Genomic DNA, 229074 nt, shown 5'->3' with positions numbered 1-229074 from the left:
GTCCTGGGACGCCTACCGCCTGACCACATTCCGGCAGGACCCGGAGGAAATCGCCGCCCGTGCGATCGGCCAACTCGAGCGCCGGCTGAGCGATCCGGAGGCGGCTCCCTCCACGGTGCAGCTGGAATCCGTATTCATCGCGCGCGACAGCGCTCACCTTGGAAGACCGGACGATGCAGAATGAAACGACCCCTGGGCGGCGGGCGCCCTTCGACGTCATGAAGCTTGTTATCGTCTCCGATCTTCATCTCGTCGCGCCCGGCGAGACGCTGTTCGGCCTCGATCCATTGGAACGTCTCGAAGCCTGTATCGGCGATATCAATGCTAATCATGCCGATGCCGATCTCGTGGTTTTTGCCGGCGACCTGACCGATGACGGCAGGGCCGACGCCTATGCGGCGCTTGCCGACCGTCTCGGCTTCCTGCTGCCGCCGCATCGCCTGATGCTGGGCAATCACGACGATCGTGCGGCCTTCCGGCAGGTCTTCGCCGATGCGCCCGAGATCGACGGTTTCCTCCAGTCCCGCGCCGATATCGGCGGGATGCGGCTCATCTTTCTTGATACGCTCTGGCCGGGCCACGTCGCGGGGCAGCTTTGCGACCGCCGTCTGGCATGGCTCGATGAACAGCTTGCGTCCGTGGCGGACGTGCTCATGTTCCTGCACCACCCGCCGATGCCGATCGGCATCCCCTCGCTCGACGCATGCCGGCTGAGCGATCCCGACGCCCTGCTGGTGCTTCTCAAGGCGCGCGGAAACGTGCGCCATCTTTTCGCGGGCCATGTACACCGGCTGAGCCACGGCAACTGGGATGGAATTCCGTTTACGACCGTTCGCGGCACCAGCCACCAGTCGGCTCTCCGGTTTGACGGCCCGCACGCCATAAGCTTCGAGGCCTCCGCTTACAGCATCGTGCTCGCCGGTCGAAAAGGCGTGGTGGTTCATACGCAGGAGTTCGATGCGAAGAGGCCGGGAGCGTCTATGCCGGCGTCGGCCGTCATGGCGTAGAGCCGACAACGGTTCGGGGTATCGCACGATTGTTGCGTCACGCCGGGATTGCAAGGATCGGCTGCCGCCCGCATCGATACCGGAGGGTCAGCTCTTGACGAGGCGGAGCCCCTTGTCGAAGATTTTCAGGACTTGCTGGAAGTCGTGGCCGCGCTTCAGGATCATGCCGTTCGTATTCACCACGCTGTACATGCCCTGTTTGGCGGCGAGTTTCGGGTTCTTCTCGATACGGTAAAGCGGCATTTCGCCAGAGCGTTTGAAAACCGAGAAGACGGCCCTGTCGCGCAGATGGTCGATAGCGTAATCGCGCCATTCACCGTCTCCGACCATGCGGCCGTAGATCCAGAGGATGGCGTCAAGCTCGCGGCGGTTGAAGGTTACCGGAAGCGGATCCCTGCTGTTGCGATAGTCCCGTAGATCCACCACGCTTTCGGGGGACTGTTCATCCGGCTGCTCGGTCATTCATTCTCCGCGCTTACCTGTGACGGTTGCGTGACAGTTTGCCTGAGCGGCGGCGAAATGCAAGGGCGGCGGCGAAAGGGGGTCTTGCGTTTTTTCAATTCGCCGCATTTCAGCCCAACGCCCGCCCCATTTTCAGGGGAAAGTCCGCCCGTCGCTGTCGCGTGCCGGGCCGTCCGACGTAAGTGTGGAAAGCCGGTTCTGCGCCGGGAGCGTACATCGAAGTTGCCATGTATTCCGTTGCCGGCAACTTCGTGCGGTCCGGTCCGGCCGTCCTCGAACCCTCAAGCCCCAGCCCCTCGAAGACGCCGGATCGGACCTTCCCTCCTCGCGGAGTTCTCAATAGCTCCCGCTTTCCGGCACCAGCACCGTCGCGCCGAGGATCGCCCCCGGTGTTTCGGCTGTGCGCATACGCTGCAACAGGACGGCGCAGCCGCCGCCATGCTTCTGCTTTTGCAGCACCGTGGCGGGAAGGACGAGGTTGGTTTCCTTCCCCTCCCACATGCCGATGGTTTCGATTCCGGTCACGGCATGCCAGTAATTGACCGTCTTACCGCTGTTTTCACCCTGTTCGATGCGGATCGCCCGTTCACGATCGAAATAGGCCACCACGATATTGCCCTTGCCTTCGCCTTCGCCGACGTGGATGCGCAATTCGTCGTTTTCCAGTTCCATCGCCATCGGCACGGCGAGCCCCTTGCCTTCGCCGCGAAGCGCGTCGATGCGCGCGCGGATGCCGTTGAGATCGGCCCCGTTCATATGCTCGCGGCCGTTGAGAACGGCCTGCGGCGTGTAGACCCCGCTGCGGCCGAACATGCGCGCGTAGGCATATTGCCGGTCGGTATTGCCCTTGGAGGCCAGCGTGTCTTCCCAGCCGAGATAGTTCCAGTAGTCGACGTGATAGGCGAGCGCCACGACGTCGCCTTCGCGCGCCAGCGTCTCCAGCGCCTTGTCGGCAGGAGGGCAGGAGGCGCAACCCTGGCTGGTGAAGAGTTCGACGATGCCTTTGACCGGGCGGGATTCCTCGGCCAGGGCCAGGCTCGCGCTGCCCCATAGCGCGAGGAGCGTCGCCAGATATTTGACAGCACGTCGCCGCAGCATGTGATCGCTTCCAAGAAGGTGTCGGTAAGTGCCGACGTCGTCTTGGTCATACGCGTTCACGGCATCAACCGGAAGTCACAATGGAGTGAGGGCGGTCCGCCCGGGACGGTGGGGAGGGCCATGAAAAAGCCGGGGCCTGACAGGAGGCCCCGGCTATCGGATGACCGCGGCTCAGGCGGCGAGGTCGCGCAGCACCGTTTGCAGGATGCCGCCGTTGTTGACGTAGGTTACCTCGTCGAGCGTGTCGATGCGGCAGAGGATCGGAACGTCCTTCACCGTGCCGTCGGAATAGATGATCCGGGCGATCTTCTTTTCACGCGGCTTGATCTCGCCTTCCAGCCCCTCGATCGTAACGATCTCGTCGCCCTTGAGGTCGAGCGAAGCCCAGGTCGTGCCTTCCTCGAAGACGAAGGGCACGACGCCCATGCCGACGAGGTTGGAGCGATGGATGCGCTCGAAGGACTGGGCGATCACGGCCTTGACGCCAAGAAGGTTCGTGCCCTTGGCGGCCCAGTCGCGCGACGAGCCGTTGCCGTATTCGACCCCGGCGAAGATGACGAGCGGAACGCCCTCTTCCTTGTACTTCATGGCGGCGTCGTAGATCGACATCTCCTCCTTGGAGGGATAGTGGATCGTATAGCCGCCTTCCTTGCCGTTCGGACCCAGCATGTGGTTGCGGATGCGGATATTGGCGAAGGTGCCGCGCATCATCACCTCGTGGTTGCCGCGCCGCGTGCCGTACTGGTTGAAGTCGGCGATGCCGACGCCATGGTCGAGAAGATAGGCGCCGGCCGGGGACTGCGCCTTGATCGAGCCGGCCGGAGAAATGTGGTCGGTCGTGATCTTGTCACCGAACAGGCCGAGGACGCGCGCGCCCTTGATGTCGGAAAGGCCGGTTCCGGTCTTGCCCATGCCGACGAAATAGGGCGGGTTCTGCACATAGGTCGACTGGTCGTCCCAGGTATAGGTCTGTCCCGCCGGCACCTGTACGGCCTGCCAGTTGTCGTCGCCCTTGAAGACGTCGGCGTATTTCGTGGCGTAAAGCTCACGGGTGACGTACTTCATGATGAACTCCTGGATCTCCCGGGAGGAGGGCCAGATGTCCTTGAGATAGACAGGGTTGCCGTTCTGGTCTTCGCCGATCGGCTCCTTGGTGAGGTCCTTCTGGACCGAGCCCGCCAGCGCATAGGCGACGACGAGCGGCGGCGAGGCGAGGTAGTTCGCCTGGACGTCGGGAGAAATGCGACCTTCGAAGTTGCGGTTGCCCGACAGAACGCCGGCGGCGATCAGGCCCTTGTCGTTGATGGTCTTCGAGATCGGACCCGGCAGCGGGCCGGAGTTGCCGATGCAGGTGGTGCAGCCGAAGCCGACGAGGTTGAAGCCGAGGCTGTCGAGATCGTCCTGAAGGCCGGACTTGGAGAGATATTCCGCGACCACCTGCGATCCCGGCGCAAGCGAGGTCTTGACCCACGGCTTCGTCTTCAGGCCCCTGGCGACCGCGTTGCGGGCGAGCAGGCCGGCGGCGATCAGCACCGACGGGTTGGAGGTGTTGGTGCAGGAGGTGATCGCCGCGATCGCCACATCGCCATGGCCGATGTCGTAATCGGCGCCCTCGACGGCGTAGCGGTTCTGCAACTGGCCGGGCTTGTTGTATTCGCTATCGAGCGAGGCGGCGAAGCCCGATGCGATGTTTTCAAGCGCGATCCGGCCTTCGGGACGCTTCGGACCGGCCATGGAAGGCACGACGTCGCCGAGATCGAGTTCCAGCGTATCGGTGAAGACGATGGCGGAGCCGTCGCTGTCGCGCCACATGCCCTGAGCCTTGGAATAGGCTTCGACCAGCGCGATCCGGTCTTCCTCGCGGCCGGACATGGTAAGATAGTTGACGGTTTCGGCGTCAACCGGGAAGAAGCCGCAGGTCGCGCCGTATTCCGGACCCATGTTGCCGATCGTCGCGCGGTCGGCGAGCGTCATATTGTCGAGACCGGGACCGAAGAATTCGACGAACTTGGAGACCACGCCCTTCTTGCGCAGCATCTGCACGACGGTGAGCACCAGGTCGGTGGCCGTGACGCCTTCCTTCAGCTTGCCGGTCAGCTTGAAGCCGACGACTTCCGGCAGCAGCATGGAGACCGGTTGGCCGAGCATGGCGGCCTCCGCCTCGATGCCGCCGACGCCCCAGCCGAGCACGCCGAGACCGTTGATCATGGTCGTATGGCTGTCCGTGCCGACGCAGGTGTCCGGGTAGGCGACAATCTCGCCGTCTTCTTCCTTGGTCCAGACGGTCTGGCCCAGATACTCCAGATTGACCTGATGACAGATGCCGGTGCCCGGCGGCACGACGCGGAAGTTCTTGAACGCCTGCTGGCCCCACTTCAGGAAGCGGTAGCGTTCGCCGTTGCGCTGGTATTCCAGTTCGACGTTACGGGCAAAGGCGGTCGGCGTGCCGAATTCGTCGACGATGACCGAATGGTCGATGACGAGATCGACGGGAACGAGCGGGTTGATCTTCTCCGGATCGCCGCCAAGCGAGACCATCGCATCGCGCATCGCCGCAAGATCGACGACGGCGGGAACGCCGGTGAAGTCCTGCATCAGCACGCGCGCCGGGCGATAGGCGATCTCGGTTTCGACCGCGCCCTTGTTCTTCAGCCAGTCGGCGACGGCCAGGATGTGCTCCTTGGTCACCGAACGGCCGTCCTCGAAGCGCAGCAGGTTTTCGAGCAGCACCTTCATCGAGTAGGGCAGCCTGGAGATGCCGGCCAGGCCGTTGGCCTCGGCTTTCGGCAGGCTGTAATAGACATAATCGGTGTCGCCCACCGTGAGGGTCGAACGACAATTGAAACTATCTAGGGATGTAGACACTTTTATACCCCGTTCCGTCTGGTCGCCAGAAAGCTGACGTACGAACGCCCTTGCGCTGTTGCAGCGCAACTGGGATGCGGGTGCGGTCATTTCCGCTGTCCGTACGCGGAAATCATTCCCGTGTTCGGCGCTAGGATGAAATTCACGCCGACCGCTGGCGTGTTGCTGGCCTTATAGATAACTTCTAAGGAAGGTTCCAGTATACGAAACCCCAAAACGGACAATTTTTGCATTGCGGCCAAGGTCGTAGAGGGAAATGGAGCATCATGCGCCTCGTTGCCGAGGGTCTCAGCGCAAAACGGGGCGAAGACCTGATTTTCCATGATATTTCCTTCGAGGTCGCCGCCGGCGAGGCGCTGGTGGTGAAGGGCGCGAACGGCGCCGGCAAGTCGACGCTGCTGCGCGTCCTGGCCGGTCTCCTGCCGCCGGAGGCCGGTTCGGTGCGGATCGATGCTGCGGCGCACACGGTCGAGCGCCCTTGCGAAGCGTGCCACTATCTCGGCCATCGCAACGCCATGAAGCGCGAGCTTAGCGTGGAGGAAAACCTCCGTTTCTGGAAGGCCTGCCTCGGCGATCTCCAGGGGGGGCAGGGTCTGGCGGTCGATGCCGCGGCGGCGATGGTCGGCCTTGGGGGAATCACGCATCTTCCTTTCGGCTATCTGTCGGCCGGCCAGCAGCGCCGCATCGCCATGGCGAAGCTTCTGGTCGCCTGGCGGCCCGTGTGGCTTCTCGACGAGCCGACCGCGGCGCTCGATGCGGCGGCCGAAGAGATGTTCTCCGGCCTTGTGACGCGCCATCTCTCAGCCGGCGGCATCGCCATCGCCGCGACGCATCAGCCGCTCGGGCTGGGCGGGGCGAAGGAATTGCGGATGACCGGTTTTGCGGGTCTTGCGGAGGATGCGTGGTGAAGGGGCCTGCCATGTCCATTTGCATTTCGGGCAATGAAGGGGAGGGGAGGGCTCCGCCCGGCCCCGACCGTGCAGGACCGGATCGGCCTCTCCCGCAATGGCCGCTGCGCGGGAAGGCGCCCGCATGATCGCGCTTCTTGTCCGAGACCTGAGGCTTTCGGTGCGTGCCGGCGGCGGCGCGCTGATCGGCGTTCTGTTCTTCATGACGGTGGTCGCCGTCATTCCCTTCGGGGTGGGGCCGGATCTCAACCTGCTTTCGCGAATCGGCCCGGCGATTCTCTGGATCGGCGCGCTTCTCGCCTCGCTTCTCGGCCTCGACCGGTTGTTTCAGGCCGAGCGTGAGGACGGCTCGCTGGACCTTCTCCTGATGCAGGAGACGCCGCTGGTGCTGATCGTCTTCGTCAAATGCCTCGCCCACTGGATCGCGACCGGCCTGCCGCTGGTGCTGGCCTCGCCGCTTCTCGGCCTGTTCATGAATATGGACGAGATGGCGATCGGTGCGACGACGTTGACGCTTCTGGCCGGAACGCCCGCCATCACCTTTATCGGCGCGGCCGGCGCGGCGATCGCTGTCGCCTTGCCGCGTGGCGGGTTGCTGGTCTCCATTCTGGTGCTGCCGCTGGCCATTCCGGTGCTGATCTTCGGGGTGAGCGCGGTGCATGCGGCGATCGAGGATCCCGCGCCCTTCCTGCCGCCTTTTCTCATTCTCGTGGCGCTCAATCTCTTTTTCGCCGTCGTGGGGCCGGTGGCGGCCGCCGGCGCGCTGCGGCTTTCGAGCGACTGAGGGGCGATTTGACGCGAATGTGATTGCGCAAGGTCAATTGAAGCCGGGGGCATTGCGCGGTAAAGAACGCTCATGAACGAACCGAGCCTTGTCATCCGCAAATTCAGCGACCTCGCCAATCCGACGCGCTTCCTGGCGCTGGTGGCGCGTGTCTGGCCGTGGATGGCCGGCATGACGATCTGTCTTTTCGCCCTTGGCCTCTATCTCGCATTCGCCACGGTCGGCGATTACCAGCAGGGCGACACGGTGCGCATCATGTATGTGCATGTGCCTGCCGCCTGGCTGTCGATGATGGGCTATTCGGTCATGGCCGTCTCGGCGCTGGGCACGCTGGTCTGGCGGCATCCGCTTGCCGATGTCTCGGCGCGGGCGGCAGCGCCCATCGGCGCCTGTTTCACCTTCGTCGCGCTGGTGACCGGCTCCTTGTGGGGCAAGCCGATGTGGGGTACCTGGTGGGTCTGGGACGCGCGGCTGACCTCCGTCTTCGTGCTGTTCCTGATGTACCTCGGGTTGATCGCGCTCAACCGCGCCATGGACGATCCGACACGCGCGGCCAAGGTCGGCGCGGTGCTGATCCTCGTCGGTTTCATCAATATCCCGATCATCAAGTTTTCCGTGGAATGGTGGAATACGTTGCACCAGCCGGCAAGCGTGATACGGCTTGACGGACCGACCATCGATGCGGAATTCCTGCGGCCGCTGCTGGTGATGGCGGCTGCCTTCACGCTGCTGTTCCTGACCCTGCACGCGCTGGCGATGCGCAACGAGATCCTGCGCCGCCGTATCGCGGTTCTGCGCCGCCACGCCGCACGCGCCGCCGGCCGGCCGGGAGGCGCGGCATGAGCCATGCCTTCTATGTCGCGGTGTCCTATGCCGCCACTTTCGCCACGGTCGCCGGCCTCGTGCTCTGGGTTTGGCTCGACCATCGCGCCCGGCGACGCGAGCTGGAGCAGCTGGAGGCCGCGGGCGTGCGCAGGCGTTCGGCCCGGCCCGCCGCCAAATCCGGCGGGCAACCATGAGCACGCCGGAGAAGGAAAAATCCGGCGGCGCCGGCACGCGTTTCGTGCTGGCGGTGTTGCCGCTGGCGATCTTCATCGCGCTTGCGCTGGTCTTCTGGACGCAGCTTCGCAGCGGCCGGGATATTTCCGAGATCCCCTCCGCGCTGATCGGTGAAAAGGCCCCGTGGCGCGATCTCGATCCGCTCTCGGGCGCGCAGACGCCGGCCCTGACCACGCAGACGGGGCAGGGGAAGCTGACGCTCGTCAATTTCTGGGCCTCCTGGTGCGTGCCCTGCCGGCAGGAGCATCCGGTCATCCTGGCGCTTTCGAAGGATGAGCGCCTGACCGTCGTCGGGGTCAACTACAAGGACGGCCGTGAAAACGCGCTGCGTTTTCTCGGGGAGCTTGGAAACCCCTATGCGGCGATCGGCCTTGACCCGGACGGCAAGATGGCGATCGACTGGGGCGTCTACGGGATTCCTGAATCTTATCTCGTCGGTCCCGACGGCACGATCCTCTACAAGAAGGTCGGCCCCTTCGACGAAAAGAGCGTCAGGGAGGGGCTTTATCCGGCGATCGACAAGGCCTTGACGCCTGAGGCCGCCGGATAACCCCTTGAGATGCGGGCGGGAAGCCGCTCAGTGGCCGCCCGCTTCGGCGATGCCTTTGGTGAGGCTGCCGGTCGCCGGATAAAGCGGCACGAGGCAGGCCTGAAGGGCATGATAGAGGTCGCACTTGCCTGAAAAGATCGTATAGCTCGGTGTGAGATCCTCGGACAGTTCCTCGTGCCAGCCGCCGTTTTCCTGATCGAGGAAGTGGCGGGCGATCCCGTCCCAGATTTTCCGATACCAGATTTCATGAAAATCGTCGGGGCAATGCTCGTTGAGGAAGGCGGCAGCGCCCGCGCCCTCGGCCATCGGCCACCACAGCTTGCTGCGCCGGGCCGGTTCGTCGTTCCAGTCGAGAGTATAGAAGAACCCGCCCTTCTCCTTATCCCAGCCGAGGTTCACCGCCTGGGCGAAGAGGGCTTTTGCAGCTTCCGGCATCCAGTCGTGCCTTCTGCCGCCGAGCGCGTAGAGTTGCAGCACGAGGCGGGTCCACTCCAGCCAGTGGCCGGGGGTGGTGCCGGCCGGCCGGAACATCTCGTTGCCGCGATAGTCCTTGTCCAGCACCCAGTTTTCGTCGAAATGCTCAGGCACCCGGAAATGGTTCTCACCGGCCCGCCGGCGAATGATCAGGTCCGCGATGCTCTCGGCCTTGTCGAGATAGCTTTTCTCCCCCGTCGCTTCATAGGCCGCCATCAGGGCTTCCGTCAGGTGCATGTTGGAGTTCTGGCCGCGATAACCCGTAATCGGCGTCCAGTCGGCCTCGAACTCCTCGGTGATCGCGCCATGCTCCTTCTCCCAGAAGCGGGTTTCGAGAATGTTGCTGATATCGGCGATCATGCGATCCGCATCGGGATGGCCGGCGACCTTGGCGCTGGAGGCGGCGAGCAGCACGAAGGCATGGCCGTAACCCTGCTTCGTCGAATCGAGCAGGCCGGAATTGTCAAGCGACCAGTGGTAGCCGCCGCGGTCGTGGTCGCGATGCTTCTCCCACAGATAGGTCATGCCGTGGTCGACGATGGCGTCGGAACCCGGACGGCCGAGCAGGCTGCCGATGGCGAAGCAATGGACCATGCGCGCGGTCGCATGGATGCCGCGCACGGGATTGCCCGCGTTGATCGGACGGCCTTCCACATCAAGGTCGTAAAAACCGCCGCCGGGATTAAAGGCGCGGTTCTGGAAAAAGTCGAACAGGCGGTTGGCTTCCCGCCACAGCCATTGCCGGTGATAATCGCGTTTTTGCCAGGCAGCGCCGAGGGATTGGGTTGCGCCCATGTTGCGTTCTCCTCTGCGGTTGTCTGTTCCGCATTTCGGTTGTCTTTCCGCCGTCGAGCCGGGGGCGCGACGCTTGCCTGTCATGGGCCGGGATCACGCACGGCCATTCGAATGCGGCGGGCCTGCGGCGGATGGGGAGGGATTTATGCCCCAGAACGTCTGGAGCCGCAAGCCGCGGCGTCCATCGCGCGGGCGGTGGAACAGGCGCGTCCTGAGACGGCTTTGGCGGTGACGCCGCCTCCATGCGAAAAGGGCAATTTACATTTGTGGCGGAAATAAGAAAAAATAGCCTACCAATCTTATGGAAAAGATATATGAATTACCTCGCTCGAAGGGCGGCTCCTGGCTGCCGGCTGCGGAAACGACCATATCACGGTCTTGTGAAAAGGGAAGAAATGCATGAGCGATGCGAATCTCGATGACCGGATCATCTGGAATTCTGCGGAACCCCGTCGTCGGGACCGGCGGACCGGACGCTGGGTCGTCGGCAATCTCGCAATCGGCTCCGCCTTCATTTTCGTCAGCGCCATCGTCTTCGGCTTCGTCTGACATCTTCCATCCCGTCGCGTTCCCGCTGGCGGTTTCCGGCCTCTCCCCTTCGTGTTTCCCCTGAAAGCGTCGAAGCTTTTCAGTTTCGGGAATACTCGGTTTGACACGCCCCGCCCAATTCGACCATCCTCCTGATCCGCTGGCTTGACGGACGCCCTCCGTCCGCTTTCCTGCCGACTTTTCCGTCCGCCACCCGGACGGCAGGGTATTGCGGGGACGTGTTGACATGTAAAAGCGTTCACAATAATTGTTGCTGTTATTGCATGAATGCAATTTTTGGATTGGCCGGCATGGCGTGCGGAAATGACCGACCGGCCGGCCGTTTCCAGGCGGAGGAGGACCTATGAGGAAGTTTGCCGACACGATCGATCTCGAGCAGTTCCGGCGACAGGTCGAGACCGAGACGACCATGGCCATGTGCCCGACGGCCACCACCATCGAAAAGAATATTCCGATCTATGACGGTGCGTCGGTAAGCGACGCCATCGCATCCGAATGGGCTTCGATCATCGGCGAGGGGGCGGGCGTCTTCGTGGTCAAGCGCGCCTTCGCCGATCCGGGGGCGATCGATGCGGCAAGCGAGGTCTTCCGGACGATCATCGCCGACGAAAGGGCGACCGGCGGCGGGGCGGGGGACCATTTCGCCAAGGCGGGGGCCAATGACCGCATATGGAACAGCCTGCAAAAGCTCTGCCTGCGCGCGCCGGACGTCTACGCCCGTTACATGGCCAATCCGGTTATCGACATCGCCTGCCGCGCCTGGCTCGGGCCGGGCTATCAGATTGCCACCCAGGTCAATCAGGTCCGCCCCGGCGGCAAGGCGCAGGCGCCGCATCGGGATTATCACCTCGGCTTCATGACGCCCGGGCAGATGGAGGAATATCCGACCCATATCCATGCGACCGGACCGACGCTGATCCTGCAAGGCGGGGTAGCGCACTGCGACATGCCGGTGGAAAGCGGCACGACGAAGCTGCTTCCGCATTCCCAGCGCTATCTGCAAGGCTATATCGCCGCCACGCGTCCGGAGTTCCGGGACTACTTCGAAGCGCACCATGTGCAGCTTCCGCTGGAGAAGGGCGATGCGATCTTCTTCAGCCCCGCGTTGTTCCATGCGGCGGGCGAAAACCGGACGGCGGATGTCGTGCGCATGGTGAACCTGATCCAGACGGCTTCGGCCTTCGCGCGGCATATGGAAACCATCGACCGCACGGCCATGTCGCGTGCGGTCTATCCGCATCTGGCGGCGCTTTCGCCGCAGGGAAGACGGGCGGTCATCGCGGCGACGGCGGACGGCTACCCGTTTCCCACCAATCTCGACACCGATCCGCCGATCGGCGGACTTGCTCCTGAAAGCCAGCAGGATATTCTGGCCAGGGCAGTGGAGGAAGGATGGGATCAGGCAAGGCTTGATGCCGCCCTGTCCGCACAGGCGGAAAAACGCATCGCCTGAGTTTCACCCGCAACGGCTTCGGGCGGGAACAAACAGGAAGCCAAGTTCGGGAGGAACGCACTGATGAGGAAATTTCTGAAATCCCTGGCGGTCGGCGTTGTGCTTGCCACGACGGCCTTTGCCGGCGCAGCGCACGCCGACGGCGAGAAATTCGTCTGGATCAGCCATGGACCGGATAGCGACAGCTGGTTCAACGTCATCAAGAACGCGATCAAGATCACCAACGAGCAGATGGGGGTCGAAACCGAATATCGCAATCCGGCGACCGGCGATCTTGCCGACATGGCGCGCATCGTGCAGCAGAGTTCGGCCGCCGGCGTCGACGGCATCATCGTCACCATCGCCGACTTCAATGTGCTGGAAGGACCGATCAAGGATGCGGTGGCCAAGGGTATTCCGGTCGTCACCGTCAATTCGGGCACGGTGGAGCAAAGCCAGCAGCTCGGCGCGCTGCTGCATGTCGGCCAGCCGGAATACGAGGCGGGCCTGGGGGCCGGAAAACGCGCGAAGGAAGCCGGCATCACAAGCTTCGTCTGCGTCAATCACTATATCACCAACCCCGCGTCCGTTGAACGCTGCCGCGGCTTCGCCGAAGGGATCGGCGTGGACCTCGGCAACCAGATGATCGATTCCGGCATCGATCCGTCCGAAGTGGAGAACAAGGTCAAGGCCTATCTCACCGCCAATGCCGACACCGGGGCAATCCTGACGCTCGGCCCGAATTCCGCCGGCCCGTCGATCCGGGCGGTCAAGGATATGGGACTCGACGGCGAGATCTACTTCGGCACGTTCGACCTTTCCCCGGAAATCTCGGAAGGGATCAAGGACGGCACGGTTAACTTCGCCATCGACCAGCAGCCCTTCCTGCAAGGCTCGATTCCGATCCAGGTGCTGACGAACTACGTCCGCTACGGCGTGGCGCCCGCCAATTCGATCTTCACCGGTCCGGGCTTCGTGACGAAGGACAATATCGAACTCGTCGAGTCGCTGGCGGGCCAGTACCGCTGATCTGACGTCAGGCTTCGGGGCGCGCGTGCCGGATCGAGCGCTCGCGCCCCTCCACGGGAGGAGACTGCATTCATGACGGACGCTAGTCCAGACGTACGGAGGGACGAGCGTATCAAGCCCGTTTCGCCATTCCGGCGCGCGCTGATCCGGCCCGAACTGGGCGGTATTTGCGGCACCATCCTCGTTTTCCTGCTATTTGCCGCCATCGCCGGCGACAGCGGCATGTTCGCGGCCGAAGGCGTGATGAACTGGACCGTGGTATCGGCCCAGTTCATGGTCATCGCCGTCGGGGCGTGTCTCCTGATGATCGCCGGCGAGTTCGACCTGTCCACCGGTTCGATGATCGGATTTGCCGGCGTGATGATGGCGATACTCGCCATTCATTTCTCGCTGCCGCTCTGGCTTGCGATCATCCTCACATTCGCTTTCTGCGTCCTCGTCGGGGCGGTGAACGGATGGCTGGTGATCCGCACCGGCCTGCCGTCCTTCATCGTGACGCTGGCCTTTCTCTATATCCTTCGGGGGCTGACGATCTGGGGTGCGGTCTATTTCACCCGGCAGACCATCATCGGCGGCCTGAATGAAAAGACGGCGGGCGACTGGCTTGCGCCGCTGTTCGGCGGCAAGGTCCTGACCGGGCTCTTCACATGGATGGGAGAGGCGGGCTGGATCGCCACCTTCACCCGTGGCAATCGCGCGGGCCAGCCGGTGATCGACGGGGTTCCGATGCTGATCGTATGGGCGATCGTGCTGGTGATCTTCGGCCACTGGCTGTTGACCCGTACGAAGTTCGGCAACTGGATTTTCGCCTCGGGCGGCGATGCGCAGGCCGCGCGCTACGTCGGCGTGCCGGTTAACCGCGTGAAGATCCTGATGTTCATGCTGTCGGCCTTCTGTGCCTGTGTCTTCGCCACCTGCCAGGTGATGGAGTTCGGCTCCGCCTCCGCCGACCGCGGTCTCCTGAAGGAGTTCGAGGCGATCATCTGCGTGGTCATCGGCGGCGCGCTGCTGACCGGTGGCTACGGTTCGGTCATCGGGGCGGCGTTGGGAGCGATCATCTTCGGCGTGGTGCAGCAGGGACTGTTCTTCGCCAATGCCGAAAGTTCGCTCTTCCGTGTGTTCCTCGGCGTGATCCTGCTGACCGCCGTGATCATGAATACCTATATTCGCCGTATCATCACGGGAGAACGCTGATGACCGCGCTCGTGGAGATGAGGAACATAAAGAAGCACTTCGGCCATGTCATCGCGCTGGCCGGGGTATCCTTCGACGTGCATGCGGGCGAATGCCATTGCCTGCTGGGCGACAACGGCGCCGGAAAGTCCACCTTCATCAAGATCATGTCGGGCGTCTATCAGCCGACCGAGGGGGAGGTGCTGGTGGATGGTTCGCCCGTCGTCTTCGATAGCCCGCGCGCCGCCATGGCGGCGGGCATCGCCACGGTCTATCAGGACCTCGCGATGATTCCCCTGATGAGCGTCAGCCGCAATTTCTGGATGGGACGCGAGCCGGAAAAGGGCGTCTGGCCGCTCAGGACATTCGATCTTGCGAAGGCCGACGAGATCACCGTCGCCGAGATGCGCAGGATGGGGATCAGCCTGCGCGGTCCCGATCAGGCGGTGGGCACGCTTTCGGGCGGCGAGCGCCAGACCGTCGCCATCGCACGGGCGGTCTATTTCGGCGCCAAGGTGCTGATCCTCGATGAGCCGACCTCGGCGCTCGGCGTCCGCCAGACGGCGAATGTGCTGAGCACCATCGACCGGGTGCGCAAGCAGGGGATCGGTGTCGTCTTCATTACCCACAACGTCCGCCATGCGCTTGCCGTGGGCGACCGGTTCACGGTGCTGAACCGGGGGCAGACGCTCGGAACGGCGGAACGCGGTTCCGTCGACGCCGCCGCGCTCCAGGACATGATGGCCGGCGGGCAGGAAATGGCGCTGCTGGAATCCTCTCTCGGCGGTACGATCTGAGGACGGGCCGGAATGAACGAGAAGGGGCGGGCCGGAAATCGCCGGCCTGCCCCTTTTTCCATGATCCTGCCGCCCGGTATGAGCCCTCGATCCGCTTCGGCCGGCCATCCCCAAGCGCATCGCGATCCGTCGCCGCCAGATCGGATTATCTTCGCCGCAGCAGGGCGATCACGACGAACAGGGCGCCGATGGAACTGGTCACCACGCCGACGGGAAGTTCCTGAGGCGGCAGCAGGGTACGGGCGATAAGGTCGCTGGCGAGCAGGAGGACCGCGCCGAAGAGGGCGCAGACAAGGGCGAGGCGGCCGTGGAGCGGCCCGGCGAGCGGGCGGGCGACATGCGGGATCATCAGGCCGATGAAGCCGATGACGCCGGCAATGGAGACGAGAAGCGCCGTCGAGAAGCTCGCCACGAGAAAGGTCATGGTGCGCAGGCGTGCGACCGGGACGCCCAGGCTTTCCGCCGTCTCCTCGCCTCCAAGCAGCGCATCGAGGTGGCGGTGGCGGACCAGCGCGTAGCAGAGCGCCAGCGCGGCTCCCGCAAGGCCGATGCCGATGTTGCGCCAGCTTGCCAGCCCCAGCCCGCCCATCGTCCAGAAGAGCACGGAATGGGCGGCGCGCTGGTCGCCGGAGAAGACAAGGTAATTGGTGAGCGCCGTGAAGAGGAAGGACACGGCCAGTCCCGCGAGGATCAGCCGTTCGGGTCCGTAGCCCTGCGTGCGGCGAATGAGGACGAGGACGACGGCGGTGGCGCACATGCCGCCGACGAAGGCGGCGAGCGGCAGCGTAAAGACGCCGATGCGGTCGCCGATCCGGGTGATGACCGCGACGGCTCCGGCGGCCGCCCCGGCCGACAGACCGAAGAGGAACGGGTCGGCGAGATCGTTGCGGGTGACGGTCTGGAGCAGCAGGCCGATGACGCCGAGTCCCGCGCCGACTGCGATCGCGAGGATCGCGCGCGGCAGGCGCAGGTCCACGATGATGCGGTCGATCGGCCCCGGATCGCCGGCGGTGAAGCCGAGTGCGCGGGAAAGCGCGGTCGTTACCTCCGCAAGCGGGATGACGGTCGATCCGTAGATGACGGAGGCGGCGGTCAGCGCGGCCATCGCGACAAGAGCAGTCGCGAGGCCGACGCCGAAACGATAGGGCACGATCAGAAGGCTTCCGGATGGAGCGCCCTGGCGATCTTGTCGATGGCGGCGATATTGTCGGGGCCGGGCGTCAGTTCCTCGTAGCGCAGCGGCACGAAGCGATCGTTCCTCACGGCCTCCGTCTCCTTCATGGCGGGGTGTGCCTTCAGGAAGCCGAGGAGCTTTTCATGGCCGCCGCCGTCCTGGTAGTCGAGCAGGACGAGGAATTGCGGATCGCGGGCCGCGACGGTCTCCCAGTCGGTGTTGCCCCAGCTCGTCTCCATGTCGTCCATGATGTTCCTGCCGCCGGCGGCCGCGATCATCGCGGTGGTAATGGCGTATTTGCCCGCCGTGAAGGGCTTGTCGTCGCCGGAATCGTAAAGGAAGACGCGGGTGCCGCTTCTGTCGCCGACCGTTTTTTCGATAGTGGCGAGCTGCACTTTCCAGTCCGCGACGAGCGCGTTCGCCTCCGTCTCCTTGCCGAAGATCGTGCCGAGCTTCTCGATGTCGGCATAGAGCAGGTCCATCGAGGCGGCCGGGCGATCCTTGTCGAGATGGATGCAGCTTTCGGTCAGGACCAGCGTCTTGATGCCGTGTTCGGCCAGCGTGTCGGGCGTGACGTCGCCGCCGGGTTTCATGCCGTAATACCAGCCGGCGAAGAAGAAGTCCGGATCGGCGGCGACGAGGTTCTCCATCGTCGGATATTTCGGGGCGAGTTCGGGGATTGCACCCTGTTCCTGCTTGAAGGTGTCGTCGGTCTTGTACCAGCCGGTAATGCCCGTCACGCCGACGATCGACGGCTGGAGGTCGAGCGCGAAGGCCATTTTCGCCATGTTGATGTCGTGGACCACCGCCCGTTTCGGCGCGGCGTCGAAGGTTACCGGCGTGCCGCAGCTGTCGACCGTGACGGGAAAGGCGAAAGCGGCGGAGGCCGAAAGAGTGAAGAGGGATGCGAGGATCAGGCGTTTCATAGGAATGCTCCGGTGCTGCGGATGAGGGGAATGTCGAAGATGGTGAGCTGGCGGTCTTCGTGCGGATGGGGCAGGCGCAGGACGTCGATGCCGAAGACGTCGCGCACGACCTGCCGGCTGAGCGTTTCCTCTACCGGCCCGCAGGCCGTGAGCGCACCCTGCCGCAGCACGGCGACCCGTGTGGCGAAGCCGGAAACGAGGTGAAGATCGTGCAGCACCGCGACGATGGTGAGGCCGAGGTCGGCCACCAGCGCGAGAAGCGCGCCGCGAGCGCGGGGATCGAGATGGTTCGTCGGCTCGTCGAGAAACAGGATACGGGGCTCTTGGGCCAGCGCACGGGCGATCTGCGCCCGCTGCCGTTCGCCGCCCGAAAGCGACCCCATCTCGCGCCGGGCAAGGGCGAGCAGTTCCGTTTGCTCCAGCGCGCTTTCGACAGCGACGACGTCCTGCGTGCCCGCGTGCCGGGCCGTATGCGGGATGCGGCCGAGCGCCACATAATCGCGGACGGAAATGCGGCGGTCCGGCTGGTCCGTCTGCCCCACCACGGCGATGCGGCGCGCGCGCTCGACCGGGCGCATCGCCGCCAGCGGCGTGCCGAAGAGATGGACCGCTCCCGCGGTCGGCTGCAATGTGCCGGCGAGCATGCGCAGGAGCGTCGTCTTGCCCGCGCCGTTCGGGCCGATGATGGCGAGGCGGTCCGAGGGAGCGACGTCAATCGACACGTCGTGCAGAAGCCGGTCGCCGGAAGCGGTCTCGTAGGTCAGCGCGTGCCCGGCGAGGACAGGATCGCTCATCCGGCAAGCCCTCCGACGTGGGGAATGCGCGCGAGCGTCTTGCCCCGGAGGCCGGCGGGGCGCTGGCCCTCGTTGCACCAGCCGTCGGCAAGGTCGCGATACTGGCGACCGAAGGTCAGCAGGGCGTCGGCATCCTTCGGGACGATATCCCCGAACAGGAACGTCGCCTTCGACGGCGCGGTGAAGGCGACGGCGAGCGGGCGTGCGCAGCCGGCAAGACAGGCAACGGTTTCGAGGCGGAAGCCGCCGGCCGGCAGATAGGGGGCAAGCTGCGCCTCAAGCGCCGCTGCGGCGGGTTGGCCGGTTGCGTCCTTGCAGCGGCTGCAAAGCACGAGGGCATAGGCGGGAGAGGCTGTCGTCATGTCATCCTTCGGCAGGCGGGGCTGGTGAAGGATGATCGGCCGTCGCAGATGGATGCGCACGGCGTCACAACGCTTTCCGGCACACCCCGTCCGGTTGCTGTTTCAGATGACGGCAGGTCTCCTGGCTCGCGGGTCGAAGGGCTCGTCGGCCTTCCCGGTCGATGGACCAGTGGCACGGATGAAAAGACCTCACCGCTTACAGTTGCGGGGGCAGCCACGGTTTCGGCCCCGTTCGGGTCGTCCTCACCGTGTTCCCTGTTAGTCCCTCCGGCTTTGCCTTGGGAACCGTCCGTCCCAGTTAGGGGGCAATCGGAGTGCCTGTCAAGCCGTGACCTCACGCGTACCGCCGGTCGCCGCGGGCGGGATGCGTTTCGGCTTTTGCGAAATCGAAACGGCCGGTTCCGAAGGCTTCCTTCCGGTCGGTCAGCAGGCGCTCATCATCCTTTCCGGCGGTTTCACCGCGGTCGGACAGGAAGTAGAAGGTGGCGGCGATCTTCGTGATCATGACCTGATCCTTTCGCTTGAGAATTCTTCTCGGCCGCCGATGCGCGCTACGGGATGATCGCCGGCAGAATTTGAAATGTTATTACGTTACATAATCAGGTGCTGTCAATGCCCCTCAATGCGATGACGGCCAATTGCCTGACGTTCGAAAACCTGATCCCGAAGGCCCGACCGGCGTCCATCACGCGCGCGGTTGCCGAGCGCGGCCCCTGACGAGGGTCGTCAGGGCCAACGGATCGGGAAAGCATCGGCGGGTCATTCCGGGGCTGAAAAAAATCGCGGTCGCGGTATCGATTGTATCTATGCTGACGCCCGGAGTTGTTCTGGCCGAAGTGTCCTGCCGATCAAGGGGGATCTGTCCGGACTATTCAGGCAGACTTGTGCCGATGCGGTTATCGTTCGATTGCGGCCGGCCTGTTTGGCGTTGTAAAGCAGTTTGTCGGCCTGATCGTAGAGTTCCGTGAACTCCGGATCCGTCCCTGATGACGCAAGAACCAGGCCCATGCTCGCCGTTACCGGGCTTCCAAGACCGGGCGCCGCATTGGCGACGATGGCGGAAATCGACTGGCGCCGACGTTCCGCCCGGGCCTGTGCATCTTCGCCGCGCACAAGCAGGACGAATTCCTCGCCGCCAAGGCGAAACGCCTGAACGTGGGCGTCCGCCTGGAGCGCTTGGGCCACCGCTTTCAGGACCGCGTCGCCGACCAGGTGGCCATGAAGATCATTGACGGACTTGAAGTGATCGAGATCGAGCACGGCAAGCGCATGATAACCTTCAGCGCGGAACCGCTCGAAATTCTGTTCCATAGCCCGCCGATTAAGCAATCCCGTCAGTGCGTCCCGTTCGGACAGGCGCTCGAGCATGTCAGCTTCGAAGCGTGCGTGGTCTCGCTGGCGCTTGATCGTCATGAAGCGGTCCGCCACGCCGAGCGTGGTGAACAGGACTTCAAAAACGCAACCGACATAGAACAGGATCATGACGTCGTTGCTATGCAGGGCGGGAACCACACCGGTGATCAAGCGTATCAGTCCCACCAATATTATCGGCATATAGCCGATCGCCTGGAACTTGGCGGCCCGGCTGCCGCGTCGCAGGGCGTCCGAAAGGGACAGTATGAAAATGACGATCACCGGAGCGAATGCCGCCGTGTAGGCAGTGGACTGAAACGAGCGTCCCACGAAGGGGAACGCCGCATGTGACGTGCTTAGAAACAGTGCCCAAACCGCGCAATACGCAAGCGACCGCCGCAGGAACGGATGCAGCCGGCCCGGTTCGATGAAGCTGTGGGTAAACATCGCTCCGGAAGCGACCGTAAGACCGAAGATCACCGTGGTCATCCAGCTCAACGTCATGGCCGGCGGATCGAAAAGAACGACCGCCAGTCCCGAGGAGACCAGGATCGTCAGCAGCAAAGAGATCGTGAGCAGGGAATGCCACAGCACGAATGGCTCACGCAGGATCCGGTAGAAAGCCGTATTGAAGATGAGCGGCATGGAAAGCATCCCGGCAAGGGTGGCCAGGAGAAGCATCGACCTGAGAAAATCGGGGCCTGACGACAGGTCGGACGGAGCCAGATAGGCTCTCTCCAGTGTCATCCTGTGGCTTGGGAAATCGAATGCGACGACCACCTGTTGCGTTTGGCGATCGACCGTTGGCAGAGGCGCCTTGAAATATCCGCCGGACAGAGCGCTGGAAAGCTCGCCTGCCGGCAACGAGGTCTGGCGGATGGCGCCGTCCCGGTCAACCGCCAGCAGATGCACCGTTGCAAGCGGGCTCCGCCTCGAGAAGAGATAGCGGGGGAGGGGATCGTCCGCACTGATGTCGAAGCGAAGCAATGCGCGCTCGCCTTCGAGCGAATAGATCGGGTCGCCGCAGGTCCATCGCCCGGAAGAACGGATTGCGGTCGCGATGTCATCCGACAGGCTGCCGGACATCCAGCAAGTGCTGCGAATCGTCGTGGTTTCAGTCGCACCAAGCGGTGCCGCATTCGAGGATGCAAGCATCCCGAAACCCAGCACAACAGCCATCAGCACTTTTCGAGCATAATTCCAGATCATGCGCCGACGCTATGCGCCAAACATTGAGACGCGGTTACGGAAGCCGGCCTCACGGTGGCGACGGAATATGAAATTTACGTCATGGCTCGATGAATATGGCAGATACAGTGACCCGGCTCGAGCGCGCCAGATCGCCGGATGCCCCGATCGCGTTCTAAAGCAGCGACCGCGACGTCCGCCCGCTTTAGCAGGATCCGCCTGATCGCATGCGTTCTTCGATACTATGTTTCGACAGGATTGCTTGAGCTTCGGAGCTGAGGAGACGGGGATGCGCGTATCCGGAAGCAACCATCCGCATTCACGAAGCCTGCTCTCGAAGTGCCGCGTCCATTTTCTCAAGGCCCGATCGCAGGGCATGTTTCTCCTCGTTGGAAAAACGCGCCAGCACGTCGGCTGCGAGTTGCTCGCGCATGCTGTTCAGGCGCGTGTGCGCCTGTCGACCTTCCGGGGTCAGCGCGACGCATTTCGTCCGCCAGTCGGCGATATCCGCGCTGCGCGTCACCAGTCCCTGCGCCTCCAGGTCCTTGATTGCGCGTGCGATCTGCGCCTTGTCGCGCTCCACCAACGCACCAAGCTCCAGCTGGGAAACGCCTTCGTTGCGCCCGATGACGTTGACAAGGCGCGCCTGAAACGCCGTCAGACCCGGGTCGGCCGCCACCACTTTCGCCTGCATCCGCGCCCGGAATCCGTTCGCCACGGTGCGTAACAAATCAATCAACTCATTATCCATGGCTTGAAGGTAGCAGCGATGGGTTGACTATATCAACTGTTTAATGTCAATTGATAGCATCAACCAACAAAGGAGCCGAGAGCCCATGGCCTATACCTACCGTATCACCGCCGAGAAACTGGACCTTCCGGAGGGAAGCGAGCCGGTCAGCTGCACCTTCGACGTCACCAATCATGACGACATCGTGCCGTTGATCGATCGCATCAGGGCATTGAACGTCCTGCCGGAGGAGGAGGTGGCGCAATTCACCATCGGCCTGAAGCTGTTCAGCGGTGTTCACATGGCCCATCGCCGCGAGCCGCTTTTTGAACCGCTGCATTCCCATTTCCTCGATTTCATGAAGCGTCTCAAATCCAATGCGCCGGCCCGGGCCGCATCCGAAGCATAGCGGTCGTTCGGCCGGCGTATTCCTCCGACGATCGGCGCGCGCGTCACGCCAGGCGATTGCGAAACAGCCATGCGGCGAGCGGAAGGGTGACCGCGGCAACGGCGAGGAGCGGCACGAAGTTGAAAGCCACGTCGCCAAACGTCGCGCCTTCGAGATAGACGCGGCGTACGAGATCTACGCCGAAGCGGAGTGGATTCACGAAGGTGGCGACCTGTAGTGCTTCCGGCATGTTTCGTACGGGCGTCAGCAGGCCCGACAGCAGCATTAGCGGCATGATCAGCATGAAGGTGTAGAGCATCGCCTGCTGCATGGTCAGCGATACCGCCGAGATCGACAGGCCGATGCCGACGGAGGCCAGCGTAAACATCGCGAGGCCGAGATAGAGCAGCCAGACGGACCCGTTCAGAGGGATCTGGAACCAGAACAGGATGATCAGGAAGATCAGGGTCGACTGGAAGATGCCGACCAGCATCGACGGCAGTGCCTTTCCGATCAGTATCTGAAGCGGGGTCAGGGGCGTCACCAGCAATTGGTCGAACGTGCCTTGTTCGCGCTCACGCGCGACGGAGAGTGCGGCCAGCAGAAGCGTCTGCATCATGCTGAGCGCGGCGATGAGGGCGGGCATCATGTTCCAGCGGGATTCGAGGTTCGGGTTGAACCAGGCGCGGCGTTCGATCGTCACCGGGGTGGAGACGCCGCGCGTCCCGTTGTAGGCGGCAACGACCGCGCCGACATAGGCCGAGGCCAGCCCGGCCGTGGAGGAGTTGCGTCCGTCGAGGATGAGCTGCAACGGCGCCTCGCGGCCTGCGGCGAGGCGCGCCTCGAAGTCCGCCGGAAGGGCGATCACCAGAAGCGCCTCGCCGCTGTCGATCATGGCGGCGATCTGACCGGACGACGTGAGCGTCGCAACCCGCTCGAATACGCCCGTTCCGTCGAGCCGTGCCAGAAGCTCGGTCGAGGCCGCTCCGCGACTCTGGTCGAGAACGGCATAGGGCGCATGGGTGAGATCGTAGGTTGCGCCGTAGCCGAACAAAAGCGCCTGCATGATCGCCGGCATGAAGAGCAGCGTCCGGTTCGCGGGGTCCTTGACGAGCGCAAGCATCTCCTTGCGGATGAGCGACAATACCTGCGCGATATAGGTGACGGGTCCCGCCATGGCGTCAATCCAGTCTCTTGGCGAGCGACCGGCGCGTCAGCGCGATCAGCACGATGGCGTAGAATGCGAGAATGGAACAGTTCCGCAGGATGTCCGGCCAGTAATCGCCCGCCATGAACAGGGTTTTGATCAGCCCCATGAAGTGGGTCGCCGGCAGGAGCTGGCTGATCACCTGGATGACCACGGGCGTATTGCGCAGGTCGAAGACGAAGCCGGACAGCATCATCGCAGGCAGGAAACTCGCAAGCAGCGCCATCTGGCTGGCGGCGAACTGGTTGCGCGTTATGGCCGAGATGAAGAGGCCCAGTCCCAGCGACACCAGCAGGTAGAGAAGCGACGAGACGACGATGATCCAGAGTGAGCCGCGCATCGGCACCAGGAACAGATATTTCGCGGCGAGCAGGCACAAGATGAGATCGATGCCGCCGATGACGATGTAAGGGGCGAGCTTCGACAGCACGAGTTCCAGCGGCCTGACCGGCGTGACGAAAAGGGATTCCAGCGTGCCGCGCTCCCATTCGCGGGCGACGAGCAGCGAGGTCAGGAACGCGCCGATCAGTGTCATGACCAGCACGATCAGTCCCGGCACCAGAAACCAGGTGCTTTCGCCGGTCTCGTTGAACCATATGCGCCGGATGATCGTGACGCTGGCCGCTCCGGCGGGCTTGTTGCCGGCCCGGTCGGCCTGCTGCTGCATCGGTACGGAAAGCGCGCCGTCGACATAGCCTTCGATGACGGAAGCCGTCGTGGAATCGACGCCGTTGAGAAGAAGCTGCAATCCGCCCTCGCCAGCAGCCAGTCGCGCCGAGAACTCGCCGGGCACGCGCAGGATCGCGTCGGTTTCGCCGGCGCGGATCATCCGCTCGGCCTCGGCCATCGAGGTTTCCCATGTGGGGGCGAGATAGGGCGAACCGTGCAGCCCCGCGACGATATTGCGGGCCGTGGGCGAACTGTCTTCCAGCACCACGGTCACGCGGGCGTCCTTCACATCGAAGGAAAGGCCGTAGCCGAACAGCAGGATGAGAACGACGGGCAGCAGAAGCCCGACGACGAGGTTGCTGCGGTCGCGCAGCATCTGGCGGGTTTCCTTGCGGGTCAGCGCGACGAGGCGGGTCGTGAAGCCGGAGGCACTCATGCGGCCGACGGCTTCCGGTTGCGGGCGGCGCGGCCCTGTTCGACGATGGCGATGAAGGCGTTGTTCATGTCCATGCCCTCATCGCCGGCCTCCTTTCTGACCGCTCTCGGCGTGCCGAGGGCAAGCATCTCGCCGGCATCCTGGATGGCGATGCGGTCGCAATATTCGGCCTCCTCCATGAAGTGCGTGGTGATGATGATGGTGACGCCATCCCCGGCGAGCGATGTGATGGTGTGCCAGAAGGCGCGGCGGGCGAGCGGATCGATGCCGCTGGTCGGCTCGTCGAGGAACAGGATGTCCGGCTCGTGCAAAAGGCCGGTCGCCATGGCAAGCCGCTGCTTGTAGCCGGCGGGAAGAAGGCCGCTTTGCATGGCGGGGTCGAGGTCGAACCGTTCCAGCGACGCCGCGATGCGCGTGCGCAAGGCCTTCCCCCGCAAGCCATAGGCTCCGCCGAAGAATTCCAGATTCTCGCGGACGGAGAGATTGCCGTAGAGCGCGAATTTCTGCGAAACATAGCCGATGCGGCCGCGGGCTTCGGCGCGGGCGTTGCGCAGGTTGAGCCCGGCCACTTCGAGATGGCCGCTGGTGGCGGGCAGAAGGCCGCACAGCATGCGGAAGGTGGTCGTCTTTCCCGCGCCGTTCGGCCCGAGCAGCCCGAAGATTTCTCCGGGAGCAACGTCGAAGGACGTGCTGGCGACGGCCGTGAAGTCGCCGAACTTGCGCACGAGATCGCGCACGACGATGACGGGCTTGTCCGGATTGTCCCGGCGTTTCGCCGCAACGGAGGCGGCGGCGGGTTCGGCCGGTGTCTTTCGGTCCTGCCGCTCTTGCCGGCGCAGCATCATCATGAAGGCGTCTTCAATCTCCTCGGGGCGCGCCTCGACCAGCGCATCGTGCAGCAGCTCGAAGAAACGGGCCTCGTCGGCCTCGGGCCGGCGGATGAAGCGGACGCTTCCCCCTCTCGGCACCGCATCGATGATGAGGTCTGGCGCGTCGATCAGCCGGGCTTGCAGTTCACGCGCCGGCATGCCCTCTGGCGGCGTAGCTGTGAAGGTCAGGCCGGCGGCCTGCTTCTTCAGGTCGCCCGGAGGGCCTTCCGCCAGCAGCCTGCCCCTGTTCATGACAAAGACCTGCGCGCAGCGCTCGGCTTCGTCCATATAGGCCGTGCTGACGATCACGCTGAGCTTTTCGTCATCGACGAGCTGCTGCACGATCTTCCAAAGATCGCGCCGCGACAGCGGATCCACGCCGACGCTGGGCTCGTCGAGCAGCAGAAGATCGGGCGACCGGACGAGTGTGCAGGCGAGCCCGAGCTTCTGCTTCATGCCTCCCGACAGCTTGCCGGCCGGGCGTTCGGTGAAACGCGCCATGTCGGTCATCTCCAGCATGCGGGCGAAACGTTCCTTGCGCTCCTTTTGCGGAACGCCGTGCAGATCGGCATAAAGGTCGAGATTTTCCTGAACCGACAGGTCCTCGTAGAGGCCGAAGCGCTGGGGCATGTAGCTGATGCGGTCCTGCACCGCTTGCGGGTCGGCCGCGACATCGATGCCGAGCACGCAAAGCGACCCCGCATCCGGTTTCAGCAGTCCGGCGATCATGCGTATCAGCGTCGTCTTGCCGGCTCCGTCAGGGCCGACCAGCGCAGTCAGCTTTCCCGGGTGGACGGTAAGCGAGATGTCGTCGATGGCGGCGATCGCATGGCCGTCCGGCCCTGCAAAAGTCTTGCGCAACCCGGTCGCGGTGATCGTGGCGCCGCCATCGCTCATGGCGTGGTGTCCGCCGGCAGACGAACCGTGACGGGTTGGCCGAGACGGAGGGAACCGGCTTCGTCGTCCACGATGACGCGGACTTCGTAGACGAGGCTGGTGCGCAGTTCCTCGGTCTGGACGGACTTCGGCGTGAATTCGGCCACCGCGGAAATATAACCCACCCTGCCGCCGATCGGCTGATCCGGATCGCTGTCGGTGAAGACCTGCGCGGCCATGCCGGGCCGGATCCGGCCGAGATCGGGTTCGCTCACGTAGACGCGCACCCATTTGGGTTTGGTGAGCGCGAGAGCGAAGACCGGCCTTTGCGACGTGGCCTGATCGCCCGGTTCCAGAAGCCGGGAGCGCACGAGCGCGTCGACGGGCGCGCGCAGGGTTCCCTGGTCGATCTGGTGATGCAGCAGCGCCAGATTGGCTTCGGCCGCTTTGAGATCCGCCGCGGCGCCGGCGATCTCCTCGGGCCGCGGCCCGGCCTCGATCAGATCGAGCCCGGCGCGCGCCTGTTCGACACTGGCGCGGGCGGATTCGGCTTCTGCCCGGGCCTGATCGACGGCCTGGGTGCTGGACGTGCCGCTGCTGCGAAGACGGCTGGTTCTGGCAAGGTCCTGCTCTGCGCGGGCGGCGGATGCCTCGGCGGAAGCCAGCAGCGCGCGGGCCTGCGCGACTTCTTCCGGCCGCGAGCCGTTTTGAAGACGCAGGACGGTCTGACGTTGGGCGGCCACCAGCGCTTCGGCGTGCCGCGCCTGAAGCTCCAGTATGCCGGTGTCGATCATGCCGATGATCTGGCCTGCCGTGACGCGGTCGCCTTCCTCCGCGCGAAGCTCGACGATGCGGCCGCTGCCGTCAAACGCAAGCGAGACCTGCCGGATATCCACATTGCCCTGTAGCACGATTTCACCGGTGTCGGCTGTTTCCAGCCCTGTCCACCACCACCAGCCGCCGACGGCGAGCGCGGCTATGAGGACGGCCATCAGGATCTTCTTCATGGAGCTTTCTCACGGAGATGGAGGGGCCGGCTTTTCATTCGGTAGATTAAATTTAATTTGAAGTTAGATTATGTCAATGATAAAGGAAAGACCAAAATCGCCGGGGTGCCAGCGCGGGGAATGATCTTCAGGGCCGAGGCCCAGCCGCTCTTCCGGCAGCTTGCAGAAAAGGCTCCTGATCGTGAAGACGACCCGCGCCAAACGCGCCGATGGCGACATGACCTACAACCGCATACTGGAGGCGGCAGGAGAACTGTTCGCGTCGGCAGGCTTCGCCGAAACGACGAACAAGATGATCGCCGCGCGCGCGGAGGTGGATCTCGCCTCGATCAATTATCATTTCGGCAGCCGCAACGGCGTCTATCAGGCCGTGCTGGTGGATGCGCACCGCCGCTTTGTCAGCGTCGGGACGTTGCAGCGGCTGGTGTCGACCGATCTGCCGGCGCGCGAAAAGCTGAAACGGCTGATCGAAGGGCTGGTGGAAAGTGCAATTCTGGATCGGGGCTGGCACGCGACGGTGCTCAGCCGCGAGCTTCTGTCTCCGACCTCCAACCTGCAAGTGCTCCAGAAGACCGAGATCCCGGCGAAACTGCCGTTCGTTCTTTCCATCCTGAGCGAGATCGCAATGATTCCGCCCGATGATCCCGCCCTGCTCCGATGCCTGATCAGTGTCATGGCGCCATGTGCGATGCTATTGGTTATCGGGCCCAAAGCGTTTCCCTTCGCGGATGAGATACAGCGTATGTCGCGCGCCGCCCTGATCGATCATCTCTATAGCTTCGCCATCGGCGGGCTCGAGGCGGTCGGGCGGGATCATGCGCGTCAGCGAAGCCTTAAGAGCACCTGACATGCTTTCATCGCCCCGGCATGGAGGGCGACGTTTGGAGGCGTGATCCGGGACCGGCGGGAAACGATGTCCGTGGAACTATTCCACGGGGCGCTCCCCGGCATAGACAAGCGAACCATGCAGGTTCTGCATTTCGGTGCTCAGGAACTCCGGCACGGGAGAAAGCGGCGCGGGTCTGGCTCCGGCATGAATGGCCCGGGATAGGATCGCCAGCGCATGGCCGGCGTTCTCCCGGCCATCGGGACCGAACAGGGTGCGCGCCATTTCGGGTGCTGCACCGGCCTGCGCATTCTCCAGCGACCAGCAGGTGGCGAGCACGCGGTAGGCGAGACGCTGCGCCGCGACGACGGCAGGCCATGCGCGCTCGGCGGCGTCGCGATGCCATGGCGTGGCGCCGACGGCGGCCTCATAGGCCTGAAGGAGAACGATCGTGCGGTGCTGGAGATCGCGGCGTGCCTGTCTGGCGGCGCCATGGGTGACGTCTCCCCCGGCGGTGAGGTCGAGGACGGTTCTCACCGCCGCCAGCGTGTTGACCAGTTCCTGCGGGATCCGCACGGCGGCGGTTCGCGGCGTCGTCATCACCAGCACGGCAAGGCCGATCACGCAACCGATGAAAGTGTCTGTGCCGCGCACCCAGAGCATGTGTCCCACATCGGGCACCGGATGCCCGCCGGCGGCGATCGTAAGGGCTGCCGTCGTGATGAAGACGACGGCCAGTGCGTAGTTGCGGATCACGGTCATCTCGATGGTGAACTGGATCAGCATGAGAGTGAGGACGAGCCAGAGCCCCTCCGGGTGGATCGCCAGAATGGCGCCGGCCAGGATCAGGCCGACCATGGTGCCGCTCATCCGCTCGACGCCGCGTTGCAGGCTGCGCACCCAGTCAAGTCCCTGATGCAGCATGAGGACGGCTGCCGCCATCGTCCAATAGGCGCGCTCCAGATCAAGCACGGCGCCGATCACCCCGGCGATGAACGTGGCTATGCCCACGCGGGCGGCGACGAGGAGCGGCGGTGACCACGGCCGCAGGTTTCCCTTCAGCGACTCCAGAAATCCGTAATGGCCGAGCGGGACGTGTCCGGGATCGGTGTGTTCCATATCAGCGCTGGCGTCCATCGCCTGTGCCGCAAGTGAACGCGCCCTTTCGGCGACGATGGAAAGCGAGGGACCGGCGGCGGCATTGATGATGCTGACGAAGATGAGGTTCAATTCCCGATTGATCGCGCGCAAGCGGCTGAGCGTTCCGTCGGGCCGGGGACGAGCCGGCTGGTGCGTCACCAACACTGTCCACGATTCATGCATGGCAAGCGCGGCGTTATGGCGGGCGCTGTCCGCGCCGGGGGTATCGGCGGTTTCGACAAAGCGCGCGACGGCGCGGGCCGCGGCCGCCACCGCCGCTCTTTCCGGCCCTCTGGGAGATACGAAGGCGCCCGCCATATGGGCCAGCCAGGCGAACACCCCTCCGCCGAACACCAGAAGGCCGATCTGGAGAAGCGTCAGGTGGCCGACGGGCATAGCCGTGCCGGCTGCGCAGGCCAGCGCGAACATATAGGCGCCGGGCGGTCCGACCCGCAGCGCGTTGCACAGGAATGTCGCCACCATGGAGATCAGGACGACGGTGGGCACGATCATCAACGGCAGTTCGGCCGCCCAGACGCCGAGCGTGACGGCGACGGCAAAGGAGATCGCGATGACCGCGAGATAGACGGCGCGGTTCAGATAGGGGCGCTCGCTGCCGTAGAGGGCGGTAAAGGCGCCGATGGTCGCCATAAGTCCGGCGGTGACGTCGCTTGCGGCCCAGCCGGCCAGCACCGGCACGCCCATGCAAAGGGCGGCGCGTGTGGCGAAGGGCCAGCGCCGGCCGGCCGGGCGCAATCTGAACATTGCCGCCAGCCGAAAGGAAGGCGGCGTCGGGGGAGAGGGCAGGGACGATGGTGTGGGGTTCATTCGAGCCGCGCTCAATTCTTCGAATTGCGAAGGCTCTTTTATAGGCAGTTGTTTATGACATTGCTAACGGTCGTTGAGCCTTGACGGGACCGAGGGCGACAGGGTCCTCGATGAGGAACGGCAAACTTTCGCCAGCGGGCCGAAATGCGGGGTGGGATGGATCTCCCTTGCGCGGTAGGATGGAACAAACTGTTTGATTTGGGAATGTCGATGCCGCTGGAAATCGAACGCAAGTTTCTGGTCAAGGACGATACATGGCGTCGACGTATCCTTCGCAGCGAGCCCTTGCGTGACGGGATACTGGCGGCAAGCGACGGCCGGAAGGTTCGGGTCCGGATTTACGGGGATCGTGCCACCCTGACCGTGAAGTCCAGGCAGGAGCACGGCCGGCGCACCGAATTCGAATACGAGATCCCGTGCGAGGATGCAGAGGAAATGCTGGCGTCGCATTGCGGCGCCAACATCCTTGAAAAAACGCGTTATCATGTGGCCTTCGGCGGTCTGGACTGGGAGATCGACGTCTATGAAGGCGAGCTTGCCGGCGTCGTGCTCGCAGAGGTCGAACTCGACCGCATCGATCGGGACGTGCAGCTTCCGCAATGGGCGGGCGAAGAGATCACCGGCCGGCCGGAATACAAGAAGAGCGCCATGCTGGAGGCGCGCCGGGCCGGGCGACCGTTCGATCGTCCGGCAGGCTGACCGTTCAGGTCCGGTTGCGGCTCAAGCCGCTTCGGACAGTTCCGGCATTTCCGGCCCGAGGGGCACGATACCGGTCGGGTTGAGCGCCTTGATGGAATAGTAACCCCGCTTGATGTGGTCGATGTTGACGGTCTCGCGCACGCCGGGAATGGCCAGCACCCGCGCGACATAGGCGTTCAGGCCCGGATAGTCGGCAATGCGTCTGAGATTGCACTTGAACAGGCCGTAATAGGCCGGGTCGAAACGGATCAGCGTCACGAACAGCCGGATATCCGCCTCGGTGAAGCGGTCCCCGCTGAGGAACCTGCGGCCGTCTGCAAGCCTCGCCTCCAGTTCGTCGAGCATGGCGAAGACCCCGGCGAAGGCTTCTTCGTAGGCTTCCTGCGTAGTCGCGAACCCGGCGCGATAGACGCCGTTGTTGAGGCTTGGGTAGATACGGGCGTTCAGCGCCTCGATTTCCTCGCGCAGGTCCTCCGGGTAGAGATCGACCGTCGTATCGGCCAGTTCGCCGAAACCGGAATTCATCATCCGCACGATTTCCGCCGATTCGTTGTTGACGATCGTGCCGCGTTTCCTGTCCCAGAGAACCGGAACCGTGGCGCGGCCGCTGATCGCCGGATCGGCGCGCGTGTAGAGTTCATGCAGATAGGTCGCGCCATTGACCTCGTCGCGATCCGAGCCGGGATAGTCGCCGAACCGCCAGCCCTGATCGCTGAGTGTCGGATCGACCACCGAAACCGATATCAGGCTGTCGAGCTTTTTCAGTTTGCGTGCGATCAGCGTGCGGGACGCCCAAGGGCAGATATAGGCGACATAGAGGTGGTAGCGGCCCGCTTCTGCCTTGAAGCCGTCTTCGCCGGTCGGCCCGGCGCTGCCGTCCGGCGTGATCCAGTTGCGAAAGCTCGATGTCTGGCGCACGAAGCCGCCCTTCTCGTCCTTGGCCTGAACCGGTTGCCAGTCGGCCATCCATTTTCCGTTTACGAGCATGATCGTCTCCTCAGTTTGTCAGCGTGATGGTAATGCCCCACGGGTCGCGCAGGGTTGCGCCGTCGTCGTGGAGGGTCGGCTGGAGGCCGGCACTTTCGGCACGCGCCAGGATATCCGCAAGTTCGGCGGCGTCGCGCAGGATGATTTCGACGTCGTCGAGACCGGCCATGCCTTCCGGCCGGCGTGCCGCGCCACGGCTGTTCCAGATGTTTCCGGCCAGCTGGTGGTGATAGCCGCCGCTGCCGTAGAAGCTGGCGCCGGGATAGTCGACGGTGACGTCGAAGCCGAGCACGTCGCGATAGAAGCGGTCCGCCGCCGCCGTATCCCCGACTTGCAGGTGGACGTGGCCGATGCAGCCCTTCTCCGGAAAGCCGGTCCAGACGGTTCCTTCGTCGGCGGCGAGCAGATTCTGCACGTCGAGCGGTTCGGTCGTCATCTGGATGCGACCGCCGGCATCCAGCCACCGCGAAACGGGGCGGTCGACATAGACCTCGATCCCGTTGCCTTCAGGGTCGGCGAGATAGATCGCTTCGCTGACGATGTGGTCGGAGGCGCCCTGGAGCCGTATATGCGCCTTGGCGACGTGACCGAGCCAGCGCGCAAGATCGGCGCGTGTCGGCATCAGGAACGCGGTGTGGAAGAGCCCGGCCTGCCGCCGGTCGCCGGGGGCGAGCGCGGGATCCGCCTCGAGAACGAGCAGGGGCGTAAGGCCGACGCCCAGCGTCACCTCGCGATCGTTCCTGGTGATTTCGGTCAGGCCGAGGACGCTCTGGTAGAAGCTCGAGACGGCATTGAGGGCGCGAACCTTCAGCCTCACCCTGCCGATCCGCATCGGGGCGGCGCTCATATCGAAGAAATCAGTCGTTTTGGTCATGTTGGTTCTCCCGGAAAGAGGCTGCCGTGTCGGGCAAGGCCCGCATGGCAAGGGTGATCGGATTGCCCATAAAGCCGGCAATACGCATGTTTGTTCGTCCGATTTTCTGTTCCGTGAAGAATATGGCATTGACGATCCGGGATGATAATCCGGGTCATCGGAAGATTATTGATTCCAATATGGAAGCAATCTACCAGCCTTGCTGCCAGTGTGGAACGCCGCGATAGCGCTCGACCAGAAAATCGACGAGGACGCGGAGTTTCGCGGCGAGATGGCGGCTGTGTGGATAAAGGGCGTGTACCGTATAGGGATCCGTTTCGAAGGGTTGCAGCACCTGCCGCATCCGTCGCGCTCGCAGGGCCTCGCCCGCGATAAATGCCGGTACGCAGGCAAGCCCCAGCCCCGCCTCGGCGGCGGTGAGGCAGGCCTCGGCATTGGAATAGCGGATCCGCCCGCCGACCTGGGCCTGCGCCACGCCGCCGCCGGGATGTCGGAACGGCCATCGGTTCGGCTCCCTGAAGTTGGTATCGAGAATACAGTCGAACCGCGACAGGTCGGCGGGCGTTTCCGGCTCGCCGTGGCGGTCCAGATAGGCCGGCGATCCGATGACCACGACACGCACGTCACAGAGCCTGCGTGCGATCATGCTGGAATCGTCCGCTCGTCCGACCCGGACGGCCATGTCGAATCCTTCGTCGACCAGATTGACGAGTCGGTCCGAGAAGCTGACATCCAGTTCGATCTCCGGAAAGTCCACTGCAAAAGCGTTCAATGCTGGCACGAGTTCCATGGTGCCGAACGTCAAAGGCGCGGTCAGGCGCAGCCGTCCGCGCGGCGCATGCGATGCATCGCGGACGGCGGCGTCGAGATTGTCGAATTCCTCAAGCAACGGACGCAGGCGATCGAAATAGGCCTGTCCCGCCTCGGTGGGCGAAACCGCGCGGGTGGTGCGGCTGAGCAGCCGGACTCCCAATGTGTTTTTCAGTCGGGAAACCAGCTTCGATGCCTGGCCCGAACTTGTGCCGAGCCGCTCGGCCGCAGCGGTGAAGCTGCCGGTTTCCATCACCGCCACGAACATCCTGTCTGATTCCAGCCTGTCCAACGCGTATCCCGATCCCAAGCGATTGTGCGTCCTGCTTCTCTATCATCGTCGGGGAAAGTCGAACAGACGGACCTCGCAGCGGTGGCAGGGCCGGAAGGGTGCGGGCCGGAGCAGCGGGGGCGGCCAAGGTTTGGAGATCGTTTGGATTGATTTCAGACCAATTAGTCTTATATGAGTTTCAGACTGTACGGTCTGATAAATTGCCATCCGAATTTACTGCGCAGATCGGTCAGATAACGAGAGGTGTTTCTATCATGAGTATATCCAGACGAAGCTTTCTCATCGGCGCCGGATCCGGCGTCGCGGGCGCGGTGATCGGCGCCGGCGCGGGCATCGGCTTCATGACCGGGCAGGGCTGGCGAGTCCACTCGTCCGTGCCCCGCGTCATGCCCGTCCAGACACTTGCCGAACTTCCTGCCGAGGCGGATGTCGTGGTGATCGGCGCCGGCATCGCCGGCCTTTCCACGGCGTTGTTCCTCAATGAAAAGGGGCTCAACACGGTCGTTCTGGAAAAGGGCGTCGTCGCCGGAGAGCAGTCGGGCCGCGCCTTCGGCTGGATCTATTCCAATGGCTGGGACATTGGAAAGCTGGAACTGACCAACCAGTCGAAATCCATCTGGCAAGGCTTCGCGGCGCGCTTCGGCGAAGACATCGGCTTTCGCCGGTCGGGCAATTTCACGCTGATCGGTTCCGATGACGAAGTCGACATGCATAACGAGTGGCTGAAGGCGGCGCTGGAGGTCCAGCCCGGAATGGACTCGAAGATCGTCACCGGAGCCGATCTCGACGCTCTCATTCCCGGTGCGGGCGGGAAGTTCAAGGCCGCCCTCTACCAGGCCAGCGACGGCACGGCGGAGCCCGTTTATTCTGTGTCTAAAATTGCCATGGGCGCCATGCGCGAAGGCGTGAGGATCATTGCGCCCTGCGCGGCCCGTTCGGTTGAGCGCGAGGGCGGCAAGGTTGCCGGCGTGCATACCGAGAAGGGTTACATCAAGGCCAGATATGTCGTCATCGCGGGCGGCGCCTGGAGTTCGCTTTTTGCGGGCAATATCGATGTGCGGGTGCCCCAGTTGACGCTTTCCTCTTCGATGCAGCGGCTGAGCCGCATCGACGGCGCGTTGCCCGGCGCCGGATACGGACCGGATTTCGCATGGCGGATGCAGACCGATGGAGAGACCTCGGTTGGCGTCGGCATGAGCGCTTCCCCCATCACCAGCGACAGCTTCCGTTACCTCCTGGATTTCTGGCCGACGCTGAAATACTCGGGCGATCTGGTCAAGGTGCGCCTGAGCCAGGACTTCTTCCGGTCGCTGCGCATGAAGTCGCGATGGGGAAATGACGAAATCACGCCGTTCGAAGAGGTCCGCATGCTTTCCGGCACGGTCGACCGCAAGGAAAACGATACGGCGCTCGCCAATCTGCGCCGGGCGTTTCCGCAATATGAAAAGGCCGTGGTGAAGGAGGAATGGGCCGGCATGATCGATGCGACGCCGGATTCGACCCAATTCGTGACCGACGTGCCCGATTTCCCCGGTCTTTTCCTGATCACCGGCTTTTCCGGAAACGGCCTGACCACCGGTCCGGCGTCCGGCCAGATGATCGCGGAGATGATTGCCGGCGAGGAGACCACCTGCGATCCGGCGATCTATCGGTTCAACCGCTTCACCGACGGATCGGAGTTCGTCTTCCGGTACTGACGTGCCGGTATCCGGGTTATCCTGCGGCGAACGCTACATTTATGCGTTCGCCGTGGCATAACCGTCTTCCGGAGAAAGCCTGCAAGGGGAGCGAGATCATATGGCCAGACCGAAAAGTATCGACAGGACTGCCATTCTCAATGCGGCCGAGGAACTGATCACGGAGACTGGCGGCACGCATTTCACGATGGACATGGTGGCGGCCAGGGCCGGCATAAGCAAGGGCGGCCTGACCTACACCTACCCGTCGAAAAGCGCTCTGATCACCGACATGTTGCATCGGGAACTGGCGCGTTTCACAGCCCGGCGCGACGCGCTCGATGAAGGCGGCGGCCCTGCGGACACGCTGGAAGCGCATGTCAGGGCTTCCGCCGAGCAGAAGCATATATTCCAGACCCGCGCCGCGCATCTGATGGTGGCATTGCTGAATGAGCCTGGCCATGTCGGCCATGTGAAATCCTTCTACCGGGAGATGTTCGATCTGGCTGATCCTGCAACGCGGGAAGGGCGGCGGATACGCCATGCTTTCCTCGCCATTGAAGGCCTCTTTCTCCTGCGGGGGCTTGGGCTCATGGACGTTGACGACAAGGAGTGGGACGACGTCTTCGCTTACGCGCTGGACGCGTTCTGACGGATGTCTTTCCGGCGGCGCGGACAGGTCCGGGAAGCATAAGCCGGGTGGCAGGAGCAAGGGCCGGTCCCGCCCCGCCCATTCAGCGGGGCGGGACCGGCTGTCCTGCATATTCCCTACATGTGGTCGCGCGGGATGCGCCGGCTTCGCTCACGCTTGAAGACGCTGCGATCGCCCTCGAAGGCCTCGGTCGCTTCGGTGATCACCCATTCGGTCTGCGTGCAGGATAGCGTCGAGACGCAATGGGCGCGGGTGCGCCAGCCGTCCCGTTCGAGGATGGTCGTCCATTTCGCCTCGGCGGTCATCGAAAGCGGATCGTCCGGCGCAAGGGTCCAGACCTCCTCGCGGACATCGCGGGCGCAAAGCCCGTTGCCGGGATGACGGTGGAGACCCGTATCCTCCAGCAGCCGGTAGCGGGTGATGCCCGCGGCCAGATCCCGTTCCACGGAACGTTCGGCGGCCCCTTCCTCCAGCGTGTCGTAATGGGGCAGGGGATCGGGATTGTCCGGCTCCGCCACCTCGATGCGCCGGTGCGATCCGAGAAGCGGCAAGGCGAGGGCCGTCGCGGCGAGATCGATGTCGAGCGTCGTATCGAAGGGCGGCGGCAGGATCATCGGCCAATAGGCGGTCGAAAGTGAAAGACGGATGCGATGGCCCGGTGCGAAACGGTAGCCGCAGGCGTCGAGGGTCATGACGATTTCAACGGGCTTTCCGGGTTCCAGCACCTGCGGCTCGGCGCTGCCGTGACGATGGGCAAGGTTGAGCACGCCGAAGGAGACGCGCGTCGCGGTTCCGTCGGGGTGGACGTCCACCACGCGGGCGGCGAGATTGCCGAGCGGGCTATCGCTGGAGAGAACGAGCTTGACGACCGGCTCGCCGAGAAGGACGCAGTCTTCGACGAGCGCTTCCGTTTCGAAAACCAGCGATCCGGCATCGTCGGGACGCTGGTCGCCGGCCATTTCTGAATCCGGCTTGAGCGTGAAGAATTCGCCGGCCATCGTCCCGGTGTCGAGCGGCGAGCGCAGAAGGGCGCGACCGTGCGCCGGCCGCTCGGGAGTGCGCAAAAGGCGTCCTGCGTCATCGATGGTGAGCGTCAGCATCTCCGGTTCGGACCATGTGTCCCTAGCGACCCAGTAGCCCGGATCGCTCTCGCGCCAGCGGGCGGGTTTCGGCCCGTCGAGGATATAGGCCCGAACCTGCGGCGTCTTTTCCGCGCCGTTGGGCTCGTCGCAGAGCCAGCGCCGCCACCAGGCGATGGCCTCGCCGTGAAAATCGGCCCGGGGTTTCGGATAGGCGAAATGCGGATATTTGTGCACCCAGGGGCCGATCAGCGCCCGGGCCTTCTCCGGCATGCCGCGCACGGCTTTCAGCGGCGTGTTGCGGTAGCCGTCGGCCCAGCCGGCGATCACCAGCGCGGGAACGGGAAAATCGTCGAAGGTCTCGCAGATCGAGCCATGACGCCAGAAATCGTCGCGCCTTTGATGGCCGAGCCATTCGGCCATGAAGAACGGCTCGCCTTCCAGCCGCTCCAGCCACATGTCGCGCCAGCGCTCGCCGACGAGCGCGGGATCGGGGGAGCGCGCCTGATAGGCGTTCATGGTCGCCGCCCAGCCGAATTGCGCGGCAAGATGGGTGCCGTTCTTGTAGTGGATATCGTCGTTGTAGCGGTCCACCGTCGAGGCGATGGAGATCACGGCCTTGAGTGCCGGCGGCTTTAGGGCGGCGACCTGAAGGCAGTTGAAGCCGCCCCAGGAAATGCCCATCATGCCGACATTGCCGTTGGACCAGCCTTGCGCGGCGATCCATTCGACGGCCTCGACCGCGTCGGAAAGCTCGCGCGGCGTATATTCGCCGTCGATGACGCCTTCCGATTCGCCCGAGCCGCGAATATCGACGCGCACGCCGGCGATGCCGGCGGCGGCGAAGACGGGATAGGTGGATTCATCGCGCGGCGCGGTCCCGTTGCGCTTGCGGTAAGGCAGGAACTCCAGCACGGTCGGCACGGGAGCGTCCGGGCTTGCGCCGTCCGGCATCCAGATGCGGGCGGCAAGGCGCGTTCCGTCCTTCAGGGTGATCCATTCGTTTTCGATGACGTGAAAGCTGTTGTCGGTCATGGTCCTCAACCGGGTAGGCGGTCAGACGGCGTCGCGGCCGCCTGACCGTTGAAAAAGGGTCGGTGGTGCCGGCGGCGGGCGCTTACGCCTCCAGCCAGACGCGGCTGGCGATGCGGCCGTTGGAAATATCGTTGCCGATATCGTGGACGAAACCTTTCAGCCGCTTGGTCGAGGCGTTCACATAGTCGTTGAACACCGGCAGGATCAGGCCGCCCTCGTCCCGCACCATGATGGCCATGTCGCGATAGAGCACGCGACGCTTGTCCTCATCCAGTTCGCCCCGCGCCCGCACGACCATCTCGTCGAACTCGGGATGTTTGAACCGTGTATCGTTCCATTCCGCGTTCGAGACGTAGGAGGTGGAATAACGCGCATCCTGCGTCGGCCGGCCGCCCCAGTAGGAGGCGCAGAAGGGCTTGGAATTCCAGACGTCGGTCCAGTAGCCGTCGCTCGGCGAGCGCTGCACGTCGATCTGGATACCGGCCTTTGCGGCGCTCTGCTGGAAGATTACCGCCGCGTCCACCGCGCCGGGGAAGGCGGCTTCCGAGGTCCGCAGCAGGATCGTGCCGTCGTGGCCGGACTTCTTGTAGTGGAATGCGGCCTTGTCGGGATCGTAGGTGCGTTGTTCGATGTCCGTCGGAGCAAGCGCATAGTTGGTGTTGACCGGATAGTCGTTGCCGATGGTGCCGAAACCGCCGAGCGCCTGCGCCAGAAGGGTTTCGCGGTCGATCGCGTATTTGAGGGCGAGGCGCAGATCGTTGTTGTCGAAGGGCGCGGTGTCGCAATGCATCAGGAACGAATAGAAGCCCTTGCCGGACGTGCGCAGGATTTCGACCGTCGGGGCGCGCGAAAGAAGCGGCACGACCTTCGGTTCGATGGCGTTAATGAAGTCGACCTGTCCGGCGCTCAGGGCGCTGATGCGCGCGGTGGAATCGTTGATGACGGTGATCTCGACGGTATCGACATAGCCCCGGTCGCTGCGCCAGTCGTCGGGGTTGCGTTCGAAGGTGGCGCGGATGCCGGCATCGAAAAACGTCAGCTTGTAGGGACCTGTGCCGATGGCGTCGGTCGGGTTGCCGCCCTCCGGCTGGATCTGGAGATGGTAGTCCGTCAGCACCAGCGGCAGGTCGGCGTTGCCCTCGGCCAGGGTGACGACGACGTCGCCGGCGCGCTCCTCGATCGCCGTGATGCCGGAGAGAAGGCCAAGTGCGCCCGATTGCGAGGCTTCATCGGCATGACGCCGCAGCGTGGCGACGACGTCGGCGGGCGTCAACGGGGTGCCGTTATGGAATTTCACGTCCTTGCGGATCTTGAACGTCCATTCTTTGGCGTCGGGGGAGGGCGTCCAGGATTCGGCGAGCGACGGCAGCGCTGCGCCGGTCTCGGGATGGGATTCGACCAGCGTATCGCCCCAGCAATGGGCGACGACGAAGAGCACGCTTGCCGAGGCGAGCGCCGGATCGAGCGTATCGGATGACGCGCCGCCGCCCAGCCCCAGCCGCAGATTGCCGCCGCGCACCGGCTCCTGTGCCCGGGCCGGTGCGGCAAGGGTCAGGCCCGTTGCTGCCGATGCGCCGATCAATGCGCCCGCCTGTAGGAGGCCGCGACGTGAAAGGTGAAAAGTCTTGCTGTCTCCGGTCATTGCGGCCCTCGTTTTTCGAATGAAATTTCCCATGATATTGAAGCGCTGGCGGAAGGATGCAATTTCGCTTCTTGACGCTGTTTTATGCTGGTTTACGCTAGACGCCATGCGTAAACCTTCTCCCTATTATAGCGACAATCTGCGCTTCGCCTGTAGCACGCGGCCGTCGATTTCTGAGCTATGCCGGTCGATCGGCATCAACCGGCAGCAATTCAACCGCTACATCAACGCCGGCGCGCATCCTTCGGCCCATAACCGGCTGAGGATCGCGTCGATTTTCGGTCTCGATCCGGCTGATTTCGACCTGCCGCCGCCCGCCTTCCGGCACAAGTTCGAAAACGGGGTCGAGCCCGAGCCGGAGCGCGGGAGGGGACCTCTTTCCACGGCCTTCCCCGGAGACCTCCAGGCGCTGCGCCCGTACCTCGGCTTCTACCAGACCTGGCATGTATCCCTGTCCTGGCCGGGCCGGATCGTCTGCTCCTGTTCTCACATGCGGGAGAAGAACGGCCAGATCCTGTCCGGGTCGCTGGAGCGGATCGAAGACAGGGGCAGCGGTATCCGGCAGCGATCACGCTATGTCGGGCTTGCGGCCTTCCGCCGCCAGCGCATTTTCATCACCGAATTGAGCCGGGGGGAGGAGCCGACATTCGGCCAGACGATCCTTGCGCCCTTCGCGCTGCACCAGCGTCACTACCTTCGTGGCGTGACGATGGGCCTTTCCTGGCGGAACGACAACCTGCCCTATGCCGCCCGCACCATCTGGCGCTATCGCGGGAAGGAGACCGACAAGCGCGCGCTTCTGGCCGGCTGCGGCATCGTGGAACCGACTTCGGCGACCCTCCCCTCGGTGGTCGCCTCCTTCCTGACCGAGGTGGAGCCTGTCACCTTGCGGCTTTAGGGTCCCGGCCGGTCTGCGATGTCCGCCGGGCGGGCGGGGCCGCCCGGCAGAGGGCCGTCAAAGGCCGTGGGTGCGATCGTAGCCGTTGAGCGCCGGCGGGGTCCAGCCTTCGGGCAGCCGCGCGGGCTTGTAGATCTCGACCACCATGGGATGGCAGGCGGCGGTATCGGAGGAATGCTCCGACGAGCAATCGCCGCCCGGGCATGCGGACATGCAGCCGAGCAGATCGATCTCGGCGAAGAACTCCAGATAGTCGCCCGGACGGACCGGGCTGGCCTTCATGAAATACTGTCCCGTATCGCGGGTGAAGCCGGTGCACATGAAGACGTTCAGCACATCGTGAATATAGGTTTCCGCCTCATGCAGGGGCTTTCCGGTCTTTTCGGCGAAGGCGCGCGTGAGGTTGGAATGGCAGCAGTGGTGGTATTGGCCGCCATGGCTCAAGAGGTTGTTCGTATAGGGATCGCAACGGGTGCCGATAACGTCGTGCACCGATCCTCCGAATTCGTCGAAGCCGTACCAGTCCAGCGTGTCGTGGGTGATGGTGGCGATGGGGCGGAGATAAGGGAAGCTCGAAAAGAGCTGGTCGCCGAGGCCGACATGGGTGCCGTTCAGCGCCCGGGTCTTGCCGCTGTAGAACTTTTCGTCGAGATCGTTGGCGTTGAACAGGTTGAGGTCGCCGACCTGCGGGCCTTCGCTGCAAAGGATGCGGCAGAAGTGGCCGGCCGGAACCGTCCAGGTCGCGGCTTCGCGCGGCGGAACGACGACGGTTTCGATCAGTTCGAGATCGTCGCGCAGTGCGCGATAGGCGGCAAGGTCGGGACGCGGCAGAGTTTCGACCGGGTAGCAGACGATCGGCGCGATCGCCTTGCGGGCGGCGGCGTCCTGCGGGGCGCGGGTGATGGGTTGTGGCTTCATGTCTCTTTCTCCATGTGTTCGGTGGTCGCCACGCGGGGCGTATCGTCTGCCGGGCGAGTGCGAAGGAGGGCGCTCATTCGATGATCGCAAGCTCCGCGCCGAGTGTGACGGCCTTTCCGGCCTCGGTCCTGATGCGGATGCGGCCCGCCTTCGGCGCGAGGATCCGGCTTTCCATTTTCATCGCCTCGATGAGGGCGACGGTGTCATCTTCCTTGACCGTCGCGCCGTCTTCCACCAGCCATTGCTGCAACGTGCCGGGAACGGGGGCGATCACCGCGCCCTCGCTTGCGGCGGCGGCCGGGGCGGACGGGGCGCCTTGCGGCGCGGCGAGGCCGGAGAAAAGGGCGGCGGGCAAGCCGAGCGCGTGGCGCTTGCCGTCGATCTCGATGAAGCTGCGCAACAATCCGCTTTCGGCCGGCTCGATCCGCGCGGAGGGCTCTACGCCCTGGAATTCCGTTTCGATCCAGTTGGTGGAAATACGAAAGCCGTCCTCGCCGGTGAACGCGGGCTCCGCCACCACGGCGCGGTGGAAAGGCAGGACCGAGGCAACCCCCTCGATCCGAAATTCGGCAAGTGCGCGGCGAGCCCGGATCAGTGCTTCTTCCCGCGTTGCCCCGGTGACGATCAGCTTCGCCATCATGGAATCGTAGAGGCCGGGAATTTCCGATCCGGTCTCGACACCGGCGTCGAGACGCACGCCGGGGCCGGACGGTGCGCGGAAGCGGGTGATCAGGCCGGGGGTGGGCAGGAAGCCGCGGCCGGGATCCTCCGCATTGATGCGGAATTCGAAGGCATGGCCGACGGGTTCGGGTGTTGCGGTGACGGAAAGCGGCAGGCCGTCCGCGATGCGCAATTGCTCGATGACGATATCGATGCCCGTCGTTTCTTCCGTGACCGGATGCTCGACCTGGAGACGGGTATTGACCTCGAGGAACGAGATGACGCCATCGCCGGACAGGAGGAATTCCACCGTGCCGGCGCCGGTGTAGCCGGCCTCCACGCAGATGGCGCGGGCGGCGTCATGAATGCGGTCGCGCTGTTCCGGCGAGAGGAAGGGTGCGGGAGCTTCCTCGACGAGTTTCTGGTTGCGGCGCTGGAGCGAGCAGTCGCGCGTCCCGAGGACGACCGTGTTGCCGTGATTGTCCGCGACGATCTGCGCCTCGATATGGCGCGGCTTGTCGAGGAACTGTTCGGCGTAGCATTCGCCGCGGCCGAAAGCCTCCTTGGCCTCCCGCACGGCGGAATCGAAAAGCTCGCCGACCTCCTCCAGTTTCCGCGCGATCTTCATGCCGCGGCCGCCGCCGCCGAAAGCCGCCTTGATGGCGAGCGGCAGGCCGGCGGATTTCGCGAAGGCGACGGCTTCCGCCGCCGAGGCGAGCGGGCCGTCCGATCCTGTCACCAGCGGCGCGCCGACCTTCTCGGCGATGCGCCGTGCCTCGACCTTGTCGCCGAGCGCCGTGATCACGTCCGGCCGGGGACCGACCCAGATGAGCCCGGCATCGATGACGGCCTGCGCGAATTCCGCGCGTTCCGACAGGAAGCCATAGCCCGGATGGACGGCGTCGGCGCCGGCGCGCCGGGCGATGCCAAGGATCTTCTGGATGTCGAGATAGGTATCGGCAGGCCGCCCCGGGCCGAGACCATAGGCCTCGTCGGCGAATTCGGCATGCAGCGAATGCGTGTCGGCGTCCGAGTAGATCGCCACCGAGGCGATACCGTAGTCGCGGGCGGCGCGGGCGATGCGCACGGCGATTTCACCCCGATTGGCAATGAGCAGCTTTTTCATCGTTCGGTGTTCCTGGAGGCGGTTTCGGTGACAAGGGGATCGAAGGGAGCGATGACCCGGAAGCGGATATGCGCACCGATCGGAATCTGGCCGGCAAGGTCGAGATGATGGCGGGCGACGACGCCGATGACCGGGTAGCCGCCGGTCAGCGGATGGTCGGCGAGGAAGAGCACCGGCTGGCCGCTATGCGGCACCTGGATGGCTCCAAGCGCCGTTCCTTCCGAAGGAAGTTCCGCCGTATCGTTTCGTTCGAGCGGTTCGGTGCCGGCAAGGCGCATGCCCACGCGGCTCGTCTCCGCTGTCACTTCCCAGTCCTGCGCCGTGAGGGTGGCGAGGCCTTTCTGCGTGAACCAGTCCGTGCGGGGGCCGAGCACGATGTCGAGCGTCACCGTTTCTCCGGCGCGCGGCAGGGATGCCGGGGCGGGGCGGAACGGATCGACGGCGACGACAGGCCCTTGCGCCGGAACGAGCCGGTCACCGGCCAGAATCGGCGCGGGGCCGACTTTGGCCAGCGTGTCGGTGGCGGCGGAGCCGAGCACCGGATCGACGGCAAAGCCGCCGCGCAGCGCCAGATAGCTGCGCATCCCCCGGGATGGGGGTTCGATCGTCAGCCTGTCGCCGGCATCTAGGGCGAACGGCCGGCAGAAGGGCGCGGTGAGGGCGCGGCCGTCCGCCGTGCGGATGACGAGCGGGCACGGCGCACCGGCTACGGCCAGTGTCACCGGGCGGTCCGTGACGAAGGAGAAACCGCCGAAGGCGATCTCGATGGCCGCCGTATCGCGAGGATTGCCGACGCACAGGTTGGCTTCGGCAAGGCTGGAACGATCGAGCGCGCCGGATTCGGAAACCCCCTGGTCGGCGCGACCGGGGCGGCCCGGATCCTGAAAGAGCGCGGGACGATCCGCACGGGTGACGCGAAGCCCCCCGGTCGGCGCCGCGATGCCGGCCGGGTCGGTCGACGGTCGTTTTGAGGTATCGATGACCACGCTGTCGCCCGTCTCCGTGGTCCGGAAGCGCACGCGATCTCCCGGAGCGAGGAGCGACGGGCGGGGACGGCCGGTATCCCACATTCTGAGCGGCGTGCGGCCGAGCAATTGCCAGCCGCCGGGACTGTCGGAAGGATAGATGCCGCAGAACGCGCCGCCGAGCGCCACGGAACCTGCGGGGATACGTACGCGCGGGCTCTTGCGGCGGGGAACGACAAGCCCCGGATCGTCGCAGGACATATAGGCGAAGCCCGGCGCGAAACCGGTGAATGCGACGGTGAAGGTTGCCGCGGTATGGCGGCGGATCACCTCTTCGACCGTGCAGCCGAGGATTTCGGCGACGTCGGCAAGGTCCTCGCCGTCATAGATGACCGGAATATCGAACGTCTCGCCCTGCCGTGAACTGCGGCGGGAAAGGTCGACGGCCCGGATATGCTCCGTCAGCCGCGCGCGGGTGGTGACGAGCGGATCGAACCGGACCATCACCGTGCGGGCGGCGGGCACCAGTTCGCGGATGCCTTCCGGCCGGGCCGCAAGGAGAACGTCGAGCAAGGTCAGCGTTGCCTCCAGACCCGCCAGTTCGACGAGGAAGGCATCGCTGCCAGCCGGCAGGAAGCGCAGGGGCTCAGCCATGGGCAGCCAGCGTATCTGCGAAGGATTGCAATCCGACGCCCTGTTGCGAAAGGGTCTCGTGCAGCGTGCGGGCGATGGCGACGGCTGTCGGTGTATCGCCATGGATGCAGATGGACTGGGCTTCGAGGGCGATATCCGTCCCGTCGACGGCGGTGATCCGACCCTCGGTGACAAGGCGCAACATGCGCGCCGCGATGGCCTGCGGGTCGTGGATGACGGAACCGTCAAGGCGGCGGCTGACGAGGCTGCCGTCCGCATTGTAGGCCCGGTCGGCGAAAGCCTCGCAGACAACGGTCAGGCCGGCCGCGCGCGCCTGCGCCACGATGGGCGCGCCGGCAAGCGCCATGAGGATCAGCGTGGGATCGACCGCCTTGATGCCCTCGATCACATCGGCTGCCTGGCGGGCGTCATGGGCTATGGTGTTATAGAGCGCGCCATGCGGTTTGACGTAGCGGACCCGGGTTCCTGCGGCTTTCGCCAGCCCTTGCAGGGCGCCGATCTGATAGATCGTATCGCCGACGAGTTCGGCGCTGGAAGGATCCATGTTGCGCCGGCCGAAGCCGACGAGGTCGCGGTAGCCGACATGCGCGCCGACAGAGACGTGTCGTCGCCCGGCCTCCTTCAGGACGGAAAGGATTCCAGCCGGATCGCCGGCGTGGAAGCCGCAGGCGATGTTGGCGCTGGTGACGATCGACAGCATCGACACGTCGTCCCCCATCGGCCAGGGGCCGAAGCTTTCGCCGAGATCGCTGTTGAGATCGATGCTGGCCATGAAAACCTCCCGTTACGCATTGAAAAAAGCCTTCGTATTGTTCAATATACCATTCATGATTGTTCAACAATATCGCTGAGCAGAAAGTTTTGAGATGACACCCGCAGGCGACGAGGCGCAGGTTGGCGGAATTGTCGGTGACTTCCCGCCGGCAAACGGGCAGCCGCTGGCCGACGTGATTTGCGACCGCGTCCGTGAAATGCTGATCGCCGGAGATTTCGGTCCCGGCGAAAAGCTCCTGGAACAGCAGGTCGCGGCGCAGTTCGGTATTTCGCGCAACACGCTGCGCGAGGTTTTCCGGCTTCTGACCAGTCAGGGTCTGCTGGTGCATTATCCCAATCGCGGCGTCTTCGTCGCCGCCCCCGGCGCGGCGGCGGTCGTCGATATCTACCGCATGCGCCGGGTGATCCAGCAGGGAGCGGTGCAGGCGGCGATTCCCGGGCATCCGGCGCTCGTACGGATGAAAGAGCTGGCGCAAAGGGCAAAGGAACAGGCGGCTGACGGTGATTGGCGTGCCGTCGGGACGCTCAATATGGAGTTTCACCGCGCGATGGTGGAACTCTGCGACAGTCCGCGTCTCAGTGCGGCTTTCGGCCTCCTGCTTGCCGAGTTGCGGCTCGTTTTTGGACGCATCCGGGAAACGGCAGTTCTGCATACGCCCTATATCGAGACGAACGGGGTTCTCGTCGACCTGCTGGAACAGGGCAGACTGGCGGCGGCGGCGGATGAACTGGACGGCTATCTTCTGAAGTCGGAACGGTCGATTCTGGCGGCCTTGCAGCGCCTCAAGAGCTGATCCCGGCGATTGCCGGGGCCGGGCTTTCGGGCGTGGCGTGGCGGCGCACCCTGTTCCTACCCTGCCGTTTGGCTTCGTAGAGCGCCACGTCGGCGTCTGCGAGCAATTGCGCGAAGGATGTGGCCGAAGGCCTGCCGCTTGCCACGCCGAGGCTTGCGGTGACATGGCCGCTGCCCTCCAGCCCGTGGTGGGGAATGGCGAGGATCTCGATTGCGGCGCGGATGGCCTGCGCCATCGCGACCGCCGCCTCGGCCTGCGTCCCCGGCAGAAGGATGAGGATTTCCTCGCCACCGTAGCGGAATGTGTGCCCCTTCGAGCCGACCGCGCGAGAGATGCAGCGGCTGACCGCGCGAATGCACTCGTCACCCTCGATATGCCCGTGGATGTCGTTGAAGCGCTTGAAATGATCGATGTCGAGCAGGATCACGGCGGCTTGCGTATCGCGCCCGCTTTCCCGCCAGATCCGGTCGTGAATGCGCGCCAGCGAACGGCGGTTGAGCAATCCGGTCAGTTCGTCCCGTTCCGACTGGCGTTGAAGTTCGGCCTGTAACAGGCAGCCGCGGAGCTGATGGATGAAGTTCAGCCGTTCCTTGTGCTCGGCGAAATAGGCGCTCATGCCGAGAAAGACCGTCAGCGTCAGATAGAACGTCACGATGCCGGCATAGGTAACGGGGTCGAACGCTCCGCTCAGCCCGGTCGTTGCGAACTGGATGGTGCAAAGCATGAAAAGGCCGACGAGAACGGCGGGAAAACGCGGGCGCAGCGCGACCACGAAAAACAGGAAGGTAGCGACGCTGCCTGTCTGATAGGCGAAGAAATAGGGGCTGGCGCTGCCTGCTCCGACGGCCATCGGCAGGAGGGCGCCAAGCGTTCCGATGGCGATGGCGAGCAAATCGTAATTGCGTGCCGAAGGCCATAGCCGGAGGGCGATCACCGTGAACAGGGCGAAGGGAGTGAAAACAGCAAACCGCGCCAGAAAAAGCCGTTGCGAGACATCGGCCATCATCGATATGTCGCCGAAGTGGGCCAGATCGTAGATCAGGGTTCCGACCAGCGCCCAGATGGGTGTCAGGCCGACCCGGTGTGCCGCATAGTCTCGGGTGAAAAGCGCTTCGATGGCTGGCGTGAAACGCAGGAGGCGGAAGCCGCCGGCGATCTGGCGCTCCACATCCGCCAACGTCACCGATTCCATGATTATGGTACTCCCGTGTCTGGAATACCCCGTTGGTGGCACAAAAGTCTGAACGTAACCTAAAGCTCTATCGTGATCGTGGCAGGACGGCATTGCGGCCGGGGGAGGGGGCGATGCCGGACGGCGGGCGCTTCGCGTGTCCGGGGATTTCCGCTCATCGTCATGACGATGCGTTTGCGCGCTGCTCCGCCGGCGCACGGCCGGCAAAGCGGCGCGCGGCAAAGACACAGACCACGACGCCGGCGCTGGTGGCGAGCATGGCGGCAGTCACGGTCTCCCCGAGCAGCCAGGCGGCCAGCAGCAGGCCGAAGAAGGGTTGCAACAGCTGGAGCTGTCCCACCGCTGCTATTCCGCCCTGCGCCAGTCCCCGATACCAGAAGAAGAAGCCGATCAGCATGCTGAACAGGGTGACATAGACGAGGCCGGCCCAGGCGGGGGGAGCGATTGCGCCGAAGCTTGCGGGCCAGGAAAGAAGCGCCAATGCCAGCATCAGCGGCAGGGATAGCGCCAGAGCCCAGCAGACGACCTGCCAGCCGCCCAGCCGCCGGGAAAGCCGTGCACCCTCCGCGTAGCCGAGGCCGCAGACGATAATGGCCCCAAGCATCAACAGATCGCCGGCCGGGGTGATGGAAACCCCTTGCGAAAAGGCGAAGCCGACGACCAGCGCGCTGCCCAGGCCGGAAAACAGCCAGAAGGCGGGCTGCGGACGCTCTCCGGCGCGCCATACGGCGAAAATCGCCGTCGAAAGCGGCAGCAGGCCGATGAAGACGAGGGAATGCGCCGACGAGACATATTGCAGCGCCAAGGCGGTCAGCAGGGGAAAACCGACGACCACGCCCAGCGCCACCACCACGAGCGGCCCGATTTCCGCGCGCTGCGGCTTCTTCTGGCGAAACAACGCCAGAAGCGCAAGGGCGCAAAGTCCCGCAAGCCCACCACGGGCGGCGGTCAGGAAGACGGGATCGAAACCGCCCACGGCCAGGCGTGTCGCAGGAAGGGAGCCTGCAAAAATCGTCATGCCGATAAAGCCGTTGATCCAGCCTCGCGTCTTTTCGTCCATCGGTCCGTCTCCTTGATACGGGTGCGGACTATGCCGGACATGGACTGGCGCTTCCATATACGATGAAGTACAGTTTGAAAGAACTGTTATGGTATTAAGGGCAGTACGGAATGCGAGACGGGACCGGGCAGAACCCGCAGACGCGGATTGAACAGGTGATGGAAAGCGTCCGCATGCGCATTGGCGGCCGTCACCTCGTCGCCGGAAGTCGTCTGCCGTCTGTGCGGGTGCAGGCGAAGGCGATGGGCGTTTCGGTCTCCACCGTGGTCGAGGCTTACGAAAGGCTGGTGGCGGAGGGGGCGATCCGCTCCCGCCCGGGCGCGGGCTTTTTCGTTTCCGGCACGCCGGCGCCGCTCGCGCTTGCCGAGGTGGCGCCGCGCCGGGAGCGCGCCATCGACCCGCTGTGGATTTCACGTCAGGCGCTTGAAGCCGACAGCGGAACGCTGATGCCCGGTTGCGGCTGGCTCCCGGCGGACTGGATGTTCGAATCCGGGATCCGCAAGGCGTTGCGGGCGGCGGCGCGGGCGGAGAGCGCCGATCTCGTCGACTATGCCTCGCCGCTCGGCCTTCGGTCGCTGCGTGAGATTCTGGCGCGGCGGCTTTCCGCCCACGGCGTCGAGGCGGCGCCGGGGCAGGTGCTGCTTGCGGAATCGGGAACGCATGCGATCGATCTCGTATGCCGCCTGCTGCTGGAGCCCGGCGACCGGGTGCTCGTCGACGATCCCTGCTACTTCAATTTCCACGCCCTTTTGAAGGCGCATCGGGCAAAGGCGGTGGGCGTGCCCTTCACGCCCGCGGGGCCGGATCTGGAAGCTTTCGGCGCTGCGCTGCGCGAACATGCCCCGAGACTGTATATCACGAATGCGGCGATCCATAATCCGACCGGAGCGATGCTGTCCCCGGTGGTTGCCCATCGGCTGCTGAAGCTTGCCGAAGAGGCGGGGCTGATCATCGTCGAAGACGATATTTTCGCCGATTTCGAGGAGACGCCCGCGCCGCGTCTGGCGGCCTTCGACGGGCTGTCCCGGGTGATCGCCATCGGCAGTTTTTCCAAGACGCTTTCGGCCTCGCTGCGCTGCGGCTATATCGCTGCCCGTCCCGACTGGATCGAAAACCTGACCGATCTCAAGATCGCCACCAGTTTCGGGAGCGGCCGGCTGTCGGCTGCGATCCTTGCGGCGGCGCTGACCGACGGCGCCTATCGCAAGCATATGGATATGGTGCGGCGCAGGCTTGCCGAGGCCCGCCAGAGCGTTGCCGCCGCGCTGGCGCCGCTCGGCATCGAGCCCTGGGTGCGGCCGGCGGCCGGCATGTTCCTGTGGTGCCGGCTTCCGGGCGAGGCCGATGCCGCCGAACTGGCGCAGGATTGCCTGCGGCGCGGCGTCGTTCTTGCTCCCGGCAATGCCTTCAGCCTTTCCCAGACGGCGAAGGGATTCCTGCGTTTCAATGTTGCCCAATGTGCGCAAAAGAGTGATCTGGAGGCCGTCGTCGCCGCGCTGAGGGAAAGCCTGCCCGCAGTTACCCCGTCAGCCATGCGCAATGGCCGTTGAGGATTTCCAGCCGAAGCGATCTCGCTTCGGCGCCGGATAATGCGGTAAAAACGATATACTAAAGAAATCCCGGATTTCACCGGATTTGCTTTAAACCTGCAATGCCGAATTTATCAGCGGCTTCAGGGCGGCCGGGTCGAGAACCTGCGTGACGAAGCGATCGACGATCGGTTCATAGGCTTTCCAGAGGCCGCGCAACCGTTGTGCGGGATGCAGCTCGAAATCGACGCGCAGGTCCACCAGCGGCCAGGCGTGGCGGTCGACGATCAGCAGGGCGGCGGCCATGGCGGGCTGGGTTTCCCCGCCCGCCTCGACGCCCGCGTCAAGCGCGTCGAGCAAGCGTCCGGCGAAGGTCCCGTCCGGCGATCCTTCGTAGCCCTTTACCATGGCTTCCGTGACGCGCGGATCGGCCAGGAAATTGCCGATGGAGACGCAGGCGTCGCCCTGATGGCCGGTGGCGATGGATTCGATCTTCGGGCCGTTGAAGAGAGCGGTGCGCCCTTCCCGGTCGACGGCGGAAAATTGCCGGAGATCGGGGTGCTCGCTGCTTTGCGCAAGAAGGCTCACGGTCTCCTGCGCCGAAAAGCCCTGCGCCAGCAAATCGAGCCCGAGGGGCCCGCAACGGATATCGGTCCGGTGTTGGGTGGCGATGACGCCGACGCCGGCGCGGGCCCAGGAGCACCGGTTGCCGACCGCAATGCTGGAACTGGCGAGTGCGATGCCGAATGCGCCGGTCTGGCGATCATAGGCCGAAAGGGAGAAGGTCATGGTGTCCGCTTCATGGTTTCGGGTGGGAACGGGATTTCGCGCGCATCCTTCCAGCGATACCACGGCAGGATCAGCCGCGCGCAACGGGCGACAAGCCCGTGGAGGGGAAGAGGGGAGGGGGGTGACGGGCGCAGCGCCAGCGCCTCGTCCGGCACCCCCTCGAGCGCATCGGCCATGACGTCGGCCATGGCGCAGGCCAGCGCCAGACCGCGGCCGTTGCAGCCCGCCCAGGCCACGAGACCATCGGCGCGGCGGTGCAGATGCGGCAGGCGGTCGGTCGTCATGGCGATACGGCCGCTCCAGACATGCCCCATCGGCCGGCGCGGCAGGCCGGGAAAGATCTTCGCGAGCCGGCCGGCGACCAGGGTGGAAACACGCCGATGCGCGGCCAATTGCAGCGCCAGCGCACCGCCGGAAACGAGCCGGCCTTCGCGGTCCTTGCGGAAGTAGCGCAGGTCCATGCGTGTGTCGGATGCCGCCTCGTCGCCGGGAAGGATCGTATCGGCAAATGCGCCGAGCGGCGGGGTCGCCGCCTGATAGGAGGTGACGGGAACGAGGGAGCGGCGGAAGTCCGGCCAGAGATCGCCGCTATGGGCGGCCGTCGCCAGCGCGACCTTGCCGGCAAGCACGCGGCCGGCCGGCGTTTCCACCTGCCAGAGATCGCCCTGGCGGGTCAGGCGAAGGGCGGGGCTCGTTTCGAAGATCCGCACGCCGTCGGCCGCAGCGCCGCGTGCGAGACCGAGGGTGAAGGCATAGGGATTGATATGGCCGCCGCCCCGGTGCTCCCAGCCGCCGCAATAGGCATCCGTACCGACCCGGGCGCTCATCGTGGCGGCGTCGACGGCGGCGGCAGGCGCGCCCGCCTCGGCCCATTGCGCGGCAAGCGCCGCCACGCGCCGGGCGCGGCCTTCGGTATGGGCCGGCTGGAGCCAGCCGTTGCGCCTCGCGTCGCAATCGATGGCATAGCGCTCGATCAACCCATAGAGCCGGTCTGCCGATCCGGCCACCAGCGCAATGAAGCGATCCCCCCTTTTGCCGGGCCAGAGGGCGCGCAACGCATCCGGTCCATGACGTGTCAGCGCGGAAATCACCTGTCCGTTGGCGCGTCCGGAAGCGCCGTGGCCGATGTGTGCCGCCTCCAGCACGACGACGTCGTGACCGCGGTCGCGCAGTTCGACGGCCGTGGCGAGGCCGGCGATGCCGCCGCCCACCACGACGATATCCGCCCGGATCTCCTGTCGGAGCGCCGGGGCCGAGAAGACTTCGCGCGACAGGAGCCGCCAGAGCGACGAAGGCGGGTCGACAGGCCAGCTCGTCATGGCGTGCGGACCTCGACGGTCACGCCGCAAAGCTGCGTCAGATCGTGGACGGCTGCCTGTCGTCCGGTGATCGTCAGCCGCGCGGGACCGGAAAGAATGGCAACTTTTCCGCTGCCGGCAAGGTGTCGGAGGCTGTCGGCCTGCGGCAGAGCGATCGCGTCAAGCGTCGTCGCGCCGTTGGGGTGGTCGAGCAAGTCCGGCAGCCAGACAAGATCGCGCGTGTGATGCTGGCAGAAGAGGCATTGCAGACCCGGCGTTTCCTCGGGCTCGATGCGGATGATGGAAAAGCGCAGGTTGCCATGATCGGTCGCGCGCTCGAAATGCCGCGTCGCCTGCGCACGGATGCCGGCGGCGGACAGACTGGCGGCGCTTGCGGCGATGTCGTCGCTGGCAAGAGCCAGGCCGGCCAGCCGGGGGCCGGCTGCCAGCAGCGCGCGCCAGGGCGCGTTGGCCGGGGTTTCCTCGACGATCGCGAGAAGCTCGATATAGCTGCCATGAAGCATGACGCAGCGGTTCGCCGTGCCCATGGCGGCGCTGTGGCGGGTTTCGGGCGTCACGACGAAGCCGGCGGCTGCGAAGGCCGCGCCGGCGGCTTCAAGATCCCTGACGGCGAGAATGGCGTGATCGAGAGGCAGGTGAAGGGTCATCCCGCCACCGTCATCTTGTCGATGCCGTAGATACGATCGACGACGAGAAGTGCGATGATCGCCATCAGCAATTGAAGCGTGCTGAGGGCGGCGATGGTCGGGTCGAACTGGTGTTCGAGATAACTCAGCATCACCACCGGCAGCGTATTGGTGCTGGCGCTGGCGAAGAAATAGCTGATCGGCAGGTTGTCGAAGGACGTCAGGAACGAAAACAGCGAGCCGGCGATGATGCCGGGCCGGATGAGCGGCAGCGTGACGTGCCAGAACACCCGGGCGGGGTTTGCCCCGAGGATGGCGGCCGACTCTTCATAGGACGTGGGAAGGCCGGCATAGACGCCCGCGACGGTGCGGATGACATAGGGCAGGCAGACGACCATATGGGTGACGATCAGCGCAGTGAAGGAAATGCCGATGCCGATCCGCGACAGGAAGAACAGCGAGGCGAAGCCGATGACGATCATCGGCATGGAAAGCGGCGAGAGCAGGAAGGTCATCACCGTATTGGCCCAGGCCGCGCGCGAGCGCGCCAGATAGAGGCAGGCCGGCACGCCGACGAGGCAGGACAGCACGGTCGCTCCGACCGCTACCTCGATGCTGACGATCATCGCATCGATGAACGGCCGGTAGGCGAAGATATTGGCGAACCATTTCAGCGACCAGCCGGGAATCGGAAAGGCGACATAGCCCGCCGAGGTGAAGGACACCACGATCACCACGAGGATCGGCGCGAGCATGAAGACGAAGAACAGGACGACGAAGGCGGCGAGGGCGGTGTTGATCCAGTCGCGGGAAAAGACGCTCATGTCACGCTCCCTGCCGGCGCACGAGGCGCAATTGAAGGAAAAGGCAGAAGACGGCGATCACCAGCAGGATCGTGCTCATGGCGCTCGCCATGCCGAAATCGCGCGTGGTGTTGAACTGCTGGTAGATCAGGAGTGGCAGCGTCTGGATGCCGCCGCCGAGCAGGACCAGCGTGACGAAGCTGCCGTTGGCGATCATGAAGACGAGGATGGCCCCCGTGCCGATACCGTCCATGGAAAGCGGCAGCGTCACCTCCCAGAAGGCGCGCCAGCGCCCCGCGCCGAGGATCTTGGCGGATTCCTCCAGTCTGCGGTCGACGGATTGCAGCACCGTGGCGATCGCCAGCACCATGAAGGGCACGAGAACGTGAACCAGCGCCGCCACGGCGATCTCCGGCGAGTTGGTGAGGCGCAGCGGTGAGGAAATCACCCCGAGCTGGTCGACGAGCAGGTTGTTGACCAGCCCACGGCGGGCAAACAGCACCTGCCAGCCGAAGGTGCGCATGATGATCGAGGTGAGCAGCGGGGCGATCAGCAGGAAGACGACGACGCCCGCCCAGCGCCCGGCCTTGCGCACCAGGAAATAGGCGACCGGATAGCCGATGATGACGCAGATCAGCGTGACGCCGGCGGACAGGAGGACGGTTTCGAACGTGACCCGGAGATAGAAACTGTCGGTCAACAGCGTGACATAGCGTGCGCCGGTCCATTCTCCCGCGTCGCCTGCGACGCTGCGCAGGCCGTTGTCGACGAGCGGCAGGACGAAGAAGACGATGAGAAACAGCAATGCCGGCACGATCAGCAGCCATGGTCTGCGTGCCTTTGCAGCGATCGGTGCCTGCATCTGCATGAGGGGTATCCTGTCCTGTCAATGGCGGCCGCCGAAAGGCGGCCGCAGCGCCTGTCAGCGGCCGATCTCGCGATTCCAGCGGTCGACCCATTCGTTGCGGACGGCGGCGATTTCCTCGTAAGGGGGGAAACGGGTTTCCTGCCACGGGGTAATGCGCGGCTTCAGCCGTTCGCTATAGACGACGTCGGTATTGGTGACGCCGTAGTTCATGATCTCGGCGAAGCGGGTCTGATTGTCCGCGTCGAGGACTTCGTTGATATAGTCCCAGGCAAGCGGGTTGGCGTTCTTCGGCTTCTGCACCGCGACGCCGTTGAGCGCGCCGCCTTCCTGCGGATTGAGGAAGTCGATCCAGGTCGCGCCGCTGTCGTAATGATTCCAGGTGCGTCCGTCGAAATAGATGCCGAGTTCCGCTTCGCCCGAGGAAAGGTGATTGAAGAAATCGTTCGGGCTGGACCAGAAGACGAGATTGTCCTTCATCCGGTCCATTGCCTTGAAGAAGGGATCGACGTCGTTGACGCTGCCGCCGAGCGCCTGGGCCATCGCCCAGATCAGCATGATCGGCGTCACCGCGTAGCTGATCGAGGGAACCGAGGCGATGAATTCGCCATCGGCGACGCGATCCACGAATTCGGCGAAGGATTTCGGCGGGTTCTTCACACGGTCCTTGTTGAAGCTGATGCCGCCGACGCCATAGTCGAAGAGCGTTCCCTTGGCGAGCACGCTGTCGGTCAGCTCCTGCGGGATCTTGGCGAGGTTCGGCAGTTTGTCCACGGTGAAGTCGTCGACGAGGCCGGCCTTGGCCGCCGTCAGCGCGAGGTCCGGCGTCATGATCAGCACGTCGACCGGCGGGTTGTCCGGTGCGGCTTCCACCTGTGCCAGCCATTGCGGCGGGCCGCCGAGCGAAACGCTCGCCTTGGCGCCCGTTCTGGCCTCGAACGGGGCGACGAAGCAGGTGCGCACCGCTTCTTCCCAGACACCGCCGAAAGCGGTGACGGTGATTTCGCGGGCCTGCGCCCGCGCTGCGTGCAGCGGCAGGCCGGCCATCAGCCCGGCGCCAAGGGCTGCGCCGCCGCTGAGGAAGGTACGTCTCTTGATTGTCGTCATCGGGGTCTCCATCAATCCGGGTTCGTTACGGCCGTACTGCAATCCGCTATGCTAGAGTTGAGCTATGGCTTCGCCGAGTTTGCGTCGCGCCAGCGTCACGGCCTCTTCGCTGGCTTCCACGCGTGGAAAGTGTTCCGGCAGCGGGGCCAGGACCATATCGAGGATCTCGCGCCGCCGGCGCTGGCGTATCGCGCCCGGCATGCCGACGAGCGCCCTGTTCAGCCGGTCCATCTCCGGTGCGGAGAAGACGCTGTCCCAGCGGGTGCGTTCCGGCCCCTGTGCGGTATCGGCGTTGCTTGCGACGATGGTCGCGCGCTGCCGGCGTGTGGCGTCCGGGTCGATCTCGCCATTGGCGATGACCACGCCGTAATCGTCGAGCGCGCCTCTGGGCGTGACGAAGCCGTTCTCGACGTCCCGGCGCACCGCTTCCGGATCGCGGGTGGCCGGATCGCCCCATCCGCCCGCGCCGGGTGTGAGAAAGGTGACCGTGTCGCCGGCATTGACCGTCAGCACGTCGATCTTGCCGAGACGGCGTTCGTCCGGCCGGCCGCGATTGACCGTCAGTTCGGCCGTCGCGCCGGGCTTGCCGCCGTTTGCGCCCCAGGGCCGGAAGACGAGGCGTTCCATTCCCCGTCCGAGGACGTTGGTATCGTCCGTCAGCACGCGGAAGGTCAGTTCCATGCCGCAGCCGCCGCGCCAGCGGCCGGCTCCGCCGGAATCCGGCCGCAGCGCATAGGTGAGGATTTCGACCCCGAGTTCGGCCTCCACGGTCTCGACCGGATTGTTGGCGAGATTGGAGATGCCGCTGTCGCGCCCGTCGACGCCGTCGTGGCCGAAACGTGCGCCGGTGCCGCCGATCATCGGCTCGACGACCTGTACGCGGCGGCCGCCTCTGCCGTCCGGTTCCGCCATGACGACGGGAATGACCGTGCCCGATGCGGCCGCCGGCATGACTTCGGGCAGGGCCTTGCCGAAGGCGCCGTTGAGCACGTCGTTGACGCGGATCGCGGCGGCGTGCCGCACGCCGGTCGCTGCCGGCTCCTGCGGGTTGACGAGGCTGCCTTCGGGCGCGGTGATCCGCACCGGGTCGAGCAGTCCGGCGTTGAGCGGCGTCGTGGGATCGAGCGTGTTGACGAGAGCGAGCACCCGCAGCGTCAGCCAGGCATGCGGCCGCCCGCGCGAGGGAATGTTCATCGCGGTCGCGACCTGCGGATCCGTGCCGGTGAAATCGAGATGCACCGTGCCGTCGCTGAACGTCGCGGCCAGCGCGATGCGCACCGGCAGATGGGTGGCCGCGTCGTCGTCGAGATAGTCGGAGAAGGAATAACGGCCCTCCGGCACCCGCCTCAGGACCGCGCGGGCCTTTTCGGCGGCATAGGTGACCAGATCGGTCGCCGCCGCGGCGACGGTTTCGGCACCATGCTGGGCGATGGTCTGCTCCAGCCGCCGGCGGCCGGCGGAAAGGGCGGCGAGCATGGCGCGGATATCGCCCATATTGGCGTCGGGCGTGCGGCTGTTGGCGTCGAGGAACAGGCGAACCTCGGGCACCATCTCGCCGCGCTTCATCAGCTTGACGGGAGGAATGCGCAATCCCTCCTGGAAGATTTCCGTATTGACCGGCGAGATGCTCGAGGGCACCCGCCCGCCGACATCCGAGCAATGCACGAAGCACCAGCCGTAGGCGACGATCCGGCCCTCGTGGAAGTAGGGTTCGATCATGTGAAGGTCCGGCAGATGGGTCGAAAGCCCTTCGGACCGGTAGGGATCGTTGGTGAGGATCACGTCGCCGGGCTCCAGCGGGCCGACGGCCTCGATCGCCGGCAGGCATTCCAGCCCCACGAAGCCGGAGACTCCGATCGAACGCGGATAGGCGAAGAAGCGGCCGTCGAGCCCGGCGAGCGCGCAGGCGAAATCGGCGGTTTCCTTGACATAGAGCGTTCGCCCCGTGCGCTGGAGCGTCAGGCACATCTCCTCGCTGACGGCAGCCAGCTTGTTGCCGAGAATGGCGAGGGTGACGGAGTCGAGCTTCATGTTGCGGTTCTTTCCAGATGCAGGTTGCCGGCGATATCGACCCGCGCGCACCAGCCGGGCAGCAGGATGGTGGTCGTATCGTCCTGCTCGATGATGGCGGGGCCGGAGATCACGTCCCCTGCACCCAGCGCCTCGCGGCCGAAGACGGCGGCTTCCAGCCATCCGCCCTTGCGAAACAGCGCCCGAACGCCCCGGGGGACGGGGCTGCCGGAGCCCCCGGCAATCCTTTGCCGGGCGAGTTTCGTCGTTTCTCCCACCATGGCGAGACGGGCCGTGCCGAGTTCGACGGCGGTCTGCGTGTCGCGGAAGCCATAGATCCGTTCATGTTCGCGATGGAAGGCTTCGGCTATCGCTTCCACGCTCACAGTATGCTCGGGCAGGGCGACGCGCAATTCGTAGGCCTGACCGGCATAGCGCATATCGACGCCGCGTTCGATGCGCCGACCTGTGGTATTGCCGCCTTCCCGGTCGAGCCAGGTGCTGCCTTCGGCGGCAAGCTCGGTGAAAATCTCCTGCAGGAGAGCGGCGCTTTTTTCGTCGAGCGGCCGGCGAAGGCTGCGCACGAAATCGCGCCGGAGATCGGCGGCCGCCCCGCCAAGGGCGCAGAAGGTACCGGCGGCGGGCGGGATGACCACCCGGCCGATCCCGACTTCTTCCGCCAGAAGGTTGGCGTGGGTCGGGCCGGCCCCGCCGAAGGGCACGAGGGCGAAGGTCGCCGGATCGAGGCCGCGCGCGGCCAGCGTCTTGTAGAGTTCGGTGGCCATGCCGGCCGTGGTGACGGCGAGCGCGCCTTCGGCCGTGCGGGCTGCCGCATCCGCCCCGCCAAGGCCGATGCGTGCGCCGATATCGGCAAGCGCCGTCTCGGCGGCGTCCCTGTCGAGCTGCATCCGTCCGCCCAGGAAGCCGGCGGGGTCGATATAGCCGAGCGCCAGATAGCAATCGGTGACGGCGGGCTCCGTGCCGCCGCGGCCGTAGGACACCGGACCGGGCATGGCGCCGGCGCTGCGCGGCCCGACATGCAGGACGTCATGATCGTCCACCCAGACGACCGAACCGCCGCCGGCGCCGATGGCCGACACGTCGACCACCGGCAGCACCAGCGGAAGGCCGCCGATATCGGTCCGGGTGGCAAGCTCGGCCTCGCCCGCATGGGCAACGGCGATATCGGAGGAGGTGCCGCCCATGTCGAAGGTGATGATGGAGGTGACGCCGGCCTCGGCGGCCAGCCGGGCGGCGGCCATCACGCCGGAAGCGGGGCCGGACAGGATCGTCTCCACCGGCCGTTCGGCGGCAGAGGAAAGACTGAGCGAACCGCCGTTGGAGGCGGTGATGAGGATCGGCGCGGTGACGCCGTCCCGTTCCAGACCGTGCTTCAATCCGGTGAAATAATGCTGCATCAGCGGCTGGATATAGGCGTTCAGGCAGGCGACCAGCGTGCGTTCATATTCGCGGATTTCCGGCCATATCGCAGCGGCGGAAGAGATGGAAAGACCATCCGTCTTTTCCGAAAGGCGTGCGGCGAGCGCCGTCTCCACGGCGGGATCGGTATAGCCGTTGATCAGCACCAGCGCCGCGGCGTCCACCTTCAGCGCCCTCAGTTCGCTTGCCACGCGGTCGAGTTCCGCCGCATCCGGTTCGAGCGTCGTCCTGCCGTCCGCCGAAAGGCGGGCGTCGATTTCGACGATCCGGTAGCGCGGCACCAGCGGCGCTTCCTTGCTGGCGTGGAAATCGAAGGAGGAAGGCATGCGGCTTCTCGCGATTTCCAGGATGTCGCGGTAGCCCCTGGTGACGATCAGCGCGATGGTCGCGCCCCGACGCTGGATGATCGCATTGAGCCCGATGGTCGTGCCGTGCATGATCGTCGCGACGTCGCCGGCGGCAAGCCCGGTCTTGTCCAGCAGCGATCTCAGCCCTTCGATCAGTGCGCGCGACGGATCGTCCGGCGTGGAGGGTTCCTTGTAATAGGCAAGGCTATCGTCGCGCGGATCGGAAAGAACGAAATCCGTGAATGTTCCGCCGACATCGATGCCGATGCGTGCGCCGCCTTTTTGCATGATCGTCATGTTCCTCGTTACTCCGCACTGACCGGGACGGCGTCCCGCGGCGTCCATCCGAGCGTCAAAACCTCACCGAGCCCGAAGGAAACCGTTCCGAGCGGCCCGTCGGCCTGCCGGTAGACGAAGAGTTCCCGTCCGAGCGCCGGCACGTCGAGTTGATAGGCGGCATAATTGCCGCGGAAGACCGCGCCGGTGATGCGGCCTTCGAAATTCGCGCCCTCGCCCCGGTTCGCGCCGAGCCGCATGCGTTCGGGGCGTACCGACAGGAGAAGCGGCTGGCCGGCTGCGGCGGGGGCTTCGAGCGGCACGGCGACATCCCCGTTCCCGCCGGGAACGAGAAGCGCCGTGCCGTCGGGAGAAACCCGCCCCTCGAAAATATTCGATGTGCCGAGGAATTCGGCCACGAAACGGCTTTGCGGCCGGTCGTAGATATCGTTCGGCGAGCCGATCTGCAGGATGCGGCCGCGGTTCATGACGGCGACCCGGTCGGCCATGGACAGGGCCTCTTCCTGATCGTGGGTCACCAGCAGGGTCGTGATGCCGAGCCGCTGCTGCATCGCGCGGACCTCGAACTGCATGCTTTCCCGCAGCGCCTTGTCGAGCGCGCCGAGCGGCTCGTCGAGCAGGAGAACCTTGGGATTGACGATCAGCGACCGGCCGAGCGCCACGCGCTGCTGCTGGCCGCCGGACAGCTGGGAGGGATACATGTCGCCGCGTCCCGGCAGGCGAATGAGGTCCAGCATCTCCTCGACGCGACGATCCCGTTCCGCCCGCGCGACGCCGGCCATGCGCAGGCCGAAGCCGATGTTCTCGGCGACCGTGCGATGGGGAAACAGGCTGTAGTTCTGGAACACCATGCCGAGGTTGCGCCGATGCGGCGGCAGGGCGGCGACTTCCCTCTCCCCGATGCGGATCGATCCCGTGTCGGGGGTCTCGAAGCCGGCCACCATGCGAAGCGTCGTCGTCTTGCCGCATCCCGAGGGGCCGAGAAGCGCCACCAGCGCGCCCGCCTCCACGGTCAGATCCAGATCGTCAACGGCAAGGACAGGGCCATAAGCCTTGCGCACACCCCGCAGCGACAGCACTTCGGCGGCCGGTCGATCCTGTACGCTCATGGAGGGGTCCGTCCGGCGGCCGGGGCTATGGAAGAGGCGATTGACATGAAAGAATGCGTTCCCTACTGAATTTTGTAGCGCTACAATTCCTGTAAAGCCTGTTTCAGTCAAGGATGGATTTTCTCAAATCCGCGCCTCTTGGGGCAGGGCGTCATCCCGAACCGGCCAGGCAGGAAAAATGTGGGAAAGGGGAAACGATGTCGAAGGCGTACGAGGAGAAGACGCCCGTCACCATGCAATCCGTCGCGGTCATGGCGGGCGTATCGCCGATGACGGTCTCCAACACCTTTCGCTATCCCGAACGGGTCCATGCCGAAACCCGGCGCAAGGTGCTCCTGGCGGCGGCCGAACTCGGCTACATTCCCAATCATGCTGCCGGCAACCTGGCTTCCGGCCAGAGCCGGGTCATCGGCGCGGTCATCCCGTCGATCAAGAACTCCAGTTTCTATAAATACGTCCGGGGCATGCAGGAGGCGGTCGCCGACCTCGGCTATGAACTCATCCTGAAGCTTGCCGACACGCAGCAGCAGGAAGCGGCGGCGATCCAGACCTTCATCGGTCTGAGGGTGGCCGGTATCACGCTCGTCGGCGACGAGCATGAGAAGGATGCTGTCGAACTGCTGCGCAAGACGGGCGTTCCGGTGGTGGAATCCTGGGTGCATCATGCGCCGTTCGATATGGCGGTCGGCTATTCGTCGGCCGAGGCGACGCAGGCGATGATCGCGCTTCTCCTGGAGGCCGGATGCCGGCGGATCGGTTTCGTCGGCTACGGCGGCTCCGTGTCTCACCGCTTTCGCGAACGGGTGCCGGCTTTCGAGGCCAGCCTGAAGGCGCGGGGCTTGCGTTCCGACCTGATTTACCTTGTGGACGAGGCGGACGGCTTTGGCGCGGGTCCGAAAGCGCTGGAGGGTCTCTGCGGGATGGACCCGGCGCTTGACGGCCTGCTCTGCCCGACCGACATCATCGCCGCCGGCGTGCTTTTCGAATGCAGCCGGCGCGGCTGGAAAGTGCCGGAGCGTCTTGCCGTGGCGGGCTGGGGCGATTATGAGATCGCCTCTGAGATCACGCCCCGCCTCACCACCTTGCAGCCGAATGCCGAGGACATGGGACGCCATGCGATCCGCATGATCGTCGAGCGGGTGCGCGGCGCTGGCGAGCCGGGCCACGTCCGCAATACCGGTTTCCAGATCGTTCGGCGGGACAGTATCTGACGTCCCGCCGGGCTGTTCTCTTCGAGCCGGTTTAAAGCCATCCGGCTGCATGGGCGGCGGCGCGCCCGTTGAGCGCGGCTTCGATGCAGTCTGCAAGACTGCCGAAACGAACCTTGCGGCCTGAAAGACCGGGTCCGTAATGGGCATATTTTCCGGAGTTGGTCATTACCGCCTTCGTGCGCGTCGGGAAAAGCGGTTCGGTAATCGAGCACCAGCACAGGTCCGGCAGCACCTCGACGCCGCTTCGCGTCAGACGTTCGAGCGTACCCTCGTCGCGCGCTGCGGCGATCACATCGTGGCCCGCGGTGATGATGACCGCCACGTCCTTGTGCTTCTTTCGCCCGGCGAGCCCGTCGGCGAATGCGCGGCATTCCTCCAGCGAGGCGTGCGGGCTGCCGATGGCCACGAGTTCCACCGCTTCCGGACCGTCGTTCAGGAGGCCCCAGGCTTGCGCGATATCGGTGCGGGTGATCCGGATATGGTCCGCATCGACAGTCGCGCCGAGCGTTGCTTCCGGGGTCACGCCTTCGATATGCAGCATCGGTGCTGCGGAAGTCGTACCGAACGCGGCGCAGAGGGCCTTGAGATCGTCACGTGAGGGCGCTGCCTGGTCGAGGCCGCGAAGAAGCGGAATGCGATCCGGCGACGCTTTGCCGGCAAGATAGCCGATCAGCGGCCAGAACGCGTCGTCGACCCCTTCAGGCAGTTCCACCTCAACGATACGGGCGGCCTTGCGGTTGACGTCGAGATAGACGCCCGACAGCGGCGCGCGCCCGGTCAGCGCGATGCAGAGGTCCAGGAAGTCGGGGTGCTTGGCGGTTCGTGCGCCGAGCACGGTATTGGCGAAGACGACGGCATTGGATTCCGCCCAGGCGATGAGTTCGCCGGCCCGCGGCGCGCTGTCGAGTAGATAGGGGGAACAGGTGAAGGTCGGCTTGCAGTCCATGCGGACATAGGCGTCGGCGAGGCGGGCCGCCGGATTGCCGAAATCGGCGGGAATACCCTGCTTTTCCCAATTGGCGCGGTCGACCGAAATGGCGTTCATCGTCGTGGGAACACAGACTTTCGCGCCGAGTTCCGCCATTTTCTCGGCGAAGATCAGATTGGCCGGGCTGGCATAGATGCAACCGTCGATATGGGCCTGCGTCACGTCGACGAGGCGGGTCGCGCCCTGCTGGGCGGCCATGGCGCAGATGATCCGCATCGCCTGGCTTGCGGCGACGCCCCTTGCGCCATCGAGCGTCTCACGATCGGCGGCGGTCAGTTCGAGCGCGGCGGTCGCCGGGGGCGACAGCGGGACGCTGAAGGCATCGGTTTCGATGGTCGCCGGACCGATCCGCAGGCTTTCCGAGGTCGACAGCGCGGCAAAGGTTTCCGGCGACACGCGGACGACGGGCAGGGGCTTGCCGAACATTTCCGACGCGATCAGCGCACCGAGCGTCAACACGTCCTCCGCCTCCGAAAAGATGAGGGCGGCAGGCGCGCGGCCGGTCAGCACGAGGTCCAGGAGGACGCCCGACCCGGTGCAGGATCCGCGGCTCGACGGCATCATCAGGATGCCGCCGGTCAGACAGACGCCATGCAGCGGATGGTGGATGTCGATGACCCGGCCGCTTGCGGGATCGACGCCGCCCCAGAAGCTGAGCGCCTCGCTGGTGGGGATCACCCGCCCTTGGGCTTCACCGGCAAGAATGTGGCGGGCGGCGGGAAAGGGTGAAGCGGTCATGATCGGATCCTCAGAAACGTTGCGGTGAGAAGGCCGCCAGATCGATGGGTGGTCGGTTGCCGGTCAGAAGATCGGCGACGATGCGGGCCGTTCCGGCCGCCTGGGTCAGCCCGAGGTGGCCGTGGCCGAAGGCATGGATCACCCGGTCGCTCGCCCGTGCGCGGCCAAGCGCCGGCAGGCTGTCTGGCAGCGACGGCCGGAAGCCCATCCATTGCTGGCCCCCCTCGGCCTTCAAACCCGGCAGGAAGAGTTGCGCCTTCTTCAGAAGGGCTTCCGAGCGGCGGAAATTCGGCGGCAGATCGAGCCCGCCCAGTTCCACCGCGCCGCCGACGCGGATGCCGGTGGAAAGCCGGGTCACGACGAAACCATGGCCGCCGAAGGTGATTTGCGTGCGCAGGTCGAAGGCGGCGGCCGGCAGGGTGGTATTATAGCCCCGCTCGGTCTCCAGCGGGATGGCTTCGCCGAGCGTTCGGGCGATGCGGTGGGAAAAGGCGCCTGCCGCCAGAACGACCCGTCCGGCGCGGCGGGCGCCGTTCGAGGTGATGATCTCGACACCGTCGGCAAGCGGCTTCAGCGCCGTCACGGCGGCGATTTCGATCAGGCCGCCCTTGTCGCGGAAGTGATCGGCAAGGGCGAGGGTGTATAGTTTGGGATCGGCGATGGAATACCAGCCGGGCGTGAAGGTGCCATGGGTGAAGCGCGGGGCGATCCCCGGCTGGATCTGGGCCATCGCGTCGGCGTCGAGATGCCGGAATTCGATCCCGTGCGCTTCGCGCGCCTTCCAGCCGGAAAGCGAGGCCTTGAACTCGTCTTCACCCTCGTAGACCTGAAGATTGCCGTCCTTGCGCAGCATGTGCAGGGTGCCGGTGGCGGTGAGGAATGCTTCCAGCTCCGCCTTGGAAAGGTCCATCAGTGCGGTCTGGGCCGTCGTGGACCGGGCGACGCGGGCTGGTGAGCAGGCCCGCCAGAAACGGAACATCCAGGGTGCGATCCGCAGTGCATAGGCCGGGGGGATGCTCAGCGGCCCGAGCGGGTCGAGCAGCCATTTCGGCGCTTTCGCGATGATCCCCGGCGAGGCCAGCGGCAGAATGTCGGTGAAAGCGAAGGCCCCGGCATTGCCGGCGGAAGCGCCGGCCGCCGGTCCTTCCCTGTCGAAGACGACGACCGAGAGGCCGCGTGCCTGTGCGGCGATGGCTGCGGACAGCCCGACGACCCCGGCGCCGATGACGACGACGTCCGGCGAAAGCGGCGCGTTCATCATGACCTCAGTGGGTTGCTGCGAGGAACTGCTGCAAGTTGGGATCCTTGGGCGTGTCGAACAGCTCCTCCGGCGGCGCGATCTCCGTCAGGATACCCTTGTGGAAGAAGGCGACGCGGTCGGAAACCTCGCGGGCGAACTTCATTTCGTGGGTGACGCAGATCATCGTCATGCCTTCGGACGCCAGCATGCGCAGCGTATCCAGAACCTCGCCCACGAGTTGCGGGTCGAGCGCCGAGGTCACCTCGTCGAACAGCATGTAGTCCGGCGACATGGCAAGCGCGCGGGCGATCGCCATGCGCTGCTGCTGGCCGCCGGACATGCGGCTCGGATAGACGTTCAGCTTGTCGGCAAGGCCCACATGCGTGAGGTGCTTGACGGCCATCGCCTCGGCCTCGGCCTTGGAAAGACGAAGCACCTTGCGCGGCGCCAGCATCACGTTTTCCAGGACGGTCAGATGCGGGAAGGCGTTGAACTGCTGGAAGACGATGCCGAGCGAGCGGCGCAGCTTGTTGAGGTTCGTTCCCTTGGCATGGACGTCGGTCCCGTTGACGACGATGCGGCCGCTGTCGATGGCCTCAAGGCCGTTGATGCAGGTCAGCAGGGTCGACTTTCCCGAGCCGGAACCGCCGATGATGGTAAGGACCTCGCCTTTCTTCACGGTGAGGTTGATCCCCTTCAGCACCTCGAGCTGGCCAAAGGACTTGTGGACGTTTTCGATCTCAATCATTGGGGGACCACCGTTTCTCGAGATAACCGCCAAACCGGGCGACGGGGAAGCTGATGATGAAGTAGAACGCGCCGCAGATCAGGAGGATGAACAGCGGTTCCTGAAGGCGCGTGACGAGGATCTGCGAAGCCCGCAGCAACTCTATCAGGCCGAGCCAGAGGACGAGCGCGGAATCCTTCATGACCCCGAGCGTGAGGCCGATCCAGGCCGGCAGGGAAACCCGCACGGCAAGCGGCGTCACGATATAGCGCATGTCCTGCGACCAGGTGAGGCCGAGCGAACGGCCGGCGCGACGCGTATTGGGCGGGACCGCTGAAATGCCGCCGCGTACGATTTCGGTGCAATAGGCGGCGGTGTAGAGCGACAGCACCACGCAGGAGGTGGTGAAGGGCGGCCAGCCCAGCCGCATGATCGACTGGAGCGCATTGCCGAGCACGAGCTGGATGAGCAAGGGTACGGAACGGAAGATATCGAGCAGGAAGGTCAGCGGCGCGAACCAATAGGGTCCGAGCTGGAAGCGCATGACGCCGAAGATCACGCCGAGAACCGTGCCGGCGGCGACCGAAAGGCCGGTCACCGCAAGGGTCATCCCCGCGCCTTGCGCGAGGAAGAGGAGATCATTCCAGGTGAGGGCGGTATTGAACATCTCTCACCTCTCTCAGTAGCGGAACATGCGCGCCGCAAACAGGCGGGCGGCGAGGGTGACGATCTTAGCGATCACGTAGTAGATCACCGCGGCGAGCGCGAAGAATTCGAAGGTGCGGAAGGACACCGCGTTCAGCGCCTGGGTGACGCCCGCAAGGTCGGTGTTCATGCCGACCGTGACGCCGAGCGAGGTCATCAGGATCGCCCAGATCATCTGGTTGGTGGCCGGCAGGAAGGCGATGCGCAGCATCTGCGGCAGGACGATATAGCCGAAGGCCTGCATCGAGGTCATGCCCAGCGAGCGCGCGGATCGGGTCTGGGTATCGGGAATGGCCTTCAGTGCGCCACGGAAGTTTTCCGCGAGATAGCCGGCGTTGTTGAAGGCGATCCCGGCGAGCAGCGCCACATAGGGACTGAGGTGGATGCCGAAATTGCCCAGGCCGAAATGCGCCATGTAAATCTGGAACAGCGCCGGCGTATTGCGGGCGACTTCGACCCATGCCGTGGCGAAACCGCCGAGAATGCGATTGCCCGACAGCCGGAAAAGCGTCAGCGCGATGGCGCAGGCAAGGCCGATCGCCATCGAAAGCAGCGCGATCTGCAACGTGACCACGGCCCCGTCCAGCATCTGCGGCAGTGCCTTGAAGGCCTGATTCCAATGAAAGGTGTAGTTGAACATTGCCGTCTCACCTTGCAAAAAGGAGGGCCGGCGCGAAGTGTGTCACTTGGCGCCGGCCGGGAAACGGTTGGATCAGCGGTAAACGCCGCTGATCGTGAGGTCGGGCAGTTCGCCGCCCACCCACTTTTCATAAAGCTCGGCGTAACGGCCCGTGCGAACCTGCTGGTTCACGAACAGATTGAGATAGTTGAGGAGGCCGTATTCCTCGCGGTTGGCGAACAGCGCGACATAGTCGATATCGAAAGGCGCCTTGCCGACGACGGAAATGCCGGAGAACTTGCCGCTCTTGACGTTGGACTGCGCGACCGTGGAGGTGGAGACGGTGGCGTCGATCTGGCCCTGGCTCAATGCGAGGAAGACGTCAGCCTGCGTCTGGTAGGGACGGAATTCGCCTTCGCCCCATTCCTTGACCTGCTTTTCGAGCGCGATGGCCTCGAAGGTGCCGGCGGTCGCGCCGACGGTCTTGCCCTTCATGTCCTCGAACGACTTGATGCCGGATTGCTCATTGGCGGTGACGGCCATCTCGAAGGCGAAATAGGGGATCGACATGCCGACGGTCTTGGCGCGCTCCAGCGTGTCCGAGGTCGAGGCGACGCCGACGTCGACGCGACCGGACATCAGGGCCGGGATGCGTTCCGGGAAGGGCGTTTCGACGATTTCGGCCGTGACGCCGAGGGCTGCGGCAAGATCGTTGCAGTAATCGACGTCGAAGCCGATCGCGTTGTTGTTCTCATCGCGCGCGCCCATCGGCGGGAAGTCGAGAACGACGGCGCAGCGCAGCGTGCCGGAAGCGATGATGTCATCGAGCTTGTCGGCGAAGGCCGGGCCTGTCGTGGCAAGTGCGGCCGCAAGGCCGAAAGCGAAAACGGTTGAATTTTTCATGTTGGTTTCTCTCTCCCTGAGATGGCTGTGGCATTCGCGCCAATGTCGCTATTTCATGTCGGCATGCGGAAAGCAATCACAAAATACAACTAATATACAAAGCGTATTCTTGAGGGCGGGCAGGCGATATCCGGCGGACAGTTTCCTTGCCGAAAAGCTGCCCGCGGATGTCATCTGACGCTACTTTAGCCTAAAAATTCCTCCGGCAGCAGACCCTCCGGCATATTCTGATAGGAAACAGGCCGCAGGAAACGCCGGATCGACATGGTGCCGACGCTGGTGGCGCCGAAATTGGTCGAGGCCGGATAGGGACCGCCGTGCACCATCGCGTCGACCACCTCGACTCCGGTCGGGAAGCCGTTGACGAGAATGCGGCCGGCCTTGCGCTCCAGCACCGGGCGCAGGCGTCTGGCGATGGCGAGATCGCCGGCGTCCATATGGATGGTCGCCGTCAGCTGGCCCTCGAAATTCCGCGCAAGGTCGATCATCTCATCCACGGAGCCGATGCGGACGATCAGGCCGAGGGGGCCGAAGACTTCTTCCGAGAGCGCATGGTCGGTGAGGAATTGTTCGCCGGTGGTCGCAAACAGGTTGGGCGTGGCCTCGCGTCCTGTCGATTCCCCCACCAGTAGGGGCTTGACGGCGTTGCGGGCGGTGAAGCGGGCCTGCCCGTCGCGATAGGCCTTGGCGATACCGTCGGTCAGCATGGTCTGCGGGGCGACCTTTGACAGGGCTTCGGCCGTGGCGGCGGTAAAGCGGTCGGCATCCTCGCCGTCCACCACCACCGCGATGCCGGGGTTGGTGCAGAACTGGCCGGCGCCCATGACGAGCGATCCCGCCCAGCCCTGGCCCAGGTCTTCGGCGCGCGCCTTGACGGCGTCAGGCAGCAGGAACATCGGGTTGACCGAGCCGAGCTCCCCGAAGAAGGGGATCGGCTGCGGCCGGGCGGCGCAGAGATTGAACAGCGCCCGGCCGCCGGCAAGCGAGCCGGTGAAGCCGACGGCCTGGATCAGCGGATGCTGCACCAGCGCCTCGCCGACCTGGCGGTTGCCGCCCTGGATCAGCGAGAAGACGCCGGCCGGCATGCCGGTCTTGCGGATCGCGGCGTCGATGGCGTCGGCGACGATCTCACCGGTGCCGGGGTGGGCGGAGTGGCCCTTGACGACCACCGGGCAGCCGGCCGCCAGCGCCGCGGCGGTGTCGCCGCCGGCCGTCGAGAAGGCGAGTGGAAAGTTGGAGGCGCCAAAGACGGCGACGGGGCCGACCGGCCGCTGGACGAGGCGGATTTCCGGGCGCGGGGCGGGCTGGCGATCGGGAAGTGCCGCATCGACGCGGCGATCGAGATAATCGCCCTTCTCGATGTGCTCGGCGAAGAGGCGCAACTGCCCCGTCGTGCGGCCGCGCTCACCCTGAAGCCGGGCGACCGGCAGGCCGGTCTCCTGGGTGCCGATCTCCGTGATGGCGTCTGCGCGGGCCTCGATCTCGTCGGCGATGGCGCGAAGAAATCCGGCGCGCTCCCGGCTGGTGGTGGGGGCATAGGCCGTAAATGCGTCTTCGGCCGCTGCGCAGGCGCGGTTCACCAGTTCGACCGTTCCGACGGGATAGTCATGCGCGGGCCCGTGCGCGGGCGAAGACGCGAAGGTGCCGGCCCCCTCCAGCCATTCGCCCGCGACGTAGTGTTTTCCCTTGGGGATAAATGTCATTTGACGTCCCTTTCTCAAGAAGCGTGTTATGTGCTTTGGTCCGAAGCGGGCCTGGGTGAATTGCTCTTGTCGAATATTTGTATACTCTATGTATGCACACATCAATCGCCCAGTGCCGATCGACTTTCATGGAGGAAGAGAGACAGACGATGACCGAAACCACCATCCTGACAGTCCCCGCGCTCGAAGAGCGGGTCAAGGCGATCTTCCTGCGCGCCGGTCTCAATGACGTTCAGGCGGGCGCAGTGACGCGCGTGATCGTCGCCGGCGAGCGCGACGCCTGCAAGTCGCATGGCATCTATCGCATCGAAGGCGCGCTGCGCACGGTCAAGGCCGGCAAGGTGAAGCCCGATGCCGTCCCGACGGCTGCCGTGGAGGACGGGTCCGCCATTGTCCGTGTGGACGCCAGGGGCGGTTTTGCCAATGCTGCCGTCGAACTGGGCATTCCGCTTCTGGCCGAGCGCGCGCGCGCTTTCGGTCTTGCGGCGCTGGTCGTCAACGACTGCTCCCATTTCTCCGCGCTCTGGCCGGAGGTCGAGGCGATCACCGCGCAGGGTCTCGCCGGTATCGTCATGTGCCCGAGCTATGCCACAGTAGCGCCGACCGGCGGCAGCAAGCCGCTGCTCGGCACCAATCCCTTCGCATTCGGCTGGCCGCGCAAGGACAGCGCTCCTTACGTCTTCGACTTTGCGACCTCGGTGGCCGCGCGCGGTGAAATCGAGCTGCACCGCCGTGCCGGCAAGTCGTTGCCGGAGGGCTGGGCGATCGACGCCGATGGCAATCCGACGACCGATCCGGAAGCGGCGCTCGCCGGCGCGATGCTGCCGTTCGGCGGCCACAAGGGCTCGGCGATCGGCACGATGATCGAACTTCTGGCGGGCATCCTGATCGGTGATCTGACGAGTCCGGAAGTGCTCGATTATCTCGGCACCACCACACTTTCGCCCTTCCATGGCGAACTGCTGCTGGCCTTTTCGCCGGAAGCCTTCGCCAAGGGTCGCCCCGGGGATCCCTTCGCCCGCGCCGAAACCCTGTTCGAGACCATCGTCGGTCAGGGCGCGCGGCTGCCGTCGCAGCGCCGGTTTGCGGCGCGCGCCAGATCCGCAAGCGATGGCATTGCGCTGACCGCCGCGGAGATCGCGCAGCTCGACCGGTTGCTGGAGAAGGGGCTCGACGCGATCGTCTGAGCCCGACGCCCCGGCCCATCGGCCGGGGCCGCCCGCAATCGTCTTGCGGCGCGTTTGCGTCGAGACATGCCGGGTCGGGGTTGCATCGGCGATGCGGGTCTTTACGATCCGCATTTCCGTAAAACGGCCGAATGCATGAGATCATGACCCCGTCCCCTTCCGTCGACCCGGCGATTTTCGCCCATGTCCGCACCGCCATCAGCATTATCGTCGGCCTCAGCATCGGCCGGCTGCTGACCGGGCTCGCCCGCTTCGTGCAGCATCCCGGCCAGCACAAGGTGTACGGCGTCCATCTCGTATGGACCTTTTTCATGCTGTTGCAGGTGATCTATTTCTGGTGGTGGGAATTCCATCTCAGCGCCGTGCAATGGACGTTCCCGCTTTATTGCTTCGTCGTGCTTTATGCGAGCCTGTTCTTCTTCATGTGCACGCTGCTGTTCCCCGACGCGATGAACGAGTACAAGGGCTTTGCGGATTACTTCATGTCGCGGCGGAAGTGGTTCTTCGGCTTCCTGATCGTCGCTTTCCTGATGGATATCGTCGATACGCTGAGCAAGGGCGAGGCCTATCTGGCCCTGCTCGGCCCCGAATACTGGCTGCGCATCGCCCTTTATATCGCGCTAAGCGTCATCGCGATCCGCAGCACCAGCCCGCGCTTCCACATGACCTTCGCCGTCGGTGCGCTTGTCGCTGAGATCGGCTGGGCCGTCAGTCTTTACGACACCCTGCAATGAAGGCAAAAAAGCATCCGGCCCCACCGGACCGGATGCTTCATCTTTCGGGATCGATTTTGTGCGTTGGGGTTCAGACCTTGTACTTCTGGACCGCGCCCGGCAGCTTGCTCCATTCGGCATACCAGGTGTCGAACAGCTTGAGCTGGGCTTCGACGTAGCCGCGCTGGCTTTCGGAAAGCGCATCGCTCTCGTTGAAATGCAGCGTATATTCCTTGTCGCCCTTCAGCACCATCATGTGCTTGAAGTAGAGAACGAGGTCCGGGCCTTCGTCGAAGGAGGAAAGCACGGCAAGCGCCGATTCCAGTTCGCGCGCGCGCTGGCGGGCGTCCGGGTCGCCGGCGGCTGCGGCGCGCGACAGGGCGCACATATGCAGCACTTCCTTCGGCAGAACGCAGCCGATGCCGGTGATTGCGCCGACGGCGCCGCAATCGACGAAGCCGGTGAAGACGCAGGTGTCGACGCCGACCATCAGCAGAACGTCGTCATCGCGGCTGGTGATGTGCTCGGCCGCATAACGCATGTCGGCGCCGCCGCCGAATTCCTTGAAGCCGATAAGGTTCGGATGTTCCGCCCGCAGCGCGAAGAACAGGTCGGCGCGGGTGGCGAAGCCGTAATAGGGGCTGTTGTAGATGACGGCCGGCAGATCCGGGGCAGCGGCGAGGATCGCCTTGAAGTGGTCCTTCTGGGCGGCGATGATCGTGGCGCGCGACAGAAGGCGCGGGATCACCATCAGGCCCTGGGCGCCGACCTTCTGGGCATGTCTGGCATGGGCGACGGCGGAAGCCGTGCTGACCGCGCCGGTGCCGACGACGACCGGAACGCCGGCCTTGACGAGACGTTCGACGCCTTCCATGCGCTGTTCGTCGGTTAGCAGCGGCCAGTCACCCATGGAGCCGCAATAGACGACGGCCGACATGCCTTTTTCGATGAGTTCCTTGCCCTTGCGGACCAGCGCGTCGAAATCCGGCGTGCGGTCGTCCTTGCAGGGGGTCATAAGGGCGGGAATGACGCCGGAGAAAATCTCGGTCTTCATGTAGGTCTCCTCTTGGCCTTTCAGTTACGGGCCGGTCCCATATGGCTTCCCGACCCCTCGCAGAAGCTTCTAGCAGGCTGTGTTTTGTTTGTCGACAAATAAAATACAAGAATCACAGCGCAAGGTCGAGCCGGTCGCCGCGGGTGAACAGCGACTGCACCTGCTGCACGATCTGCTGGGCATGCGCCTTGCCGATGCGGTCGGCTTCCTCGACGTCCCTTGCGGCGATCGCGGCGATGATCGCGCTGTGCTCCTCGACGAAACGATCCGGCATATGGCCTTCGTAGGATTGGTAGTAAAGCCGGAGAATGCGCCGCCCCTCGTCCAGAAGCCGGCGAAAGAGACCGGTGAAATAGGGGTTGCGTCCGGCCTCGGCGATGGCCGAGTGAAAGGCGGCGTTGGTCGCGATCATCGCCAGGGCGTCCTGGGCGGCGACGGCGGCGGCATAGTCGTCGTGATAACCGCGGATGATCGCAAGGTCGTCCGGCCGGTGATACTGCGCCGCCAGTCGCGTCGTCACCCGGTACATCAGCGTCAGTGCGTCGAAGAAGCTGTTGAGATTGAGAAAGTCGATGTTCGACACCATGGTAGACCGGTTCGGCAGCGCTTCGATCAGGCCCTCGCCGGCAAGCCGCACCAGCGCCTCGCGGATCGGTGTACGCGACATCTTGAACCGCTCGGCGAGCTGTACCTCGTCGACCGGGCTTCCCGGCGAAAGCTTCAGGTCGAGAATCTCGTCGCGCAGAATATCGTAGACCATTTTGACACCGGAGCCGCGCTTGCGCTCCGGAAGGGCGTCGGGACGTATATCGGTCATGAAAAATCCTTTTGTCGACATAAGAAATACTTTTCCCCGTCGCGCGGTCAATGGGCTTCTTCCGATGGGGTGTGGTTTGCGCTACGCGCCACGATGCTCGCGCAGGAAGGCGACGAGGGAGCGTCCGGCGTCGAGGACATGGTCCCGGGTCAGCCGTGAAGCGCGTTCTGCGTCACCCGCGATACAGGCGGCAAGAATGGCCTCGTGCTCGCGGCCCGCACGCATCAGCCCGTTGGTGAAGGTGAGCTGGGCCCGCAGATAGCGGTCGATCCTGTCGAGCGCGGCTCCCACGGTCTGGAGATAATAGGGCCGGTGTGAGGCCTCATAAAGCGTATAGTGAAAGCGCCGGTTGATATCGCTCCAGCGGCCCGGATCGGTTTCGCGATCGAATTCGAGACAGTGACGGCGGGCCGTTTCAAGCGTGACTTCATCGAGATCGGGGACGGCAAGACGCATGACCTCCGCTTCGATCAACGCGCGGAACTCGAAGATTTCCTCGATCTCGACGATCGACAGCCCCGCAACGATGGTCCCCCTGTAGCGCTGGCTGGTGGCGAGCCCGTGCTGCTCCAGACGGGTCAGCGCTTCCCTGACGGGAATGCGGCTGGTGTTGAACATCCGGGCGATCTGATCCTGCCGCAGAGCCGCGCCCTCCGCGAGTTCCCCGGAAATGATGGCCTTGCGCAGGGTCTCGTAGACGATGTCGGCGGCGGACGCGGTCTGCCGGACGTCGACGGCCTCGAATTTCATGGTCTTTTCTCCACGCGGGATCAGTATGCCGTTCCCGTCTCCCGGTCATAGGGCCAATCGGCCTGGCGGGCAACGGCGGCAGAAATCCATCTGTTGCGGCACGGAGGTGATTGTATATTGGATCCTATTTTTCTATCCTTATAACACCGCTCCGCTGTTTTTCTCCGCGGCGCGGGAAGGTCGTGGATCAAATCCCTTGAACGTGGAGGAAGCGCAATGCGCAGCAGCAAGGTCATCCATATTGTTTCATGCCATGCGGAAGGGGAAGTCGGCGACGTGATCGTCGGCGGGGTGGCCCCGCCTCCGGGCGATACGCTTTGGGAGCAGCGCAATTTCATCGCCAACGACAAGACGCTGCGGGATTTCGTGCTGAACGAGCCGCGAGGCGGGGTATTCCGCCATATCAATCTTCTGGTCCCGCCGAAGGATCCGCGCGCCACCATGGGTTTCATCATCATGGAGCCGGAGGATACGCCGCCCATGTCCGGCTCCAACTCCATTTGCGTTTCGACCGTGCTGCTGGACAGCGGCATCGTGCCGATGGTCGAGCCGGAAACCCGCATGGTGCTGGAAGCGCCGGGCGGCCTGGTGAATGTGGTCGCCACCTGCCGCAACGGCAAGGCGGAGCGGATCGCCGTCACCAACGTTCCCTCCTTCGCCGACAAGCTGGACGCGAAGCTGGAGGTAGAGGGCCTCGGCACCCTGACTGTGGACACCGCCTATGGCGGTGACAGTTTCGTGCTGACCGACGCCCGCACGCTCGGCTTCGCAGTGACGCCGGACGAGGCGCGGGAGCTTGCCGAGACGGGCATCCGCATCACCAGGGCCGCCAACGAACAGCTCGGTTTCACCCATCCGGAAAATCCGGAATGGAACCATATCTCCTTCTGCCAGCTCACGCTGCCGGTGGAGGAGCGCGACGGCGTTCTGCACGGACGCAACACGGTGGTCATCCAGCCGGCCAAGCTTGACCGTTCCCCCACCGGAACGGGGTGCTCGGCGCGCATGGCGGTGCTGCATGCCCGTGGCCGGATGAAGGTTGGGCAGCATTTTTCCGGCTATTCGATCATCGATTCGCGCTTCGATTGCCGCATCGTCGGCGAGACCACGGTCGGCGGCCGTCCGGCCATCGTGCCGGAAATCTCCGGCCGGGCCTGGGTCACCGGCACCCATCAGGTGATGCTCGATCCGGACGATCCCTGGCCGGCCGGCTATCGCCTCGCCGATACCTGGCCGCGCAAGCGCTAGATCGTTATGAACTCGGGCCGAATAGGCCTGAATTCATAAGATCGCTTCCAGAGACAGAGCGGGATGCGGACGGAAAACCGCTCCGCACGTTTCCCCATTCGGCTCTAGGCGATTTTCCTGCGGAAATGGCGTCCGTCCTCGCAGACGGGCGTCCAGTCGCGCGAAAAGGCGATGCGCCGGAAATCCGGCTTGTCGAAGTGCCGGCGGAAATTGCGCAGGATCGTTGCCGCAAGTCCCGGGCCCTCTCCCCGGCCGGCCGGGAGAAGGCTTTCCAGAAGCCCGCGCTCAGCGGGGGAAATCTCGTAGCGCCATGCGCCATTGTGGCGGGCGACATAGGTCGCCTCGACGAGATACATCGCCGGCAGATGCTCCAGCGGGGCGAGGGCTTCCGACGGGAGGGTCGCGACGCTGTCTGCCTGCCGGATGAGGTCGGCAAGCGTCAGCCGGCCGATTTCCCGCTGCAAGGCTTCCGGCCATTCTGTCGCGAAAAAACGGTGACGGATGACGCCGCGCAGATGGGCGTGGATGAAGGCTTCATAATCGGCCGCCTCCAGCAGGCCGCCGGCGTCGATGTCCGTTTGATCCGCTTCCGTCCGATAGGCCGAAAGGATGGCGGGATCGAGGGGATGGCTCGCAAGGCGGACGGTTTCCAGTTCCGCTCCGTCAGCATGGAGCGTGAGGATGCGATAGCCGCCGGGATAGCCCGCGGTCGAGGGCACGGCGACATTTGTCAGGCCGTCTTCTGTCGTCACATTATCGATATGGAGATGGCCGCTGAAATGCAGCCGAAGGCCCGTCTGCGCCAGAACGGCGGCGGTTGCCGCAAGCGGTGTGCGGCGCACGAAGACCGTGCGGCCAAGCAGGCGTTCCTCGTCGCCGTGGGTGTCGTCGAATGGATCGACGGCGGGATAATGGGTGAAGGCGACGAGCCGTTTTCCCTGCTCGTCCGCCCGCCGCACGATATCGGCGATCCAGTCGATGAGATAGGGACGGTGGCGGACCAGCGCATTATAGCCGGCGTCCGTACTGTCGTCGAAAGCGTCTTCCGGCCGCCGGAAACCGTCGCCGTTGCGGGGAACGAAGACGTTGCCGTCTATGGAGAGCAGCCAGACGCCGGGGGAGGGCTCCACCAGATAGGACGCATCGATGAAGCGCCGGTGTCGCCGTCCGTCCGGTGAGGCAACGGTGTATTGACGGTCGGCGAGCGCGTCGGACGGGCCGAACGGCGTTTCCCAATGCAGTTCATGCCCGTCGCGGAAGAAACCCAGGGCGGACGGCAGGCCCTGCGCATAGGACCGGCAGCGCATGGCCGGATTGAAGATCGTCCGCTCGCCATCGTCGGATTTCGATCCGGAGACGGTGAAATGGTTGCCGTTCGCCAGCAGGAACCGGCGGTCGAGGCTGCGGCCGGTATCGCCGTAAACATCGTGATTGCCGACGGTGGCGTAAAAGCGCATCCCGAACCGTTCCCCGTAGGATCGCATCAGCGCGAGGGCTGCGGTGACGCTGGCTTCCTGCCCGTCGTCGGAATAGTCGCCCACCACGATGACGTGGCGGATGCCGCGCGCGGCGATGTCGTCGAGGGCGGCGCGGAAGGCGTGCCCGCTTTCGTTGAAGAGCCGGGTGGAGCGGGCGCTGTCGGCGAGCGTGCGCAGTTCCAGCCTTGCCGGCAGGCGATCCGCCCCGATCCGGCCGAGACGGTAGTCGCCGCGAATATCGTGGACATGGGGATCGGCAACGACGGCGAAACGCTGCTGCATTCCGTTCTTCCTTTCTCGTTCAGGCAGTTGGCCGGGCTCCTGCTAATCCGCGATGCGTCCGAGCACGTCGTCCAGGGCATTCAGGAAGCGATCGCAGTCCCCGGCGCTGAAGGGGGCCGGCGGCTTGATCTTCAGGACGTTATGATGCGGACCCTCGCTGCTGAGCAGGATATGGTGCCGCTCCTTCATCCCGGTGATGACGAGATCGAGTTCGCGTGCCGCCGGTTCCAGCGTCTCGCGGTCGCGCACCAGTTCGATACCGTTGAAAAGACCATAACCGCGCACGTCGCCGATGAGCGAATGGCGTCGGGCCAGTTCCCGCGCGCCATCCATCAGCCGGTCGCCGATCACAAGGCAATGGTGCATCAGCCGCTCGTCGCGGATGACATCCAGCACGGCGAGGCCGATTTCCGCGGAGACCGGATTGCCGCCGAAGGTGTTGAAATACTCCATGCCGTTGGCGAAGGCGGCTGCGATCGCCTCGGTGGTGACGACGGCGGCCATCGGATGGCCGTTGCCGATCGGCTTGCCCATGGTGACGATGTCCGGCACGACGCCCTGCGTCTCATGCGCCCACATGTGACGGCCGACGCGGCCGAAGCCGACCTGCACCTCGTCTGCAAGGCAGAGCCCGCCGGCCGCGCGCACATGGGCGAAGGCTTCCTTCAGGTAGTTTTCCGGCAGCGTGAGCTGGCCGCCGGTGCCGAGGATGCCTTCGCTGAAGAACAGCGCGGGCCTGCGCCCTTCTGCGGCCAGTGCGTCGATCCTGTCCTTCACGCTCTGTGCATATTTGCGGCCCGCGTCCGCGTCGCCATAGCGGAAGCGGCCGCGATAAAGGTCGGGCATCTCGGCGACCTGGACGTGGGCGGGCTGGCCCTCGCCGCCCTTGCCGGCGAATTTGTAGGGGCTGACGTCGATCATGCTCGAAAGGTGCCCGTGATAGGCATGGTCGACGGTGATGATGTCGCGGTTGCCGGTATAGGCGCGCGCCAGCCGGATCGCCAGATCGTTGGCCTCGCTGCCGGAATTGACGAAGAAGCAGACGTTGAGCGGGTCGGGAAACTGCGCCGTCAGCCGGTGGGCGTATTCCACCAGCGAATCGTGGAGATAGCGCGAATTGGTGTTGAGCCTTGCCGTCTGCGCCTGCGCCGCCTTCACCACGCGGGGGTGGCAATGGCCGATATGGCAGACGTTGTTGACCATGTCGAGCCAGCGCGTGCCGGTCTCGTCGATGAGATGCGCTCCCTCGCCGCCGACGATCTTCAGCGGGGCCGACCCATAGGCGGTGGAGAGCGACCGGCCGATGTGGCGATGCCGCTCGCGCATGAGAAACGCCTTGTCGCGCGCGACACGCACCGCGGCGGGGACCGGCAGGCCGAGCACGACGCTGGGATCGGGGCTCACCGCGCGCCAGACCTGCCACTGGTCGCGCACGCCGACGCCGTGCATGCGGCCCCCAAGGCCGAGATGGTCGGTGACGATCTGGAAGTGCAGGTGCGCGGCCCAGTTGCCGTTCTCCGCCGCCGCGCCGAAGGCCGCGAAAGCCTCGCCTTTGGCGATCGGCTGGCCGATGGAGAGCTTTTCCACGCCGGCGCGGGCGAGATGCCCGTAAAGCGTCCAGAAAACGGTTCCGTCGTCCGTGCTGTGCTCGATGAGCACCGTCGGCCCGAAACCGTAGTCCACCGCATCATCGTGAATGAAGGCGATCTTGCCGGCAAAGGGCGCATGGACCGGTTCGCCGGCCGGCGCGAAGATATCGATGCCGAGATGGGTGGTCCTGCGTTCGCCCTCCGTCACCGTCTCGAAGGCGTCGCCCTTGTAGATGACCCGGTCCTCGCCGTAGAGGCCGATGGCGAAATCCGAACCGTCCCGGGCGATGCGGTCGAAAATGCGCGCCTCGAAGGCGGGCGTGTCGAGGCCGGCCCATTCGTCGGCATTGGCTTGCGAGAAGTCGAGCGCGGTCACTTTCGGCTTTGCGGTCCGGGGGCGGACGACGGGCGAAAAATCATGGGCGTTGCGTTCCAGCCAGCGCATGACCGCCGCCGCACCGGGGATCGGTGAAAAGCCGCAGGCATCGCGGATGCGTGCGACCGCGATAGCCCGGTTTTCCCGGTCCAGCCGCCGCAGTTCGCGCCAAATGTCCTCCTGGCTTACCAGAAGATAGGTGTTTTCCGGATTGGCGCGGATCTGCTTTGCGGCCATGCAGATGCTGACCGCATAGCGGGTGCGCACGAGATCGAACAGCAGCCCGGCTTCCGTCTCGCTGATCGGGTTGACCGCGTGATAGGCTCCGGCGATCGCGGCAATCGTATCGACGCCGTCATTTTCGCCGATGAGCGCATAAGCCGCTGCAACGGCGATCTCGACCACCCGGTAGGTCTTCACCATGTCGCCGAAGTCGAGAAGTCCGCTGACATTGCCGTTGGCGTCGAGCAGCACGTTGTAGTCGTTGGCGTCGTTATGGATGATCTGGCGCGGGCAACCGGCGAGGCGCGGCAGCGTGTCGGTCGTGAAACGGTGCAGGACAGCGCGTACCGCGTCACGCTTTTCCGGATCGTCGATCATGTCCACATGGGCGATGTGCCTTTCGGCGCGGCCGATGTCCCAGTCATAGATGCGCTCCGCGCCGCCGTGATCGAAGCGCTCCAGATGCCGGCCCAGTTCGCCGAGCAGGCGGCCGAGCGTTTCGGAGCTTGCGCGATTGCGGATCTTCGCCTTGGCCCAGACGTCGCCGGGCAGCCAGTCGAGCAGGCGTGCGGTACGGGGGCCGTGAATATCGACGGTGACGGCCGCCTTGCCGGACCGTGCCGCAAACATGCGCGATACCGGAAGATCGGGGGCCGTCCGGCGCAGGTGCTCCAGCACGGCGATCTGCATGTCCAGTTCCGCCGCGTCGCCGGGCGCATGAAGCTTCAGCAGGTACTGCCTGCCGTCTCCGGCGTTCACGCGGAAATTCAGGTCGTGCTCTCCGGGCAGCGGCGCAAGTGCGCCCCCCACGCCGTAACTGTCGCGCAAGAGGGCTTCGATCTTCGCCAGCTGCTGATCCGCCATCGTCATCTCCCGTATAACCGTTTTCCTGCCTCTCCGTTACCAGCAAAAAGCTAGCGGGGAAACGTTCGCGCGGCGAGCCTCGGCAGCAGCAGGCCGAACCCTGCGCAACGGGCAAGCTGGAAGATCACCATGGCGATCCAGAGACCGTGGTTTCCGAAGGGTGGTTGCAGGATCGTGAAGGCGGCAACGAAGACCGCAAGAGAGAGAAGCATCATGTTGCGCATCTCGCGCGACCAGGTGGCGCCGACGAAAACGCCGTCGAGCTGGAAAGCCGTGACGGCTGCGACGGGCAGGATGGCCGCCCAGGGCAGGAAACGATCGGCAATGTCGCGCACGGCGGCTGTCGGCGCCATCATGTCGATCAGGACAGGGCCGGCGAAAAGAAGGCCAAGGCAGAGCGCAACCGCAAATCCGAGCCCCCATCGGGTGGTGGCGCGAATGGCGAAGTCGAAGGCCGGGCGATAGCGCGCGCCAACGGCCCGGCCTGCCAGCTGCTCGGCTGCTGTGGCAAAACCGTCGAGGATCGCGACGCTGACGAAATAGAGCCTGAGCAGGATCGTATTGGCAGCCAGAATATCGACCCCGAGGGTTGCGCTCTGGCGCGTGAAAAGTGAAACGCCGACAAGAAGTGCGATAGAACGGACCATGAGATCGAGATTGACCCGCAGCAGGCGTCGCCAGTTCCATCCGCTTTGTATGTTGCGTTGTTTCCACGCCTCCCGGTCGATAGTGCGGGCCATCACCAGCAGGCCAACGGCGAAGGTTGCAAATTCGGCGAAGAGACTGGCCATCGCCGCGCCGGCAACCCCGAGATCGAGATAAAGCACCAGATAGATGCTGAGGCCTATGCAGACGCCGTTCAGGAACGTCTGCAAGGCAAGCGCCATGAGGACGCTACCGCGGCCGAGCAGCCAGCCGAACAGGACATAGTTGAACAGCACGAACGGAGCGGACCAGATGCGCCAGAAAAAATACTCCCGGACGACGGGACGCAGAGCCTCGTCGACCGAGAGGGCGGCCATCCCGCCCGCGAGGATGAGGGCCTGCGATGCGACGAGCATCACGCCCATCGCCAGCGCCAGGCAGATCGCGCCGGAAAGGTCCTGATACTCGCCGCGTCTGTCGTTGGCCCCGACGGCCTGCGCCGTGAAGCCGGTCGTGGCGAAACGCAGGAAGTTGCAGGATACGAAGACGACGTCGAAGATGACCGAGGCCAGCGCAACCCCGGCGATGAGCGCGCTGTCGCCCAGCCTGCCGATAACCGCTGTCGCCACCAGGCCGACGAGCGGTGTCGACAGATGGGTGATCATCATCGGAATAGCCAGCGCCAGCACCGTGCGATGGCCGATGCTGAAGGCGATGGGCTGGTTGGCGGCGGTCGGCGTCAATCATCTGATCCGGCTGTGAGGGCCTCTGGTGTGTCCAGCGCAATTCCGGTGAAAGCGGAAATCGGTTCTATGTCCGGACTTGCGCTAGATATGCCAGGGCGTGCGGCCGTCGTCGCAATGATAGCGGGCGACCAGTTCATGATAGCGCTCGATTTCCCGCGCGGTGCGTTCCTCGGTCCATTCGAGTGGCCCGGCGGCGGCCTTTGCCGCGCGCTCCACCGCTTCCGGCGGTATATGCGTGAACCAGCCGAGCGGCAGCCTTCGGAAAAGCAGATCATAGAGGGACATCGGCTGTTCTTCCCGTGCCGATTCGATGAGGTCGGCAATGCCGATCAACGGGTAGCTGTCGACGATCGGCTGCGGCACCGGTGTTCGCGAAAATTTCCTGGCGCGAAACGACAGTGGCCGGGCAGGCCCTGCCGGTGCGATGCGTTTCCTGACCGCTTTCAGGATTTCCGCCGATGCGGAGCGATGGAACATGATCGCCGCCCAGGTGAGGGTGAACACATTGGGCATGCCCTCGTCCGTCAGGTCGTACATCCGGCTGAAGGCCATCCGGTTTCCTTTCGGGAACGCGGGATCATAGGTGATGGGCCGAACGCCTGCCCACGCCTGCTTGACGTCGCTGCGGGAGATCGCGATCCCCGGCATCATGTAGTTGATCTCGTCGATGATCGAGGCGATGTCTTCCTCCAGAGGCCGGACATCGTCGAGATCGCCATCGTAAAGGGTCTCGGTCGGGCCGATATAATGCAGGTCTCCCCACGGAATACAGGCCTGGCCCTCCTTGGAGCGCGTGGCCCCCATGATGCCCTGGCCGCGGCATTCCGGCGGCAGCTGAACGAGGATATGGACGCCCTTGACGGCCAGCACCTTGCGCGGCGCCGGCGTTGCGCCATCGACGGTGCGGTTGACCTGATCGATCCATGCGCCCGCCATGTTGAGGATAACGTCGCAGCCGACCTTGGCCGTCGCATTGCCGTGGAGGGCGTCCTCCAGCGTCACATCCCAGCGACCGTCCTGCGTGCGGGCTAGTTTCGTGGCGCGTGTGTAGTTACGGACCGTGGCGCCTTTCCGGCGCGCCTCGATCACCGCGTCCACGCAGATGCGCTCGGGCCAGTCGAACTGATGATCCTTGATGCTGACGACGCTTGCGGCATCGTTCTTGTCGCGCAGCCAGTCGATGAACCGGGGTGTGTCGGCGGAACCGGGCCGGCTGCGGCGATAGCCGAGCGACTGTCGGTTCAGGTTCAGGAATTGCAGCAGCCGCGCCCCGATGTCGACCTGCCAGCCGGCATAGGGAGAGTTTTTGTAGACGACGGAGTGCACCGTCATCGGGCGCGCCTGTTCCGGCGTGGTTGCCAGGAATTGCGTGCTGGAACGGATCGAGCGCCACGCGGCGCTCATGGCGGCGATGACCTTCTTCGGCTCCTTGATGAACTCCCAGACGGAATAGGTCGGCGCGAGATAGCGCAGGCCGCAGTGCAGCAGGCGGCCGGAACGGCTCGTGGCCGCGGATGCGTAATCGTCCTTCTCGACGAGCAGGACATCGTATCCGGCGGTCGCCAGATATTGGGCCGCGCTCGCGCCGCTGATGCCGCCGCCGACGATGACGACCTGGAAGCTCCGGCCGTCGATCTCTGCCAATTGCTGTCTCATGCCATGCTCTTTTGCTGATCCGCCGGCTGTATCCGGGCGAGAGTGGATTGGTCGAAAAGATGGAGATGGCCGGGATCGCGCAGAAGGCCCACCGTCTCTCCAACGCGGACATCCATGCGTCCCCGATAGGAAACCGTCACTTCCTCCTGCCCGGCGCGGGCGACGACGAGCGTGTCGAGTCCGGTCGGTTCGATCAGCGCGACATTGGCGACGATGGCGTCCGGCCGATCCTTGCTGACGATCTCGATATGCTCGGGACGGACCCCCAGCAGGACCTGCCGGCCTTGCATCGCTCCATAGTTTGCGGGGAGCGCAACTTTCACGCCGGACTTCGAGGTGAAGCCATCCCCGTCGACACTGCCAGCAAGGAAATTCATGGCGGGCGAGCCGAGAAAGCCGGCAACGAAGCGGTTTGCCGGGTTGTCGTAGAGATCGAGCGGGCAACCCATCTGCTCGATACGTCCGCCGCGCATCACGACGATCTTGTCGGCCATGGTCATGGCCTCGATCTGGTCGTGGGTGACATAGATCATGGTCGTTCCGAGCCTTTGATGAAGCTCCTTGATCTGTGCCCGCATGCTGACGCGCAACTCCGCGTCGAGATTGCTCAGCGGTTCGTCGAACAGGAAGACCTGCGGATTGCGGACGATCGCGCGGCCCATGGCGACCCGTTGTCGCTGGCCGCCCGAAAGCTGCCTCGGATAACGCTCCAGAAGCTGTGACAGGTCCAGGATATCGGCGGCCCGCGCCACCCTCTCGCGGATCTGTTCCTGTCCGAGCCGTTGCAGCCGCAGGGAAAAGCTCATGTTCTCCGCGACGGTCATATGGGGATAAAGCGCGTAGTTCTGGAACACCATCGCGATATCCCGGTCACGGGGCTGGAGGTCGTTGACGACCCTTCCCGCAATGCTGATGGTGCCTGAGGAAATGTCCTCCAGACCCGCGATCATCCGCAATAGCGTCGACTTTCCGCAGCCGGAGGGTCCGACGAGGACGACGAACTCGCCCGCGGCCACGTCGATATCGATGCCATGCATGATCTCGAGGCTGCCGTAGGCTTTCCGCACGTTGCTGATATTCACTTCGGCCATGTTTCAATCCCGATTGTGCAGGCGCGTGGTGGATGCGCTGCAAGCAGTTTTCATTGTTTCCACGAGGCTTTCGCGCCCTAGCGCACGCCGCCCGCCAGTCCGCCCGAGATCAACCGCCTTTGCAGGAACATGAAGACCAGAACCACGGGCACGCTGAAGACGACGGATGCGGCCATCTGCGGTTCGAAAAGGGTGAAGAACTCGCCGCGGAACGAGCCGAGCCCGACCGCGCCGGTCCACAATTCCTGTTGCGAGACGAGCGTCCTTGCGAACAGGAATTCGTGCCAGCTCGTGACGAAGCCGTAGATGAACACGACGATCAGTCCGGGCGAGGCGAGCGGCAGGGCCACATGCCAGAATGCAGCCAGACGCGTGCACCCGTCGATGCGGGCGGCATTTTCCAGATCGAGCGGAATACTGTCGAAATACCCCTTGGTCATCCAGACGGCGAGCGGAATGACCAGCGAGATGTGACCAAGCGTTACGCCCTGAATGGTGTTCAGCATGCCGAGCTGTCGGAACAGGTCGTAGATCGGCACGACGATTGCTGTCGGCGGCATCATCTGGGTGACGAGGATCAGGATCATGATCAGCCCGGCCCCCCGGAAATGGAGCCGGCTCAGCGCATAGCCGGCCGAGGTGCCGATCAGCAGCGACAACGCGGAGGAAATACTGGCGACGAGAGCGCTGTTCAGCAGCCAGCGCAGCATCGGCCTTTCGGTGAAGAGCTGCGTGAAGTTGTTGAAGGTCAGGCTGGCCGGGTAGAAACCCTCCACGCTTCGGCTCATCCCCAACTTGGTGAATGCAAGAACGAGCATCCAGTAGATGGGGAAGAGAATGCAGATCGTCGTCGCGACGAGGATCAGGCGATGGACCGCCTTCGATAGAGTGAGGTTTCTCATGTCGCCGCCGCCCCGCGCATTTCCCGGCCCAGCGTGAGGCGAATGTAAAGAGCGACGATGACGACCGAGAAGATCAGTGACAGAATTCCGAGCGCCGCGCCGTAACTGAAGTCGAACGAACGGAAGGCGGCGTTGTAGGTCTGTATCACCAGGGTCTCTGTCCGCCGATTGGGGCCTCCGCCCGTCAGGATATGAATGACGGCGAAGGAGCGGAAGCTCAGGATCCCCAGCAGAATAATGGTCACGGTCACGATGTAGCGCAGTTGCGGCGCCGTGATGTGCCAGAACTGCTGCCAGCCGTTGGCGCCATCGACATTGGCGGCTTCGTAAAGTTCTTCCGGGATGGCCTGAAGCCCGGCCAGAAGGAAGAGATAGGCGACGGGAAAATCCCCCCAGATCTGCACGGCGATGAGGGAACCCAGCACATAATCGCGGTCGATCAGCCATTCGATGTTGGAATTGATGCCGGGCAGAAGCTGCACGATACGGTTCATCACGCCGAAATTGGCGTCATACATGACACCCCAGACGAGTGTCGTGGCGACGGCGGGAATGGCCCAGGGCAGAATGAAGAAGGTCCGGAACAGGGACCGCCCCATGAATGCCCTGCGCGTCAGCAGCGCGGCGATCAGGCCGACGAAGGTGGCGCCGAGAACGGACCCCGACATGTAAACACAGGAACGCCAGACGGATGCCAGGACGTTCTTGTCGGAAAACATCTTCACGTAATTATACAAGGTGAAGTCGCCACCCGTTGCCGGGCTGGTGAGCTTGATCATCTGAAAGCTCAGGATCAGGCCTTTCACGATGGGAAAGCCGATGACGACCGCAAGCGTCAGCAAGGCGGGCGCCACCATGAGAGCGGGAAAACCCATTCCATCGGAAAAAAGCTCCCTAAACCGGACGAGCGCCGGTTTAGGTCGAGCTTCATGCCGGGCGTCCAGGGGGATGCTTCTCGGCACCATGTTCATTTTCCGCAGCAGCCCTCGAGTTCGTCCTGGACTTCAGCAAGCGCATCCTTCGGCTCCACCCCGTCCTGGAGCGATGCCACCACGCCGTTGACCACGATCGGCCATATCGTATTGAACTGGTTTTCATGGCCGGGAACGGTGATGGGGATCGCGGTTCCGATGCTCTTCAGCCAGGGCTCGAGATAGGGCCGCGACGCGATCTGTTCCTGGGAAACCGCATCCACGCCGAAAGGCACGAAAGGCGAGTGATCCGCAAAGGTGCTCTGGATTTCCGGCCGCGTGATGAGTTCGAGGAAGGCCTGGGCGGCTTCGGGTTCCTTTGCATCCGCGTTCAGGGCGAGGGCAACGGTGACGCCGCCGGTCGCCACGCCATCCCACGGACGACTTGCGGACTTGTAGCAGTCGTAATGGTCGGGATTGTTCTGCTCGACGAAGGGAAACTGCCATTGGCCGTCGATGGTCATTGCCGTCTTGCCGGTTGCGAAAAGCGAACGCTGGTCGGTTTCGCTCATGCCGCGCGGCGCGAGACCCTCGTCATAGATGGTCTTCATGAAGGTGAGCGCCTTTTCGACCGGCTCGGAGGTCAGCGCGAACTGCCCGTCGGCATCGGCGAAACGGCCGCCATGCGCGATCGTCCACATGAGGAGCATCTCATAGGTCGGATCCTCGCTCGCGTTCATCATGCTGGTGCCGTAGCGCGTGATGTTTCCGGATTCGTCGCGCTTGGTCAGCTTGCGGGCCGCCGCCAGATACTCTTCCGGCGTGGTCGGCGGACCGGAGATGCCGGCCTCTTCGAAATAACAGGCGTTGTAGATCATCTCGAGGGTGCGGCCGGCGATCGGAACGGCGTAGATCTTGCCGTCGACCGTCAGGGCGTCCCAGCCGCCGGACTGGATGCGCGCCTTGACGGCGGGATCGGAAAGCAGATCGTCCAGCGGCTTCAGCTTGCCGGCGGAGACAAGCTCATGCAGATTGGAGGTGTTGACGCCGATGACGTCGGCGGCGTCACCGCTCGCCATCTCGATCACGAGCTGCTGATAGTACTGGGCGCCGGTGGTGTTCCTCACGACCATCCTGTTGCCGGTCTCCGCCTCATAGGCGGCGACGCTGTTGCGCCACCAGGTCGAAATTCCCGGCTCGTCGTACTGCCAGAGAAAGATGCTGACATCGGCGGCGGAGGCTGCCGGCGCTAAAGTCGTCGTTGCGAGCAGCGCAGACAATGCAATCATCGATTGCCGCATCTTTGGATTGAAGTTCTTCACGGCGTTCCCCTTATTATTGCCAAAAGCCTTCACGGAGCGTAGACGCGCGATCCTGATTCATGGGATAATCCCAGTCCGATGGTTGCGCTACCATTGGATTGTAAGCATAGGCCGGACAGTGACGCAAGCAGAAAATGTTAGCGCTATCATTCGGGGGTGACGGGGTGGAAATAAAACGAAGTGTCCCAAGGCTCGCCGATGTCGCGCGCCTGGCCGGCGTAAGCCCGATAACGGCTTCCCGCGTTGTCAGGGGAGAGGGGCCGATCGCGCAGGCCACCCGCCAGCGGGTGCTCGATGCGGTGCAGCAGCTCGGTTACGTGCCGAACCGGGCCGCCGGCGCTCTCGCCTCGTCAAGCTCGAAGCTGATCGGCGTTCTGATTCCCTCGCTCACGAATATCGTGTTTCCGGATGTGCTCAGGGGCATCAATGTCGCGCTTGCGGCGAGTGGCTATCAGGCGCTTGTCGGTGTGACCGAATACGATCCCCGGATCGAGCAGGAGATTGTCGCTTCGCTGCTCGCATGGAATCCCGAGGCGCTCATCCTGACCGGCTTCGATCATACGGACGCGACACGGCGCATGCTCGACAATCACAAGGTGCGGATTGCCGAACTGATGGAGATCGACGAGACGCCCATCGACGTGGCTGTCGGACTTTCCCATCCGAAAGCGGGTCTGGAGATTGGCCGTCACCTCATTGCCAAAGGCTACCGCAAGTTCGGCTATGTCGGACACGACTGGCGCGCGGACCGCCGGTCACGGTTGAGATACGACGGATTGAGGGCTGCGCTGGCGGACCATGGCCTGGGCATCGTCGCCGAGCATTACTCCGAAGGGCCCAGTTCCATCCAGAAGGGACGGCAGTCGCTGGCGTCACTGCTAGAGCAGGGCCGGGAACTCGACGTGGTGGTCTTCTCGAACGACGACATGGCGGTTGGCGGATACCTGCACTGCGTGGCCGCCGGCCTTGCCGTGCGAGATGATCTGGCTCTCTTCGGCTTCAACGGTCTTGAGATCGGCGAAGCCCTGCCACATGCTCTTTCCACGATCTATTCGGATCGTTTCCGTATCGGAAAGATCGCTGCCGAGAAACTGCTTGAGCAGAAGTCCAGGCCTGCGGAGCAAACGATCATCGATATCGGCTTCGTCTTGCGGGAAGGCCAGACGGCATGAGGGCCGCATGCTGCCAAAGAACGGCGACACGTGCGGGCCTCTCTTTTTGCCGGCTCTTCCCTAGAAGTTGGAGGCGGCTTGTGAAATCGAGCGGGCAGCGGCGGTGACAAGGGGGGCGAAGACGTCCTCGGCCTTTTCCGGCGTGTAGCGTGCGCTGGCGACGCCGATATTGACGGCGGCGACGGGGCGGCCGTTGCCATCGAGAACGGCGGCGGCGACGGAGAGGTCGCCGGGGAAGAACTCACCCCATGCGGTCGCATACCCCGCTTCACGGGCGGTCTCCAGTTGCAGGAGAAGTTCGTCGACCGTATGGATCGTCTGCGGTGTGAAAGCCTGCAATGGCGAACGCCGGAGAAGGGACAGCGCTTCCTCACCCGGCAGGCAGGACAGAATGGCCTTGCCTGGCGCCGTGCAGAAGGCCGGCATGCGGGTGCCCACGACGACGTCGGTGTTCAGCATGTGCCGGCTCATGAAGCGGGCTGCGAAAACGATCTCCGGACCGTCGGGCAGGGTGAGGTTTACCGTTTCTTCCGTCTCGCGGCTGAGATGGAGGAGATAGGGCATGGCCTGGTTGACGATCGGGTTGGCGGTGATGAAATGGCGCGCCATCTCGAGGCTTCGCAGGCTGAGCTCGAAACGCTTGGTCACCGGATCCTTGTGCAGGTAGCCGAGCTTGTTGAGCGTATGCGTGAAACGCTGCGCCGCGCTCTTGTCGAGGCCGACGCTGGCGCAGATCTGCGCCAGGCTGAAGGTCCGGTTGGTGCCATCGAAGGCTTCGAGGACACGAAAGGCCTTTTCCACCGATCGGACCATCAGCGGATCGGCGCTGTCAACACGCTTCGTCTCGTCGGAAGACACGCTTCTCACCTTGGCGATCGTTTCGACGCCCTGGGGCGGCATTGAATATTCCTCCCCCTGTAGCCCGGTCCCGAAAGGCGGGCAAGCCCGCTTCCACCGCGCGGGCCGCCCCCGTCTCCCCGCCGGCATCCCGGGCCGGCGCAAGACGACGGGGCCGTGTCATGCGCCGGTCGGTCAGCGCCAGCCGAGTTCCGGCGCGACATATTTGAGGATCGCCTCGATGACATGGGCGTTATAGTCCACGCCGAGCTGGTTCGGCACGGTCAGAAGCAGGGTGTCGGCTTCGGCAATCGCCTCGTCGCCGGCAAGCTGCCGGACGAGTTCATCCGGCTCGGCGGCGTAGGACCGGCCGAAGATGGCGCGTGTCTGGGCGTCGATATAGCCGACCGAGTCCTCCTCCTTGCCGCCGTGGCCGAAATAGGCACGGTCGCGATCGTCGACGAGCGCGAAAATGCTGCGGCTGACCGAGACGCGTGGCGTATGGCTGTGGCCGGCAGCCTTCCAGGCTTCGCGATAAGCGCGGATCTGTGCGGCTTGCTGGACATGGAAGGGCTCGCCCGTTTCGTCGTTTTTCAACGTCGAGCTTTGCAGGTTCATGCCGAGTTTCGCCGCCCATTGGGCGGTGGCGTCGGAGCCCGCGCCCCACCAGATGCGGCTGCGCAGGCCTTCGGAATGCGGCTCGAGCCGCAGGAGGCCCGGCGGATTGGGAAACATCGGGCGTGGATTGGGCTCGGCAAAACCTTCGCCTTTCAGGAGATCGAGGAAGACCTCGGCGTGCTGCCGCCCCATGTCGGCGTCGCTCATCCCGGCCTGCGGCTGGAAGCCGAAATAACGCCAGCCATCGATGACCTGCTCGGGCGAGCCCCGGCTGATGCCGAGTTGCAGCCGGCCGCCGGCGATCAGATCGGCCGCGCCCGCGTCTTCCGCCATGTAGAACGGGTTCTCGTAGCGCATATCGATGACGCCGGTGCCGATCTCGATCCTTTTCGTCCTCGCGCCGATGGCGGCGAGCAGTGGAAAGGGCGAGGCAAGCTGGCGGGCGAAGTGGTGGACACGGAAATAGGCCCCGTCGGCGCCGAGTTCTTCGGCCGCGACGGCAAGGTCGATCGACTGGAGAAGCGTATCGCTGGCCGAACGGGTCTGCGACTGGGGCGTGGCGCTCCAGTGGCCGAAGGAGAGAAAGCCGATTTTCTTCATGAAGGTCCTGCCTCGAGATTACGCGTGTGGTTTTTGAACTGCCTGCAAGATGGGTCGAAGCGGCAGGTTTGAAAAGCCGCCAATTGCAAACACTGCGTTCACCAAGCGCGCATGACCGTCAGGCGTGGCGGTATCGTCGGTTCGGCATCACATATTTTCTGAGGTGGTTATTGACATGTCATACCAGTTGAGAAATATAGGCGTGCCGGAGCGGGCAAGGAAAACTCAGGCCATCCGGATCGCCGGTGACCGTTTCATGTGGGAGATATTCGATGACGTCGATCGCGCTGTTCGGCGCCGGTGGCAAGATGGGCTACCGGCTTGCCAAGAATCTCATGGGATCGCGTTTCGACGTCCGCCATGTCGAGGTGGGGGCGGCGGGCCGGGCGCGGCTTGCCGATGATCTGGGCATCGCCTGCGTCTCGGCCGATGAAGGCCTCGATGGTGCGGATGTCGTCATTCTGGCGGTTCCCGATACGGCGATCGGCAAGGTGGCGGCCGGCATCTCCGACAAGCTGAAGCCCGGCACGATGGTCGTCGCGCTCGATGCCGCGGCGCCCTTTGCCGGGCACCTGCCCGAGCGCGCGGACCTCACCTATTTCGTTACGCATCCCTGCCATCCCCCGATCTTCAACGATGAGACGGATCCGGCGGCCAAGCGTGATTTCTTCGGCGGCGTCGCCGCCCGGCAGCATATCGTTTCGGCGCTGATGCAGGGGCCGGAGAGCGCCTATGCGCTGGGCGAGGAGATCGCCAAAGTGATCTGGGCTCCGGTCATGCGCTCGCACCGCGTCACCGTCGAGCAGATGGCGATGCTCGAGCCGGGCCTTTCCGAAACGGTCTGCGCTTCGCTTCTCGTCGTCATGCGCGAGGCCATGGACGAATGCGTGCGGCGCGGCGTGCCGAAGGAGGCGGCCCGTGACTTCCTGCTCGGCCATATGAACGTTCTCGGCGCGGTGATCTTCGAGGAAACGCCGGGCGTGTTCTCCGATGCCTGCAACAAGGCAATCGAATTCGGCAAGCCCGCCTTGATGAAGGATGACTGGAAGCGGGTCTTCGAGCCGGAGGAAATCGCGGCCAGCATCCGCCGCATCACCTGATCGAATCGGCGGCCAGTCCGCTGCGCGGCGTCTCGTGCGCCGTTTTGACTGAAATGCATGGGGCGGCCGTTTCCAGGGAGGGAATGGCCGGTCGGCCCAATGCCTAACCGGGAGGAAAACATGAAGATTACCCGCAGAATGACCGTCGTCGGCTTTGCCGCCATGATGGCCGCAAGTGTCGCCATGCCGGCCTTCGCCGCCGATCTCATCGCGATCATCACGCCCAGCCACGACAATCCGTTCTTCAAGGCTGAAGCCGTCGGCGCCGACGCCAAGGCCCGCGAACTCGGCTATGAGACGCTGATCCTGGTGCATGACGACGACGCCAACAAGCAGTCCCAGCTCATCGATACGGCCATCGGCCGCGGCGCCAAGGCGATCATCCTCGACAATGCCGGCTCCGAGGCGTCGATCGCCGCCGTGCAGAAGGCGAAGGACGCCGGCGTTCCCTCGTTCCTGATCGACCGCGAGATCAACGCCACCGGCGTCGCCGTTTCCCAGATCGTTTCCAACAACTATCAGGGCGCGCAGCTCGGCGCGGAAGAATTTGTCCAGTTGATGGGCGAGAAGGGCAATTATGTCGAATTGCTCGGCCGTGAGGCCGACCTCAACGCCGGCATCCGCTCCAAAGGCTATCACGACGTCATCGACGAATATCCGGACCTGAAGATGGTCGCCCAGCAATCGGCCAACTGGAGCCAGACCGAGGGCTATTCCAAGATGGAGACGATCCTTCAGGCCAATCCGGATATCCAGGGCGTGATCGCCGGCAACGACACCATGGCCATGGGCGCCATCGCGGCGCTTCAGGCGGCGGGCCGCAACGACGTCATCGTCGTCGGCTTCGACGGTTCGAACGACGTCCGCGACTCGATCAAGTCCGGCGGCATCAAGGCGACGGTGTTGCAGCCGGCCTATGCCCAGGCCCAACTCGCCATCCAGCAGGCGCATGACTACATCACGACCGGCAAGGCGCCGGCCGAGGAAAAGCAGCTCATGGACTGCGTGCTCATCACCGCCGACAACGCGGACAAGCTCGAGACCTTCGCGCTTTCTGAATAATCCCCCGGGATCGGGCGCGGCGGGCGAAGACCCGCCGCGCGACCGCTGTTTACGACGGAGAATGGGAATGGCTGGGTTCAGTGCCGCATGCGCCATCATGCTTGCCGGGGCTCTCGCGCTTGGCGGCTGCAAATTCGTCAGGACCGAGGACGAACAGAAGCGGGCGGCGGCGGGCGCCTTCAATCCCGAGAGGCTGGTCGCCGAAATCTGGGACACGAAGGTCGTTCCCTATCTGGAGGAGCGCGCAGGTCCCTTCGAGGATGTCGCGGCGCTGGCGGCCGGCGATCCCGATGCGGCCGGCGCGAAATACGGCCACAAGGAAAAGCAGGGCAATGCGCCCTGGACCTTCGCCGCCCGGATCGACGGTACGATCGTCGCTGCGGAAACGAAATCGCGAGCGGCCTATGTCGACGTGGACGTCGACGGTGACAGCAAGGCGGATGTGCGCGTTTCGATCGGGCCGGCGATCCGCGGCACGGCGATCCGCGACAGCCTGGATTTCGTGAACTTCAATGAATTCAAGAATCAGATCGAATGGGCGCAATACGGCAAGTCGTTCAACACCCATGTGAACGGCGCGCTGCTCGAAAAGCTGCCGCGCGAGGGGCTGACCGGCAGGTCGATCAAGGCCACCGGCGCCTATCCGCTGCCGGCCGGGGGACAGCTGCCGCAGTTCGTGCCCGCGACGATCACCATCGGGGGCTCATGATGACCGATATCGATGACGGCGACGTCATTCTCGAACTGAAGGACATCACGAAAGCCTATTCCGGCATCGTCGCGCTGAAGAAGGCGAACCTCAAGCTGCGGCGCGGTGCGGTCAACGTGCTTGTCGGCGAGAACGGTGCGGGCAAGTCGACGATGATGCGGATCATCGCCGGTGTGGAACGTCCCACGCTTGGCGAGATTTGGATGGACGGCAAGCGCATCCAGTTCGACAATCCCGCCGACGCGGTGCGTCACGGCATCGGCATCGTCTTTCAGGAACTCAACCTTTTCGGCAATCTCTCCGTTGCCGAAAACATCTTCGCGACCCGCGAAATCACCCGTGGGCTGCGCGGCATCGATCATCAGGCGCAGGTCGACCGGGCGAATGTGTTCTTGAACCGTCTCGAAGCCGGCATTTCCGCCGATACGCTCGCCGAGGACCTGCCGATCGGCCAGCAGCAGCTCGTCGAGATCGCCCGTGCGGTGTCGCTCGACACCCGCATCCTCATCATGGACGAGCCCACTTCGGCGCTGAGCGCCGCTGAGGTCGACGTGCTCTTCCGCGTGATCGCCGACCTCAAGGCGCAGGGCGTGGCCATCGTCTATATTTCGCACCGGCTGGAGGAACTGATGCGGATCGGCGACTACATCACGGTGCTGAAAGACGGCCAGATCACCGGGCACGCGAAGGTGAGGGACATCGACACGCGCTGGATCGTCCGCTCGATGATCGGTTCGGACGCCAAGGATTTCGCCAAGCCGGTGGATCATCTTCCGGGAGAGGAAGTCTTCCGCACGGAAGAGATCTGCCTGCCGCGCGCCCAGGGCGGTTACGCCGTCGATAATGTCTCCCTTGGCGTGCGCAAGGGGGAAATCCTCGGTATCTACGGCCTGATGGGAGCAGGGCGGTCCGAATTCTTCGAATGCGTCATGGGACGTCACGAACATGCGACCGGGAAGATCTTCATCGACGGCAAGGAACTGAAGGGGCGCGACACGACCCGCCGTATTCGTGAAGGGTTGGCGCTGATCCCGGAGGATCGCCAGCGCGAAGGCCTCGTGCAATCCATGTCGATCGCCGACAACCTTTCGATGGCCAGCCTCGGCCAGTTCCTGAAGGCTGGTTTCCATATCGATCTCAAGCTTGAGAAACGGGCGATCATGGATGCGATCCGCAGCTTGTCGATCAAGGCGAAGAACCCGGAATTCGAGGTTACGTCGATGTCCGGCGGCAATCAGCAGAAAGTGGTGATCGGCAAGGCGCTGATGACCGGGCCGAAGGTGCTCCTGATGGACGAGCCGAGCCGCGGCATCGATGTCGGCGCCAAGGCGGACGTGTTCCGCACCATGCGGCGGCTGGCCGGCGAGGGGCTGGCGATCCTATTCTCAACCTCCGATCTCGAAGAGGTCATGGCGCTTTCCGACCGTATCGCGGTGATGAGCAACGGCCGGCTCGTAAGGCTGGTCGACCGCCAGGATGCGACCGAGGAAATGATCGTCGCGGCTTCCGCGGAAGGACATAAACCCAAAAGGATGCATGCGTGATGACGACAGCAACGCAAACTGCCGCCGCCGATAACCTCTCCGGAGGGTCGGCCCTGCTCACGCTGATGAAGCTCAGGACCTTCATCGCGCTCTTCGCGGTGATCATCTTCTTCTCGATCTTCGCGCCGAACTTCCTTTCGACCGCGAACATGATCCTGATGTCGAAACACGCCACGCAGAACGCCTTTCTCGCGATCGGCATGACTTTCGTCATCATCACCGGCGGCATCGACCTGTCGGTCGGTTCCATCGTCGGGCTCTGCGGCATGATCGCGGGCGGGCTGATCATGCATGGCGTGGCATTGCCGCTCGGCTATACCGTCTATTTCAACGTCTTCGAGGTCGTGATCATCGTCGCGGCGGCCGGCATCCTCATCGGCGCGGTCAACGGCCTGCTTATCACCCGTCTCAACGTCGCGCCCTTCATCGCGACGCTCGGCACGCTCTATGTGGCGCGCGGCATGGCGCTGCTCTATTCCGACGGCCAGACGCTGCCCAATCTTACCGGCCGCGAGGATCTCGGCAATCAGGGCTTCGCCTATCTCGGCTCCGGCACGATCATCGGGCTGCCGGTCTCCGTATGGATCCTGATCGCCGTGGCGCTGGCGGCCGCCTATTTCGCCCGCTTCGTGCCGCTCGGCCGGCATATCTTCGCCGTCGGCGGCAATGAAAGCGCTTCCCGCATGTCGGGTATCCGCGTCAACCGCGTGAAGATGTTCGTCTATATGTTTTCCGGCTTCTGCGCGGCGATCGTCGGCCTCATCGTCTCCTCGGAACTGATGGCGTCGCATCCGGCGACCGGCACCAACCTCGAACTGAACGCCATTGCGGCCGCCGTTCTCGGGGGGACATCCATGTCGGGCGGGCGCGGCACGATCGGCGGCACGATCGTCGGCGCCTTCGTGATCGGTATTCTTTCCGACGGGCTGGTGATGATGGGGGTCAGTTCCTTCTGGCAGATGGTGATCAAGGGGCTGGTGATCATCGTGGCGGTCGTGGTCGACCAGGCGCAGCGCCGCCTCCAGCAGCGTGTTACCCTCATGCAGATGGCGAAGGCGGACTGAGGATGGCGAAAGTCAAGGGCGCACTGATCGGCTGCGGCTTTTTCGCCGTCAACCAGATGCACGGCTGGCGGGACCTGCCGGAGGTGGAGATCGTGGCGGTCTGCGACCGCGATCCCGAACGGCTGAAGATCGTGGGCGATCAGTTCGGCGTGACCCGGCGGTATCCGTCGCCGGAAGAGATGTTCGCCGACGGCGGCTTCGATTTCGTCGATATCGCCACGACGGTCGGCAGCCATCGGGCACTCGTGGAGCTTGCCGCCCGGCACAGGGTGCCGGCGATCTGCCAGAAGCCGTTCGCGCCGACGCTCGACGACGCACGGGCCATGGTCGATGCCGCCGACAAGGCCGGCGTTCCCCTGATGATCCACGAGAATTTCCGCTGGCAGACGCCGATCCTTGCGGTGAAGGAAGCCCTCGGCAGCGGCGCGATCGGAACGCCCTTCTGGGGACGGGTGTCGTTCCGTTCCGGTTTCGACGTCTTCTCCGGCCAGCCCTATCTGGCCAGAGGCAAGCGCTTCATCATCGAGGATCTCGGCATCCACGCCCTCGATATCGCCCGTTTCCTGTTCGGCGACGTCGACCGGATGACCGCGCGCACAAGGCGCGTCAATCCGCAGATCGCCGGCGAGGATGTCGCGACCATGCTGCTCGACCACGCAGGCGGCGTCACCTCGATCGTCGACGTCAGTTATGCGACGCGGTTGCCGGAGGAGCCGTTCCCGGAGACTTTCGTCGAGATCGATGGCGAGAAGGGCACATTGCGCCTCGGCAAGGATTACCGCCTCGTCGTCCACGGGCCGGCGGGCACATGCGAGCAAGTCGTCGCGCCGAACCTTTTGCCCTGGGCCTCGCGGCCATGGCACAATATCCAGGAGAGCGTGGCGCTCATCCAGAAGCACTGGATCGAAACGCTTGCGGCCGGGAAAGAGCCGGATACCTCCGGCCGCGACAATCTCAAGACCTTTGCGCTCGTCGAGGCCGCCTATCTCAGCGCCGGACGCGGCGAAACGGTGGACCTTGCGGAGCTGCTGGCATGAATGACGACCTGCTCCGCCTCTACGGGACATATGAGCGCGAGCCGGAAAGCCTGACGCTCTTCACCGGTGATCTGGCGGCTGAATTTCAGGACGGTAATCTCCGGGGCTTGCGTTTTCGCGGGCATGAAGTGCTGCGCGCCGTCTCCTTTCTCGTCCGGGACAAGGACTGGGGCACATGCGGCGCGGAAATCAGCGGCCTGACGGTCGATGAGACGGAAAGCGGTTTCTCCATCGCCTACCGCGCCCGTTTCACGGCGCCGTCCGGCGCCGTCCTCGAATGCGATATCGTCGTTTCCGGCCGTCCGGACGGCATTGTCCTTTCCGCCGATTGCGTGAGCGACGGTGATTTCGAAACCGCGCGCGCCGGTTTCGTCGTGCTGCATCCGGTCGTCGGCGTGGCCGGCGAGCCGGTCGAGGTCCGCCATAGTGACGGCCATGTCGAAAAGAGCCGCTGGCCCGAGCGCATCGAGCCCTGGCAGCCGTTCAAGGATATCGCTGCGATCACCCATCGCGTCGCGCCCGGTATCGCGGCGGTGACGCAATTTGCGGGCGACGTCTTCGAGATGGAGGACCAGCGCAACTGGACCGATGGGTCCTACAAGACCTATGTGCGGCCGCTCGCCCTGCCATGGCCCTACATCCTGCCGAAAGGCGAAAGGTTCCGCCAATGCGTTTCCGTCGGGATCGAGGCGGAGGAGGGTGCCGCGGCGGCTCCGGATGGCGCGCAAGCCGTCACCCTGCGGCTGACGCCGACGGAGGTCCGCTTCCCCGAAATCGGTGTCGGTCTGCGACCGGAATGCCTTGGGGAAGAGCGGACGGCGCTCTGCGTTCTCAAGACGATCGGCGCGCGGCATCTGATCGCCCATTTCGATCCCGGCGCGGGCCATGGCGTCGAGGCGCTGAAGGGGTATGCGGAGATTGCCGAACGATCGGGCCTGAAGGTGACGCTGGAATTCGCCCTACCATGCAAGCGGCCGCTCGGCGAGGAGATGACGGAGATCGCGGCGTTTGTCAGGCAAGCCGGTCTCGGTCTCGATACGCTGTTCGTCTGCCCGTCGGTCGACCGGCAATCGACGCCGCCCGGCAGCCAATGGCCGGATTGCCCGCCGCTGCCGGACGTCTATGCGGCGGCGCGGAAGGCGTTTCCCGGCATCCGGCTCGGCGGCGGCATGATGAGCTATTTCACCGAACTCAATCGCAAGCGCGTGCCGGGCGATCTCCTTGACTATGTCAGCCATTGCACCAATCCGATCGTCCATGCGGCCGACGATCTTTCCGTCATGCAGACCTTCGAGGCGCTGCGGTTCGTCGTCGGTTCGGTCCGGGCGATCTATCGCGGCAAGCCTTACCGCATCGGCCCGTCGACCATCGCCATGCGGCAAAACCCCTATGGCAGCGCGACGAAGGAAAATCCGGCGGGTTCCCGCATCCCGATGGCCAATGTCGATCCCCGTCACAACGGCGCGTTCGGTGCGGCCTGGGTGCTGGCCTATGCCGCGACGGTGGCGACGGCGGGGTTGGAGGTCCTGACGCTTTCGACCCTTGCCGGCCCGTTCGGGCTCGTCGCCGGAAAGGGCGAGCCGGCGGCCGGAGGGGAGCCGCGCCCGCTCGCCCATGTGCTTGCGCGTCTTGGGGCGCTGTCCGGCGCATCCGTGACGGCGGTGGAGACCTCGCGGCCGGATGCGGTGCTCGGTCTTGGCCTCGACGATCGGCTGCTTCTCGCCAATATCACGCGGGAACGGCAGCGCGTCGCGCTGGCGGGGCAGCCACGCGCCATCTGGGAGATCGCGGCGGATCGGCCCGAACTGCCGGCCGGGAGGCAGGTCGTTCTGCCGCCTTACGGTTGTGTCGAGATTCTTCCGTGAGGCGCTATTTCCGCCCTTTGCCTTTGAGGGCGTAAAGCGCGCGTGACCGCTCCAGATGCTTGATCATCGCTTTTTCGGCGAGATCGGCATCGCCCGTCTCGATGGCGCGGATGATTTCCTCGTGTTCGACGAGCGTGAAATTCTCGCGGCCGCTCCAGATAAGGAGTTCGGTATGATAGAACTTCAGCCATCCCAGCATCGCGCCGCTGACCGCCGCGAAGATCGGGTTCCCGGAAATCCGGGCGATGCACTGATGGAACTCCATATCCGCCTCGATGAAGGCGTCCGCGTCGCCGAGGCTTTGTTTCTGTTTGTCGAGCAGGGCGTGAAGTTCCGCGATCTGCTCCGGCGTGGCTTTTGCCGCCGCTTCGCGCACCATGCCGCGCTCGAAGAAGATGCGGGCGCTCTTCAGATGTTCGAGAGAGTCCGACGAGCCGGACAGCATCAGCTTGGCGGGCAGGTCGACCTGCCGGATGATGGTTTCGGCGGTGATGCGCAGCACCCTGGCGCGCTCGCCCTGCGATATTTCGACAAGGCCCTTGCCGGCCAGCGCCTGCATCGCCTCGCGGATGGCCGGGCGGCCGACACCGTAGCGCTCCATCAACTCCCGCTCGGAAGGCATTTCGTCGCCCGCCTTCAGTTCGCCGGTCTCGATCATCCGCTTCAGCCGCGCGAAGACCTCGTCGGAGAGTTTCTTGCGGACGATCGGTTCGGAAACGATATTCATGGGTCACCTGGATTCGATTGGCCCTGAGTATGCATCAAGCGCCGTCGCGGCAACAGCCGTATGGCCTTGGCTTGCAATCACATGAATACTTATTATACCAGTAGACATGCCGGCACAAGCACAGGGGACAACAACGTGATCCGTCTGACCTATCGCATAGAAACGCCCGGTTCGGTCGAAGCCATGGCGGCGAAAATCGCCAGCGATCAGTCGACCGGCACCTTCGTGGCGCTTCCCGGCGAAACGGAGGCGTTGAAGGCGCGGGTGGCGGCGCGGGTTACGGCCATCCGTTCGCTGGAGCCCTCGCGGCTGGCCTCGTTTCCCGAGGAGGCCGGCGGTGCGGCTTGCTTCCACCGGGCGGATGTCGATATCGACTTTCCGATGGACGCGGTCGGCACCGATCTTTCCGCGCTGATGACAATCGCCATCGGCGGCGTTTTTTCGATCCGGGGCATGACCGGCATACGGGTCGTGGACATGAAATTGCCGCCGGAATTCGCCAGCGCGCATCCGGGGCCGCAATTCGGCGTGACCGGCAGTTTTGCCCGGACGGGCGTGAAGGGCCGGCCGATGATCGGCACCATCGTCAAGCCGGCGCTGGGGCTGCGGCCGCAGGAGACGGCGGAAATGGCCGGCGAACTGATCGCGGCGGGCGTCGACTTCATCAAGGACGACGAGAAGCTGATGAGCCCCGCCTATTCGCCGCTGAAGGATCGCATCGCGGCGATCATGCCGCGCATTCTCGATCACGAGCAGAAGACCGGCAAGAAGGTCATGTATGCCTTCGGCATCAGTCATGCCGATCCCGACGAGATGATGCGCAACCACGACAGGGTGCTGGCGGCCGGCGGCAATTGCGCCGTGGTGAACATCAATTCGGTGGGCTTCGGCGGCCTCGCCTTCCTGCGCAAGCGCTCCGGTCTCGTCCTGCATGCGCATCGGAACGGCTGGGACATTCTCACCCGTCACGCCGGCCTCGGTTTCGAATTCTCCGTCTGGCAGCAATTCTGGCGCCTTTTGGGGGTCGACCAGTTCCAGATCAACGGTATCCGCGTGAAATATTGGGAGCCGGATGAAAGCTTCATCCGTTCTTACAAGGCTGTCAGCACGCCGTTGTTTTCGAAGAAGGATGTGGCATTGCCGGTGATCGGCTCCGGCCAGTGGGGCGGGCAGGCGCCCGATACGATCGCGGCGACGGGCGGTTCGACCGACCTGCTTTATCTCTGCGGCGGCGGGATCGTCAGCCATCCGGGAGGGCCGGGGGCTGGCGTGAAGGCGGTGAAGCAGGCCTGGGAGGCCGCGGCGGCCGGCATTCCGCTCGAAACCTACGCGCAAGAACATCCTGAACTTGCGCAATCCATTGCGAAATTCTCTGACGGCAAGGCAGCCTAGATCATGAACCGTCCCCTGATCAGTTACTATGGCGATGATTTCACCGGTTCGACCGACGTCATGGAAGCGCTGGCTTCGAACGGCGTCGAAACGGTGCTTTTCCTCAAGGTTCCGGAGGGTGATCTCCTGTCGCGTTTTGCGGCGGCGCGCGCCTTCGGCCTTGCCGGCACCAGCCGCAGCGAGACGCCGGAATGGATGGATGTGCATCTTGCGCAGGCGTTCGGCTGGCTGAAGACGCTCGATGCCGCACTTTGCCATTACAAGGTTTGCTCGACGTTCGATTCCGCGCCGCATGTCGGCAATATCGGCCGGGCGATCGAGATCGGCCGGATGATCCTCGGCGGCGGCCCCGTGCCGCTCATCGTCGGCGCGCCGCAGATCCGGCGCTATACGGCCTTTGGCGAACTCTTCGCGGCCTATCGGGAAAGCAACTACCGGATCGACCGGCACCCGGTGATGGCGCATCACCCCGTCACGCCCATGCGGGAGGCCAATCTGCTGATGCATCTTGCCCGGCAGACGACGCTTACGTCCGCCCTCATCGACAATGTCGAGCTTCTGGAAGCGCCGAGGCCCAGGGATGCCGCTATCCTGCTCATCGACGTGCTGGACAAAGCGACGCAGGCGGCCGCCGGAAATCTCCTGTGGAACCGGTTGCGGCGCGATAGCCGCTTCGTCTGCGGTTCCTCCGGTGTCGAATACGCCCTGATCCCCGCGTGGCGGGAGGCGGGGCTGATCGACGGCAAGCCTGCGTTTCGCGATGCCGGTCCCGTCGAGCGCATCGCCGTCGTCTCTGGCAGCGTTTCGCCGACCACCGAGCGGCAGATCCGCCATGCGGAGGCGAACGGCTTCGCCGGCGTTGCGCTCGATCCGCTCGCGCTTTCGAGGGATGAAGGGGGTGCGGCGGTCGCCGCCGCCGTCAGCGCGGGCCTCAAGGTTCTGGAAGAAGGCCGGAGCGTCGTCCTTTATACGGCGCTCGGGCCTGCGGCCGACCGGGGCGGGGAGCTGGATTCATCGGCCGGCGCGCGGCATCGTCTCGGCCGCGCGCTCGGACGTATCCAGTCGGCGCTGGTTTCCCGCGCGGGGCTTGCCCGCGCCGTCGTCGCCGGCGGCGATACGTCGAGCCACGCGCTGGGCGAGATGGGCATCTCGGCGCTCACCTTGCGGATGCCTCTGCCGCAAACGCCGGGTTCGCCGCTCTGCGTCGCGCACGGCGGACCTGTCGACGGCCTTGAAATCGCGCTCAAGGGCGGGCAGGTCGGCCGCGACGATTATTTCTCCATGATCCGCGCCGGCCGGCCCTGAGTCTTGCCGTTTACCCGTCAACCAGGCCCGTTTACCCGTCAACGGGACCTTACTGGGCCCGTTGCAAGTCGATCGACAGTTGCGTCCGGTCGGGATGGTGCCAGGATTCGTAATATTCGAGCACCTTCCCGTTCTGGTCGTAGGTAATCTCGCGATTGAACAGCACGTAGCTGTTCATCTCCACATGCAATTGCACCGCGATCGATTCGTCGTTCAGGCGCGCCATCTCGACCTGCCGCTTGCCGGTGGTGGCGACCGCGTCATGCTTGCTGGCGAGGTAGGTGTAGAGCGAGACGTCCCCGAGATCGTTGCTGCTCAGGAGGTCGGGAAACCGCGAATAGGGCAGATAGTTGCGAACCACCAGGAAGACCACGCCGTCGGCATAGCGCGTGCGTTCGAGAAACACCGCTTCGTCCTCGCCGAGATACCCGGCAATATAGGCAGGCGGGTCGATGCGTTCTTGCCGCAGCACCCGCGTGGTCAGCTTGAAGCCGGCCTTGGCCATGCTGTCGCGCAAGGGATCCAGTTGCTGCACGAGCGCGATCGGCACCTTGCGTTCCAGCACGAAGGCGCCCCGCCCGCGCTCCGTCTCGATCAGATTGTCGCGCGCCAGCGATTGCAGCGCCTGACGCACGACGCTTCGCGACACGTCGTATTGTTCACAAAGTTCGCTTTCCGTCGGCAGTTTGCTGCCGGGGCCGTAGACGCCGGAATCGATGGCTGCCCGCAGCGATTCGGCAAGCTGGAAATAGAGCGGGATCGGTGAATTTCGTTCGACACTCATGCGAATCTCTCTTTCTCCAGCAGCACGAAACCGGATTGTGCCCGTTGTTTGCCTGTCATGACAAGCTGACGTCCGCCACCCGCATGTGCGCCTGCGACGGCAGTTGACACTGGAAGATTAGTTTGATTATGATGTCCGTACAACATTACAAATGACCATTTGTGGAAACAGATGGGCTTTTGACGCCAAATCCGGGAGTTGCAAGGTGGATGTGAGTGAAGTTGTCATCGAGGGTCCGTCCGGCGCGCGCTCCCTGAGCCAGATCCGTAATTCCGGCCCTCATCCGTCCAATCCCGGCATTGCATTCTCGATGGATCCGGTCGAGGCGGTTCGCGTCAATCTTTCGGCGGCCGAAAGGCGCGTTTCCGCGCTTGCCGGACGGCGCACGGTCAAGAAGGAATGGCAGGCGGCCTGGCTGGTGCGGGCGATCGAATGCATCGATCTGACCACGCTGAGCGGAGACGACACGGAAGGACGGGTGCGCCGGCTTTGCGCCAAGGCGCGGCAACCGCTGCGCGAAGACATCCAGGCGGCGCTGGGGCTGGCCGATCGTGCGGTCACGACCGGCGCAGTCTGTGTCTATCATCGTTTCGTCTCCACCGCCGTCGAGGCGCTCGAAGGCAGCGGAATTCCGGTCGCGGCCGTTTCGACAGGCTTTCCGGCGGGCCTCTCGCCGCTCGATACCCGCCTCAAGGAAATCGAGGCCTCCGTCGCCGACGGCGCGCGGGAAATCGATATCGTCATCACCCGCGAGCACGTTCTGCGCGGCAACTGGCAGGCGCTCTATGATGAAGTGCGCGTCTGCAAGGCGGCCTGCGGCCCGGCCCATATGAAGACCATTCTCGCCACCGGCGATCTCCAGACGCTTCGCAACGTCTCCCGCGCGTCCTGGGTCGCGATGATGGCGGGTTCTGATTTCATCAAGACTTCCACCGGCAAGGAAAGCGTGAACGCGACGCTGCCGGTGACGCTGGCGATGCTGCGCGCCATCCGCGATTACCGTGAGATGACCGGCCATGTGGTCGGCTACAAGCCGGCTGGCGGCATTTCCACCGCCAAGGATGCGATGGCCTATCTCGCGCTGATGAAGGAGGAACTGGGCAACGACTGGCTTCAGCCGAACCTCTTCCGTTTCGGCGCCTCCTCGCTGCTGGCCGATATCGAGCGCCAGCTCGAACATTACGTCACCGGCCGTTACGCGGCCTTCAGCCACCACGCCATGGCCTGACGCCGGGCGAGGGGAGAAGCGAATATGTCGATTGCAGAGATACTTGAGACCATGAGTTACGGCCCGGCCCCTGAAAGCGACAAGGAAGCGCGCGCCTGGATCAAGTCGCTGGGCGGCGAGGCGAAGCTGTTCATCGGCGGAGCCTGGAAGAAGGCGAAGTCCGGCGAAAGCTTCGAGACCATCGCACCGGGTTCGGGCGAGGTTCTGGTGCGCATCGCGCAGGCGGGCGCCGCCGACGTCGATGCCGCCGTCAAGGCGGCCGCCAAGGCGCAAGGCCCCTGGGCGGCGCTGCCGGGCCATCAGCGGGCCCGCTATCTCTATGCGCTGGCGCGGCTCATCCAGCGGCACAGCCGTCTCTTCGCCGTTCTGGAATCGCTCGATAACGGCAAGCCGATCCGTGAAAGCCGCGATATCGATATTCCGCTCGTCGCGCGTCATTTCTATCATCATGCCGGCTGGGCGCAGATCATGGACGGCGAACTGGCCGACCGGGAGGCGCTCGGTGTCTGCGGCCAGATCATTCCGTGGAATTTCCCGCTGCTGATGCTGGCCTGGAAGATCGCGCCGGCTATCGCGCTCGGCAACACGGTGGTGCTCAAGCCCGCGGAATACACCTCGCTCACCGCCTTGCTCTTTGCCGAGATGTGCCAGAAGGCCGGCCTGCCGGAGGGCGTCATCAACATCGTCACCGGCGACGGTGCGACTGGCGAGGAAATCGTCCGCCATCCGGGCATCGCCAAGATTGCCTTCACCGGTTCGACCGAGGTCGGCCGCCGCATTCGCGAGGCGACCGCCGGAACGGGCAAGGGGCTGACGCTCGAACTCGGCGGCAAGTCGCCCTTCATCGTCTTCGACGATGCCGATCTCGATGCCGCGGTGGAAGGCGTGGTCGACGCTATCTGGTTCAATCAGGGCGAGGTCTGCTGCGCCGGCTCGCGCCTTCTCGTGCAGGAAAGCATCCACGACCGTTTCATCGCCCGGCTCAAGGCGCGCATGGAGACGCTGCGCGTCGGTGATCCGCTCGACAAGGTCATCGATATCGGTGCGATCGTCCATCCGGTCCAGCTCGAGCGAATCCGTTCGCTGGTGGAAACGGGTGTCCGGGAGGGCGCAAGCCTCTTCCAGCCGAAGGCGGCCACGCCCGATGCTGGCTGCTACTATCCGCCGACGCTTCTGACCGGCGTGCATCCGGCCTCGACGGTCTCGCGCGTGGAAATCTTCGGTCCCGTTCTCGTGGCGACGACGTTCCGCACGCCGTCCGAAGCGGTCGAACTGGCCAACAATAGCGAATACGGTCTTGCGGCCTCGATCTGGAGCGAGACGCTGTCGCTCGCCCTCGATATCGCGCCCAAGCTGAAATGCGGCGTGGTCTGGGTGAACGGCACCAATATGTTCGATGCGGGGGTCGGCTTCGGCGGTTACAAGGAATCCGGCTATGGCCGCGAGGGCGGCCGGGAAGGGCTGTCCGCCTACAGCCGGCCGAAGTGGCTGGCGAAAGCCGCGCCTATTGTCGAGAAGCCCGCCGCTCAGCCAAATGCGGAGCCGGTTTCCACCACTTTCGTCGACCGCACCGCCAAGCTCTATGTCGGCGGCAAGCAGGCCCGTCCTGACGGGGGCTATTCGCGGCCTGTGGTCTCGCCTTCCGGCGTGCTGGTGGGCGAAGTCGGAGACGGCAACCGCAAGGATATCCGCAACGCCGTGGAAGCGGCGCGCAAGGCTGCCTCCTGGAGCACGGCAAGCGAGCATAACCGCGCGCAGATCCTCTATTACATCGCCGAGAACCTCGACGCCCGTGCCGGCGAATTCGCCGAACGTCTTGCGGCGATGACCGGACGGCGCCGTCAGGACATGGCGCGCGAAGTCGCCGCCAGCGTCTCGCGCCTGTTTTCCTATGGCGCCTGGGCGGACAAATACGAAGGCACGGTGCACAAGCCGCCGATGCGCGGCGTGGCGCTCGCCATGAACGAGCCGGTCGGCACGCTCGGCATCGTCTGCCCGCAGGAGCCGGGTCTGCTGGGCTTCGTTTCCACCTTTGCGCCGGCCATCGCGCTCGGCAATCGCGTCGTGGTGGTTCCCTCTTCAAGCCAGGCCCTTGCCGTCACCGATTTCTACCAGGTGCTGGAGACGTCGGATGTGCCGGGCGGGGTGGTCAATATCGTGACGGGCGACCGGCACGCGCTTGCGCTGGAACTGGCGAAGCACGAGGAGGTGGATGGCCTCTGGTACTTCGGCGGGGCGGCGACAGCCGGCGCCATCGAAAAGGCGTCCATCGGCAATCTCAAGCAGGTCTGGACGGAAGTCGTGCAGCGTGACTGGTTCGATCCGCGCCTGGGCGAAGGCCGGGAGTTTCTGGCCCGCGCCACGCAAGTCAAGAACATCTGGGTGCCCTACGGAGAATAGGGCGCCTCCCGCCAATCCGTGCGGTGGCGTGAAAATGCTTCCGTGCCGGAGCGGAAACCATCGGACGAAGCGCGGGAACTATCGGACGAAAGGTGTCTCGCAGGATCATCTCGCCCCGTGCGCAGGCTGTCGAACGCGGCTTGCGGACGCATCAACTGGAGGAATATGCCGTGTATCTTGAACGCTTTCGGCTTGACGGCGAGCTGGCTGTAATTACCGGCGGGGGACGCGGGATCGGGCTTGCGAGCGCCGACGCGCTCGGGGAGGCCGGTGCGCGTCTTGCGCTCATCGAGCGGGATCCGGCTCTGCTCGAAGAGGCGCGTGCCACGCTGGTGGCCAAGGGCTATGAGGTTTCCGTGCACGAGGGCGACGTCACCGACGCCGACCGCATGCAGGCGATCGCCGACGAACTGGCCGCCCGGGGCGGCGCGTCCATCCTTGTCAACAATGCGGGGATCGCGCTCAGCGACATTCCGGCCGAAGACATGGAAGACGAACGCTGGCTCAAGGTCATCGACGTGAACCTCAACGGCGTTTACTGGTGCAGCCGCGCATTCGGCCGCCACATGCTGAAGCAGCAGCGCGGCGCAATCGTCAATGTCGGCTCGATGTCCGGCTTCATCGTCAACCGGCCGCAGCCGCAGGCGCATTACAACGCCTCGAAAGCCGCCGTGCATCACCTGACCAAATCGCTGGCGGCCGAATGGGCGCCGCGCGGGGTCCGGGTCAATGCCGTCGCCCCCACCTATATTGAGACGCCGCTCAACGCCCTGGTCGAGGACAACAAGCCCATGCTCGACCGCTGGATCGACTCAACGCCGATGGCGCGCATGGGCAAGGACCACGAGGTCGCAAGCGTGATCCTCTTCCTGTCTTCTCAGGCAGCCAGCCTGATGACCGGATCGATCGTGCTTGTGGATGGAGGATACACGCTCTGGTGAGTTCCGTGCGAGCCGGTCGTGTTCTTCACAATCAAGAGTCAATACGTCACCAAGGAGGAGTTCCTATGAATAACATCAAGTCGCTTTTGGCAGGGTCAGTCGCCCTGTTCTGCATGGGTTCTGCGGCCATGGCCGAGGACTGCAAGGTCGGCCTCACCATGCCGTCGCTCAACGCGCCCTATTTCGCAGCCCAGGTCGCCGCCGTCGAAAAGGCCGCCAAGGACAACGGCTGCGAAATCACCACGGCTGATAGCCAGAACGATTTCTCCAAGCAGATCAACGATGTCGAGGACATGGTCGCCAAGGGGATCGATATCCTGATCATCAACCCGCGCGATCAGGAAGCGCTGGTGCCGGTCGTAGATTCCGCCACCGCGGCAGGCGTGAAGGTCGTGGTCATGGACTCCACGCTCAATCCGAAGGCCAACGTCGTCACGCAGGTCCGTTCTTCCAGTGAGGAGAACGGCCGTCTGGTCGGTGACTGGATCGCCAAAAAGATGAAGGGCACGCAGATCAAGATGCTTCTCATCTCGGGCAACCAGGGCAATCCGGGTGGTCTTGAGCGCCGCATGGGTGTCGTTCAGGGTATCGTCGAGGGGCAGCTCGTCAACGAAGGCGCCGTCAACCTCCAGATCCTCGGCCAGGGCTGGGGCGACTGGGCGACGGACGGCGGCCTGAAGGCTGCCGAAGACCTGTTCCAGGCTCACCCCGACGCCAATCTGGTCGTCGGTGAAAACGACTCGATGGTCCTCGGCGCCGTGCAGGCGGCCAAGGCAGCCGGTCTGGAGAACATCCTGTTCGCCGCCGCCGCCGACGGCCAGCGTGAAGCGCTGGAGATGGTCAAGGATGGAAGCTACGGCGCCACCGGCCTTAACGATCCGGACATCGTCGGAAAAACCGCCTTCGACATCGGCTACAAGGCTTTCAAGGGCGAGGTCGCAGCTGATTTCCCGAAGCTCTATCTGACGCCTGCCGACGTCATCTCCAAGGATAACGTCGACAAGTACTACAATCCGCAGTCCGTTTTCTAAGCGAGACGAGAATGGACGGGTGCACCGGGAGACCGGTGCGCCCGCTGGAGCATTTCCAGCAAAAGTGTGAAACGGTTTTGCGTCCGGAAATGCGGCTAAAACAAAGAGATAGAGCGGTTCTACGATTCTGTGAAAACCGGAACCGCTCTAGAGGATCCCATGACCGATCTTGTCAGCCTAACCGGCATCAGAAAGAATTTTCTCGGCGTTCATGCGCTGAAAGGCGTCGACTTCAACCTGAAGGCAGGGGAAGTGCACGCGCTCGTCGGTGAAAACGGCGCGGGAAAGTCCACGTTGATGCGTGTGCTTGCCGGTGAAATCGCGCCGACCTCCGGTACGATCACGCTTGACGGCGAGGTCACGCAGCTTTCCGGCCCGCGGGATGCGACAAGCCGCGGCATTTCGGTGATCCACCAGGAACTGGCGCTGGCGCCCGATCTGACGGTCGCCGAGAATATTTTCCTCGGGCGTCTGCCGGGGGTCGTCAATCACGCCGCGCTGCGCAAGGCGGCGAGCGCCATTCTGAACCGTCTCGGCTTCGATATCGATCCGGGAGCGGAGGCCGGGACCCTGACGGTCGCGCACCAGCAGGTCGTCGAGATCGCCAAGGCGCTGTCCAACAATGCGCGCGTCATCGTTTTCGATGAGCCGACCGCGGTTCTCGCCAACAGCGACGCCGAACGGCTGCTTGCGATCATTCGCGAACTGCGCGCCGCAGGCGCCGGTGTCGTCTATATTTCCCACCGGCTGAACGAGGTCTTCGATCTTTCCGACCGCATCACGATCATGAAGGACGGCTCCCACGTCGAGACGGTCGAAACCGCCGCCACCGATGTGGACACGGTGATCGCCCGGATGGTGGGACGCCAGATGTCCGCCCTGTTTCCTCCCAAGGAAGGGCGCGCGCCGGGCGACGTCGTCGTCGACGTCAGAAACATCAATCGGGGCCGCAAGGTCCGGAATGTCAGTTTCACGGTGCGCGCCGGCGAGGTGGTGGGGCTTGGCGGCCTCGTCGGTTCGGGTCGTACGGAAGTCGCCCGCCTCATCTTCGGTGCGGACAGGATGGATTCGGGCGCGATCGAGTTGCATGGCAAGCCGCTACGTCTTTCCTCTCCGCGTGATGCGGTCCGGGCGCGTATCGGTCTCGTTCCCGAAAGCCGCAAGGAACAGGGTGTCATCCTGGAAGCGCCGATACGCGTCAATACGACACTCGCCAAGATCCGCAGCGTCACCCGTATGGGTTTCCTCAATGTCGGCAAGGAACGGCGGATCGCCAATGCGCTCGGCGCGGACATGCGCCTCAAGGCGTCGAGCGTCGAAGCTCCGGTTTCCAGCCTTTCGGGAGGCAACCAGCAGAAGGTCGCATTGGCGAAATGGTTTCACGCCGATTGCGAGCTGCTGATCCTCGATGAGCCGACGCGGGGCGTCGATGTCGGCGCAAAAAGCGAAATCTACAATTTGATCAACGATCTGGCCAAGGCGGGGAAAGCGGTCCTCGTCATTTCGTCCGAGCATCAGGAGTTGTTCGGTATCTGCGATCGCATCCTCGTCATGGCGGAGGGCGCGATCGTGGGCGAACTCGATGAGGACGCCTTCACCGAACATGAGCTATTGACGCTGGCGATGACCCAGTCGGCCAGGGATAGGGATGAGGCAAGTCAATGAGTAACATATCCGCCAGCGCAGCTACGCCGTCGTTCACCCCCCGTCTGGTGGAGGCTGTCCGCCAATACGGCACACTGGGTATTTTTCTGGTTCTGGTGATCGTCGCGTCCTTCTGGTCCGACGCGTTCCTCACCGAACGCAACCTGATGAACGTGGTGCGTCAGGTCGCCTCCGGCGCGGGTATCATGGCGGTCGGGATGCTCTTCGTCGTCCTGACGCGGGGCATCGACCTGTCGGTCGGCTCCATTGCCGCGGTCGGCTCGGTGCTTTGCGCATATCTCGTCGCGGTGCAGGGCTACAGCGTGCCGGTGACGATCCTGCTGGTCATTCTCGCAGGCTCCGCCTGCGGCATGGTGACCGGATTCTTCGTCGCCTACATGCGGCTGCCTTCCTTCGTCATCTCGCTGGCCATGATGGCGATCGCCCGCGGCATCTCGCTGATCATCAGCGCCGGCCGGCCGATCACCATGGGATCTCCGGGCGCCTCGCTCGTGGATTTCGGCAGCGGGTTCTTCCTCGGGATTCCGCAGCCGGCGATCCTGATGCTGATCATTTTCGCCATCGGCGGCGTGGTCCTGACCTATACGAGCTTCGGCCGTCTCGTCACGGCGATCGGCTCCAACGAGGAGGCCGTGCGTCTTTCGGGCGTGCCGGTGGAGCGCTACGTGCTGTCGGTCTATGTGATCAGCGGCGCGCTTGCCGCGATCGCCGGCATCGTCGCCGCAAGCCGCACCGGCATCGGCACGCCGCAGGTCGGCGTCGGCGCGGAACTGGACGTCATCGCAGCGGTGGTCATCGGCGGTGCGAGCCTCATGGGTGGACGCGGCGGCATGTTCAACACATTGCTCGGCGCGCTGATCCTCGGCATCATCACCAATATCATGAACCTCGCGGGCGTACCCGGCTATCACCAGAACGTCTATCTCGGCCTGATCATCATTCTGGCAATGCTGATCCAGTTCGTCACGGCCCGCTCGCGGCGCTGAGGGATCAACATCCTCCGCTTCGGCGGATCTATTCGGAGAAAAGCATGTCCCGTTCCTTTGGCAGTCCCGGTCGCTATGTGCAGCGCCGGGGTGAGATTTCCCGACTTGGCGAACATCTGGCGGATCTCGGCCGCCAGCCGCTCTTCCTCGTGGATGCGTTCCTTTACGACCGTTACGCCGAGAGCCTCGGCAAGGGGCTCGGCAGCGACTTCCAGTGCCGTTTTGAAAAATTCGGCGGCGAATGCAGCGATCGCGAAATTGCCCGCGTCACGAAGATCGCGTCCGACCATGGCGCGGACGTCATTGTCGGTATCGGCGGCGGCAAGACGCTCGATACGGCGAAGATGGCGGCGCACCGGACGAATGCACGCATGCTGGCCGTTCCCAGCATCGCCTCCACCGACGCGCCGACCAGCGCCGTCGTTGTCGTCTACACCGACGAAGGCGTGCTTCAGGAGGCTCATAATCTGCCGCGCAATCCCGATCTCGTGCTGGTCGATCCGGATGTGATCGTCGCCGCACCCGTACGGTTCCTGATGGCCGGCGTCGGCGATGCGCTCGCGACCTGGTATGAGGCGCGCGCCAATTTCGACGCCGGAACGCTCAACTATATCTCCGGCGGGTTTCCCGCGACACGCGCGGCGCTCGCCATCGCGCGGGAATGCCATGCGGTGATCCTGGAGCAGGCACTGATGGCGAAACAGGCGGCGGAAGCCGGCGTCGTCACCCGGGCCGTCGAGGATATCATCGAAGCCAATACTTTGCTCTCCGGTCTCGGTTTCGAGAACTGCGGTGTGTCGGCAGCCCATGGAATCCATGATGCCCTGACCGTGCTGCCGGAGATCCATGGCGTTCTGCACGGTGAGAAGGTCATCTTCGGCGTCCTTTGCCTGCTGGTGCTGGAAAACCGCCCGCAGGCCGAGATCGAGGAAACCCTGCGTTTCTGCCGCTCGCTCGGCCTTCCCATCACGCTGGCCGACCTGAACATCAAGGAAGACGTGCGCGCCAAGGTGCGCCGGGTCGCCGAGGCGGCGGTCAAGGGCAAGATCACGCATGCCACCCGCGCACCGGTCGGGGTCGAGGAAATCGAAGCGGCGATTCTCGCGGCCGATGCGCTCGGCCGCGCCGCCTGAAGCAGCGCTACTTTCACGGCCACTCCTGAAAAAGCACCCCGGGAGCGCTCCCGGGGTGCTTTTTGGTGCAGCCCGGTCCGTTCAGAAACCGCCGACCACGAAGCCGCCATCGACCGGCAGATCAGCGCCGGTAATGAATACGGCGGCGGGCGAGGCGAGGAACAGCGCGGTTCCGACCAGATCGTCCACCGTTCCCCAGCGCTTCAGCGCCGATCGCTGGGCGATCTTTTCCGCCGGAACCGGATCGGTCCACAATCCCCTGGTCATATCGGTCTTGTGATAGCCCGGCGAGATGGCGTTCACGCGGATGCCGTCGGGACCGAAGGCGTGGGCGAGATGGCGGGTGAGGCCGAGCACGCCGGTCTTGCTGGCGCCATAGGCGGGAACCAGCGGATCGCTGACATAGCTCAGCATCGACGCCGTATTGATGATGGAGCCGCGCGATGCCTTGAGCAGCGGCAGCACAGCCATCGCGAAACGCATCTGGCTGTTGAGGTTTACGTCCATCACTTCCATGTAGGTCTCGTCTTCGAACTCGGCTTCGGGACGGGCGATGCCCGCGCCGTTGACGAGCACGTCGAGCCTGTCGAGCGTGGCGGCAAAGCGCTTGATGGCTTCAGGGTCGCGCACGTCGACGCGCTCGAAGCGAATGCCCTCGTTTTCCGGGTCGGCACCGGCCGCCTTGAGCTTCGTTTCTGAACTGCCGAGCGCGATGACCGCGCCGCCGAGCCGGGCAAAGCCCTGTGCGATGGCAAGCCCGATCCCGGATGATCCGCCGGTGACCAGAACGGTCTTGCCGGCGAAAAGATCGGGCCGGAAGGTATTGACGATGTCTTTCATGTTTTCCTCCTCGAATGCGTTGGTTCGGATTGTCACGACCGGCCGGTGGCCGTGCGGATCACGGCCGCAAGCTCGTCCATATCGTCATAGAGCGCCTTGCTGTGATGATAGAGCCGGTCGAAAACCGGCTGGACGTGGCGATAGATCTCCACCCAGGCGGGGTCGGGCGCAATTTCCCGGGCGTAATGGACGAAGGCTTCGGCGGCATCCTCGGGCCGCGAGAAACGGCCGGTCGCGGTGGCGGCCATGGCGGCGCAGCCGACGAGGCCGCATTCCGGCTCTTCCGGCACCAGAAAGGGCGTGTCGAGCACGCTCGCCTTGATTTTAAGCCAGAGTTCGGTGCGGGCGCCGCCGCCGGCCGCGATCATCCGCTCCAGCCGCTTGCCGGACGCCTGCTCCATGATGTGGGCGTGGCGCGCCATGGCGAGCGCTATGCCTTCGAGGATCGCCCGGTGCAGATGCTCCAGCCCGTGGCCGGCGCCGAGGCCGAAGAATTGCGCCCGGGAATTGCGATGCCGGCCGAGCCGCTCTCCGGTCAGGAACGGCATGAACAGCAATGCGTCGGAGCCCGGCGGGGCTTCGGCGGCGCGCCGGACGATCTCGTCGTAGCCGAGCGTCCGGTCGTGGAAGGCGCGTCGCGCCCAGCGCATGCCGTCACCGCCGGTCTCCAGCAGAACGAAGGGGGCCCAATTGCCCTCGATGGTGGCGACATTCGAGATTTCGGGATCGAGCAGCGGCTTTTCGGCGATCAGCGTGATGATCGCGCCGGTTCCGGTGCTGTCCGAACCGAGACCGGGGCGGCACGCGCCGGAGCCGAGCAGCGCCACCGGATAGTCCGCGCCGCCGATCATGACCGGCGTTCCGGCGCACAGTCCCGTTTCGAGCGCCGCGCTTTCGGTGATCCGGCCGATGATATCCAGCGGATTGCGGATCGGCGGCAGCAAGCGGGCGTCGAGGCCCATGCGCTCCAGCATCGCCGGCGACCAGGCGTGGGTCTGCGGGTTCATCAGGAAACTGCAGGAGGCGTCACCGGTGTCCATGGCGATTTCGCCGGTCAGGCGGAAGTTGATATAGTCCTTGGGCATGAGGGCGACGGCGCTGCGCCGATAGGCGTCCGGATCGTTGTCGCGCACCCATTGCAGCTTGAAGCCGGGCCAGGCGGGGGTGGGCGTGTTGCCGCTTTCGGCAAGATAGCTCTCCGGTGCATTCCCGGCTTCGAAACGCTGGACGAGCGACAGCGTGCGCTTGTCGTTCCACAGTGGAGCCGTCTCGCGGGTGAGCCGGCCGGCGTCGTCAAGCAGGACGAGGCCGTGCATCTGGCCGCAGACCGCGACCATGGAAATGCGTGCGCGCGCGCCCTCGGCCTTTTCAAGAACCGCGCGCACGGCGGCGCAGGCGCCGCTCCACCAGTCGAGCGGTTTCTGCTCCGCCCAGCCGAATTGCGGCACGATCTGATCATGCTCCTGCGCGGCGATCTCGACGATCCTGCCGCGCGTATCGAGAAGGGCGGCGCGCACGCTGCCCGTGCCGACGTCGATTGCGAGAAAAAGCTCCGCGGTCATCTGGAGACCTCCCTCAGGGCGGCGAGCACGCCGGCCAGTTCCCTTTGCTGGTCGGCGGCCGCGCGATAGGCGGTGAGCGCCGCTCCATAGACAGGCTTCGTATCGGTGGCGGGATCGCTGCGGTCCTCGATGGCGTGCAGCTGTCGGATCGGCTGGAAATCGGGCCAGATTCCCAGACCGACGAAAGCCAGCGCCGCCGCGCCGAGCGCCGCCGCCTGCTGGTCGATCGCCGTCTTGAGGAGTGTGCAATCGAAGACATCGGCAAACACCTGCCGCCAGAAGGGACTGCGTGCACCGCCTCCGACGACGATCATCTCGTCGTCGATCGCGGTCATGCGACGCAACTCGTCGAGGGCGACGCGAAGGCCGAGCGCAATCCCTTCGAGCGTCGCGCGCAGGACGTCGGCGCGGCCGTGTTGCAGATCGAGCCCGACGAAGCCGCCGCGCACGGCAGGCCCGCCCTCGAAGCTCGTGCCGCCGCCAAGCGTGGGAACGAAGATCAGTCCGCGTGCGCCGGCAGGCGCCTCCGCAGCCAGCCGGAACAATGCGTCATGAAAATCGCCGCCTCCGGCACGGGCGGTCTGCCTGAGATCGGACAGCAGGGTGTCGGCGACCCAGTTGAGGCTCGTGCCGGAAGAAAAGATCGATGTGGCCGAGATGAACATCTCCGGCACCACATGCGCGAAGACGAAGGGCCGCACCCGCTCGTCGAGAAGCGGCCGGCCGGAGGCGACGGTGATCCAGCTCGACGACCCCATGGAGGCATAGGCGTCGCCTTCCTGAAAGGTGCGGCCTCCGAGCGCCATGCAGCTGTTGTCGACGCCGCCGGCGATCACCCTGACGCCGGGGGGCAGACCGAGCCGGTCGGCTACCTCGGGCAGAATCTCGCCGAGAACGTCGGTCGAGGCGACAATCCGTGGAAACAGCCCGGACGCAAGGCCCGCCGCTTCGACAAGTTCGGGCGCGTAGCGGCCGGCCGCAAGATCGTAGACGCCCGTGCCCGAGGCATAGGACGGGTCGGTGGCGATGCATCCGGTCAGCCGCAGGTTGATATAATCCTTGGTGCCGATGATCGTCCGTGTGCGCGCAAAGATCTCCGGTGCGTTGTCGCGCAGCCACATGGCCTTGAAGACCGTATAGAGGGGGGCGGGAAAGCCGTTGCCGGTCGTATTGTACCAGGCCTGCGGATCGATCCGGGTGAAGAAGTCGGCAGCTTCGGCGGTGGCTCGGCCATCGGACCAGATCGGCACCTGCGCCTGCAACAGCCGGCCCTCTCCGTCGAGCGGGATGCATCCGAGACTGTGGCCGGAAAGGGAGATCGCCCGGATCGCCGCGGCGTCCACGGCCGGATTGCGCAGAAGGAGCGAGAGGCTTTCGCAAATGGCGTCCCACCAGTCCTGCGGGCGCTGTTCGTGGCGGGAGGCGGCGGGGTAGAAGGTCTCGTAGGAAACGACCTCCTCCGCGATGCAGACGCCGTCGGGACGGAAGATCGCCGCCTTGACGCCGCCGGTGCCGAGATCGAATGCCGCTACGGTGTCGGTCATGGCATCAGTCCGCCTTGCCGGCGATATCGAGGCGGCCGCCGGGCAGGGCGTCGCACTGGCGCAGGAGATCGACCGCCACCTGCGTGTTGATTCCGAAGCGGGTGACGCCGAGGCGCACCATGTCGGCGATGCTGTCCAGCGAGCGGATGCCGCCCGAGGCCTTGACCTCGACGGCATCCCCGACCGTCGCGATGATCAGCTTCAGGCGCGCGAGCGTCGTGGCGTTTTCCGTCCAGCCCGTCCCTGTCTTCACGAAGGCGGCTCCGCTTTCGGCGACGAGAGCGGCGGCCGTGCGGATTTCCTCGTCCGTCAGATGGGCAAGTTCGAGAATGACCTTCAGCGGCACGGGTGCGATGGCTTCCACGACGGCGCGGATGTCGGCGCGGACATAGTCGAGGTCGCCGGATTTCAGGCGCCCGACGTTGATCATCATATCGAGTTCCTGCGCGCCGCTTGCGACGAGCTCGGCCGCTTCGGCGACCTTGGTACTGGTCGTATGGCCTCCGGAGGGAAAGCCCACCGGCCCGCCCACGAGCGTCGGTCCGGCCGCCGGAACGAGGCTTCTCAAGAGGGGCACGAAATTCGGCAGCACATGGGCTGCGATGAACCCTTGCGAAACGGCGATCCCTGCAAGCTCCCGCACGTCCGCCTCGCCATGGAAGGCCTGCACGGCGCTGATGTCGATGAGGGCGGCGAGATCGCGTGACCGAAGCGAGGTCGGGTGGCGAGGGCGGGGGGCGGGCTTGCGGGGTTCGTCCATCGTCATGTCTCGTTGCTCATGCGCAGGTAGCGAAGGTTGCGCTTCATTCCAGTGAAAAGTTCAACGTGCTCGTCGCCGCGTCGCAGCGCCACGCTGGTCGACAGGATGTCGATCACCGTCAGGGCGGCGATGCGGGAGATCGTCGGCGTATAGATATTGGTGTTCTCCAGTGTCTCGACCGTCAGCACGATGTCGCAGAAATCGACCAGCGGCCCGTTCGAGCCGACGATGCCGATGATGAGGCAGCCGCTTTCGCGCGCCCGGCGCGCGGTCTCGATGATCGCCAGCGTCGCTCCGGTGTTGGAGATCACGACGGCGACATCGCCCGGCTTCAGCATGGACGCCACCATGATCTGCTGGTGGGCGTCGGTTTCCGCGCCGCAGGGCACGCCGAACAGCGGAAACTTCTGCTGGGCGTCGCGCGCGACGATGCCGGATGCGCCGAAGCCGAAGAACTCGATGCGGCTCGCCCGGCAAAGCGCATCGACGGCCTGGCCGACCCGGGCGAGGTCGAGATGATTTCGCACCCAGTCGAGACTGGTGATCGTATAGTCGAAAATCTTCTCCGCCACTTCGGCCGGTTGGTCGCTGCCGTGAATGACGGAATGGGTCGCCGGCATTCCAAGCGCGAGGCTCTGGGCAAGCCGAAGCTTGAAATCCTGGTATCCCTGACAGCCGATGGAGGCGCAGAAGCGGATCACGGTCGGCTGGCTGACATGCGCCCATTCCGCCGTTTCGGCGATGGTCGCGTTGATCACCCGTTTGGGGTTGGCAAGAACGAGTTCCCCGACCTTCCGGTCGGACTTTCGAAGCTCGTTGCGTTTCATGCGGATGACTTCGAGTATGTTGTCGTTTCCGTGATTGCTTTTGGGCTGGAGCGTGCTGGTTGACATAAGACCCTCGGGTTTACCTGGACAATCGGTATTCAACCGACAGCTTTGCCCGATGGACTTGTGCCCCGCAATCGGCCGCCGCCGATTTGGCGTCGATCGCCGCAGGATCGGCGGTGTTGAAGGCGAACATGCCGTAATGATGAGCGATCATGTCGCCGGCGCCGATCCGCTCCGCCAGGCGGCACGCCTCCTCCAGCGTCAGATTGCCGGCGATGCCGGCCTTCAGGAGTTCGTCGCTGCGGCCGTTGACCGGCAGTAGGGCAAGGTCGATCGCCAGTGGGGCAATCTCCTCCGCGAGCCCTTCGAAGGGGATCGTGTCGCCGGAATGATAGATCCGGACGCCTCCCGTTTCGATCACGTAACCGAGGAACCGATGCCAGCCTTCGGCCGTCCGTTCGAGCGTTTCATGCGCGGCGCGCACGGCGGTGATGCGAAGTCCCGGAAGAGGTTCGACCTGTTCTCCCGCGTCGATGGCGATCAGCCGCTCGTCGCCGACGCCGATGCGCGTACCGGCCGCCTCGATTGCGGCGCGGGGCACAAGAAACCGGCATGCCGGACTGGCCGTGGCGAGCGGCCCGAGCGTTTCGGGGTCCATGTGATCGGTATGCTGATGGGTAACGAGCACCAGATCGACCGGGCCGAGATCCGCGGGCCGGATCGGCGCCGGCATCATGCGCTCGTGTTCGAAATGCTTGCCGCGATATTTCTCCGCCAGACTGTCGGAAAGATAGGGGTCGATGACGATCCGATATCCGTCGCCGACGATCGCGAAGCCTGCCTGCCCGAGCCAATAGAGCCGGATGTCGCCCGCCGGCGGCATCGCGAGCCGCTCGGCAAGTGTTTCCGGAAAAGACGCAGGCGACAGGGTGGTCATGCGGCGTGCTCCGTCTCAAGGGCGGCAAGAAGATTGGCAACGGCGATCGCCGTCGCCTTGCCGACGCTTTCATCGGTCAATCCGCCGATATGACTGGTGGCGATCACCTTCGGATGCAGGGCCAGCGATCCCGGCGGCGGCGGCTCCTCGGTGAAGACGTCGGTGGCATAGGTCTGGAGCCTGCCGGTGTCGAGCGCGTGACGAACGGCGTCCTCGTCGACCAGCACGGCGCGGGCGGTGTTGACGAGAACGGCATGCGGATGCATGGCGGCGAGGCGGGCCGCGTCGACCACGGGCCGGCCGTCCGGCGGCGCGGGGCAATGGAGCGAAACGATATCCGCTTCCGCGAAAAGCGTATCGATATCCGCCCATCGGAACGGGCCGGAGACGTAGACTTCCGGGCGGAAGGGATCGCAGGCGATGATGTTCGCGCCCATTGCGGAGACGGTGCGTGCGACGCGCCGGCCGATCGCGCCGCAACCGACGATCCCAACGGTGCGTCCGGCGATCTCCCGGCCCCGGGAGCGCGGCCAGCCGCCCGATCGGATGCCGGCCGCTTCGTCGGGAATGTGACGCAGGGCGGCCAGCATCAGGCCGATCGCCAGTTCCGCCACGCCCACGGCGTTGGCGCCTTCCGCCTTGACCACCCGGATCCCCCGGTCTTGCAGCAGGGACAGCGGTAGATTGTCCACGCCGGTACCGTTGCGACTGATGGCGCGCAGGCTGCCGGCAGCGGCTACCACCCGTTCCGAAACCGGTTCGACGCCGGCCAGCCAGCCCACGCAGCCCGGAACGAGATCGAGGAGTTCCGCCTCGTCCGGCATGCGGCCGGGGGTGGAGAACACCAGTTCGAAGCCCGCTTGCCGCAATGCATCGAGTTCCGGCGGCGGATCCAGCGACAGGGAGCGGGGCGTGATGAGAACGCGTTTCACGGCATCATCCTTTCGCCGCCCCGGCCGCAATATGTGAAATCTCCTCGAAGGAGGGGCCGGATGTCGGGATCTCGATGTCGAACACTTCGGCGATGACCTGGGTCCAGCCATGCAGAAAGTAGGTCCAGCCATCTTCGATTTGCAGCGCACGGGCCGCCTTCTGCCGTCGCGCCTGCTCAAGGAACACGAGGTCGCCGCGATAGTTCAGGTCCCAGGCGATGCCTTTTTCGGGAAAAATGCCGGCGTCGCTGATCGGCGAACCGGGGGCGTCCTTGCCGAGCCCCGTGGCGTTGATCACCAGCGAGCCGGGCTTCAGGGCGGCCATGGCTGCGTCGTTTAGTTCCGGCCGGTCCGCAAGGACATAGTCGATGGGAACGCGTGCGTTCATCGCCTGATGAATCCGTCGCAATTCATCGAGACGCGGCTGCGAGCGGTTTGTCACGACGATGCGGGAAGGTACGTCGAGCCCGCGTTTTTCCTGCATCAGATGCCAAGTGATGGCGATGGTCGAGCCGCCCGCGCCCATCGACAGGACCTCAGCGCCGGTGTCGGCGAAATGGCCGGCTGGAAGAAAGCCGTCCATGGCGAGGCCGGAGGAGATCGGATCCTTCGCATGGCAGATGAGCGCGCCGTCGCGCTTGGAAAGGCAACTCGTCTCATGCATGAGGCGCGCATGCGGGTCGATCACGTCGAAGAGGTCGCGCGCGGCGTTGAACAGGTCGATCTTGTGGGTGGTGACCAGCGCTCCCAGCGAGAGCGGATCGGATTTGATGAAGGAGACGGCCTCGCGATAGGCGGCGGGGTCGGCGTGCAGCGGAAAGTCGATACCCTTCAAGACGGCATCCGTCAGCCCGAGGTGTCGCGCCCAGGCAGGAAAGACCCGCATGATCGAGCTTTTCGCCGTCGTTACGCCGATGAAATAGAACGTGGGCCGGGTGGCGGCTTCATAACGGCTCATCTCAGGGTCTCCCGTCTGTTTCCGGCGTTGAGAACCGCCGTCGGGTCGAAACGCGTACTCATGCGGAAGCGTCCTTTTCTTCATTTCCATAGAGGCGGGCGATCGTCGCGTCATCGCGTTTGCGCCAGCCGGGGTTGTCCATCTGCTTCCAGCCGCCCTTGCCGTCATCGACGATGCGCGCACGCATCCCCCCGGCCTTGGCGATACAGTCGTAATCCTGGCCGGAATCTGCCGGATAGCAAAAGAGCATGACCAGTTCGCCGTCGCCGACGTTGACCGAACGGTGGATCCAATAGGGCGGCACGTAGCAGACCGTTTGCGGCCCGACCGGCACGATGCGGATTTCGCCTTCCGGCGATTCCATCAGCATGAGGCCCCGGCCCTTCTGGCCGTAATAGATCTCCGGCCGGTCGGATCGCTTGTGGATATGGCCGCGCGTCATGAAATATTCTTTCCCGACCTTCCCCGGCAGCATGCGGGTGACGCCGAAGATGAGATCGCCGGAACGCTCGTTCGGACGGAATTCGGAAACCTCGTAGACGACCCTGTCCCCCCATTCCGCGACCATCGCGGCAAAGACGGCGTCATCTTCATAGAGGCCGGCAAGGTCGCAAAACCGCTTCTGGTAGGCGCCCGTCGCATGGCTCATGGCGCCGGTTTCCAAATCGACCTCGCAACCGGCGGGCTCGAACAGCTTTGTCAAATCAGTACCCCGTATCAATGGTTTTCATGTCAGACGACGGTGTAGCCGCCGTCGATCATCAGGTTCGCGCCGTTCACCATCGCGGCCGCGCCGCTGGCGAGATAAAGGACCGACGCGGCGATCTCCCAGGGCTTGGCGAAGCGGCGCGTCGGAATGGCTGCGCGTGCACGCTCGCCCTTTTCCCCGGCCCAGCCGGTCAGCCCGAGTTCCGTCTCCACCACCGTGGGCGACAGCGCGTTGACGGTGACGCCGTGCGGCCCCCATTCCAGCGCCATGCAATTGGTCATGCCGACGATGCCGGCCTTGCTTGCGCAATAGGCGACATGGCCTTCGATGCCGATCACCGCCGCCTGGGAGGCCATATTGACGATGCGGCCGGATTTGCGCGCGAGCATGCCGGGAGCGACGGCGCGGGCCATGAGGAATGCACCCTTGAGATTGATCGCGAGCGTGCGGTCCCAATCGGCGGTCGGATAGCTTTCCGCCGGCGCCAGCGGCCCGATGCCGGCATTGTTGACGAGGATATCGATCCGGCCGAAAGCGTCGGTCACAGCCCCGACGGCCTGCTCGACGCCGGGCTCGTCCGTCACGTCGACGATATGGGCGAGATGCGAGGGGCCGAGGGATGCCGCGACCTGCGCGACCGAGGCGTCCCGGTCGAGAAGGGCGACCCGCGCGCCCTTCGCCGCGAAGGCTTCGGCGACCGCCTTGCCGATGCCGGTGGCGGCACCGGTGACGACCACGGTCTTGCCGCCGAAGTCGAGCAGGTCGTCAGGAGAAAGGGCTTCTGTCATCATCGCGTTCCTGTTCAGAATTCCTGGCCGGTGTGGGTGATCGTCATCTCCTGGAGGTTGACGGTCTGCGGCAGCTGATAGGCAAAGAGCATCGTCCGCGCGATGTCGCAGGCGTCGAGCCCGCCGTCGAGCAGTTTACGGCCACGATCCCAGAAATCGTAGGCGTTCTCGTGCGTTATGGTCTTGTCGATTTCCGATTTCGCGACCCCCGGCGAGATGACCATGACCCGCACGCGATAGGCGGACATGGTCTGCCGCATGCCCTCGCTCACCGCATGAACGAAATGCTTGGTGCCGCCATAGACATCGTGATGGGGGTAGACCTTGCGGCCGGCGATCGACGAGACGTTGATGATGGTGCCGTGACGACGTTCCTTCATGCCGGGGGCGACGGCGTGCATGCCGTTGAGGACGCCGAGGCAATTGATGTCGATCAGGTCGCGCCATTGCTCCGGATCCTGCTCGTCGAGCCGGGCAAGCCTTGAGATTCCGGCATTATTGATCAGGCAGTCGACCGGGCCGAAGCGTTTTTCACCTTGCTCGATCGCCGCCGCCAACGCACCGAGATCGCGGACATCCGCCTCCACGGCAAGCGTGTCGGGAAGGCCCATGGCGTCGATCAGGGCCGGCCGGCGGGCAACGAGAAGCAGAGGATAGCCGGCGGCGGAGAAGACGCGGGCGGTTTCCTGCCCGATGCCGGCGCTGGCGCCGGTGATCATTACAAGCGGTTTCTTTCCGGTCATGGTCATGCGCCTTTCGAAATCACCGGATGCTGCGGGAAAAGGCGTCGAGCGCGAGGATCGCGTCGCGAACGGCCGGGACGGTGATATCGACCGGGGTCGCGTAGATGATATTGCCCGGCCGGCAGGCCGCCTCGGCCACCTGCCCGATCTTGGCGGGCACGTCTTCGACGATGCCGAGATCGGCGAGCGTCGTCGGCAGGCCGATGCTGCGGCAGAAGCGGATCATCGTCTCGATTTCGCTGCGCTCCCGGTTTTCCAGCATCAGCAGGCACAGGGTGCCGAAGGCGACTTTCTCGCCATGGAAGTGGCCATGGACCTCGGCAAGGACCGTCAGGCCGTCGTGGATGCCATGGGCGGCCGAGCAGCCGCAGTTTTCGAAGCCGAGCCCGGACAGCAGGGTGTTCGCCTCGATGATATTCTCCACCGCCTGCGTCAGCAGTCCCGCCTCGACGGCGATCCTGGCCTGCAACGCATCCCGCATCAGCACCGTCTGGCAGTGGCGGGCGATCGCCATGCCGGCCTCGGGGGCGGGAAAGCCGCCGGCGACATAGTTGTCGGTGCGCGATTCGATATTGGAGCGCGCCTCGAACCAGGTCGAAAGCGCGTCGCCGATACCGGCGACGAGGAAGCGTGCCGGCGCGGCGGCGACCAAGGCGGAATCGACCACGACGGCATCCGGATTGCGGGGAAGCCGCAGCGATTCCTCGTAAATGCCATGCTCGCTGTAACGCACGGCGATGGCGCTGCAAGGCGCATCCGTGGACGCGATGGTCGGGGCGATGACGATGCGGGCCCCGATGTCGACGGCGACGATCTTGGCGGTATCGGCCGTCTTGCCACCACCGATGCCCAGCAGGACCTCGCTGCCGTGCTCCAGCGCGATCTTGCGCACCCTTTCGATTTCGGATGTGCAGCATTCGCCGCCGAACCGTTCGAAACGGATATCGAGCCCGGGACTGCGCCCCCTGTCGATCCGCTCGCTGAGCTGATCGAACAGCGCCTTGTCGATCAGCGCGAGGACGTGCTTTCCAAGAGGCTCGAGATAGCCGGAAAGCCTGTCGATCTCTCCGGCGCGCTGGATGTATTTGTTCGGACCGCCAAATGCCCGTGCCATTCCCGTGCTCCTTCCTGTTGTGATCGCCCCGTCTGGGTCAGTGACCGGATCTGTGGCCAGATCAGTGGATCGTGTAGCCGCCGTCGATCGTCAGGACAGAGCCGGTGACGTAACTGGCGGCGTCGGAGGCGAGGAACAATACGGCGGACGCCACCTCGCTGGGCCGTCCCGCCCGCGCCATCGGAGTCATGCCCAGCCAGACCTTCGACCACTCCGGATCGTCCAGTCCGCCCTGGGTCATGGCCGTCTCGATGTACCCGGGCGCCACGGCGTTGACGCGGATGTTGCTTGTCGCAAATTCGCCGGCGAGCGATTTCGTCAGCATATGCACGCCTGCCTTGCTGGCGTTATAGGCAACCTGATTTTGCGGCAGATTGCTGATATAGCCGGAAATCGAACCAACATTGACGATCGCCCCGCCGCCGGCGGCGACCATCGTCTCGATCGCGGCGCGGCAACACCAGAACAGCCCGGTCAGATTGGTGGCGATGACCTCGTCCCAGGTTTCCGGCCGGACCTTCAGGCTGTCGCAGTGACGGGCGATGCCGGCGTTGTTGACGAGGATATCGAGCCCTCCAAGCGCCGTCGCCGCCCGCCGGACGAGGTCTTGCGCTCCTTCTTCTCCGGAAACATCCGCTGGCAGGAACGTCGCCTCGATCCCGAGGGCCTTCAACTGGTGCGCGGCGCGCTCGCCTTCTTCGGACGAACGGGAGGAAATGGCGACCCGTGCTCCGGCCTCGCCGAGCGCTTGGGCGCAGGCAAGGCCGATGCCGCGACTGCCGCCCGTCACAAGGGCGGCGCGGCCATTCAGTTTGAAAAGTTCAGCGTACACGGTCCCCTCCCGGCAAGCGCCTTCTCGGTATCCCCTAAAAATGTAGTTTAATTACCTTGACAATCCGATGTCAATCGGAAACTCTCAAGCATGAGGATGGAGATTGGGCAAAATACCGCTGTTTTCGGTAGATTTTACCCATGCTGCTTATTAAAAAGGTAGTAAAGCTACGGGAGGCGACCAATGACAGGTCGGCGTTGCTTATATTCCTGCATGCACCGGACGGGATGTGTCGCGTCAGCTGCGGGGCGCGCGCCGGCGTCCCTTCGAGGGGGCGGGTGGGGCTTCTTCCGCGCGGGCGACAATGGCTGCGAGATAGTGTTCCCGCGTTCCCGTAATATGCGCTTCCATGAGCTCCACGGCTTCCTCGTCGTTTCCGGCCGCCACCAGCCCGGCGAGTTTCTGATGTTCGCAGAAGGATTTGGCGTTGAGCGAGGGGGCAAGGGAAAGCCGGTTTCGCAGGGCCTGGACCCGGAATGCGATCAGTTCGAACGCCTCCATCAGATATGGATTGCCGGCCAGATCGAAAAGCGTCCGGTGAAATCCCCCGTCAAGGGTGCGATAGAGTTCGGTATCGTCGGCATCCAATGCGTGCTGCATTTCCTTCACGGTCTCCGCCCAACGATGGCTGAGGGCCTTGCGGTCGGCCGCAAGGCTCATGCGCAGCGCGGCGATTTCGAGGATCTCGCGCAGTTCCGACAGTTGGCGCACCTGGCCGGCGTCCATGTCGAAGACGAAGGAGCCGCGCTGCGCATGCACTTCGATGAGGCCCTGCCGCTTGAGGATCATCAGCGCCTCGCGCACCGGCGTTTTGGAGACGCCGAGTTCGGTTGCAAGCGCAATTTCGGAAAGCGGCTCGCCGAGTTGAAACTTGCCGCGCACGATGCGGCTGCGGATCTCCTGCGCCGCCTGATCGGTCAGGGATGGTCCGCGGTCGAGTATGCTCATGGAGTCCTCCTTCCTGATGGTGGCCGGCGTGTAGCCGGACCCATCTCCTGTTTACACTAAGATATCAGATATGATACGCCAGTCTATATCGGCTGCAATCTCTCAGAGTTTCGATATGTCCGTTCAAACCCTAGTAGCCCCTGACGTTCTGGAAGCGCGAGTCGAAACCGCGTTGCGGGCGGCCGGCGCGTCCGGGGAATCCGCGGCTGCGGCGGTGCGCGCGCTGATGCACGCTTCCCGGATCGGCGTGGATAGTCACGGGGTTCGCCTGGTCGTTCATTATGATCGGGTTCTGCGCGGTGGACGCGTCAACGGCCATCCTGAAATAACCGTGAAGCGGACCGCTGCGGCGACCGCTGTCGTCGATGGCGACGACGCGCTCGGACATCACGCGGCCACCGTCGCCATGGAAAAGGCGATCGAGCTTGCGCGGGAAAGCGGTATCGGTGCGGTCGGCGTCGTCCGGTCCTCGCATTTCGGAGCGGCGGGCGCTTATGCGCGTATGGCGGCGGAGGCCGGCATGATCGGCTTCGCCACCACCAATTCCGACAGCGTCGTGGTGCCCTTCCAGGGGCGCAACGCCTTTCACGGCACCAACCCGCTGGCCTTCGCCGCGCCGAGTGGTGGAGAGCGCCCGTGGCTGCTGGATATGGCGACGTCTTCCATCCCGTTGAACCGGCTGCTTCTTTTCAAGTCGCTCGGCCGTCTTCTGCCGGAGGGCGTTGCCGTGGACGAGAATGGGGTTTCGACGGTGGACCCGGCCGCCGGCCGCACGCTTCTGCCGCTTGGCGGGGTCGACTTCGCCTTCAAGGGCGCCGGGCTTGCCGGGGTGGCGACGGTGCTGTCGGCAATCCTTCAGGGCGCGACCCTCGATCCCGATTTCATCCCCATGGTCGGCAGCGGCGATTACGCCACCCCGCGCCGGATGGGGCATTTCCTTCTGGCGATCGATCCGGGCCGCTTCGGCGGTCATGAGGTGTTCAAGGCCGGCATGGCCGCCTATCTGCGCGCCCTGCGGGAAAACCCGGCGCAGGAGGGGGCGGACGTGCTGGCTCCCGGCGACCGGGAATGGCGCATCGAGGCCGAACGCGCCCGGACCGGCATCCCGATCGATCCCGATACCGCGGCTTTTCTCGGTTTTCGACCGGGGTCGATGGAACCGGCGGGCAGGGCCGGCGAGACTTTACGCACATAGCGCAACGCGCGCCGGGGCAGGGAGGCCCTGGCCGCTCAACTGGGAGGAGTGACATGAAATCAATGCTGAAACAGGGTTTGCTGGTCGCGGCGCTGACGGCGTCCGCAGCACCCGCCGCGATGGCCGCCGAATGCGCGGATGCCGATCGCGTGCCGATCACCTGGTCGACGATCGCCGGCTTCTACACCGACGCCATGGCAAGCCTGGTCTCGGGCTTCGAGGCGGGCCACTGCGTGAAGGTCAATGTCATCAACATCGACAATTCGCAGCTTTACAACAAGCAGGTCATCGAGATGGTCGGCGAGACCGGCGCCTATGACGTGGTGACGCTGGAAACGTCGGAGAAGGCCGAATTCGCCGAGAATGGCTTCATCCTGCCGATGACGGACTATTTCGCCGACAAGCAGGCGCAGCTCGACGACGTGGCGCCGACGCTTGCCGCGCTGACCACCCGGTACAAGGGGGATGTCTGGGGCCTGCCCTATTACACCTATACGGCCGGCTATATCTACCGCGCCGATCTCTTCGACGACCCGGTCGAACAGGAAGCCTTCAAGAAACGGTTCGATTACGATCTCGCGGTGCCGACGACCTGGGCGCAGCATCACGACATTGCCGAATTCTTCACGCGCAAGGCCGGCGAGACGCTGAAAGGCGAGGCGTTGACGAAGGATTTCTATGGTGTCGGACTGATGGCCGGCCCGTTCCCGGAAATCCAGGACGAGATGTCGGGCGTGCTCTGGTCCCAGGGTGCGGACTGGCTGACCGATGACGGCACGGTGCCCGTCGACGCCGTCGAGAAGGCGATGAACGACTATCTGGAACTGATGAAATACGCGCCGCCGGCCGCACTTACCGTCACCTACGACGGGGTCATGAACCAGATGAAGGACGGGCAGATCGCCCAGACCTATTCCTTCTTCCTCGATCAGTGGCCGAACGCCGTGCAGACGGAAAACACCGTGCCGGGCGCCAGGATGGGTGTTGCCGAGGCGCCGGAGAAGAAAGCCTATATCGGCGGCTTCCTGCTGGCGGTCTCGACATCTTCCGCCCATCCGCAGGAAGCGATGGACTTCGTCGCCTATATCGGCGGCTTCCTGCTGGCGGTCTCGACATCTTCCGCCCATCCGCAGGAAGCGATGGACTTCGTCGCCTATATCGGCGGGCATGACGCGCAGATGGAGTTCGCAAGGGCCGGCGGGACCTCGACGCTGATGAGCGTCCTTTCCGATCCGGGCTTCGCAACACCTGAAAGCCGCACGAAGACGGGGCATTTCGCGACACTGCTGGAGATCTTCGATTCGATGAAGGGTTTCCGCTCGAACCTGTTCGACACGCCGTTCGGGGCGAAAATCTACAACACGATGCAGATCCCGCTCCAGTCGGCCGCCGCCGGCCAGATCAATGCGCGCGAGGCTGCCGAGCGGCTTGCCTCCGAAGTGGAGAAGATCTGCGGCGGACCGTGCCCGATCGGCAAGTGATCGCCCGCAGGCCGCAAGTCACGCATGGCGGGCAACCGTCCGCCATGCGGATCGATCGAAAGGCGCGATGATCCCGCGCAATCGTTTGGAGGAGATTGATGTCGCAGTCGCTATCCGTGCCGACGTCACGACAAAGAACCGCAGCCGGTCAGGCTGCCATGTCCGACCGCTGGTTTTCGATATTGCTCGTCGTGCCGGCGATGGTGGTCATCCTGGTCTTCGCGCTTTTGCCGCTGGCCTATGCGCTGGATGTGTCCTTCCGCTTCGCAGACCTGACGCGCGGCCGTATCGGTGATTTCGTCGGTCTCGACAACTATCGTACCGTCCTCCATGACAAGGCGTTCTGGGATTCGGCCTGGGTCACGGTGAAATTCACGCTGTCGGCGGTGTTTCTGGAGATGGTGCTGGGCATTGCCATCGCCTTCCTGATCCACGGCGCGACGGTCGGCAAGGGCGTCATCCGCAGTCTCATGATCCTGCCGCTTGCCACGTCGGCGGCGGTGACAGGGCTTTTCTGGCGCTATCTCTATGACACCCAGTTCGGCCTCATCAATTACTTCCTCGGCCTTATCGGCCTGCCCGAGCCCAACTGGCTCGGCGACTACACGATCGCGCTGTGGTCCGTCATCCTGTTCGACGTCTGGCAATGGACGCCCTTCGTCGCGCTGATCGCGCTGGCCGGTTTGCAGGCCTTGCCGAAGGAGCCGTTCGAAGCGGCGGAACTCGATGGCGCCAGCACCTTCCGCATCTTGCGGACGCTGACGTTCCCCATGCTGAAGCCGGTGCTTTTCCTCGTGCTGGTCCTGCGCACGATCGACAGCGTCCGGCTTTACGACGCGGTTGCGGTGCTGACCCGCGGCGGTCCGGGAACGGTGACGGAGACCATGACCTTCTATCTCTACCGCACCGGCCTGAAGCTGTTCCGGATGGATTACGCATCCACCATGGCGATCTTCTTCCTTTACGCCATGCTGGTCGCCAGCCTCTTCGCACTCCGGCCGCTGCTGACCCAATTTTCATCCCGCGCATCGGAAGGCTGAGGAGACCGCCATGCTGCAACGTGATTCAAGCTTCGCCCGCGAAGCGCTCCGCTACGGCCTGATCGTCCTCGTGCTCGGCTTCATCGTTTTTCCGATCGCCTGGATGATCATCACGTCCTTCAAGCCGCCCGAGGACGTGATGGTGTCGCCGCCGCGCTTCCTGTTCACGCCGACGCTGGAAAACTACGTTCACGCGATCTACGACAAGAACTTCCTGTTCTACATCAAGAACACGCTGTTCATCTCCGTGACCTCGACGGTCATCGTGATCATCGCCGGGTCGCTCGCCGCCTACAGCTTCGCCCGTTACAACGTCGGCGACGGGCATCTGCTCTTCTTCATCCTGTCGACCAAGATGTTTCCGGCGATCGCGGTCATCCTGCCCTACTTCCTGATCTTCCGGGATGTGGGCAAGACGGGGGTCGGCCGCTTCCTCGGTATCGGGCTCGATCAGCCGGGGGCGCTGATCATTTCCTATACGGTGTTCAACCTGCCGTTCGCGATCTGGCTGCTGGTGTCGTTCTTTCAGGATATTCCCCGCGAACTGGAGCATTCCGCCCGTCTCGACGGCCTGTCGCGGCTTCAGGTGCTGGCGAAGGTCGTCTGCCCGCTCGCCGCACCCGGCATCGCCGTCACCGGCGTGTTCACGCTGATCTTCAGCTGGAACGAATTCCTCTTCGCCTACATCCTGACCCGAAAGGTCGCCAGCACCGTTACGGTCGGCGTGGAATCGTTCTTCACCCTTCAGGGCATTCTATGGGGGCCCGTCGCGGCGGCCGCCACCATCAGTGTCCTGCCCATGCTCGTCTTCGTTCTGGCCATGCAGCGCTACATGGTCCGGGGCCTGACCTTCGGCGCGGTGAGGGGGTGAGATCATGAGCTTCAGTCAAGGCTGGGATACCGGCTTCCGCGTCGTTCTCATCTATGTCGGCATCGTCTTCGTCTGGCTCGGGCTGGTCGAACCCTATTTCGCAAGCCAGTCGTTGTCGGTGATCGTCATGAATATCGTCGCCGTCGCGGTCTCTGCCGCCTTCGTGGTCCGCGCGCGCCGTCGCTTCACCGATGAACGCCTCGCAGCCGAGGCCGAGGTTGCCGCCCTCATGCAGGAGGACGCCTGATGTATGAACTGAAATCCGTCCACAAGCGTTACGGTCTTGCCAAAGTCGCCTTGCGCAAGATCGAGCTTACGGTCCAGGATCGGGAGTTCCTCGTGATCTACGGGCCGGCCGGCGCGGGCAAGAGCACGCTTCTCAATATCCTGGCGGGCATCACCAGGCCGACGAGCGGCGATGTGCTGCGCAACGGCGTCTCGATATTGCGGGTGCCGCCGGAAAAGCGGGATGCCGCGATGGCATTCGAGAACTATGCGCTCTATTCGCACCTTAGCGTCGGCGAGAATCTGGCTTTCCCGCTGAAAGCGCGCGGCCTCGGCCGCGCCGAGGTGGAGGAGCGCGTCAGTCGGATCTCCGGCATCCTCGGCATCTCCCATCTGCTGGAGCGCCGGCCCGGTTTCCTGTCGGGCGGCCAGCGCCAGCGGGTGGCGCTCGGTCGGGCGATCATCCGGCCGGCCGATATCTATCTCCTCGACGAGCCGGTGGGGCATCTCGACGCCAAGCTGCGCCACAAAATCCGTGCCGAGCTGAAGGCGCTCGCGGAGGATCTGTCGGCGACGGTGGTCTTCACCACCACCTCGTCGCGCGAGGCGCTCGCTCTGGGCGACCGGGTTGCGGTGCTGAATGCCGGCAAGCTGGAGCAGATCGGGGTGCCGGCCGATCTCTATCATCGCCCTGCCAATGCCTTTGTCGCCTCCTTCGTGGGGGATCCGCCGATGAGCTTCATTTCGGTGGAGCCGCGCCGTCAGGGCGACCGGGTGGAATTCGTGACGGCCGACGGCATGCCCGTCGCCGCGCTTGCGGCGGAAGCCGTCAGCAACCTCAGAGAGGAAGCGGGGTCGAAAATCCAGGTCGGATTCCGCTCGAACGAGGTGAGGATCGCCGAAGAGGGCGATTCGAACGCGCTTCGCGGCCGCGTCGATGTCATCGAGAACCTCGGTTACATGAAGATCGCCCTTGTCGGCATCGGCGGCGATCAGGTTTCGGTTTCCGTGCCGGCGGGAACGCGGCTGGGAGTGGGCGAAACCGTCGCCATCGCCTTCCCGCGTGACGCCGTCCATTTGTTCCAGAATGCCCGGGCGGTCACCCATGCGGTGCCGTCCCCAGGAGTTTAAGCCATGGCCTCCATCAAAGCAGAAAGACTGGTCAAGCGGTACGGCGCCGTTCAGGCGGTTCACGGCATCGACTTCGAGATCGCCGACGGCGAATTCGTGGCCATCCTCGGGCCTTCGGGATGCGGAAAATCCTCGACCATGCGGATGATCGCCGGGCTTGAGAAGATCAGCGAAGGGTCGATCTATTTCGACGGCAAGCGGGTCAACGATGTGCGCGCCCGCGACCGCAACGTCGCCATGTCATTCGAGTCCTATGCGCTCTATCCGACGATTTCCATCTATGAGAACATCGCCTTTCCGCTGCGATCGGCGAATGTCGACAACAGGGAAATAGATCGTCAGGTCCGCGATATCGCGGAAAAGATGGAGCTGACGTCCCTTCTCGATCTGAAGCCGAAAGGGCTTTCCTCCGGCCAGGCGCAGCGGGTCGGTCTGGCGCGTGCGCTGGTGCGCAATCCGGCGGTGTTCCTGCTTGATGAGCCGATTTCCCATCTCGACACGCGGCAGCGCTACCGTATGCGGCGATTCATCAAGAGTCTGCACCAGAAGTTCAATTACACGATGATCTATGTCACCCACGATCAGGAGGAGGCGCTGGCGCTTGCCGACCGGGTGATGGTGATGAGCGACGGCGAGATCCAGCAGATGGCGGTGCCGGACGAGGTCTATGCCCGTCCGAAAAACGCCTTCGTCGCCGGTTTCGTGGGCGAGCCGCCGATCAATTTCTTCGACTGCGGCGTCGTCGCGGAGCCGGGCGGCTGGGCGATCGAATTCCAGGGCCGCCGGCTCGTCCTGCCCGAACGCCTGCACGCGACCGCGCAACAGATCGGCGCGGGAGGGCTGGCGGCGATCCGGCCGCATTTCCTGTCGATCGGCGAGGAAAGCCCGCTCCGGCTGGACGGCAAGGTGTTCATTACGGAGGAGTTGCAGGACCAGAACCTGGTGATGGTGGATGTCGGCGATATCCGCTTCACGCTGGTGGCCCATCCATCGGTCATGCCGAAACGCGGCGAGATCGTGCCGGTCTCGATCGATCCGGCTCATCTCCTGCTGTTCCCGCGTTCCCAGGCGGATAAGGTCGGGAGCATCGCGGCATGAACTTCGACCATATCGTCATCGGCGGCGGCACGGCAGGTTGTCTTGCCGCCGGCAAGCTGGCGGCCGAGCATGGAGCCCGCGTTCTCGTGCTCGAGGCGGGACCGGATGACCGCAATCCCCTCATCCGCATGCCCGCCGGTTTCGTCAAGCTGCTCGGTGTCGAGAAATATATGTGGTTCTACAAGTCGGTTGCGCAGGCGGGGCTTGGCGGCCGAACGCCGATCATGCCGCAGGGACGTGTCCTTGGCGGCGGATCGTCGGTCAACGCAATGGTCTACATGCGCGGCCAGCCGGCCGATTACGACGGCTGGGCCGGGGAGATCGGAGACGACCAGTGGCGCTATGATGCGCTGCTGCCCTATTTCACGGCCATGGAGGATAACGCGCGGCTGAACGACGAGTATCACGGCGTCGGCGGCCCCTGGAAAGTGTCCGATCTTGAGCATATGTGCGAGCTGTCGCGAGCCTTCGTGCTGGCGGCACAGGGTCTTGGCCTGCCGCATAACGGCGATTTCAACGGCCGCAGCCAGCGTGGCGTCGGGGCCTATCAGGTGACGACCCGGAACGGCCGCCGCTGCTCCGCGGTGGATGCGTTCCTGCGTCCCGCCATGGCCAGCGGACGGCTGACCGTGCGGACCTCATGCCTCGTCCATTCGCTGATCGTCGAAAATGGCCGGGCGGTCGGTGTGCGTTATTCGACGGTGGGCGGCGGACGGACGGTGAGCGAGGCGCGCTGCGACGGGGAGGTGCTGCTGGCCGCCGGCGCCATCGCCACGCCCAAGCTCCTGATGCTGTCCGGCATCGGGCCGGCGGCGCATCTGAAATCCCACGGGATCGAGACGCTCGTCGATCTGCCGGGTGTGGGCGCCAATCTTCAGGATCACACCGAGACGCCGGTGGTGGCCTTGTGCAACGGTCCTTACGGCTACTATGGCCATGACCGGGGCTGGAAGCAGATCCGCAACGGTCTTGAATATCTTCTCAACCGCAGCGGTCCCGTAACCTCCAACGGTGTCGAGGCGGGAGCCTTTTTCGATCCGGACGATCTCGGCGGCGTTCCGAAGATCCAGCAATTCTGCGTGCCGTCGGTCTATCTGGACAAGGATCACACCGATCAGCAGGCAAGCCATGGGCTGACGCTGAACTCCTGCGTCGCCCGGCCGCGCTCGCGCGGCTCGGTTCAGCTCGCGTCCGCCGATCCCCGGAACCAGCCGCTGGTCGATCCGAATTATCTTGCCGATCCGGAGGACCTGCGCCTGACGATCGGCGGCGTTCGAAGGGCGCGAGAAATCCTGCGGCAGGAACCGTTGCGCGCGATGATCTCGCGCGAGGTGTTTCCCGGCCCCGACAAGGTGTCCGACGCCGATCTTGCGGAACACGCGCGGCGATTCGTCAAGACCGTCTATCATCCAGTCGGCACCTGCCGCATGTCCCGCCGGGACGATGCCGGCGGCGTTCTGGACAACAACATGCGGGTGCGCGGTGTCGAGGGACTGCGGGTCATCGATGCTTCCGCGATCCCGACGATCATTTCCGGCAACACCAACGCCGCCGTGCTCGTCGTGGCGGACAAGGCGGTGGAGTTCATGACCGGCGGCACGCGCCGGAAGCCGGCCGGCGTCTCTTCTTTCTCCCCGCCGCCGTCAGGCTCGATGACGGCGGCCATCTGATAACGTGAGGTTCACGATGAAAGCGATCGTTCTTTCCACGCCACGGTCCGGGCTCGATGATGTCGGCCTCGCCGAACTGCCGGTTCCCCGGCCGGGACCGGGAGAGGTGCGCTTGAGGGTTGCCGCCGTTTCCGTCAATCCGGTGGACTGGAAACTCGCCGTCGACCACAAGCCGGAATGGACCTATCCGCATGTGCTCGGGCTCGATGCCGCCGGGGTGATCGATGCCGTCGGGCCGGATGTCGCGGACTGGCGGAGCGGTGACCGGGCGGTGGTGCATAACAACCTGTGGAAGCCGGGCGTCTTCGCCGAATATTGCCTTGCGCCGGCCCATGTGGTCTCCCGCCTGCCGGAAGGGGTGAGCTTCACCGATGCCGCAGCCGTTCCCTGCGCCGGCTATACCGCCTATCAGGCCCTTTTCCGCAAGGCGCGGCTGGAAGCGGGAGACGTCATTCTCGTTCAGGGCGCCAACGGCGGGGTCGGCGGCTTTGCAACCCAGTTTGCCCATCAGGCGGGAGCCCGGGTCATCGCGCTGACGCGCCCGGAGCATTTTGCCGCCGTCCGCCGCTTCGGCGCGGATATCGTTCTCGACTACCGGGACCCGGACCTGCTGGCGAAGGTGAAGGCGGAGACGGAAGGCGGCTATGGCGTCGATGTGATGCTGGAAGTGGCCAACCCGGGCGATGCCCGCACGTCGCTGGCCTTCGTGCGCTATAACGGACATCTCGTTTCGGTCGATCCGCTGCCCGTCATGACCGACGTGCCGTCCTACACCTATGCCGCCTCGATCCACGAGGTGGCGCTGGGCGGAGCCTATAACGCCGGTCACCTTCCGACCCAGCGGGATTTCGCGCGTATCGGCGATGAACTGATGGCGCGCCTTGCCGGCGGGAAGCTCGATCCCATGGTCGAGGAGATCGTCGCGCTTGAAGATATTCCCGAAGCGTTGCGACGTTTGCGGCGGCGGGAGGTGACCGGCAAGATCGTCGCCCGCGTGGCGCCCGACAGCTGACCGATCATCCGCAATTACCCAACAGGGAGGAACACGATGCCCAGGAACACACATTATATCGCCGGCCGTTTCGTCGAGGACACGACCTCCGAGCGGATCGCGGTCTACAATCCGGCGACGGAAGAGCAGATCGCGGAAATTCCCGATGCGCCGGCCGAGGTTGTCGACGCGGCGGTCGATGCGGCACGCCGGGCGCAGCCCGCCTGGGCGGAATTGCCGCCTATCGAGCGCGCCGGCTATATCCGGGCGATTGCCGATAAAATCCGTGGCAAGGTCGATATTCTGGCGGAAACGATCACGCGGGAGCAGGGCAAGACGCTCGATCTTGCCCGCGGCGAAGTCCTTGGCATGGCCGGGCTGATGGACTACATGGCCGAATGGGCCCGACGGATCGAGGGCGAGATCATCGCCAGCGACCGCAAGGGGGAAGCCATTTATCTGAACCGGGTTCCGATCGGCGTGGTCGGCGGCATCCTGCCCTGGAACTACCCCTTTTTCCTGATCGGGCGGAAGCTTGCGCCGGCGCTGGTGGCGGGCAATACGATTGTCATCAAGCCGAGCGAGGAAACCCCGCTGAACGCCTTCCTCTTTGCCGAACTGGCGGATGAGGCCGGCCTGCCGGAAGGGGTCTTCAACATGGTTTCGGGGCGGGGCCGGACGACCGGGGCGGCGCTTTCCGGTCATCCGGGCATCGATCTCGTCAGTTTCACCGGCAGCGTGCCGACCGGGGTCGCCATCATGGAGGCGGCCGCGAAGAACCTCACCCGGGTCAATCTGGAGCTTGGCGGCAAGGCTCCGGCGATCGTCCTCAAAGACGCCGATATCGGCCTCGCCGTGGAAGCCATCACCGTTTCCCGCGTGGTCAATACTGGGCAGGTCTGCAATTGCGCCGAACGCATTTTCGTCGAGCGCGGAGTGGCGGACGAATTCACCGAACGCTTCGTCAAGCGCATGGCTGCGGTGACCTATGGCGATCCGCTTGCCGAGCGCGGCGTCGACATGGGGCCGCTTATCAATGCGACACAACTCGGCAAGGTCGCCGCGATGGTCGAGCGGGCGCAGGCGGCAGGCGCTTCGGCGGCGCTCGGCGGTAAGGTGGCGGAGCGCAACCGGGGCCACCATTACGAACCGACGGTCCTGACCGGTTGCACGCCGGACATGGAGATCATGCGCAAGGAAATCTTCGGACCCGTCGCGCCGATCGCCGTCGTCGACAGCGCCGAGGAAGCGGTGCACCACGCCAACGATACCGAATACGGTCTGACCTCCTCGCTCTACACGCGCGATCTCAATCAGGCGATGCGCATCACGAGGAACCTGAAGTTCGGCGAGACCTATATCAACCGCGAGAACGGCGAGGCCTATCAGGGTTTCCACGCGGGCCGCAAGAAATCGGGTATCGGCGGCGCGGACGGCAAGCACGGCTTCTATGAATATATGGAAACGCAGGCCGTCTATATCCAGCACGGCTGATACGGCAACGGGCGGGCCGCGCGTTTGTGGGGCCCGCCCATGAAGCCGGATCGGCCAGAGGCGATGTGAACAGGGAAAAACGATGTATCTGGATAAATTCAATCTCGCCGGGCGCGTGGCGGTGGTGACGGGAGCCGCGCAGGGGATCGGCCTTGCCTGCGCCGAGGCGCTGTGCGAGGCGGGGGCCGAAATGATCCTCACCGATATCAGCGAGGAACGGGCCGAGGCCGGACGGGTCGTGCTCGCGGCAAAGGGATATGCGGTCGAAGCCGCCGTGATCGATGTCGCCGACAGCGCCTCCGTAAATGCGGTGGCCGATGCGCTGGCGGCGCGCGGAAGGGCGGCCGATATTCTCGTCGCCAATGCGGGCATCGCCCATGCGGGTGTGCCCTCGGAGGACCTTTCCGATGCGGACTGGGAGCGGATGATCAACATCAATCTCGGCGGCGCCTTCCGCTCCTGCCGGGCTTTCGGCAAGCATATGCTGGCCAGGGGCAGGGGAACGATCGTCACCATCGGCTCCATGTCGGGCACGATCGTCAACCGGCCGCAGCAACAGGTCCACTATAATGCGGCGAAGGCCGGCGTTCATCATCTCACGCGCTCGCTTGCGGCCGAATGGGCGACCCGGGGCGTGCGGGTGAACTCGGTTGCGCCGACCTATATCGATACGCCGCTGCTGACCTTCGCCAAGGAAGATCGGCCGATGTACGAGCAATGGCTCGACATGACGCCGATGCGCCGTCTCGGCCAGCCGGAGGAAATCGCCTCGGTGGTGCTGTTCCTCGCCTCCGACGCGTCAAGTCTCATGACCGGCTCCATCGTGGCGGCGGATGCCGGCTATACCTGCTGGTAGCGTTGCCGGCCGGCCGGGGCGATGATATTGGCGTTATCGCGAGGATATTCCTCCTGATCGGGGATTTCCGGAATTTCATTCCTGTCAAATTCGCTGCGTTCGGGGCAATGGTACCCGCACTGGAACTCCGACCGCCGAGACCGAGGCTGGATTACATGCTACGGAATGTCACTTGTCATCGAATGTGCTGCATCTTCGCATGATGCGAAGGTGATGCTATTTCGCCGGGATGACTGATTGACTGAAACCGTGAGCTGAAAATGATACTCCCCACTGTTGCGGCCGACGCCGTTTCGCAGAAGACTGCGGATAGCGCGCCCATGGTCATCTTCGAGAACGTCACCAAACGCTACGGCGATGCAGCGAAACCCTTTACGGCGGTCGATGGTGTCGACCTTACCGTCGATCATGGCGCGATCACCGGTATCATCGGCCGCTCGGGCGCCGGCAAGTCGACACTCGTCCGCCTCGTCAACGGCCTCGAAAAGATGACATCCGGCAAGGTGATGGTCGACGGGACGGACGTCGGCGGATTGAACGACGCCGGCTTGCGCGGCCTGCGGCGCCAGGTGGGAATGATCTTCCAGCATTTCAATCTTCTGTCCTCGCGCACCGCCTTCGACAATGTCGCCCTGCCGCTCGAGATCGCCGGCCTCGACCGCGCCGCGATCCGGGCGAAAGTCGGGCCGCTTCTCGAACTCGTCGGCCTTGACGACAAGGCGGCGCGCTATCCGTCCGAATTGTCAGGCGGGCAGAAGCAGCGCGTCGGTATCGCCCGGGCGCTCGCCACATCGCCGAAACTGCTGTTGTCCGACGAAGCCACATCCGCACTCGATCCCGAAACCACGCAGTCGATCCTGTCGCTTCTCAAGCAGATCAACGCCGAACTCGACCTCACCGTGCTGCTGATCACACATGAAATGGAGGTGGTGAAGGCCATCGCCTCCCACGTCGCGGTGATCGACCAGGGGCGCATCGTCGAGGATGGCCCGACGTTCGATGTCTTCACGGCCCCGAAACACGAAACGACGCGGATCCTCCTCGCGTCGACATCGGGCGCCAGCCTGCCGGAATGGCTGCGTTCCGGCCTGAAGGCGGAGCCGTCGGCTGGTGACCGCATTCTCGTACGGCTTACCTTCTTCGGTGCGACGGCCTTCCAGCCGTTGACGGCCCGTCTGGTCACCGAGATCGGCGGCGACGTCAATATCCTTGCCGGCGCGATCGAGGAAATCGCCGGCGAGCCGTTCGGAACGCTTGTCGTTGCCTATCCCGCCACACCCGGGGTGCTCGACCGCGCCGCGCGTTTCTATGCCGAAACCGGCCTTTCCACGGAGGTGCTCGGCTATGTCGCCTGACATGCTTTTCATGCTGCTGTGGAAATCCTTGCTGCAAACGCTGCATATGGTGGCCGCCTCCGGCCTGATCGGGTCGGCGATCGGTCTGCCGATCGGCATCTTCCTGGCGACCAGCGGCAAGGATGAGCTTTTTCCCGCACCCATGCTCAACTATGTGGTCGGGCTTGTCGTGAATGCCGCCCGATCGACGCCCTTCATCATTCTCGTCGTGGCGATCATTCCGTTTACCCGCCTTTTGGCCGGCACCTCGATCGGCACAACGGCGGCCATCGTGCCGTTGACGATCGCCACCATTCCCTTCTTCGCGCGTCTGGTGGAGGCGGCGATCCGGGAAATCGACAAGGGCCTGATCGAGGCGGCCCGCGCCATGGGAGCGACGCCGATGCAGATCGTCTTCAAGGTGCTTCTGGCAGAGGCGCGACCGGCCATCCTGCTCGCCTTCACCATGACCATCGTCAGCCTGATCGGCTATTCGGCGATGGTCGGGGCGGTCGGCGGCGGCGGCCTTGGCGACCTCGGCATCCGCTACGGCTACCAGCGTTTCATGCCGGACGTGATGCTGGCCGTGGTCGTCGTGCTGATTGTCCTCGTGCAGCTCGTGCAGAGCGCCGGCGATACGCTCGCCCGCCGTTTCGACAAGCGCAATCGCAAAAGCTGATTTCAGTTTCTTTCACGTCACATAACCCACAAGGAGAGACACATGATGAAGTTCCTCGCCACGGCCGCGATCGCCGCCCTTTTCAGCGTTCCCGCACTTGCCGAAGATATCAAGGTCGGCGTGACCCCCGGTGAACACGCCCAGATCATGGAGAAGGTCAAGGATGTGGCGGCCCAGAAGGGCCTCAACATCGAGATCCTCGAGTTCTCCGACTATGTCGTGCCGAACCAGGCGCTGGCTGACGGCGATCTCAACGCCAATTCGTTCCAGCACCAGCCCTATCTCGACAATCAGATCGCCGATCGCGGCTTCGATCTCGTCAGCGTCGGCAAGACCATCACCACGCCGATGGGCGTCTATTCGAAGAAGGTGAAGAGCCTGGACGAGCTTGCCGATGGTGCAACCGTCGCCATTCCCAACGATCCGACGAACGGCGGCCGCGCACTCCTGATTCTCGCGAAGGAAGGCCTCATCAAGGTCAATCCGGAAGCGGGCCTGAAGGCCGGTCCCGCCGACGTGAGCGAAAACCCGAAGAACATTCAGTTCTCCGAACTCGACGCCGCCCAGCTTCCCCGCTCGCTCGACGATGTCGATGCGGCGGTCATCAACACCAACTACGCCCTGGAAGCCGGTCTGGACCCGAATTCGGACGCCATCGCCACCGAAGGACGCGAATCGCCCTATGCCAATCTGATTGTCGTGCGTAGCGCCGACAAGGATGCACCCTGGGTCAAGACGCTGGTTGAATCCTACCACGACGACAGCATCAAGTCGTTCATCAACGAAGAGTTCAAGGGTGCGCTGATTCCCTCCTGGTAACCGAACCGCAGCGTTTGGTTCCACCGAACCTTTCATTGCGACGCCCGGCAGGTTACCGCCTGCCGGGCGTCGTGCATCTCGGGTTTTCCGATGACGGGATGGTATGTGGTCAGTCCCGGGAGCGGAGCTGTTTCAACAGGCAGGCTGCGGTGAAGAGATCGAACTGGCCGCCGCCGATATTCTTGTAGACGGTGATGTCGTCCGCGCCGGTGCGGCCCGGCCGCCGTTCGTTGCAGAGTTCCGCCGCGTCAGCGACAATGTCCTCCCAGCGGAACCGGCCATGTTCGACGGCGTGGACGAGTTCGCCCGCATTCTCGATGCCGCGCCGGGTATTCACAAACACGCGACCGCGTGCGATGGCCTCCGTGTCGCATTCCCGCATCGTGGGCAGATAGGACCCGATCAGATCGAGATGGGCTCCGGGTTTCAGGTGTGTTCCCTTGACGAGCGGCTGCTCGGACATGGTCACGCAGGAAACGATATCGGCCTCGGCCACGGCCGCATCGAGATCGTCGATCGCTTCGGCAGCCACGCCTTCCTGACGCAATTGCGAGGCCAGTTCCTGCGAGCGTTGCACCGTCCGGTTCCAGATCCGCACGATCTCCAGCGAGGGCCGCGCTGCCCGGTGCGCCGCCACCACATGCCAGGACAATCCGCCTGCGCCCACGAGGAGGAGGTTGCGCGCGTCACTGCGCGCAAGGAGTTTCGATCCGAGCCCGGAATCAGCAGCCGTCTTGCGAAAGGTCATGGCTTCGCCATCCGCCACCAGCAGCGGCGCGCCGGTCTCGCCGCTGAAACCGCAGACAAGGCCCTGGATGGAGGCTTGCGGCGGTCTTTTCTTCAGGTTGTCGGGAAAAACCCCGACCATCTTGACCGCGATAAGATCCTGCGCCTTCCAGCCCACCAGCGTCATGAAACGATTTGCGCCGTCGGCCGGCTCCGTTGTCATCATCGTCTGGCTGTCGGGAATCTGGCCGGTAAGACTTGCGTGCAGCCAGTCGATCAGGATCGGATATTCAAGCAGGGCATGGACCTGCTCGCTGTCGGCAACATACATGGTGTTTCTCCCCTCTCGTTTCCCCTTGTATCGTGCGGCGATCGCGGCGTCAGGTCTTGCGGGAGAAGAATTCTACTGCTGCCGTAGTCGGGCGATGCCGGCGAGACGTCGCCGGTCATCCCGTCCCGCGCATGGCAGGATATATGTGATATCGACATGATCCGGTTGCGGGCAACCCGTTTCCCATTTGGGGTTCCCGGCTTGCGTGCCTCGCCTTCATAGGATGCTTTGGCGTCTCGGCAGACTGTTATCCTATGCTTTGGATCCGAGCTTGATATCCAGCCAATCCATGAGCGGCGCCGTTACCGTTTCCCAGCTGAGTTCCTCGCGCATGCAATTGCGTTGCATCCGGGCCAGCCGCTCGCGGTCATTGGACAATTGGCGGATGATCTCGACCATCTCGGCCGCCGCCGTTTCGAGTTCGACGAGAAAACCGTTCTCGCCATGGTCGATACGTTCGGACACCTGGCCGACATTGGTCGCGACAGGCACGCAGCCGCACAGTTGCGCTTCCGAAATGGTCAGCGGCAACCCCTCGAACCGCGATGGCATGACGATCAGGTCGGATTGCTCATAAAGTGCCTGGATCTTCGCACTGTCCCGAAGGGCCGAAAGTCGCTTCACGGCCTTCGGAAACTGTATCTCCTCTGTCTGGTCGCCGATAACGGACGAGCCGACGATGGTCCATTCGACATCGAGATTCTGCCGCAGGGTCTGTTCCACGACCTCCTGCAAAATGCTCAATCCTTTCTGGAGATCCATGCGTCCGAAGAAGAGGATCGACAACGGCCTCTGTGTTCGATCGACGTCGATCACCCGGTCCGAGCCGTTGAAATTGTGGAAGCCATGCGAATTGGGCAGCGCCAGCAGTTTTTCTTCCGGAACACCCGCGCCGTGCAGCCAATCGCTCAGGCCACGCGAACATGTCAGGATCAGATCGAACGCCGCCTCGAAGCTCAATGCCACCATCGGCGATCCAAGGGATCGTCCGAAGGCGTTGGTGTCGACGAGGTGTTCATAAGCAAGCGTCACCACCCCGTCGCGCCGCAGATCGGCCATGTAATGATCCAGGCCGGACCTGTGGCAGCCGATCACCACGTCATACGACAGGAGTTGACCGTAGACATCGTGCTTTGTTGGGGTCGGCGCGAGCAGATATGTGCCGCCATAGTCGGTTGCTTGCCAGGATAATGCTCCATCTACCGGCACGATGGATATCTCATCGTAACTTGCGAGGACCTGTTCTGTCACCGGAAATGGGTGTGGCAGGGCGACAAGCAATGTCGTTTCATATCCGGCCCGCCTTAAGGCGCGGGCTACGTTGTGCGTAACTTTCTCGACGCCGCCAAAACTGCAAATCGTCAAGATAAAGCAGATCCGCCTCTTCTGCCGTTGTAGCGCCGGCCATGTTGGCCCGCAGGAAAAGCGTTCCTCGATGAGCGCTGTCGACCGCGCATAGGAGGAAAGCCAATCCTCGCGCCAGTCAATTCGTTCATCGATGCTGCTGCATCGCGGATCCTTGATCAACTTGCCGATAAACGAGACGACTGGCTTGTCGCCTGACAACCCTGTGCCCCCGGCACCGGCAGAGAACGATGGCAGATCGTAATGTGCGAAATGGATTCCCTCCCCTTTGGGAACATTGTACTTGGCCCTGTTCTTCAGTTCCCGCAGGGTCAGGCCGTAAGCGACGGTATTCGGTGGAGTGGCATCCAGTGGCAGCCATTTCATGGGGGACACGAGTTCGCCCCCGTCGGCGGTTGCACTAATCTTCAGTCCGCCACTGCTTGCAAGATGGCGCTGCATCTCGAAGAAGAACTGGCGGGTTAATCCAACATCCCCGAGGGCTTTCATGAATGTCCGGGTCGCGAAAACCACGTGGTTCGGAAAATGGATCTTCCTGTCGTCGACGGCGTGCTCGAAGAAGCGATCGACAAGTTCGCTTTCAGATATTGCTGCCGGCTCCTCCGGGTCGGTGAACAAAAGCCATTCCTCGTCGCTGTCGTCATCGACATCGATGAGTTTCATCGCAAAGCGCGGGCATTCTTCATGTTCGAGAGCGATCAGTGACGGGTAACTGAACAATTCCCGGTGATTTTGGCGGATTCTTTCGTGAAGGGTATGCCGCATTTTTTCCGAGTCGGCCAGCATGCTCTGCGGGCGCTTGCGGTAGTGGAGTGTCGGATGTTCGAAAGGCAGGCCCCGGAATCCGGCGGCTGCACAGCCGACCCAGAATTCCCAGTCTTCGAAGCCGTGCTTGAACGTTTCGTCGAACATCCTTCCCTGGCGAAAGAGCTCGACGCGGACGAGGCTGCCGGCCTCGCAGATATTCTGGGCGGTATGACGCAGGATGCTATAGGGGCCGCCTGCTGAGCCGAAGTGATGAATGCCGAACATATCGAACTTCGGATAGAACCACCCCGCCTCCGGATGTGCGTCAAGATATTGCCGGAAAACGGAAATGGCGTCCCGGTCGATCATATTGTCGGAATCGAGCAGGAAAATCGCCTCCAGATCCGGGAGCGTTTCCAGAGCGTGGCGGATGCCGGTGTTGCGGGCGGCGCTGAGGCCGCCGTTCAGCCGATGGACGACCGAGATACGGTCTCCATGCGCCAATTGCCAATTGTCGAGCGAGCGCTTGGTTTCCAGATGCGGGCAACCGTCGTTGACGACGATAATGCGGTAACCCTCGGACGTGGAACTGCCGAGGACGGAGACGATCGCTTCGTTGACGAATTGTGAATGTCGGTGGACGGGAATGACGATAGCAAGCCAGGTCTTCCGCGACATGTCAGCGTCCCTCGGCCAGTGAAATCCGTCGCAATACGCACCAGGCTTTCTCAATGACGCTGGAATCCCGAAGCTTTGCGGTGATTTCGATGTCGACCTGCTGGAATTCGTTCATGACGGGCATGCAGACCAACTCGATCCATTCCGTTGCGTGAATTGTCCGTTGATCCGTCGCTAGAAGCCGTTCTTCACGGTCTTCATCACCCGAGATCAGAATATCGAACCGAACATCCATCGGCGGAGATTCGGGATTTTGAGAATGAATGAGCGCGACGGCCGAGTGGAGGTTTTTGACCGGGATGCCTTCAAATACGGCTCTCGTGTAACCCAGTCCGGGTGGGTGCACCATATAGCCGTTTTCTCTGTCCCAATATTGGACGCCGGCGTATTTATCCGCGTCGCCAAGGACGATTTCCAGCGGTGAAGGCAAATCGGAGCCATGAAGAATCCGGATTTCTCCGCCGCCTGACGCTTCCTGGCCAAGATTGTTGCGGACGCCGGCGGGTCCCCGCAGGACCTTGACGGCAAGCATGCCTCCATCGAGCGGATCGTCACCCGAGGTAGACTTCCTGGATGCGATGCCGGCCACGAACGTGCTGCCGGTGAATTGTCCGCGCCGGACGGCGTAACGGATGGAATTGGTCTTTGCGCCGCGGCTGAGCAGCAGACTTGCCCGCTTGTTGCCGCTCAATGAAATTTGCAGGACGGCATCGCATTCGGGCAGCCCGATGGCCCGCTCGAAGGGAAAGGATATCCATCTGTTCGAAATGCCGGAAAAAGTTTGTGTCGATTCCGCCAGAACCACGCCCGAATGCGAGATTATCGAGACCGACGCCGTTACTCCATCTGAAATGGCTCGAGCGCCTGCGACATGAAGCTGGATTTCACTGATTCCGCGTGCGTTGGTCGGCATCGGCCAGTAAAGCGCCATGTCCGGGCCGGCCCGCAACTCATAGGTGGAGGCGCCGGGCGGATTGGTATAGTCGACCGTCGTGCTGCCCAATCCGTTCGATGAAATGAATTCTTCGAACTCCCGGAAGTTTCTTTGCATTCGGTCATAATCCGTCCGCAGGGCGGCCAGGCTCGATTGTACGCGCGTCGCCGATTTCGCCGATGCTGCCGCATAGTCGGCCAATACGGTGCAAATGCATTGTTCGGTCGACTTTTCAGGGGTTTGTTCTGTAACGGGAAGATGGAACTTCTGGGCGATCTCGCGCAGTTCCGGCGCCATTCTCGAAACAGCTTCGATCACAAGTCCGGCGGCGACGCCCTGTGGAAGCGCACCATTTTCTTTCATGTGACCCAGCAGGTCATCGTCTGAAACCAGTTGGTATGCTTGTCCGCTCGACGCGGAAAGTAGAATAAGCGGCATGTCGAGTTATCTTCCGGAAAGAGGATTAGGCCGAATGTTCATCAGGGGAGCAAGAGGAGGGCAGCGAGTAGGGGTTGGGTGTTGCAAGCGCTGGAGAATATAGCTCCTCGAGGTTGGGGAGACTTCATTACTATACCATTCCGCTCTCATGAATTAGTGTCATCTTCGTGGCGGTGTGAAGGCTTTCAACCACATGTCGTCAAGCCTGTCTACCGCAACATGATTTATGACAATATTTTTCACGTATATGGTGTATTCTGCAGGCAGCCCTGCTGCGGTATTTCGGATGAGCCATTTGTACCGGATGCAGAAAATTCCGGGGGCCTCAAACACCTTGGATATAGTCACCCTTGTGTTGTGCCGGGGAAGGGAGAGGCAATTTTCGGTTGTCAACAGCGCCGTTCAACGGCTGTTGTCCCTTTCCGCGTACTGACGTGCGATCATGATATGAGCGATAGCGGCTCTACCGCTGTGGCCGCCGGAGGGCGCTCCGGTGGAATGAGGATTCCCCGGAACGCCCGCTTGTGACTACCGGCCGCCGCCATAGGGCCGTAGCGGCATGTGGCGGTTGACGTCCTTATAGAGCAGGTAGCGAAAGGGGCCCGGTCCGCCCGCGTAGCAGGCCTGCGGGCAGAAGGCGCGAAGCCACATGAAGTCGCCTGCCTCCACTTCCACCCAGTCCTGGTTGAGCCGGTAGACTGCCTTGCCCTGCAAGACATAGAGCCCGTGCTCCATGACGTGGGTTTCTGCGAAAGGAATGACGGCGCCCGGCTGGAGCGTGACGATCGTCACATGCATATCGTGGCGAAGGTCTGCCGGATCGACGAAGCGGGTGGTCGCCCAGCCACCATTGGTGCCGGGCATGGCGCTCGGCTCGATATCCCGTTCGTTGAGAACAAGCGGCTCCGGCACATCGAGCCCCTCGACACGCTGATAGGCTTTGCGGATCCAGTGGAAACGTGCGTGCGCCCCGGAAACGTTATGCAGCTTCCAGTCGGTGGCCGGCGGAATGAAGGCATAGCCGCCCGGGGCGAGCGTATGCTTGCCTGTCGGCAGGGTAAGTTCGATTTCCCCGTCCACGACGAACAGAACGCCTTCGGCTTCGGCATCCGCCTCCGGCCTGTCGCTGCCGCCGCCAGGCCCGACCTCCATCACATATTGCGAGAAGGTCTCGGCAAATCCCGAAAGCGGCCGGGCGATCACCCAGGCGCGGGTTTCCGTCCAGAAGGGCAGCGGGCCTGCGACGATGTCCTGCATGACGCCCCTCGGAATGACCGCATAGGCCTCGGTGAAGACGGCCCGTCCGGTCAGGAGATCCGTCTGCGGAGGATGGCCGCCGGGAATGGAATAATAGCTATGTTTCGACATAGTTCGCCTTTGACAGATTTGATCCCGCAGCCCTGCGGCTTGCGGAGATACCCGATGACTGCCCGGCCAGGGGAGCCGCGGAAGCGGTGTGCCGGAATGGTTCGCGGCCCGTTTTGCAACGATGCTTCCCGGGGTCCGGTCTGAGCCTTCATTCGAAGCGGTCATCCCGGGACTTCCAGGAAAACGTCAGGAACCCGCACCGACACCTAGCACCGCGCAACCTCGCCCGTAAAGCGGTGCGGCAACCTTGCATCTCAGGTATCGGCGATCCGGTCCGGTCGTGACGCCAGGGGAAAGGAAAGCTCCACCGTCGCACCTTTGCCGGGGGAGGAGATGATCCGGGCATCGCCGCCGCTCTGGCGCACGAAACCGTAGACGACGGCAAGCCCGAGGCCGGCGCCGCCGTCATCCTTGCGGGTGGTGAAATAGGGCTCGAAGGCCTTGTCCACGGCGTCGGGAGCCATGCCGGTTCCGGCATCCGTAACCGAGACCAGAATGCGGTCCCCGTGTTGCGCGCAATCGAGGCGGATCGTGCCGCCGTCCGGCATGGCCGTCGCCGCATTGAGGCAGAGATTGAGGACGGACTGTTCGAACAGCGCGGCATCGAGCAGGACGTGTGGCGTATCGTCGGCGATGTTGAAGACTAGGCCGCATTTTTCTCCGACGGCGATTTCGAGAATATCGGACATGCCGCGCAACAGCGCGCCGATATCGACGTAATCCGGATAGATCTGTTGCATGCTGCCGATCGACAGCATGCTGCTTGCAAGCGACCGGCCCCGGTCTGCCGCCTTGCGGATGCGGGCGATATGGCGTCGCTGCCGCTCGTTGAATGCCGCATCCCGTTCCAGCAGGCCCAGACTGCCGGTGATGACACCGATCATGTTCCCCACCTCATGGCTCACCTGATGCGTCATGCGCATGATGCCGTCGAGGCGTTGCGCCTTGGCGGCCTCGGCGTCACGCCGGTCGATTTCGGTGACATCGCGCGCGAGCAGCACGATGCCTCCATCCGGCTGTCGCGAAAGTGAAATCTCCAGAACTTGCGCATCCGTACGACGGTGGCGGACGACGGAACGTTCGCCGAGGCTGCCGCGACTGGCATCATCGGGCAGCAGGGCAGGGTCGATTTCCGGAATGGTGCGAATGAAGTCGCGCAATGGCTGCTTGCGCGCGGCCCCGCGACCGCCGACAAGCTCGATCACGCGCCGGTTCATGGAAATCGGCCGTCCGGTCGCGTCGAACAGGGCGATGCCCTCGTTCATGTTCCGGAAGGTCGAACGGATGGTTTGCGCCGCCGCTTCTGCAGTACGCCGCAGGCGCGAGACGCGATCGACGCTTTCGCGAAAGGCCCCGAAGGCTTCAAGCAGCCGTACAAATTCGGTCTCCGTGCCCGGATAGGTCGGCGTGGCGACATTCTTGCGGCCTTCGGCGAGGGCGTTCATGCCGTCCGACAGGGTGACGATCCCGCGCGATATCCGCATAACGGAGCGGATGGCCAGGACCCCCATCACGAGGACGAGGAGTGCAGCGAAAGCGACCAGCAGCAGCAGCCGGTTCAGGGCATTGGACGCCGACATCAGATCCTCGTTGAGGCCGCGCGTCACCGCGTCGCTCTGCGCTTCGGTCGCGTGCGAGAGATCGCGCGAGACGGAATGAAGGCGGGCGACCGCGGAGCGGATCGAAAACATTTCGAGGAGATAGAGGGTCTGCGCCTCGAAGAGCCGCTCGTAAGGGGCAAGTTCCAGCGCCGCGATGGGGGAACCGGTGCGCAGCGTTGTTTCCGCCATATAGCGCCGGCGCAATTCACCGAGCTGGAACAGGCTGTCGGAGGTGGATGCGGATTGTGCGATGGCGTTCAGCCGTTGCCGCAGGTCCTGATCGGCGATGCCGCGTCCGGTGGCGATCTCTCCAAGCGCGGCCGCGGCTTCGGCCTTGTGTTGCTGGGCGGCGTCGGCGTCGCCGACAAGCGTCAGCGTCTGGGTGCGGATGGTGGCAAGAAGTTCGGCGATCCGCTCGCCGGTGAAGCTGCGGGTGAAGTGACCGCCCGTGCCCGGCTCCATCGCCCGCAGCAAGGTGTCGACCTGGGTGATGACCGCGCGGCTTTCGCTCGACACCCGGTAAGGCGAGATCGCATTCATCAGAAACGGTGCGCTCGAAACGAGGTCCGACACCTGACGGGAGACCAGCGCGGTTCGCGCAAGGCTGGAAAAGGCCTGCAATCCGTAGGCCGCCATTTCATCGCGCGCCCGTTGCAGGCTGTAGATGGCGACCACCGACAGGCAGAAGACGAGAAAGCAGATAAAGCCGATGGCGAAAGGCAGCCGGAAAGCGATGGAGGACAGGAAGGGGCGATTGATCACGACGCGGATGCGGCCTCGTCCGTATGCAGGACATATCCCTTGCCGCGCCGTGTTTTGATGTGGCGCGGCAGATCGGGATTCCGCTCGATCTTGCGGCGTAGCCGCAGCACCAGCACGTCGACGTTGCGGTCGATGTAGCGGTCGCTTTCGGCGCCGAGGCGATCGAGAATCTGCGCGCGGCTGACCGGTACATTCGGTGTTTCCGCGAGAATCTCCAGGAGCGCGAATTCTGCGCCCGTGAGAGCGCGGGCGGGATCCGCATGGCAGACCGCCCGCCGGCCGTCGAGGTCCACCGACCAGTCGCCGAGCCGAAGTGCCGCCTTGCCGGCTTCCCGTTCGCTTTCCTTTTCATGGCGCATCGCCGGCACGGCGCGCCGCAGCACCGCCTTGACACGGGCAACAAGCTCGATCGGTTCGAAAGGCTTGACGACATAGTCGTCGGCCGCCGTCTCCAGCCCGAGAACCCGCTCGGCGGCACTGCCGGCCGCCGTCACCATCACGATGCCCATGTCCGTGCGAGCCCGCAGGCGTTGCGCGAAGACACGGCCGGAGATGCCGGGCAGATTATGATCGACGAGGGCGAGATGCGCCGATCCTCCGTCGATCAGCGCCATGGCCGCCTCGGCGGAGGACGCCACGAGCGGAGTCCAGCCTTCCGCCTCCACCAGGTCGGCCAGTAGATCGGCCATGTCGGGATCGTCCTCGACGATCAGAATTCGGATTTGCTCGGCCAGCACGTCGTGATCCTCCCCGGTCATCATAGGCGGGTGCTCGCAATGTTCAAAGCGTCGCTGGTTATGCCGGCTGTCATATTTGTAATCTTTGTCACTTCTTTTGCGGGTGCGGCCGCCCGATTTGAAAGAACGGTAACCATTCCGGTATTGCCGCGGGAAGAGGATGTTGCAATCCTTGCGGTCGAAAGATCGAGGCCCGGGAAGCTTCGCAGGGAGGATGGACGTGAGGAGCGCGATCGGAATCGGCGCGGGCATGGTTTTTTGGCTGTGCACCGCCGCGGCGGGCATGGCGGCCCCCGCCCTCAACGTGCTTTGCAACGTCGATGAGGCCTGGTGCGCCGTCATGAAGGCCGCCTTTGAAAAGACCTCCGGCCTCCAGATCTCCATGCCGCGCTTCAGCACTGGGGAAACCCTCGACCGCCTGCGGGCCGGGAAGGATGCGTCCGCCGTGGATGTCTGGTGGGGTGGAACCGGCGACACGCATCTTCAGGCCGGCTCGGAAAACCTGCTCCAGCCCTATCAGCCGGCCCATGAGCGGGAGATGCTGCCCTGGGCGCAGAACTTCTTCGCCATGTCCGGGGGGCGTTCGGCCGGTATTTACGCCGGCGCACTCGGCTTCGCCTATAATGCCGACGTGCTGCGCGATCTGAAGCTTCCGGCGCCCACCTGCTGGAAGGACCTGACCGATACGGCCTATCGCGGACGCATTCAGATCGGCGATCCGCGCTCGTCGGGGACCGCCTTCACCGCGCTTGCGACGCTTGTGCAATTGTTCGGGGAGGACGAGGCCTTCCGATTCTGGTCGGCGCTGGACCGCAACATATCCAGTTACACCCAGGCCGGATCGGCACCCGCGAAGGCGGCGGCGCGTGGTGAAGCGCTGATCGGTATCTCCTTCATGCACGACGCGGTGACGCTCAAGCAGGCGGGCGCTCCGCTCGTCATCGTCGCGCCCTGCGAGGGGACCGGCTACGAGATCGGGGCCGTCAGCATCGTCAAGGGCGCACGCAATCTGGATAATGCCCGACGCTTTGTCGATTTCGCGCTGAGCGCGGAGGGGCAGGCGACGGGGGCTGCGGCCGGGCAGAATCACGTGCCGGCCAATGCGCTGGCGTCGCTGCCGGACGGCGCGCCCGATATCTCGATGATCCGCATGGTCGATTATGATTTCGCCACCTTCGGCTTGCCGGAAGAGCGGCAGCGGTTGCTGGATCGTTTCGACGCGGAGATCCGCATCTTGAACTGACGAGGACCGGACGCAGCCATCATTCTGAAAACATTCAAGGTATCAGGCAACAGGAGGATAGCCATGAGACTGAACGCCTTTTCCGTATTGCTTTTCGCCGGCACGGCATTTGCCGCCCTTCCCGCAAGCGCTGCGGGCGAACTGAACCTCATCTGCTCGGCCGACGTGGTGATCTGCGAGCAGATGAAGGGCGATTTCGAGAAGTCGCACGACATCAAGGTCAATATGGTCCGTCTGTCGTCCGGCGAGACCTACGCCAAGATCCGCGCGGAATCGCGCAATCCGAAGACCGATCTCTGGTGGGCCGGCACCGGCGACCCCCATCTTCAGGCGGCTTCCGAAAACCTGACAGCCGAATACAAGTCGCCGATGCTCGGTGATTTGCAGGAATGGGCGCAGAAACAGGCGGAAAGCGCGGGATACAAGACGGTCGGTGTTTATGCCGGCGCGCTCGGCTGGGGTATCAATACGGATATCTTCACGTCGAAGGGCTACAAGGAGCCGGTCTGCTGGGCCGACCTGCTCGCCCCGGAACTGAAGGGAGAGATCCAGATCGCCAACCCGAATTCCTCGGGCACCGCCTATACGGCGCTTGCTTCGCTGGTGCAGATCATGGGCGAGGAGCCGGCCTTCGAGTATCTGACGAAGCTCAATGCCAATATCTCGCAATATACGAAATCCGGCTCCGCTCCGGTCAAGGCGGCGGCGCGCGGCGAGACGGGGGTCGGCATCGTCTTCCTGCATGACGCCGTCACGCAGATCGTCGAGGGGTTCCCCGTGAAGTCCATCGCGCCCTGTGAAGGCACGGGCTATGAGATCGGCTCCATGTCGATCGTCAAGGGCGCACGTAACCTGGAGAACGCCAAGATCTGGTATGACTGGGCGCTGACGCCTGAAGTCCAGTCGCGCATGAAGGACGCAAAGTCCTTCCAGCTTCCTTCCAACAAGAATGCGGAAGTGCCGAAGGAAGCGTTGAAGTTCGAGGACATCAAGCTGATCGACTACGACTTCGTCGCCTATGGCGATCCCGACCGCCGGCGTGAACTGCTGGAGCGCTGGGACCGCGAGGTCGGTTCCGCCGCCAACTGAGGAATGGACTGCTCCGGCGGGGCGCGGTCGCGCCTCGCCGTCGTGACCGTCCGCCGGTTCGGGCCGGCCGGTGCTGGTTGAGAACCGCCGGCCGATCCTCTTCCGTCAATGCAAACAGCGAGGTTGGCATGACCCGTGGCAATCGCCGGCTCGACGTCGTTCTCCTGACCGGCCTTGCGGCCCTGACGCTTCTGCCCTGGTACAGGGTCGAAAGCGGCTTTTACGCGTTCCGCTGGCTTTCCGGCCTGTTTTCGACGGCGGAAGCTGCTCCGGGCCTGCTGCAAATCGTTTCCTACGAGCGTGTCTGGCTGATCGTCGTGCCGATCCTGCTCGTTCTGACGGCGGGCATCCGCCCGGTCCGCGACCCGATGCGGCGCGGCATGCTGCTGGCGGCCGTCGGCGCGGCGGGCGTCCTCTATCTTTCCCTTCAGGGGCTGGCGATCGGTTTTACGGGCTGGAACTGGACGGTCAGCGAAACGCTGTTCGGCCCCCTGGCGGACGGCCAGCCCTCGATGGGCGCGGGCGCGGTGCTTTCGACGCTCGTCTTCGTGCTGGTCTTTTCCTTCGGCCTGGCCGAGCGCGGGGTGATGAAGGGGGACGCCTTCATCGTCAGCGCCATTTCCCTGCTTGCCTTTCTCGTTACCGTCTTTGTCCTCTACCCGATCGTCAGCATGTTTATCGGCGCGGTGCAGGACTACGACGGGTCCTTCAAGCCGGACGGTTTCATCCGCAACATGCAAGACCCAGGTATCTGGAGCCTCAGTTGCGTCATCGGCGGAGCGCGCTGCGGCGTCGCCTGGCGCACGCTCTGGCTTGCCATCATGAGCGGGCTTGCCTCGACGCTGCTCGGCCTCGCCTTTGCACTGGTCGCCACCCGCACGCGCTTTCCCTACAAGAAGGGCCTGCGCCTGCTGACGATCCTGCCGATCATCACGCCGCCTTTCGTCATCGGCCTTGCGCTGACGCTGCTGTTCGGGCGCGCCGGGATCGTCACGGAGTTCGTCGCGGATCTCCTGAATATCGAACCGGGCCGGTGGCTCTACGGCCTGACCGGCATCTGGATCGCACAGGTCCTGTCCTTTACGCCCATCACATTCCTGGTGTTGATCGGGGTGGTCGAGGGTGTGAGCCCCTCGATGGAAGAGGCGTCGCAGACGCTGCGTGCCGATCGCTGGCGCACCTTCCGGCGCGTCTCGCTGCCGCTGATGAAGCCGGGACTTGCCAACGCCTTCCTGATCGGCTTCATCGAAAGCATGGCCGATTTCGGCAATCCGCTGGTGCTCGGCGGCAGCCATGGCGTGCTTTCCACCGAGATATTCTTCGCCGTCGTCGGTTCGCAGAATGATCCCTCCCGCGCGGCGGTGCTTGCGATCGTGCTTCTGGCCTTCACGCTTTCCGCCTTCTTCGCCCAGCGTCTCTGGCTGTCCGGCAAGAATTTCGCCACCGTTACCGGAAAGGGCGACAGCGGCGCCCATATCGCCCTGCCGAAAGGGCTTTCCATCGCCGTTCATGCCGTGGTCATTCCCTGGATCCTGTTCACGATGGCGATTTACGGGATGATCATCGTCGGCGGTTTCGTGAAGACCTGGGGTCTCGACAATTCGCTGACGCTCGATCATTACGCCCGCGCCTTCTCCGTCAGCTACGACGGCGGCATCGCCTGGACGGGAGTCGCCTGGAACTCCTTCTGGACGACGATGGAAATCGCGCTGATTTCGGCGCCGCTGACCGCTCTGGTCGGCCTGCTGACCGCCTATCTCATCGTGCGCCAGAAGTTCGCCGGCAAGAATCTCTTCGAATTCGCACTGCTGATGAGCTTCGCCATTCCGGGGACGGTCATCGGTGTCAGCTACATCATGGCCTTCAACCTGCCGCCGCTGGAAATGACCGGGTCGGCGCTCATCCTCGTGCTGTGCTTCGTGTTCCGCAACATGCCGGTGGGCGTGCGGGGCGGCATCGCGGCGATGAGCCAGCTCGACAAGAGCCTCGACGAGGCGTCGCTGACGCTGCGCGCCAGCAGCGCGCGGACGATCCGCAAGGTCATCCTGCCCCTGCTCCGGCCGGCGATCACCGCGGCGCTGGTCTATTCCTTCGTGCGGGCGATCACCTCGATCAGCGCCGTCATCTTCCTCGTGAGCGCCGAATACAACATGGCCACCGCCTATATCGTCGGTCTCGTCGAGAACGGCGAATATGGCGTCGCCATCGCCTATTCGTCCATGCTGATCGTGGTGATGCTCGTGATCATCGCCGGCTTCCAGCTCGCCGTGGGTGAACGCCGGCTGCGGCGCGAAAACCGCATCGCCGGCGTCGACACTCCCTCCGTTCCTCTTGGCCAGGAGAAATCCGCATGATCAGCCCTAAAGCCGGCTCCGTCGAATTCCGCAATATTCGCAAGATGTTCGGCTCCTTCACGGCGATTTCCGACCTTTCGCTCACCATCGAGCCCGGCACGCTGGTTACGCTTCTCGGTCCCTCCGGTTGCGGCAAGACCACGACGCTGCGCATGTTGGCCGGCCTCGAACATCCGACCAACGGCCAGATCCTGATCGGGGGGAAGGATGTCACCATGCTGCCGGCCAATGAGCGCGATGTCTCGATGGTCTTCCAGTCCTACGCGCTCTTTCCCCATATGAGTGCCGTCGAGAATGTCGCCTACGGGCTTGAATCCAGCGGGTTTTCCCGCCGCGAAGCTCGCGAGAAGGCGGAAGAAGGGCTTGCCCTCGTCGGCCTTGCCGGCATGGGGCAGCGCTTGCCGGCCGAGCTTTCCGGCGGCCAGCAGCAGCGGGTCGCCGTCGCCCGCGCGCTGGCGCTCGAACCGCAGGTTCTGCTGCTGGACGAGCCGCTTTCCAATCTCGATGCGCGGCTGCGGCGCAAGGTGCGGACCGATATTCGCGATTTGCAGCAGAAGCTCGGTTTTACCGCCGTCTATGTCACGCACGATCAGGACGAAGCGCTGGCGGTGTCCGACCGTATCATCATCATGAAGGAGGGCGAGGTCGCCCAGTCGGGTGCGCCGCGGGAACTCTACGAGGCTCCGGCATCGGCCTTCATCGCCGACTTCATGGGGGAGGCGAATGTCGTGTCCTGTGAAGTGATCGCCATCGAAGACGGGCGCGCCCGGATACGGGTCGGCGGCCTGGAGCATCAGGTCCCGGCCGGCGATGCCCGGCCGGGACCCGCCCGGCTCGCCGTCCGCCCGCGTTCCATCCTGCTGGCGGAAGGCAGGAAAGGAGAGGGGCTTTCCGGAAAGGTGCTCCATTCCGCCTATCTCGGCGATCACGTCGAATATGAGGTCGAGACGGAGGTCGGCACCTTCTTCATCGAGGATGCGGCCGTCGACCGGGTACTGCCGGTGGCGAGCGACGCGACACTCGGTTTCAGCAATCGCGGGATCGCCATCATCGGCGGTTGAAGCCGTCCGGCAAGGGTACGGAATGGCTTTGCGCCCGGCATTGCGTGTAAACGAGGAAACGGGCATCGCAGGTGACACCGCACTCACCGGGGATGCTTCAGGCAAACGAAACGGGATCAGGATCCTCCACATGCTTTTGCAACAGACCGAACTCGAGGCCCGCTTCAACCTTGCCCGATCGCTGGCGGAGGAGGGCGGCGCGCTGGCGCTCGAATATTTCAACCGGCGGGATGCGCTGGTGATCGAGACCAAGCGGGACTTGCAGGACGTCGTCTCCATCGCCGACCGCGATGTCGAGAAACGCATTCGGGAGCGCGTCGCCGCCGCTTTTCCCGGCGACGGCTTCCTCGGCGAGGAGGACGGATACAAGGCGGGCGCCTCTGGCTATACCTGGGTGGTCGACCCGATCGACGGGACCGCACCCTTCGTCAACGGCATGCCGAACTGGTGCGTCTCCATCGCGGTGCTTCATGGCGGCGAACCGGTGGTGGGGGTGATCAAGGCGCCGTGCCACGATGAGCTTTATGCCGCTTCGGCGGGGGGAGGGGCGACGCTCAACGACAGGCCGCTCAGGCTCGATTCGTCCCGCACGGTGCAGAACGCCATGACCGGTATCGGCGCCAACAGCCATGTGACGCCGGAAACGGTGGCGGATATCGTCAACCGGCTTCTCCATATGGGCGGTAACTTCATCCGCAACGGCTCGGGCGCACTGATGCTCGCCTATGTCGCGGCGGGCCGCCTCGTCGGCTATTACGAGCCCTATATGCACGCCTGGGATTGCATGGCGGGCTATTGCCTGGTGAAGGAAGCCGGCGGCTGGCATCATGCCTTTCCGACGGCGGGAGACAGCCTGACGAAGGGAGCGCCGGTTCTGGCCGCCGCTCCAGGCGCAACGGCCGATCTCAAGGCCCTCGCGGGCCTTTCGTGAAGGAGAACCTCGCGGGTCTTTTCTGGAGCGGTTCCGATTTTCACGGGATCGGTAGAACCACTCCTGTGAAAATCGCAACCGTATGAAACAGAAAGGGTGCGCCGGCTTCGACGCACCCTTGTCTTTTCACCGGTCTCCGTAAGCCGCTTAGGTTCTCGGCTTCAGGTTTTCCGGGTCGTAGAGCGGCTTGTAGCCGATGCCGGTCACCTCGACGGGATAGATCTCTCCGAAGTATTCGATCTCCAGCTTGCGGCCCTCCTGGCAATAGTCATGCGGCAGATAGGCGAGCGCGATGTTCTTGCCGATGGTCGGGCCGAAGGCGACGGAGGTCGTGTAGGAGCGGCGGCCGAGTTCATCCACCAGGACTTCGCGGGTTTCGGGGTCCATCACAGGCAGGTTGCCGAGTGGATAACGCTTCACGCCCTTGCTGTCGGTATTTTCCGTCATGACCAGCGTGCACAGCATGGCCGGCTGGTGCGGCCGGGCCTTGTATTCCAGATGCTTCGCCTTGCCGCGGAAGTCGGCCTCCTTGACCTTTGGTCGGGCGAGATCGGCCTCGATCAGGTTGTACTGGGTCAAGAGGTCCGCATTCTGGAGGCGCAGGCTCTTTTCCATGCGGCGTGAGTTGGCATAGGTCTCGATGCCGAACGCCATGATGCCGGTGGCGCGCAAGGCATCCCAGACGGCAAGCCCGTCCTCGTATTTCATATGCAGTTCCCAGCCCTGCTCGCCGACATAGGAAATGCGGAAGGCGCTGACCGCCTTGCCGGCGATCTCGATCTGGCGGATTGCCGCGAAGGGGAAGTTTTCCGGATCGAGGGCGGCCGGATCCGCCACGACCTTCTTCAGCGTGGCGCGTGCATTCGGTCCCCAGACGCCGATGGTGGTGAATTCTTCCGTCACATCGGTGATGGTGACGTCGAGGCCGCGATCCTGCGCCACCCGGCGCATGTAATGAAGATCGCGCGGACCGGCGTCGGCGCCGTTCACGAGACGGCAGCGGTCAGCCATGCGGAAGACCGTGAAGTCGGCGCGCACCATGCCTTCGTCATCAAGGAAGTGGGTATAGATGCCCTTGCCGATATTGCCGTCGCCGCCGATCTTCGCCGCGCAAAGCCACTCCAGAAGCGCGACATGATCGGGACCTTCGATATCCGTCATGTGGAAATGCGAGAGATTGACGATGCCGCAGTCGTCGCTCATCGCCAGGTGCTCGGCGTTGGAAACACGCCAGAAATGGCGATTGTCCCATTCGTTCTCGCGCAGCGGCACCCGGTCGCCGTATTTTTCCAGGAGGTGATCGTTGGCGCTATAGCCGTGCGCCCGTTCCCAGCCGCCCAGCTCCATGAAATGGCCGCCGAGTTCCACTTCGCGTTCATAGAACGGCGAACGCCGGATGTCGCGGCCGTTTGCAAAGGGCTCGCGCGGATGGACCGCCGGGAAATAGATTTTCCGGGCCGCTTCGTGGCAACGTCCGTTGATATAGCTTTCCGTGAGCTGGTGCGGATAGAGGCGCGCGTAGTCGATGGCGGCATGGTCGATATGGGTGCGGCCGTCCGTCATCCAGTCGGCGATCAGCTTGCCGTAGCCGGGGCCGTCCTTCACCCAGATGGCGACGCAATACCACAGCCCGCGCACCTTCTGGCTCTCGCCGCAGGAGGGACCGCCGGCGGCGGAGGCCTGTAGCAGGCCATTGAAGGAATGGCCTTCGTTATAGCCAATCTCGGCGAGGATCGGCGTCAGTTCCATGGCGCGTTCGAGCGGCTCGAGGATCTGGTCCATTTCGAGGTCGCGCTGCGAGGGCGAAAGGCGGGCTTCATGCTTTTCCAAGAGGTCGCGCGGGTGGCAGAGACGCGGATTGTCGGTCTCGTAATAGCCCCATTCGATCTGCCCGCCCTCGGTGCTTTTCGGGTCGCCGGTGTCGCGCATATAGGCCGAGTTGCCCTGGTCGCGCAGCAACGGAAAGCCGATTTCCTTGCCGGTGCCCTCGAATTCATTATAGGGGCCGAAGAAAGTCAGCGGATGGTCGACCGGCATCACCGGCAGATCCTCACCGACCATCTCGGCGATCAGGCGTCCCCACAGGCCGGCGCTGACGACGACATGATCGGCCATGATCGTCCCGCGATGGGTGACGACGCCCTTGATGCGGCCGTTCTCGACGATCAGCGATTGCGCCGGCGTATTGGCGAAGGCCCGCAGCTTCCCGGTCTTCTCGCCCTGGTCGACGAGCTTGCCAGCGACGGTCTGCGAACGCGGGATGACGAGACCGGCGTCCGGATCGAACAGGCCGCCCATCACCTGATCTTCCTCGATCAGCGGGAACAGTTCCTTGATCTCGGCAGGCGACACGGAGCGCGCGCGGGTGCCGAAGGCTCTGGCGGACGTCAGCTTGCGCTTGATCTCCTCCATCCAGGCGTCGTCGCCCGTCCGCGCCACCTCAAGGCCGCCGATACGGGCGTAATGGCCCATCTTCTCGAAGAAATCGATGGAGTACTGCGTCGTCCACACGGAGAGGTAGTCATGGCTCGTCGTGTAACAGAAGTCCGAGGCATGCGCTGTTGAGCCGATGTCGGTCGGGATACCCGACTTGTCGATGCCGACGATGTCGTCCCATCCCCTCTCGATAAGGTGATGGGCGATGGACGCGCCCACGATGCCGCCCAGACCGATGATGACGACTTTCGCCTTCTGCGGAAACTCTGCCATTGCTTGGAACCCCGATGGAATATGTGGTCCGATATTATTTCCTGCCGGATGACGGTTGAAGCCTGTCTGCGACTAGCGCGTGACCAGTTCCGACAGCGGCGGAGCGAAGATGCGCCAGGCATGGAGTGGCGATCTATGCGCTAGGCGCATGGGTGCGTTGTCGCAAATGGCCTTTATGCAGTGCAACATAAAGCCTATATGAAGGTCATCGAAAGACGCGGCGCCACGGATCGGTGCCGAACTGATAACCTCAGGAAAGGGGATCATCATGAACATGGCACGTTCCTTCAACAATTGGCGCAAATACCGTCAGACCGTCGCTGAGCTGAGCCGCATGAGCGCTCGTGAACTCGACGATGTCGGCATCCAGCGCTCCCAGATCAGGTCCGTCGCCCGGGCCGCCGTCGGCTTCTGACGAAACGACCTCCGCCCTTGCGGAAAAGAGTTGACGCCCGCCTTCCAGGCGGGCGTTTTTGCATCTGCGAACACGATGGCTTTCGCCCGCCGCCGTACGGAGGCCTTGATGCAGGAGCTATCCGATAAGCGCATAGCACATAGCTGCCTTGCAAAATAATGCCTGTTAATTGAGCGAGAGTCGGGTATAAGTCATAGCCATCGAAGCGATGCACCTCCTCCCGCAGAGCTTCGATGCAGCAAGTGACCTACTCCTCCTCCCAAAGGTCGCTTGCGGGAACGGCGATACTCCTCCTCCCAATCGCCGTTCAGCTCTCTTGGAAAGCCTGCCGCACCTCCTCCCGCGGCAGGCTTTTCTATTTCCAGCGTCTGTTTCCCCGACGATTGCAGCTTTCCGCCGGATTGGCGCCTTCAATGTATCTTTGAAAATATAACGCTGGCCAGCGACGTTTCTTCGATATATTCAGGCCTATATCACGCTGTCCGGGAGAGCACGAATGAACCGCCGTCTGATTCTGAAACTTGCCGCCGCCGTCCTCATGGCTGCTCCGCTTGCCTTGCCCGCCGCCGCGGCCGACAAGGTCACCGTCTTCGCCGCCGCAAGCCTGAAGAATGCGCTCGATGCCGCAAATACCGCCTGGCAGACGGAAACGGGCAATGAGACGACGGTCTCCTATGCCGCCAGCTCGGCGCTGGCCAAACAGATCGAAGCGGGTGCGCCCGCGGATCTCTTCATCTCGGCCGACCTTGCATGGATGGATTATACCGCCGAAAAGAAGCTGATTCGGGAGGAGACGCGCTCCAACCTGCTGGGCAACCGCATCGTCCTCGTCGCGCCGGCGGAAAACGCCGATCCGGTGGACATCCGGGAGGGCTTCGACCTTGCCGGGCTGGTCGGTGACGGCAAGCTTGCGATGGGAGCCGTGGACTCCGTGCCGGCGGGCAAATACGGCAAGGCAGCCCTTGAAAAGCTGGGGGTCTGGCCGTCCGTCGAAGGCAAGGTCGCGGGCGCCGAAAGCGTAAGAGCAGCGCTGGCGCTGGTCTCTCGCGGTGAAGCGCCTTACGGCATCGTCTATGAGACGGATGCCGCCGCCGATCCGGGCGTCGCGATTGTCGGCGCCTTTCCCGAAGACAGCCATCCGCCGATCATCTATCCGGTCGCGATCCTCACGGAATCGCAGAGCCCGGCGGCGGACGCCTATCTCGATTTCCTGAAATCCGACAAGGCTGCGCCCTTCTTCACGGAGCAGGGGTTCACCATCCTGAAATAGGGATCGCCTTGCGGCACTTCCTGCGGATAGGATCGTCCGGGGCGGGGAGCGGCGGCGGCGCATGCGCGACATGCAGGAGGAACTGTGGACTGGCTTGCCCTGAGCGATGAGGAATGGACGGCGATCCGTCTGAGCCTGCGCGTGTCTTCCGTCGCGACGATCGCCAGCCTGCCTGCCGGTATTGCGGTCGCGCTTGCGCTTGCGCGCGGCCGCTTCTGGGGCAAGTCGATCCTGAACGGCGTCGTCCACCTGCCGCTGGTGTTGCCGCCTGTCGTCACCGGTTTCATCCTGTTGCTGCTGTTCGGCCGCCGCGGCCCCGTCGGCGCGTTTCTGGCCGACTGGTTCGGTATCGTCCTGTCTTTTCGCTGGACCGGTGCGGCGCTTGCCTGCGCGGTCATGGGCTTTCCGCTGATGGTGCGCTCGATCCGCCTTTCCATCGAAGCGGTCGACCGCAAGCTGGAGGAGGCGGCCGGCACGCTCGGGGCAAGCCCCCTCTGGGTGTTCGCTACCGTCACCCTGCCGCTCATCCTGCCGGGCGTCATCGCCGGCATGATTCTATCCTTCGCCAAGGCGATGGGCGAATTCGGCGCGACCATCACTTTCGTTTCCAATATCCCCGGGGAAACACAGACCCTTTCCGCGGCGATCTACACGTTTACGCAGGTGCCGGGCGGCGACCTTGGCGCATTGCGGCTGACGCTGGTGGCGATCGTCATTTCCATGGTCGCGTTGCTCGCCTCGGAAATCGTCGCGCAACGGATCGGCCGCAAGGTGCATTTCGAATGAGTCTCGTGGTCGAAGTGCGACAGCGGCTTGGCGGCTTCACGCTTGACGCCGCCTTTACGGCGGAGAGCGGCGTGACGGCGCTGTTCGGCCGCTCGGGTTCCGGCAAGACCTCGCTCGTGCGTATCGTCGCCGGCCTTGCCCGGCCGGACGAGGGCCACGTCCGGCTGCAAGGAGAGCGGCTGGTCGATACGAAGGCCGGCCTCTTCGTCCCAGCCCATCGCCGCCGGTTCGGTTACGTGTTCCAGGAGGCGCGGCTTTTCCCGCATCTCTCGGTGAAGCAGAACCTGGATTATGGCCGCTGGTTCGCGCCGAAGGGAGCGCGGGCGGAACAGAGCGGACGCATCATCGATCTGCTCGGCATCGGCGGCTTGCTCGCCCGCGCGCCGGCCAATCTTTCCGGCGGCGAGAAACAGAGGGTGGCCATCGGCCGGGCCTTGCTGTCGGCGCCGCGCCTGCTGCTGATGGATGAGCCTCTGGCGGCTCTCGACGAGGAGCGCAAGGGTGAAATCCTGCCCTATCTGGAACGGTTGCGCGACGAGGTCGGCATTCCCATCCTCTACGTCAGCCATTCCGTCGCCGAAGTGGCGCGGATAGCCGATCGTGTCGTGCTGATGAATGCCGGGCGCGTCGAAACGATCGGAGCGGCGTCGCAGGTGTTGGCCGGACCAGGGCTGCATTCCGCGGCGGAACGGCGCGAGGCCGGCAGCGTGCTTTCGGGGCGCGTCGAGGCGCGGGGGGAAGCGCACGGGCTTGCGCATGTCCGGCTGGCCGGCGGCGCGCTGCTGCTGGTCCCGGCCTCCGGCCTGTCGGTCGGCGAGAGCGTGCGCCTGCGCATCCCGGCCCGTGACGTCATGCTCGCGCTCACCCGCCCGGAGGGTATCAGCGCCCTCAACGTGATCGAAGGTATCGTGGACAAGGTGGAGCGGGACGGGGAGGGGATGGCGAGCGTGGGCATCTCCTGTCACGGCGATCTCGTTCACGCCCGCATCACGGCGTTTTCCGTCGAGCGTCTCGGCCTGCGGCCGGGATTGCCCTTGCACGTCATCGTCAAGACCGTGGCGCTGGAGTAGGCGGAACCTCGGCGGCTGCGTCCGCGCGTTGCGCGGCGATCCAGTCGAGATCGTCGGCGAAGACGGCGTGCATTCTTTCCTCGATCGCCATATAGCGCGCCAGCAGGGTCTCGCCGAAGGCCGTTACGACGGCGCCTCCGCCCTGCTTGCCGCCACGCTGCGATTCCACCACGGGCAGGCGGAACAGCCGGTTCATCTCGTCGACGAGCAGCCAGGCGCGGCGATAGGACATGTCCATCGCCCTGCCGGCGGCCGAAATCGAACCGGTTTCGCGGATGAGGCCGAGAAGCTGCATTTTCCCCCGTCCGATACGCCCCTCCGATTCGAACTGGATGCGGAAAATGATGTGCGGCGCATTGGCGGAAGAAGATGGGGGCATGAAAAACAACCGGACCTGTTTGGAACAGGCCCGGTTATAGCAGCCTTCGCCATTCGGCGCAGCCGGAAGATCAGGCTGCGCGTTTCAGCGCATCCCCGAGAATCGAGACGATGTCCTCGATGTGCTTCTTTTCGGCGATCAGCGGCGGCGAGAAGGCGATGATGTCGCCGGTGACGCGAATCATCAGGCCCTTTTCGAAGCAATCGACGAAGACGTCGTAGGCGCGGGCGCCGGGCGCGCCGTCACGCGAGCCAAGTTCGATGCCGGCAATCAGGCCGATGGTGCGGATGTCGATGACATGCGGCAGCCCCTTCAGCGAATGCATGGCGGCGTGCCAGTCAGCCTCGATGTCCTTCGCGCGGGTCAGCAGGCCCTCGTCGCGATAGATGTCGAGCGTCGCGATGCCAGCGGCGCAAGCGGCCGGATGGCCCGAATAGGTATAACCGTGGAACAGTTCGATGGCGTTGTCCGGCCCCTGCATGAGCCCATCGTGGACCTTGCGGCTGGTGAAGACCGCGCCCATCGGGATCGCCCCGTTGGTGAGACCCTTGGCGGTGGTGATGATGTCCGGGGTCACGCCGAAATAATCGGCGGCGAAAGCGTCACCGAGGCGGCCGAAACCGGTGATGACCTCGTCAAAGATCAGGAGAATGCCATGCTTGTCGCAGATCGCGCGCAAGCGATCCAGATAACCCTTCGGCGGGATGAGAACGCCGGTGGAGCCGGCGACCGGCTCGACGATGCAGGCGGCGATGGTTTCGGCGCCATGCAGGGCGACCAGCCGCTCGAGATCGTCGGCAAGCTCCGCGCCGTGCTCGGGCTGGCCTTTCACATAGGCGTTCCTGGCAAGATCATGGGTATGGCGCAGGTGGTCGCTGCCGGCAAGCTGCGGGAAGACGCGGCGGTTGTTGACGATGCCGCCGACCGAGATGCCGCCGAAGCCGACGCCGTGATAACCGCGCTCACGGCCGATCAGGCGCGTGCGGGTTCCCTGGCCGATGGCGCGCTGGTAGGCGAGCGCGATCTTCAGCGCCGTGTCGACCGATTCGGAGCCGGAGCCGGTGAAGAACACGCGGTCGAGTTTCTCCCCTACGGGGCCGGGGGCGATTTCCGCCAGCCGCTCGGCAAAGTCGAAGGCGATCGGATGCCCCATCTGGAAGGACGGAGCATAATCCAGTTCCGTGAGCTGGCGCTCCACGGCAGCGGCGATCTGGCGGCGGCCATGGCCGGCGTTCACGCACCACAGGCCCGCGGTTCCGTCGAGCACCTGCCGTCCGTCGGTGCTGGTGTAATACATGCCCTGGGCGCCGGCGAGCAGGCGCGGCGCGGCCTTGAACTGGCGGTTGGCGGTAAACGGCATCCAGTAGCTGTCGAGCACCGGCGCATTGGGTTTCTTGTGCACGTTCATGGGGAAATTCTCCTCTGGCTGGATCGATAGTCGCCATGCTTTGGCTTGCCGAACAAGTCCTTTTCTTGTTGACACCAAGCCATTGAAATAAAAGGATGTGAAGTGTCGAGTTTTCGATATTCCGAACATCCACAACAGGAGGATGACGATGTCCGTCGATATCGGCAGCCGGCTCCGGCAACTGCGCATGGCGCATAGTCTTTCGCAACGCGAACTCGCCAAGCGGGCAGGCGTCACAAATTCGACGATCTCGCTGATCGAATCGAACGCCAGCAACCCCTCCGTCGGCGCACTCAAACGCATTCTCGACGGCATTCCCATCGGCCTTGCGGAATTCTTCGCCTTCGAGCCGGAGCGACCGAAAAAGGCGTTCTATCGGGCCGAGGAACTGACGGAAATCGGCAAGGGCGGCATTTCCTATCGGCAGATCGGCGACAATCTTTTCGGCCGCAGCCTGCAGATCCTGAAGGAGTGCTATCAGCCGGGATCCGACACGGGCAAGGTGCCTCTGGTGCACGAAGGCGAGGAGGGGGGCATCGTGCTGTCGGGTCGGCTGGAGGTGACGGTCGATGATGAGCGCCGCATCCTCGGCCCGGGTGACGCCTATTACTTCGAAAGCCGCCGGCCGCATCGCTTCCGATGCGTCGGTCCGGTCCCTTGCGAGATCATCAGCGCCTGCACGCCGCCGACGTTCTGAACGACGACGAGCGTCGGAAAAGACGAAGCGCCGCCGGTCTTTCCGGCGGCGCCGTCGCGGATCAGTCCAGCAGTTCGGCCGGCACCTTGCCGCCGTTTTCGGCAAGCGCCTTCATCAGCGCCTTGTGCAGCCAGATATTCATCGTGGCGGAATCGCTCTTGTCGCCGCTGTAGTTCAGTTCGTCGGCCAGTTCCTTGCGGGCGGCAAGGCTGGAGTCGAGATCGAGCGCCTTCATCATGTCGACGATGGAATGACGCCAGTCGAGCTTCTGCCCGTTCGCCTTGACGGCCGCGTCGAGAATGGCGGCGACGTCCACCGGCCCGGCGGCTGCGGCGGCTGTCGTTCCCGCGCTCGTGGCCGCTCCGGTGGTCGCGCCGGAAACATCGGCCCCAACGGGTTTGACGGCTTCGGCGGTTATGGGTTTGGCCGATGCCGTTTCGGCGGGCGCTGCTTCTTCAGCCTTGCCGAACAGCTTTTCCTTGATGGAGCTGAAAATTCCCATGCGCGTACTCCCTGATCTGTGATTCGCGATTCGTCGTACGCCGGACCGTGATCGGATTGCGGCGTGCCACCAACCTAGGGTGGGGACGGTAAAAGGCAAGTGCCATTGCCGGCTCGGGCGAAACGGCGGCCGGAAAAGACCGATCCCTGCCCGCAGCACCAAAAAGAGAACAATATTCCCAAAAACTTCAGGCGTGCGGGTGGACAGCGTCGATCCAGCCAACATATTGTCTTCTCGACAGAATATTCAACGCTGGTCATCCTATCGAGAAAGGTCGGGCATTTGATCGCACCCGGGTTACAGAATCGGCCGGTCCGGCTTCGGTTCCGCCTCGTCTGTGCGGCGATTGCCTGTATCCTCCTCGCCATGGTCGGCACGCCCCGGCTCAACACCACGGCCATTTCGACGACCGCGCGCAATTTTTCCGCATCCAAGGCTTCGGGAAACGGGTTTTCCGCTTGCAAGGCGGACCACCGCGGGCAGGCCGCATCCGGCCAGCCTGCGGGCGCCGGATGCGGCGATCCCGACATGCCGGCCGTTCTGCCGGTGACGCATTTGCGGCCGGAGGCGGCGGCGGTCTCGCCCTGGTCCATGGCGGGGGCGGACTGGCGCATCCGGAAAAACAGCGCGCGCGCCGCCCGCGCGCCGCCGCTGTCTGTCGTCGTCTGAACGGTTCCGCTTTATCGAACGGAACCGTAACGCATTCGCCGGCGCGTCCGGCGTACCGGAATTCCGACGTTCGAAAACGGCCATCACATAATGACAGGTGAAATGATTCTCGTGCTGCTGGTGTGTCTTCCCTTCCTGGGAAGCCTCGTCGCGATCGCCCTTTTGAAGACCGATTCGCGGGTGCTGGCGGCGCGTCTGGCAGGGGCCGTGGCGCTGGCGGGCCTGCTGATGACCGCCTGGCTCTATCCGGCCGTCACGCGCGGGCCGGTGCGGCTCGAACTCGAATGGCTGCCGCAGCTCGGCCTGAATTTCACATTGCGCATGGACGGCCTCGCCTGGCTATTTTCCATGCTGATCACCGGCATCGGCTTCCTCGTCGTTCTCTACGCGCGCTACTACATGTCGGAGGAAGACCCGGTTCCCCGGTTCTTTTCCTTCCTTCTGGCCTTCATGGGGTCGATGCTCGGCATCGTCCTGTCCGGCAATATCATCCTGCTGTCGATCTTCTGGGAATTGACGAGCATCTCCTCGTTCCTGCTGATCAGTTACTGGCATCATAACGCCGCGGCGCGCGACGGCGCGCGCATGGCCCTGACCGTGACCTGCATAGGCGGTTTCTGCCTGCTCGTGGGCCTGCTGATCCTGGGGCATATCGTCGGCAGCTACGATCTCGACGCGGTGCTGGCCGCCGGAGACAAGATCCGCGCCCATCCTCTTTACCTGACGACGCTTTGCCTCATCCTCATGGGCGCGTTGACGAAGAGCGCCCAGGTGCCCTTCCATTTCTGGCTGCCCAACGCCATGGCCGCGCCAACCCCGGTATCGGCCTATCTGCATTCGGCGACCATGGTGAAGGCCGGCGTCTTCCTGCTCGTCCGCCTCTGGCCCGCTCTTTCGGGCACCTACGAGTGGTTCATGCTGCTTGGGCTTGCCGGTATCAGCACGCTGCTGCTCGGCGCCTATTTCGCCATGTTCCAGCAGGATCTGAAAGGCCTTCTCGCCTATTCGACGATCAGCCATCTCGGCCTGATCATGACGCTTCTCAGCCTCGGAAGCCCCGTCGCCGCGGTCGCCGCGATCTTCCACATGATGAACCACGCGACCTTCAAGGCGTCGCTTTTCATGGCCGCGGGGATCATCGACCACGAAACGGGCACGCGCGACATGCGCAAGCTCAGCGGCTTGTTCCGATATCTTCCGGTCACGGGAATCCTGGCCATGGTGGCGAGTGCCGCCATGGCCGGCGTACCGCTGCTGAACGGGTTCATCTCGAAGGAAATGTTCTTCGCCGAGACCGTGGAAACCCATGCCGATTCATTGCTCGACCGATTGATGCCCTATCTGGCGACGCTTGCCGGAGCCTTCAGCGTGGCTTATTCGCTGCGCTTCATCCATGTCGTCTTCTTCGGGCCGCCACCGACCGAGCTGCCCAATCCCAAACCGCACGAGCCGCCGCACTGGATGCGCTTTCCCATGGAGTTCCTGGTGGTCGCCTGTCTCGTCGTCGGCATCATTCCGGGCCTCTCGATAGGGCCGTTCCTGCACACCGCAGTGGTCTCCGTGCTCGGTTCGCAAACGCCGGAATACAGCCTTGCCGTCTGGCACGGCATCAATACGCCGCTGATCATGAGCGCTATCGCGCTTGGAGGCGGTGTCGCCCTCTATATCCTTCTCAAGGATTATCTTGCGAAATGCGACGACGGGCCGCCGCTCTTCCGCCATCTTGCGGGGCAGCGCATCTTCGAGCGCGTGCTGGTCACCGTTTCATGGAAGTGGGCGCGCTTTCTCGAAAGCCGTCTCGGCACCCGCAGCCTTCAGCCGCAATTGCGGCTGGTGGTGGCGGCAGGCCTATTGGCCGGAGTCGTCCCGCTGGCGATCGCCGGCTTCTCGTCTCAACCGATGATCCTCAGCACGGTCGATCCGGCTTTCGCGGCGGTCTGGCTCGTCGGTGCGATCTGCGCCATCGGCGCGGCCTATCAGGCGAAATACCACCGGCTTGCCGCACTGGTCCTGCTCAGCGGCACCGGTATCACGACCTGCATCACCTTCGTGTGGCTGTCGGCGCCGGACCTTGCGATCACCCAGCTTCTTGTCGAGATCGTCACCACGGTTCTCATCCTACTGGGACTGCGCTGGCTGCCGAAGCGTTTCGAGAAGATCGACAACAGCGTGGCCTTTATCTCGCGGGCCAGGCGGTTGCGCGACTTCCTGCTGGCCATCGCCTGCGGCGCTGGCATGTTCGTGTTTTCCTATGCGATCATGAAACAGCCGGTGCCCGACGCCATCGCCAGCTATTTCCTGGAGAATGCCTATTCCCAGGGCGGCGGACGCAACGTGGTCAACGTTATCCTCGTCGATTTCCGCGGCTTCGACACGATGGGCGAAATCGTCGTCCTCGGCATCGTCGCGCTGACGGTCTTCGCGCTCCTGCGACGCTTCCGGCCGGCGCCCGACAGCATCGAGAAACCCGAACAGCAGCGTATCCAGAATGCATTCGACCTGGAGCGTCCGGAGCGTTCGGACGGCGAGACGGTGCGCGATTACCTGCTCGTGCCTTCGGTCATCATGCAGTGGATGTTCCCGGTGGTGATCACGCTCGCCGTCTATATCTTCCTGCGCGGACATGATCTGCCGGGCGGCGGGTTTGCGGCGGGCATCACGATGGCGATCGCCTTCCTGCTTCAGTATCTTGCCGGCGGCGTCCGCTGGGCGGAGGACAGGCTGCGCGTCCTGCCGCTGCGCTGGATGGGCGTCGGTCTGTTGACGGCCGTGGCGACCGGCGTCGGCGCCTGGGTGCTCGACTATCCGTTCCTGACATCCCATTCGCGCTATATCGATATCCCGCTGGTGGGCAAGGCGCCGCTTGCGAGCGCCCTTCTCTTCGATCTCGGTGTTTTCTCGCTGGTGGTCGGCTCCACGGTGCTGATCCTCATTGCGCTTGCGCACCAGTCCGTCCGTACGCATCGGGTGCGGGCCATCGAAACGCCGAAGGCGGAGGAACTCTGATGGAGCTTGTACTCGCCCTTGCCATTGGCATCATGACAAGCTCCGGTGTCTGGTTGCTGCTGCGTCCGCGCACCTATCAGGTGATCATCGGGCTTTCGCTCTTGTCCTATGCCGTCAATCTTTTCATCTTCAGCGTCGGCGGTGTGAAATCGAATGCCGCGCCGCTGCTCGAAAACGGTGTGAAGACCGCCGATCTCGCCGATCCGGTGCCTCAGGCGCTGGTCCTCACCGCCATCGTCATCGGCTTCGCCACCACGGCGCTCTTCCTCGTCGTTCTTCTCGCCGCGCGCGGCCTGACCGGGACCGACCATGTCGACGGCCGGGAGCAGCCGAAATGAACGACTGGTATCGACATATCATCATCGCGCCGATCCTCGTCCCGCTTGTCGCAGGCGCGCTCCTCCTGTTCTTCGACGAGCGCCGGCGCGTGCTGAAGGCGATGATCAGCGTCGTTTCCTGCGTCCTGCTGGTGGGGGTCGCGATCGCCCTGTTCCGGCTGGCGATAAAGGGTCCGCAGGGTGGGTTCGACGGTGTCTACCTGCTTGGCAACTGGGCGGCGCCCTTCGGAATTGTGCTGGTCGCCGACCAGCTCTCGGCGCTGATGCTGGTCCTGACATCGGTTCTCGCCATTCCCGCGCTGGTCTTTTCGCTTGCCCGCTGGCATGCCGCGGGCGCGCATTTCCATTCCCTGTTCCAACTCCTGCTGATGGGGCTGAACGGCGCCTTCCTGACGGGAGACCTCTTCAATCTCTTCGTTTTCTTCGAAGTCATGCTGGCCGCCTCCTACGGTTTGCTGATGCATGGTTCGGGATCGATGCGCGTCAAGGCCGGCATGCATTACATCGTCGTCAATCTGGTCGGCGCGCTTTGCTTCCTGATCGGCGTCAGCACGATCTACGGCTCCGTCGGCACGCTCAACATGGCCGACCTCGCGTTGCGTATCGCCGACCTCGATCCGGACCGGCGGATGCTGCTGGAAGCAGGCGCGGGCGTGCTCGGCGTGGCCTTCCTGGTCAAGGCGGGCATGTGGCCGCTGAACTTCTGGCTTCCGGCCGCCTATAGCGCCGCCTCCGCTCCTGTCGCCGGCATCTTCGCGATCATGAGCAAAGTCGGCATCTATGTCATCCTGCGCCTTTCGCTGCTGGTGTTCGGGGAAGGCTCGTCCGCCGGGTTCGGCCTCAACGTGCTGCTTTACGGCGGCATGGCGACCATTCTGTTCGGCACCATCGGGGTTCTCGCCTCGCAGGCCCTCGGGCGGCTTGCCAGCTATTCCGTTCTGGTCTCCTCCGGGACGCTGCTTGCGGTGCTGGGTCTCGGCAACGGGGTGGTGACGGCGGGCGCGCTTTTCTATCTGGTCAGTTCCACGCTGACGCTCGGCGCCTTCTTCATGCTGATCGAACTGGTCGAGCGCGGACAGGATGCCGGCGCGACCGTTCTTGCGGTGACGATGGAAGCCTATGGCGACGCCGATGAAGAGGAAGAAGAAACCGAGATCGGCGTCACCATGCCCGCGACCATCGCCATGCTCGGCACCTGCTTCGCCGCGATCGGTATCCTGCTTTCCGGACTGCCGCCGCTTTCCGGGTTCATCGCGAAATTCGCCATGTTGACCGGCATGATCGGCGTGAATGCTTCGAATGCCGTCGGCATCTCCCTGTCCGTCTGGCTTATCGTCGCGTTGTTGATCCTGTCCGGCCTGGCCGCGCTCATCTCCATGACCCGTGCCGGCATCCGTACCTTCTGGGCGTCGATGGAGGGAACGGTGCCTCGCGTGCTGGTGGTGGAAATGGCACCGGTGCTGCTGCTCGTCGCGGTAACGCTCGTCCTAACGGTGCAGGCCGGTCCGGTCATGCGCTATATGGAGGCGACGGTCGAGCGGCTGGCCCGGCCCACGCTCTATATCGATGCGGTGATGGATGCGCGCCGCGCCGGTCAACCGGCGCAAACGCCGGTCGGTGCGACGGTGACGGAAGAGGGGATCTGACATGCTTCCCTATCCGCTTCTCAGTCTCTCGCTCCTGATCATGTGGCTTGCCCTCAACGGCTTCACCTTCGGTCAGCTTATCGTCGGCGGCATCGTTTCGGTCGTCGCCTCCTGGGCGATGGCTTCCATGCGGCCGTCCAAGCCTCGTCTGCGGGGCTGGTATCTGTTGCCGAAGCTCGTCTGGATCGTGCTCTACGATATCGTGCGGTCGAATGCCGCCGTCGTCTGGATCCTGCTTGGCGGACATCGCGAAAAGCGCCATTCCGGCTTCGTGGCGATCCCGCTGGAACTGCGCGATCCGACCGGTCTTGCCGTGCTGGCGGTCATCATCACGAGCACGCCGGGGACGGCCTGGATGGAATATAATTCCGGTGGCGGGACGGTGCTCATCCACGTCTTCGACCTCGTGGATGAAGACGGGTGGGTGGACCTGATCAAGAATCGTTACGAAAAGCTGTTGGTGGAGATTTTCGAATGAGCCACGTCATCCTTGCCTGCTCTGTCGTCATCGCACAGGTTTTTCTGGTTGTCGCCATGTGGCTGGCGATGGTGCGCATGTTCCGTGGCCCGCGCGCGCAGGATCGCGTGCTGGCGCTCGACGCGCTCTACGTATGTTCGATGTTGCTGCTGATGGTGTTCGGCATCCGTTCGGGCCACACGATCTATTTCGAGGCGTCGCTGATCATCGGCATGCTGGGTTTCGTCTCGACGGTGGCGCTCGCCAAATTCCTGATGCGCGGCGAGGTGATCGAATGAGCACGATCGAACATGCTGCGGAACTGCCGGCCTGGGCTGCCCTGGTGGTGTCGGTCTTCCTTGTTCTCGGCTCCGGCCTCGTGCTGATGGGCATGCTCGGCTTCGTGCGGCTATCGACCTTTTACGAACGCATCCATGCCCCGACGCTCGGCACGAGCTGGGGCACGGGCAGTATCGTGATCGCCTCGATGGTGTTCTTCTCGGTGCTGTCCACCCGGCCGGTGGTGCACGAGATCCTGATCGGCATTTTCGTGACGGTGACCACGCCGGTCACGCTCATGCTGCTCGCACGCGCCGCGCTGCATCGTGACCGTTCCGAGGGCAATCCCGAGGTGCCGGAGGATTCACCCGCCGAGATGCCGGCAGAAGAAAGCGGCGAACCGGCTGGGCGGGCCTGAGCCGCCGCACGATTTCTTCCGCAAGCGAAATCCCGGACGATGCGGTGTTCACGGGAGATTCCCCTATGCGGAGGCAATCGGCCGACGGCAATTCTCCACCCGTCCAAAGACAATGTTAACCTTCCTTTTCTAACCATCTATGCAAGTCCCATCGGCAATGATCGTCGTGTTGCAGGTCCATGCATATTTCCAGAACGAACTTCTATCCCGTACTCCAGACCGAAGATGACGACGACGCCCGGCAGTCGCGTCATCCTTTTGAAAATAATGGCTTGAATGGCGGTCTAGATGCCGGCGACGCGTGGCGATCCGAGGATGCGCCGATCGCCAACGACGACTACCGCCCGCGCTTCCGCTCGCCGGCGTTGCGCGAATACGATCCGGGCCGCTATGCGGACGGAAGCTGGGAAAGTCATTTCTACATGGCGCCCAATGTCCGCTTCACCCGTACTCCCGACAAACCCGCCGCCCGGATCGAGGAAATGATCGCACCGGAAGACGTCCGCCCGGAGGAAACGCCCGGTCTGCCGTCGGAGGCCGATCTTTTGCAGCGCTTGCGCGAGGCGCTCGACGAGCGTCGCCAACGCTTCGAGATCCAGCAACAGGCGCTGGTGGCCGAAAACGTGGTGCCGATCCATCGGGCTGCGACTGTCGACGATGGCGGGGCCGAAGCGGCCAGCGCGACGATAGCAGGTGCGGCGGCAGAGCCGATCATCACCGCAGACGTTCCATCTCCCAGTGCCGAAACAGCGGGCGAAGCCGTGGCAGTGGAGAGGATTGAAACCTCTTCGGACGTGGAAAGCCTTGCGCCGGCCTTGGCGGGTTTTGCGCATCTGTCCGATTTCGCCTTCTGGGAGACCCTGATCCCGGATATGGCGGAACGCCCGACGCAGGTCCCCGCTTCGCCGATACTGCCGGTTTCCCGCCAGCCGGTAATGCCGGTCGCGGTGACCGCCCCGGTCATTCCCGTCGTCCCCGCGTCCGCTCCGATCGCAGCGCCGGTTGCCGAGCCGGTTTCCATCGCATCGCTGTTTCGGGTCGTGGAATGCCGGACGCCGGTGCAGACGGAGCGACCTGCCGAACCCTCGGCGGCGGCAAGCCCTGCCGATAATGCGTCAGCGCCCGCATCAGCAGTGGAAATCTCTTCTCCGGCCGCCGCCGAAGCACCGGCTGCCGTGGCCGCGCCTGCGCCTGTGGTCGAGCCGGTGCGCGATATTCCGGCGTCAGGTCTCTCCCGTTCGAGGCCGTTTCAGGTCAGCATGGCCGCGCCGGCCGCCGGCGACGCCGCCTATGAATATCCCTCGCACGCGCTGTTGCAGGAGCCGCCGCGCACCGTGGGTTTCGTGCTGACGCAGGAACAGCTCGAACAGAATGCGGGCCTGCTGGAAAGCGTGCTGGAGGATTTCGGCGTTCGTGGCGAGATCATCCACGTTCGCCCCGGTCCGGTCGTCACGCTCTATGAGTTCGAGCCCGCGCCGGGCGTCAAATCCTCCCGCGTCATCGGCCTTGCGGACGATATCGCCCGTTCCATGTCGGCGCTCTCGGCGCGCGTCGCCGTGGTGCCGGGCCGTAACGTCATCGGCATCGAACTGCCGAACGCCACCCGCGAGACCGTCTATTTCCGTGAGATGATCGATTCTCCGGACTTCGCCAGAACCGGTTTCAAGCTGCCGATCTGCCTCGGCAAGACCATCGGCGGCGAGCCGGTGATCGCCGAACTGGCGAAGATGCCGCATCTGCTCGTCGCCGGCACCACCGGTTCGGGCAAGTCCGTCGCCATCAACACGATGATCCTGTCGCTGCTCTATCGCTTCCGTCCGGACGAGTGCCGCCTGATCATGGTCGATCCGAAGATGCTGGAACTGTCGATCTATGACGGCATCCCGCATCTGCTCACCCCCGTCGTCACCGATCCGAAGAAGGCGGTCATGGCGCTGAAATGGGCGGTGCGGGAGATGGAAGACCGCTATCGCAAGATGTCGCGTCTCGGCGTGCGCAACATCGACGGCTACAACAACCGCGTCGCCGCCGCCCGCGACAAGGGCGAGACGATCACCATCAGCGTGCAGACCGGCTTCGACAAGGGAACCGGCGAGGCGATCAACGAGGAACAGGAGCTTTCCCTCGATCCGATGCCCTATATCGTCGTGATCGTCGACGAGATGGCCGATCTGATGATGGTCGCCGGCAAGGAGATCGAAGGCGCGATCCAGCGGCTCGCCCAGATGGCGCGGGCAGCCGGCATCCATCTCATCATGGCGACGCAGCGTCCCTCGGTCGACGTCATCACCGGCACGATCAAGGCGAACTTCCCGACGCGCATCTCCTTCCAGGTGACCTCGAAGATCGACAGCCGCACCATCCTCGGCGAGCAGGGGGCCGAGCAGCTCCTCGGCCAGGGCGATATGCTGCACATGGCCGGCGGCGGGCGCATCATGCGCGTGCACGGGCCGTTCGTCTCCGACGAGGAGGTGGAGAAGGTCGTGCTGCATCTGAAAACCCAGGGCCGGCCCGACTATCTCGAAACGGTCACCGCCGACGAAGAGGATCCCGAGGAGGACAGGCAGACCGCCGGCGCCGTCTTCGACAAGGGCGAGATCGCCGCCGAGGACGGCGACGATCTCTACGAAAAGGCCGTGAAAGTCGTGACGCGCGACCGCAAATGCTCCACGTCCTATATCCAGCGACGTCTGGCCATCGGCTATAATCGTGCCGCCTCGCTGGTCGAGCGCATGGAGAAGGAAGGGCTTGTGGGGCCTGCCAACCATGTCGGCAAGCGCGAGATCATCTCGGGCGAAAGGAACGATTATGTCGGGCACGGCGGCGATGACGCCGGCTGAAGCAGGCTCCGCTGAAAAAAGTCCTATTTATCTGAAACGGAATGATTTTCCCGATCCGGCCCGCATCTGTGGGCCGGATTTTTGCCTTTTCGGCAGGAAATTCGTTACGGCCGCGTATTTAATCGATTTGCTCTCCGCGACGTCCGGCCGGCGCTGTTGCATCTGCCGGACGATGCGTGAATAGTGCCGCCACCTTCAAGACCCGGCATCCCTAAGGAGGACAGGAATGGCATTGATCACCATGCGGCAGTTGCTCGACCACGCAGCCGAGAACGACTACGCATTGCCCGCTTTCAACGTCAACAATCTGGAATATATCCAGGCGGTCATGCGGGCGGCGGATGCGACGGATTCTCCGGTGATCCTTCAGGCGAGCCGCGGCGCGCGCGCCTATGCGGGTGACGCCTTCCTGCGTCACCTGATCCTCGGCGCGGCCGAGGAGTATCCGCATATCCCGGTCTGCCTGCATCTCGATCATGGCGACCAGCCGTCGACCTGCATCTCCGCCATCACCAACGGCTTCACCTCGGTCATGATGGACGGGTCGCTGCTTGCCGATGGCAAAACCGTCGCGAGCTACGACTATAACGTCGACGTGACCGCCGAGGTGGTGAAGATCGCCCATGCGGCCGGTGTTTCGGTCGAAGGCGAGCTTGGATGTCTTGGAAACCTGGAAACCGGCGTGGGCGACAAGGAAGACGGTCACGGGTTCGAGGGAAAGCTTTCGCGCGAGGATCTCCTGACCGATCCGGACCAGGCGCTGGACTTCGTCACCAGAACCGGTGTCGACGCGCTCGCCGTCGCCATCGGCACGAGCCACGGGGCCTACAAGTTCACCCGTGCGCCGGACGGCGAGATCCTGTCGATCGAGACGATCGCCAATATCAACCGGAAACTGCCGAACACGCATCTCGTCATGCACGGCTCCTCCTCCGTGCCGCAGGACTTGCAGGATCTCTTCACCGCCTATGGCGGCGAGATGAAGCAGACATGGGGCGTTCCCGTCGCCGAAATCCAGAAGGCGATCCCGCTTGGCGTGCGCAAGGTCAATATCGACACCGACCTGCGCCTCGCGATGACCGGCACGATCCGCAAGAATTTCAAGGAAAAGCCGGATAACTTCGATCCCCGCAACTACCTCAAGCCGGCGACAGCCCGCATGACGGAGGTGTGCAGGGAGCGCTTCGAGGCATTCCGCACGGCCGGCAAGGCCTCCGGCATCCGCATCCGGCGTCTGCCGGAGATGGCGAAATTCTACGCCGCCTGATGGCTTTTCACCCCTTCCGGCAAGTCCGGGAGGGGTTTGCTTCACGCTTCCCCGCGTTCCCGCGCGAAAGGAAGATTGCCATTCCTCCCCGGCAGGCCGTAAAAGGCATTGAACCCATGACCGCCGGTTGAGGAAAAGACATTGACCCAGAGCCTGACGATTGCCGATCTCAAGGAACGCGCCCGCCGGCGCGTGCCGAAGATGTTCTTCGATTATGCCGATTCCGGCGCATGGACCGAAAGCACCTATCGCGCCAATGAGGAGGATTTCGGCAAGATCAAGCTGCGTCAGCGCGTGCTCGTCGATATGAACGGCCGCTCGCTGGAAAGTGAGATGATCGGTGAGAAGGTGGCGATGCCCGTGGCGCTCGCGCCGACCGGCATGACCGGCATGCAGCATGCGGACGGTGAAATTCTCGCCGCCCAGGCGGCCGAGGAATTCGGCGTCCCCTTCACGCTTTCGACGATGAGCATCTGCTCGCTGGAGGATGTGCGCGCGGCGACCAAAAGGCCGTTCTGGTTCCAGCTCTACGTCATGCGGGACAAGGATTTCGTCGACAATCTGATCCAGCGCGCCAAGGATGCGGAATGTTCGGCGCTTATGCTCACGCTCGACCTGCAAATCCTCGGCCAGCGCCACAAGGATCTGCGCAACGGGCTTTCCGCGCCGCCGCGCTTCACGCCCCGGCATCTCTGGCAGATGGCGACGCGGCCGGCCTGGTGCATGCACATGCTCGGCACGAAGCGCCGCACCTTCGGCAATATCGTCGGTCATGCGAAAGGTGTGGACGACCTCTCGTCGCTGTCCTCCTGGACCGCCGAACAGTTCGATCCCAGCCTGTCGTGGAAAGACGTCGAACGGATCCGGGAGCGCTGGGGGGGCAAACTCATCCTGAAAGGCATTCTCGATGAGGAAGACGCGCGCATGGCGCTCGCCACCGGCGCAGACGCCATCATCGTCTCCAACCACGGCGGCCGTCAGCTCGACGGCGCGCCGTCGTCGATCAGCATGTTGTCGCGGATCGTCGAGGCCGTCGGCCAGCGCATGGAAGTTCATCTCGACGGCGGCATCCGCTCCGGCCAGGACGTGCTCAAGGCGCTGTGCCTCGGCGCGAAGGGAACCTATATCGGCCGCCCCTTCCTCTACGGCCTCGGTGCGGGCGGCCGCGCCGGCGTGCGGCAGGCGCTGGAGATCATCCGCAAGGAACTGGACATCACCATGGCGCTGTGCGGCGAGCGCGACGTCCGCAGCCTGTCGCGCCAGAACCTGCACCGGGAGTAAACACATCGAGGTTGTCGGCGCGTGTATCTCGTGGTTCGATGCGCTTGCCCGCGCAATCGACACCGCGTCGGGCCTGCATCTCGAACCGGCTGCGGCCCATGACGCTCTAATGGCAAGAAGGAGCGGCCGATCGAGGACACCGATCCTGTATCGGCCGCCGGGGAAAAGAAACGCCACCATCGCAAGGGTGTGTTGATTGACTGGAATTCTCGGCGTCATATTGGCCGGCGGCCAGGCCACGCGCATGGGTGGCGGTGACAAGGGTCTGCTGCGGCTCGGCGAGGTCACGCTGTTCGATCACGTACGGGCGCGGCTCGGTCCTCAATGTCTCGATCTTGCGATCAACGCCAATGGCGATCCGCTGCGCTTCTCACAATTCGGCCTTCCCGTCCTTGCCGATACGCTGCCGGATTACCCGGGGCCGCTGGCAGGCGTGCTTGCCGGCCTCGACTGGGCGGCGGAAAAGGGGGCGGATGCGATCGTGACTGCGGCGGCAGACACGCCTTTTCTGCCCCGCGATCTGGTGGCGCGCCTTGCCGCTGCGGCGGCGCAGGAAAACGTTCCGATCATCCTGGCGGCTTCGCCGGATAAGGCGGGGACGCCGCGTCCCCATCCCACCTTCGGCTTATGGCCGGTGAACTTGCGCGAGGACCTGCGCACCGAGCTTTCCGGCGGGATGCGCAAGGCCCGGGTGTGGGCCGAACGGCACGGAATGGCGACAATCCTCTTCGAGGCGACGCCCTTCGATCCGTTCTTCAATATCAACACGCCGGAGGATATGGCGCGCGCGCGGGTCATTCTGCAAGGAGCGGCGGCATGAGCGAAGGGCCGCTGGCGCAGCCTCGATCCGGAAGGATCGTCAGCCGAGAATGTTGCGCGCCGCACGCATGAATATCCTCGAGCCGATCGGGATCAGGTCGTCGGGAAAATCGTAATCGGGATTATGCAATGCGGGATGCCGTTCTCCCGCGCCGAGGAAGAACATCGCCGACGCCGCGTTGCGGCCGAAGATGCCGAAGTCTTCCGAAGCGCGCATCGGGAGTGCCTCTTCTCCATGCGTAACGCCCTCCTCGTCGAGCGCTTGCCGCAGATGGCCGACGGCGTCCGGCGCATTGATGCTGGCGACGAAGATCTCGTGATACTCGTGGCGTGCGCAAAGATGGTGCCGGCTGGCGATGTCCGCGACCAGCGCTTCCGCAGCCGCGCAGAGGCTCGCCATGCGATCGTCGTGCCGGGTTCTCAGCGTCGCCCAGACCTCCGCATTGCCGGGCGCAACGCCGAACGCGGCTTCCCCCATCACCGCATGGACGACGGTCACCATGCTGAACGCATCGTCCGCGAAAGTTCCGTTGCCAAGCGCCGGGAGCGCCGGCATCAGCTGGCTGACGGCCGTCATCGGCGAGATGCCGGTCTCGGGCATCGACGAATGCGCGACCTTTCCTTCCAGCAGGATCCGCATGCCGCGCGAGGCGCAATTGACCACGCCGGACTTGATTCGCACCTCGCCGAAGGGAACGCCGGGCAGATTGTGCAGCGAGAAAGCGAAATCGGGCGCGATCTGGCCGTAGCGCGGGTCCGCGACGACACCGGCCGCACCGTCGCCGCTTTCCTCCGCCGGCTGGAACATCAGCACGACGCGGCCGCGCGCCGGTCTTCTGCGCCCCAGCTGGCGGCCGAGCGCGGCCAGGATGGCGGTGTGCCCGTCATGGCCGCACATGTGCGATTTTCCCGGCACGAGCGATGCATGCGGTACGCCTGAAAGCTCCTGGATCGGCAATGCGTCGAGTTCCGAACGAAACATCACGGTCGGCCCGGCCTCACCGCTGTCATAGATGGCCGCCACGCCATGCCCGCCTAACCCGGTCAGCACCTTGTCCGGTCCCGTATCGGCGAGGAAGGCGACGACCTCCGCGGCGGTATTTTCTTCTTCGTTCGAGATTTCCGGCTGCTGGTGAAGCCTGCGCCGCCACGCCGTAATCTGCACGATGTCCTGATTGGTAAGGGTCATGGTTCTCGCTCCGCAGGTCGCTGCGTTTCCCATAGCACGCCGGGCCGGTTCGCGCGATGGAGCCAAGCGGCGATGTCTTTCGGGAACATTCGGCGGATGCGGCAGTTCAAGCCCGAAGCCCGACGATGGAAGTGCAGGATGAAACGACCGGAAACGCTCTTCTTCTCGCCCAGCGAATGGGTGCCGAATCACCCGTTCCTGCCGGTGCTGGCCTATCGTGATATTTTCCATGGCAGGGAAAGCGACCCCGCACGCGCCTTCGAACGGATTTTTCGTGATGCGTTGTGGCAGGGACTGTGGCGCAACGGCGTCTTCCCCTATCAGCATTATCATGTCGGTGCGCATGAGGTGCTCGGCATTGCCGAGGGCAGGGCGGAACTCCTGATTGGCGGTCCGGCCGGAATGATCCTGGACGTATGCTCGGGGGATTGTCTGGTGCTGCCGGCCGGTACGGGCCATAAACGGCTTTCCGCCAGTGCGGATTTCCTCGTGGTCGGCGGCTATCCGCCCGGCCAGCATGCCGACATTCAAACCGCCGCTGCCACACCCCGCGAACTCGAAACCATAGCCAGCCTGCCCATTCCGACACGCGATCCCGTCCATGGCGCCAACGGTCCGCTCGTTTCGCTCTGGCGCGAAGGCGGCCAGCTGCCCGGTCGGGAGACGGTCGAAGGACGCTGACAAAACCGGCGCTGTGTCAAACCGGAGCGAGCTTCGTTTTTATCGCGTCCTCGATCGGCACGGCGCTTCGGCTCTGCTTGTCGAAGCGCACGATTTTCACGTCGGCCTCGGCGAAGACTTCCGCCGCGTCGATGGATTTCATCGTGTGGTTGATGGACATGGACCTGGTGCCGATCTCGTTGACCCTGGAGACCACCTGGACGCATGTGCCCGCCGTAATCTCCCGTCTGTAGGTCAGCTTGCAGGTGACGTCCGCCCAGCCGAGATCCGGCCGGTTGGGGGAGATCAGCGCCAGCATGTGCAGGCTTGCATCATCGAAGACCGCCGCATAGTGCCGGGTATTGACGTGGCCCATCGTGTCGCAATGCCAGGGATGGAACACGGCCGTGAAGGTGGGGATATTCGCCATTGGAAACTGTCTCGTCGCTATCTTCGGCCGTGGATCAGGCGCGATTGTTGTAGTCTTCCGTCAGCCTCGGGAGAATGACTTCCGAGGCGGTGGTGATGTCGAAGGCGATGGCCCGTCGCGCGGCGGCGCCGTCGCGCTCCGCCAGAGCGCTCACGATCGCGCTGTGCGCGTTGTTGCCGTGCAACCGGGCGTCGTCCTCCAGCGAGAAATAATGAAGGACCGGACCGTATTTCAGCCAGAGCAATTCGATGATGGTGATCAGTTCCGGCTTTCTGGCGGCCTTGTAGATGGAGAAATGGAATCGCCTGTTCCAGGTCAGGTAGCTGACATCCAGTGACTTCGACGCCTTTTCCACCCGCAGATGGAGCGTCTGGATATTATCCAGCTCCTCCGCGCTGATATGGGCGGCCGCGAGTTCTGCCGTCCAGCCCTCGATCTCGATGCGGATGTCGCGGATTTCCATGAAGCGGGTCGGGGAAAGCCGGGTGACGGTGAACGTACGGTTGGGATTCAATTCCACAGCGCCCTCCGTCACCAGCCGCGTCACCGCATCCCTGACGGGCATCATGGAGGTGCCCAGGGCCTTCGCCACGCCGCGCAGCGTGATAACCGATCCCGGCGGCAGGCGTCCCGATACGACACATTCGCGGAGCACGAAATAGACGCGCCCGCGTAGCGACGCCCATTCAATGACGTCTTGCTCGCTCTTGGCCATGAAGGCCGCGAAATCCGCAATTCTGGTTTCGCTTGTTACGTCCACATCCAATCTCCTGCATTTTTGTGATTGTGTGATCACAAATAATAAGCTCTTTCTAGCTGAAAATTTCCAGAGAGACAACCATGCAGAAAATATGTGTTTTCGGCTCAAAAGCCACAAATACCAGCAATCATACGGCGTTTATACAGCGTCAGATTTTTTGATGGGTCGTGTTGACAAATGACGAAAAAGCCGGTGATACTGTGATCACAAGAGGCAAGCGCCTCCATAAATGGGGAATAAAATGTCAGCACACCGATTCAGCATTTCCGCTTCCACAGCACTTGCCGCGTGTTTGCTCGCCGCACCCGCCGTCGCCGAGACGGTGCGCATCGGGGTCCTTCAGCCCCAGGCCGGCGATTGCGCCCAATGGGGCATTCCCATCAGCCGTGGCGTGACGATGTGGGCGGAGGAAGTGAACGCCCGGGGAGGCGTGGAACTTGCGGACGGCACGAAGGAGCAGGTCGAGGTCAAGACCTATGACAATGTCTGCTATGCGCCGGGCGACGAGCTGAAGGCTGCCCGCCGCGCGGTTCTTGACGATGGCGTCGATTATATCGTCCAGACGTATACGCCCGCTGCCCGCCAGGCGATCGCGGACCTGACGAACGAGCAAAAGGCTGTCAGTCTCTCCTATGGCGCCGGCTTTCTCAGCGGCGACTATCCTTACATGTTCGGTGCGCTGACCGGTTCGCCCACCTCCTATATGCTGGTTGCCGACCGTATTATCGAGGCGCATCCCGAAGCCCGGCGCATTGCCATCATCTCCGCCGACAACAGCTTTGCGAAGTCTTCCAAGGCGTACATCGAGGCGGGGATCGCCGCTCATGGCGATGCCGTGGAGATCGTCTACAACGAGAGCTACAGCGCGGAGGCGGCGGGAGATATGCTCAGCCTGCTCTCTCCTCTCGTGGAGGCGCAGCCGGATATCATTCTCGAAGCCGGCTTCGTGCCGTCACAGCAGGCGCAGATGGTCGAGATTCTCGATCAGCTCGGCTTTCAGGGGTACTTCGGAAGCGAGGCCTGGAACCTCAATTTCATGACGGAACGGCTTGGCGCCGAGCGCATCGCCGGACGACTCTACAGTGGATATGCGCTGGATGCTTCGGAAGGCTCCCTGAACGAGCGTGCCGCCGCCTTCTACGATAAGTATGTCGAGAAATACGGCGAGAAGGAATGGTCCGTTTTCGCTTCGATCGGCTATGCGACAGCCGCCACCCTCGAGGCGGGCCTGAAGCTGTCCAGGTCCGCTTCGGCGGAAGACTTCGTCGCCGCCGTTCATGCGTCGCCGACGCTGGATCATCCTCTCTTTGGCAAATCCACCTGGGCAGGCGAGGATATTTTCGGCATCAACAATCATCTCTATACGCCGCTTCCCATCTACAATGTGGGGGCGGACGGCAAGATCTCCCTGGACGGAGTGGTCGATGTGAGCGCCTGGTGGCAGGAAAACAAGCCCAGGGCCCTGCCGGTGCTCGAACAGCAGAACCAGATCTACAAGTGACCGGATCGGGCCTTTTCCAGGTCCGGACCACCATAACCCCCTGACCCCGCTCCCGTGACCAGCGCCAGATCTTCCGGCATCGCCGGAAGGTGCCGGAAACGCGTGCGTGGTCCGTATGGTCAACCTCCTCCACGAGGTGCTCGATGCAGAACATCGTCAACGTCCTGTCCCTGACATCCTTCTATGTCTCCTTCTCGCTCGGCCTGGCGATGGTCTTCGGCATCCTGAGGATCGTGAATTACGCCCACGGCGAAGTCTACATGATCGGCGGTTATTCGCTTTGGCTGGCGGTGTCGCTCCTGAACGGTATCGTGCCGGGGCCGGTCATCATGCTCGCCGCGCTGTTTCTGTCCGCCGCGGTGGGCGCTGTTCTGGGCATCGTGCTCCAGGGGGTGGTCTTCACGCCGCTGAGGGACAAGGCCTTCTCGATCTTCATGGCGACCCTTGGCGTTTCCTACATCCTGCAATCGCTGGTCGTTTTGACGGTCGGGGCGAGCGGTCGATCGATTTCTCCGTTGTTTCCGGGTTTCAGCCGCTTTTCGGGCGCCATTTTCCCCAACCAGCGCATCTTCGTCTTCTGCATGACGCTTCTTCTCGTCGGCACACTCTACGTCTTCCTGATGCGTACGAGCTATGGCCGGAAAATTCGTGCCGTGGCGCAAAACCCGAGGGGGGCGATGCTGCAAGGCATCAGTCTGCGGCAGGTGAACCTGTGGACGGCGATCATCGGCGCGGTCCTGGCGTCGGTCGCGGGCGCCCTGATGGCGAGCGTCGTCAGCATCAACCCCTATATGGGCACCGACGCCATCTGGCGCGCCTTCATCATCATCATCGTTGGAGGCATCGGCAGCATACCGGGCGCGATCATCGCTGCGGTCATCTTCGCCACTACCGATACGATGATGCTGCTGTTCGGTTTTGGCAAACTCAACGCCCTCGTCGATGCGCTGGTCATGCTTGGTGTCCTGGCGATCCGCCCGCAGGGCCTGCTCGGCGTGAAGGAGTAACACGCGATGCGTTTCTATCTCCTCGCCACCATGCTGGCGGCGCTGATCGGCGTGGCGTCGGTAGCGCTTGGCGAATACTGGCTCAACGTCGTCGTCATTTTCCTGATCAACGTCATGATGCTCATCGGTTTCCGGCTCGTGACGCTGATGGGCGGATGGTCATTCGCTCATGTCGCCTTCATGGGGCTTGGCGCCTATACGACGGCCATTCTGACCACCATGGACGCGCCCTGGTCCTTCTGGGTCACGATCCCGCTCGCGGTTCTGATTTCCGGCGCCGTGGCGTTCCTGGTCGGCCTCGCCGTGCTGCGGACGCGCCACTATTACTTTTTCCTCAGTTCGCTGGCCGCCGGCGAGGCCTTGCGCCAGTGCTTCGCCCAACTGGACTGGATCACCGGCGGCACCTACGGCATTTCCTTCATTCCCCGTCCGAGCCCGGTGTTCGGCCTTGTCTTCAACGATACGCGCAACTTCCTCTGGCTGGTGCTCGCCTTCGTGCTCGCGGTCGCCTTCTTCGCTCGGTGGTTCGACAGTTCCGAAGCAGGCCGGCGCATCCGGGCGATCGCGATCAACGAGGACCTTTCGGCCTCGATCGGCATCAATACCTGGGCTCACCGGGTACTGGCCTTCGTCGTCGGCTCGGCGGTGGCGGGCATTGCCGGTGTGTTCTTCGCCAGCTTCAACAAGATCGTCAATCCGCTCGACTTCTCGTCGGTCTACATGTTCCGCATCGTCGCGGCGGCCATCGTCGGTGGCGTCACGACCTTCTTCGGGCCGCTGCTGGGACTGCTCTATCTCACCGCTGTCGAGGAACTTTTCCGTGGCATCCCGGAATATGTGCCGCTTATCTGGGGCTTCAGCGTCATCGGCGTGCTGCTTCTGCTTCCCGGCGGACTGGAGACTGTATTCACCGGGGAATGGTCTGCCGGCATGAGGTCGCGCTTCGCCAGGCTCTTCCGCATGACGAGAGGAGCACACGATGCTGGCCGTTGAGAACATTACGAAGCGCTTCGGGTCGAACGTCGCGGTCAACGACGTCTCCTTCAGTGTGGCGAAGGGGGAGATCCATGGGCTGATCGGCCCTAACGGATCCGGAAAGACCACCCTGTTCAACGTGGTGAGCGGCTTCTATGTGCCGACGGACGGGAATATACGCTTCGAAGACAAGCCTATCGGGGGCCTCAGCCCGCATCGCGTGGCGCGGGAAGGCCTGATCAGAACATTCCAGCTGACGAGTGTCTTTCGCGGGCTTTCGGTTCGCGAAAGCGTCGACATCGCCCGCAACGTCGCCCGTTCGAATCCGTCCCTGTCGGGACACGGAAACTGGCTGGCCGATTTTCGGGAAACCGATGCGATCCTGGAATATTTCGATCTCGCATCCTCGGCGAACCGGCATGCGGATGTGCTTCCCGGCGGAGTGCAGCGAACGCTTTCGATTGCGACGGCCCTTGCCGCGCGGCCGCGCATGCTTCTGCTGGACGAGCCCCTTGCCGGCCTCAATCCTACGGAAAAGGCGAAGATCGCCGCAAAGATACGGGCGCTGAGAGACGGCTTCGGCCTGACCGTGCTGCTGGTCGAACACGACATCAAGTCGGTGTTCTCGGTTTGCGACAATATCACGGTGATCAACATCGGCCGGAAGATCGCTGAGGGAACCGCTTCCGAGATCGCGGCGAATGAGACCGTCATCCGCGCTTATCTCGGCTCGGCAGGAGTGAACAATGCTGGTCGTTGAGAATCTTTCGGTCAACTACGGGAAAATCTCGGCTCTTCGCGAGGTGTCGCTGAGCGCTAAGCGCGGGTGCATCACCGTCGTCCTTGGAAGCAACGGCGCGGGCAAATCCAGTCTGCTCAAGGCGATAACCGGCCAGATTCCAAGTGAAGCCGGGTCGGTGACGTTCGATGGGCAGCCGATACTGGGCATGCCGGCGCACCGGATCGTCGCGCTTGGCCTGACGCTGGTTCCCGATGGGCGTGAGCTGTTTCCGAGAATGACCGTCCTGGAGAACCTGCTGCTGGGGGCAAGCGCCGGACGTTCGAAGAACAGCCGGGCCGACCTCGACGAGATCTTCGATTTCTTTCCGGTTCTGGCGAGGAAGCGGTCGACGCTTGCGCACGGCCTCAGCGGCGGGGAGCAGCAGATGCTCGCTTTCGGGCGGGCCATCATGTCGAAGCCGACGATGCTCCTCCTCGACGAACCGACGATCGGCCTTGCCCCGCTCATCGAGCGCGAACTGATCGACCGCGTGCTCATGCTCGCCCGCGATCTCGATATCGGCATCCTGCTGGTCGAGCAGAACGCCACGCTGGCACTCGGCATCGGCGATTCCGGGATCGTGCTGGAGCAGGGTGAAATCTCGATGCGGGGACTGGCGTCCGAAATGGCCGCCAGCGACCGGATAAAGCAGGCCTATCTCGGCATGTAATGACGTTTGCGCCGCGCCATGCGACCGCAGGAAATGGAATAGGAGAATCGCGTGAAAAGGAAAGTCATTCTCACCTGTGCTGTCACGGGTGACGGTCCGCTCAATCCGAAATTTCCCGACTATCCGGTGACGCCGGAACAGATCGCCCGGGATTGCGTCGAGGCCGCGTCGGCCGGGGCCTCCATCGTGCATGTGCATGTCCGGGATCCGCAGACGGGCATCGGCAGCCGGGATCCCCGCCTGTTCAGCGAGCTGAAATCCCGGATCCGCGAGAAAAACGACAATATCGTTCTTAACTTCTCCGCCGGCATGGGGGCGACCTATGTGCCGCGGGAAGATGACGAGGCCGTGGGCGGTCCTGGCACCGACATGGCGAGCGCATCCGAGCGGTTGGCGCATGTGCGGGCCGACAGGCCGGAAATCTGCACGCTCGATGTGACGACGCTCAATCTCGAAGGCGGGATCGCCGGCGCCGAAGCCTGCGTTTACATGAATACGACCCGGACGCTGCGGGCGATGGCCAGCCAGATCCGGGACCTGGGCATCCGGCCCGAAATCGAAGCGTTCAATCCCGGTGACATAATGTTCGCCCGGCAACTGGTCGAGCAGGGCCTGATCGAGAAACCGGCCATGTTCCAGCTCTGCCTCGGCGTTCGCTGGGGCGTCCCGGCCGACATGAGTTCGCTTCTGTACATGAAGAGCCTCGTGCCCGAGGGCGCCAACTGGTCGGCATTCGGCATTTCCCGCCACCAGATGGAGGTGGTGGCGATGTCGACGATCCTCGGCGGCAACTGCCGCGTCGGCCTTGAAGACAACATTTACATGGAGCGCGGCGTATTCGCGACGAATGCGAAACTCGTCGAACGGGCGGTAACCATCATCAATGCGCTGGGCTGCGACGTCGCCACGCCCGATGAAGCCCGCGAAATCCTGCAACTCGGTCAAAAATAACGGAATTTAGGAGTTCAAGATGAGATTCGCTTGCGATACGGGCGGAACTTTCACCGACCTTGTGGTGGAGGACAAATCCGGAACCGTCCATATGTTCAAGGCGCCCACCACGCCGCACGACCCGGTCAAGGGCGTTCTGGACGCCCTGTCCGTTGCTGCTTCGGAATTTCGCATGGACCTTGCGGACATGCTGGGGCAGGCGGAGATATTCATTCATGGAACGACCCATTCCATCAATGCCATCATCACCGGCAAGACAGCCAGAACGGCCTTCCTCACGACGCAGGGGCATCCCGATATCCTGGTGATCCGGGAGGCGGGGCGCTCCGAGCCGTTCAATCACAAGGTCGACTATCCCAAGCCCTATGTGCCGCGGTCTCTCACCCATGAAGTGACGGGCCGCATATTGTCCGACGGCTCGGTCTCCAGGCCTCTCGACGAAGCCGGCCTGATTAAAACCCTCGCGGCGTTGAAGGAGCAGGAGGTCGAGGCGATCGGCGTCTGCCTTCTCTGGTCGATCGTCAATCCCGAGCATGAACTGCGCGTCGGCGAACTGATCGAGCAGCATCTGCCCGGCATTCCCTACACCCTGTCCCATCGGCTCAATCCGTCCCTCCGGGAATACCGCCGCGCCTCCTCGACCTGCATCGACGCCTCCCTCAAGCCGCTGATGACGAAGTATATGGGCAGCCTGGTGTCGCGCCTTCAGACGGCGGGCTTTGGCGGCAAGGTCTTCGTCCTGACCTCTCAGGGCGGCATGATGGACGCCACGCATCTGGAAAAGATGCCCATCCATTCCGTGAACTCGGGGCCGTCGATGGCTCCGCTCGGCGGCCAGTTCTATGCGGAACGGTCGATCGGTGCGCAGACGGTCATCGTCGCCGATACGGGCGGCACGACATATGACGTGAGTCTGGTCAGGAACGGCGCGATCCCCATGACCCGCGACATGTGGATCGGCGAGCCGTATCTCGGGCATATGAGCGGATTTCCCTCCGTCGACGTGCGCAGCATCGGCGCCGGCGGCGGCAGCATCGCCTCCGTCGATGCCGGGGGGCTCCTCCACGTCGGTCCAGGAAGTGCGGGGGCGGTGCCCGGCCCGGCATGTTTCATGAAGGGCGGCACCTGGCCGACGCTTACCGATGCATGCCTCGTGCTCGGCTATATCGATCCCGACTATTTCCTCGGCGGCAAGATGAAGCTCGACGTGGAGGCCGCAAAGCAGGTGATCATGGCGAATATTGCCGAACCGCTCGGCATGAGCCTACTGGAAGCGGCCTGGTCGATCGTCGAGGTCGCTACCGAGAACATGGTTCAGGCGATTGCCGACATCACCGTCAATCAGGGTATCGATCCTACGAATGCGGTGCTGGTCGGGGGAGGCGGGGCGGCCGGCCTCAACTCCGTCTTCATTTCGAAGCGTCTGGGATGCAAGCACCTGATCATCCCCGACACCGGCGCGGCCCTGAGCGCGGCGGGCGCCCTGATCTCGGATCTGACCTCCTATTACCAGGCGACGTGTTTCACCGCATCCGACCGGTTCGACTATGCGCAGGTCCGCTCCGTTCTCGAAGACCTCGACGAGCGTTGTGAGACGTTCCGGAAAAGTGCCGGCGAGCATGTCACGTCCGCGGTCCAGACATATGTGGAGGCGCGTTACGAGAGCCAGATCTGGGAAATCGAGGTGGAGATACCGAATGGCGGCATCGTGACGGAGGCCGATCTCGCCGATGCGGTCGCGCAGTTCCACAAGAAGCACGATGAACTGTTCGCCTATCACGATGAGAACTCCGTGGTGGAGTTCGTGACCTGGACGAAGCGGGTCAACTGCAAGCTTCGCAAGAACGATGTCGGCCGGCTGCGCTACGATACCGATGCCCGCAACGACCGCGCCGTGCGCATGGCCTACTTCCCCGGTTTTGGCGAGGTCGAAAGCAAGGTCTTCTTCCAGCAGGACGTCCCGCACGACCAGACCTTCAGCGGACCGCTGGTCGTTGAGACCCCCCATACGGCGGTGATCGTCGATCCGATGTCGACCGTCTTGCAGACGCCGGAAGGCACGTTGATCGTGACCTCGAAGAAATAAGGTGGACCCAATCATGACGACAGATATGGAAATCAGCCTGACCGGCGCCGAACTGGCCATTCTTCGACACCGCATCGAAGGTGTGAACAAGAAGATGGCCAATACCGTGGTACGCACCGGTCGCTCCGGCGTTCTCAACCGCGCCCGCGACTTCTCCGTGTGCATATTGACGGCGGATTGCGACCTGTTGAGCGCGGCGGAAGGCCTGCCCATTCACACGCTCTGCGGGCCGGATATGATGGCGCGGTGGATGCTTACCTTCCATCCGAACCTGAAAAGAGGGGACGCGTTCCTTCATAACTCGCCCTATCACGGCAATTCCCATGCCGCCGATCAGGTTGTCCTTGTGCCCGTCTTCGACGATGAGGAGGTGCACCGGTTCACCGTTGTGGTGAAGGCCCATCAGGCCGACATCGGCAATTCGGTTCCCACGACCCTGCATGCGACGGCCCGCGACATCTACGAGGAAGGGGCAATGATCTTCCCCTCCGTCCGGCTACAGGAGAATTTCAAGTTCAACGAGGATCTGATCCGTATGTGCCGCATGCGGATCCGGGTTCCCGACCAATGGTACGGCGACCTGCTGGCGACGCTCGGCGCCGCGCGTATCGGTGAGCGTGAACTGATCGCGCTGGGGCGCGAGATCGGCTGGGCGAAGCTGCTCTCCTTCCCGGCGAAATGGTTCGAGTACAGTGAAAACCGGATGATGGAGGCGCTTCGGAAGATGACCTCCGGGCAGGCGGAAGCCCTCTCGATCCACGACGCCTTTCCGGGCACGACCGCGGATGGTATCGAAATCAGGGCGTCGGTTCGCGTGGATGCCGAAGACGCCAGGGTTCACGTCGATTTCACCGGCTGCCCGGATTGCCTGCCGAACGGCCTGAACCTGACCGAGGCCACCTCGCGCACCGCCGCCATGGTCGGTATCTTCAATTCCATCGACTCTTCCGTTCCCAAGAATGCCGGCAGTATCCGGCGCATCATGATCGACCTGCGGGAAAATGCGATCGTCGGCATCCCGCATCATCCGACCTCATGTTCGCTGGCAACCACCAATATCGCGGACCACGCCACGAATTGCGTCCAGATGGCGATCGCCGCGATTTCGGAAGGATCGGGCATGGCCGAAACCGGATATGCCTTCTCGCCGACGACCGGTACGATCTCCGGTATCGATCCGAGAAACGGCAAGCCTTTCGTCAACATGGTCTTCCTCGGCCATACGGCGGGCGCCGCGACGGGGCACGGGGATCGTTGGCTGACGCTGCTCCATGTGGGCAATGGCGGCCTGTGCAATATCGATGGCGCGGAACTGACTGAACTCTACCATCCCGTCGTGATCCGGGAACGCAAGCTGGTGACCGACTCGGAAGGGGCGGGGAAGTTCATCGGCGCGTCCTCCATGCTCGTGGAATACGGCCCGGTGGGAGGCGATCTCGAACTCGTCTTCGCCAGCGACGGTACGGACCATGCCCCGCAAGGGGTGCGTGGCGGCAAGCCGGGAGGCAAGGCCGATCAATATATCCGCTTTCCTTCCGGCGAACTCAAGCAATTGGACAAGGTCGCGCGGGTCATCCTGCGGGAGGGAGACACCACCGTCGGCATCGCCTGCGGCGGCGGCGGGTATGGAAGTCCCTTCGAACGCGATCCGCAGACAGTTGCCAATGACGTTCTTGAGAAATGGATCAGCCGCGAGCGCGCGGAAAAGATCTATGGCGTCGCGATCGACGCGGACGGCAGCGTGAACCGGGAAAAGACCCAAACCCTTCGTGAGGCGGTTTGTAAATGACACAGCGTGTACTCATCACCGGGGCCGGCGACGGCATCGGACTTGGAATCGCCGGCGAGTTCCTGAAGACCGGAGCGACGGTCTTCATTTGCGACGTGCGGGGCGAACTGTTCGACGAGGAAATGCGCCGGACCTTTGCGGGCTGCTACCGGACCGACGTCGGTTCCACCGACGACGTCGCCTCCATGTTCGAGGACATCCGTTCGAAAGCCGGCGGTTTGGATGTGCTCATCAACAATGTCGGAATTGCCGGCCCCCATGCGGGGGTCGAGGATATCGACCTTGCGGACTGGGAAGCGACGCTGCGGGTCAACCTGACAGGTGCGTTCCTCTGCATCAAGGAAGCGGTGCCTCATATGAAAGCGCAGGGAGGCGGCGCGATCATCAATATTTCGAGTGTGGGAACGCTGACCGTGCCGCCCATGCGGTCGGTCTACAACACCTCGAAATGGGCGATTGAAGGCCTGACGAAATCGCTTGCGCGCGAGTTGGGGCCATTCGGCATCAGCTGCAATGCGATCCTGCCGGGCATCATGAACAACAATCGCATGCGGGGGATCATGGAGCGCCGGTCGAAGCACGAGAACCGGGACGTCGATGACATCGCGGGCGACTATCTGAAATACAGTGCGATGGGCCGTCTGATCGAGGTCGAGGAGATTGGCCACGCAGCTGTCTTCCTCGCCTCGGACAAGGCGCGCGGCATCACTTCGCAGTTCCTGTCCGTTTGCGGCGGCACGGCCTACGAGGACTGATCCGCGATGAGCCGGCTGGAAAGCGCCCGCCGAGCGCAACCTCGTCCAGTCCGCTTGATGATGAGGCGGAGTGGCCGGCGTCCCCATGTCGCCGGCCGCCTGGAGCAAATGCAGATCCGGAACTGTAGGAAAAACAGTGCGGTAAGAGCATTTCTTATAATCCGGCATTCACCGGAAATGCGCCGGAGCTGCAAGTCCCCTGCGTAGCGCAAGAAACGGACGACGATGAAAAGCGATAGCCGCCTGATCCTCGCGGGCGCTCTGACGAACTTTGCGATGGGCCTGCTTTACTGCTGGACCCTCTTTGCCGCACCGATTGCGGCGGAATTGAACGTGTCCGCTGCCGATATCAGCGCGGTGCCGGCGGTCTCGCTCGTAGCGTTCACTTTTGGCGTCAACCTCGGGCCGGCCTTCGCGCAGCGGCTCTCGCCGCTGCAATTCATCGTCGTGGTTTTCCTCGGTTCCGCGGCGGGGATTGCGCTCGTCGCCTTCGGTTCGTCCATCCCGGCCGTGGCGCTCGGCTTCGGCGGGCTGTTCGGCATCGCATCCGGATTGGGATACGGCCATGCCCTGCGTATGGCCCAGGCTGTTTCTCCCGCCGCGAAAGGTATTGCAGTCGGCATTTGCGTCACCGCCTTCGCGCTTACCGCAATCGTGCTCGCCTTTCTTGCGGACAGTGTCATCCGGTCTTTGGAGGTGCAGCTCTTCTTCGTGATCCTGTCGGCGCTCATCATGGCGACCTCCGTCGTCGTCTGGAGGCTTTCGAAGGACGCCAGGCTCGTGCCGACGGCGGTGGCGCACGACATTGGCGACATGCCGCAAGGCCGATCGGAATTCCTGCTTCTCATGCTCGCATTCTTCTCGATGTGTTTCGTGGGGCTTGCGGTCATGGCCAATACGAGCATCATCCTGCGCGATTTCGGCGTTTCGGCCATGGGCGCGGGAAGAGGTATCGCCGTCTTCAACGTCAGCTATGTCATCGGATCCCTGTTCGGCGGGCGGATCGCCGAGACCCTGGGCGGCCGGACGACGATCATCGCCATTCTGGCCGCACAGGCCCTTGCTCTCGTCTCGCTTCTTCTTGCGCCCGATCCGCTCGGCGTCTGGGCGCTTGCGATCGTATCCGGGGTCGCGCTCGGTGCGACGGCGTCGGTCTTTCCCGTGCATCTCGCTCAGCGCTTTGGAAGCGGCAATTCGTCGAGATTGTTTGCCCGGCTGGTCATTTCCTACGGCGCCGCCGGCTTTATTGCGCCGTGGCTGTCGATGCTGTTACGCAACATCACAGGCGGATACGACCATTTCCTGATAGTGTCGTTAACAGTGACGCTCGCCGCCATTTCCCCGTTTGTGTTCCGGACGCGAAAATAGAATGTACCTTTCTACGGGCAATGTGGCGGAAGGGTTGGGCTGTCCGCCGCCGGGCAAAGTAGAAATGTCCTTTGGTCGCCTCACGGCACACAGTCCAGCCCCGATCTGAGCGGCTGATACCGGTTGCAAGATCAGAACGAAAGCTGGCTTGCCATCGCCAAGCACAATCCGCAGGCGGCGGACCGGGTGCTGGAAGCGATCGAGGAACGGTGGAAGACGCTTTCCCGGTTTCCCTCTTCCGGCATGGAGCGCAACGAGATCGCGCCGGGCATTCGGCATCTGGGCGAGGGTCACTATCTCACGCTCTACCGTGTAACCGAACACTCTGTCGAGATCGTTCGGATTTTGTACGGAAGGCGGAAAATGGATCGGAAAATCGTGTCGTAGATACCGAGGAATGCCAGTTGGGCCAGACGACTCTACTGAACTGTCACCGGATTGATGTCGAGCGCCACACGGAAGAAAGACTGATCAGAATTGATGCGAAGCATCAAGGCGTGTCTAACTCTCTACCTCTTTGCAGAGATGGGCTTTATACGAGTGGGTGAGAGTCCTCTTGACTTCTAAAATCAACGCCTGCCAACTCGCTTCAGAACTCTAAACTAAAATATGTCTATCGGCTCCGACCACATGTAGGTCTCCATAACCCCTTCCGCCGTCCTTAGTTCATCTCTCTGCGTGCGTCGACGCAATCTCACGTCGGCATCAATATCGTCTCTCCTCACTTTCAGCCACGCAAGATACTCTTCATCGTTGGTTGTGAGGGCGATGTTCCGATTTGTATACCGTTTCAGGATCGCCTCGTATGATTCCGTCGCCTGCGTAAAATTGTACTCCGTGTCGCCGTGCACACCCGTGATGCAGAGGTCGGGATTTTGCACGGAGCCTGTCGGAGAATATTCGAACACCCTTCGGACCCTGTCGATGAAGGCGTTTTTCTCGAATGAATTTACATCGATCGGGAACTTGAAACCTTGCGGGGCCGCCAGAAATGTAATCGCGTGCGCATTTATCTCGTCGAGCAGACGTCCCGGCGCGGCCGGCACTTCCTTTCGCGGCGGCCAGAAATCATAAACGGCATGGGCTCCCCAATAGCGTTCGTGATGAAAGGCATAGATTTCCGGATAGGTCGGAAGCGAGTGCTTTCTTGCCGGGCGGGCTTTATAGAAGGCCATCGTGGCCGTCTGGATCAGATGACTGGCGCCGACGCCGCCGAGAGGTTCATCGATAACGATCCCGAAGCGATCCAGAGGCCCCCAGCCGGGAAAGACTGCGTCCATCTGCGCGGCGGCGCCGTCGATGACGAAACGGAACTTCTCTTCCTGAAGTAGATGGGCAACGTGCATGCTGATCGCCTCCGGATGATCGCAAATGGTAGAGGCCGCACCGTTGCCGGTGCGACCTTCACAATCAGGTTTATTCAAGCAGCCATTTCTGGAACTTCAGGTTCACCTCGTCCTGGTGCTCCGCCCACCAGTCCATGTCCATCGGAATCTGGGTTTCGAGATGTTCCGTCGGCATGTTGCCCTTGAAATTCGGCTTCACATCATTGACCGCCGACGCGTTGGAGGGGCCATAGGGCATGAACTCGGTAAAGGCGACTTGCGGCGCAGCACTTGTAAAGAACTCGATCGCCTTCATCGCGGCTTCGCGGTTCTCCGCGCCCTTGGGCACCACCCACCAGGCGTTCTGCGGGGTCCAGTCCGTCCAGTCGATCGCGATCCCGCTCTCGGCATGCGCGGCGGCCCGGCCGATCCACAGGAGGCCGATGTCGGCTTCGCCGCTTATCAGCAATTGTTCCGACTGGGCACCGCTTTCCCACCAGACGATCTGCTCCTTGATCGTGTCGAGTTTCTTCAGCGCCCGGTCGACGTCGAGGGGATAGAGCTCCTCCGGCTTGACACCATCGGCGACAAGCGCGGCCTCGAGGAGGCCGCTTGCCGCGAACTTCCATGCGGTGCGATAGCCGGGGAATTTTTCGAGATCGAAATAGTCCCCTATCCCCTTCGGTCCGGCCTCGCCCACCGTCTTGGTATTGTAGGCGAGCACGGTGCCCTCGACGCTCTGAACCAGCCGGTATTTCTGCGCCATTCCGTCGATGAACTTCTCCTTGTCCACCACGGCGTAGTCGATCGGCTCCAGCCATTGGGCATGCGCTTCGAGCCCGAAGCTGTCGTCGACGATGACGAGGTCCCATGTAACGGCGCCGGCCTCGACCATCGCCTTTATCTTGGCGTTGCTCGCGCTGCTGTCGATGACCAGCTTGATATCGGGATTGGCGTGCATATAGGGATCGAACAGCGCCTTGACCTGCGCCTCCTGGAAGACGCCGCCATAAGTGGCGATCCTGATGGTCGTCTCGCTCGCCCAGACGGGGAAGGCCGCAAGCAGCCCCGCGCCCGCGAGCATGATCGATTTCCAGCTTCTCATGGTTATTCTCCTGTCCTGTTGAATCCGCGGCGCGTCATTCGGCGCCGTAGCCGACGACGCTCTTGATCTCGAGAAAATCGTGGATGCCGAAATCGGCGTATTCGCGCCCATTGCCCGACTGCTTGTAGCCGCCGAAGGAGGCCATCGTGTCCCAGGCCGGATAGTTGAGATAGACCGATCCGGCGCGCATGCGCGCCGCAACCTTGCGGGCATGCACGATATCCTGCGACTGGACGTAGGCGGCAAGGCCGTACACGGTGTCGTTGGCGATGCAGATTGCATCCTCCTCGTCCTCGTAGGACAGGATGGAAAGAACCGGCCCGAAGATTTCCTCGCGTGCGATGGTCATGTCGGGCGTGACGTTGCCGAAGACCGTCGGGCGGATGTAGTAGCCACGGTTGAGGCCTTCCGGACGACCGGGGCCCCCCGTCACGAGCGTGGCGCCTTCCCTGATCCCCGTCTCGATCAGGCGCTGGATCTTCTCGAACTGGACATCGCTGACGACAGGACCGAGATTCGTGTCCTCCGCCTTCGGATCGCCCGTGCGGAGCGCCTCGGCCGCCGTTTTCGCGATGGCCAGCGCTTCCTCATGGCGGTCCTTCGGAACAAGCATGCGCGTGGGGGCATCGCAGGACTGTCCGGTATTGCCGAAGCAGCCGCGAACGCCCTTGGCCACCGCCGTCTCGAAATCCGCGTCGGGCAGGATGATATTCGCCGACTTGCCGCCAAGCTCCTGCGCGACGCGCTTGACCGTATCGGCGGCCGCCTTGGCGACGATGATGCCCGCCCGGGTCGAACCGGTGAAGGAGACCATGTCGACGTCGGGATGCGACGCCATGACCTGTCCGACATCGGGGCCGGTGCCGTTGACGAGGTTGAACACGCCCTTTGGCACGCCCGCCGCATCCATCACCTCCGCGAAGACGATGCCGGAGATCGGTGCGATTTCCGATGGCTTGAGCACGACGGTGCAGCCGGCGGCAATCGCAGGGGCGACCTTGCAGACGATCTGGTTGAGCGGCCAGTTCCAGGGCGTGATCAGGGCGCAGACCCCGACCGGCTCCTTGACGATTACCGTCGTCCCGCGCTTTTCGCTGAACGAATAGTCCTCGAAGGCCTTGATCGTCGATTCGAGATGGCCCCGCCCCGCCCAGGCCTGCGCGTCACGGGCGAAGGCGAGCGGCGCGCCCATCTCTGCGGAAACGGCCTGCGCGATGTCCTCGAAACGCTCCAGATACACATCATAGACCCGCTTCAGGAGCGCGAGCCGTTCCGCCGGGGTCGTCCGCGAGAAGGTTTCGAAGGCAGCTTTCGCGGCGGCAACGGCCTTGTCAACGTCGGCCGCGGAGCCGACCGAAATCCGCGTGAATGCTTCCTCGGTTGCCGGATTGATGACGTCGAGCGTCCGGGGCGTAACGGGGGCGACCCACGCGCCGTCGATGTAGAAATTCTCGTGATTGCTCATCGGAGCTGTCCTTTCGTTTGGAGTGTCATGCGAGCACGATGCCGCCTTCGACGATCGGCCCCGTTTTCTCGAAGCGGTCGAGGGCGAAGGGCTTCATCCGGTGGTCGATCCGGCCCTTGGCGATCGCTTCCGCGAGCAGCTTTCCGGCAGCAGGCGCGCCGGCGAAACCGTAGGACCAGCCCGCCGAGAACCAGAGGTCCTTCAGGTCGGGGTGCTCGCCGAGCAGCGGGGCGTAGTCGGTCGAGGCATGGAACTGCCCGGCCCAGTGGCGCAGGATGCGGACCTCGCCGAGCTGGGGGAACATTTCCAGGTAAACCTTCGCCATGTTCGCCATCACGGGGACGTCGACCTTGAGCGACATGCGCGGCGTCTCGGGCACCTCGGTTCCGCCCACTACCTCGCCGCGCGAGGTCTGGTGGAAATAGGCGAGGCTGTCGATCAGGGCGATAGCCGGCTTGATGAGCGGCCGCGTCGGCTCCAACGCCATGGCCTCGATGCGCATGCCGAAGCCATCGAGCGGCACGGCGGCCATGGCGGCGATATCGGGATTGTTTGGCCCGGCGCAGGCGACGACGCAATCCGCCTCGATCCTGTGGTCGCCGACCAGCACAGCGCTCACGCGCGTGCCCGTCCGCTCCAGGCCGGTGATCTGCGTGCGGTAGCGGACATCGACGCCGTTATGTTGGCAGAAGGAAAGCAGCCCCTTCATCACCGCGTGGTGCGGCGCGACACCGCCCTCGGGCTGATGCTGCACGGCCCGGACGCGGGACTTGTTGATCGCGGGAAGAAGATCGTCGATCTCGCGGCGCGACAGCATGCGGCTGTCGACCCCGAGGCTCTTCTGAACCTTCAGACCTTCGAGCAGCATCGCCTCGCTCTTTTCCGTTTCCGACACGACGGAATAGCCGCGCTGCGTGAACATCACATTCTCGCCGAGGCGTTTTGACCAGGTTTGCCATTCCTTCACAGTCAGGACGAAGAGTTCGGTCCAGGCGACGGAGGCGAAGCCCGGCCGGATGAGCGTGCCGTTGCGGCCGGACGCGCCGCCCTGCCAGTATCCGGCATCGAGGACGAGGATGTCCCGCTGCCCCTGCTCGACCAGATTGAAGGCGACGGAAAGGCCCTGCACGCCGCCACCGATGATGACGACGGATGCGCGTTTGGGAAGGGGCGTATTCATCGGTCAGGCTCCACGAGGCTGGCGAGGCCCGCCGCCTGCGCCACGGTGATCGCGCGCCGGGGCGGCCGATGGGTGGGGCGGGCGAAGGCCTCCGGTTCTGTGTCGATGCGGGCGGCGAGCAGCGCCAGCATGTGCTCCCAGCAGGGAAAGCCCTGGCATGGTCCCATGCCGCAGGAGGTCAGCCGCTTCAGGACCTCCGGGTCCGTTTCCCCCGCATCGATGTGGCAGTAGAGTTCGCCGGCCGTCACATCCATGCAGGGGCAGATCAGGGTGCCGGGGTGAAGGTGCTTGCGGGCATGAATGCGCTCGTCGCCGAGGGCCGCCGCCCCGGCAACCGACATCCTGGCCGGAAGCGGGCGCGCCAGCACCTGGAACATCCCTTCTCCCGAAGCCTGAAAGCCGAGGCTCGGATCGATTCGCCACGGCCCGGCATGGATGACGGCATCGCAGCCGATCTCTGTACCGGCGCGGATGGCACTCACCCGGCGACGTCCTCTGATCTCGACGAGTTCCTCGACGGGGCCGCGATGAACCACGGTCACGCCGAGGGCCGCAAGCCTGTCCGCAAGGGCCTTCTCGGCTCCAGTTCCGACAACCGCGACGCGCCGTCCCGGCATAACGCCGTGAACGGCAGTGAGCTGGAAGGCGGCGTGCGCGTCCAGCACGCCGGGCAGATGGCTGCCCGGAACCAGCGGCGGGATCGACCGCCGCCCCGTCGCCAGCACCGCCGTCCGGGGATCGAACACCACGGCGCCGCGCCGATTGTCATGGGGGGCGGCGACCATCAGCGCGCCCTCACGGTAGACGCCGAAAAGCTCCATGCCCGTAAACAGGCGAACCTTCGGGTCAAGCGGTTCGATGGCGGTTCCAGCGGCGCTGGCGAAACGGGCGAGGCTTTCGCCTCTCGTGACGAGCGCCACGGTCTCGCCGTGCCCGGCGCGCCGATTTGCCTCCGCGATCCCGGCAGGACCGCCCCCGACGACGAGGCAATCCACCGCCATGCGCTCTCCGGGGACGAGTCGCGGCTCGGCTGCGGCATCGGCGGGACGCGCGACGCCGGCGAGGTTCGCCATCGCCCTTTCGGCAAGGCGATAGGCCAGACCGGCCTTCGGCATCCAGGCGCCATGCTCGAAGCCGCCATAGACGAACTTCGCCGGCACGGCCTGCGCGAGCTTTAGGAGGTCGAAGCGCGGCGATGGCCAGGTGTTCTGCATCTCGACGGCAAGGCCGTCCTCCACGCAAGTTTGGTCGAGCCGCACGTTCGGGCGTCCGTTCACACGGGCGAGCACGCCTGTCGGATAGGCACCGCTATATCCGAGAGGCCGGTGAACCTTGCGTGACCGTGCGAGCGTGGTGATCCCGGCACGCCAGAGGGCGGCGGCGACGCTATCGCCTTGCCGCGCCTCAATCCGCGTGCCGTTCCAGAGGAATGCCACCGTCCGCCCGTTGCTTACCATGCCCGTTTCCCCTTTTCGCCGTCACGCGCCGATGACGACGATATCGTCGGCGGTCCACGCCATGCCGATCCGGTCCCCGGCCTGCATGCCGGCGATAGTCGCGACATCGCGACTGCGAAGATTGACCTTGCCGCCATCGTTCATCCGCACAACGAGCCGGTATTCGACCCCGAGATAAATCTTGTCCTCGATCACCCCCACGCCCTCATTCGGAGCGCCAGAGCCCGCCGGAACCGCATGAATCCGTTCCGGCCGGAGCACTACGCAGGCCTTCTGCGCCGTGGCGATCGACACCGACCGGGGATCGTCCTTTGGGAGGTTGGCCTTCCAGCCATCGCCTTCCACGACGATCTCGTCGCCCGCCGGGTGGACAACACCGCGCAGGAGGTTGGCTTCCCCGATAAAATCGGCGACGAACTCCGAGCGTGGCTGGAGGTAAAGCTCGTGCGGCGTGCCGATCTGCTCGAGACGGCCGTCCTTGAAGATGGCGATGCGGTCGCTCATGACCAGCGCCTCCTCCTGGTCATGGGTCACGGAAACCACCGTCGCGCCGACCTGCCGGGTGATGTGCATGATCTCGATCTGCATCTGCCCGCGCAGCTTCTTGTCGAGCGCGGCCATCGGCTCGTCCAGAAGCACGATATCCGGCTTGAACACGAGGGCGCGGGCGAGCGCGACACGCTGCTGCTGGCCGCCGGACATCTCCTTCGGATAGCGCTTGGCGCAATGCGCCAGACCGACGATCTCGAGCATCTCCATGCCGCGCTTTTCGCGCTCGGCCCGCTTGATGCCGCGCGTCTCCAGTGGATAGCCGATGTTTTCGAGGACCGTCATATGCGGAAAGAGCGCATAGTCCTGGAACATCATGCCGATATTGCGCTTCTGCGGGGGAACGGCGGTCATGTCCCGGCCATCGATCAGCAAACGGCCGGCGCTCGGCTGGATGAAGCCCGCGATGGCGCGAAGTGAGGTCGTCTTGCCCGATCCCGAAGGGCCGAGCATGGTTAGGAACTCGCCCTTGCGAAGCTCGAACGACACGTTGTCGAGGGCTTTTACCGATCCGTAGAGCTTCGAAACCCCTTCGAGTTTCATGGCCGTGCCTGCGGTGTTCTGAAGGGCGGCGTTCATGATCTGGCTTCCCTGAATTTGTGCGAGAGGAGGACGCCCAGCGCCGACAGCACGATGAGGATCGCGGCGACGGCGGCGGTGGCGGGATCGAGGTTGGTGCGCACCTGGTTCCAGATCATGATCGGAACCGTGCGGGTCTGCGCATCGGCGAGAAACAGGGCAATGACGACTTCGTCCCACGACGTGATGAAGGCGAAGACGGCGCCAGACAAAACGCCTGGCATGATCAGCGGCAGCGTGACCCGTCGGAACGTAAACCAGCGGCTTGCCCCAAGGCCGAGGCTGGCGGGGGCGAGCGACGGGTTGACCATGCGCGAGCTTGCAAGGACCGAGACGACGACGAAGGGAATGGCGAGAACCGTATGGGCAAATACCAGCCCGGCCCGCGTCGCTACGAGCCCCCATCCGGAAAAGACCATGTACATCCCCACCGCGAGCACAATGACGGGCGTGACCATGGGGCTGAGCAGAAGGCCCATAACGACGGTCTTGCCGAGGAAATTATAGGCGTGCAGGGCAAGGGCGGCCGCCGTTCCGATCACGGTCGCAAGGATCGCTGCGGCGAAGGCAACGACGAGGCTGTTGAACAGCGCTGCCTGCCAGTCCGATGCCCCGAGGACCTTGCCGTACCATTCCAGGGTGAAGCCGACCGGCGGGAACTCGAGCGTCTGCGTCGTCGTGAACGACATGGGGACGATAATCAGTGTCGGTAGCAGCAGGAAGACCGCCGTCAGGCCGACCACGAGCCAGAAGAGGATACGTCTCAGCGTGTTCATGTCAGATTTCCCCCTTGCGGCGGCCGCGCATTTGGAGCGCCGTCCGCGCCGCGCCGAACAGACCGAAGGCCATCGCCGTCAGGACCATGAGAACCACGGCAAGTGCCGCGCCCAGGCCGAAGTTGAGCTGCTCGTTGAACTGGCCAGCAATCATCTGCGCGATCATCATGTCGCGCGGGCTGCCTAGGAGGGCCGGCGTTATGTAGAAGCCGAGCGCTAGCGTGAAGGCGAGGATCGCGGAGGCCGCGACACCGGGCAGCGACATCGGGAAATAGATTCGCGCGAACCCGCGCAGCCAGCTTGCGCCGCAGATCGACGAGGCTTCCATGAGGCGCAGGTCGATCTTCTTCATCACCGTGTAGAGCGGCAGGACCGCGTAGGGTAGCAGGATATGCACCATGCCGATGATCACGCCGAGCGGCGTGCGGATGAGGCGGACCGGCCTATCGATCAGCCCGGCGGCGATCAGGAAATCGTTGATCAGGCCGGTGTTCTGGAGCAGGACGATCCAGGAGAAACTGCGCAGAAGCAGGCTCACCCAGAAGGGGATGAGCAGGGCGACGGTCAGGACGAGCAAGGTCGCGCGGCTGCCATGCGCCATGGCATAGGCATACGGATAAGCGATCGCCACCGTCACGGCTGTCACGATGAGCGACACCCGGAAGGTCTCGCCGATGACCCGCAGGAAAACCGGCGTGGTGAAAATCTGGTCGTAATATTCCATGCTTCCGCCCGGCAGCGAGATCGCCACGAGCTTCAGCAGCGGAAACAGAAAGAAGAGCGCAAGAAACAGGACCGACGGCGCAATCAGCCAGAAAGCTGGCGACACGCGCGAGAGCGGACCCGCCGTCACAGACTCGCGGCGATCGTTAGTTGAGACAGTCATCTTATGTCCGAACACGAAGTTGAGGCTGGACCCGTCCGCTTCGACGGATGGGTCCAGCGCCGATTGGCCTTACTGGAGAAGCCATTCCTGGAAGCGAAGATCGACCTTTGCACCGTTTTCGGCCCACCAGTCCGCATTCATCAGAACGCGCGTGTCGAGGTGATCCGTCGGCAGGCTGCCCTTGAACCTGGCGTCTACGGAACCGAGCGCGTTCTTGTTGGACGGACCGTAGGGCATGTATTTCGTGAACTCGATTTGCTGGGCCGGCTCGGTAAAGAAGCTGATCGCCTTCATCGCGGCTTCTTTGTTCTTGGTGCCCTTGGGAACCACCCAATATCCGGTCTGCGATGTCCAGTTCGTCCAGTCGATCTTGATGCCCTTTTCGGCAACGTTCACGGCTCGCCCGACCCAGACGAGCGCCATGCTCGCTTCGCCGCTTGAGAGCAACTGCTCCGACTGCGAGCCGCTTTCCCACCAGACAAGATCAGCCTTGACGGTATCGAGTTTCTTGAGGGCACGCTCCACGTCAATCGGGTATAGCGCATCCGGCTTCACGCCGTCGGCGATGAGTGCAGCCTCGAAAATGCCGGATGCCGCATATTTCCAGACAGCGCGTGCGCCGGGAAATTTCTCCGTGTCGAAGAAGTCGGCGAAGCCCTTGGGCCCATCGCCGCCGAACTCCTCGCCATTATAGGCAAGTACCGTGCCTTCGATGTCCGACGCCACGCGGTAGGCTCCCGCGGCGCCCTCGATGAACTTCGACCTGTCGACAATGGAATAGTCGATCGGCTCAAGCCATTGCGCGTCGGCATCGAGGCCGAAACTGTCGTCGGTCAGGAGCAGGTCCAGCGTGACGTTCCCGGTCTCCACCATCGCCTTGAGCTTGGCATTGCTCGACGCGCTGTCCTCGACGATCTTGATCTCCGGATTCGCAGCCATGAACGGCTGGAAATAGGATTTGGACTGGGCTTCCTGATAGACGCCGCCATAGCTCGATATAGTGAGGGTGGTGTCGGCGGCATTGACGGCGGTGGCGGCGAAGAGTGCCGCGAGCGCCGTGATCGCAAGAATATCACGCATGTTCCAGTTCCCCATTCATTTGCTTGGAATCGTTCGGCTTTGAGAGTTAAACCGCTGCCTGAACGGCGATCTCGACGAGAATGTTCTCCGCGGCGAGGTTGGCCTCCACCGTCGCCCTGGCGGGCAATGCGGTCTCCGGAATCCAGTCTTCCCAGACCTTGTTCATCGCTGCGAAATCCGCAACGGCATGCTTCAGCCATACCTGTGCGAAGAGTATCCTGGATTTGTCGGTTCCCGCCTTGGCGAGAAGCTCGTCGATGCGCGCCAGCACCTGGCTGGTCTGGCCGGCGACATCCTGGCTGCGATCAGCCGGAACCTGGCCCGTGACATAGGCAATGCCGTTGTGAACCAGCACATGACTCAGGCGCTTGCCGTTCGGTTCAAAGCGTTGAATGGACATTCGTTCTCCTTGGTCTCTAGGTTTGTTGCTTGAGCGCGCCGGAGGGCTTCAGCCCTTTCGCGGCGCTGGAAATCGCCCGTGCCGTGTTCACGAGCTGCGGGGCGAGGTCCGAGAGAACCTGCTCCGGCCGCCAGCGGCTGAACGGCACCGAAATATTGATCGCCGCGAGCGGCTGGCCTTCGGCATTGACGACACTCGCGCCGATGGCGATGTCGCCCACGTAGATTTCCTCTGTGATGAGGGAAAATCCGTCCTTGTGGGCGCGCTGCACAAGCGCCATTATGGCCGCCGACTCCGTCACGGTATGCGCGGTGAACGCCACGCGGTTGGACCGCTCGATATAGTCGGCGGCCGTCGCGACGGGCAAAGCCGAAAGATAGGCACGCCCGGAGGCGGTGCAGTACATGGGGAGGCGCTGTCCGATCGGAACATGGATCGGCATTTCCTTGTGGCTGGTGAACCGTGCCACATAGACCATATCCGTTTCCCAGGGTTCGAGCAGATTGCAGCTCTCTCCGGTCTGACGGTTCAGTTGCTGGATGAACGGATTGGCCCGCTCGACCAGTTCCGCGGTCTGGAGATAGCCGGTTCCCATTTCCAGGGATTTCACCGTCAGGCGGTAGCGCTTGGAGCTGCCGTCACGGGCGAGATATCCCAAGGCTTCGAGGGTGAACACGGAGCGCTGGATCGTGCTCTTGTTGAGGCCCGTGGCATCCGCCAGCTCGAGCAGGTTCATGGCCGGCCTGGACGGGCCGAACGCGGCGAGAACGGACAGTCCCTTGGCAAGGGCGGTGACATAGAGAGGTGAGTTTTCGGCTTCGGTCATTGTAGCCAATCGCGTACGGTTGATGGGAGCCGCACTCATACCATTCCCCCCATCGCTGTCACTGCACTCTAGGCGGAGTTCCGAGGAGCGGTGTGCGGGGCGAAAGCCCTGTATGTCGCGTTTCGTGGGTGCTGAATGGGACATCCGCTCAGTCCGCCTTGCGCACTTCACGTGCATCCTTGGCATGCAACCAACGATACGCCATCCACTGACCCAGTCGAATGAAGGATGCGAACGGATAGCGCTCCGGCTCCCGGGTGAGGAACGTCGCGCCCGTCTCGAACGGCTTGCCTGCCGCCATCATTGCGAGCCTGGTGCCGAGGTGGACGGAGAAGGACACGCCGCTGCCCGCATAGCCGCCGGCAGTGAAGACGTCGCTGAGACCGGACACCCGATAGCAGAACGGCAGGGAATTGCGGGTGACGGCGACCCAGCCGCCCCACCAGTGCGCCACGCCGATCCCGGCGAGCGCGGGAAATTTCCGCGTCATCGCATCGTAGAGATACTGGCGATGACGGGGCGCTCCGGCATCGGCGCCCGAGATGGCGCTGCGTCCACCGAACAGCATCCGGTTGTCGGGAAGACGGCGATAATAGAAGAGCAGGCCGCGAGTGTCGAACATGCAGCTGCCCGACGGCAGGCTCGCCTCGACCTGCGCCTGTGTCATCGGGGCCGTGACGATGATCTGCGAATGGACAGGGAGAATACGCCCAGCAAGCTGCGGATGCAGCTGCGACGACGTATAGCCGTTGGTCGCCACGATGACGCGCTTCGCCCGAACCGTCCCGGCTGGCGTCGCAAGATGATGCGCGCCGCCTTTACTCTCCCAGCCGACGACAGGAGAATTCGTGTGGATTCGTGCCCCATTGCTGCGCGCCATGCGATGGATGCCCTGCGCGAATTTCAGGGGATCGATGGAGAACCCATCGGGCAGATGGAGGGCGCCATGGCTTTCTGGTCCCTCGTGGATACCGCGCAGGCTATCGGCAGCCATGAAACGGGCGGGATAGCCAAGGATGCTGTTGTAAAGCTCTTCTTCCCGCTTGAGCGTATCGACGTGACTCCCGAACGTGGCAACCTTGTAGACGCCATCCGGTTGCTTGTCGCAGTCGATGCCGTCCGCTATCAGGGCACGAACGGTTTCGAGGCCTTGCCGGAGCTCGCCGAAATAGGCCGTGGCGACGTCTGGGCCATATTTCTTCACCAGAGTCGACCACGGCACGCGACCGCCGGAAATACGAGCGAAGCTGCCGTTGCGTCCACTGCACCCCCAAGCGGAAGACCGGGCCTCCAGCACGGTGGCGCTGATCCCATGCTCACGCCCCAAGGCGAGCGCGGCCGACAATCCCGTATAGCCGCCGCCGATGATCGCGACGTCGACATCGATGTCGCTATCGACCGCACCATCGTCGTCAGGCGTTTCCTGGCCGACTTTCGACCAGTAAGAGTCCGGGTTCGACTGCCTGCCATCGGGAAATGGGTGAACAAGAGGATCGTACATCTGCACCATCTATCGCTATGCGATATTTAAATATCGATAAATGGATAAAAGATCAAATGTACCGATATGTCAATATCGAATATGTTGAGGCATATGTTGCCGCGATGGCGATTGAAAATGCTCACCACGCTGGAGAGTGGCGCAATCAGACGTAGCGCCGCCGAACGATGTCGAAGTGTAGACACAGGACAGCAAATTCGTGTGGCCAAGCATCCGCGCGTTGAGGCGTTTTCGCCCGCGATAGCGGGTTCAGAGTTCTCTGGGATTTGCTCCCTCCTGCGAGGCTGTGATGAGGGGAGGAAAAAGGGACGGCGCGATTGGACCGTCCCGAAACGCTGATAATCAGGCGGCGACAAGCTGCCTTGCCAGCGCCACTTCGACGGAGTCTCCGTCCTGGTTGAGGACACCGTGATCGCGCATGAAGGCCATGCTGGCGGCCGTCATGCTGCCGGTCTTGCCCGGCCGGCAGACCACTGGCGCCGGAGGCTATTATCTGGCCTGCGCAGCCACGCGGATCGGCACTCTCATCTGCCCAGGCAATCGCCGAAAGCCGATCATGCATTAAGACTGAAACCGGATCACCCTATGGGGCCAGGCCAGGGGCAGACCACTATTTGACGGATGGATAAAGAAAGCCGCTGCGGCCAAGTGACCTCAGGCGTCGGTCATTTCCCCATCTACGACCGAGTCGGGCGGGACGTCGCCCGCGTCTCCGCCTGCAAAGATTTGAGCGTTTCCGCGGGTCTCCGAACGGCTATATCTCTTGGCTGACGGAATTCCGGACGCCAAGAGGCCATTTCGGGCGGTGCTCAGCTTCCCTTCAGTTCGATCGCATCTTCCAGCAATTCCGAATTGTCCGGGAATGAGCGCCTGACCCATTCCGCGAATGACCCAACTGCCGCGGACGGTATGGATGTTCGGGGGCTAAGGAGATGGAAGGCATGACGCACGACGGGAGCCGCGTGGACAGGTTGAATGAGTGTCCCGTTTGACAAGAATCGCCCGATCAACGGCGGACCGATGAGGGCAAATCCTTGGCCGTCGAGAGCCGCCTGCACGAGGTTCGTATAGGAATTCAGCGTTATTCCGGGGCGCGCTTTTGCGATGTCGAGGCCTTGGGCCCGGAACCATATCGACCAGCGGGTTTTCTCGTCGAACGGGCCTTCCAGGTGGAGGAGCGGTTGGCGCAGCAGATCGGAGGGTGAGAGGGTAACCCCCGGCGGCAGGAACGTGCTGGCGCAGGTCGGGCTTATCTCCTGGCGGGCGAGGAACGTGCTTTCGGCTCCTTCGAAGGGCGGCGTTCCATATCTGATGGCGACGTCTATATTCTCCTCGAAACCGAGGTTTCCGTCCGAGACGATGAACCGCAGTTCGATATCAGGATGAATCGTCCGGAACTCGCCAAGCCTGGGGGAGAGCCAGTAGTGCATAAATCCGGGCGTGGTCCCGACGTTGACGATATTGCTCTCCGATCGCTTGCTAATTTCGACGGTCGCACGCAACGCCCGCTCAAGCGCATCCGAAATTGCCAGGTGATAGCGCTCGCCGACCCTCGTGAGCCGAACGGAACGCTGCAGGCGCTGGAAAAGCGGTATGCCCAGGAACTTTTCCAGTGCCTGAATCTGCTGGCTAACCGCGACGCGAGAAACGTTCAGCTCAGTCGCAGCCTTGGTAAAGCTGAGATGACGCCCGGCGGCCTCGAACGTGATGAGAAGATTTGGCGGCGGCAGTCTGTAGCGGAGCTTTTGCATAAAGCCAAACTTACGCATCCCGTAGGTATTTAGCAACTTGTTATCTGTCAACTCGACCGTAATCTGCTCGTAGATCAGCATGAAACGGTCTAATCATCCGGGAGCGCCAGCATGGAACTGTGTCATGCGGATGGTTATCGGCAAAACGCCAACAGGGGAACGAGAAATGAAGTCTATCCTTGCAGCAGTGGGCATGGTCAGCGCCGGTTTTCTTGCCGGCACGTCTTCCGCGAACGCGGCTTGTGACACCGTCACGATTACCGAGATGAACTGGGCGTCCTCGGCCGTCGTGACGGCGGTCTCCAGCTTCCTGATGGAGCAGGGCTACGGCTGTACGGTGAAGAAGGTTCCGACCTCCACCGTGCCGGCGCTGACGTCTCTTGCGGAGACGGGCCAGCCGGACATCCTCACGGAAGTCTGGCCCGGTGTCGCGGACATCTACTACAAGCTCGAGAAGGAAGGAAAGATCGTCAAGGTCGCCGACGTGCTGTCGGACGGCGGCGTCGACGCCTGGTGGATTCCCGACTATCTCGCCGAGGCCCATCCCGAACTGAAGACGATCGATGGAATCCTGGCGAATCCGACGCTTGTCGGTGGCCGATTCGTTAACTGCCCTGTCGGCACAGGTTGCCGCACGTCCAACGACAACCTGATCAAAGCCTTTGAACTCGAAAAGCACGGCATCGAGGTGTTCAATCACGGTTCGCTTGAGACGCTTGCTGCGTCCATCGCGTCCGCACATACGGCTAAGGAGCCGTGGTTCGGCTATTACTGGGCTCCGACCAGTATCCTCGGCAAATACAAAATGGTCGAAGTCGACATGGGTACCGTTGACAAGGAAAAAGCCAAATGCAACGCGACCGTCGATTGCGCGACTCCGGCCAGGACCGGCTGGCCGAAGGCGACGGTCCTCACCACCATGGCCAAGCCTTTCCATGACGCCAATCCGGAAATCGTGGCCCTGATGAGCAAGGTGAGCTTTACCAACGAAATCATGAACGGGCTGCTCGCCTGGCAGGAAGAGAACAAGGCGACGGCAGACGAGACCGCCGTTTATTTCCTGACGACCTACATGGATGTGTGGCCGAACTGGCTGTCCGAGGATGCCAAGGCCAAGGTGACGGCCATCGTCAAGTAAGCCTGTGGGGTCTGCGTGGCGCATTGGTCATCGCAGGCCCCTTTTCGTTTTTCTTGGCCTTGAGCGGAAGCGGCTGTCTATCATGACGCCGTTGCGAACGGAGGAGAGCGATGGCTTTCTACGATGGATTATTCAATGCGCTTGGACTTCGCGACTGGTGCGACGCTTCCGAGAGCAAAGGCCCGATGAGCATGGCCGAGCTGCTGAAGAAAAGCAAGGATGCCGACGGGGGCGGTCAGTCGTGGGCGGATGCGCCGTTTCCCTCGCTCGATGCCCTGCACGACGCCTGTCATGCCGTGCCGCGCACGCGTGGCCTGACCTCGGGGATTGAAAGTGGCTTCCTCTATTTGCGCGTCACGTTGAAAACCGTGCTCGACCCGCTGACGCAGCCTCTCTCTCTTGGCTTCTCGATTTTTCGCTCCGGGTGGTGGAAGTCGTTCCCTGGTGGGCGTTGGTCGCTGCGCTGCTGATCATCGTCTATCTCGCCAGCCGTTCGTGGCCGATCCTGGTCCTGGTGGCCGCGACGCTGTTTGCGCTCGGCTTCGTCGATCACCTTCACTATGCGCTGCAGACGATGGTGATCGTATTCTCCTGCACCTTCATTTGCATTCTGATCGGCATCCCCATCGGCATCCTCATGTCGAAAAGCCAGCGTATGGAGCGGTGGTCGCTGCCGGTGCTGGACATGCTTCAGACGCTGCCCTCCTTCGTTTATCTAATTCCGCTGATCTTTCTGTTCTCGGTGACCGAGTCGAAGCTCTACGGCATCGCGATCATCCTCTACGCGGTGGTCCCGGTGATCCGGCTGACCAATCTCGGTATCCGCATGGTCGATGGCAGCGTTGGCGAGGCGGCCGACGCTTTCGGCCTCGATCGCTGGCAAAAGCTGTTCAAGGTCGAGATGCCGCTCGCGCTTCCCAGCATCATGGCCGGCGTCAACCAGACGATCATGATGTCGCTGTCCATGGTGGTGATCGCATCGCTGGTTTCGGCGCCAGGTCTCGGCGTGCTGGTACTGCGCGGCATCAACAATCTCGAGCTCGGAGTCGGCCTTGTCGCGGGCCTCGGCATCGTCCTGTTGGCGATCAATTTCGACCGGGTGAGCAAGGCGTCGATGTCGCGGGTAAACTCCACTCTCCAGCCGCAGGGGAAAGGCCATTGACCGAACATCCCAAGATCGCGATCCGCAACCTCTACAAGATCTTCGGTTCCGACCCCGAGGCCATGGTCCCCAAGGTCAAGGAGGGCATGGGCAAGGCGGAGTTGCTGAAGGAGCATAGCCATGTGCTCGGGCTGCAGGACATCAATGTCGATATGCGCCGTGGTGAGATTACCGTCATCATGGGGCTTTCCGGTTCCGGCAAGTCGACGTTGATCCGCCATCTCAACGGACTGATCAAGCCGACCGCCGGCCAGATCCTGCTCGATGGCACGGATGTCGCGGGACTGACGGGCGCGCCTTTGCGGGAGCTTCGGCGGTTCCGCATGTCCATGGTCTTCCAGAACTTCGCGCTCATGCCGCATATGCGGGTGCAGCAGAATGTCGAGATGGCGCAACGCGCCCGCGGCGACAGCGAGGCCGATGCACGCCGGAATGCATTGAAGTGGCTGGAACGTCTCGGCCTCAAGGGCTTCGAGAGCTATTATCCGCAACAACTCTCCGGCGGCATGCAGCAACGCGTCGGCATCGCCCGAGCGCTGGCCTCGAATTCCGACGTCATGCTGATGGACGAGGCCTTTTCGGCGCTTGATCCCCTGATCCGCACGGACATGCAGAACCTGCTGCTGGAGCTTCAGAAGGAATTGGACAAGACGATCGTCTTCATTACCCACGACCTCGACGAGTCCCTGAAGATCGCCGATCATCTCGTGATCCTGAAGGACGGCGTCGTCGTGCAGCAGGGCGAACCGCAGGATATCATCCTCAACCCGGCCGATAATTACATTCAGAAGTTCGTCAATGACATCAATCTCGCGCGCGTGCTGCGGGCAGAATCGGCCATGATCCCCGGCATCGTGACCAACTCCGGCACGGACGGGAAGGTCGATGCCGACGACAATCTGGAACATCTGATCGCCCGGTCACAGGGAGATGTCACCCGGTCCTTCCTGGTGATGAAGGACGGCGTGCCGGTGGGCGTCGTCAAGATGGCCGATGTCTTCAAGGCCCTCGTGCCGCGCGGCGCCCGCCGGGAACAGCCCGGCGAGATACCGCGCCGCGACCAGCACGACCAGCAACAGCAGGAGCATGCTCTTTGAATTATCTCGATCATTTCTTTATCGACGGCCGATTCGTCACCACGGAGGGTCGGCCGCGACGCGACGTCATCAATCCCGCGACCGAGGAGGTCGCCGGAACGATCGCCATGGGCACGGCGGAAGACGTCGACCAGGCGGTCGCGGCCGCGCGCCGGGCGTTCGCCACCTACAGCCAATCCTCCCGCGAAGAGCGGCTGGAACTGTTCCGGCGGGCGCTTTCGATTTTCGATGAACGCGCCGAGGATCTGGCGCAACTGACGACGCTCGAAATGGGTGCGCCGATCACCTTTGCGCGCCAGGCGCAGATCGCCGGCGCGCGCGCCCACATCGCCGATGCGATCCGGATTCTCGAATATTACGAATTCGAGCGCATGGCGGGTCCGACATTGCTGTCGCTGGAGCCGATAGGCGTCTGCGCGCTGATCACGCCGTGGAATTTCCCGGTGCTTCAGATCGTCACCAAGGTCATGCCGGCCTTGGCGACCGGTTGCACGGTGGTGCTGAAGCCGAGCGAATATGCGCCGATCAGCCCGATGCTGTTTGCTGAAATTTTGCACGACGCCGGTTTCCCGGCCGGTGTCTTCAATCTCGTCAACGGCGACGGGCCGACCGTCGGCGAAGCCATGGCGCGCCATCCCGGCGTCGACATGGTGTCCTTCACCGGCTCGACCCGCGCCGGGGTGCAGGTGGCGAAAAGCGCCGCCGATACCGTCAAGCGCGTCCATCAGGAGCTTGGCGGCAATTCGGCGAACATCCTCATCGAGGATGTCGATCTGGAAAGCGCCGTCACCAAGGGCGTGCTCGGCGCCTATCGTAATGCCGGTCAGTCCTGCACGGCCCCGACGCGCATGCTTGTCCCCCGGCATCTGCAGGCCAAGGCGATCGAATACGCCCGCAGGGCCGCGCAGTCCGTCGTGCTCGGCGATGTCACCGACGATCAGGTGATGCTCGGTCCGGTCATGAACGAACGGCAGTACGAACGGGTCAAGACGCTGATCGACCGAACGATCGCCGAAGGTGCGACGGTCGTGACGGGTGGCAGCGAGCGGCCACCGACCTTGGATCGAGGCTATTTCGTGCAGCCGACCGTCTTTGCCGATGTCACGCCCGGTATGACATCTGCGCGCGAAGAAATGTTCGGCCCGGTCGTCAGCCTCATTCCCTATGACAGTATCGACGATGCGATCGCGATCGCCAACGATACGCCCTATGGCCTTGCGGCCTATCTGCAATGCGCCGACCTGTCGAAGGCCGGCAAGATTGCCAGGCAGTTGCGGGCCGGCCAGGTAACGATCAACTATCCGGCATGGGATGCCTCGGCGCCTTTCGGCGGGTTCAAGCAGTCGGGCAATGGCCGGGAATGCGGCGAGGCCGGCTTCGAGGCCTTCGTCGAGGTGAAGGCCATCGGCGGCCTGCAAGGCTGACGGCAAAGTCGAAAACGGGGATACGTTGCCGTATCCCCGTTCGACCCACCCCAATCTTGAAGCCAATATCCTCTTATTCTCAGGCTGCGGCGCGCGCGGCTCTTTCCCGCAGGATCAGATCGGCGCCTTTTTCGCCGATCGCCATGCTGATGGCGTTCAGGTTGCAGCTCGGTATCTGCGGGATGATCGAGGAATCCACGACACGCAGGCCTTCGACACCGATGACCTTGAGTTCCGGCGTCACGACGGCTGCGGGATCGATCCCCATCTTGCAGGTTCCGCAAGGGTGGTAGCTGCCGCTGGCATTCTCGCGCATATAGGCGATCCACTCGTCGTCCGTCTGCACGTCCTTGCCGGGCTTCATCTCGCCGATGACATAGGGGGCGAAGGCTTTCGATTGCAGCGCTGCCCGGGCGATCCTGCCACCGGCCATCAGCGTCTCGATGTCGTAAGGGTCGCTGAGAAGGTTCAACTGGATTTTCGGCTGCTCGTTCGGATCGGCCGAGCGCAGTTCCAGATAGCCGCGGCTGCGCGAATTGTTGACGTTGGGCTGCAGGTTGATCGCAGCCTCCTTCTGCATCTCGATGCCCTCGTCGGTGTAATTCGCGGAGAAGGCGCCGAAATGATACTGGATGTCGGGATACTCGAGATCCGGCCGCGTCCGGATCAGTCCCATGCCGGTATAGGTATAGGTGGCATAACCCGAGCGATCGAACAGAAACTGCGCGCCGTATTTCAGGATGCCGAGAAGGTTGAACTCCTGGTTCGGCGTCTTGACGTTCACATAGGCTTTCACCTGCGTGCTCGGATGTTCCTGGAGATTACGGCCGACGCCGGGACTGTCGTGAAGAACCGTGATGCCGAGGGCCCGGAGCTGGTCGCCGGGACCGATACCGGAGAGCATCAGGAGCTTTGGCGAATTGATGGCGCTCGCCGCCAGGATCACTTCTCCGGTGCATCGCTCGATCCGGGTCGTCCCGCCGCTGTCGAATTCCACGCCTGCCGCGCGGCGGCCGTCGAACACGATCCTGCGCACGAGCGCGCCCGTCACGATCTTCAGGTTCGGCCGGGACTTGATCGGGTCCAGGTAGCCTCTCGCCGCGCTGAAGCGTATCCCCCGATGCTGCGTCACCTGGCTGAAGGCGACGCCTTCGGTCGGCTCGGCATTGTAGGCGGGGTTGTGCGGGTAACCCAGCTCCTGCATCGCCTCGATGAAGACATGCGCCAGCTTCGGCGGCTTGCGCACCGTGCTGACGACGATCGGGCCGCCCTTGCCGTAGATGTCGGTCATGCCGTCGCGGTTGTCCTCGACCTTTTTGAAGTAGGGGAGGATCTCGTCATAGGACCAGCCGCGGTTTCCGAGCTGCGCCCAGTGGTCGTAATCGCCGCGATTGCCGCGCACGTAGAACATTGCATTGATCGAGCTTGAGCCGCCAAGCACCTTGCCGCGCGGCACCATGTCCCGGCGGTTGTTGCGCGTCGGATCCGGCTCGGCGATGAATTTCCAGTTGGTGCGCCTGTCCGCCATCGCCTTGAAGGCGAGCGAGGGCATCATGATGTTAAATTTCTTGTCGCTGCCGCCGGCCTCGAGGAGCAGCACCTTGATCGCGGGGTCGGCGCTCAGCCGATTGGCGAGAACGCAGCCGGCCGAGCCCGCGCCGATGACGATATAGTCCCAGTTCATGGCTGCCCCGATTATTGCATCGTTTTGTTTTGATCGATCAGCTTCGACAGTGTCCGGATCGTGCTCTTGAGATCGGCTTCGGGAATACCCGCGATCTGTGCCTGCTGGAAGTCCTGCCAGCGCCGTTTGATCGCCTCCCGGACCTGCCGGCCGGCGGGCGTGAGCGACAGGCTTCCGCCCGTGTTGGTCAGCAGCGACCGACGCGAAAGTTCGGCAACGGCGTCTTCTGTATCCCGCTGGCCGAGATAGGTTGCCGCCGCCAGTTGATCGGCCTTCAGGCCGTCCGCATCGTAAAGGCAGGCGAGGACGCGGGCGACCGAGATATCGACGCCTTCCGCCCGCCGATGCTCGTCGAAGACCGAGGACAGCAGGTTATGCACCTCGAATATCTGCGAGACGATGGTGCCCTCCGATGTCGTGTCCGGCATGGCGCCGCTGGCTTCCGGGGTCGGCGACGTCTCTGGATGGGATTCCGCGATGCTGTACTGCCCCTGCGAAAACAGCAGCGGCGTGCCCTCGAACCGGCTGGCGCGCTTGACGAGGCCGATGACGATGACATGGTCGCCGCCCTCGACCAGCGAATGTGTTTCGCATTCAAGATGTGCCAAGCAGCCGTCGATCAGCGGCGTGCCATAGGCGCCCGGCGACCAGGCGCTGTCGGCGAACTTGTCCTCGATCTTGCTAGAAAAATGACGGGAGACGTCCATCTGCTGGGAAGACAGAATGTTGACGGCGAAGCGCCCGCCGCCGGTAAAGATCGGAAAGCTGCGAGAGGTACGGGCGATCGACCAGAGGATGAGCGGCGGATCGAGCGAGACCGACGAGAAGGAGTTGACCGTCACGGCGGCGCGCCGGCCGTCGCTTTCGCCGGTGATAATGGCAATGCCTGTCCCGTATTGCCCGAGGCAGCGCCGGAACAGGCGCGCATCGGCGGCGGGATCGCCTTCCTCGGCCGGTAGATTGACGTCGATGGCGTTGACGCTTGACGTGGCTATGGCTTGCATGTCCGCCTCCTCGACCTCAGCCTACCATCAGCTTCTTGGTGGTGGCCGGCTGCTCGTAACGGCTTGCCGGAACGGGCAGGCCGAGATTTTCCCGCAACGTCCGGCCCTCGTATTCCTCGCGGAACAGGCCGCGCTTGCGCAGTTCCGGCAGCACCAGCGCGACGAAATCGTCGATGCCTTGCGGAAGAACGGCGGGCGTGATGTTGAAGCCGTCGGCGGCGCCCGCGTTGAACCAGCTCTCCATCTCGTCGGCGACGTCTTTCGCGGTGCCAACCACGGTCTTGTGTTCCTGCGCCATGCCGAGCTTCTTGTAGAGCTGGCGGATCGTCAGGTTCTGCTTCTGGGCCAGATCGTAATACATCTGGGCGCTGCTCTTGAGGCCGACCTTGTCGAAATCGGGCTTCGGCACGGGGCCATCGAGTGGCAGATGGGACAGATCGCCGAAGGACCGGTAGAGCAACTGCAGGCCGACGATCGGGTCGATCAGCGATTCCAACTGCTCGTATTTCTCCTGCGCCTCTTCACGGGTGCGGCCGACGATCGGCGTCAGGCCGAGCATCATCAGGAGATCGCTTCGCTTGCGCCCATATCCCTCGAGACGGTTCTTGACGGACGCATAGTAATCCTGCGCCGATGTGAGATCGTTCTTGGCCATGAATACCATGTCGCAAAATTTCGCGGCAATCTGCTGGCCCGGCTCGGAAACCCCGGCCTGCACGAGGATCGGCCGGCCCTGCGGCGAGCGGCGGACGCTGAGCGGGCCGCGGACGGAGAAATGCTTGCCGACATGGTCAAGCACATGCATCTTGCTGTCGTCGAAGAAGACGCCCGACTCCTTGTCGATGACGAATGCATCCTCGTCCCAGCTATCCCAGAGCCCGGTGACGACATCGACGAACTCCGCCGCGCGCTCGTAGCGGGTCTCATAGTCGAGCTGCTTGCTCATCGAAAAGTTCCACGCCTCCTGGTCCGACCAGGAGGTGACGACGTTCCAGGCAGCGCGCCCGCCGCTGATCTGATCCAGCGAGCCATATTTGCGGGCGATGTGGAACGGCTCGTTGTAGGTCGTCGAGGCGGTGGCGACCAGGCCGATGTTTTGCGTCAGGGCCGCCAGCGCTGAAAGCAGCGTCAGCGGCTCCAGCTCGACATTGTGGTGCGAGCGGCAGAGCGAGCCTTTCGGCTTGTCATCCAGGCGCACGCCGATACCGTCGGCAAGGAAGAGCATGTCGAATTTGGCACGCTCGGCCGTCCGGGCCACACCGAGGAAGGACTGGAGAAGCGAGTTGCCGCCCTTGACGGTATCCGGGTGCCGCCATGCGCCGACATGATACCCCATGTACCGCATGGAAAGACCAAGCTTCATCTGCTTTTTGCTCATGTGGACACCTCTTTGTCGATGCGAAGCATGACGCAGCGACAAGTTGAGATCACCCCACTCTCACTGGATTTGCTTCTTCTTTGAGCAAAGTCCTATTTTACGAAAGCGTTGTAAATGTCGAAAAATCTGCCGTGAACGATAAGCTCTGCTTACGCTAACGTCGATCGTGCAACATCTTTCTGGTATCCTGCTTTAAACGATTCTGCCCAAGCTGACGGACCTGTCGCGGGCGCTGCGCCCGCGTGAATGAATGCTGCGAGTAAAGACGGTGATTTTTGCTTCGGCCGGGGCCGGCCGTCCGTGAGGAGCTGGGGCGGCTTGAGGATCGGGATCGCATATCGACCTCCTCATAAACGACCTCCAAGAGGAGCTACGCGGCAACACCTACGCCTATGACACAGCACTCTATCGCCAGCGCCACAAGGTCGAATCTATTCGCCAAGCTCAAGGACTGGCGGCGCATCGCAACCCGCTACGACCGATGCGCCCATACCTTCTTCTCGGCCATCTGCATCGCCCCGCCGTCATCTTCTGGCTCTGATCAATGAGTCATCGGGTAATTTGCGGCCGCTTCCCTTCGAGCTGAAAGAGGGCTCACATGTCTGGCTGTCGAAAGCTGAAGGAAGGAAGCAGCCATGAAACATTATGCCGGAAAGCCACGACGATGGCTTCCTCGGCTGGTGTCAGCACCGTGCTCCTGGGGGACTTGGGTCCCATCGGCGCATCGGCCGTCGTGGTCCGCTTGCGCCATTTGGCCACCGTCTTCGGATTCAGGCCGTAGCGGGCGGCAAGGGACCGGGTGCTTTCTTGCGACGCTTGGAGTTCGGCTCGAAGACGCGGCGTCGTACGGGCGCTGCCGTGAAGAATACTTCCCACAAGGCATCCTCATCCTGACGACTCAGGATTAATGATGCACCATTACAGTCCGGGACTATACACCTAGGAGGTTTGAAGGGCTTATGTCGCAGATCTCACAAGAAATCAGCGGTTTAGCCAGCGAGGCGCAGAGGCCGGCGGTTCGAGCTCCTTCAAGAGCTCAGTCCGCCAGTCTTTCTTCCATTCCTTGTTCTAGGCCGGGCGCAGGACCTTGCCTACGGCGTCGGCGACGATGGCGCGCTGGCGGTCCGGCGTCCAATAGGGCTCGTCCAGAAGCGCATAGACAAGAATGCCGTCGCATTGCAGGAGAAGGCCGTCGGCGATGCGACGGGCGTCTTCGAGGGAATACCCCATCAGCCGGATCCAGCGGACGTGCTTGTCGCGCATGAAGGTATGGATGCCCCGGTGGATCTCCTGAAGCTCTGCAGAGGTCTGGGTGAGTGCCCAGAATGCCAGCCAGACGGAGAGCTCGCGCCGACGGGGCTGCTCCAGTGGCAGGAAGGCTTCCAGGCATGCGATGATTTCGGCCTCGTTCACCGTCGTGGGCCATTTGATCTGCTTCTTCGCCTTCTCCCAGGCATATTCGACGGCCGCCTTCACCATCGCCGCCCTGTTGGGAAAATGGTGGGTGATCAGTCCGATGGTCGCCCCGGCCTTCTCCGCGACCTTGCGCAGGCTGAGATTGCCGACGCCTTCGTCCGCGATGACGTCGCATACGGCTTCGACGATCCGCACGACCGGGTCGTCCTCCTTCGTCCGCCCGCTCTTACTTGCCTGCCGCATCCCGCACCCGTCATCGTTTGTCCTACGTCTCCTGAATAGAGCCTGCGGCAGCGGGAGCCAACGCCTATTGCGCGGCAATCTGTTGACGAAGAAGATAACAATCGTTATGCAAATAGATAACGATTGTTATCTTCCGGCGTCCCTTCTATCCGGCCGTGCAATTCGCGGCTTCGGAGCGGGATTGCTTGCCCCTCGGAAGGGAGAAGCGCATGGTCAGTTTTGGCGGCAATCCGCTGGAAGGCAGCTACGACTACATTGTGGTCGGCGCGGGCTCGGCCGGCTGCGTGCTGGCAAACCGGCTCTCGGCCGATGCTGACCTCCGGGTCCTGGTGCTCGAAGCCGGCGGCCGTGACCGCAGCCTGTTCATCCACATGCCCGCCGGCGTCTACAAGGTCTGGAACGATCCGAAGCTCAACTGGAATTACGCGAGCGCGCCGGAAGAAGAAATGCATGGCCGGCAGATTCCGGTTCCGCGCGGCAAGGTGCTCGGCGGCAGTTCCTCGATCAATTCCATGGTCTATCTGAGGGGACATCCGTCCGATTACGACCGTTGGGCGGCGGAGTTCGGCTTGCCGGCATGGGACTACGCCCATTGCCTGCCCTATTTCAAGAAGGCCGAGCGCAACCAGCGGGGAGAAAATCCCTGGCATGGCGGCTCGGGTCCGCTCGGCGTGAGCAAGGGCGCATCGACCAACATATTGTACGACGCATTCGTCGCTTCTGGGGAAGAGGCCGGCATCGGAACCTCGGACGATCTCAACGGCTACAAACCGGAAGGTCTCGGTCGCTACGACAGCACGAAATGGAACGGCCGCCGCTGTTCCGCCGCCGTCGCCTACCTCCATCCCGCGGCCAACCGGCCGAACCTGACGATCGTGACCGAAGCGCTGGTCGAGAAGGTCGCCATCGAGGGCGGGCGGGCCAGATCGATCATCGTGCGTCACCGCGGCCGACAGTATGTCGTTCACGCGGACCGCGAGATCCTCCTGAGTGGCGGGGCGATCAATTCGCCGCAATTGCTGCTGCTGTCGGGTGTCGGCCCGAGCGAGGCGCTTCGGGGCATGGGCCTTGACGTCCAGGCCGACCTTCCCGGCGTCGGCAGGAACCTTCAGGACCACATCGATCTGGTGATGCAGTGGAGCTGCCGCAGGAATGTCAGTCTGAAGCATCTGGCCAATCCGTTCGTCAAGGCGGCCGTCGGTGCGCGCTGGCTTCTCGACCGACGGGGTCCGGTGGCTTCAAACATCTGGGAGGCCGGGGGGCTCGTGCGGACGGAAGCGGGACTCCCGGCTCCGAACATCCAGTACCATTTCGCCCCTGTGGCGATGCGCTATGTCGACAACGAGATCCGGCTCATGCAGGGGTTCCAGATGCATGTGAGCCAGCTCCGGCAGGATGCGCGGGGGCACATCGAGCTTGCGAGTGCGGATCCGGCAAGGGCTCCGAGGATCGTCTTCAATTTCCTGCAAAGCGAGAAAGACAGGCGAGAGCTCGTCGACGGGGTGATGATGGCGCGCGACATCGTCAACCAGCCCGCGCTGCGAGCGTTCCTGGGCGAGGAATTGCTGCCCGGGCCGGCGGTGACCTCGCGCGATGACATCCTGCGTTTCGTCCAGGGCGTCAGCGAGACGGAGTTCCACCCAAGCTGCTCGTGCCGAATGGGAAGCGATGATCTCGCCGTGGTCGACACGGATCTCAAGGTGAGGGGGGTGGACGGGCTTCGGGTCGTCGATGCCTCGGTCATGCCGAACGTGATCAGTTCGAACCTCAATGCCACCGTCATCATGATCGCCGAGAAGGCCGCCGACAGCATCCTCGGGCGTCCGGCCCTCGACCCGGAACGTCCGCTCTTCTTCTTCGACGAGAAGCAGGTCGCCTGAGACGATCGTTCTCGTTCGCTGCCTTCGTCGTTGCGCATGCCAAGCTCAAAAAGAGAGGGAACCGAAATGCTGAAATTTCTTCTAGCCGCCGGCGTCAGCCTGCTTCCTTTGATGCCGTCCGCATTGCACGCCGCGGAGCCTGAGAGTTGCAGACAGGTCCGCTTCTCCGATGTCGGCTGGACCGATATCACGTCGACGACGTCGATTTCGTCGATCATCCTCGAATCGCTCGGATATGAGCCGAGCAGCATCATGCTCTCCATCCCCGTGACCTATGCAAGCTTGAAGAACAGCGAAGTCGACGTCTATCTCGGTGATTGGGAGCCCGCCATGGTGCAGGATCGCAAGCCCTATATCGAGGACAAGTCGATCGTCGTGATCGGCCCCAACCTGGAAGGCGCGAAATATACGCTCGCGGTTCCGAAGGCGGCATTCGACGCGGGGGTGAAGGATTTTGCCGACCTTGCAAAATTCGCCGAGAAATTCGAACGCAAGATCTACGGCATCGAGCCCGGAAGCACGGGCAACACCATGATCCAGGCCATGATCGACAAGAACGAGTTCGGCTTGAAGGGATGGGAGCTCGTCGAATCCTCGGAGCAAGGCATGCTCACGCAGGTCGATCGTCAGATCAACGAGGACGCCTGGATCGTTTTCCTCGGATGGGAGCCGCATCCGATGAACACCAAATACGACATAGCCTATCTGAGCGGAGGCGATGCCACGTTCGGTCCGAATTACGGCGGCGCGACGGTCTTTACCAACATTCGCACCGGCTTCGTTGCGGACTGCCCCAATGCCAGCCGCTTCCTTCAAAATCTGAAGTTCACGCTCACGATGGAAAACGAGATCATGGATGCGATCCTGAACCAGGGAGCGGACCCGAAGGAAGCTGCCGCCGCCTGGCTCAAGGCTCATCCGGATGTGATCAAGCCCTGGCTCGATGGCGTGACGACGTTCGATGGCAAGCCGGCGCTGGAAGCCGTCGAAAGCGCCCTTCAGGGGTGAGATTTCCCTGCCCGCTCCGGGGCAGAGATGCCCCGGAGACTTATTGCACTTGGACGTCGAGCGCCGGTTCGCGGCTCCCTTTGCCGCCCACATAAAATATGCTGCGCTTCACCGTCGCCATTCGAGGTGGACGGCTTGAATCCGATCGATCGCCGGGATTGCTCAAGATCGTGCGCGCTGGATGACATTAGCCCCGTGCCCTGATGAGCGTCTGAGTTGTCAGGCTGTGACCAGCATCGGAACGGCGGGGCGACGGGTCTGATGCTCGAACATGGCGGCGTCGGCGTCGAGCGGCCTGCCGTTGAAGAGAGCGTTGCCGCATCTGCCGCGCTTTCCCGCACCGGCCGGCTTGTCGGCGGGCGTCCGATTGACCGCCGCGCATCCCGGGCAAACAATCTCGCGATTGCGCATCATAGGTTCGATACTCCGCAAGCAGCCTGTCTCCCGCTACTATCGATATGGTGGAAGGTTCTGTTGACAAAATATACGTAATGGCGTAGATACGCAAATATGATTATTAAAACAGAAATGGACGCAAACGCGATGCGCGCCGCCGTCGATCGGGCGAGCGAACTGATGAAGGCACTGTCGAGCCAGCATCGCCTGATGATCCTGTGTCACCTCGTCGATGGGGAGAAGTCCGTCGGCCAGCTCGCTGAATTTCTCGGCATTCGCGATTCGACGGTTTCGCAGCATCTGGCGCTGCTGCGCCGCGATGGCATCATCGCCGGCCGCCGTGATGGACAGACGATCTGGTACCGCATCGAAGCCGATATCGCGCGTCAGGTCGTGAGCGTGCTCTATACCCATTACTGCGCGCCCGACACCTGACCCCGAAAGCCACGCCTGGCGACGCCGCCCGTCAGACGCCAATGGCAGTGGCGCGGGCGGCGGTGCGAAGGATAGCGGGCGGCCGCTGACGCAACTCCTGCTACTTGTTAAGTACGAAATAATGCTTTCAAATAAACGCAATCGAAATTATCCGTTGGACGCCCTCGAAAAAGAGCAAGAGGAAAATTCCATGCGAGTCAGGCCTGAAGTCACCGGCTTCTACGATCAGCGCACGGGGTCGATCCAGTATGTCGTCGCCGATCCGGAAACGGGGAAATGCGCGATCGTCGACCCGGTGCTCGACTATGACGAGAAATCGGCGGCGACCGCCACGGTCCATGCCGACACCATCCTCAAATTCATCGCCGGCAAGGGCTATGCGGTCGAGTGGATTCTCGACACCCACCCGCATGCCGACCATTTTTCCGCTGCCGCCTATCTCAAGGAGAGGACCGGCGCGCCGACGGCGATCGGCGAGAAGGTCGTCGAGGTCCAGACGCTGTGGAAGGATTTCTACAACTGGCCCGATTTCCCGGCCGACGGCTCCCAGTGGGACAAGCTCTTCGCCGATGGCGAGACGTTCAGGGTCGGCGATATCGACGCCAGGGTGATGTTCTCGCCCGGCCACACGCTGGCCTCGATCACCTATGTCATCGGCGATGCCGCCTTCGTCCACGACACGCTGTTCATGCCCGATAGCGGCACGGCCCGCGCCGATTTCCCCGGCGGCAGCGCCAGCCAGCTCTGGACGTCGATCCAGGCTATCCTCGCCTTGCCCGACGAGACCCGCATCTTCACCGGCCACGACTATGGGCCCGGTGGGAGGGAGCCGATGTGGGAATCGACCGTCGCCGAGCAGAAGGCGAACAACATCCATATGTCGGTTCACAAGGCCGAGGCGGCGTTCGTCGCTGCACGCCAGGCGCGCGACGAGACGCTGCCCATGCCCAAGTTGATCCTGCACGCCCTCCAGATCAACACCAATGCCGGAAGGCTGCCCGAGCCCGAGGACAATGGCCGGCGCTACATCAAGATTCCACTGAACCTGCTGGAAGGCGCCGCCTGGGACGACTGATGAAAACGATGCTGCTTTCGGACGAAGCAAGGGAACTGAGAGACAAGGTCGGCGACGCTTCCGCCTTCCTCAAGAAGCTCTCCAACCCCGACCGCCTGCTGGTCGCCTGCGCCCTTGTCGAGAGCGAGCAGTCGGTGCGCGCGCTCGAGGACGGTCTTGGCATTCGTCAGCCCGGCCTGTCGCAGCAGCTTGCCGAACTGCGTGGGGCGGGGCTGATCGTCGGACGCAAGGAAGGCAAGCAGGTGTTCTACCGGCTCGCCGACCCTCGTGTCGAAACCTTCGTCCACACCATGCACGATCTGTTCTGCAAGTAGAGCAAAGGAGACTGCTATGAAGATCAACGTCGGAACGCCCGACCACGTCGCCCGCCTCGTCATCGTCGGGCTGGTGCTCGCAGTGACGGGCGTCGTCCGCTTCTGCCCTGCTTACAGGATTTTCAATCTCTCGACATCGAGGACAACCGATAAATGACCGAATTCACTCCGTTTCTGTCGCTGTTCGGCGGCAGCCTGATCGGCCTTGCCGCCGTCCTGCTGATGGCGTTTCACGGCCGCGTCGCCGGAATGACCGGAATCCTGTCCGGAATCGTGCCGCCGTTTTCCAATGACTGGGGCTGGCGGGCGGCGTTCCTTGCCGGAGCCATCGGCGCACCGGCGCTGATCGTCATGTCGACCGGGTATGCAATTCCCTTTGAAAGTCCCACGCCTGCGCCCTGGCTGGTCGCCGGCGGGCTGACCGTCGGCGTCGGCGTCACTTTCGGCTCGGGCTGCACGTCCGGCCATGGCGTCTGCGGCATGGCGCGGCTTTCGCCACGCTCGATCGTCGCGACGTTCACCTTCATGGCCTCGACCGCCGCCACCGTCTTCGTCGTCCGTCACCTCATCGGAGGCTTGTAATGGCTCGTATTGTTTCCGCTCTCCTCATCGGGCTGATCTTCGGCTCCGGCATCGCGCTTTCGGGCATGGCCAACCCGGCGAAAGTTCTGAACTTCTTCGACTTCGCCGGCACATGGGACCCGTCGCTCGCCTTCGTCATGGGCGGCGCGCTGATCGTCACCGCAATCGGTTACGCTTTCGTGCTGAGGCGCGGAGCGCCGATCTTCGATCGCCTGTTCCATCTGCCGACGCGCCGCGATCTGGATGTCCCGCTCGTCGCCGGCGCGGCCGTTTTCGGCATCGGCTGGGGCATCACCGGCTTCTGCCCGGGCGGAGCCATTCCCGCGCTTGGCCTCGGCCATGGCGACGCTTGGCTGTTCGTCGGCTCCATGATCGGCGGCATCGCGGTGGCGCGGCTTACCCGTCACGCCATGGCCGTACGCACGGCCGCCGACACCGCCTGACCAGAACCGTACGCCATTTTCCTTTCCTCCAATGGGTGAAAACCTATGACGGCACGGTGCTGACCAGCGACCTGCTGGCGGCGGTGATCGTCACCATCATACTGATCCCGCAATCGCTGGCCTATGCCATGTTGGCCTTTCATCCGGCTATCCGGTCACCGGCGGCTTTGCCCGCTCGGTCGTCAATTTCGACGCGGGCGCGCAGACGCCTGCGGCCGGCGTGTTCACCGCCATCGGCATCGCGCCGGCGGCGCTATTCCTGACCCCGTTGCTGGCCAGCCTGCCGCAGGCGACGCTCGCCGCCACGATCATCGTCGCGCTGGGGCAGGGCGGACTGATGGTACCTGCACAGGCCGGGGACTTCGCTGTACGGCTGGACGACCAGCGCTGTACGACGCTCCATTTGAAGCCGCCAGTCTTCGATGACGTACTCGTATCAGCTCAACGCATCGAAGACTTCTGAACGGCGCTGAGACCAGAGGTCGTTGAGACCGTCGTCAACACGGGCATAATGGTGACGACGCGCTTGCAAAGACCAGCCTTGTTCATGTGGCTCTCCTGGATGGAGCCATGCCGTGACCGATATCGGCCTTGGCTGGCGATGCGATCGCGCGCGACCCGAACTGAAGCAGAGCGACTCCCGCGAGAATGAGGCACATCGCCAGATAGCCCAGCGGCTGGATCGCCTCGCCCACGAAAACGACGCCGATCACCAGCGCCACGACGGGCGGAATGTAGGTCACGCTCGAGGCTGCGAGTGCGCCAAGGTTTTCGACGATGTGATAATAGGCGACATAGGCGAGGCCGGTTCCGCAGAGGCCGAGACCGATGACAAGGCCGATCCAGGCCCGATTATCGGCAAAGACCGCGCCGACCCCCTCGACCGGGATCACCATGAACAGCAGGAGCATGGCGATGCCAATCTGGTAAGTCGTCAAAGCGGCAGCCGGCAGCTTCAGCGGGCTGACGAATTTCCTGGCATAGACGAAGGAACATCCGACGCTGAGCGCGCCTGCGATCATCCAGACGACACCGGCAATATCGATTTCGCCGCCAGCCGACCACGGCCGGGCGATCAGCAACACGCCGACAAAGCCGAGGGCAACGCTGATCGCCTTTGTTGTCGTGATGCGTTCCTCGTGCAGGAACAGGAAGGCGCAGACGAAGGTGAACAGCGGGATCGCCCCGCTCAGCATTCCGGCGATGCTCGACGGCAGCAAGGCCGTGCCCTTGGCGAAGGCGAAATAATAAAGGGCGGTCGCCACCAGCGCCATGACCACGAAATGATGGGCATGGCGGGCATGGCGCCACCGCAATTCCCCCCGCAGCAGCGCGAAGAGGAAGACCGGCAGGAAACCGAAAACGACGCGCAGCAGTGTGATCTGCGCGGGCGTAATGTATTCCGCCGCCCATTTGACGAAGATGAAGTTGCTTCCCCAGATGAAGCCGAGGAAGCAGAACGCGAGCCAGGCAGTTTTCTTCATGGGATCACACGGCGCGGGTGACGCCACCGTCGACCCGGATATTCTGCCCAGTGATATAGGCCGCGCCATCGGACGCGAGGAAAGATATCGTCGCCGCGATCTCATCGGACGTGCCATAGCGCTTCAAGGGGACACCGTCGCGACGCTCTTCGGTCGCCGGGAGGCTGTCGATCCAACCGGGCAGCACGTTGTTCATGCGGATATTGTCGGCGGCGTATTCGTCGGCGAAGATCTTCGTGAAGGAGGCGAGCCCAGCACGGGCGACGACCGAGGTCGGGAACATCGCGCTCGGCTCGAAGGCCCAGGTCGTCGAGATATTGACGATGACGCCGCCCTTCTGCTTCTGCATGACGGGCGTAACCAGACGCGCCGGCCGCACCACATTCAGGAAATAGGTATCGAACCCGGCGTGCCAGTCCTCATCGGTGATTTCGAGGATTTGCTTGCGCGGGCCGTGGCCGGCGCTGTTGACCAGCACGTCGATGCGGCCCCAGCGTTCGAGCGTGCCGTCAACGAGGCGCTTCAGATCGTCATTGGACTGGTTCGAGCCGGTCACGCCGAAGCCGCCAAGTTCCTTGGCCAGCGCCTCGCCCTTGCCGGAGGACGAAAGGATCGCGACCTTGAAGCCATCTGCAGCCAGCCGCCGCGCCGCCGCTGCACCCATGCCGCTGCCGCCGGCCACAACGATTGCAACTTTTTCTCCTGACATCGAAGCCTCCTGCGGTTGAACTTTGCGGGCGTTATGCCAGAAATCGGATAGGCTTTCGCGCCAGAAAGAAACCTGTCAGACTGTAGGAAAGCTACAGGCAGATCTTATGCGCTCCACACGCCGAACCCTCCCGCCGCTGAATGCCATGCGCGCTTTCGAAGTCTCCGGTCGCAGGCTGAGCTTCCGCGCGGCCGCCGACGAACTGGGCGTAACGCAGGGAGCCGTGGCGCAGCAGGTTCGCGCGCTCGAGGACCAGCTTGGCGTCGCGCTGTTTCAGCGGTTGCAGCGCGGCCTTGCCCTGACCTCGCAGGGCGCCGCCTATCTCGCCGACGTGACACGCGCCTTCGACATGCTGGGCGAGGCGACCGGACGGCTTCTCACCAGGCCGGAAGCGGTGACGATCAGCGTCACCCCGACCGTCGCCGCAAAGCTGCTGATCCCGCGCCTCGCCGAATTGTCCGCCGCTTTGCCGGGCATAGAGTTGCGTACGGTAGCGACCGAGGCGCTCTCCGACTTCGATCGCGACCAGGTGGACATTGCGGTTCGCCTGAGCCGTACGCCGTTTCCGGCGAGCCTGGAGGCAAGGTTGCTGTTTCGTCAGGAACTGATTGCGGTCGCCAGTCCACATCTGGTCAGGGATATGAGCCTCCCGCTGACGGTCGAGCAACTTCAGAACCTGCCGCTTCTCCACGACGCACATGATCAGTGGCCAAGATTCTTACAAGCCG

The 229074-nt window shown here is 63.6% G+C and carries 207 protein-coding genes, 3 pseudogenes and 1 riboswitch (2 of these 211 running past the window's edge); of the genes and pseudogenes, 104 read left to right on the top strand and 106 right to left on the bottom strand.

From position 1 onward, the window contains the following. Both KYK29_RS08180 and KYK29_RS08175 read left to right on the top strand, forming a co-directional pair. A protein-coding gene (locus tag KYK29_RS08180) for a LacI family DNA-binding transcriptional regulator (protein ID WP_437437236.1) crosses the window boundary here: on the top strand, window positions 1-184 show its 3' end. Its footprint begins 806 nt before the window's first position; only the last 184 of its 990 coding nucleotides appear in the window; the start codon falls outside the window, past its left edge; the stop codon is at window positions 182-184. Further along, the gene (locus KYK29_RS08175) at window positions 174-1007 is read left to right on the top strand and encodes a phosphodiesterase (protein WP_254690395.1); all 834 of its coding nucleotides are present in this window, start codon (window positions 174-176) and stop codon (window positions 1005-1007) included. The genes KYK29_RS08180 and KYK29_RS08175 overlap by 11 nt, the downstream gene beginning before the upstream one ends. A gap of 87 nt (window positions 1008-1094) precedes the next feature. On the opposite strand, the gene KYK29_RS08170 is transcribed toward KYK29_RS08175, so the two are convergent. The 3 genes from KYK29_RS08170 to acnA form a co-directional block, all read right to left on the bottom strand. Next, complete coding sequence (locus KYK29_RS08170; protein WP_254690394.1) at window positions 1095-1469, bottom strand: DUF2794 domain-containing protein; 375 nt, start codon at window positions 1467-1469, stop codon at window positions 1095-1097. Window positions 1470-1805: 336 nt separating this feature from the next. Further along, complete coding sequence (locus tag KYK29_RS08165) at window positions 1806-2567, bottom strand: DUF1223 domain-containing protein (protein WP_254690393.1); 762 nt, start codon at window positions 2565-2567, stop codon at window positions 1806-1808. A gap of 171 nt (window positions 2568-2738) precedes the next feature. Further along, a complete protein-coding gene (gene acnA / locus KYK29_RS08160) occupies window positions 2739-5432 on the bottom strand; it encodes an aconitate hydratase AcnA (RefSeq protein ID WP_254690392.1) in 2694 nt (897 codons plus the stop codon). Window positions 5433-5698: 266 nt separating this feature from the next. On the opposite strand from acnA, the gene ccmA reads away from it, so the two are divergent. The 5 genes from ccmA to KYK29_RS08135 all read left to right on the top strand — a co-directional run bounded on the left by ccmA (window position 5699) and on the right by KYK29_RS08135 (window position 8733). Next, entirely contained in the window at window positions 5699-6340 is a 642-nt protein-coding gene (ccmA, locus tag KYK29_RS08155) for a heme ABC exporter ATP-binding protein CcmA (protein ID WP_254690391.1), read from the top strand. A gap of 124 nt (window positions 6341-6464) precedes the next feature. Beyond that, window positions 6465-7124, top strand: coding sequence for a heme exporter protein CcmB (gene ccmB / locus KYK29_RS08150; RefSeq protein ID WP_254690390.1), 660 nt, complete (start codon window positions 6465-6467; stop codon window positions 7122-7124). Window positions 7125-7196: 72 nt separating this feature from the next. Continuing rightward, a complete protein-coding gene (locus KYK29_RS08145; protein ID WP_254690389.1) occupies window positions 7197-7967 on the top strand; it encodes a heme ABC transporter permease in 771 nt (256 codons plus the stop codon). After that, complete coding sequence (ccmD, locus tag KYK29_RS08140; RefSeq protein ID WP_254690388.1) at window positions 7964-8143, top strand: heme exporter protein CcmD; 180 nt, start codon at window positions 7964-7966, stop codon at window positions 8141-8143. Before KYK29_RS08145 ends, ccmD begins: the two co-directional genes overlap by 4 nt. Beyond that, window positions 8140-8733, top strand: a complete 594-nt coding sequence (locus KYK29_RS08135) for a DsbE family thiol:disulfide interchange protein (RefSeq protein WP_254690387.1) — start codon at window positions 8140-8142, stop codon at window positions 8731-8733. Before ccmD ends, KYK29_RS08135 begins: the two co-directional genes overlap by 4 nt. A 27-nt stretch (window positions 8734-8760) precedes the next feature. Here KYK29_RS08135 and KYK29_RS08130 read toward each other — a convergent pair whose 3' ends face one another. Beyond that, window positions 8761-10002: an AGE family epimerase/isomerase gene (locus KYK29_RS08130; protein ID WP_254690386.1), complete on the bottom strand. Its 1242-nt coding sequence runs from the start codon at window positions 10000-10002 to the stop codon at window positions 8761-8763. 399 nt (window positions 10003-10401) lie between these two features. Between KYK29_RS08130 and KYK29_RS08125 the strand changes: the two genes are divergently transcribed. The 5 genes from KYK29_RS08125 to KYK29_RS08105 all read left to right on the top strand — a co-directional run bounded on the left by KYK29_RS08125 (window position 10402) and on the right by KYK29_RS08105 (window position 14982). Beyond that, window positions 10402-10551 carry a hypothetical protein gene (locus tag KYK29_RS08125; protein ID WP_254690385.1) on the top strand — a complete coding sequence of 50 codons (150 nt, stop codon included), beginning with the start codon at window positions 10402-10404 and terminating at the stop codon, window positions 10549-10551. A gap of 343 nt (window positions 10552-10894) precedes the next feature. Beyond that, on the top strand, window positions 10895-12004 hold the full coding sequence (locus KYK29_RS08120) for a phytanoyl-CoA dioxygenase family protein (protein WP_254690384.1): 1110 nt from the start codon (window positions 10895-10897) through the stop codon (window positions 12002-12004). A 63-nt stretch (window positions 12005-12067) separates the two neighbouring features. Next, entirely contained in the window at window positions 12068-13012 is a 945-nt protein-coding gene (locus KYK29_RS08115; protein ID WP_254690383.1) for a sugar ABC transporter substrate-binding protein, read from the top strand. Window positions 13013-13084: 72 nt separating this feature from the next. Then, the gene (locus tag KYK29_RS08110) at window positions 13085-14206 is read left to right on the top strand and encodes an ABC transporter permease (RefSeq protein WP_254690382.1); all 1122 of its coding nucleotides are present in this window, start codon (window positions 13085-13087) and stop codon (window positions 14204-14206) included. Beyond that, window positions 14206-14982, top strand: coding sequence for an ATP-binding cassette domain-containing protein (locus KYK29_RS08105; protein WP_437437235.1), 777 nt, complete (start codon window positions 14206-14208; stop codon window positions 14980-14982). Before KYK29_RS08110 ends, KYK29_RS08105 begins: the two co-directional genes overlap by 1 nt. A gap of 145 nt (window positions 14983-15127) precedes the next feature. On the opposite strand, the gene KYK29_RS08100 is transcribed toward KYK29_RS08105, so the two are convergent. The 7 genes from KYK29_RS08100 to KYK29_RS08070 all read right to left on the bottom strand — a co-directional run bounded on the left by KYK29_RS08100 (window position 15128) and on the right by KYK29_RS08070 (window position 21518). Next, entirely contained in the window at window positions 15128-16087 is a 960-nt protein-coding gene (locus tag KYK29_RS08100; RefSeq protein ID WP_254690859.1) for a FecCD family ABC transporter permease, read from the bottom strand. 47 nt (window positions 16088-16134) lie between these two features. After that, window positions 16135-17082: an ABC transporter substrate-binding protein gene (locus KYK29_RS08095; RefSeq protein WP_254690381.1), complete on the bottom strand. Its 948-nt coding sequence runs from the start codon at window positions 17080-17082 to the stop codon at window positions 16135-16137. Beyond that, entirely contained in the window at window positions 17079-17876 is a 798-nt protein-coding gene (locus KYK29_RS08090; RefSeq protein WP_254690380.1) for an ABC transporter ATP-binding protein, read from the bottom strand. The genes KYK29_RS08095 and KYK29_RS08090 overlap by 4 nt, the downstream gene beginning before the upstream one ends. Then, window positions 17873-18238 (bottom strand): DUF1636 family protein, encoded by a 366-nt coding sequence (locus KYK29_RS08085; RefSeq protein WP_254690379.1) that lies wholly within the window; start codon window positions 18236-18238, stop codon window positions 17873-17875. Before KYK29_RS08085 ends, KYK29_RS08090 begins: the two co-directional genes overlap by 4 nt. A gap of 94 nt (window positions 18239-18332) precedes the next feature. Beyond that, window positions 18333-18543, bottom strand: a riboswitch (cobalamin riboswitch). A 29-nt stretch (window positions 18544-18572) separates the two neighbouring features. Beyond that, a complete protein-coding gene (locus KYK29_RS08080; protein WP_254690378.1) occupies window positions 18573-18743 on the bottom strand; it encodes a hypothetical protein in 171 nt (56 codons plus the stop codon). Between the two features lie 299 nt (window positions 18744-19042). Further along, on the bottom strand, window positions 19043-20770 hold the full coding sequence (locus KYK29_RS08075) for a sensor domain-containing diguanylate cyclase (RefSeq protein ID WP_254690377.1): 1728 nt from the start codon (window positions 20768-20770) through the stop codon (window positions 19043-19045). A gap of 328 nt (window positions 20771-21098) precedes the next feature. Further along, window positions 21099-21518 carry a MarR family winged helix-turn-helix transcriptional regulator gene (locus KYK29_RS08070; protein WP_254690376.1) on the bottom strand — a complete coding sequence of 140 codons (420 nt, stop codon included), beginning with the start codon at window positions 21516-21518 and terminating at the stop codon, window positions 21099-21101. Window positions 21519-21615: 97 nt separating this feature from the next. Here KYK29_RS08070 and KYK29_RS08065 point away from each other — a divergent pair, with 97 nt between their 5' ends. Beyond that, window positions 21616-21918 (top strand): DUF3861 domain-containing protein, encoded by a 303-nt coding sequence (locus KYK29_RS08065; RefSeq protein ID WP_254690375.1) that lies wholly within the window; start codon window positions 21616-21618, stop codon window positions 21916-21918. A 43-nt stretch (window positions 21919-21961) separates the two neighbouring features. On the opposite strand, the gene KYK29_RS08060 is transcribed toward KYK29_RS08065, so the two are convergent. Genes KYK29_RS08060 through KYK29_RS08045 form a run of 4 tightly spaced genes read right to left on the bottom strand, consistent with a single transcriptional unit; the run spans window position 21962 to window position 26961 of the window. Next, a complete protein-coding gene (locus KYK29_RS08060) occupies window positions 21962-23074 on the bottom strand; it encodes an ABC transporter permease (RefSeq protein ID WP_254690374.1) in 1113 nt (370 codons plus the stop codon). A gap of 4 nt (window positions 23075-23078) precedes the next feature. Next, a complete protein-coding gene (locus tag KYK29_RS08055; RefSeq protein WP_254690373.1) occupies window positions 23079-24209 on the bottom strand; it encodes an ABC transporter permease in 1131 nt (376 codons plus the stop codon). After that, window positions 24206-25975, bottom strand: a complete 1770-nt coding sequence (locus KYK29_RS08050; RefSeq protein ID WP_254690372.1) for an ATP-binding cassette domain-containing protein — start codon at window positions 25973-25975, stop codon at window positions 24206-24208. The genes KYK29_RS08055 and KYK29_RS08050 overlap by 4 nt, the downstream gene beginning before the upstream one ends. Then, window positions 25972-26961: an HlyD family secretion protein gene (locus KYK29_RS08045; RefSeq protein ID WP_254690371.1), complete on the bottom strand. Its 990-nt coding sequence runs from the start codon at window positions 26959-26961 to the stop codon at window positions 25972-25974. Before KYK29_RS08045 ends, KYK29_RS08050 begins: the two co-directional genes overlap by 4 nt. Window positions 26962-27142: 181 nt before the next feature. Between KYK29_RS08045 and KYK29_RS08040 the strand changes: the two genes are divergently transcribed. Next, window positions 27143-27808, top strand: coding sequence for a TetR/AcrR family transcriptional regulator (locus KYK29_RS08040; protein WP_254690370.1), 666 nt, complete (start codon window positions 27143-27145; stop codon window positions 27806-27808). A 78-nt stretch (window positions 27809-27886) separates the two neighbouring features. Here the strand turns inward: KYK29_RS08040 and KYK29_RS08035 are convergent, their stop codons facing one another. Then, window positions 27887-29692 (bottom strand): FUSC family protein, encoded by a 1806-nt coding sequence (locus tag KYK29_RS08035; RefSeq protein ID WP_254690369.1) that lies wholly within the window; start codon window positions 29690-29692, stop codon window positions 27887-27889. Window positions 29693-29965: 273 nt separating this feature from the next. Here KYK29_RS08035 and KYK29_RS08030 point away from each other — a divergent pair, with 273 nt between their 5' ends. Next, window positions 29966-30454 carry a CYTH domain-containing protein gene (locus tag KYK29_RS08030; RefSeq protein WP_254690368.1) on the top strand — a complete coding sequence of 163 codons (489 nt, stop codon included), beginning with the start codon at window positions 29966-29968 and terminating at the stop codon, window positions 30452-30454. Between the two features lie 21 nt (window positions 30455-30475). On the opposite strand, the gene KYK29_RS08025 is transcribed toward KYK29_RS08030, so the two are convergent. The 3 genes from KYK29_RS08025 to KYK29_RS08015 all read right to left on the bottom strand — a co-directional run bounded on the left by KYK29_RS08025 (window position 30476) and on the right by KYK29_RS08015 (window position 33417). Further along, entirely contained in the window at window positions 30476-31441 is a 966-nt protein-coding gene (locus tag KYK29_RS08025) for a glutathione S-transferase family protein (RefSeq protein WP_254690367.1), read from the bottom strand. A gap of 10 nt (window positions 31442-31451) precedes the next feature. Further along, window positions 31452-32315, bottom strand: a complete 864-nt coding sequence (locus tag KYK29_RS08020; RefSeq protein ID WP_254690366.1) for a VOC family protein — start codon at window positions 32313-32315, stop codon at window positions 31452-31454. A 190-nt stretch (window positions 32316-32505) separates the two neighbouring features. Continuing rightward, window positions 32506-33417: a LysR family transcriptional regulator gene (locus KYK29_RS08015; protein ID WP_254690365.1), complete on the bottom strand. Its 912-nt coding sequence runs from the start codon at window positions 33415-33417 to the stop codon at window positions 32506-32508. A gap of 254 nt (window positions 33418-33671) precedes the next feature. Between KYK29_RS08015 and KYK29_RS08010 the strand changes: the two genes are divergently transcribed. Together KYK29_RS08010 and KYK29_RS08005 are read left to right on the top strand one after the other, a co-directional pair. After that, a complete protein-coding gene (locus tag KYK29_RS08010) occupies window positions 33672-35114 on the top strand; it encodes an NAD(P)/FAD-dependent oxidoreductase (RefSeq protein ID WP_254690364.1) in 1443 nt (480 codons plus the stop codon). A 100-nt stretch (window positions 35115-35214) separates the two neighbouring features. Continuing rightward, window positions 35215-35745, top strand: coding sequence for a TetR/AcrR family transcriptional regulator (locus tag KYK29_RS08005; protein ID WP_254690363.1), 531 nt, complete (start codon window positions 35215-35217; stop codon window positions 35743-35745). A 116-nt stretch (window positions 35746-35861) separates the two neighbouring features. Here the strand turns inward: KYK29_RS08005 and KYK29_RS08000 are convergent, their stop codons facing one another. Further along, on the bottom strand, window positions 35862-37859 hold the full coding sequence (locus KYK29_RS08000) for a CocE/NonD family hydrolase (RefSeq protein ID WP_254690362.1): 1998 nt from the start codon (window positions 37857-37859) through the stop codon (window positions 35862-35864). A gap of 82 nt (window positions 37860-37941) precedes the next feature. Continuing rightward, a complete protein-coding gene (locus KYK29_RS07995; protein WP_254690361.1) occupies window positions 37942-39501 on the bottom strand; it encodes an ABC transporter substrate-binding protein in 1560 nt (519 codons plus the stop codon). 106 nt (window positions 39502-39607) lie between these two features. Between KYK29_RS07995 and KYK29_RS07990 the strand changes: the two genes are divergently transcribed. After that, the gene (locus KYK29_RS07990) at window positions 39608-40399 is read left to right on the top strand and encodes a helix-turn-helix domain-containing protein (protein WP_254690360.1); all 792 of its coding nucleotides are present in this window, start codon (window positions 39608-39610) and stop codon (window positions 40397-40399) included. A gap of 57 nt (window positions 40400-40456) precedes the next feature. On the opposite strand, the gene KYK29_RS07985 is transcribed toward KYK29_RS07990, so the two are convergent. The 4 genes from KYK29_RS07985 to KYK29_RS07970 all read right to left on the bottom strand — a co-directional run bounded on the left by KYK29_RS07985 (window position 40457) and on the right by KYK29_RS07970 (window position 45494). Then, on the bottom strand, window positions 40457-41317 hold the full coding sequence (locus KYK29_RS07985) for an urea carboxylase-associated family protein (protein ID WP_254690359.1): 861 nt from the start codon (window positions 41315-41317) through the stop codon (window positions 40457-40459). A gap of 73 nt (window positions 41318-41390) precedes the next feature. Then, window positions 41391-43103, bottom strand: a complete 1713-nt coding sequence (locus KYK29_RS07980; protein ID WP_254690358.1) for an acetyl/propionyl/methylcrotonyl-CoA carboxylase subunit alpha — start codon at window positions 43101-43103, stop codon at window positions 41391-41393. Then, window positions 43100-44722 carry a 5-oxoprolinase subunit B/C family protein gene (locus tag KYK29_RS07975; RefSeq protein ID WP_254690357.1) on the bottom strand — a complete coding sequence of 541 codons (1623 nt, stop codon included), beginning with the start codon at window positions 44720-44722 and terminating at the stop codon, window positions 43100-43102. Before KYK29_RS07975 ends, KYK29_RS07980 begins: the two co-directional genes overlap by 4 nt. Continuing rightward, window positions 44715-45494 carry a LamB/YcsF family protein gene (locus tag KYK29_RS07970; protein WP_254690356.1) on the bottom strand — a complete coding sequence of 260 codons (780 nt, stop codon included), beginning with the start codon at window positions 45492-45494 and terminating at the stop codon, window positions 44715-44717. Before KYK29_RS07970 ends, KYK29_RS07975 begins: the two co-directional genes overlap by 8 nt. A 94-nt stretch (window positions 45495-45588) precedes the next feature. Here KYK29_RS07970 and KYK29_RS07965 point away from each other — a divergent pair, with 94 nt between their 5' ends. Next, a complete protein-coding gene (locus KYK29_RS07965) occupies window positions 45589-46290 on the top strand; it encodes a GntR family transcriptional regulator (RefSeq protein WP_302795442.1) in 702 nt (233 codons plus the stop codon). On the opposite strand, the gene KYK29_RS07960 is transcribed toward KYK29_RS07965, so the two are convergent. Both KYK29_RS07960 and KYK29_RS07955 read right to left on the bottom strand, forming a co-directional pair. Further along, a complete protein-coding gene (locus tag KYK29_RS07960) occupies window positions 46280-47482 on the bottom strand; it encodes a GGDEF domain-containing protein (RefSeq protein ID WP_254690355.1) in 1203 nt (400 codons plus the stop codon). The genes KYK29_RS07965 and KYK29_RS07960 overlap by 11 nt on opposite strands. Before the next feature lie 160 nt (window positions 47483-47642). Then, a complete protein-coding gene (locus tag KYK29_RS07955; RefSeq protein ID WP_254690354.1) occupies window positions 47643-48542 on the bottom strand; it encodes a DMT family transporter in 900 nt (299 codons plus the stop codon). 110 nt (window positions 48543-48652) lie between these two features. Here KYK29_RS07955 and KYK29_RS07950 point away from each other — a divergent pair, with 110 nt between their 5' ends. Continuing rightward, window positions 48653-50092, top strand: coding sequence for an aminotransferase-like domain-containing protein (locus KYK29_RS07950; RefSeq protein ID WP_254690353.1), 1440 nt, complete (start codon window positions 48653-48655; stop codon window positions 50090-50092). Window positions 50093-50182: 90 nt separating this feature from the next. Here the strand turns inward: KYK29_RS07950 and KYK29_RS07945 are convergent, their stop codons facing one another. The 9 genes from KYK29_RS07945 to KYK29_RS07905 are packed head-to-tail and all read right to left on the bottom strand — an operon-like array spanning window position 50183 to window position 60783. Beyond that, window positions 50183-50860: a DUF1028 domain-containing protein gene (locus tag KYK29_RS07945; protein ID WP_254690352.1), complete on the bottom strand. Its 678-nt coding sequence runs from the start codon at window positions 50858-50860 to the stop codon at window positions 50183-50185. Continuing rightward, window positions 50857-52179, bottom strand: coding sequence for an NAD(P)/FAD-dependent oxidoreductase (locus tag KYK29_RS07940; RefSeq protein ID WP_254690351.1), 1323 nt, complete (start codon window positions 52177-52179; stop codon window positions 50857-50859). The genes KYK29_RS07945 and KYK29_RS07940 overlap by 4 nt, the downstream gene beginning before the upstream one ends. Next, window positions 52176-52826 carry a VOC family protein gene (locus KYK29_RS07935; protein ID WP_254690350.1) on the bottom strand — a complete coding sequence of 217 codons (651 nt, stop codon included), beginning with the start codon at window positions 52824-52826 and terminating at the stop codon, window positions 52176-52178. The genes KYK29_RS07940 and KYK29_RS07935 overlap by 4 nt, the downstream gene beginning before the upstream one ends. Beyond that, window positions 52823-53629, bottom strand: coding sequence for an ABC transporter permease (locus tag KYK29_RS07930; RefSeq protein WP_254690349.1), 807 nt, complete (start codon window positions 53627-53629; stop codon window positions 52823-52825). Before KYK29_RS07930 ends, KYK29_RS07935 begins: the two co-directional genes overlap by 4 nt. Before the next feature lies 1 nt (window position 53630). After that, on the bottom strand, window positions 53631-54476 hold the full coding sequence (locus KYK29_RS07925) for an ABC transporter permease (protein WP_254690348.1): 846 nt from the start codon (window positions 54474-54476) through the stop codon (window positions 53631-53633). 54 nt (window positions 54477-54530) lie between these two features. Continuing rightward, a complete protein-coding gene (locus tag KYK29_RS07920; protein WP_254690347.1) occupies window positions 54531-55580 on the bottom strand; it encodes an extracellular solute-binding protein in 1050 nt (349 codons plus the stop codon). Between the two features lie 51 nt (window positions 55581-55631). Beyond that, on the bottom strand, window positions 55632-57611 hold the full coding sequence (locus KYK29_RS07915) for a hydantoinase B/oxoprolinase family protein (protein WP_254690346.1): 1980 nt from the start codon (window positions 57609-57611) through the stop codon (window positions 55632-55634). Then, on the bottom strand, window positions 57608-59674 hold the full coding sequence (locus KYK29_RS07910; protein ID WP_254690345.1) for a hydantoinase/oxoprolinase family protein: 2067 nt from the start codon (window positions 59672-59674) through the stop codon (window positions 57608-57610). Before KYK29_RS07910 ends, KYK29_RS07915 begins: the two co-directional genes overlap by 4 nt. Window positions 59675-59682: 8 nt before the next feature. Then, entirely contained in the window at window positions 59683-60783 is a 1101-nt protein-coding gene (locus KYK29_RS07905; RefSeq protein WP_254690344.1) for an ABC transporter ATP-binding protein, read from the bottom strand. Window positions 60784-60980: 197 nt separating this feature from the next. Here KYK29_RS07905 and KYK29_RS07900 point away from each other — a divergent pair, with 197 nt between their 5' ends. After that, window positions 60981-61994: a LacI family DNA-binding transcriptional regulator gene (locus KYK29_RS07900; RefSeq protein WP_254690343.1), complete on the top strand. Its 1014-nt coding sequence runs from the start codon at window positions 60981-60983 to the stop codon at window positions 61992-61994. A gap of 31 nt (window positions 61995-62025) precedes the next feature. Here KYK29_RS07900 and lhpI read toward each other — a convergent pair whose 3' ends face one another. The 7 genes from lhpI to KYK29_RS07865 form a co-directional block, all read right to left on the bottom strand. Further along, window positions 62026-63720 carry a cis-3-hydroxy-L-proline dehydratase gene (gene lhpI, locus KYK29_RS07895; RefSeq protein WP_254690342.1) on the bottom strand — a complete coding sequence of 565 codons (1695 nt, stop codon included), beginning with the start codon at window positions 63718-63720 and terminating at the stop codon, window positions 62026-62028. A gap of 10 nt (window positions 63721-63730) precedes the next feature. Then, complete coding sequence (locus KYK29_RS07890; RefSeq protein ID WP_254690857.1) at window positions 63731-64978, bottom strand: NAD(P)/FAD-dependent oxidoreductase; 1248 nt, start codon at window positions 64976-64978, stop codon at window positions 63731-63733. Between the two features lie 7 nt (window positions 64979-64985). Next, complete coding sequence (locus KYK29_RS07885) at window positions 64986-65708, bottom strand: amino acid ABC transporter ATP-binding protein (protein WP_254690341.1); 723 nt, start codon at window positions 65706-65708, stop codon at window positions 64986-64988. Beyond that, the gene (locus KYK29_RS07880; RefSeq protein ID WP_254690340.1) at window positions 65701-66354 is read right to left on the bottom strand and encodes an amino acid ABC transporter permease; all 654 of its coding nucleotides are present in this window, start codon (window positions 66352-66354) and stop codon (window positions 65701-65703) included. The genes KYK29_RS07885 and KYK29_RS07880 overlap by 8 nt, the downstream gene beginning before the upstream one ends. A 12-nt stretch (window positions 66355-66366) precedes the next feature. Next, on the bottom strand, window positions 66367-67032 hold the full coding sequence (locus KYK29_RS07875) for an amino acid ABC transporter permease (RefSeq protein ID WP_254690339.1): 666 nt from the start codon (window positions 67030-67032) through the stop codon (window positions 66367-66369). Between the two features lie 72 nt (window positions 67033-67104). After that, window positions 67105-67914 (bottom strand): ABC transporter substrate-binding protein, encoded by an 810-nt coding sequence (locus KYK29_RS07870; protein WP_254690338.1) that lies wholly within the window; start codon window positions 67912-67914, stop codon window positions 67105-67107. Window positions 67915-68099: 185 nt separating this feature from the next. Further along, window positions 68100-69617, bottom strand: coding sequence for an aldehyde dehydrogenase (NADP(+)) (locus KYK29_RS07865; RefSeq protein WP_254690337.1), 1518 nt, complete (start codon window positions 69615-69617; stop codon window positions 68100-68102). A gap of 149 nt (window positions 69618-69766) precedes the next feature. Here KYK29_RS07865 and KYK29_RS07860 point away from each other — a divergent pair, with 149 nt between their 5' ends. Then, window positions 69767-70804 carry an Ldh family oxidoreductase gene (locus tag KYK29_RS07860; RefSeq protein WP_254690336.1) on the top strand — a complete coding sequence of 346 codons (1038 nt, stop codon included), beginning with the start codon at window positions 69767-69769 and terminating at the stop codon, window positions 70802-70804. Window positions 70805-70947: 143 nt separating this feature from the next. Continuing rightward, complete coding sequence (locus tag KYK29_RS07855) at window positions 70948-71538, top strand: hypothetical protein (RefSeq protein WP_254690335.1); 591 nt, start codon at window positions 70948-70950, stop codon at window positions 71536-71538. Between the two features lie 70 nt (window positions 71539-71608). On the opposite strand, the gene KYK29_RS07850 is transcribed toward KYK29_RS07855, so the two are convergent. The 3 genes from KYK29_RS07850 to KYK29_RS07840 form a co-directional block, all read right to left on the bottom strand. Beyond that, window positions 71609-72571, bottom strand: coding sequence for a dihydrodipicolinate synthase family protein (locus tag KYK29_RS07850; protein WP_254690334.1), 963 nt, complete (start codon window positions 72569-72571; stop codon window positions 71609-71611). 112 nt (window positions 72572-72683) lie between these two features. Beyond that, the gene (locus KYK29_RS07845) at window positions 72684-73388 is read right to left on the bottom strand and encodes a GntR family transcriptional regulator (protein WP_254690333.1); all 705 of its coding nucleotides are present in this window, start codon (window positions 73386-73388) and stop codon (window positions 72684-72686) included. An 81-nt stretch (window positions 73389-73469) separates the two neighbouring features. Continuing rightward, on the bottom strand, window positions 73470-74138 hold the full coding sequence (locus KYK29_RS07840; protein ID WP_254690332.1) for a GntR family transcriptional regulator: 669 nt from the start codon (window positions 74136-74138) through the stop codon (window positions 73470-73472). Between the two features lie 216 nt (window positions 74139-74354). Here KYK29_RS07840 and KYK29_RS07835 point away from each other — a divergent pair, with 216 nt between their 5' ends. Then, window positions 74355-75386, top strand: coding sequence for a trans-3-hydroxy-L-proline dehydratase (locus KYK29_RS07835; protein ID WP_254690331.1), 1032 nt, complete (start codon window positions 74355-74357; stop codon window positions 75384-75386). A 104-nt stretch (window positions 75387-75490) separates the two neighbouring features. Here KYK29_RS07835 and KYK29_RS07830 read toward each other — a convergent pair whose 3' ends face one another. The 8 genes from KYK29_RS07830 to KYK29_RS07795 all read right to left on the bottom strand — a co-directional run bounded on the left by KYK29_RS07830 (window position 75491) and on the right by KYK29_RS07795 (window position 87470). Continuing rightward, the gene (locus tag KYK29_RS07830) at window positions 75491-77146 is read right to left on the bottom strand and encodes a metallophosphoesterase family protein (protein ID WP_254690330.1); all 1656 of its coding nucleotides are present in this window, start codon (window positions 77144-77146) and stop codon (window positions 75491-75493) included. Between the two features lie 42 nt (window positions 77147-77188). Further along, a complete protein-coding gene (locus tag KYK29_RS07825) occupies window positions 77189-80197 on the bottom strand; it encodes an aminotransferase class III-fold pyridoxal phosphate-dependent enzyme (RefSeq protein ID WP_437437234.1) in 3009 nt (1002 codons plus the stop codon). Between the two features lie 50 nt (window positions 80198-80247). Next, complete coding sequence (locus KYK29_RS07820; RefSeq protein ID WP_254690328.1) at window positions 80248-81585, bottom strand: MATE family efflux transporter; 1338 nt, start codon at window positions 81583-81585, stop codon at window positions 80248-80250. Window positions 81586-81669: 84 nt separating this feature from the next. Next, a complete protein-coding gene (locus tag KYK29_RS07815) occupies window positions 81670-83244 on the bottom strand; it encodes an FAD-dependent oxidoreductase (RefSeq protein ID WP_254690327.1) in 1575 nt (524 codons plus the stop codon). Beyond that, on the bottom strand, window positions 83241-84335 hold the full coding sequence (locus tag KYK29_RS07810) for an ABC transporter ATP-binding protein (RefSeq protein ID WP_254690326.1): 1095 nt from the start codon (window positions 84333-84335) through the stop codon (window positions 83241-83243). The genes KYK29_RS07815 and KYK29_RS07810 overlap by 4 nt, the downstream gene beginning before the upstream one ends. Window positions 84336-84412: 77 nt before the next feature. Beyond that, entirely contained in the window at window positions 84413-85237 is an 825-nt protein-coding gene (locus KYK29_RS07805; protein ID WP_254690325.1) for a carbohydrate ABC transporter permease, read from the bottom strand. Beyond that, a complete protein-coding gene (locus KYK29_RS07800) occupies window positions 85234-86112 on the bottom strand; it encodes a carbohydrate ABC transporter permease (protein WP_254690324.1) in 879 nt (292 codons plus the stop codon). Before KYK29_RS07800 ends, KYK29_RS07805 begins: the two co-directional genes overlap by 4 nt. Before the next feature lie 92 nt (window positions 86113-86204). Continuing rightward, the gene (locus KYK29_RS07795; protein ID WP_254690323.1) at window positions 86205-87470 is read right to left on the bottom strand and encodes an ABC transporter substrate-binding protein; all 1266 of its coding nucleotides are present in this window, start codon (window positions 87468-87470) and stop codon (window positions 86205-86207) included. A 164-nt stretch (window positions 87471-87634) separates the two neighbouring features. On the opposite strand from KYK29_RS07795, the gene KYK29_RS07790 reads away from it, so the two are divergent. Continuing rightward, on the top strand, window positions 87635-88642 hold the full coding sequence (locus KYK29_RS07790; protein ID WP_254690322.1) for a LacI family DNA-binding transcriptional regulator: 1008 nt from the start codon (window positions 87635-87637) through the stop codon (window positions 88640-88642). 60 nt (window positions 88643-88702) lie between these two features. On the opposite strand, the gene KYK29_RS07785 is transcribed toward KYK29_RS07790, so the two are convergent. Continuing rightward, the gene (locus KYK29_RS07785) at window positions 88703-89542 is read right to left on the bottom strand and encodes an IclR family transcriptional regulator (protein WP_254690321.1); all 840 of its coding nucleotides are present in this window, start codon (window positions 89540-89542) and stop codon (window positions 88703-88705) included. 132 nt (window positions 89543-89674) lie between these two features. Then, a complete protein-coding gene (locus KYK29_RS07780) occupies window positions 89675-90697 on the bottom strand; it encodes an LLM class flavin-dependent oxidoreductase (protein WP_254690320.1) in 1023 nt (340 codons plus the stop codon). A 272-nt stretch (window positions 90698-90969) separates the two neighbouring features. On the opposite strand from KYK29_RS07780, the gene KYK29_RS07775 reads away from it, so the two are divergent. The 7 genes from KYK29_RS07775 (at window position 90970) to apnL (ending at window position 99078) form a co-directional block, all read left to right on the top strand. Further along, window positions 90970-91797 carry a phosphogluconate dehydrogenase C-terminal domain-containing protein gene (locus KYK29_RS07775; RefSeq protein WP_254690319.1) on the top strand — a complete coding sequence of 276 codons (828 nt, stop codon included), beginning with the start codon at window positions 90970-90972 and terminating at the stop codon, window positions 91795-91797. Window positions 91798-91917: 120 nt separating this feature from the next. Further along, entirely contained in the window at window positions 91918-92859 is a 942-nt protein-coding gene (locus KYK29_RS07770) for a D-ribose ABC transporter substrate-binding protein (protein ID WP_254690318.1), read from the top strand. Window positions 92860-92926: 67 nt separating this feature from the next. Beyond that, complete coding sequence (locus KYK29_RS07765) at window positions 92927-93568, top strand: DUF2291 family protein (RefSeq protein WP_254690317.1); 642 nt, start codon at window positions 92927-92929, stop codon at window positions 93566-93568. Beyond that, window positions 93568-95112 carry a sugar ABC transporter ATP-binding protein gene (locus KYK29_RS07760; protein WP_254690856.1) on the top strand — a complete coding sequence of 515 codons (1545 nt, stop codon included), beginning with the start codon at window positions 93568-93570 and terminating at the stop codon, window positions 95110-95112. Before KYK29_RS07765 ends, KYK29_RS07760 begins: the two co-directional genes overlap by 1 nt. Beyond that, the gene (locus KYK29_RS07755; protein ID WP_254690316.1) at window positions 95112-96176 is read left to right on the top strand and encodes an ABC transporter permease; all 1065 of its coding nucleotides are present in this window, start codon (window positions 95112-95114) and stop codon (window positions 96174-96176) included. Before KYK29_RS07760 ends, KYK29_RS07755 begins: the two co-directional genes overlap by 1 nt. Window positions 96177-96178: 2 nt before the next feature. Further along, window positions 96179-97213, top strand: coding sequence for a Gfo/Idh/MocA family protein (locus tag KYK29_RS07750; protein ID WP_254690315.1), 1035 nt, complete (start codon window positions 96179-96181; stop codon window positions 97211-97213). Further along, window positions 97210-99078 carry a D-apionate lactonase gene (apnL, locus tag KYK29_RS07745; RefSeq protein ID WP_254690314.1) on the top strand — a complete coding sequence of 623 codons (1869 nt, stop codon included), beginning with the start codon at window positions 97210-97212 and terminating at the stop codon, window positions 99076-99078. The genes KYK29_RS07750 and apnL overlap by 4 nt, the downstream gene beginning before the upstream one ends. 4 nt (window positions 99079-99082) lie before the next feature. Here the strand turns inward: apnL and KYK29_RS07740 are convergent, their stop codons facing one another. Continuing rightward, window positions 99083-99805, bottom strand: coding sequence for a transcriptional regulator NanR (locus KYK29_RS07740; RefSeq protein ID WP_254690313.1), 723 nt, complete (start codon window positions 99803-99805; stop codon window positions 99083-99085). Window positions 99806-99940: 135 nt separating this feature from the next. Here KYK29_RS07740 and oiaX point away from each other — a divergent pair, with 135 nt between their 5' ends. Then, entirely contained in the window at window positions 99941-101197 is a 1257-nt protein-coding gene (gene oiaX / locus KYK29_RS07735) for a 3-oxo-isoapionate-4-phosphate decarboxylase OiaX (protein WP_254690312.1), read from the top strand. A gap of 3 nt (window positions 101198-101200) precedes the next feature. Next, window positions 101201-102502 (top strand): four-carbon acid sugar kinase family protein, encoded by a 1302-nt coding sequence (locus KYK29_RS07730; protein ID WP_254690311.1) that lies wholly within the window; start codon window positions 101201-101203, stop codon window positions 102500-102502. A 49-nt stretch (window positions 102503-102551) separates the two neighbouring features. Here the strand turns inward: KYK29_RS07730 and KYK29_RS07725 are convergent, their stop codons facing one another. After that, window positions 102552-103286, bottom strand: coding sequence for a GntR family transcriptional regulator (locus KYK29_RS07725; RefSeq protein ID WP_254690310.1), 735 nt, complete (start codon window positions 103284-103286; stop codon window positions 102552-102554). A gap of 310 nt (window positions 103287-103596) precedes the next feature. Here KYK29_RS07725 and deoC (KYK29_RS07720) point away from each other — a divergent pair, with 310 nt between their 5' ends. From deoC (KYK29_RS07720) to KYK29_RS07690, 7 genes are all read left to right on the top strand, one after another. Beyond that, complete coding sequence (deoC, locus tag KYK29_RS07720; RefSeq protein ID WP_254690855.1) at window positions 103597-104514, top strand: deoxyribose-phosphate aldolase; 918 nt, start codon at window positions 103597-103599, stop codon at window positions 104512-104514. 24 nt (window positions 104515-104538) lie between these two features. After that, on the top strand, window positions 104539-106914 hold the full coding sequence (locus KYK29_RS07715) for an aldehyde dehydrogenase family protein (RefSeq protein ID WP_254690309.1): 2376 nt from the start codon (window positions 104539-104541) through the stop codon (window positions 106912-106914). A 170-nt stretch (window positions 106915-107084) separates the two neighbouring features. Next, entirely contained in the window at window positions 107085-107855 is a 771-nt protein-coding gene (locus KYK29_RS07710; RefSeq protein WP_254690308.1) for an SDR family NAD(P)-dependent oxidoreductase, read from the top strand. A 65-nt stretch (window positions 107856-107920) separates the two neighbouring features. Beyond that, window positions 107921-108886, top strand: a complete 966-nt coding sequence (locus KYK29_RS07705) for a substrate-binding domain-containing protein (protein WP_254690307.1) — start codon at window positions 107921-107923, stop codon at window positions 108884-108886. A 159-nt stretch (window positions 108887-109045) separates the two neighbouring features. Beyond that, on the top strand, window positions 109046-110551 hold the full coding sequence (locus KYK29_RS07700; RefSeq protein ID WP_254690306.1) for a sugar ABC transporter ATP-binding protein: 1506 nt from the start codon (window positions 109046-109048) through the stop codon (window positions 110549-110551). Beyond that, a complete protein-coding gene (locus KYK29_RS07695; RefSeq protein ID WP_254690305.1) occupies window positions 110548-111537 on the top strand; it encodes an ABC transporter permease in 990 nt (329 codons plus the stop codon). Before KYK29_RS07700 ends, KYK29_RS07695 begins: the two co-directional genes overlap by 4 nt. Before the next feature lie 44 nt (window positions 111538-111581). After that, entirely contained in the window at window positions 111582-112670 is a 1089-nt protein-coding gene (locus KYK29_RS07690; RefSeq protein WP_254690304.1) for a glycerol dehydrogenase, read from the top strand. An 81-nt stretch (window positions 112671-112751) separates the two neighbouring features. Here KYK29_RS07690 and KYK29_RS07685 read toward each other — a convergent pair whose 3' ends face one another. The 14 genes from KYK29_RS07685 to KYK29_RS07620 all read right to left on the bottom strand — a co-directional run bounded on the left by KYK29_RS07685 (window position 112752) and on the right by KYK29_RS07620 (window position 126167). Continuing rightward, entirely contained in the window at window positions 112752-113510 is a 759-nt protein-coding gene (locus KYK29_RS07685; protein WP_254690303.1) for an SDR family NAD(P)-dependent oxidoreductase, read from the bottom strand. 32 nt (window positions 113511-113542) lie between these two features. Next, a complete protein-coding gene (locus tag KYK29_RS07680) occupies window positions 113543-115072 on the bottom strand; it encodes a xylulokinase (protein ID WP_254690302.1) in 1530 nt (509 codons plus the stop codon). After that, entirely contained in the window at window positions 115069-116616 is a 1548-nt protein-coding gene (locus KYK29_RS07675; protein WP_254690301.1) for a xylulokinase, read from the bottom strand. Before KYK29_RS07675 ends, KYK29_RS07680 begins: the two co-directional genes overlap by 4 nt. A 4-nt stretch (window positions 116617-116620) precedes the next feature. Next, a complete protein-coding gene (gene deoC / locus KYK29_RS07670) occupies window positions 116621-117376 on the bottom strand; it encodes a deoxyribose-phosphate aldolase (protein WP_254690300.1) in 756 nt (251 codons plus the stop codon). Window positions 117377-117378: 2 nt separating this feature from the next. After that, window positions 117379-118269 carry an SIS domain-containing protein gene (locus tag KYK29_RS07665; RefSeq protein WP_254690299.1) on the bottom strand — a complete coding sequence of 297 codons (891 nt, stop codon included), beginning with the start codon at window positions 118267-118269 and terminating at the stop codon, window positions 117379-117381. 13 nt (window positions 118270-118282) lie between these two features. Further along, a complete protein-coding gene (locus KYK29_RS07660) occupies window positions 118283-119143 on the bottom strand; it encodes an MBL fold metallo-hydrolase (protein ID WP_254690298.1) in 861 nt (286 codons plus the stop codon). After that, window positions 119140-120075 (bottom strand): phosphoglycerate dehydrogenase, encoded by a 936-nt coding sequence (locus KYK29_RS07655; RefSeq protein WP_254690297.1) that lies wholly within the window; start codon window positions 120073-120075, stop codon window positions 119140-119142. The genes KYK29_RS07660 and KYK29_RS07655 overlap by 4 nt, the downstream gene beginning before the upstream one ends. A gap of 4 nt (window positions 120076-120079) precedes the next feature. Next, on the bottom strand, window positions 120080-121033 hold the full coding sequence (locus tag KYK29_RS07650; protein WP_254690296.1) for a shikimate dehydrogenase family protein: 954 nt from the start codon (window positions 121031-121033) through the stop codon (window positions 120080-120082). 58 nt (window positions 121034-121091) lie between these two features. Continuing rightward, a complete protein-coding gene (locus tag KYK29_RS07645; protein ID WP_254690295.1) occupies window positions 121092-121736 on the bottom strand; it encodes a glucose-6-phosphate isomerase in 645 nt (214 codons plus the stop codon). A gap of 29 nt (window positions 121737-121765) precedes the next feature. After that, window positions 121766-122530, bottom strand: coding sequence for an SDR family oxidoreductase (locus KYK29_RS07640; protein WP_254690854.1), 765 nt, complete (start codon window positions 122528-122530; stop codon window positions 121766-121768). A 14-nt stretch (window positions 122531-122544) separates the two neighbouring features. Then, complete coding sequence (locus KYK29_RS07635) at window positions 122545-123273, bottom strand: SDR family oxidoreductase (protein WP_254690294.1); 729 nt, start codon at window positions 123271-123273, stop codon at window positions 122545-122547. 19 nt (window positions 123274-123292) lie between these two features. After that, window positions 123293-124387: a glycerol dehydrogenase gene (locus KYK29_RS07630; protein ID WP_254690293.1), complete on the bottom strand. Its 1095-nt coding sequence runs from the start codon at window positions 124385-124387 to the stop codon at window positions 123293-123295. A gap of 61 nt (window positions 124388-124448) precedes the next feature. Then, a complete protein-coding gene (locus KYK29_RS07625; RefSeq protein ID WP_254690292.1) occupies window positions 124449-125219 on the bottom strand; it encodes an SDR family NAD(P)-dependent oxidoreductase in 771 nt (256 codons plus the stop codon). 237 nt (window positions 125220-125456) lie between these two features. Then, window positions 125457-126167 carry a GntR family transcriptional regulator gene (locus tag KYK29_RS07620; RefSeq protein ID WP_254690291.1) on the bottom strand — a complete coding sequence of 237 codons (711 nt, stop codon included), beginning with the start codon at window positions 126165-126167 and terminating at the stop codon, window positions 125457-125459. Window positions 126168-126282: 115 nt separating this feature from the next. Between KYK29_RS07620 and KYK29_RS07615 the strand changes: the two genes are divergently transcribed. The 14 genes from KYK29_RS07615 to KYK29_RS07550 all read left to right on the top strand — a co-directional run bounded on the left by KYK29_RS07615 (window position 126283) and on the right by KYK29_RS07550 (window position 141051). Beyond that, entirely contained in the window at window positions 126283-127362 is a 1080-nt protein-coding gene (locus KYK29_RS07615) for an Ldh family oxidoreductase (RefSeq protein ID WP_254690290.1), read from the top strand. 53 nt (window positions 127363-127415) lie between these two features. After that, window positions 127416-128843, top strand: a complete 1428-nt coding sequence (locus KYK29_RS07610; protein ID WP_254690289.1) for an ABC transporter substrate-binding protein — start codon at window positions 127416-127418, stop codon at window positions 128841-128843. A 98-nt stretch (window positions 128844-128941) separates the two neighbouring features. Beyond that, the gene (locus KYK29_RS07605; RefSeq protein ID WP_254690288.1) at window positions 128942-129883 is read left to right on the top strand and encodes a carbohydrate ABC transporter permease; all 942 of its coding nucleotides are present in this window, start codon (window positions 128942-128944) and stop codon (window positions 129881-129883) included. 10 nt (window positions 129884-129893) lie between these two features. Further along, window positions 129894-130754 carry a carbohydrate ABC transporter permease gene (locus tag KYK29_RS07600; RefSeq protein ID WP_254690287.1) on the top strand — a complete coding sequence of 287 codons (861 nt, stop codon included), beginning with the start codon at window positions 129894-129896 and terminating at the stop codon, window positions 130752-130754. Between the two features lie 4 nt (window positions 130755-130758). After that, window positions 130759-131001 carry a hypothetical protein gene (locus KYK29_RS07595; RefSeq protein ID WP_254690286.1) on the top strand — a complete coding sequence of 81 codons (243 nt, stop codon included), beginning with the start codon at window positions 130759-130761 and terminating at the stop codon, window positions 130999-131001. Continuing rightward, window positions 131001-132110 carry an ABC transporter ATP-binding protein gene (locus KYK29_RS07590; RefSeq protein WP_254690285.1) on the top strand — a complete coding sequence of 370 codons (1110 nt, stop codon included), beginning with the start codon at window positions 131001-131003 and terminating at the stop codon, window positions 132108-132110. Before KYK29_RS07595 ends, KYK29_RS07590 begins: the two co-directional genes overlap by 1 nt. Window positions 132111-132113: 3 nt before the next feature. Continuing rightward, window positions 132114-133208 (top strand): ABC transporter ATP-binding protein, encoded by a 1095-nt coding sequence (locus tag KYK29_RS07585; protein ID WP_254690284.1) that lies wholly within the window; start codon window positions 132114-132116, stop codon window positions 133206-133208. After that, window positions 133205-134878 carry a GMC family oxidoreductase gene (locus tag KYK29_RS07580; RefSeq protein WP_254690283.1) on the top strand — a complete coding sequence of 558 codons (1674 nt, stop codon included), beginning with the start codon at window positions 133205-133207 and terminating at the stop codon, window positions 134876-134878. The genes KYK29_RS07585 and KYK29_RS07580 overlap by 4 nt, the downstream gene beginning before the upstream one ends. Window positions 134879-134894: 16 nt before the next feature. Next, window positions 134895-135890 carry a zinc-binding dehydrogenase gene (locus tag KYK29_RS07575; protein ID WP_254690282.1) on the top strand — a complete coding sequence of 332 codons (996 nt, stop codon included), beginning with the start codon at window positions 134895-134897 and terminating at the stop codon, window positions 135888-135890. Window positions 135891-135926: 36 nt separating this feature from the next. Further along, entirely contained in the window at window positions 135927-137363 is a 1437-nt protein-coding gene (aldA, locus tag KYK29_RS07570) for an aldehyde dehydrogenase (RefSeq protein WP_254690281.1), read from the top strand. 82 nt (window positions 137364-137445) lie between these two features. Next, window positions 137446-138219 carry an SDR family oxidoreductase gene (locus KYK29_RS07565; RefSeq protein ID WP_254690280.1) on the top strand — a complete coding sequence of 258 codons (774 nt, stop codon included), beginning with the start codon at window positions 137446-137448 and terminating at the stop codon, window positions 138217-138219. A gap of 320 nt (window positions 138220-138539) precedes the next feature. Next, window positions 138540-139574: a methionine ABC transporter ATP-binding protein gene (locus KYK29_RS07560; protein WP_254690853.1), complete on the top strand. Its 1035-nt coding sequence runs from the start codon at window positions 138540-138542 to the stop codon at window positions 139572-139574. Continuing rightward, the gene (locus KYK29_RS07555; RefSeq protein WP_254690279.1) at window positions 139564-140232 is read left to right on the top strand and encodes a methionine ABC transporter permease; all 669 of its coding nucleotides are present in this window, start codon (window positions 139564-139566) and stop codon (window positions 140230-140232) included. Before KYK29_RS07560 ends, KYK29_RS07555 begins: the two co-directional genes overlap by 11 nt. Before the next feature lie 42 nt (window positions 140233-140274). Further along, window positions 140275-141051 carry a MetQ/NlpA family ABC transporter substrate-binding protein gene (locus KYK29_RS07550; protein ID WP_254690278.1) on the top strand — a complete coding sequence of 259 codons (777 nt, stop codon included), beginning with the start codon at window positions 140275-140277 and terminating at the stop codon, window positions 141049-141051. A gap of 109 nt (window positions 141052-141160) precedes the next feature. Here KYK29_RS07550 and KYK29_RS07545 read toward each other — a convergent pair whose 3' ends face one another. The 6 genes from KYK29_RS07545 to KYK29_RS07520 form a co-directional block, all read right to left on the bottom strand. Further along, on the bottom strand, window positions 141161-142108 hold the full coding sequence (locus KYK29_RS07545) for an ornithine cyclodeaminase (protein ID WP_254690277.1): 948 nt from the start codon (window positions 142106-142108) through the stop codon (window positions 141161-141163). A gap of 252 nt (window positions 142109-142360) precedes the next feature. Beyond that, entirely contained in the window at window positions 142361-144898 is a 2538-nt protein-coding gene (locus KYK29_RS07540; RefSeq protein WP_254690276.1) for a glycosyltransferase, read from the bottom strand. A gap of 1 nt (window position 144899) precedes the next feature. Further along, window positions 144900-146270 (bottom strand): DUF6212 domain-containing protein, encoded by a 1371-nt coding sequence (locus tag KYK29_RS07535; RefSeq protein WP_254690275.1) that lies wholly within the window; start codon window positions 146268-146270, stop codon window positions 144900-144902. Between the two features lie 528 nt (window positions 146271-146798). Further along, entirely contained in the window at window positions 146799-147638 is an 840-nt protein-coding gene (locus KYK29_RS07530; RefSeq protein ID WP_254690274.1) for a bifunctional allantoicase/(S)-ureidoglycine aminohydrolase, read from the bottom strand. 254 nt (window positions 147639-147892) lie between these two features. Next, window positions 147893-150001, bottom strand: a complete 2109-nt coding sequence (locus KYK29_RS07525; RefSeq protein WP_254690273.1) for an ATP-binding protein — start codon at window positions 149999-150001, stop codon at window positions 147893-147895. Continuing rightward, window positions 149998-150759 carry a response regulator transcription factor gene (locus KYK29_RS07520; protein ID WP_302795467.1) on the bottom strand — a complete coding sequence of 254 codons (762 nt, stop codon included), beginning with the start codon at window positions 150757-150759 and terminating at the stop codon, window positions 149998-150000. The genes KYK29_RS07525 and KYK29_RS07520 overlap by 4 nt, the downstream gene beginning before the upstream one ends. 229 nt (window positions 150760-150988) lie before the next feature. Between KYK29_RS07520 and KYK29_RS07515 the strand changes: the two genes are divergently transcribed. The 5 genes from KYK29_RS07515 to KYK29_RS07495 all read left to right on the top strand — a co-directional run bounded on the left by KYK29_RS07515 (window position 150989) and on the right by KYK29_RS07495 (window position 157416). Further along, window positions 150989-151981: an ABC transporter substrate-binding protein gene (locus tag KYK29_RS07515; protein ID WP_254690272.1), complete on the top strand. Its 993-nt coding sequence runs from the start codon at window positions 150989-150991 to the stop codon at window positions 151979-151981. A 63-nt stretch (window positions 151982-152044) separates the two neighbouring features. Continuing rightward, window positions 152045-153070: an ABC transporter substrate-binding protein gene (locus KYK29_RS07510; protein WP_254690271.1), complete on the top strand. Its 1026-nt coding sequence runs from the start codon at window positions 152045-152047 to the stop codon at window positions 153068-153070. 128 nt (window positions 153071-153198) lie between these two features. Then, window positions 153199-155424 (top strand): ABC transporter permease, encoded by a 2226-nt coding sequence (locus tag KYK29_RS07505; RefSeq protein WP_254690270.1) that lies wholly within the window; start codon window positions 153199-153201, stop codon window positions 155422-155424. Next, complete coding sequence (locus KYK29_RS07500) at window positions 155421-156485, top strand: ABC transporter ATP-binding protein (protein WP_254690269.1); 1065 nt, start codon at window positions 155421-155423, stop codon at window positions 156483-156485. Before KYK29_RS07505 ends, KYK29_RS07500 begins: the two co-directional genes overlap by 4 nt. Before the next feature lie 130 nt (window positions 156486-156615). Then, on the top strand, window positions 156616-157416 hold the full coding sequence (locus KYK29_RS07495) for an inositol monophosphatase family protein (RefSeq protein WP_254690268.1): 801 nt from the start codon (window positions 156616-156618) through the stop codon (window positions 157414-157416). A 147-nt stretch (window positions 157417-157563) separates the two neighbouring features. Here the strand turns inward: KYK29_RS07495 and KYK29_RS07490 are convergent, their stop codons facing one another. Then, entirely contained in the window at window positions 157564-160125 is a 2562-nt protein-coding gene (locus KYK29_RS07490; RefSeq protein WP_254690267.1) for a GcvT family protein, read from the bottom strand. Between the two features lie 268 nt (window positions 160126-160393). Here KYK29_RS07490 and KYK29_RS07485 point away from each other — a divergent pair, with 268 nt between their 5' ends. The 4 genes from KYK29_RS07485 to modC all read left to right on the top strand — a co-directional run bounded on the left by KYK29_RS07485 (window position 160394) and on the right by modC (window position 163666). Beyond that, a complete protein-coding gene (locus KYK29_RS07485) occupies window positions 160394-160540 on the top strand; it encodes a DUF1127 domain-containing protein (RefSeq protein ID WP_254690266.1) in 147 nt (48 codons plus the stop codon). Between the two features lie 496 nt (window positions 160541-161036). Beyond that, window positions 161037-161810: a molybdate ABC transporter substrate-binding protein gene (modA, locus tag KYK29_RS07480; RefSeq protein WP_254690265.1), complete on the top strand. Its 774-nt coding sequence runs from the start codon at window positions 161037-161039 to the stop codon at window positions 161808-161810. An 84-nt stretch (window positions 161811-161894) separates the two neighbouring features. Then, on the top strand, window positions 161895-162596 hold the full coding sequence (modB, locus tag KYK29_RS07475; protein WP_254690264.1) for a molybdate ABC transporter permease subunit: 702 nt from the start codon (window positions 161895-161897) through the stop codon (window positions 162594-162596). Beyond that, complete coding sequence (modC, locus tag KYK29_RS07470; RefSeq protein WP_254690263.1) at window positions 162593-163666, top strand: molybdenum ABC transporter ATP-binding protein; 1074 nt, start codon at window positions 162593-162595, stop codon at window positions 163664-163666. Before modB ends, modC begins: the two co-directional genes overlap by 4 nt. Here modC and KYK29_RS07465 read toward each other — a convergent pair. Next, window positions 163644-164045, bottom strand: coding sequence for a winged helix-turn-helix domain-containing protein (locus KYK29_RS07465; RefSeq protein WP_254690262.1), 402 nt, complete (start codon window positions 164043-164045; stop codon window positions 163644-163646). The genes modC and KYK29_RS07465 overlap by 23 nt on opposite strands. 70 nt (window positions 164046-164115) lie before the next feature. After that, window positions 164116-165453 carry an omega-aminotransferase AptA gene (gene aptA, locus KYK29_RS07460; RefSeq protein ID WP_254690261.1) on the bottom strand — a complete coding sequence of 446 codons (1338 nt, stop codon included), beginning with the start codon at window positions 165451-165453 and terminating at the stop codon, window positions 164116-164118. Between the two features lie 148 nt (window positions 165454-165601). Between aptA and KYK29_RS07455 the strand changes: the two genes are divergently transcribed. Beyond that, on the top strand, window positions 165602-166150 hold the full coding sequence (locus KYK29_RS07455; protein ID WP_254690260.1) for a cupin domain-containing protein: 549 nt from the start codon (window positions 165602-165604) through the stop codon (window positions 166148-166150). A 61-nt stretch (window positions 166151-166211) separates the two neighbouring features. Here KYK29_RS07455 and KYK29_RS07450 read toward each other — a convergent pair whose 3' ends face one another. Next, window positions 166212-166652 carry a DUF3597 domain-containing protein gene (locus KYK29_RS07450; protein ID WP_254690259.1) on the bottom strand — a complete coding sequence of 147 codons (441 nt, stop codon included), beginning with the start codon at window positions 166650-166652 and terminating at the stop codon, window positions 166212-166214. A 282-nt stretch (window positions 166653-166934) separates the two neighbouring features. Between KYK29_RS07450 and KYK29_RS07445 the strand changes: the two genes are divergently transcribed. From KYK29_RS07445 to mobA, 11 genes are all read left to right on the top strand, one after another. Then, window positions 166935-167321 carry a hypothetical protein gene (locus tag KYK29_RS07445; protein WP_254690258.1) on the top strand — a complete coding sequence of 129 codons (387 nt, stop codon included), beginning with the start codon at window positions 166935-166937 and terminating at the stop codon, window positions 167319-167321. A 90-nt stretch (window positions 167322-167411) separates the two neighbouring features. Further along, on the top strand, window positions 167412-170327 hold the full coding sequence (locus tag KYK29_RS07440; protein WP_254690257.1) for a monovalent cation/H+ antiporter subunit A: 2916 nt from the start codon (window positions 167412-167414) through the stop codon (window positions 170325-170327). Continuing rightward, entirely contained in the window at window positions 170327-170665 is a 339-nt protein-coding gene (locus KYK29_RS07435) for a Na+/H+ antiporter subunit C (protein ID WP_254690256.1), read from the top strand. Before KYK29_RS07440 ends, KYK29_RS07435 begins: the two co-directional genes overlap by 1 nt. After that, window positions 170662-172311, top strand: coding sequence for a monovalent cation/H+ antiporter subunit D (locus KYK29_RS07430; RefSeq protein ID WP_254690255.1), 1650 nt, complete (start codon window positions 170662-170664; stop codon window positions 172309-172311). The genes KYK29_RS07435 and KYK29_RS07430 overlap by 4 nt, the downstream gene beginning before the upstream one ends. Before the next feature lies 1 nt (window position 172312). Beyond that, complete coding sequence (locus KYK29_RS07425) at window positions 172313-172789, top strand: Na+/H+ antiporter subunit E (RefSeq protein ID WP_254690254.1); 477 nt, start codon at window positions 172313-172315, stop codon at window positions 172787-172789. Further along, window positions 172786-173067 carry a K+/H+ antiporter subunit F gene (locus KYK29_RS07420; RefSeq protein ID WP_254690253.1) on the top strand — a complete coding sequence of 94 codons (282 nt, stop codon included), beginning with the start codon at window positions 172786-172788 and terminating at the stop codon, window positions 173065-173067. Before KYK29_RS07425 ends, KYK29_RS07420 begins: the two co-directional genes overlap by 4 nt. Then, window positions 173064-173465, top strand: a complete 402-nt coding sequence (mnhG, locus tag KYK29_RS07415) for a monovalent cation/H(+) antiporter subunit G (protein WP_254690252.1) — start codon at window positions 173064-173066, stop codon at window positions 173463-173465. The genes KYK29_RS07420 and mnhG overlap by 4 nt, the downstream gene beginning before the upstream one ends. A 179-nt stretch (window positions 173466-173644) precedes the next feature. Further along, on the top strand, window positions 173645-176305 hold the full coding sequence (locus tag KYK29_RS07410; protein WP_437437233.1) for a DNA translocase FtsK: 2661 nt from the start codon (window positions 173645-173647) through the stop codon (window positions 176303-176305). A gap of 226 nt (window positions 176306-176531) precedes the next feature. Continuing rightward, window positions 176532-177572, top strand: coding sequence for a class II fructose-bisphosphate aldolase (gene fba / locus KYK29_RS07405; RefSeq protein WP_254690250.1), 1041 nt, complete (start codon window positions 176532-176534; stop codon window positions 177570-177572). Between the two features lie 141 nt (window positions 177573-177713). Then, window positions 177714-178853: an alpha-hydroxy acid oxidase gene (locus tag KYK29_RS07400; protein ID WP_302795441.1), complete on the top strand. Its 1140-nt coding sequence runs from the start codon at window positions 177714-177716 to the stop codon at window positions 178851-178853. A 196-nt stretch (window positions 178854-179049) separates the two neighbouring features. After that, window positions 179050-179673, top strand: a complete 624-nt coding sequence (gene mobA / locus KYK29_RS07395) for a molybdenum cofactor guanylyltransferase MobA (protein WP_254690249.1) — start codon at window positions 179050-179052, stop codon at window positions 179671-179673. A gap of 39 nt (window positions 179674-179712) precedes the next feature. Here the strand turns inward: mobA and KYK29_RS07390 are convergent, their stop codons facing one another. Continuing rightward, window positions 179713-180861 (bottom strand): amidohydrolase, encoded by a 1149-nt coding sequence (locus tag KYK29_RS07390; protein ID WP_254690248.1) that lies wholly within the window; start codon window positions 180859-180861, stop codon window positions 179713-179715. A 138-nt stretch (window positions 180862-180999) separates the two neighbouring features. On the opposite strand from KYK29_RS07390, the gene KYK29_RS07385 reads away from it, so the two are divergent. After that, a complete protein-coding gene (locus KYK29_RS07385) occupies window positions 181000-181542 on the top strand; it encodes a cupin (RefSeq protein WP_254690247.1) in 543 nt (180 codons plus the stop codon). A gap of 16 nt (window positions 181543-181558) precedes the next feature. On the opposite strand, the gene KYK29_RS07380 is transcribed toward KYK29_RS07385, so the two are convergent. Next, entirely contained in the window at window positions 181559-181951 is a 393-nt protein-coding gene (locus tag KYK29_RS07380; protein ID WP_254690246.1) for an acyl-CoA thioesterase, read from the bottom strand. Between the two features lie 34 nt (window positions 181952-181985). Beyond that, entirely contained in the window at window positions 181986-182711 is a 726-nt protein-coding gene (locus KYK29_RS07375; protein ID WP_254690245.1) for a GntR family transcriptional regulator, read from the bottom strand. Between the two features lie 241 nt (window positions 182712-182952). Here KYK29_RS07375 and KYK29_RS07370 point away from each other — a divergent pair, with 241 nt between their 5' ends. From KYK29_RS07370 to KYK29_RS07320, 11 genes are all read left to right on the top strand, one after another. Beyond that, window positions 182953-184212: an ABC transporter substrate-binding protein gene (locus KYK29_RS07370; RefSeq protein WP_254690244.1), complete on the top strand. Its 1260-nt coding sequence runs from the start codon at window positions 182953-182955 to the stop codon at window positions 184210-184212. Window positions 184213-184355: 143 nt separating this feature from the next. Continuing rightward, entirely contained in the window at window positions 184356-185219 is an 864-nt protein-coding gene (locus tag KYK29_RS07365; protein ID WP_254690243.1) for a branched-chain amino acid ABC transporter permease, read from the top strand. Window positions 185220-185225: 6 nt separating this feature from the next. Continuing rightward, window positions 185226-186212, top strand: coding sequence for a branched-chain amino acid ABC transporter permease (locus KYK29_RS07360; protein ID WP_254690242.1), 987 nt, complete (start codon window positions 185226-185228; stop codon window positions 186210-186212). Next, complete coding sequence (locus KYK29_RS07355) at window positions 186199-186954, top strand: ABC transporter ATP-binding protein (RefSeq protein ID WP_254690241.1); 756 nt, start codon at window positions 186199-186201, stop codon at window positions 186952-186954. Before KYK29_RS07360 ends, KYK29_RS07355 begins: the two co-directional genes overlap by 14 nt. After that, window positions 186941-187645 carry an ABC transporter ATP-binding protein gene (locus KYK29_RS07350; RefSeq protein ID WP_254690240.1) on the top strand — a complete coding sequence of 235 codons (705 nt, stop codon included), beginning with the start codon at window positions 186941-186943 and terminating at the stop codon, window positions 187643-187645. The genes KYK29_RS07355 and KYK29_RS07350 overlap by 14 nt, the downstream gene beginning before the upstream one ends. Window positions 187646-187696: 51 nt before the next feature. Next, window positions 187697-188596 carry a beta-keto acid cleavage family enzyme gene (locus KYK29_RS07345; protein WP_254690239.1) on the top strand — a complete coding sequence of 300 codons (900 nt, stop codon included), beginning with the start codon at window positions 187697-187699 and terminating at the stop codon, window positions 188594-188596. Window positions 188597-188615: 19 nt separating this feature from the next. Further along, a complete protein-coding gene (locus KYK29_RS07340) occupies window positions 188616-190682 on the top strand; it encodes a hydantoinase/oxoprolinase family protein (protein ID WP_254690238.1) in 2067 nt (688 codons plus the stop codon). A 13-nt stretch (window positions 190683-190695) separates the two neighbouring features. Further along, window positions 190696-192471 carry a hydantoinase B/oxoprolinase family protein gene (locus tag KYK29_RS07335; protein WP_254690237.1) on the top strand — a complete coding sequence of 592 codons (1776 nt, stop codon included), beginning with the start codon at window positions 190696-190698 and terminating at the stop codon, window positions 192469-192471. Beyond that, window positions 192468-193226, top strand: coding sequence for an SDR family oxidoreductase (locus KYK29_RS07330; RefSeq protein WP_254690236.1), 759 nt, complete (start codon window positions 192468-192470; stop codon window positions 193224-193226). The genes KYK29_RS07335 and KYK29_RS07330 overlap by 4 nt, the downstream gene beginning before the upstream one ends. Window positions 193227-193451: 225 nt before the next feature. Further along, window positions 193452-194594: an MFS transporter gene (locus tag KYK29_RS07325; RefSeq protein ID WP_254690235.1), complete on the top strand. Its 1143-nt coding sequence runs from the start codon at window positions 193452-193454 to the stop codon at window positions 194592-194594. 123 nt (window positions 194595-194717) lie between these two features. Beyond that, window positions 194718-194981, top strand: coding sequence for a type II toxin-antitoxin system RelE/ParE family toxin (locus tag KYK29_RS07320; RefSeq protein WP_254690234.1), 264 nt, complete (start codon window positions 194718-194720; stop codon window positions 194979-194981). 215 nt (window positions 194982-195196) lie between these two features. Here KYK29_RS07320 and KYK29_RS07315 read toward each other — a convergent pair whose 3' ends face one another. The 13 genes from KYK29_RS07315 to KYK29_RS07255 all read right to left on the bottom strand — a co-directional run bounded on the left by KYK29_RS07315 (window position 195197) and on the right by KYK29_RS07255 (window position 209555). Next, complete coding sequence (locus KYK29_RS07315; RefSeq protein ID WP_254690233.1) at window positions 195197-196018, bottom strand: hypothetical protein; 822 nt, start codon at window positions 196016-196018, stop codon at window positions 195197-195199. Continuing rightward, window positions 196011-197024 carry an ABC transporter substrate-binding protein gene (locus KYK29_RS07310; protein WP_254690232.1) on the bottom strand — a complete coding sequence of 338 codons (1014 nt, stop codon included), beginning with the start codon at window positions 197022-197024 and terminating at the stop codon, window positions 196011-196013. Before KYK29_RS07310 ends, KYK29_RS07315 begins: the two co-directional genes overlap by 8 nt. Before the next feature lie 34 nt (window positions 197025-197058). Further along, window positions 197059-198489 (bottom strand): aldehyde dehydrogenase family protein, encoded by a 1431-nt coding sequence (locus KYK29_RS07305; protein ID WP_254690231.1) that lies wholly within the window; start codon window positions 198487-198489, stop codon window positions 197059-197061. Between the two features lie 25 nt (window positions 198490-198514). Continuing rightward, a complete protein-coding gene (locus tag KYK29_RS07300; protein WP_254690230.1) occupies window positions 198515-199669 on the bottom strand; it encodes an NAD(P)/FAD-dependent oxidoreductase in 1155 nt (384 codons plus the stop codon). Next, window positions 199666-201126: a 2Fe-2S iron-sulfur cluster-binding protein gene (locus KYK29_RS07295; protein ID WP_254690229.1), complete on the bottom strand. Its 1461-nt coding sequence runs from the start codon at window positions 201124-201126 to the stop codon at window positions 199666-199668. The genes KYK29_RS07300 and KYK29_RS07295 overlap by 4 nt, the downstream gene beginning before the upstream one ends. Before the next feature lie 21 nt (window positions 201127-201147). Next, on the bottom strand, window positions 201148-202254 hold the full coding sequence (locus KYK29_RS07290; protein ID WP_254690228.1) for an ABC transporter ATP-binding protein: 1107 nt from the start codon (window positions 202252-202254) through the stop codon (window positions 201148-201150). After that, window positions 202251-203030, bottom strand: a complete 780-nt coding sequence (locus KYK29_RS07285; RefSeq protein WP_254690227.1) for an ABC transporter permease — start codon at window positions 203028-203030, stop codon at window positions 202251-202253. The genes KYK29_RS07290 and KYK29_RS07285 overlap by 4 nt, the downstream gene beginning before the upstream one ends. 1 nt (window position 203031) lies before the next feature. Further along, window positions 203032-203916, bottom strand: a complete 885-nt coding sequence (locus KYK29_RS07280; RefSeq protein ID WP_254690226.1) for an ABC transporter permease — start codon at window positions 203914-203916, stop codon at window positions 203032-203034. A 69-nt stretch (window positions 203917-203985) separates the two neighbouring features. Beyond that, on the bottom strand, window positions 203986-204996 hold the full coding sequence (locus tag KYK29_RS07275; RefSeq protein WP_254690225.1) for an ABC transporter substrate-binding protein: 1011 nt from the start codon (window positions 204994-204996) through the stop codon (window positions 203986-203988). 46 nt (window positions 204997-205042) lie between these two features. Next, window positions 205043-205396: a RidA family protein gene (locus KYK29_RS07270; RefSeq protein WP_254690224.1), complete on the bottom strand. Its 354-nt coding sequence runs from the start codon at window positions 205394-205396 to the stop codon at window positions 205043-205045. Window positions 205397-205412: 16 nt separating this feature from the next. Then, window positions 205413-206222 (bottom strand): IclR family transcriptional regulator, encoded by an 810-nt coding sequence (locus KYK29_RS07265; protein ID WP_254690223.1) that lies wholly within the window; start codon window positions 206220-206222, stop codon window positions 205413-205415. A gap of 148 nt (window positions 206223-206370) precedes the next feature. Beyond that, complete coding sequence (locus KYK29_RS07260) at window positions 206371-207732, bottom strand: NAD(P)/FAD-dependent oxidoreductase (RefSeq protein WP_254690222.1); 1362 nt, start codon at window positions 207730-207732, stop codon at window positions 206371-206373. A gap of 800 nt (window positions 207733-208532) precedes the next feature. Next, the gene (locus KYK29_RS07255) at window positions 208533-209555 is read right to left on the bottom strand and encodes a LysR substrate-binding domain-containing protein (protein ID WP_254690221.1); all 1023 of its coding nucleotides are present in this window, start codon (window positions 209553-209555) and stop codon (window positions 208533-208535) included. A gap of 85 nt (window positions 209556-209640) precedes the next feature. Between KYK29_RS07255 and KYK29_RS07250 the strand changes: the two genes are divergently transcribed. The 5 genes from KYK29_RS07250 (at window position 209641) to KYK29_RS07230 (ending at window position 214295) form a co-directional block, all read left to right on the top strand. Continuing rightward, on the top strand, window positions 209641-210612 hold the full coding sequence (locus KYK29_RS07250; RefSeq protein WP_254690220.1) for an ABC transporter substrate-binding protein: 972 nt from the start codon (window positions 209641-209643) through the stop codon (window positions 210610-210612). A gap of 110 nt (window positions 210613-210722) precedes the next feature. After that, complete coding sequence (locus tag KYK29_RS07245) at window positions 210723-211082, top strand: hypothetical protein (protein ID WP_254690219.1); 360 nt, start codon at window positions 210723-210725, stop codon at window positions 211080-211082. Further along, window positions 211040-211774 carry an ABC transporter permease gene (locus tag KYK29_RS07240; protein ID WP_254690218.1) on the top strand — a complete coding sequence of 245 codons (735 nt, stop codon included), beginning with the start codon at window positions 211040-211042 and terminating at the stop codon, window positions 211772-211774. The genes KYK29_RS07245 and KYK29_RS07240 overlap by 43 nt, the downstream gene beginning before the upstream one ends. Beyond that, window positions 211771-212871 (top strand): quaternary amine ABC transporter ATP-binding protein, encoded by a 1101-nt coding sequence (locus tag KYK29_RS07235; protein ID WP_254690217.1) that lies wholly within the window; start codon window positions 211771-211773, stop codon window positions 212869-212871. Before KYK29_RS07240 ends, KYK29_RS07235 begins: the two co-directional genes overlap by 4 nt. Then, window positions 212868-214295, top strand: coding sequence for an aldehyde dehydrogenase family protein (locus KYK29_RS07230; protein ID WP_254690216.1), 1428 nt, complete (start codon window positions 212868-212870; stop codon window positions 214293-214295). The genes KYK29_RS07235 and KYK29_RS07230 overlap by 4 nt, the downstream gene beginning before the upstream one ends. A 79-nt stretch (window positions 214296-214374) precedes the next feature. On the opposite strand, the gene KYK29_RS07225 is transcribed toward KYK29_RS07230, so the two are convergent. Genes KYK29_RS07225 through KYK29_RS07215 form a run of 3 tightly spaced genes read right to left on the bottom strand, consistent with a single transcriptional unit; the run spans window position 214375 to window position 218361 of the window. Next, entirely contained in the window at window positions 214375-215979 is a 1605-nt protein-coding gene (locus tag KYK29_RS07225) for a GMC family oxidoreductase (protein ID WP_254690215.1), read from the bottom strand. Window positions 215980-215990: 11 nt separating this feature from the next. Next, window positions 215991-216983: a flavin reductase gene (locus KYK29_RS07220; protein ID WP_254690214.1), complete on the bottom strand. Its 993-nt coding sequence runs from the start codon at window positions 216981-216983 to the stop codon at window positions 215991-215993. Window positions 216984-216999: 16 nt separating this feature from the next. Continuing rightward, a complete protein-coding gene (locus KYK29_RS07215) occupies window positions 217000-218361 on the bottom strand; it encodes an LLM class flavin-dependent oxidoreductase (RefSeq protein ID WP_254690213.1) in 1362 nt (453 codons plus the stop codon). A 391-nt stretch (window positions 218362-218752) separates the two neighbouring features. Between KYK29_RS07215 and KYK29_RS07210 the strand changes: the two are divergent. After that, window positions 218753-218902, top strand: a pseudogene (locus tag KYK29_RS07210) (transposase); the annotation flags it as partial. A gap of 83 nt (window positions 218903-218985) precedes the next feature. Here the strand turns inward: KYK29_RS07210 and KYK29_RS07205 are convergent. Both KYK29_RS07205 and KYK29_RS07200 read right to left on the bottom strand, forming a co-directional pair. Beyond that, window positions 218986-219237 (bottom strand): annotated as a pseudogene (locus KYK29_RS07205) (IS481 family transposase); the annotation flags it as partial. Window positions 219238-219429: 192 nt separating this feature from the next. Beyond that, on the bottom strand, window positions 219430-220020 hold the full coding sequence (locus tag KYK29_RS07200) for a TetR/AcrR family transcriptional regulator (RefSeq protein ID WP_254690212.1): 591 nt from the start codon (window positions 220018-220020) through the stop codon (window positions 219430-219432). A gap of 209 nt (window positions 220021-220229) precedes the next feature. Here KYK29_RS07200 and KYK29_RS07195 point away from each other — a divergent pair, with 209 nt between their 5' ends. Continuing rightward, window positions 220230-221900 carry a choline dehydrogenase gene (locus KYK29_RS07195; RefSeq protein WP_254690211.1) on the top strand — a complete coding sequence of 557 codons (1671 nt, stop codon included), beginning with the start codon at window positions 220230-220232 and terminating at the stop codon, window positions 221898-221900. Window positions 221901-221966: 66 nt separating this feature from the next. After that, window positions 221967-222908, top strand: a complete 942-nt coding sequence (locus tag KYK29_RS07190; protein ID WP_254690210.1) for a choline ABC transporter substrate-binding protein — start codon at window positions 221967-221969, stop codon at window positions 222906-222908. A gap of 219 nt (window positions 222909-223127) precedes the next feature. Here KYK29_RS07190 and KYK29_RS07185 read toward each other — a convergent pair whose 3' ends face one another. After that, the gene (locus KYK29_RS07185; protein WP_254690209.1) at window positions 223128-223322 is read right to left on the bottom strand and encodes a hypothetical protein; all 195 of its coding nucleotides are present in this window, start codon (window positions 223320-223322) and stop codon (window positions 223128-223130) included. Between the two features lie 96 nt (window positions 223323-223418). On the opposite strand from KYK29_RS07185, the gene KYK29_RS07180 reads away from it, so the two are divergent. The 7 genes and pseudogenes from KYK29_RS07180 to KYK29_RS07150 form a co-directional block, all read left to right on the top strand. After that, window positions 223419-223739, top strand: coding sequence for an ArsR/SmtB family transcription factor (locus KYK29_RS07180; RefSeq protein WP_254690208.1), 321 nt, complete (start codon window positions 223419-223421; stop codon window positions 223737-223739). A 190-nt stretch (window positions 223740-223929) separates the two neighbouring features. Continuing rightward, complete coding sequence (locus tag KYK29_RS07175; RefSeq protein WP_254690207.1) at window positions 223930-224814, top strand: MBL fold metallo-hydrolase; 885 nt, start codon at window positions 223930-223932, stop codon at window positions 224812-224814. Continuing rightward, complete coding sequence (locus KYK29_RS07170) at window positions 224814-225128, top strand: ArsR/SmtB family transcription factor (RefSeq protein ID WP_254690206.1); 315 nt, start codon at window positions 224814-224816, stop codon at window positions 225126-225128. The genes KYK29_RS07175 and KYK29_RS07170 overlap by 1 nt, the downstream gene beginning before the upstream one ends. A gap of 16 nt (window positions 225129-225144) precedes the next feature. Continuing rightward, a complete protein-coding gene (locus KYK29_RS07165; protein ID WP_254690205.1) occupies window positions 225145-225285 on the top strand; it encodes a YgaP family membrane protein in 141 nt (46 codons plus the stop codon). Next, the gene (locus tag KYK29_RS07160) at window positions 225282-225710 is read left to right on the top strand and encodes a YeeE/YedE family protein (protein WP_254690204.1); all 429 of its coding nucleotides are present in this window, start codon (window positions 225282-225284) and stop codon (window positions 225708-225710) included. Before KYK29_RS07165 ends, KYK29_RS07160 begins: the two co-directional genes overlap by 4 nt. Further along, window positions 225710-226153 (top strand): DUF6691 family protein, encoded by a 444-nt coding sequence (locus tag KYK29_RS07155; protein ID WP_254690203.1) that lies wholly within the window; start codon window positions 225710-225712, stop codon window positions 226151-226153. The genes KYK29_RS07160 and KYK29_RS07155 overlap by 1 nt, the downstream gene beginning before the upstream one ends. 136 nt (window positions 226154-226289) lie before the next feature. Further along, window positions 226290-226475, top strand: a pseudogene (locus KYK29_RS07150) (SulP family inorganic anion transporter); the annotation flags it as partial. A gap of 223 nt (window positions 226476-226698) precedes the next feature. On the opposite strand, the gene KYK29_RS07145 reads toward KYK29_RS07150, so the two are convergent. Beyond that, window positions 226699-227637 (bottom strand): DMT family transporter, encoded by a 939-nt coding sequence (locus KYK29_RS07145; protein ID WP_254690202.1) that lies wholly within the window; start codon window positions 227635-227637, stop codon window positions 226699-226701. A gap of 4 nt (window positions 227638-227641) precedes the next feature. Next, the gene (locus tag KYK29_RS07140; RefSeq protein ID WP_254690201.1) at window positions 227642-228346 is read right to left on the bottom strand and encodes an SDR family oxidoreductase; all 705 of its coding nucleotides are present in this window, start codon (window positions 228344-228346) and stop codon (window positions 227642-227644) included. A gap of 106 nt (window positions 228347-228452) precedes the next feature. Between KYK29_RS07140 and KYK29_RS07135 the strand changes: the two genes are divergently transcribed. After that, window positions 228453-229074, top strand: partial view of a LysR substrate-binding domain-containing protein gene (locus KYK29_RS07135; RefSeq protein ID WP_254690200.1) — the 5' portion only. 290 nt of this gene lie beyond the right edge of the window; only the first 622 of its 912 coding nucleotides appear in the window; its start codon is at window positions 228453-228455; the stop codon falls past the right edge of the window.

The sequence above is a fragment of the Shinella daejeonensis genome (assembly GCF_024281235.1).
GTDB classification, from domain to species: Bacteria; Pseudomonadota; Alphaproteobacteria; order Rhizobiales; family Rhizobiaceae; genus Shinella; species Shinella daejeonensis.
The sequence above is the reverse complement of the archived record's forward strand: the minus strand, read 5'-3'. Positions and strand labels throughout refer to the sequence as shown.

Excerpts from the sequence above, each read along its gene's own strand:
- KYK29_RS07455 (WP_254690260.1), top strand. The coding sequence starts at position 165,602 with ATGTCCGTCGATATCGGCAGCCGGCTCCGGCAACTGCGCATGGCGCAT.
- KYK29_RS07855 (WP_254690335.1), top strand. The coding sequence starts at position 70,948 with ATGACCCCGTCCCCTTCCGTCGACCCGGCGATTTTCGCCCATGTCCGC.
- KYK29_RS07955 (WP_254690354.1), bottom strand. The coding sequence starts at position 48,542 with ATGGACGAAAAGACGCGAGGCTGGATCAACGGCTTTATCGGCATGACG.
- KYK29_RS08035 (WP_254690369.1), bottom strand. The coding sequence starts at position 29,692 with ATGTTCAGATTGCGCCCGGCCGGCCGGCGCTGGCCCTTCGCCACACGC.
- KYK29_RS07575 (WP_254690282.1), top strand. The coding sequence starts at position 134,895 with ATGAAAGCGATCGTTCTTTCCACGCCACGGTCCGGGCTCGATGATGTC.
- KYK29_RS07340 (WP_254690238.1), top strand. The coding sequence starts at position 188,616 with ATGAGATTCGCTTGCGATACGGGCGGAACTTTCACCGACCTTGTGGTG.
- KYK29_RS07435 (WP_254690256.1), top strand. The coding sequence starts at position 170,327 with ATGGAGCTTGTACTCGCCCTTGCCATTGGCATCATGACAAGCTCCGGT.
- KYK29_RS07370 (WP_254690244.1), top strand. The coding sequence starts at position 182,953 with ATGTCAGCACACCGATTCAGCATTTCCGCTTCCACAGCACTTGCCGCG.
- KYK29_RS07510 (WP_254690271.1), top strand. The coding sequence starts at position 152,045 with ATGAGACTGAACGCCTTTTCCGTATTGCTTTTCGCCGGCACGGCATTT.
- KYK29_RS07610 (WP_254690289.1), top strand. The coding sequence starts at position 127,416 with ATGAAATCAATGCTGAAACAGGGTTTGCTGGTCGCGGCGCTGACGGCG.
- KYK29_RS07605 (WP_254690288.1), top strand. The coding sequence starts at position 128,942 with ATGTCGCAGTCGCTATCCGTGCCGACGTCACGACAAAGAACCGCAGCC.
- KYK29_RS08025 (WP_254690367.1), bottom strand. The coding sequence starts at position 31,441 with ATGCTCGTAAACGGAAAATGGATGGCCGACTGGCAACCGGTTCAGGCC.
- KYK29_RS08110 (WP_254690382.1), top strand. The coding sequence starts at position 13,085 with ATGACGGACGCTAGTCCAGACGTACGGAGGGACGAGCGTATCAAGCCC.
- KYK29_RS07265 (WP_254690223.1), bottom strand. The coding sequence starts at position 206,222 with ATGACCGAAGCCGAAAACTCACCTCTCTATGTCACCGCCCTTGCCAAG.
- KYK29_RS07430 (WP_254690255.1), top strand. The coding sequence starts at position 170,662 with ATGAACGACTGGTATCGACATATCATCATCGCGCCGATCCTCGTCCCG.
- KYK29_RS07515 (WP_254690272.1), top strand. The coding sequence starts at position 150,989 with ATGGTTTTTTGGCTGTGCACCGCCGCGGCGGGCATGGCGGCCCCCGCC.
- KYK29_RS07590 (WP_254690285.1), top strand. The coding sequence starts at position 131,001 with ATGTATGAACTGAAATCCGTCCACAAGCGTTACGGTCTTGCCAAAGTC.
- KYK29_RS07755 (WP_254690316.1), top strand. The coding sequence starts at position 95,112 with ATGACGACAGCAACGCAAACTGCCGCCGCCGATAACCTCTCCGGAGGG.
- KYK29_RS07965 (WP_302795442.1), top strand. The coding sequence starts at position 45,589 with ATGACACCCGCAGGCGACGAGGCGCAGGTTGGCGGAATTGTCGGTGAC.
- KYK29_RS07640 (WP_254690854.1), bottom strand. The coding sequence starts at position 122,530 with ATGACAGAAGCCCTTTCTCCTGACGACCTGCTCGACTTCGGCGGCAAG.
- KYK29_RS07920 (WP_254690347.1), bottom strand. The coding sequence starts at position 55,580 with ATGACGACAATCAAGAGACGTACCTTCCTCAGCGGCGGCGCAGCCCTT.
- KYK29_RS07555 (WP_254690279.1), top strand. The coding sequence starts at position 139,564 with ATGTCGCCTGACATGCTTTTCATGCTGCTGTGGAAATCCTTGCTGCAA.
- KYK29_RS07925 (WP_254690348.1), bottom strand. The coding sequence starts at position 54,476 with ATGCAGATGCAGGCACCGATCGCTGCAAAGGCACGCAGACCATGGCTG.
- KYK29_RS07225 (WP_254690215.1), bottom strand. The coding sequence starts at position 215,979 with ATGAACTGGGACTATATCGTCATCGGCGCGGGCTCGGCCGGCTGCGTT.
- KYK29_RS07945 (WP_254690352.1), bottom strand. The coding sequence starts at position 50,860 with ATGACCTTCTCCCTTTCGGCCTATGATCGCCAGACCGGCGCATTCGGC.
- KYK29_RS07980 (WP_254690358.1), bottom strand. The coding sequence starts at position 43,103 with ATGAAAAAGCTGCTCATTGCCAATCGGGGTGAAATCGCCGTGCGCATC.
- modC (WP_254690263.1), top strand. The coding sequence starts at position 162,593 with ATGAGTCTCGTGGTCGAAGTGCGACAGCGGCTTGGCGGCTTCACGCTT.
- KYK29_RS08050 (WP_254690372.1), bottom strand. The coding sequence starts at position 25,975 with ATGAGCGATGGCGGCGCCACGATCACCGCGACCGGGTTGCGCAAGACT.
- KYK29_RS07275 (WP_254690225.1), bottom strand. The coding sequence starts at position 204,996 with ATGCGTGATATTCTTGCGATCACGGCGCTCGCGGCACTCTTCGCCGCC.
- KYK29_RS07975 (WP_254690357.1), bottom strand. The coding sequence starts at position 44,722 with ATGGCTGAGCCCCTGCGCTTCCTGCCGGCTGGCAGCGATGCCTTCCTC.
- KYK29_RS07885 (WP_254690341.1), bottom strand. The coding sequence starts at position 65,708 with ATGATTGAGATCGAAAACGTCCACAAGTCCTTTGGCCAGCTCGAGGTG.
- KYK29_RS07880 (WP_254690340.1), bottom strand. The coding sequence starts at position 66,354 with ATGTTCAATACCGCCCTCACCTGGAATGATCTCCTCTTCCTCGCGCAA.
- KYK29_RS07600 (WP_254690287.1), top strand. The coding sequence starts at position 129,894 with ATGCTGCAACGTGATTCAAGCTTCGCCCGCGAAGCGCTCCGCTACGGC.
- KYK29_RS07875 (WP_254690339.1), bottom strand. The coding sequence starts at position 67,032 with ATGTTCAACTACACCTTTCATTGGAATCAGGCCTTCAAGGCACTGCCG.
- KYK29_RS08090 (WP_254690380.1), bottom strand. The coding sequence starts at position 17,876 with ATGAGCGATCCTGTCCTCGCCGGGCACGCGCTGACCTACGAGACCGCT.
- KYK29_RS07280 (WP_254690226.1), bottom strand. The coding sequence starts at position 203,916 with ATGACTGTCTCAACTAACGATCGCCGCGAGTCTGTGACGGCGGGTCCG.
- KYK29_RS07255 (WP_254690221.1), bottom strand. The coding sequence starts at position 209,555 with ATGCTGATCTACGAGCAGATTACGGTCGAGTTGACAGATAACAAGTTG.
- KYK29_RS07695 (WP_254690305.1), top strand. The coding sequence starts at position 110,548 with ATGAGTAACATATCCGCCAGCGCAGCTACGCCGTCGTTCACCCCCCGT.
- KYK29_RS08095 (WP_254690381.1), bottom strand. The coding sequence starts at position 17,082 with ATGAAACGCCTGATCCTCGCATCCCTCTTCACTCTTTCGGCCTCCGCC.
- KYK29_RS07260 (WP_254690222.1), bottom strand. The coding sequence starts at position 207,732 with ATGGTGCAGATGTACGATCCTCTTGTTCACCCATTTCCCGATGGCAGG.
- KYK29_RS07750 (WP_254690315.1), top strand. The coding sequence starts at position 96,179 with ATGGCGAAAGTCAAGGGCGCACTGATCGGCTGCGGCTTTTTCGCCGTC.
- KYK29_RS07630 (WP_254690293.1), bottom strand. The coding sequence starts at position 124,387 with ATGGCACGGGCATTTGGCGGTCCGAACAAATACATCCAGCGCGCCGGA.
- KYK29_RS07270 (WP_254690224.1), bottom strand. The coding sequence starts at position 205,396 with ATGTCCATTCAACGCTTTGAACCGAACGGCAAGCGCCTGAGTCATGTG.
- KYK29_RS07780 (WP_254690320.1), bottom strand. The coding sequence starts at position 90,697 with ATGAAGAAAATCGGCTTTCTCTCCTTCGGCCACTGGAGCGCCACGCCC.
- KYK29_RS07810 (WP_254690326.1), bottom strand. The coding sequence starts at position 84,335 with ATGGCCGAAGTGAATATCAGCAACGTGCGGAAAGCCTACGGCAGCCTC.
- KYK29_RS07580 (WP_254690283.1), top strand. The coding sequence starts at position 133,205 with ATGAACTTCGACCATATCGTCATCGGCGGCGGCACGGCAGGTTGTCTT.
- KYK29_RS07180 (WP_254690208.1), top strand. The coding sequence starts at position 223,419 with ATGATTATTAAAACAGAAATGGACGCAAACGCGATGCGCGCCGCCGTC.
- apnL (WP_254690314.1), top strand. The coding sequence starts at position 97,210 with ATGAATGACGACCTGCTCCGCCTCTACGGGACATATGAGCGCGAGCCG.
- KYK29_RS07785 (WP_254690321.1), bottom strand. The coding sequence starts at position 89,542 with ATGCCGCCCCAGGGCGTCGAAACGATCGCCAAGGTGAGAAGCGTGTCT.
- KYK29_RS07530 (WP_254690274.1), bottom strand. The coding sequence starts at position 147,638 with ATGTCGAAACATAGCTATTATTCCATTCCCGGCGGCCATCCTCCGCAG.
- KYK29_RS07770 (WP_254690318.1), top strand. The coding sequence starts at position 91,918 with ATGAAGATTACCCGCAGAATGACCGTCGTCGGCTTTGCCGCCATGATG.
- KYK29_RS07985 (WP_254690359.1), bottom strand. The coding sequence starts at position 41,317 with ATGAAGCCACAACCCATCACCCGCGCCCCGCAGGACGCCGCCGCCCGC.
- KYK29_RS07425 (WP_254690254.1), top strand. The coding sequence starts at position 172,313 with ATGCTTCCCTATCCGCTTCTCAGTCTCTCGCTCCTGATCATGTGGCTT.
- KYK29_RS07140 (WP_254690201.1), bottom strand. The coding sequence starts at position 228,346 with ATGTCAGGAGAAAAAGTTGCAATCGTTGTGGCCGGCGGCAGCGGCATG.
- KYK29_RS08010 (WP_254690364.1), top strand. The coding sequence starts at position 33,672 with ATGAGTATATCCAGACGAAGCTTTCTCATCGGCGCCGGATCCGGCGTC.
- KYK29_RS07365 (WP_254690243.1), top strand. The coding sequence starts at position 184,356 with ATGCAGAACATCGTCAACGTCCTGTCCCTGACATCCTTCTATGTCTCC.
- KYK29_RS08005 (WP_254690363.1), top strand. The coding sequence starts at position 35,215 with ATGGCCAGACCGAAAAGTATCGACAGGACTGCCATTCTCAATGCGGCC.
- KYK29_RS08080 (WP_254690378.1), bottom strand. The coding sequence starts at position 18,743 with ATGATCACGAAGATCGCCGCCACCTTCTACTTCCTGTCCGACCGCGGT.
- KYK29_RS08030 (WP_254690368.1), top strand. The coding sequence starts at position 29,966 with ATGCCGCTGGAAATCGAACGCAAGTTTCTGGTCAAGGACGATACATGG.
- KYK29_RS08170 (WP_254690394.1), bottom strand. The coding sequence starts at position 1,469 with ATGACCGAGCAGCCGGATGAACAGTCCCCCGAAAGCGTGGTGGATCTA.
- KYK29_RS07970 (WP_254690356.1), bottom strand. The coding sequence starts at position 45,494 with ATGGCCAGCATCGATCTCAACAGCGATCTCGGCGAAAGCTTCGGCCCC.
- KYK29_RS07355 (WP_254690241.1), top strand. The coding sequence starts at position 186,199 with ATGCTGGCCGTTGAGAACATTACGAAGCGCTTCGGGTCGAACGTCGCG.
- KYK29_RS07660 (WP_254690298.1), bottom strand. The coding sequence starts at position 119,143 with ATGACCACCCTGTCGCCTGCGTCTTTTCCGGAAACACTTGCCGAGCGG.
- KYK29_RS07620 (WP_254690291.1), bottom strand. The coding sequence starts at position 126,167 with ATGAGCATACTCGACCGCGGACCATCCCTGACCGATCAGGCGGCGCAG.
- KYK29_RS08130 (WP_254690386.1), bottom strand. The coding sequence starts at position 10,002 with ATGGGCGCAACCCAATCCCTCGGCGCTGCCTGGCAAAAACGCGATTAT.
- KYK29_RS07715 (WP_254690309.1), top strand. The coding sequence starts at position 104,539 with ATGTCGATTGCAGAGATACTTGAGACCATGAGTTACGGCCCGGCCCCT.
- KYK29_RS07450 (WP_254690259.1), bottom strand. The coding sequence starts at position 166,652 with ATGGGAATTTTCAGCTCCATCAAGGAAAAGCTGTTCGGCAAGGCTGAA.
- KYK29_RS07595 (WP_254690286.1), top strand. The coding sequence starts at position 130,759 with ATGAGCTTCAGTCAAGGCTGGGATACCGGCTTCCGCGTCGTTCTCATC.
- KYK29_RS07950 (WP_254690353.1), top strand. The coding sequence starts at position 48,653 with ATGCGAGACGGGACCGGGCAGAACCCGCAGACGCGGATTGAACAGGTG.
- KYK29_RS07850 (WP_254690334.1), bottom strand. The coding sequence starts at position 72,571 with ATGAAGACCGAGATTTTCTCCGGCGTCATTCCCGCCCTTATGACCCCC.
- KYK29_RS07860 (WP_254690336.1), top strand. The coding sequence starts at position 69,767 with ATGACCGAAACCACCATCCTGACAGTCCCCGCGCTCGAAGAGCGGGTC.
- KYK29_RS07560 (WP_254690853.1), top strand. The coding sequence starts at position 138,540 with ATGGTCATCTTCGAGAACGTCACCAAACGCTACGGCGATGCAGCGAAA.
- KYK29_RS07725 (WP_254690310.1), bottom strand. The coding sequence starts at position 103,286 with ATGAGTGTCGAACGAAATTCACCGATCCCGCTCTATTTCCAGCTTGCC.
- KYK29_RS07940 (WP_254690351.1), bottom strand. The coding sequence starts at position 52,179 with ATGACGAGCTGGCCTGTCGACCCGCCTTCGTCGCTCTGGCGGCTCCTG.
- KYK29_RS07550 (WP_254690278.1), top strand. The coding sequence starts at position 140,275 with ATGATGAAGTTCCTCGCCACGGCCGCGATCGCCGCCCTTTTCAGCGTT.
- KYK29_RS07680 (WP_254690302.1), bottom strand. The coding sequence starts at position 115,072 with ATGACCGCGGAGCTTTTTCTCGCAATCGACGTCGGCACGGGCAGCGTG.
- KYK29_RS08060 (WP_254690374.1), bottom strand. The coding sequence starts at position 23,074 with ATGGCGGGACCCGTCACCTATATCGCGCAGGTATTGTCGCTCATCCGC.
- KYK29_RS07335 (WP_254690237.1), top strand. The coding sequence starts at position 190,696 with ATGACGACAGATATGGAAATCAGCCTGACCGGCGCCGAACTGGCCATT.
- KYK29_RS07485 (WP_254690266.1), top strand. The coding sequence starts at position 160,394 with ATGAACATGGCACGTTCCTTCAACAATTGGCGCAAATACCGTCAGACC.
- KYK29_RS07845 (WP_254690333.1), bottom strand. The coding sequence starts at position 73,388 with ATGACCGATATACGTCCCGACGCCCTTCCGGAGCGCAAGCGCGGCTCC.
- KYK29_RS07410 (WP_437437233.1), top strand. The coding sequence starts at position 173,645 with ATGCATATTTCCAGAACGAACTTCTATCCCGTACTCCAGACCGAAGAT.
- KYK29_RS07520 (WP_302795467.1), bottom strand. The coding sequence starts at position 150,759 with ATGACCGGGGAGGATCACGACGTGCTGGCCGAGCAAATCCGAATTCTG.
- KYK29_RS07165 (WP_254690205.1), top strand. The coding sequence starts at position 225,145 with ATGAAGATCAACGTCGGAACGCCCGACCACGTCGCCCGCCTCGTCATC.
- KYK29_RS08145 (WP_254690389.1), top strand. The coding sequence starts at position 7,197 with ATGAACGAACCGAGCCTTGTCATCCGCAAATTCAGCGACCTCGCCAAT.
- KYK29_RS07185 (WP_254690209.1), bottom strand. The coding sequence starts at position 223,322 with ATGATGCGCAATCGCGAGATTGTTTGCCCGGGATGCGCGGCGGTCAAT.
- KYK29_RS07815 (WP_254690327.1), bottom strand. The coding sequence starts at position 83,244 with ATGAGACAGCAATTGGCAGAGATCGACGGCCGGAGCTTCCAGGTCGTC.
- KYK29_RS08075 (WP_254690377.1), bottom strand. The coding sequence starts at position 20,770 with ATGGCTGTTGTGCTGGGTTTCGGGATGCTTGCATCCTCGAATGCGGCA.
- ccmA (WP_254690391.1), top strand. The coding sequence starts at position 5,699 with ATGCGCCTCGTTGCCGAGGGTCTCAGCGCAAAACGGGGCGAAGACCTG.
- KYK29_RS07305 (WP_254690231.1), bottom strand. The coding sequence starts at position 198,489 with ATGAGCAATCACGAGAATTTCTACATCGACGGCGCGTGGGTCGCCCCC.
- KYK29_RS08020 (WP_254690366.1), bottom strand. The coding sequence starts at position 32,315 with ATGACCAAAACGACTGATTTCTTCGATATGAGCGCCGCCCCGATGCGG.
- KYK29_RS07825 (WP_437437234.1), bottom strand. The coding sequence starts at position 80,197 with ATGGCGGATCAGCAGCTGGCGAAGATCGAAGCCCTCTTGCGCGACAGT.
- KYK29_RS07195 (WP_254690211.1), top strand. The coding sequence starts at position 220,230 with ATGGTCAGTTTTGGCGGCAATCCGCTGGAAGGCAGCTACGACTACATT.
- KYK29_RS07175 (WP_254690207.1), top strand. The coding sequence starts at position 223,930 with ATGCGAGTCAGGCCTGAAGTCACCGGCTTCTACGATCAGCGCACGGGG.
- KYK29_RS07665 (WP_254690299.1), bottom strand. The coding sequence starts at position 118,269 with ATGTCAACCAGCACGCTCCAGCCCAAAAGCAATCACGGAAACGACAAC.
- KYK29_RS07295 (WP_254690229.1), bottom strand. The coding sequence starts at position 201,126 with ATGGTAAGCAACGGGCGGACGGTGGCATTCCTCTGGAACGGCACGCGG.
- ccmB (WP_254690390.1), top strand. The coding sequence starts at position 6,465 with ATGATCGCGCTTCTTGTCCGAGACCTGAGGCTTTCGGTGCGTGCCGGC.
- KYK29_RS07775 (WP_254690319.1), top strand. The coding sequence starts at position 90,970 with ATGACGTCGATCGCGCTGTTCGGCGCCGGTGGCAAGATGGGCTACCGG.
- KYK29_RS08065 (WP_254690375.1), top strand. The coding sequence starts at position 21,616 with ATGGCCTATACCTACCGTATCACCGCCGAGAAACTGGACCTTCCGGAG.
- KYK29_RS07535 (WP_254690275.1), bottom strand. The coding sequence starts at position 146,270 with ATGCCGCTTATTCTACTTTCCGCGTCGAGCGGACAAGCATACCAACTG.
- KYK29_RS07200 (WP_254690212.1), bottom strand. The coding sequence starts at position 220,020 with ATGCGGCAGGCAAGTAAGAGCGGGCGGACGAAGGAGGACGACCCGGTC.
- KYK29_RS07505 (WP_254690270.1), top strand. The coding sequence starts at position 153,199 with ATGACCCGTGGCAATCGCCGGCTCGACGTCGTTCTCCTGACCGGCCTT.
- KYK29_RS07650 (WP_254690296.1), bottom strand. The coding sequence starts at position 121,033 with ATGAGCCGTTATGAAGCCGCCACCCGGCCCACGTTCTATTTCATCGGC.
- KYK29_RS07905 (WP_254690344.1), bottom strand. The coding sequence starts at position 60,783 with ATGAGCGTACAGGATCGACCGGCCGCCGAAGTGCTGTCGCTGCGGGGT.
- KYK29_RS07545 (WP_254690277.1), bottom strand. The coding sequence starts at position 142,108 with ATGTATGTTGCCGACAGCGAGCAGGTCCATGCCCTGCTTGAATATCCG.
- KYK29_RS07220 (WP_254690214.1), bottom strand. The coding sequence starts at position 216,983 with ATGCAAGCCATAGCCACGTCAAGCGTCAACGCCATCGACGTCAATCTA.
- KYK29_RS07490 (WP_254690267.1), bottom strand. The coding sequence starts at position 160,125 with ATGGCAGAGTTTCCGCAGAAGGCGAAAGTCGTCATCATCGGTCTGGGC.
- KYK29_RS07685 (WP_254690303.1), bottom strand. The coding sequence starts at position 113,510 with ATGAAAGACATCGTCAATACCTTCCGGCCCGATCTTTTCGCCGGCAAG.
- KYK29_RS07910 (WP_254690345.1), bottom strand. The coding sequence starts at position 59,674 with ATGACGATCATGCAAAAAGGCGGCGCACGCATCGGCATCGATGTCGGC.
- KYK29_RS07250 (WP_254690220.1), top strand. The coding sequence starts at position 209,641 with ATGAAGTCTATCCTTGCAGCAGTGGGCATGGTCAGCGCCGGTTTTCTT.
- KYK29_RS08165 (WP_254690393.1), bottom strand. The coding sequence starts at position 2,567 with ATGCTGCGGCGACGTGCTGTCAAATATCTGGCGACGCTCCTCGCGCTA.
- KYK29_RS07870 (WP_254690338.1), bottom strand. The coding sequence starts at position 67,914 with ATGAAAAATTCAACCGTTTTCGCTTTCGGCCTTGCGGCCGCACTTGCC.
- mnhG (WP_254690252.1), top strand. The coding sequence starts at position 173,064 with ATGAGCACGATCGAACATGCTGCGGAACTGCCGGCCTGGGCTGCCCTG.
- KYK29_RS08105 (WP_437437235.1), top strand. The coding sequence starts at position 14,206 with ATGACCGCGCTCGTGGAGATGAGGAACATAAAGAAGCACTTCGGCCAT.
- KYK29_RS07540 (WP_254690276.1), bottom strand. The coding sequence starts at position 144,898 with ATGTCGCGGAAGACCTGGCTTGCTATCGTCATTCCCGTCCACCGACAT.
- KYK29_RS08120 (WP_254690384.1), top strand. The coding sequence starts at position 10,895 with ATGAGGAAGTTTGCCGACACGATCGATCTCGAGCAGTTCCGGCGACAG.
- KYK29_RS07420 (WP_254690253.1), top strand. The coding sequence starts at position 172,786 with ATGAGCCACGTCATCCTTGCCTGCTCTGTCGTCATCGCACAGGTTTTT.
- KYK29_RS07585 (WP_254690284.1), top strand. The coding sequence starts at position 132,114 with ATGGCCTCCATCAAAGCAGAAAGACTGGTCAAGCGGTACGGCGCCGTT.
- KYK29_RS07730 (WP_254690311.1), top strand. The coding sequence starts at position 101,201 with ATGAACCGTCCCCTGATCAGTTACTATGGCGATGATTTCACCGGTTCG.
- KYK29_RS07935 (WP_254690350.1), bottom strand. The coding sequence starts at position 52,826 with ATGACCCTTCACCTGCCTCTCGATCACGCCATTCTCGCCGTCAGGGAT.
- KYK29_RS07290 (WP_254690228.1), bottom strand. The coding sequence starts at position 202,254 with ATGAACGCCGCCCTTCAGAACACCGCAGGCACGGCCATGAAACTCGAA.
- KYK29_RS07930 (WP_254690349.1), bottom strand. The coding sequence starts at position 53,629 with ATGAGCGTCTTTTCCCGCGACTGGATCAACACCGCCCTCGCCGCCTTC.
- KYK29_RS07170 (WP_254690206.1), top strand. The coding sequence starts at position 224,814 with ATGAAAACGATGCTGCTTTCGGACGAAGCAAGGGAACTGAGAGACAAG.
- KYK29_RS07325 (WP_254690235.1), top strand. The coding sequence starts at position 193,452 with ATGAAAAGCGATAGCCGCCTGATCCTCGCGGGCGCTCTGACGAACTTT.
- KYK29_RS07500 (WP_254690269.1), top strand. The coding sequence starts at position 155,421 with ATGATCAGCCCTAAAGCCGGCTCCGTCGAATTCCGCAATATTCGCAAG.
- KYK29_RS07155 (WP_254690203.1), top strand. The coding sequence starts at position 225,710 with ATGGCTCGTATTGTTTCCGCTCTCCTCATCGGGCTGATCTTCGGCTCC.
- KYK29_RS08135 (WP_254690387.1), top strand. The coding sequence starts at position 8,140 with ATGAGCACGCCGGAGAAGGAAAAATCCGGCGGCGCCGGCACGCGTTTC.
- KYK29_RS07465 (WP_254690262.1), bottom strand. The coding sequence starts at position 164,045 with ATGCCCCCATCTTCTTCCGCCAATGCGCCGCACATCATTTTCCGCATC.
- KYK29_RS08085 (WP_254690379.1), bottom strand. The coding sequence starts at position 18,238 with ATGACGACAGCCTCTCCCGCCTATGCCCTCGTGCTTTGCAGCCGCTGC.
- KYK29_RS08100 (WP_254690859.1), bottom strand. The coding sequence starts at position 16,087 with ATGGCCGCGCTGACCGCCGCCTCCGTCATCTACGGATCGACCGTCATC.
- KYK29_RS07765 (WP_254690317.1), top strand. The coding sequence starts at position 92,927 with ATGGCTGGGTTCAGTGCCGCATGCGCCATCATGCTTGCCGGGGCTCTC.
- KYK29_RS07760 (WP_254690856.1), top strand. The coding sequence starts at position 93,568 with ATGACCGATATCGATGACGGCGACGTCATTCTCGAACTGAAGGACATC.
- KYK29_RS07440 (WP_254690257.1), top strand. The coding sequence starts at position 167,412 with ATGACAGGTGAAATGATTCTCGTGCTGCTGGTGTGTCTTCCCTTCCTG.
- KYK29_RS08000 (WP_254690362.1), bottom strand. The coding sequence starts at position 37,859 with ATGACCGACAACAGCTTTCACGTCATCGAAAACGAATGGATCACCCTG.
- deoC (WP_254690300.1), bottom strand. The coding sequence starts at position 117,376 with ATGGACGAACCCCGCAAGCCCGCCCCCCGCCCTCGCCACCCGACCTCG.
- KYK29_RS07865 (WP_254690337.1), bottom strand. The coding sequence starts at position 69,617 with ATGACATTTATCCCCAAGGGAAAACACTACGTCGCGGGCGAATGGCTG.
- aldA (WP_254690281.1), top strand. The coding sequence starts at position 135,927 with ATGCCCAGGAACACACATTATATCGCCGGCCGTTTCGTCGAGGACACG.
- KYK29_RS07890 (WP_254690857.1), bottom strand. The coding sequence starts at position 64,978 with ATGAACGCGCCGCTTTCGCCGGACGTCGTCGTCATCGGCGCCGGGGTC.
- KYK29_RS07245 (WP_254690219.1), top strand. The coding sequence starts at position 210,723 with ATGGCTTTCTACGATGGATTATTCAATGCGCTTGGACTTCGCGACTGG.
- modA (WP_254690265.1), top strand. The coding sequence starts at position 161,037 with ATGAACCGCCGTCTGATTCTGAAACTTGCCGCCGCCGTCCTCATGGCT.
- KYK29_RS08045 (WP_254690371.1), bottom strand. The coding sequence starts at position 26,961 with ATGAAGAAGATCCTGATGGCCGTCCTCATAGCCGCGCTCGCCGTCGGC.
- KYK29_RS07700 (WP_254690306.1), top strand. The coding sequence starts at position 109,046 with ATGACCGATCTTGTCAGCCTAACCGGCATCAGAAAGAATTTTCTCGGC.
- deoC (WP_254690855.1), top strand. The coding sequence starts at position 103,597 with ATGGATCCGGTCGAGGCGGTTCGCGTCAATCTTTCGGCGGCCGAAAGG.
- KYK29_RS07900 (WP_254690343.1), top strand. The coding sequence starts at position 60,981 with ATGTCGAAGGCGTACGAGGAGAAGACGCCCGTCACCATGCAATCCGTC.
- KYK29_RS08055 (WP_254690373.1), bottom strand. The coding sequence starts at position 24,209 with ATGAGTGCCTCCGGCTTCACGACCCGCCTCGTCGCGCTGACCCGCAAG.
- KYK29_RS07495 (WP_254690268.1), top strand. The coding sequence starts at position 156,616 with ATGCTTTTGCAACAGACCGAACTCGAGGCCCGCTTCAACCTTGCCCGA.
- KYK29_RS07805 (WP_254690325.1), bottom strand. The coding sequence starts at position 85,237 with ATGAGAAACCTCACTCTATCGAAGGCGGTCCATCGCCTGATCCTCGTC.
- KYK29_RS07990 (WP_254690360.1), top strand. The coding sequence starts at position 39,608 with ATGCGTAAACCTTCTCCCTATTATAGCGACAATCTGCGCTTCGCCTGT.
- KYK29_RS07565 (WP_254690280.1), top strand. The coding sequence starts at position 137,446 with ATGTATCTGGATAAATTCAATCTCGCCGGGCGCGTGGCGGTGGTGACG.
- KYK29_RS07835 (WP_254690331.1), top strand. The coding sequence starts at position 74,355 with ATGCGCAGCAGCAAGGTCATCCATATTGTTTCATGCCATGCGGAAGGG.
- KYK29_RS07350 (WP_254690240.1), top strand. The coding sequence starts at position 186,941 with ATGCTGGTCGTTGAGAATCTTTCGGTCAACTACGGGAAAATCTCGGCT.
- KYK29_RS07635 (WP_254690294.1), bottom strand. The coding sequence starts at position 123,273 with ATGACCGGAAAGAAACCGCTTGTAATGATCACCGGCGCCAGCGCCGGC.
- KYK29_RS07300 (WP_254690230.1), bottom strand. The coding sequence starts at position 199,669 with ATGAATACGCCCCTTCCCAAACGCGCATCCGTCGTCATCATCGGTGGC.
- KYK29_RS07690 (WP_254690304.1), top strand. The coding sequence starts at position 111,582 with ATGTCCCGTTCCTTTGGCAGTCCCGGTCGCTATGTGCAGCGCCGGGGT.
- KYK29_RS07830 (WP_254690330.1), bottom strand. The coding sequence starts at position 77,146 with ATGCAGCAGCGTTTCGCCGTCGTTGCCGATCCCCATGTCCACGATATT.
- aptA (WP_254690261.1), bottom strand. The coding sequence starts at position 165,453 with ATGAACGTGCACAAGAAACCCAATGCGCCGGTGCTCGACAGCTACTGG.
- KYK29_RS08125 (WP_254690385.1), top strand. The coding sequence starts at position 10,402 with ATGAGCGATGCGAATCTCGATGACCGGATCATCTGGAATTCTGCGGAA.
- KYK29_RS07740 (WP_254690313.1), bottom strand. The coding sequence starts at position 99,805 with ATGAATATCGTTTCCGAACCGATCGTCCGCAAGAAACTCTCCGACGAG.
- KYK29_RS07190 (WP_254690210.1), top strand. The coding sequence starts at position 221,967 with ATGCTGAAATTTCTTCTAGCCGCCGGCGTCAGCCTGCTTCCTTTGATG.
- KYK29_RS07615 (WP_254690290.1), top strand. The coding sequence starts at position 126,283 with ATGTCCGTTCAAACCCTAGTAGCCCCTGACGTTCTGGAAGCGCGAGTC.
- KYK29_RS07360 (WP_254690242.1), top strand. The coding sequence starts at position 185,226 with ATGCGTTTCTATCTCCTCGCCACCATGCTGGCGGCGCTGATCGGCGTG.
- KYK29_RS07840 (WP_254690332.1), bottom strand. The coding sequence starts at position 74,138 with ATGAAATTCGAGGCCGTCGACGTCCGGCAGACCGCGTCCGCCGCCGAC.
- KYK29_RS07390 (WP_254690248.1), bottom strand. The coding sequence starts at position 180,861 with ATGACCCTTACCAATCAGGACATCGTGCAGATTACGGCGTGGCGGCGC.
- KYK29_RS08175 (WP_254690395.1), top strand. The coding sequence starts at position 174 with ATGCAGAATGAAACGACCCCTGGGCGGCGGGCGCCCTTCGACGTCATG.
- KYK29_RS07995 (WP_254690361.1), bottom strand. The coding sequence starts at position 39,501 with ATGACCGGAGACAGCAAGACTTTTCACCTTTCACGTCGCGGCCTCCTA.
- KYK29_RS07285 (WP_254690227.1), bottom strand. The coding sequence starts at position 203,030 with ATGAACACGCTGAGACGTATCCTCTTCTGGCTCGTGGTCGGCCTGACG.
- lhpI (WP_254690342.1), bottom strand. The coding sequence starts at position 63,720 with ATGACCGCTTCACCCTTTCCCGCCGCCCGCCACATTCTTGCCGGTGAA.
- KYK29_RS07330 (WP_254690236.1), top strand. The coding sequence starts at position 192,468 with ATGACACAGCGTGTACTCATCACCGGGGCCGGCGACGGCATCGGACTT.
- KYK29_RS07915 (WP_254690346.1), bottom strand. The coding sequence starts at position 57,611 with ATGAAGCTCGACTCCGTCACCCTCGCCATTCTCGGCAACAAGCTGGCT.
- KYK29_RS07705 (WP_254690307.1), top strand. The coding sequence starts at position 107,921 with ATGAATAACATCAAGTCGCTTTTGGCAGGGTCAGTCGCCCTGTTCTGC.
- KYK29_RS07310 (WP_254690232.1), bottom strand. The coding sequence starts at position 197,024 with ATGAGAAGCTGGAAATCGATCATGCTCGCGGGCGCGGGGCTGCTTGCG.
- KYK29_RS07385 (WP_254690247.1), top strand. The coding sequence starts at position 181,000 with ATGAAACGACCGGAAACGCTCTTCTTCTCGCCCAGCGAATGGGTGCCG.
- KYK29_RS07145 (WP_254690202.1), bottom strand. The coding sequence starts at position 227,637 with ATGAAGAAAACTGCCTGGCTCGCGTTCTGCTTCCTCGGCTTCATCTGG.
- KYK29_RS07800 (WP_254690324.1), bottom strand. The coding sequence starts at position 86,112 with ATGGGTTTTCCCGCTCTCATGGTGGCGCCCGCCTTGCTGACGCTTGCG.
- KYK29_RS07215 (WP_254690213.1), bottom strand. The coding sequence starts at position 218,361 with ATGAGCAAAAAGCAGATGAAGCTTGGTCTTTCCATGCGGTACATGGGG.
- fba (WP_254690250.1), top strand. The coding sequence starts at position 176,532 with ATGGCATTGATCACCATGCGGCAGTTGCTCGACCACGCAGCCGAGAAC.
- KYK29_RS07960 (WP_254690355.1), bottom strand. The coding sequence starts at position 47,482 with ATGGAATCGGTGACGTTGGCGGATGTGGAGCGCCAGATCGCCGGCGGC.
- KYK29_RS07675 (WP_254690301.1), bottom strand. The coding sequence starts at position 116,616 with ATGACCGACACCGTAGCGGCATTCGATCTCGGCACCGGCGGCGTCAAG.
- ccmD (WP_254690388.1), top strand. The coding sequence starts at position 7,964 with ATGAGCCATGCCTTCTATGTCGCGGTGTCCTATGCCGCCACTTTCGCC.
- KYK29_RS07160 (WP_254690204.1), top strand. The coding sequence starts at position 225,282 with ATGACCGAATTCACTCCGTTTCTGTCGCTGTTCGGCGGCAGCCTGATC.
- KYK29_RS07380 (WP_254690246.1), bottom strand. The coding sequence starts at position 181,951 with ATGGCGAATATCCCCACCTTCACGGCCGTGTTCCATCCCTGGCATTGC.
- KYK29_RS08115 (WP_254690383.1), top strand. The coding sequence starts at position 12,068 with ATGAGGAAATTTCTGAAATCCCTGGCGGTCGGCGTTGTGCTTGCCACG.